At 62.3% G+C, this 230,686-nt stretch carries 195 protein-coding genes and 4 tRNA genes (2 of these 199 cut by a window edge); 117 read left to right on the top strand and 82 right to left on the bottom strand.

All coding sequences use genetic code 11. The features are described 5' to 3' along the window. On the bottom strand, positions 1 to 1,191 hold the 5' portion of the coding sequence (icd, locus tag ACVWZP_RS01865; RefSeq protein WP_026140163.1) for an NADP-dependent isocitrate dehydrogenase. The gene continues 66 nt to the left of window position 1, outside the view; only the first 1,191 of its 1,257 coding nucleotides appear in the window; its start codon is at positions 1,189 to 1,191; the stop codon falls past the left edge of the window. 505 nt (positions 1,192 to 1,696) lie between these two features. Between icd and ACVWZP_RS01860 the strand changes: the two genes are divergently transcribed. The 23 genes from ACVWZP_RS01860 (at position 1,697) to nuoN (ending at position 28,783) form a co-directional block, all read left to right on the top strand. Next, complete coding sequence (locus ACVWZP_RS01860; RefSeq protein WP_017848049.1) at positions 1,697 to 3,922, top strand: NADP-dependent isocitrate dehydrogenase; 2,226 nt, start codon at positions 1,697 to 1,699, stop codon at positions 3,920 to 3,922. 383 nt (positions 3,923 to 4,305) lie between these two features. After that, positions 4,306 to 4,707 carry a carbohydrate-binding module family 20 domain-containing protein gene (locus ACVWZP_RS01855; RefSeq protein ID WP_046382913.1) on the top strand — a complete coding sequence of 134 codons (402 nt, stop codon included), beginning with the start codon at positions 4,306 to 4,308 and terminating at the stop codon, positions 4,705 to 4,707. A 67-nt stretch (positions 4,708 to 4,774) separates the two neighbouring features. Next, complete coding sequence (locus ACVWZP_RS01850) at positions 4,775 to 5,221, top strand: NUDIX hydrolase (protein ID WP_017848050.1); 447 nt, start codon at positions 4,775 to 4,777, stop codon at positions 5,219 to 5,221. Positions 5,222 to 5,280: 59 nt separating this feature from the next. Continuing rightward, positions 5,281 to 6,405: a tRNA 2-thiouridine(34) synthase MnmA gene (mnmA, locus tag ACVWZP_RS01845; RefSeq protein ID WP_079444191.1), complete on the top strand. Its 1,125-nt coding sequence runs from the start codon at positions 5,281 to 5,283 to the stop codon at positions 6,403 to 6,405. Continuing rightward, positions 6,402 to 7,025, top strand: coding sequence for a high frequency lysogenization protein HflD (hflD, locus tag ACVWZP_RS01840; protein ID WP_017848052.1), 624 nt, complete (start codon positions 6,402 to 6,404; stop codon positions 7,023 to 7,025). Before mnmA ends, hflD begins: the two co-directional genes overlap by 4 nt. A gap of 125 nt (positions 7,026 to 7,150) precedes the next feature. Then, the gene (gene purB / locus ACVWZP_RS01835) at positions 7,151 to 8,521 is read left to right on the top strand and encodes an adenylosuccinate lyase (RefSeq protein ID WP_046382910.1); all 1,371 of its coding nucleotides are present in this window, start codon (positions 7,151 to 7,153) and stop codon (positions 8,519 to 8,521) included. Positions 8,522 to 8,605: 84 nt separating this feature from the next. Beyond that, positions 8,606 to 9,775, top strand: coding sequence for a ribosomal protein uL16 3-hydroxylase (locus ACVWZP_RS01830; RefSeq protein ID WP_017848054.1), 1,170 nt, complete (start codon positions 8,606 to 8,608; stop codon positions 9,773 to 9,775). Beyond that, the gene (locus ACVWZP_RS01825) at positions 9,768 to 10,190 is read left to right on the top strand and encodes a GNAT family N-acetyltransferase (protein WP_017848055.1); all 423 of its coding nucleotides are present in this window, start codon (positions 9,768 to 9,770) and stop codon (positions 10,188 to 10,190) included. Before ACVWZP_RS01830 ends, ACVWZP_RS01825 begins: the two co-directional genes overlap by 8 nt. A 425-nt stretch (positions 10,191 to 10,615) precedes the next feature. Next, a complete protein-coding gene (locus ACVWZP_RS01820) occupies positions 10,616 to 11,353 on the top strand; it encodes a secretin N-terminal domain-containing protein (RefSeq protein WP_017848056.1) in 738 nt (245 codons plus the stop codon). A 492-nt stretch (positions 11,354 to 11,845) separates the two neighbouring features. Next, the gene (gene aceA / locus ACVWZP_RS01815; protein ID WP_024076175.1) at positions 11,846 to 13,171 is read left to right on the top strand and encodes an isocitrate lyase; all 1,326 of its coding nucleotides are present in this window, start codon (positions 11,846 to 11,848) and stop codon (positions 13,169 to 13,171) included. Between the two features lie 657 nt (positions 13,172 to 13,828). Further along, complete coding sequence (locus ACVWZP_RS01810) at positions 13,829 to 14,242, top strand: NADH-quinone oxidoreductase subunit A (RefSeq protein WP_003219575.1); 414 nt, start codon at positions 13,829 to 13,831, stop codon at positions 14,240 to 14,242. A 10-nt stretch (positions 14,243 to 14,252) separates the two neighbouring features. Continuing rightward, a complete protein-coding gene (locus ACVWZP_RS01805) occupies positions 14,253 to 14,927 on the top strand; it encodes a NuoB/complex I 20 kDa subunit family protein (protein WP_003219572.1) in 675 nt (224 codons plus the stop codon). A 72-nt stretch (positions 14,928 to 14,999) separates the two neighbouring features. Further along, positions 15,000 to 16,784, top strand: a complete 1,785-nt coding sequence (gene nuoC, locus ACVWZP_RS01800) for an NADH-quinone oxidoreductase subunit C/D (RefSeq protein WP_017848058.1) — start codon at positions 15,000 to 15,002, stop codon at positions 16,782 to 16,784. 2 nt (positions 16,785 to 16,786) lie between these two features. After that, positions 16,787 to 17,284, top strand: coding sequence for an NADH-quinone oxidoreductase subunit NuoE (gene nuoE, locus ACVWZP_RS01795; protein ID WP_017848059.1), 498 nt, complete (start codon positions 16,787 to 16,789; stop codon positions 17,282 to 17,284). Further along, complete coding sequence (gene nuoF, locus ACVWZP_RS01790; protein ID WP_017848060.1) at positions 17,281 to 18,636, top strand: NADH-quinone oxidoreductase subunit NuoF; 1,356 nt, start codon at positions 17,281 to 17,283, stop codon at positions 18,634 to 18,636. The genes nuoE and nuoF overlap by 4 nt, the downstream gene beginning before the upstream one ends. A gap of 135 nt (positions 18,637 to 18,771) precedes the next feature. Further along, entirely contained in the window at positions 18,772 to 21,486 is a 2,715-nt protein-coding gene (nuoG, locus tag ACVWZP_RS01785; protein ID WP_457369322.1) for an NADH-quinone oxidoreductase subunit NuoG, read from the top strand. Continuing rightward, positions 21,483 to 22,490, top strand: coding sequence for an NADH-quinone oxidoreductase subunit NuoH (gene nuoH, locus ACVWZP_RS01780; RefSeq protein ID WP_017848062.1), 1,008 nt, complete (start codon positions 21,483 to 21,485; stop codon positions 22,488 to 22,490). The genes nuoG and nuoH overlap by 4 nt, the downstream gene beginning before the upstream one ends. Positions 22,491 to 22,501: 11 nt before the next feature. Next, the gene (nuoI, locus tag ACVWZP_RS01775; protein WP_003174725.1) at positions 22,502 to 23,050 is read left to right on the top strand and encodes an NADH-quinone oxidoreductase subunit NuoI; all 549 of its coding nucleotides are present in this window, start codon (positions 22,502 to 22,504) and stop codon (positions 23,048 to 23,050) included. A 9-nt stretch (positions 23,051 to 23,059) separates the two neighbouring features. Continuing rightward, complete coding sequence (nuoJ, locus tag ACVWZP_RS01770) at positions 23,060 to 23,563, top strand: NADH-quinone oxidoreductase subunit J (RefSeq protein ID WP_046382908.1); 504 nt, start codon at positions 23,060 to 23,062, stop codon at positions 23,561 to 23,563. A gap of 2 nt (positions 23,564 to 23,565) precedes the next feature. Next, entirely contained in the window at positions 23,566 to 23,874 is a 309-nt protein-coding gene (gene nuoK, locus ACVWZP_RS01765) for an NADH-quinone oxidoreductase subunit NuoK (protein ID WP_026140165.1), read from the top strand. Beyond that, on the top strand, positions 23,871 to 25,724 hold the full coding sequence (nuoL, locus tag ACVWZP_RS01760) for an NADH-quinone oxidoreductase subunit L (RefSeq protein ID WP_017848065.1): 1,854 nt from the start codon (positions 23,871 to 23,873) through the stop codon (positions 25,722 to 25,724). Before nuoK ends, nuoL begins: the two co-directional genes overlap by 4 nt. A 55-nt stretch (positions 25,725 to 25,779) precedes the next feature. Next, positions 25,780 to 27,312 carry an NADH-quinone oxidoreductase subunit M gene (gene nuoM, locus ACVWZP_RS01755; protein WP_010566880.1) on the top strand — a complete coding sequence of 511 codons (1,533 nt, stop codon included), beginning with the start codon at positions 25,780 to 25,782 and terminating at the stop codon, positions 27,310 to 27,312. A 7-nt stretch (positions 27,313 to 27,319) separates the two neighbouring features. Continuing rightward, positions 27,320 to 28,783: an NADH-quinone oxidoreductase subunit NuoN gene (gene nuoN, locus ACVWZP_RS01750; protein ID WP_017848066.1), complete on the top strand. Its 1,464-nt coding sequence runs from the start codon at positions 27,320 to 27,322 to the stop codon at positions 28,781 to 28,783. 88 nt (positions 28,784 to 28,871) lie between these two features. Here nuoN and ACVWZP_RS01745 read toward each other — a convergent pair whose 3' ends face one another. Beyond that, positions 28,872 to 29,696: an arylamine N-acetyltransferase family protein gene (locus tag ACVWZP_RS01745; protein WP_457369321.1), complete on the bottom strand. Its 825-nt coding sequence runs from the start codon at positions 29,694 to 29,696 to the stop codon at positions 28,872 to 28,874. Between the two features lie 120 nt (positions 29,697 to 29,816). Here ACVWZP_RS01745 and ACVWZP_RS01740 point away from each other — a divergent pair, with 120 nt between their 5' ends. Further along, the gene (locus tag ACVWZP_RS01740) at positions 29,817 to 30,053 is read left to right on the top strand and encodes a DUF6555 family protein (protein ID WP_046382905.1); all 237 of its coding nucleotides are present in this window, start codon (positions 29,817 to 29,819) and stop codon (positions 30,051 to 30,053) included. Positions 30,054 to 30,276: 223 nt separating this feature from the next. Next, positions 30,277 to 30,798 (top strand): DUF3087 domain-containing protein, encoded by a 522-nt coding sequence (locus ACVWZP_RS01735; protein WP_046382904.1) that lies wholly within the window; start codon positions 30,277 to 30,279, stop codon positions 30,796 to 30,798. Here ACVWZP_RS01735 and ACVWZP_RS01730 read toward each other — a convergent pair. The 4 genes from ACVWZP_RS01730 to ACVWZP_RS01715 form a co-directional block, all read right to left on the bottom strand. Further along, positions 30,795 to 31,235 (bottom strand): MEKHLA domain-containing protein, encoded by a 441-nt coding sequence (locus ACVWZP_RS01730; RefSeq protein WP_046382903.1) that lies wholly within the window; start codon positions 31,233 to 31,235, stop codon positions 30,795 to 30,797. The genes ACVWZP_RS01735 and ACVWZP_RS01730 overlap by 4 nt on opposite strands. A 43-nt stretch (positions 31,236 to 31,278) precedes the next feature. After that, complete coding sequence (locus tag ACVWZP_RS01725; RefSeq protein ID WP_457369320.1) at positions 31,279 to 32,409, bottom strand: MFS transporter; 1,131 nt, start codon at positions 32,407 to 32,409, stop codon at positions 31,279 to 31,281. Between the two features lie 70 nt (positions 32,410 to 32,479). Then, positions 32,480 to 33,844: an MFS transporter gene (locus ACVWZP_RS01720; protein WP_046382901.1), complete on the bottom strand. Its 1,365-nt coding sequence runs from the start codon at positions 33,842 to 33,844 to the stop codon at positions 32,480 to 32,482. A 176-nt stretch (positions 33,845 to 34,020) separates the two neighbouring features. Beyond that, positions 34,021 to 34,884, bottom strand: coding sequence for a Dyp-type peroxidase (locus tag ACVWZP_RS01715; protein ID WP_017848073.1), 864 nt, complete (start codon positions 34,882 to 34,884; stop codon positions 34,021 to 34,023). A 138-nt stretch (positions 34,885 to 35,022) separates the two neighbouring features. Here ACVWZP_RS01715 and ACVWZP_RS01710 point away from each other — a divergent pair, with 138 nt between their 5' ends. Together ACVWZP_RS01710 and ACVWZP_RS01705 are read left to right on the top strand one after the other, a co-directional pair. Further along, positions 35,023 to 36,639: an NADP-dependent glyceraldehyde-3-phosphate dehydrogenase gene (locus ACVWZP_RS01710; protein ID WP_457369319.1), complete on the top strand. Its 1,617-nt coding sequence runs from the start codon at positions 35,023 to 35,025 to the stop codon at positions 36,637 to 36,639. A 23-nt stretch (positions 36,640 to 36,662) separates the two neighbouring features. Further along, positions 36,663 to 37,724, top strand: coding sequence for an FUSC family protein (locus ACVWZP_RS01705; RefSeq protein ID WP_288079168.1), 1,062 nt, complete (start codon positions 36,663 to 36,665; stop codon positions 37,722 to 37,724). A gap of 106 nt (positions 37,725 to 37,830) precedes the next feature. Here the strand turns inward: ACVWZP_RS01705 and ACVWZP_RS01700 are convergent, their stop codons facing one another. Together ACVWZP_RS01700 and ACVWZP_RS01695 are read right to left on the bottom strand one after the other, a co-directional pair. Then, the gene (locus ACVWZP_RS01700; RefSeq protein WP_457369318.1) at positions 37,831 to 41,727 is read right to left on the bottom strand and encodes a hypothetical protein; all 3,897 of its coding nucleotides are present in this window, start codon (positions 41,725 to 41,727) and stop codon (positions 37,831 to 37,833) included. 464 nt (positions 41,728 to 42,191) lie between these two features. Next, on the bottom strand, positions 42,192 to 42,944 hold the full coding sequence (locus ACVWZP_RS01695; protein ID WP_017848076.1) for a TetR/AcrR family transcriptional regulator: 753 nt from the start codon (positions 42,942 to 42,944) through the stop codon (positions 42,192 to 42,194). A gap of 356 nt (positions 42,945 to 43,300) precedes the next feature. Here ACVWZP_RS01695 and ACVWZP_RS01690 point away from each other — a divergent pair, with 356 nt between their 5' ends. The 4 genes from ACVWZP_RS01690 to ACVWZP_RS01675 are packed head-to-tail and all read left to right on the top strand — an operon-like array spanning position 43,301 to position 47,921. Next, positions 43,301 to 44,008 (top strand): ABC transporter ATP-binding protein, encoded by a 708-nt coding sequence (locus ACVWZP_RS01690; RefSeq protein ID WP_017848077.1) that lies wholly within the window; start codon positions 43,301 to 43,303, stop codon positions 44,006 to 44,008. After that, a complete protein-coding gene (locus ACVWZP_RS01685) occupies positions 44,005 to 45,204 on the top strand; it encodes an ABC transporter permease (protein WP_288074352.1) in 1,200 nt (399 codons plus the stop codon). The genes ACVWZP_RS01690 and ACVWZP_RS01685 overlap by 4 nt, the downstream gene beginning before the upstream one ends. Continuing rightward, positions 45,197 to 46,678: a TolC family protein gene (locus tag ACVWZP_RS01680; protein WP_134939488.1), complete on the top strand. Its 1,482-nt coding sequence runs from the start codon at positions 45,197 to 45,199 to the stop codon at positions 46,676 to 46,678. Before ACVWZP_RS01685 ends, ACVWZP_RS01680 begins: the two co-directional genes overlap by 8 nt. Continuing rightward, the gene (locus ACVWZP_RS01675) at positions 46,668 to 47,921 is read left to right on the top strand and encodes an efflux RND transporter periplasmic adaptor subunit (RefSeq protein ID WP_457369317.1); all 1,254 of its coding nucleotides are present in this window, start codon (positions 46,668 to 46,670) and stop codon (positions 47,919 to 47,921) included. The genes ACVWZP_RS01680 and ACVWZP_RS01675 overlap by 11 nt, the downstream gene beginning before the upstream one ends. 22 nt (positions 47,922 to 47,943) lie before the next feature. Here the strand turns inward: ACVWZP_RS01675 and ACVWZP_RS01670 are convergent, their stop codons facing one another. Genes ACVWZP_RS01670 through ACVWZP_RS01640 form a run of 7 tightly spaced genes read right to left on the bottom strand, consistent with a single transcriptional unit; the run spans position 47,944 to position 55,093 of the window. Next, the gene (locus ACVWZP_RS01670; protein ID WP_457369316.1) at positions 47,944 to 49,338 is read right to left on the bottom strand and encodes an FAD/NAD(P)-binding protein; all 1,395 of its coding nucleotides are present in this window, start codon (positions 49,336 to 49,338) and stop codon (positions 47,944 to 47,946) included. Positions 49,339 to 49,350: 12 nt separating this feature from the next. After that, a complete protein-coding gene (locus ACVWZP_RS01665) occupies positions 49,351 to 50,118 on the bottom strand; it encodes an ABC transporter ATP-binding protein (protein WP_079444200.1) in 768 nt (255 codons plus the stop codon). 3 nt (positions 50,119 to 50,121) lie between these two features. Next, positions 50,122 to 51,462 (bottom strand): ABC transporter substrate-binding protein, encoded by a 1,341-nt coding sequence (locus ACVWZP_RS01660; protein ID WP_457369315.1) that lies wholly within the window; start codon positions 51,460 to 51,462, stop codon positions 50,122 to 50,124. Positions 51,463 to 51,479: 17 nt separating this feature from the next. After that, positions 51,480 to 52,529: a branched-chain amino acid ABC transporter permease gene (locus tag ACVWZP_RS01655; RefSeq protein ID WP_126588679.1), complete on the bottom strand. Its 1,050-nt coding sequence runs from the start codon at positions 52,527 to 52,529 to the stop codon at positions 51,480 to 51,482. 4 nt (positions 52,530 to 52,533) lie between these two features. Further along, positions 52,534 to 53,415 carry a branched-chain amino acid ABC transporter permease gene (locus ACVWZP_RS01650; protein ID WP_079444202.1) on the bottom strand — a complete coding sequence of 294 codons (882 nt, stop codon included), beginning with the start codon at positions 53,413 to 53,415 and terminating at the stop codon, positions 52,534 to 52,536. Beyond that, entirely contained in the window at positions 53,415 to 54,185 is a 771-nt protein-coding gene (locus ACVWZP_RS01645; protein ID WP_457369314.1) for an ABC transporter ATP-binding protein, read from the bottom strand. Before ACVWZP_RS01645 ends, ACVWZP_RS01650 begins: the two co-directional genes overlap by 1 nt. Further along, positions 54,182 to 55,093, bottom strand: coding sequence for an AMP-binding protein (locus tag ACVWZP_RS01640; RefSeq protein WP_046382888.1), 912 nt, complete (start codon positions 55,091 to 55,093; stop codon positions 54,182 to 54,184). Before ACVWZP_RS01640 ends, ACVWZP_RS01645 begins: the two co-directional genes overlap by 4 nt. A 380-nt stretch (positions 55,094 to 55,473) precedes the next feature. On the opposite strand from ACVWZP_RS01640, the gene ACVWZP_RS01635 reads away from it, so the two are divergent. After that, on the top strand, positions 55,474 to 56,373 hold the full coding sequence (locus ACVWZP_RS01635; RefSeq protein WP_057004436.1) for a hypothetical protein: 900 nt from the start codon (positions 55,474 to 55,476) through the stop codon (positions 56,371 to 56,373). A 71-nt stretch (positions 56,374 to 56,444) separates the two neighbouring features. On the opposite strand, the gene ACVWZP_RS01630 is transcribed toward ACVWZP_RS01635, so the two are convergent. From ACVWZP_RS01630 to ACVWZP_RS01615, 4 genes are all read right to left on the bottom strand, one after another. Continuing rightward, complete coding sequence (locus ACVWZP_RS01630; protein WP_457369313.1) at positions 56,445 to 57,845, bottom strand: LLM class flavin-dependent oxidoreductase; 1,401 nt, start codon at positions 57,843 to 57,845, stop codon at positions 56,445 to 56,447. After that, the gene (locus ACVWZP_RS01625) at positions 57,845 to 58,204 is read right to left on the bottom strand and encodes an acyl-CoA dehydrogenase (protein ID WP_372812548.1); all 360 of its coding nucleotides are present in this window, start codon (positions 58,202 to 58,204) and stop codon (positions 57,845 to 57,847) included. Before ACVWZP_RS01625 ends, ACVWZP_RS01630 begins: the two co-directional genes overlap by 1 nt. A gap of 12 nt (positions 58,205 to 58,216) precedes the next feature. Beyond that, the gene (locus ACVWZP_RS01620) at positions 58,217 to 59,413 is read right to left on the bottom strand and encodes an SfnB family sulfur acquisition oxidoreductase (protein ID WP_457369312.1); all 1,197 of its coding nucleotides are present in this window, start codon (positions 59,411 to 59,413) and stop codon (positions 58,217 to 58,219) included. Between the two features lie 155 nt (positions 59,414 to 59,568). Further along, positions 59,569 to 60,132 carry a helix-turn-helix domain-containing protein gene (locus tag ACVWZP_RS01615; protein ID WP_017848086.1) on the bottom strand — a complete coding sequence of 188 codons (564 nt, stop codon included), beginning with the start codon at positions 60,130 to 60,132 and terminating at the stop codon, positions 59,569 to 59,571. 92 nt (positions 60,133 to 60,224) lie between these two features. Between ACVWZP_RS01615 and ACVWZP_RS01610 the strand changes: the two genes are divergently transcribed. The 7 genes from ACVWZP_RS01610 (at position 60,225) to ACVWZP_RS01580 (ending at position 67,405) form a co-directional block, all read left to right on the top strand. Continuing rightward, positions 60,225 to 61,154, top strand: coding sequence for a DMT family transporter (locus ACVWZP_RS01610; RefSeq protein ID WP_017848087.1), 930 nt, complete (start codon positions 60,225 to 60,227; stop codon positions 61,152 to 61,154). A gap of 211 nt (positions 61,155 to 61,365) precedes the next feature. After that, on the top strand, positions 61,366 to 64,287 hold the full coding sequence (locus ACVWZP_RS01605; RefSeq protein ID WP_017848088.1) for a monovalent cation/H+ antiporter subunit A: 2,922 nt from the start codon (positions 61,366 to 61,368) through the stop codon (positions 64,285 to 64,287). Beyond that, entirely contained in the window at positions 64,287 to 64,631 is a 345-nt protein-coding gene (locus ACVWZP_RS01600; protein WP_007986256.1) for a Na+/H+ antiporter subunit C, read from the top strand. The genes ACVWZP_RS01605 and ACVWZP_RS01600 overlap by 1 nt, the downstream gene beginning before the upstream one ends. Further along, the gene (locus tag ACVWZP_RS01595; protein ID WP_046382882.1) at positions 64,628 to 66,310 is read left to right on the top strand and encodes a monovalent cation/H+ antiporter subunit D; all 1,683 of its coding nucleotides are present in this window, start codon (positions 64,628 to 64,630) and stop codon (positions 66,308 to 66,310) included. Before ACVWZP_RS01600 ends, ACVWZP_RS01595 begins: the two co-directional genes overlap by 4 nt. Beyond that, on the top strand, positions 66,307 to 66,795 hold the full coding sequence (locus ACVWZP_RS01590; protein ID WP_017848090.1) for a Na+/H+ antiporter subunit E: 489 nt from the start codon (positions 66,307 to 66,309) through the stop codon (positions 66,793 to 66,795). Before ACVWZP_RS01595 ends, ACVWZP_RS01590 begins: the two co-directional genes overlap by 4 nt. Further along, positions 66,792 to 67,070 (top strand): K+/H+ antiporter subunit F, encoded by a 279-nt coding sequence (locus tag ACVWZP_RS01585; RefSeq protein WP_017848091.1) that lies wholly within the window; start codon positions 66,792 to 66,794, stop codon positions 67,068 to 67,070. Before ACVWZP_RS01590 ends, ACVWZP_RS01585 begins: the two co-directional genes overlap by 4 nt. Beyond that, positions 67,067 to 67,405, top strand: coding sequence for a Na+/H+ antiporter subunit G (locus tag ACVWZP_RS01580; protein WP_017848092.1), 339 nt, complete (start codon positions 67,067 to 67,069; stop codon positions 67,403 to 67,405). Before ACVWZP_RS01585 ends, ACVWZP_RS01580 begins: the two co-directional genes overlap by 4 nt. Positions 67,406 to 67,532: 127 nt before the next feature. Here the strand turns inward: ACVWZP_RS01580 and ACVWZP_RS01575 are convergent, their stop codons facing one another. Then, the gene (locus ACVWZP_RS01575) at positions 67,533 to 67,991 is read right to left on the bottom strand and encodes an HIT family protein (protein WP_026140168.1); all 459 of its coding nucleotides are present in this window, start codon (positions 67,989 to 67,991) and stop codon (positions 67,533 to 67,535) included. Here ACVWZP_RS01575 and ACVWZP_RS01570 point away from each other — a divergent pair. Further along, positions 67,920 to 68,162, top strand: coding sequence for a hypothetical protein (locus tag ACVWZP_RS01570; RefSeq protein WP_457370409.1), 243 nt, complete (start codon positions 67,920 to 67,922; stop codon positions 68,160 to 68,162). The genes ACVWZP_RS01575 and ACVWZP_RS01570 overlap by 72 nt on opposite strands. A 58-nt stretch (positions 68,163 to 68,220) precedes the next feature. Here the strand turns inward: ACVWZP_RS01570 and cysS are convergent, their stop codons facing one another. After that, positions 68,221 to 69,609 carry a cysteine--tRNA ligase gene (gene cysS / locus ACVWZP_RS01565; protein ID WP_017848094.1) on the bottom strand — a complete coding sequence of 463 codons (1,389 nt, stop codon included), beginning with the start codon at positions 69,607 to 69,609 and terminating at the stop codon, positions 68,221 to 68,223. 14 nt (positions 69,610 to 69,623) lie between these two features. Further along, positions 69,624 to 71,321 (bottom strand): glutamine--tRNA ligase/YqeY domain fusion protein, encoded by a 1,698-nt coding sequence (locus ACVWZP_RS01560; protein WP_017848095.1) that lies wholly within the window; start codon positions 71,319 to 71,321, stop codon positions 69,624 to 69,626. Between the two features lie 248 nt (positions 71,322 to 71,569). Here ACVWZP_RS01560 and ACVWZP_RS01555 point away from each other — a divergent pair, with 248 nt between their 5' ends. Together ACVWZP_RS01555 and lpxH are read left to right on the top strand one after the other, a co-directional pair. Further along, positions 71,570 to 72,073 carry a peptidylprolyl isomerase gene (locus ACVWZP_RS01555; RefSeq protein WP_017848096.1) on the top strand — a complete coding sequence of 168 codons (504 nt, stop codon included), beginning with the start codon at positions 71,570 to 71,572 and terminating at the stop codon, positions 72,071 to 72,073. Further along, positions 72,070 to 72,819, top strand: coding sequence for a UDP-2,3-diacylglucosamine diphosphatase (gene lpxH, locus ACVWZP_RS01550; protein ID WP_046382880.1), 750 nt, complete (start codon positions 72,070 to 72,072; stop codon positions 72,817 to 72,819). Before ACVWZP_RS01555 ends, lpxH begins: the two co-directional genes overlap by 4 nt. Before the next feature lie 120 nt (positions 72,820 to 72,939). Here the strand turns inward: lpxH and ACVWZP_RS01545 are convergent, their stop codons facing one another. The 7 genes from ACVWZP_RS01545 to ACVWZP_RS01515 all read right to left on the bottom strand — a co-directional run bounded on the left by ACVWZP_RS01545 (position 72,940) and on the right by ACVWZP_RS01515 (position 83,857). Beyond that, positions 72,940 to 74,469, bottom strand: a complete 1,530-nt coding sequence (locus ACVWZP_RS01545) for a DHA2 family efflux MFS transporter permease subunit (protein WP_457369311.1) — start codon at positions 74,467 to 74,469, stop codon at positions 72,940 to 72,942. After that, positions 74,469 to 75,665 (bottom strand): HlyD family secretion protein, encoded by a 1,197-nt coding sequence (locus ACVWZP_RS01540; protein WP_046382878.1) that lies wholly within the window; start codon positions 75,663 to 75,665, stop codon positions 74,469 to 74,471. The genes ACVWZP_RS01545 and ACVWZP_RS01540 overlap by 1 nt, the downstream gene beginning before the upstream one ends. Before the next feature lie 15 nt (positions 75,666 to 75,680). Further along, the gene (locus ACVWZP_RS01535; protein WP_457369310.1) at positions 75,681 to 77,132 is read right to left on the bottom strand and encodes an efflux transporter outer membrane subunit; all 1,452 of its coding nucleotides are present in this window, start codon (positions 77,130 to 77,132) and stop codon (positions 75,681 to 75,683) included. After that, positions 77,129 to 77,602, bottom strand: coding sequence for a MarR family winged helix-turn-helix transcriptional regulator (locus ACVWZP_RS01530; RefSeq protein WP_046382876.1), 474 nt, complete (start codon positions 77,600 to 77,602; stop codon positions 77,129 to 77,131). The genes ACVWZP_RS01535 and ACVWZP_RS01530 overlap by 4 nt, the downstream gene beginning before the upstream one ends. Before the next feature lie 142 nt (positions 77,603 to 77,744). Continuing rightward, positions 77,745 to 81,416: a translocation/assembly module TamB domain-containing protein gene (locus ACVWZP_RS01525; protein WP_079444213.1), complete on the bottom strand. Its 3,672-nt coding sequence runs from the start codon at positions 81,414 to 81,416 to the stop codon at positions 77,745 to 77,747. After that, positions 81,416 to 83,143, bottom strand: a complete 1,728-nt coding sequence (locus ACVWZP_RS01520) for an autotransporter assembly complex protein TamA (protein ID WP_017848103.1) — start codon at positions 83,141 to 83,143, stop codon at positions 81,416 to 81,418. The genes ACVWZP_RS01525 and ACVWZP_RS01520 overlap by 1 nt, the downstream gene beginning before the upstream one ends. A gap of 63 nt (positions 83,144 to 83,206) precedes the next feature. Next, a complete protein-coding gene (locus ACVWZP_RS01515; protein WP_017848104.1) occupies positions 83,207 to 83,857 on the bottom strand; it encodes a GNAT family N-acetyltransferase in 651 nt (216 codons plus the stop codon). Between the two features lie 168 nt (positions 83,858 to 84,025). Between ACVWZP_RS01515 and xthA the strand changes: the two genes are divergently transcribed. After that, positions 84,026 to 84,838 (top strand): exodeoxyribonuclease III, encoded by an 813-nt coding sequence (gene xthA / locus ACVWZP_RS01510; protein ID WP_046382874.1) that lies wholly within the window; start codon positions 84,026 to 84,028, stop codon positions 84,836 to 84,838. Between the two features lie 134 nt (positions 84,839 to 84,972). After that, positions 84,973 to 86,304: a substrate-binding domain-containing protein gene (locus tag ACVWZP_RS01505; RefSeq protein ID WP_046484977.1), complete on the top strand. Its 1,332-nt coding sequence runs from the start codon at positions 84,973 to 84,975 to the stop codon at positions 86,302 to 86,304. A gap of 129 nt (positions 86,305 to 86,433) precedes the next feature. Here the strand turns inward: ACVWZP_RS01505 and ACVWZP_RS01500 are convergent, their stop codons facing one another. After that, a complete protein-coding gene (locus ACVWZP_RS01500; protein WP_017848107.1) occupies positions 86,434 to 87,663 on the bottom strand; it encodes an acyl-CoA dehydrogenase in 1,230 nt (409 codons plus the stop codon). Positions 87,664 to 87,814: 151 nt separating this feature from the next. On the opposite strand from ACVWZP_RS01500, the gene ACVWZP_RS01495 reads away from it, so the two are divergent. From ACVWZP_RS01495 to ACVWZP_RS01485, 3 genes are all read left to right on the top strand, one after another. Continuing rightward, positions 87,815 to 88,750 (top strand): LysR family transcriptional regulator, encoded by a 936-nt coding sequence (locus tag ACVWZP_RS01495; protein WP_017848108.1) that lies wholly within the window; start codon positions 87,815 to 87,817, stop codon positions 88,748 to 88,750. A gap of 185 nt (positions 88,751 to 88,935) precedes the next feature. Beyond that, the gene (locus tag ACVWZP_RS01490; RefSeq protein ID WP_017848109.1) at positions 88,936 to 89,331 is read left to right on the top strand and encodes a MerR family transcriptional regulator; all 396 of its coding nucleotides are present in this window, start codon (positions 88,936 to 88,938) and stop codon (positions 89,329 to 89,331) included. Positions 89,332 to 89,347: 16 nt separating this feature from the next. Further along, positions 89,348 to 90,247, top strand: a complete 900-nt coding sequence (locus ACVWZP_RS01485; RefSeq protein ID WP_457369309.1) for a hydroxymethylglutaryl-CoA lyase — start codon at positions 89,348 to 89,350, stop codon at positions 90,245 to 90,247. Positions 90,248 to 90,849: 602 nt separating this feature from the next. Here ACVWZP_RS01485 and ACVWZP_RS01480 read toward each other — a convergent pair. Beyond that, positions 90,850 to 92,532: an AMP-binding protein gene (locus ACVWZP_RS01480; RefSeq protein WP_261755177.1), complete on the bottom strand. Its 1,683-nt coding sequence runs from the start codon at positions 92,530 to 92,532 to the stop codon at positions 90,850 to 90,852. A gap of 151 nt (positions 92,533 to 92,683) precedes the next feature. Between ACVWZP_RS01480 and ACVWZP_RS01475 the strand changes: the two genes are divergently transcribed. The 4 genes from ACVWZP_RS01475 to ACVWZP_RS01460 are packed head-to-tail and all read left to right on the top strand — an operon-like array spanning position 92,684 to position 98,210. After that, positions 92,684 to 93,847, top strand: coding sequence for an isovaleryl-CoA dehydrogenase (locus tag ACVWZP_RS01475; protein WP_057004448.1), 1,164 nt, complete (start codon positions 92,684 to 92,686; stop codon positions 93,845 to 93,847). Between the two features lie 11 nt (positions 93,848 to 93,858). Then, the gene (locus ACVWZP_RS01470; protein ID WP_057004449.1) at positions 93,859 to 95,466 is read left to right on the top strand and encodes a carboxyl transferase domain-containing protein; all 1,608 of its coding nucleotides are present in this window, start codon (positions 93,859 to 93,861) and stop codon (positions 95,464 to 95,466) included. Positions 95,467 to 95,481: 15 nt separating this feature from the next. Continuing rightward, positions 95,482 to 96,288 (top strand): gamma-carboxygeranoyl-CoA hydratase, encoded by an 807-nt coding sequence (locus tag ACVWZP_RS01465; protein WP_288081514.1) that lies wholly within the window; start codon positions 95,482 to 95,484, stop codon positions 96,286 to 96,288. Next, positions 96,285 to 98,210 (top strand): acetyl/propionyl/methylcrotonyl-CoA carboxylase subunit alpha, encoded by a 1,926-nt coding sequence (locus ACVWZP_RS01460; RefSeq protein ID WP_457369308.1) that lies wholly within the window; start codon positions 96,285 to 96,287, stop codon positions 98,208 to 98,210. Before ACVWZP_RS01465 ends, ACVWZP_RS01460 begins: the two co-directional genes overlap by 4 nt. On the opposite strand, the gene ACVWZP_RS01455 is transcribed toward ACVWZP_RS01460, so the two are convergent. After that, positions 98,207 to 98,842, bottom strand: a complete 636-nt coding sequence (locus tag ACVWZP_RS01455; protein WP_079444220.1) for a LexA family protein — start codon at positions 98,840 to 98,842, stop codon at positions 98,207 to 98,209. The genes ACVWZP_RS01460 and ACVWZP_RS01455 overlap by 4 nt on opposite strands. Before the next feature lie 129 nt (positions 98,843 to 98,971). On the opposite strand from ACVWZP_RS01455, the gene ACVWZP_RS01450 reads away from it, so the two are divergent. After that, a complete protein-coding gene (locus tag ACVWZP_RS01450; protein WP_026140171.1) occupies positions 98,972 to 99,322 on the top strand; it encodes a DUF6124 family protein in 351 nt (116 codons plus the stop codon). A gap of 465 nt (positions 99,323 to 99,787) precedes the next feature. After that, the gene (locus tag ACVWZP_RS01445) at positions 99,788 to 100,939 is read left to right on the top strand and encodes a M14 family metallopeptidase (RefSeq protein ID WP_017848119.1); all 1,152 of its coding nucleotides are present in this window, start codon (positions 99,788 to 99,790) and stop codon (positions 100,937 to 100,939) included. Positions 100,940 to 100,979: 40 nt separating this feature from the next. On the opposite strand, the gene ACVWZP_RS01440 is transcribed toward ACVWZP_RS01445, so the two are convergent. The 5 genes from ACVWZP_RS01440 to ACVWZP_RS01420 form a co-directional block, all read right to left on the bottom strand. After that, the gene (locus ACVWZP_RS01440; RefSeq protein WP_046382866.1) at positions 100,980 to 101,519 is read right to left on the bottom strand and encodes a cytochrome b; all 540 of its coding nucleotides are present in this window, start codon (positions 101,517 to 101,519) and stop codon (positions 100,980 to 100,982) included. Further along, entirely contained in the window at positions 101,516 to 102,598 is a 1,083-nt protein-coding gene (locus tag ACVWZP_RS01435) for a catalase family peroxidase (protein WP_169881568.1), read from the bottom strand. The genes ACVWZP_RS01440 and ACVWZP_RS01435 overlap by 4 nt, the downstream gene beginning before the upstream one ends. 120 nt (positions 102,599 to 102,718) lie before the next feature. Further along, a complete protein-coding gene (locus tag ACVWZP_RS01430; protein ID WP_017848122.1) occupies positions 102,719 to 103,483 on the bottom strand; it encodes an enoyl-CoA hydratase-related protein in 765 nt (254 codons plus the stop codon). 43 nt (positions 103,484 to 103,526) lie between these two features. Then, complete coding sequence (locus ACVWZP_RS01425; RefSeq protein WP_301556388.1) at positions 103,527 to 104,825, bottom strand: ferredoxin reductase domain-containing protein; 1,299 nt, start codon at positions 104,823 to 104,825, stop codon at positions 103,527 to 103,529. Further along, the gene (locus ACVWZP_RS01420) at positions 104,818 to 106,425 is read right to left on the bottom strand and encodes an amino acid adenylation domain-containing protein (protein WP_457369307.1); all 1,608 of its coding nucleotides are present in this window, start codon (positions 106,423 to 106,425) and stop codon (positions 104,818 to 104,820) included. The genes ACVWZP_RS01425 and ACVWZP_RS01420 overlap by 8 nt, the downstream gene beginning before the upstream one ends. 198 nt (positions 106,426 to 106,623) lie before the next feature. Between ACVWZP_RS01420 and ACVWZP_RS01415 the strand changes: the two genes are divergently transcribed. The 4 genes from ACVWZP_RS01415 to ACVWZP_RS01400 all read left to right on the top strand — a co-directional run bounded on the left by ACVWZP_RS01415 (position 106,624) and on the right by ACVWZP_RS01400 (position 110,430). Then, positions 106,624 to 107,130 carry a sigma-70 family RNA polymerase sigma factor gene (locus ACVWZP_RS01415; RefSeq protein ID WP_046382864.1) on the top strand — a complete coding sequence of 169 codons (507 nt, stop codon included), beginning with the start codon at positions 106,624 to 106,626 and terminating at the stop codon, positions 107,128 to 107,130. Further along, on the top strand, positions 107,127 to 107,864 hold the full coding sequence (locus ACVWZP_RS01410) for an anti-sigma factor family protein (protein ID WP_372812536.1): 738 nt from the start codon (positions 107,127 to 107,129) through the stop codon (positions 107,862 to 107,864). The genes ACVWZP_RS01415 and ACVWZP_RS01410 overlap by 4 nt, the downstream gene beginning before the upstream one ends. Positions 107,865 to 107,981: 117 nt before the next feature. Then, positions 107,982 to 109,076: a cell division protein ZapE gene (gene zapE, locus ACVWZP_RS01405; protein ID WP_079444224.1), complete on the top strand. Its 1,095-nt coding sequence runs from the start codon at positions 107,982 to 107,984 to the stop codon at positions 109,074 to 109,076. Between the two features lie 40 nt (positions 109,077 to 109,116). Beyond that, on the top strand, positions 109,117 to 110,430 hold the full coding sequence (locus tag ACVWZP_RS01400; RefSeq protein WP_177032366.1) for a leucine-rich repeat-containing protein kinase family protein: 1,314 nt from the start codon (positions 109,117 to 109,119) through the stop codon (positions 110,428 to 110,430). Between the two features lie 124 nt (positions 110,431 to 110,554). On the opposite strand, the gene ACVWZP_RS01395 is transcribed toward ACVWZP_RS01400, so the two are convergent. Beyond that, positions 110,555 to 111,262: a YebC/PmpR family DNA-binding transcriptional regulator gene (locus tag ACVWZP_RS01395; protein ID WP_017848129.1), complete on the bottom strand. Its 708-nt coding sequence runs from the start codon at positions 111,260 to 111,262 to the stop codon at positions 110,555 to 110,557. Between the two features lie 101 nt (positions 111,263 to 111,363). Further along, the gene (locus ACVWZP_RS01390; protein WP_457369306.1) at positions 111,364 to 112,221 is read right to left on the bottom strand and encodes a LysR substrate-binding domain-containing protein; all 858 of its coding nucleotides are present in this window, start codon (positions 112,219 to 112,221) and stop codon (positions 111,364 to 111,366) included. Positions 112,222 to 112,346: 125 nt separating this feature from the next. Here ACVWZP_RS01390 and ACVWZP_RS01385 point away from each other — a divergent pair, with 125 nt between their 5' ends. The 3 genes from ACVWZP_RS01385 to ACVWZP_RS01375 all read left to right on the top strand — a co-directional run bounded on the left by ACVWZP_RS01385 (position 112,347) and on the right by ACVWZP_RS01375 (position 114,973). Beyond that, positions 112,347 to 113,456 (top strand): 2-aminoethylphosphonate--pyruvate transaminase, encoded by a 1,110-nt coding sequence (locus tag ACVWZP_RS01385; protein ID WP_457369305.1) that lies wholly within the window; start codon positions 112,347 to 112,349, stop codon positions 113,454 to 113,456. Between the two features lie 29 nt (positions 113,457 to 113,485). Further along, positions 113,486 to 114,313, top strand: a complete 828-nt coding sequence (gene phnX, locus ACVWZP_RS01380) for a phosphonoacetaldehyde hydrolase (RefSeq protein WP_017848132.1) — start codon at positions 113,486 to 113,488, stop codon at positions 114,311 to 114,313. 114 nt (positions 114,314 to 114,427) lie between these two features. Next, positions 114,428 to 114,973 carry a cytochrome b gene (locus ACVWZP_RS01375; protein ID WP_046485421.1) on the top strand — a complete coding sequence of 182 codons (546 nt, stop codon included), beginning with the start codon at positions 114,428 to 114,430 and terminating at the stop codon, positions 114,971 to 114,973. Here ACVWZP_RS01375 and ACVWZP_RS01370 read toward each other — a convergent pair. Both ACVWZP_RS01370 and ACVWZP_RS01365 read right to left on the bottom strand, forming a co-directional pair. After that, entirely contained in the window at positions 114,970 to 115,860 is an 891-nt protein-coding gene (locus ACVWZP_RS01370) for a 1-aminocyclopropane-1-carboxylate deaminase/D-cysteine desulfhydrase (protein ID WP_457369304.1), read from the bottom strand. The two genes, ACVWZP_RS01375 and ACVWZP_RS01370, sit on opposite strands and share 4 nt — an antisense overlap. Before the next feature lie 57 nt (positions 115,861 to 115,917). Continuing rightward, entirely contained in the window at positions 115,918 to 117,957 is a 2,040-nt protein-coding gene (locus ACVWZP_RS01365) for an NADPH-dependent 2,4-dienoyl-CoA reductase (RefSeq protein ID WP_017848135.1), read from the bottom strand. A gap of 211 nt (positions 117,958 to 118,168) precedes the next feature. Between ACVWZP_RS01365 and ACVWZP_RS01360 the strand changes: the two genes are divergently transcribed. Continuing rightward, complete coding sequence (locus ACVWZP_RS01360; protein ID WP_046382855.1) at positions 118,169 to 119,299, top strand: carbon-nitrogen hydrolase family protein; 1,131 nt, start codon at positions 118,169 to 118,171, stop codon at positions 119,297 to 119,299. Positions 119,300 to 119,303: 4 nt separating this feature from the next. Continuing rightward, positions 119,304 to 120,338 (top strand): AraC family transcriptional regulator, encoded by a 1,035-nt coding sequence (locus ACVWZP_RS01355; RefSeq protein ID WP_046485428.1) that lies wholly within the window; start codon positions 119,304 to 119,306, stop codon positions 120,336 to 120,338. An 8-nt stretch (positions 120,339 to 120,346) separates the two neighbouring features. Here the strand turns inward: ACVWZP_RS01355 and ACVWZP_RS01350 are convergent, their stop codons facing one another. Further along, positions 120,347 to 120,526 (bottom strand): hypothetical protein, encoded by a 180-nt coding sequence (locus ACVWZP_RS01350; RefSeq protein ID WP_126585751.1) that lies wholly within the window; start codon positions 120,524 to 120,526, stop codon positions 120,347 to 120,349. A 143-nt stretch (positions 120,527 to 120,669) separates the two neighbouring features. Between ACVWZP_RS01350 and ACVWZP_RS01345 the strand changes: the two genes are divergently transcribed. Continuing rightward, positions 120,670 to 121,674, top strand: a complete 1,005-nt coding sequence (locus ACVWZP_RS01345; RefSeq protein ID WP_046485430.1) for a transketolase-like TK C-terminal-containing protein — start codon at positions 120,670 to 120,672, stop codon at positions 121,672 to 121,674. Positions 121,675 to 121,782: 108 nt separating this feature from the next. Here ACVWZP_RS01345 and ACVWZP_RS01340 read toward each other — a convergent pair whose 3' ends face one another. After that, positions 121,783 to 122,253: a MarR family winged helix-turn-helix transcriptional regulator gene (locus ACVWZP_RS01340; protein WP_108525050.1), complete on the bottom strand. Its 471-nt coding sequence runs from the start codon at positions 122,251 to 122,253 to the stop codon at positions 121,783 to 121,785. Between the two features lie 145 nt (positions 122,254 to 122,398). Here ACVWZP_RS01340 and aceE point away from each other — a divergent pair, with 145 nt between their 5' ends. Beyond that, positions 122,399 to 125,059, top strand: a complete 2,661-nt coding sequence (gene aceE, locus ACVWZP_RS01335) for a pyruvate dehydrogenase (acetyl-transferring), homodimeric type (RefSeq protein WP_102617263.1) — start codon at positions 122,399 to 122,401, stop codon at positions 125,057 to 125,059. Between the two features lies 1 nt (position 125,060). Here aceE and ACVWZP_RS01330 read toward each other — a convergent pair whose 3' ends face one another. Together ACVWZP_RS01330 and ACVWZP_RS01325 are read right to left on the bottom strand one after the other, a co-directional pair. Next, a complete protein-coding gene (locus tag ACVWZP_RS01330; protein ID WP_457369303.1) occupies positions 125,061 to 125,879 on the bottom strand; it encodes a DUF2242 domain-containing protein in 819 nt (272 codons plus the stop codon). 89 nt (positions 125,880 to 125,968) lie between these two features. Continuing rightward, a complete protein-coding gene (locus ACVWZP_RS01325; protein ID WP_046382850.1) occupies positions 125,969 to 126,868 on the bottom strand; it encodes a LysR family transcriptional regulator in 900 nt (299 codons plus the stop codon). A gap of 120 nt (positions 126,869 to 126,988) precedes the next feature. Between ACVWZP_RS01325 and ACVWZP_RS01320 the strand changes: the two genes are divergently transcribed. Further along, positions 126,989 to 128,155 carry an MFS transporter gene (locus tag ACVWZP_RS01320; RefSeq protein ID WP_128191832.1) on the top strand — a complete coding sequence of 389 codons (1,167 nt, stop codon included), beginning with the start codon at positions 126,989 to 126,991 and terminating at the stop codon, positions 128,153 to 128,155. A gap of 48 nt (positions 128,156 to 128,203) precedes the next feature. On the opposite strand, the gene ACVWZP_RS01315 is transcribed toward ACVWZP_RS01320, so the two are convergent. From ACVWZP_RS01315 to ACVWZP_RS01270, 10 genes are all read right to left on the bottom strand, one after another. After that, on the bottom strand, positions 128,204 to 130,078 hold the full coding sequence (locus ACVWZP_RS01315) for a SurA N-terminal domain-containing protein (protein WP_046382848.1): 1,875 nt from the start codon (positions 130,076 to 130,078) through the stop codon (positions 128,204 to 128,206). Between the two features lie 233 nt (positions 130,079 to 130,311). Then, positions 130,312 to 130,584: an HU family DNA-binding protein gene (locus tag ACVWZP_RS01310; RefSeq protein ID WP_003174819.1), complete on the bottom strand. Its 273-nt coding sequence runs from the start codon at positions 130,582 to 130,584 to the stop codon at positions 130,312 to 130,314. A 148-nt stretch (positions 130,585 to 130,732) separates the two neighbouring features. Continuing rightward, positions 130,733 to 133,129, bottom strand: a complete 2,397-nt coding sequence (lon, locus tag ACVWZP_RS01305; protein ID WP_046382847.1) for an endopeptidase La — start codon at positions 133,127 to 133,129, stop codon at positions 130,733 to 130,735. A 161-nt stretch (positions 133,130 to 133,290) separates the two neighbouring features. Beyond that, entirely contained in the window at positions 133,291 to 134,574 is a 1,284-nt protein-coding gene (gene clpX, locus ACVWZP_RS01300) for an ATP-dependent Clp protease ATP-binding subunit ClpX (protein ID WP_017848146.1), read from the bottom strand. Positions 134,575 to 134,686: 112 nt separating this feature from the next. After that, positions 134,687 to 135,322, bottom strand: coding sequence for an ATP-dependent Clp endopeptidase proteolytic subunit ClpP (gene clpP / locus ACVWZP_RS01295; RefSeq protein WP_017848147.1), 636 nt, complete (start codon positions 135,320 to 135,322; stop codon positions 134,687 to 134,689). Positions 135,323 to 135,413: 91 nt separating this feature from the next. After that, on the bottom strand, positions 135,414 to 136,724 hold the full coding sequence (tig, locus tag ACVWZP_RS01290) for a trigger factor (RefSeq protein WP_046382846.1): 1,311 nt from the start codon (positions 136,722 to 136,724) through the stop codon (positions 135,414 to 135,416). Positions 136,725 to 137,124: 400 nt separating this feature from the next. Next, a tRNA-His gene (locus ACVWZP_RS01285) sits at positions 137,125 to 137,200 on the bottom strand. Between the two features lie 77 nt (positions 137,201 to 137,277). Beyond that, positions 137,278 to 137,362 (bottom strand) — tRNA-Leu (locus tag ACVWZP_RS01280). Between the two features lie 57 nt (positions 137,363 to 137,419). Beyond that, positions 137,420 to 137,495 (bottom strand) — tRNA-His (locus tag ACVWZP_RS01275). Positions 137,496 to 137,527: 32 nt separating this feature from the next. Continuing rightward, positions 137,528 to 137,604, bottom strand: a tRNA-Arg gene (locus tag ACVWZP_RS01270). A gap of 275 nt (positions 137,605 to 137,879) precedes the next feature. Here ACVWZP_RS01270 and folD point away from each other — a divergent pair. The 5 genes from folD to ACVWZP_RS01245 all read left to right on the top strand — a co-directional run bounded on the left by folD (position 137,880) and on the right by ACVWZP_RS01245 (position 143,198). Further along, positions 137,880 to 138,734 (top strand): bifunctional methylenetetrahydrofolate dehydrogenase/methenyltetrahydrofolate cyclohydrolase FolD, encoded by an 855-nt coding sequence (gene folD, locus ACVWZP_RS01265; RefSeq protein WP_017848149.1) that lies wholly within the window; start codon positions 137,880 to 137,882, stop codon positions 138,732 to 138,734. A 141-nt stretch (positions 138,735 to 138,875) separates the two neighbouring features. After that, positions 138,876 to 139,160, top strand: a complete 285-nt coding sequence (locus ACVWZP_RS01260) for a hypothetical protein (RefSeq protein WP_201021198.1) — start codon at positions 138,876 to 138,878, stop codon at positions 139,158 to 139,160. Between the two features lie 333 nt (positions 139,161 to 139,493). After that, entirely contained in the window at positions 139,494 to 140,417 is a 924-nt protein-coding gene (pbpG, locus tag ACVWZP_RS01255; protein WP_017848215.1) for a D-alanyl-D-alanine endopeptidase, read from the top strand. 208 nt (positions 140,418 to 140,625) lie between these two features. Next, on the top strand, positions 140,626 to 141,015 hold the full coding sequence (locus tag ACVWZP_RS01250) for a DUF2946 domain-containing protein (protein WP_457369302.1): 390 nt from the start codon (positions 140,626 to 140,628) through the stop codon (positions 141,013 to 141,015). 95 nt (positions 141,016 to 141,110) lie between these two features. Then, the gene (locus ACVWZP_RS01245; RefSeq protein WP_457369301.1) at positions 141,111 to 143,198 is read left to right on the top strand and encodes a TonB-dependent receptor; all 2,088 of its coding nucleotides are present in this window, start codon (positions 141,111 to 141,113) and stop codon (positions 143,196 to 143,198) included. A 30-nt stretch (positions 143,199 to 143,228) separates the two neighbouring features. Here the strand turns inward: ACVWZP_RS01245 and ACVWZP_RS01240 are convergent, their stop codons facing one another. Both ACVWZP_RS01240 and ACVWZP_RS01235 read right to left on the bottom strand, forming a co-directional pair. Beyond that, entirely contained in the window at positions 143,229 to 144,563 is a 1,335-nt protein-coding gene (locus tag ACVWZP_RS01240) for a sensor histidine kinase (RefSeq protein ID WP_046382841.1), read from the bottom strand. Continuing rightward, positions 144,560 to 145,219: a response regulator transcription factor gene (locus ACVWZP_RS01235; protein ID WP_046485615.1), complete on the bottom strand. Its 660-nt coding sequence runs from the start codon at positions 145,217 to 145,219 to the stop codon at positions 144,560 to 144,562. Before ACVWZP_RS01235 ends, ACVWZP_RS01240 begins: the two co-directional genes overlap by 4 nt. 131 nt (positions 145,220 to 145,350) lie before the next feature. Here ACVWZP_RS01235 and ACVWZP_RS01230 point away from each other — a divergent pair, with 131 nt between their 5' ends. The 5 genes from ACVWZP_RS01230 (at position 145,351) to ACVWZP_RS01210 (ending at position 150,127) form a co-directional block, all read left to right on the top strand. Then, a complete protein-coding gene (locus tag ACVWZP_RS01230; protein WP_017848220.1) occupies positions 145,351 to 145,674 on the top strand; it encodes a PepSY domain-containing protein in 324 nt (107 codons plus the stop codon). Between the two features lie 82 nt (positions 145,675 to 145,756). Further along, entirely contained in the window at positions 145,757 to 146,227 is a 471-nt protein-coding gene (locus tag ACVWZP_RS01225) for a DUF2271 domain-containing protein (RefSeq protein WP_017848221.1), read from the top strand. Positions 146,228 to 146,252: 25 nt separating this feature from the next. Further along, positions 146,253 to 148,433, top strand: coding sequence for a PepSY domain-containing protein (locus ACVWZP_RS01220; protein ID WP_457369300.1), 2,181 nt, complete (start codon positions 146,253 to 146,255; stop codon positions 148,431 to 148,433). Further along, positions 148,423 to 149,412 (top strand): FAD:protein FMN transferase, encoded by a 990-nt coding sequence (locus tag ACVWZP_RS01215; protein WP_017848223.1) that lies wholly within the window; start codon positions 148,423 to 148,425, stop codon positions 149,410 to 149,412. Before ACVWZP_RS01220 ends, ACVWZP_RS01215 begins: the two co-directional genes overlap by 11 nt. Before the next feature lie 13 nt (positions 149,413 to 149,425). Then, a complete protein-coding gene (locus ACVWZP_RS01210) occupies positions 149,426 to 150,127 on the top strand; it encodes a VIT1/CCC1 transporter family protein (RefSeq protein ID WP_046382838.1) in 702 nt (233 codons plus the stop codon). A 43-nt stretch (positions 150,128 to 150,170) separates the two neighbouring features. On the opposite strand, the gene ACVWZP_RS01205 is transcribed toward ACVWZP_RS01210, so the two are convergent. Continuing rightward, entirely contained in the window at positions 150,171 to 150,833 is a 663-nt protein-coding gene (locus ACVWZP_RS01205; protein ID WP_046382837.1) for a C39 family peptidase, read from the bottom strand. Positions 150,834 to 151,044: 211 nt separating this feature from the next. On the opposite strand from ACVWZP_RS01205, the gene ACVWZP_RS01200 reads away from it, so the two are divergent. Continuing rightward, positions 151,045 to 151,206 (top strand): hypothetical protein, encoded by a 162-nt coding sequence (locus ACVWZP_RS01200; protein WP_017848226.1) that lies wholly within the window; start codon positions 151,045 to 151,047, stop codon positions 151,204 to 151,206. On the opposite strand, the gene ACVWZP_RS01195 is transcribed toward ACVWZP_RS01200, so the two are convergent. Further along, positions 151,203 to 151,613, bottom strand: a complete 411-nt coding sequence (locus ACVWZP_RS01195) for a PA0061/PA0062 family lipoprotein (protein ID WP_057004473.1) — start codon at positions 151,611 to 151,613, stop codon at positions 151,203 to 151,205. The genes ACVWZP_RS01200 and ACVWZP_RS01195 overlap by 4 nt on opposite strands. A 209-nt stretch (positions 151,614 to 151,822) precedes the next feature. On the opposite strand from ACVWZP_RS01195, the gene ACVWZP_RS01190 reads away from it, so the two are divergent. From ACVWZP_RS01190 to ACVWZP_RS01175, 4 genes are all read left to right on the top strand, one after another. Beyond that, positions 151,823 to 155,044, top strand: coding sequence for an efflux RND transporter permease subunit (locus tag ACVWZP_RS01190; protein WP_079444239.1), 3,222 nt, complete (start codon positions 151,823 to 151,825; stop codon positions 155,042 to 155,044). Further along, positions 155,034 to 156,203: an efflux RND transporter periplasmic adaptor subunit gene (locus ACVWZP_RS01185; protein WP_046382834.1), complete on the top strand. Its 1,170-nt coding sequence runs from the start codon at positions 155,034 to 155,036 to the stop codon at positions 156,201 to 156,203. The genes ACVWZP_RS01190 and ACVWZP_RS01185 overlap by 11 nt, the downstream gene beginning before the upstream one ends. Then, positions 156,187 to 157,605 (top strand): efflux transporter outer membrane subunit, encoded by a 1,419-nt coding sequence (locus ACVWZP_RS01180; protein WP_201021202.1) that lies wholly within the window; start codon positions 156,187 to 156,189, stop codon positions 157,603 to 157,605. The genes ACVWZP_RS01185 and ACVWZP_RS01180 overlap by 17 nt, the downstream gene beginning before the upstream one ends. Positions 157,606 to 158,357: 752 nt before the next feature. Next, positions 158,358 to 158,816: an REP-associated tyrosine transposase gene (locus ACVWZP_RS01175; protein WP_198718513.1), complete on the top strand. Its 459-nt coding sequence runs from the start codon at positions 158,358 to 158,360 to the stop codon at positions 158,814 to 158,816. A 252-nt stretch (positions 158,817 to 159,068) separates the two neighbouring features. On the opposite strand, the gene ACVWZP_RS01170 is transcribed toward ACVWZP_RS01175, so the two are convergent. Both ACVWZP_RS01170 and ACVWZP_RS01165 read right to left on the bottom strand, forming a co-directional pair. Beyond that, complete coding sequence (locus tag ACVWZP_RS01170) at positions 159,069 to 160,352, bottom strand: Zn-dependent hydrolase (RefSeq protein ID WP_169866012.1); 1,284 nt, start codon at positions 160,350 to 160,352, stop codon at positions 159,069 to 159,071. Between the two features lie 132 nt (positions 160,353 to 160,484). Continuing rightward, entirely contained in the window at positions 160,485 to 161,972 is a 1,488-nt protein-coding gene (locus ACVWZP_RS01165) for an NCS1 family nucleobase:cation symporter-1 (protein ID WP_046485631.1), read from the bottom strand. A 602-nt stretch (positions 161,973 to 162,574) separates the two neighbouring features. On the opposite strand from ACVWZP_RS01165, the gene hydA reads away from it, so the two are divergent. The 3 genes from hydA (at position 162,575) to preA (ending at position 166,732) form a co-directional block, all read left to right on the top strand. Beyond that, positions 162,575 to 164,014, top strand: coding sequence for a dihydropyrimidinase (gene hydA / locus ACVWZP_RS01160; protein WP_057004477.1), 1,440 nt, complete (start codon positions 162,575 to 162,577; stop codon positions 164,012 to 164,014). A gap of 76 nt (positions 164,015 to 164,090) precedes the next feature. Next, the gene (locus ACVWZP_RS01155; protein ID WP_457369299.1) at positions 164,091 to 165,458 is read left to right on the top strand and encodes an NAD(P)-dependent oxidoreductase; all 1,368 of its coding nucleotides are present in this window, start codon (positions 164,091 to 164,093) and stop codon (positions 165,456 to 165,458) included. After that, the gene (preA, locus tag ACVWZP_RS01150; protein ID WP_046382827.1) at positions 165,458 to 166,732 is read left to right on the top strand and encodes an NAD-dependent dihydropyrimidine dehydrogenase subunit PreA; all 1,275 of its coding nucleotides are present in this window, start codon (positions 165,458 to 165,460) and stop codon (positions 166,730 to 166,732) included. Before ACVWZP_RS01155 ends, preA begins: the two co-directional genes overlap by 1 nt. 490 nt (positions 166,733 to 167,222) lie before the next feature. Here preA and ACVWZP_RS01145 read toward each other — a convergent pair whose 3' ends face one another. Continuing rightward, a complete protein-coding gene (locus tag ACVWZP_RS01145) occupies positions 167,223 to 167,843 on the bottom strand; it encodes a TetR/AcrR family transcriptional regulator (RefSeq protein WP_017847463.1) in 621 nt (206 codons plus the stop codon). Positions 167,844 to 167,958: 115 nt separating this feature from the next. Between ACVWZP_RS01145 and copC the strand changes: the two genes are divergently transcribed. The 9 genes from copC to ACVWZP_RS01100 all read left to right on the top strand — a co-directional run bounded on the left by copC (position 167,959) and on the right by ACVWZP_RS01100 (position 176,322). Beyond that, positions 167,959 to 168,324, top strand: coding sequence for a copper homeostasis periplasmic binding protein CopC (gene copC, locus ACVWZP_RS01140; RefSeq protein WP_017847464.1), 366 nt, complete (start codon positions 167,959 to 167,961; stop codon positions 168,322 to 168,324). 3 nt (positions 168,325 to 168,327) lie between these two features. After that, on the top strand, positions 168,328 to 169,185 hold the full coding sequence (gene copD / locus ACVWZP_RS01135; protein ID WP_046382826.1) for a copper homeostasis membrane protein CopD: 858 nt from the start codon (positions 168,328 to 168,330) through the stop codon (positions 169,183 to 169,185). Positions 169,186 to 169,352: 167 nt separating this feature from the next. Then, a complete protein-coding gene (locus ACVWZP_RS01130; protein ID WP_046382825.1) occupies positions 169,353 to 170,615 on the top strand; it encodes an OprD family porin in 1,263 nt (420 codons plus the stop codon). A 187-nt stretch (positions 170,616 to 170,802) separates the two neighbouring features. Then, positions 170,803 to 171,618: an NAD-dependent epimerase/dehydratase family protein gene (locus ACVWZP_RS01125; protein WP_126585764.1), complete on the top strand. Its 816-nt coding sequence runs from the start codon at positions 170,803 to 170,805 to the stop codon at positions 171,616 to 171,618. A gap of 30 nt (positions 171,619 to 171,648) precedes the next feature. Beyond that, positions 171,649 to 172,524, top strand: coding sequence for an SMP-30/gluconolactonase/LRE family protein (locus ACVWZP_RS01120; protein ID WP_426122621.1), 876 nt, complete (start codon positions 171,649 to 171,651; stop codon positions 172,522 to 172,524). Positions 172,525 to 172,575: 51 nt separating this feature from the next. Continuing rightward, positions 172,576 to 173,538 carry a TRAP transporter substrate-binding protein gene (locus tag ACVWZP_RS01115; RefSeq protein WP_301556398.1) on the top strand — a complete coding sequence of 321 codons (963 nt, stop codon included), beginning with the start codon at positions 172,576 to 172,578 and terminating at the stop codon, positions 173,536 to 173,538. Between the two features lie 66 nt (positions 173,539 to 173,604). Continuing rightward, on the top strand, positions 173,605 to 174,132 hold the full coding sequence (locus ACVWZP_RS01110) for a TRAP transporter small permease (protein ID WP_128192681.1): 528 nt from the start codon (positions 173,605 to 173,607) through the stop codon (positions 174,130 to 174,132). 1 nt (position 174,133) lies between these two features. Continuing rightward, the gene (locus ACVWZP_RS01105) at positions 174,134 to 175,414 is read left to right on the top strand and encodes a TRAP transporter large permease (protein WP_046382820.1); all 1,281 of its coding nucleotides are present in this window, start codon (positions 174,134 to 174,136) and stop codon (positions 175,412 to 175,414) included. Next, positions 175,414 to 176,322 (top strand): aldose 1-epimerase, encoded by a 909-nt coding sequence (locus tag ACVWZP_RS01100; RefSeq protein ID WP_457369298.1) that lies wholly within the window; start codon positions 175,414 to 175,416, stop codon positions 176,320 to 176,322. The genes ACVWZP_RS01105 and ACVWZP_RS01100 overlap by 1 nt, the downstream gene beginning before the upstream one ends. Positions 176,323 to 176,412: 90 nt before the next feature. On the opposite strand, the gene ACVWZP_RS01095 is transcribed toward ACVWZP_RS01100, so the two are convergent. The 10 genes from ACVWZP_RS01095 to pedF all read right to left on the bottom strand — a co-directional run bounded on the left by ACVWZP_RS01095 (position 176,413) and on the right by pedF (position 187,885). Further along, positions 176,413 to 177,891 carry a DASS family sodium-coupled anion symporter gene (locus tag ACVWZP_RS01095; protein WP_457369297.1) on the bottom strand — a complete coding sequence of 493 codons (1,479 nt, stop codon included), beginning with the start codon at positions 177,889 to 177,891 and terminating at the stop codon, positions 176,413 to 176,415. Positions 177,892 to 177,971: 80 nt separating this feature from the next. Next, positions 177,972 to 179,342: an ATP-binding response regulator gene (locus tag ACVWZP_RS01090; RefSeq protein WP_017847474.1), complete on the bottom strand. Its 1,371-nt coding sequence runs from the start codon at positions 179,340 to 179,342 to the stop codon at positions 177,972 to 177,974. Beyond that, entirely contained in the window at positions 179,326 to 180,489 is a 1,164-nt protein-coding gene (gene ercA / locus ACVWZP_RS01085) for an alcohol dehydrogenase-like regulatory protein ErcA (RefSeq protein WP_017847475.1), read from the bottom strand. Before ercA ends, ACVWZP_RS01090 begins: the two co-directional genes overlap by 17 nt. A gap of 127 nt (positions 180,490 to 180,616) precedes the next feature. Next, positions 180,617 to 180,688: a pyrroloquinoline quinone precursor peptide PqqA gene (pqqA, locus tag ACVWZP_RS01080; RefSeq protein ID WP_010209364.1), complete on the bottom strand. Its 72-nt coding sequence runs from the start codon at positions 180,686 to 180,688 to the stop codon at positions 180,617 to 180,619. Between the two features lie 583 nt (positions 180,689 to 181,271). After that, entirely contained in the window at positions 181,272 to 182,792 is a 1,521-nt protein-coding gene (gene exaC, locus ACVWZP_RS01075) for an acetaldehyde dehydrogenase ExaC (RefSeq protein WP_017847476.1), read from the bottom strand. A gap of 121 nt (positions 182,793 to 182,913) precedes the next feature. Continuing rightward, the gene (locus tag ACVWZP_RS01070; RefSeq protein ID WP_046382819.1) at positions 182,914 to 184,689 is read right to left on the bottom strand and encodes a PQQ-dependent methanol/ethanol family dehydrogenase; all 1,776 of its coding nucleotides are present in this window, start codon (positions 184,687 to 184,689) and stop codon (positions 182,914 to 182,916) included. Between the two features lie 135 nt (positions 184,690 to 184,824). Beyond that, entirely contained in the window at positions 184,825 to 185,757 is a 933-nt protein-coding gene (locus ACVWZP_RS01065; protein ID WP_017847478.1) for a quinoprotein relay system zinc metallohydrolase 1, read from the bottom strand. 16 nt (positions 185,758 to 185,773) lie between these two features. Next, positions 185,774 to 186,535, bottom strand: a complete 762-nt coding sequence (locus tag ACVWZP_RS01060) for a quinoprotein dehydrogenase-associated SoxYZ-like carrier (RefSeq protein ID WP_457369296.1) — start codon at positions 186,533 to 186,535, stop codon at positions 185,774 to 185,776. Positions 186,536 to 186,544: 9 nt separating this feature from the next. Beyond that, entirely contained in the window at positions 186,545 to 187,420 is an 876-nt protein-coding gene (locus tag ACVWZP_RS01055) for a substrate-binding periplasmic protein (RefSeq protein ID WP_046382816.1), read from the bottom strand. 3 nt (positions 187,421 to 187,423) lie between these two features. Further along, the gene (gene pedF, locus ACVWZP_RS01050; RefSeq protein WP_017847481.1) at positions 187,424 to 187,885 is read right to left on the bottom strand and encodes a cytochrome c-550 PedF; all 462 of its coding nucleotides are present in this window, start codon (positions 187,883 to 187,885) and stop codon (positions 187,424 to 187,426) included. 255 nt (positions 187,886 to 188,140) lie between these two features. Here pedF and exaA point away from each other — a divergent pair, with 255 nt between their 5' ends. Further along, positions 188,141 to 190,048 carry a quinoprotein ethanol dehydrogenase gene (gene exaA, locus ACVWZP_RS01045; RefSeq protein WP_082107734.1) on the top strand — a complete coding sequence of 636 codons (1,908 nt, stop codon included), beginning with the start codon at positions 188,141 to 188,143 and terminating at the stop codon, positions 190,046 to 190,048. A 78-nt stretch (positions 190,049 to 190,126) separates the two neighbouring features. Further along, entirely contained in the window at positions 190,127 to 190,774 is a 648-nt protein-coding gene (locus tag ACVWZP_RS01040) for a pentapeptide repeat-containing protein (protein ID WP_457369295.1), read from the top strand. 1,024 nt (positions 190,775 to 191,798) lie between these two features. Here ACVWZP_RS01040 and ACVWZP_RS01035 read toward each other — a convergent pair. Further along, the gene (locus tag ACVWZP_RS01035) at positions 191,799 to 192,425 is read right to left on the bottom strand and encodes a response regulator transcription factor (RefSeq protein WP_017847484.1); all 627 of its coding nucleotides are present in this window, start codon (positions 192,423 to 192,425) and stop codon (positions 191,799 to 191,801) included. Next, positions 192,422 to 193,684: a HAMP domain-containing sensor histidine kinase gene (locus ACVWZP_RS01030; RefSeq protein WP_079444256.1), complete on the bottom strand. Its 1,263-nt coding sequence runs from the start codon at positions 193,682 to 193,684 to the stop codon at positions 192,422 to 192,424. The genes ACVWZP_RS01035 and ACVWZP_RS01030 overlap by 4 nt, the downstream gene beginning before the upstream one ends. A gap of 279 nt (positions 193,685 to 193,963) precedes the next feature. Between ACVWZP_RS01030 and ACVWZP_RS01025 the strand changes: the two genes are divergently transcribed. The 6 genes from ACVWZP_RS01025 (at position 193,964) to ACVWZP_RS01000 (ending at position 199,005) form a co-directional block, all read left to right on the top strand. Continuing rightward, the gene (locus ACVWZP_RS01025) at positions 193,964 to 195,148 is read left to right on the top strand and encodes an ABC transporter substrate-binding protein (protein WP_046382811.1); all 1,185 of its coding nucleotides are present in this window, start codon (positions 193,964 to 193,966) and stop codon (positions 195,146 to 195,148) included. 34 nt (positions 195,149 to 195,182) lie between these two features. Then, a complete protein-coding gene (locus tag ACVWZP_RS01020) occupies positions 195,183 to 196,142 on the top strand; it encodes a YVTN family beta-propeller repeat protein (protein ID WP_017847488.1) in 960 nt (319 codons plus the stop codon). Next, on the top strand, positions 196,139 to 196,879 hold the full coding sequence (locus tag ACVWZP_RS01015) for an ABC transporter ATP-binding protein (protein ID WP_017847489.1): 741 nt from the start codon (positions 196,139 to 196,141) through the stop codon (positions 196,877 to 196,879). Before ACVWZP_RS01020 ends, ACVWZP_RS01015 begins: the two co-directional genes overlap by 4 nt. Continuing rightward, complete coding sequence (locus tag ACVWZP_RS01010; RefSeq protein WP_057005597.1) at positions 196,876 to 197,667, top strand: ABC transporter permease; 792 nt, start codon at positions 196,876 to 196,878, stop codon at positions 197,665 to 197,667. The genes ACVWZP_RS01015 and ACVWZP_RS01010 overlap by 4 nt, the downstream gene beginning before the upstream one ends. A gap of 108 nt (positions 197,668 to 197,775) precedes the next feature. Then, on the top strand, positions 197,776 to 198,315 hold the full coding sequence (locus tag ACVWZP_RS01005; protein ID WP_169866022.1) for a PQQ-dependent catabolism-associated CXXCW motif protein: 540 nt from the start codon (positions 197,776 to 197,778) through the stop codon (positions 198,313 to 198,315). A 24-nt stretch (positions 198,316 to 198,339) separates the two neighbouring features. Next, entirely contained in the window at positions 198,340 to 199,005 is a 666-nt protein-coding gene (locus tag ACVWZP_RS01000; RefSeq protein WP_017847492.1) for a response regulator transcription factor, read from the top strand. 236 nt (positions 199,006 to 199,241) lie between these two features. Here ACVWZP_RS01000 and ACVWZP_RS00995 read toward each other — a convergent pair whose 3' ends face one another. From ACVWZP_RS00995 to ACVWZP_RS00985, 3 genes are all read right to left on the bottom strand, one after another. Beyond that, on the bottom strand, positions 199,242 to 201,206 hold the full coding sequence (locus ACVWZP_RS00995) for a PAS domain-containing hybrid sensor histidine kinase/response regulator (protein ID WP_079444258.1): 1,965 nt from the start codon (positions 201,204 to 201,206) through the stop codon (positions 199,242 to 199,244). Continuing rightward, a complete protein-coding gene (nosP, locus tag ACVWZP_RS00990; RefSeq protein WP_046382808.1) occupies positions 201,136 to 202,293 on the bottom strand; it encodes a nitric oxide-sensing protein NosP in 1,158 nt (385 codons plus the stop codon). Before nosP ends, ACVWZP_RS00995 begins: the two co-directional genes overlap by 71 nt. A gap of 248 nt (positions 202,294 to 202,541) precedes the next feature. Then, a complete protein-coding gene (locus ACVWZP_RS00985) occupies positions 202,542 to 203,717 on the bottom strand; it encodes a porin (protein WP_017847495.1) in 1,176 nt (391 codons plus the stop codon). Positions 203,718 to 204,036: 319 nt separating this feature from the next. On the opposite strand from ACVWZP_RS00985, the gene ACVWZP_RS00980 reads away from it, so the two are divergent. After that, on the top strand, positions 204,037 to 204,900 hold the full coding sequence (locus ACVWZP_RS00980) for an MBL fold metallo-hydrolase (protein WP_079444260.1): 864 nt from the start codon (positions 204,037 to 204,039) through the stop codon (positions 204,898 to 204,900). 31 nt (positions 204,901 to 204,931) lie between these two features. Here ACVWZP_RS00980 and ACVWZP_RS00975 read toward each other — a convergent pair whose 3' ends face one another. Both ACVWZP_RS00975 and ACVWZP_RS00970 read right to left on the bottom strand, forming a co-directional pair. Then, complete coding sequence (locus ACVWZP_RS00975) at positions 204,932 to 206,551, bottom strand: methyl-accepting chemotaxis protein (protein ID WP_457369294.1); 1,620 nt, start codon at positions 206,549 to 206,551, stop codon at positions 204,932 to 204,934. A gap of 423 nt (positions 206,552 to 206,974) precedes the next feature. Beyond that, positions 206,975 to 207,457, bottom strand: a complete 483-nt coding sequence (locus ACVWZP_RS00970) for an Lrp/AsnC family transcriptional regulator (RefSeq protein ID WP_017847498.1) — start codon at positions 207,455 to 207,457, stop codon at positions 206,975 to 206,977. 195 nt (positions 207,458 to 207,652) lie between these two features. Here ACVWZP_RS00970 and ACVWZP_RS00965 point away from each other — a divergent pair, with 195 nt between their 5' ends. The 5 genes from ACVWZP_RS00965 (at position 207,653) to ACVWZP_RS00945 (ending at position 213,815) form a co-directional block, all read left to right on the top strand. Then, the gene (locus ACVWZP_RS00965; protein ID WP_046487271.1) at positions 207,653 to 208,888 is read left to right on the top strand and encodes a 3-methyl-2-oxobutanoate dehydrogenase (2-methylpropanoyl-transferring) subunit alpha; all 1,236 of its coding nucleotides are present in this window, start codon (positions 207,653 to 207,655) and stop codon (positions 208,886 to 208,888) included. Between the two features lies 1 nt (position 208,889). After that, positions 208,890 to 209,948, top strand: coding sequence for an alpha-ketoacid dehydrogenase subunit beta (locus ACVWZP_RS00960; RefSeq protein WP_017847500.1), 1,059 nt, complete (start codon positions 208,890 to 208,892; stop codon positions 209,946 to 209,948). Continuing rightward, entirely contained in the window at positions 209,949 to 211,217 is a 1,269-nt protein-coding gene (locus ACVWZP_RS00955) for a dihydrolipoamide acetyltransferase family protein (RefSeq protein ID WP_457369293.1), read from the top strand. Between the two features lie 4 nt (positions 211,218 to 211,221). Then, entirely contained in the window at positions 211,222 to 212,601 is a 1,380-nt protein-coding gene (lpdA, locus tag ACVWZP_RS00950; protein WP_177029507.1) for a dihydrolipoyl dehydrogenase, read from the top strand. 194 nt (positions 212,602 to 212,795) lie between these two features. Next, the gene (locus tag ACVWZP_RS00945; RefSeq protein ID WP_017847503.1) at positions 212,796 to 213,815 is read left to right on the top strand and encodes a branched-chain amino acid aminotransferase; all 1,020 of its coding nucleotides are present in this window, start codon (positions 212,796 to 212,798) and stop codon (positions 213,813 to 213,815) included. Positions 213,816 to 213,944: 129 nt separating this feature from the next. On the opposite strand, the gene ACVWZP_RS00940 is transcribed toward ACVWZP_RS00945, so the two are convergent. Further along, a complete protein-coding gene (locus ACVWZP_RS00940; RefSeq protein ID WP_017847504.1) occupies positions 213,945 to 214,838 on the bottom strand; it encodes a GNAT family acetyltransferase in 894 nt (297 codons plus the stop codon). 250 nt (positions 214,839 to 215,088) lie between these two features. Between ACVWZP_RS00940 and ctlX the strand changes: the two genes are divergently transcribed. From ctlX to ACVWZP_RS00905, 7 genes are all read left to right on the top strand, one after another. Then, entirely contained in the window at positions 215,089 to 216,015 is a 927-nt protein-coding gene (ctlX, locus tag ACVWZP_RS00935) for a citrulline utilization hydrolase CtlX (protein ID WP_057005600.1), read from the top strand. 16 nt (positions 216,016 to 216,031) lie between these two features. Further along, positions 216,032 to 217,078, top strand: coding sequence for an ornithine cyclodeaminase (locus tag ACVWZP_RS00930; protein WP_232565852.1), 1,047 nt, complete (start codon positions 216,032 to 216,034; stop codon positions 217,076 to 217,078). Between the two features lie 254 nt (positions 217,079 to 217,332). After that, entirely contained in the window at positions 217,333 to 218,112 is a 780-nt protein-coding gene (locus ACVWZP_RS00925) for an ABC transporter substrate-binding protein (RefSeq protein ID WP_046382800.1), read from the top strand. A gap of 155 nt (positions 218,113 to 218,267) precedes the next feature. Beyond that, positions 218,268 to 218,969, top strand: a complete 702-nt coding sequence (locus ACVWZP_RS00920) for an ABC transporter permease (RefSeq protein WP_057005601.1) — start codon at positions 218,268 to 218,270, stop codon at positions 218,967 to 218,969. Then, positions 218,966 to 219,679, top strand: a complete 714-nt coding sequence (locus ACVWZP_RS00915; protein ID WP_288078045.1) for an ABC transporter permease — start codon at positions 218,966 to 218,968, stop codon at positions 219,677 to 219,679. Before ACVWZP_RS00920 ends, ACVWZP_RS00915 begins: the two co-directional genes overlap by 4 nt. Positions 219,680 to 219,682: 3 nt before the next feature. Continuing rightward, positions 219,683 to 220,522 (top strand): ABC transporter ATP-binding protein, encoded by an 840-nt coding sequence (locus tag ACVWZP_RS00910; RefSeq protein WP_457369292.1) that lies wholly within the window; start codon positions 219,683 to 219,685, stop codon positions 220,520 to 220,522. A gap of 5 nt (positions 220,523 to 220,527) precedes the next feature. Then, entirely contained in the window at positions 220,528 to 221,025 is a 498-nt protein-coding gene (locus tag ACVWZP_RS00905; protein ID WP_029296543.1) for an Lrp/AsnC family transcriptional regulator, read from the top strand. Positions 221,026 to 222,978: 1,953 nt separating this feature from the next. Here the strand turns inward: ACVWZP_RS00905 and ACVWZP_RS00900 are convergent. Both ACVWZP_RS00900 and ACVWZP_RS00895 read right to left on the bottom strand, forming a co-directional pair. Beyond that, on the bottom strand, positions 222,979 to 224,316 hold the full coding sequence (locus tag ACVWZP_RS00900; RefSeq protein WP_128192401.1) for a lysine N(6)-hydroxylase/L-ornithine N(5)-oxygenase family protein: 1,338 nt from the start codon (positions 224,314 to 224,316) through the stop codon (positions 222,979 to 222,981). A gap of 119 nt (positions 224,317 to 224,435) precedes the next feature. Next, positions 224,436 to 224,918 (bottom strand): sigma-70 family RNA polymerase sigma factor, encoded by a 483-nt coding sequence (locus tag ACVWZP_RS00895; RefSeq protein WP_017847509.1) that lies wholly within the window; start codon positions 224,916 to 224,918, stop codon positions 224,436 to 224,438. Positions 224,919 to 225,173: 255 nt separating this feature from the next. Here ACVWZP_RS00895 and ACVWZP_RS00890 point away from each other — a divergent pair, with 255 nt between their 5' ends. The 4 genes from ACVWZP_RS00890 to ACVWZP_RS00875 all read left to right on the top strand — a co-directional run. After that, the gene (locus tag ACVWZP_RS00890; protein WP_017847510.1) at positions 225,174 to 226,349 is read left to right on the top strand and encodes an efflux RND transporter periplasmic adaptor subunit; all 1,176 of its coding nucleotides are present in this window, start codon (positions 225,174 to 225,176) and stop codon (positions 226,347 to 226,349) included. Further along, entirely contained in the window at positions 226,346 to 228,316 is a 1,971-nt protein-coding gene (locus ACVWZP_RS00885; RefSeq protein WP_457369291.1) for a MacB family efflux pump subunit, read from the top strand. The genes ACVWZP_RS00890 and ACVWZP_RS00885 overlap by 4 nt, the downstream gene beginning before the upstream one ends. After that, on the top strand, positions 228,309 to 229,724 hold the full coding sequence (locus ACVWZP_RS00880; RefSeq protein ID WP_457369290.1) for an efflux transporter outer membrane subunit: 1,416 nt from the start codon (positions 228,309 to 228,311) through the stop codon (positions 229,722 to 229,724). Before ACVWZP_RS00885 ends, ACVWZP_RS00880 begins: the two co-directional genes overlap by 8 nt. A 136-nt stretch (positions 229,725 to 229,860) precedes the next feature. Further along, on the top strand, positions 229,861 to 230,686 hold the 5' portion of the coding sequence (locus tag ACVWZP_RS00875; protein ID WP_177029502.1) for an alpha/beta fold hydrolase. It continues 794 nt past the right edge of the window; only the first 826 of its 1,620 coding nucleotides appear in the window; its start codon is at positions 229,861 to 229,863; the stop codon falls past the right edge of the window.

Below are 230,686 nucleotides of genomic sequence, written 5' to 3'. Positions count from 1 at the left end.
GCGCTCGAAGTCATAGGTCACGGTCTTGGCCGAGATAGCGCCATTGGTGCCCTTGATGATCAGATCCGCCGCTTCGGTCCAGCCCATGTGGCGCAGCATCATTTCCGCCGACAGAATCAGCGAACCCGGGTTGACCTGGTCCTTACCGGCATATTTCGGCGCGGTACCGTGGGTGGCTTCAAACATTGCCACGGTGTCGGACAAGTTGGCGCCCGGCGCAATGCCGATACCACCGACTTCCGCCGCCAGGGCGTCAGACAGGTAGTCACCGTTGAGGTTGAGGGTCGCGATCACATCATATTCAGCCGGACGCAGCAGGATCTGCTGCAGCATGGCATCGGCAATCGCATCCTTGACCACGACATTCTTGCCGGTCTTCGGGTTCTTGAACTGCATCCACGGCCCGCCATCGAGCAGGGTTGCGCCGAATTCTTCAGCCGCCACTTCGTAGGCCCATTCCTTGAAGGCACCTTCGGTGAACTTCATGATGTTGCCTTTGTGTACGATGGTCAGCGACTCGCGGTCGTTATCCACGACATATTGCAGGGCCTTGCGCGCCAGGCGCTTGGTGCCCTCTTTGGACACCGGCTTGATGCCGATACCGCAATCCTGGTCGAAGCGGATCTTGGTGACGCCCATTTCCTCCTTGAGGAACTTGATCACTTTGATCGCTTCCGGCGAACCGGCTTTCCACTCGATCCCGGCGTAAATATCTTCGGAGTTTTCGCGGAAGATGGTCATGTCCACGTCGCCTGGCTTTTTGACCGGGCTCGGCACGCCTTCGAACCAGCGCACCGGGCGCAGGCACACATACAGGTCGAGTTGTTGGCGCAGGGCTACGTTCAACGAACGGATGCCACCACCGACCGGCGTGGTCAGCGGGCCTTTGATGGAGACTACGTAATCGCGCACCGCGTCCAGGGTTTCCTGGGGCAGCCAGGTGTCCTGGTCATAGACTTGGGTCGCCTTCTCACCGGCGTAAACTTCCATCCACGAAATCTTGCGCTTGCCGCCGTAAGCTTTTTCAACAGCGGCGTCGACCACCTTGATCATCACTGGGCTGATGTCGACACCGATACCGTCACCTTCGATATAAGGGATGATCGGTTGGTCAGGAACATTGAGAGAATGGTCTGCATTGACGGTGATTTTGTCGCCGACTGCCGGAACCTGAATCTTCTTGTATCCCATGCTGAACTCCATCTATGGATTGAACATCTGGCTGCGTTCGAGCCTACTCCAGATAAATGACGACTTAAACCTCACGCCACGCTCATTTGCATCGAAAACAGCATATTTAGTCGCCTACAAGCTTGAAATCAAAGGGAAAAGCGCCAATCTTGAGCACATCATGCGACTTTAGGCGCAACTTGGTCCCTGCGACCTTTAGACCAATGGACGACCCACCTTTTGTATGAAGGCTCGGCGTAAGCATAGCGACCTATGTATAATGCCGCCGCTGACCAAAGAGTCACGACGGCCGACCGCCTGCTTCTTCAATAGAAAGCAGCGCCCAGCGCCAGAAAAGCCGGACTAAACAATAGTCCACCCGCTTGACGCTCGACTGATGCAACCCAACATCACCGCGAAGAAACCTCGACCTTTCGCTCATGGATGACTTTGAACGAACGCGCTCTACCCGGCGCATCTCGAGTTTCTGCGCACGCTTTCAGCAAAGAAGAGAGTTAATCCGAATATGCCCACCCGCTCGAAGATCATCTACACCTTCACCGACGAAGCACCAGCCCTCGCCACCTATTCACTGCTGCCTATCGTAGAGGCCTTCACCGCTTCCGCTGATATTGCCGTGGAAACCCGCGACATCTCCCTCGCCGGGCGCATCCTCGCAAGCTTCCCCGAGCAACTGGGCACCAAAGCCGTCCCGGACCACCTCGCCGAACTGGGCGCCCTGGCCGTTACGCCTGAAGCCAACATCATCAAGCTGCCTAACATCAGCGCCTCGACGCCTCAACTGCAGGCGGCGATCAAAGAACTGCAAGCCAAGGGCTACGCCCTGCCGGACTACCCGGAAACCGTAACCACCGACGCGGAAAAAGAAACCCGTGCACGTTACGACAAGATCAAGGGCAGCGCCGTGAACCCGGTACTGCGCGAAGGCAACTCCGACCGCCGCGCACCGCTGTCGGTCAAGAACTACGCACGCAAGCACCCGCACAAGATGGGCGCCTGGGCTGCCGACTCCAAGTCCCACGTCGCTTACATGAGCCACGGCGACTTCTACGGCAGCGAAAAAGCCGTACAGATCGAGGCAGCCGACGCGGTCAAAATCGAACTGATCGCTAAAGACGGCACCGCGACCGTACTGAAGGAAAAGACTTCCGTACAAGCTGGCGAAATCATCGACAGCTCCGTGCTGAGCAAGAACGCCCTGCGCAGCTTCATCGCCGCTGAAATCGAAGACGCCAAGAAACAAGGCGTACTGCTGTCGGTTCACCTGAAAGCCACCATGATGAAGGTCTCCGACCCGATCATGTTCGGCCAGATCGTTGCCGAGTTCTATAAAGACGCCCTGACCAAGCACGCCGCCGTGCTGGAGCAGATCGGCTTCAACCTGAACAACGGCATCGGCGACCTGTACGCTCGCATCAAGGCCCTGCCGGCCGAGCAGCAAGCGCAGATCGAAGCCGATATCCAGGCGGTCTACGCCGCTCGCCCTTCCCTGGCGATGGTCAACTCCGACAAAGGCATCACCAACCTGCACGTGCCGAGCGACGTGATCGTCGACGCCTCGATGCCGGCCATGATCCGTGACTCCGGCAAAATGTGGGGCACCGACGGCCAGCTGCACGACACCAAGGCCGTGATCCCGGATCGCTGCTACGCCACCATCTACCAAGCCGTCATCGAAGACTGCAAGGCCAATGGCGCGTTCGATCCGACCACCATGGGCAGCGTGCCGAACGTTGGCCTGATGGCACAGAAAGCCGAAGAGTACGGCTCTCACGACAAGACCTTCCAGGTCAAGGCTGACGGTGTCGTCCGCGTTACCGACAGCAAGGGCAACCTGCTGATGGAACAGGCCGTCGAAGCCGGCGACATCTTCCGCATGTGCCAGGCCAAAGACGCGCCGATCCAGGACTGGGTCAAACTCGCCGTCAACCGCGCCCGCGCCAGCAACACCCCGGCCATCTTCTGGCTGGACCCACAGCGCGCCCACGACGGTGCGGTGATCGAGAAAGTCCAGACCTACCTGAAAGACCACAACACCGACGGCCTGGACATCCGCATCATGTCGCCGGTCGACGCGATGAAGTTCACCCTGGAGCGCACCCGCAAGGGCCTGGACACCATCTCGGTGACCGGTAACGTACTGCGCGACTACCTGACCGACCTGTTCCCGATCATGGAACTGGGCACCAGCGCCAAGATGCTGTCGATCGTGCCGCTGATGAACGGTGGCGGTCTGTTCGAAACCGGCGCTGGCGGTTCGGCACCCAAGCATGTGCAGCAACTGCTGGAAGAAAACTTCCTGCGTTGGGATTCCCTGGGCGAGTTCCTGGCCCTGGCCGCATCGCTTGAGCATTTGGGCGTGACTTACAACAACCCGAAAGCCCTGGTGCTGTCCAAGACCCTGGACCAGGCCACCGGCCAGTTCCTCGACAACAACAAGTCGCCATCGCGCAAAGTCGGCAACATCGACAACCGCGGCAGCCACTTCTACCTGGCGCTGTACTGGGCCCAAGCCCTGGCCGCACAGACCGAAGACACCGCGCTGCAAGCGCAATTCGGCGAACTGGCCAAGACCCTCGCCGCGAACGAGGCAACCATCGTTGCCGAGCTCAACGCCGTACAGGGCAAGCCAGTGGACATCGGCGGCTACTACGCGCCGAACCCGGAGCTGACCAGCAAAGTCATGCGCCCGAGCAACACCCTCAACGCGGCAATTGCCAAGCTGAAGTAAGGTTGTAAGGATGCAAACAAACCCCGGCCCAGTGCCGGGGTTTGTGTTTCCAGCGAATAAACCGGATTCAAATGTGGGAGGGAGCTTGCCCCCGATGACAGTGAGTCAGCTACCAACAAGTCGACTGCCCCACCGCCATCGGGAGCAAGCCCCCTCCCACACCGACTGCAATCCTGCCTGAAGACCGCACCGCACTCAGAATCGAGAGGCATCCAATGACCTGGCAACCCCACACCATCGCCGAAGACAACTTTTCAGGCCCTCACGAAGGCAGAACAATCGCGAAAGACTCTAATGAACTGTAAGTTCTAACAGGTGCCCCCCAGCCCCCTGAAGACCATCCTTATCCCGTGACGACTGAGCCGAGACCGGGAGACCATCAAATGTTGCGCACCTACCATCTATTGCCACTGGGCGCTTTCTTGCTTGCGCTGCTGCCCCTGGCAAACGCTGGCCAAAACGTCCAGATGACATACTTCCTCAACGCGAGCTTTACCTGCCAGAACGGCGTCACAACGCAAGGATATAGCGTCTATGTGGTTGGCTCGCACCCAGAAGTCGGAAAATGGGACCCCGCCAACGCCGTTTTACTCAGCCCATCCAACTACCCGACATGGACCGGCCAGGTGCGTTTTTCGGGCGTCCAGCTCGATGAAAAGGTGGAATGGAAGTGCATTATTCGCAACGAAAAGAACCCGCAGGATGTACAGAAATGGCAGGCTGGGCCGAATAACGAAGTGATATTGAAGTTCTCCCCGCAAGCCCAGGCCACCGCTACGTTCTGAGCAGCCCGGGCATGTCCGGCGTATCATGCAGGATGATTTAGCCCCCACCTGCATTCGAGAGCCATTCATGACCTGGCAACCCCACATCACCGTCGCCACCATCGTCGAAGACAACGGCCGCTTCCTGATGGTCGAAGAACTCAAGGGCGGCCGCGCCGTGCTCAACCAGCCCGCCGGCCACCTCGACCCGCACGAAACCCTGACCGAAGCCGCCGTGCGTGAAACCCTCGAAGAAACCGGCTGGGACGTCGAAGCCACCGGCATCGTCGGCATCTACCTGTACACCGCGCCGAGCAACGGCGTGACCTACCAGCGGGTCTGCTTCACCGCCAAGGCGCTGAAACACCGCCCGGACTATCAACTTGACGACGGCATCGTGCGCGCCCGCTGGCTGAGCCGTGACGAGCTGATGGGCCTGCGCGACGCCTGGCGCAGTGAGCTGATCATCCGGTGTATCGATGATTATCTGGCCGGCTTTCGCCACAGTCTCGAATTGATCCGACCTTCTCTTTAGCCTTGAAGGCTTGGGCCTGTTAGAATCGCGTCCTTTTTCAAGACACCCGTTGAAACCCTATGCGTGATCCAGCCCCTTCTGACACACAAAAGAAGCGCGTCATCGTCGGCATGTCCGGCGGCGTGGATTCTTCCGTTTCCGCCGTTCTGCTCATGGAGCAGGGTTATGAGGTGGAAGGCCTGTTCATGAAGAACTGGGAAGAAGACGATGGAACGGAATATTGCACCGCCATGGACGACCTGGCGGATGCCCAGGCCGTGTGCGACAAGATCGGCATCAAGCTGCACACCGCCAACTTCGCCGCCGAGTACTGGGACAACGTGTTCGAGCACTTCCTGGCCGAATACAAGGCCGGCCGCACGCCGAACCCGGACATCCTGTGCAACCGCGAGATCAAGTTCAAGGCGTTCCTCGACTACGCCATGATGCTCGGCGCCGACCTGATTGCCACCGGCCACTACGTGCGCCGTCGTGACATCGACGGGCGCACCGAACTGCTCAAGGGCCTGGACCCCAACAAGGACCAGAGCTACTTCCTGCACGCCGTTGGCGGCGAACAGATCGCCAAGACCCTGTTCCCGGTCGGCGAACTGGAAAAGCCCGAAGTGCGCCGGATCGCCGAGCAGCACGACCTGGCCACCGCCAAGAAGAAGGATTCCACCGGGATCTGCTTTATCGGCGAGCGCCGCTTCAGCGACTTCCTCAAGCAATACCTGCCAGCGCAACCGGGCGAGATCAAAACCACCGAAGGCGAGGTCATCGGCCGCCATCACGGCCTGATGTACCACACCATCGGCCAGCGCCAGGGCCTGGGCATCGGCGGCTTGAAAGACGCCGGCGACGAGCCATGGTACGTGCTGGTCAAGGACCTGGAGCACAACGAACTGATCGTGGGCCAGGGCAATGACCACCCATGGCTGTTCTCCCGCGCACTGCTCGCTTCGGATATCTACTGGGTCAACCCGGTGGACCTGAGCGCGCCGCGCCGCCTGACCGCCAAGGTGCGCTATCGCCAGAGCGACCAGCCCTGCACCCTGGAAAAAACCGCCGACGGTTACCGCGCCACCTTCGATGACCCGCAGCGCGCGGTCACGCCTGGCCAGTCCGTGGTGTTCTACGATGGCGAGGTGTGCCTGGGGGGCGGCGTGATTGAAGTCGCCGAACCCTGGAGCAACCCGGCATGAGCCCGATCCAGGAGCAACTGACGGCACTCGGCGGGGTCTTCCTCGCCGCAGTGCTGGTGGACAAGATCGCCAAAACCGGCCAGGTTACCGAGGCCGGCCTGACCTGCATGCTCGGCAGCCTGCTGGTTCGCGACCCCAAGGACACCCTGGAAGTCTATGGCGGTGACGACCTGGCGCTGCGTGAAGGCTACCGCGCACTGGTCGGCGCACTGGAACGCGACCCGAGCACCTTGCAGCGCGAACCGCTGCGCTACGCCCTGTCGATGCTCGGCCTCGAGCGCCAACTGGCCAAGCGTGACGACCTGCTGGAGACCATCGGCAAGCGCCTGCCGCAGATCCAGTCCCAGGTTGAACACTTCGGCCCGGCCCACGAAAACGTCATCGCCGCCTGCGGCGCGCTGTACCAGGACACCTTGAGCACATTGCGCCAGCGCATCCAGGTGCATGGCGACATGCGCAACCTGCAACAACCGAACAACGCCTCGAAGATCCGCGCCCTGCTTCTGGCCGGTATCCGCTCGGCGCGGTTGTGGCGCCAGCTGGGCGGTCATCGTTGGCAGTTGGTCATCAGCCGTCGCAAATTGCTCAAAGAGCTTTACCCGTTGATGCGCAACGAATAAGTCGCAGCCACGGGCTATTTTCAAGCCGTTACGCGTAATACGCCGGTCAGTTGGCAACGGACCGGCGGATTTTTTCATGTATGATACGCGCCCCATTTCGTTGCCCGACTGTCCGAGAACACCCCATGCAGCTCTCTTCGCTCACTGCGGTTTCCCCTGTTGACGGCCGCTACGCCGGCAAGACCCAGGCCCTGCGCCCGATTTTCAGTGAATACGGCCTGATCCGTGCCCGCGTACTGGTTGAAGTGCGCTGGCTCCAGCGCCTGGCCGCTCACCCCGCCATCAGTGAAGTGCCGGCGTTCTCCGCCGAAGCCAACGCGGTATTGAACACCCTGGCGGAAAACTTCTCTCTGGAGCACGCCGAGCGTGTCAAAGAGATCGAGCGCACCACCAACCACGACGTCAAAGCCATCGAATACCTGCTCAAAGAGCAAGCGGCCAAGCTGCCGGAACTGGCCAACGTCAGCGAATTCATCCACTTCGCCTGCACCAGCGAGGACATCAACAACCTGTCCCACGCCCTGATGCTGCGCGAAGGCCGTGATGAGGTGATGCTGCCGCTGATGCGCCAGACCGCCGAAGCCATCCGCGAACTGGCGATCCGCTTCGCCGCTGTGCCGATGCTGTCGCGCACCCACGGTCAACCGGCCTCGCCGACCACCCTGGGCAAAGAACTGGCCAACGTGGTGTATCGCCTGGAGCGCCAGATCGCTCAAGTGGCGGCCGTCCCGCTGCTGGGCAAGATCAACGGCGCCGTGGGCAACTACAACGCCCACCTGTCGGCCTACCCGGAGATCGACTGGGAAGCCAACGCCCGCGCCTTCATCGAAGACGAACTGGGCCTGGGCTTCAACCCGTACACCACGCAGATCGAACCGCACGACTACATCGCCGAACTGTTCGACGCGATTGCGCGCTTCAACACCATCCTGATCGACTTCGACCGTGACGTCTGGGGCTACATCTCCCTGGGCTACTTCAAACAGCGCACCATTGCCGGCGAAATCGGTTCGTCGACCATGCCGCACAAGGTCAACCCGATCGACTTCGAAAACTCCGAAGGCAACCTCGGCATCGCCAACGCCCTGTTCCAGCACCTGGCCAGCAAGTTGCCGATCTCCCGCTGGCAGCGCGACCTGACCGACTCCACCGTACTGCGCAACCTCGGCGTGGGCTTTGCCCACAGCGTGATCGCCTACGAAGCCAGCCTCAAAGGCATCAGCAAGCTGGAACTCAACGAGCAGAAAATCGCCGCTGACCTGGATGCATGCTGGGAAGTTCTGGCCGAACCGATCCAGACCGTGATGCGCCGCTACAACATCGAAAACCCGTATGAGAAGCTCAAAGAGTTGACGCGCGGCAAAGGCATCAGCCCTGAAGCACTGCAAACTTTCATCGACGGCCTGGACATGCCCGCCGCTGCCAAGGCCGAGCTGAAACTGCTCACCCCGGCCAACTACATCGGCAACGCCGTGGCCCAAGCCAAACGCATCTGATCATCGCAAGCCCCTTTGAGACGCCCGGCCGCGCCGGGCGTTTTTATTCCAGTCTGAAAAGTGCTTTTTTTCAATAGGTTACACATGAATCCTGATATCCCTCTTCAACTTCTGGGCGGCATCACGGCACGGGAATTCCTGCGCGACTACTGGCAGAAAAAACCGCTGCTGATCCGTCAGGCCATTCCTGATTTCGAAAGCCCGATCGACGCCGATGAACTGGCCGGCCTGGCCCTGGAAGAAGAAGTCGAGTCGCGCCTGGTGATCGAACACGGCGAGCGTCCGTGGGAACTGCGCCGCGGCCCGTTCGCCGAAGACACCTTCAGCACCCTGCCCGAGCGCGAGTGGACCCTGCTGGTGCAGGCGGTCGACCAGTTCGTGCCGGAAGTCGCCGAACTGCTCGAACAGTTCCGCTTCCTGCCCAGCTGGCGCATCGACGACGTGATGATCAGCTTCGCCGCGCCCGGTGGCAGCGTGGGTCCGCACTTCGATAACTACGACGTGTTCCTGCTGCAAGCCCATGGCAAGCGCAACTGGAAGATCGGCCAGATGTGCAGCTCTGACAGCCCGATGCTGCAACACGCCGACCTGCGCATCCTCGCCGAATTCGAAGAGATCGCCGAATGGGTGCTGGAACCGGGCGACATGCTCTACCTGCCGCCACGCCTGGCCCACTATGGCATTGCCGAAGATGACTGCATGACCTACTCGGTCGGCTTCCGCGCGCCAAGCGCCGCCGAAGTGCTGACCCACTTCACCGACTTCCTCAGCCAGTACCTGACCGACGAAGAGCGTTACACCGACGCCGACATCCAGCCGGCCAGCGACCCGCACCAGATCCAGAGCGATGCCCTCGACCGCCTCAAGAGCCTGCTGGCCGAGCACATGAGCGACGAGCGCATGCTGCTGACCTGGTTCGGCCAGTTCATGACCGAGCCGCGCTACCCGGAACTGGTCGCCGGCCCGGAAGAGCTGCTGGAAGAAGACGTGGTCGGCAGCCTGGAAGATGGCGGCGTATTGATCCGCAACCCAAGCGCGCGCATGGCCTGGTCCGAAGTCGACGACGACCTGCTGCTGTTCGCCAGCGGCCAGAGCCGTTACCTGCCGGGCAAGCTGCGCGAACTGCTGAAAATGATCTGCGCAGCCGACGCCCTGCACATCGACAACCTGAGCGAATGGCTGGCGGACGACGATGCCCGCGACCTGCTGTGCGAGCTGGTCAAGCAGGGAAGCCTGGGGTTTGCCGATGAATAAGATTCACGTCAATGTCGCGAACTGGCATAAGGATATCGCCGAGATTCGGCGCATTCGTGAAGCGGTATTTATCGCCGAACAATCGGTCCCACCCGAACTGGAATGGGACGCAGACGACGCGGACGCCGTGCATTTCCTCGCGTTCGAGGGCGACTTTCCGATTGGTACCGCGCGCCTGCTGCCCAGCGGCGAGATCGGCCGCGTGTCGGTCCTCAAGGACTGGCGCGGGCTTAAAGTCGGCGACAAGCTGATGGAAGCCGTGATTGGCGAAGCCGAGAAGCGCGGCCAGAATAAACAGTTCCTCAGTGCGCAGGTTTATGCCGCGCCGTTCTATGAGCGACTGGGCTTCAAGATCGTCAGCGAGGAATTCCTTGAAGTCGGGATTCCGCACGTCGATATGGTGCGCGAGGGCTGATCCGGGACCGCGTCGCTGCTATCGGGGGCAAGCCCCCTCCCACATTTTGACCGAGAGCATCCCTTGGAATGCCGTCAAGTGTGGGAGGGCGCTTGCCCCTCCCACATTTTGACCGAGAGCGCCCCTTGGAATGCCGTCAAGTGTGGGAGGAGGCTTTCCCCTCCCACATTTTGACCGAGAGCATCCCTTGGAATGCCGTCAAGTGTGGGAGGGGGCTTGCCCCTCCCACATTTTGACCGAGAGCGTCCCTTGGAATGCCGTCAAGTGTGGGAGGGGGCTTGCCCCCGATAGCATTACCAGCAGCACCCCAAAACACCCTGCCATCCACCGATGCCAGGGTGTTTTGCCGTCTACGATTCAACTTGCGACCCGCCAGGCCGACAAACTGGCACTATCAAGCCTTATGACTCGCAGAGATAACGGACATGTCCCTACGCACCCTGCTCACCGCCCTCCTCCTGACCGCCAGCTTCACAGCGGCGGCCGACACCGAAGTCGTCAATTTGAGCCACCGTACCAGCGCCGACCTGCTGCCCGTGGCGCAGAACTTCCTCGGTAAGGACGGCACCGTCAGCGCCTACGGCAATCAACTGATCGTCAATGCCGACCCCGTCAGGATCCAGGACCTGCGCACCCTGCTCTCGCAACTGGACATACCGGCCAAGCGCCTGCTGATCACCGTCGACACCAACGAAAACAACCAGCAAAGCAGCGGCGACAGCCAGACCCGCATCATCAGCTACGGCACCGCCAGCCGCGACGGCGGCATCCAGCAGATCCAGGCCAGTGAAGGCGTGCCCGCACTGATCCAGGTAGGCCAGAGCGTGCCACTGACCACCACCCAGCCCGATGCCTACGGCCGCCCGCAGAACCAGACCCAATACCGCAACGTCACCCAGGGTTTCTACGTGACCGCCAGCGTGACCGGCGACACCGTACACCTGGCGATCAGCACCAACCGTGACCGCATGAGCCAGGAGCGTCCCGATGTAGTGAACGTGCAAAGCACCGACACAACCGTCAGCGGCCGCCTGGGCGAGTGGATTCCGCTGGCCGGCATCAATCGCGAAACCCAGGCCGACAAATCCTCTACGACCCGCACTTACGCTACCCAGGGCCGCGACGACCTGACTTTACGGGTTAAAGTCGACACCTTGAACTGAAGCACCGATAACTGACTGATGAGTCGTATAAGACTAAAGATGTAGTGCCTGAAAAAAAGCACTACAAAACATTTGACGATCCAAAAAAGCATGGGCATGATGGCCTCGCTCCCGCTAATCAGAGGCCCTGGCAAGGGCCTTCGGATCGTCGCTCTAAGCTACCCAACTGAGCCGATTCGTGTCTGTACCGCCCACAAGGTGTGTTTGACGAGGTTGCGACTGGAACGAAGTTGTCCCGAGGGACGGAAGCTAACCAGGTAACCCGGCTACACACTGACGAATCGCCCCAAGGCCCACGACGCCCGAAGACCGTTCGCAGTTTGCCCCTACCTGCCCCACTCCCCCCTCGTCATTCGTTCATCCCGTCGCTTCCCCGCCAGACTTGACTTGAACACCTGTGCTTCTGGTCAGCGAGCAGCCAAGCCCACGCACTGTATACGTGGCTGGCAAACGGAATTTTCCACCCAGACCTATGCGACGAGGTTTATCTCCATGGCACTGACACGCGAACAGCAAATTGCAGCCCTTGAAAAAGACTGGGCTGAAAACCCACGCTGGAAAGGCGTGACCCGCGCTTATTCCGCTGCTGACGTCGTCCGCCTGCGTGGCTCGGTTCAACCTGAGCACACTTTTGCAAAACTCGGCGCCGAGAAGCTGTGGAACCTGGTCACCCAGGGCGCCAAGCCATCCTTCCGTCCCGACAAAGATTTCGTCAACTGCATGGGCGCCCTGACCGGTGGCCAGGCAGTCCAACAGGTAAAAGCCGGTATCCAGGCGATCTACCTGTCCGGCTGGCAAGTGGCAGCGGACAACAACTCCGCTGAATCCATGTACCCCGACCAATCGCTGTACCCGGTGGACTCCGTACCGACCGTGGTCAAGCGCATCAACAACTCGTTCCGTCGCGCCGACCAGATCCAGTGGAAAGCCGGTAAAGGCCCAGGCGACGAAGGCTACATCGACTACTTCGCGCCGATCGTGGCTGACGCCGAAGCCGGTTTCGGCGGCGTGCTGAACGCCTACGAGCTGATGAAGAGCATGATCGAAGCAGGCGCCGCCGGCGTTCACTTCGAAGACCAACTGGCCTCGGTGAAGAAATGCGGCCACATGGGCGGCAAGGTACTGGTACCGACCCAGGAAGCTGTACAGAAGCTGACCGCTGCCCGTCTGGCGGCTGACGTTGCCGGCACACCGACCATCATCCTGGCCCGTACCGACGCCAACGCTGCCGATTTGCTGACTTCGGACTGCGACCCGTATGACCAACCGTTCGTCACTGGCGAACGTACCCAGGAAGGCTTCTACAAAGTGCGCGCCGGTCTCGACCAGGCCATCGCTCGCGGCCTGGCCTATGCGCCTTACGCCGACCTGATCTGGTGCGAAACCGCCAAGCCGGACCTGGCAGAAGCCCGTCGCTTCGCCGAAGCGATCAAAAAGGAATACCCGGACCAACTGCTGTCCTACAACTGCTCGCCTTCCTTCAACTGGAAGAAAAACCTGGACGACGCGACCATCGCCAAGTTCCAGCGCGAACTGTCCGCCATGGGCTACAAGCACCAGTTCATCACCCTGGCCGGCATTCACAACATGTGGCACAGCATGTTCAACCTGGCGCACGACTACGCCCGCAACGACATGACCGCCTACGTGAAACTGCAGGAGCAGGAATTCGCTGACGCCGCCAAGGGTTACACCTTCGTGGCTCACCAGCAGGAAGTGGGTACCGGCTACTTCGACGACATGACCACCGTGATCCAGGGCGGCACCTCGTCCGTGACCGCGCTGACCGGTTCGACCGAAGAAGAACAGTTCCACTGAGTGACTGAGCAAACGGCCATTGCGACCCCGGTAAACAGCTAACCGCAATGCCGCACGACCTGACGCCCCGACTGGTTCGGGGCGTTTTTTTGCCCGAAGAAAATCCCCCTGACACCACAAAGATCAAAAATGTGGGAGGGGGCTTGCCCCCGATTACGGTGTGCCAGTCAATACGTATGTTGCTGATCCACCGCCATCGGGGGCAAGCCCCCTCCCACATCGAGGAATGGGCCAACCAGAAGAATTTGTGTGAAACATTGATCCAAAGCGGTATTTGGTTCAGATAAATCAGTTAAAAGATGCGCTCCGGCAACTAGCGGTAATCAAGCAAGTAACGACAACTTCCTGCACCACACCGCAACCACCCGCTTAACGCCCACCCAAATAACATTCATTATCATTTGGACCATGAAAGCGTCGTTACAGGTTAAACAAAACATATTTGATAAAAAGCCCGCTAATGCCCGTAACTCAAGGGCTGCAGCCCTACGGAGGCGTACTATGTGCTTATTCCACCGAATAATTTCGCTATATGAATTTTACTTGCCCGGTGTTTAGCCATAAAATCACCGCGATTGATTGCGCTGCGACATATCGTCACTGCATTGTTACTTTTTCGAGCTCAGAGACCTTTGCTCTCTGCTAAGGATTACCAGCATGACCGAAGCGACAGGACTCATGGCCCACAACTGGGGCTTTGCCATTTTCCTCCTCGGTGTTGTCGGCCTCTGTGCCTTCATGCTCGGCGTCTCCAGCCTACTCGGGTCAAAAGCCTGGGGCCGCAGCAAAAACGAACCGTTCGAGTCCGGCATGCTGCCCACAGGTGGCGCCCGCTTGCGGCTCTCAGCCAAATTCTATCTGGTCGCGATGCTCTTCGTGATCTTCGATATCGAAGCCCTCTTTCTCTTTGCCTGGTCTGTGTCCGTCCGCGAAAGCGGCTGGACCGGATTCGTCGAAGCCCTCGTTTTCATAGCAATTCTGTTGGCAGGCCTTGTCTACCTATTTCGAGTGGGCGCCCTTGATTGGGCTCCGGAAGCTCGTCGCAAGCGGCAAGCGAAGCTGAAACAATGAGGCTTTGGCGATGCAATACAATCTCACCAGGATCGACCCGGATGCTCCTAACGAGCAGTACCCCATCGGCGAACGGGAAACCGTTTCCGATCCGTTAGAAGACCAAGTCCACAAAAACATCTACATGGGCAAGCTGGAAGACGTGCTGAGCGGCGCGGTCAACTGGGGACGTAAAAACTCCCTGTGGCCGTACAACTTCGGTCTGTCCTGCTGCTACGTGGAAATGACCACCGCCTTCACGGCGCCCCACGACATCGCGCGCTTCGGCGCCGAAGTGATCCGGGCCTCGCCGCGTCAGGCGGATTTCATGGTTATCGCCGGTACCTGCTTTATCAAGATGGCGCCGATCATTCAGCGTCTCTACGAGCAAATGCTCGAGCCGAAGTGGGTTATCTCCATGGGTTCGTGCGCCAACTCCGGTGGCATGTACGACATCTACTCCGTTGTTCAGGGGGTGGACAAGTTCCTGCCCGTGGACGTCTACGTGCCTGGCTGCCCGCCCCGCCCCGAAGCATTTCTGCAAGGCTTGATGCTGTTGCAGGAATCGATTGGCAAGGAGCGTCGCCCACTTTCCTGGGTTGTCGGAGATCAAGGCGTTTACCGCGCCGAGATGCCGTCACAAAAGGAACAGCGCCGCGAACAGCGTATTCAGGTCACCAACCTGCGCAGCCCCGACGAAGTCTGATCCAGAGCCGCTTCTTTTATAGAACGAAAACCTGGCTTCATTCTTTACGTTGACCGAAAGCGATAAAAAACCATGACTACAGGCAGTGCTCTGTACATCCCGCCTTATAAGGCAGACGACCAGGATGTGGTCGTCGAACTCAATAACCGTTTTGGCCCTGACGCCTTCACCGCCCAGGCCACACGTACCGGCATGCCGGTGCTGTGGGTGGCGCGCGCCAAGCTCGTCGAAGTCCTGACCTTCCTGCGCAACCTGCCCAAGCCGTACGTCATGCTCTATGACCTGCATGGCGTGGACGAGCGTCTGCGCACCAAGCGCCAGGGGCTGCCGAGCGGCGTCGACTTCACCGTGTTCTATCACCTGCTGTCGATCGAACGTAACAGCGACGTGATGATCAAGGTCGCCCTCTCCGAAAGCGACTTGAGCGTGCCGACCGTCACCGGCATCTGGCCCAACGCCAGCTGGTACGAGCGTGAAGTCTGGGACATGTTCGGTATCGACTTCCCGGGCCACCCGCACCTGTCGCGCATCATGATGCCGCCGACCTGGGAAGGTCACCCGCTGCGCAAGGACTACCCTGCCCGCGCCACCGAATTCGACCCGTTCAGCCTGACCCTGGCCAAACAGCAACTGGAAGAAGAAGCCGCACGCTTCCGTCCGGAAGACTGGGGCATGAAGCGTTCCGGCACCAACGAGGACTACATGTTCCTCAACCTGGGCCCGAACCACCCTTCGGCGCACGGTGCCTTCCGTATCATCCTGCAGTTGGACGGCGAAGAAATCGTCGACTGCGTGCCGGACATCGGCTACCACCACCGTGGTGCCGAGAAGATGGCCGAACGCCAGTCCTGGCACAGCTTCATCCCGTACACCGACCGTATCGACTACCTCGGCGGCGTGATGAACAACCTGCCTTACGTGCTCTCGGTCGAGAAGCTGGCCGGCATCAAGGTGCCCGACCGCGTCGACACCATCCGCGTCATGATGGCCGAGTTCTTCCGGATCACCAGCCACCTGCTGTTCCTGGGGACCTACATCCAGGACGTCGGCGCCATGACTCCGGTGTTCTTCACCTTCACCGACCGTCAGCGCGCCTACAAAGTCATCGAAGCCATCACCGGTTTCCGCCTGCACCCGGCCTGGTACCGCATCGGCGGTGTGGCCCACGACCTGCCGCGCGGCTGGGAAAAACTGGTCAAGGAATTCGTCGACTGGCTGCCCAAGCGTCTCGACGAATACACCAAGGCCGCCCTGGACAACAGCATCCTCAAGGGTCGGACCATCGGCGTCGCCGCCTACAACACCAAAGAGGCCCTGGAATGGGGCGTCACCGGTGCCGGCCTGCGTTCCACCGGTTGCGATTTCGACCTGCGCAAGGCCCGTCCGTACTCCGGCTACGAGAACTTCGAATTCGAAGTACCGCTGGCCGCGAACGGCGATGCCTATGACCGCTGCATGGTCCGCGTCGAAGAGATGCGCCAGAGCATCAAGATCATCGACCAGTGCCTGCGCAACATGCCGGCCGGCCCGTACAAGGCGGATCACCCGCTGACCACGCCGCCGCCGAAAGAGCGCACGCTGCAGCACATCGAAACCCTGATCACGCACTTCCTGCAAGTTTCGTGGGGCCCGGTGATGCCGGCCAACGAATCCTTCCAGATGATCGAAGCGACCAAGGGTATCAACAGTTATTACCTGACGAGCGATGGCGGCACCATGAGCTACCGCACCCGGATTCGTACTCCAAGCTTCCCGCACTTGCAGCAGATCCCTTCGGTGATCAAAGGCGAGATGGTCGCGGACTTGATTGCGTACCTGGGTAGTATCGATTTCGTTATGGCCGACGTGGACCGCTAAGCATGAATAACACGCTTATCCAGACAGACCGTTTCACCTTGAGTGAAACCGAGCGCTCGGCCATCGAGCACGAGCTGCATCACTACGAAGACCCGCGCGCGGCGTCGATCGAAGCCTTGAAGATCGTCCAGAAGGAACGTGGCTGGGTGCCGGACGGCGCCCTCTACGCCATCGGCGAGATCCTCGGCATCCCCGCCAGCGACGTTGAAGGCGTGGCCACGTTCTACAGCCAGATCTTCCGCCAGCCCGTGGGCCGCCATATCATTCGCGTATGCGACAGCATGGTCTGCTACATCGGTGGTCACGAGTCGGTGGTCAGCGAGATCCAGAACAAGCTTGGCATCGGCCTCGGCCAGACCACCCCGGACGGCCGCTTCACGCTGCTGCCGGTGTGCTGCCTGGGCAACTGCGACAAGGCGCCGGCGTTGATGATCGACGACGACACATTCGGTGACGTGCAGCCTGCTGGCGTGACCCAATTGCTCGAGGGCTACCCATGACCCTGACTTCCTTCGGCCCGGCCAACCGCATCAAGCGGTCGCCCGAGACTCACCCGCTGACCTGGCGCCTGCGTGACGATGCCGAGCCGGTATGGCTCGAGGAGTACCAGGCCAAGAACGGTTACGCCGCTGCGCGCAAAGCCTTCGCCGACATGGCCCAGGACGATATCGTCCAGACCGTGAAGGACGCTGGCCTCAAGGGCCGCGGCGGCGCAGGCTTCCCCACTGGCGTGAAGTGGGGCCTGATGCCCAAAGACGAATCCATCAACATCCGCTACCTGCTGTGCAACGCGGATGAAATGGAGCCAAACACCTGGAAAGACCGCATGCTGATGGAGCAACTGCCCCATCTGCTGATCGAAGGCATGCTGATCAGCGCCCGCGCGCTGAAAACCTACCGCGGCTACATCTTCCTGCGTGGCGAATACACCACCGCCGCCAAGCACCTCAACCGTGCCGTGCAAGAAGCCAAGGCTGCGGGCCTGCTGGGCAAGAACATCCTCGGTTCGGGTTTCGACTTCGAACTGTTCGTACACACCGGCGCCGGGCGTTATATCTGCGGTGAAGAAACCGCACTGATCAACTCCCTCGAAGGCCGCCGCGCCAACCCGCGCTCCAAGCCGCCCTTCCCTGCCGCCGTCGGCGTGTGGGGCAAGCCGACTTGCGTGAACAACGTCGAAACCCTGTGCAACGTGCCGGCGATCATTGCCGACGGCGTGGACTGGTACAAATCGTTGGCCCGCGAAGGCAGTGAAGACATGGGCACCAAGCTCATGGGCTTCTCCGGCAAGGTCAAGAACCCTGGCCTGTGGGAACTGCCATTCGGCGTGACCGCGCGCGAGCTGTTCGAGGACTACGCCGGCGGCATGCGCGACGGCTACACCCTCAAGGCCTGGCAGCCAGGCGGCGCCGGTACCGGCTTCCTGCTCCCCGAGCACCTCGACGCACAGATGTATGCCGGCGGCATCGGCAAGGTGGGCACCCGGATGGGTACTGGCCTGGCGATGGCGGTGGACAACACCGTGAACATGGTCTCGCTGCTGCGCAACATGGAGCAGTTCTTCGCCCGTGAATCCTGCGGTTTCTGCACCCCGTGCCGCGACGGTCTGCCGTGGAGCGTCAAGCTGCTGATGGCCCTGGAAAAAGGCGAAGGCCGCGAGGGTGACATCGAAACCCTGCTGGGGCTGGTCGGTTTCCTCGGCCCAGGCAAGACCTTCTGTGCTCACGCACCGGGCGCCGTGGAGCCATTGGGCAGCGCAATCAAATATTTCCGCTCGGAGTTCGAAGCCGGCATCGCGCCTACCAGCGCCGCCGTCCCGCCTCTGGCGAGGCCGATCGTAGTCGGCGCGTAACGCTTAAACAGGCGAAGGGTCCGTGCCCTTCGCCTCGTCATGTGCTGACGCCGTCAAGGCTGTGTTGATGCACATGAATAACAAGATTCCATTAGCCACGCCCGCTGACAACGGGCCAACGAAGATCTTTGAACCATGGCCACTATCCACGTAGACGGCAAAGCGCTCGAAGTCGATGGGGCAGACAACCTGTTACAGGCGTGTCTGTCACTAGGCCTCGACATCCCTTATTTCTGCTGGCACCCCGCTCTTGGTAGCGTCGGTGCCTGTCGCCAGTGTGCGGTCAAGCAGTACACCGACGAGAACGACACCCGTGGTCGCATCGTCATGTCCTGCATGACCCCAGCCACCGACAACACCTGGATCTCCATCGACGATGAAGAATCCAAGGCGTTCCGCGCCAGTGTCGTCGAATGGCTGATGACCAATCACCCTCACGACTGCCCGGTCTGTGAGGAAGGCGGCCACTGCCACCTGCAAGACATGACGGTGATGACCGGCCACAACGAGCGCCGCTATCGCTTCACCAAGCGCACCCACCAGAACCAGGAACTGGGCCCGTTCATTTCCCACGAAATGAACCGCTGCATCGCCTGCTACCGCTGCGTGCGTTTCTATAAAGACTACGCGGGCGGCACCGACCTCGGCGTCTTCGGCGCCCACGACAACGTATACTTCGGTCGCGTTGAAGACGGCGTACTGGAAAGCGAATTCTCCGGCAACCTCACCGAAGTCTGCCCGACCGGTGTGTTCACCGACAAGACGCACTCCGAGCGCTACAACCGCAAGTGGGACATGCAGTTCGCCCCGAGCATCTGCCATGGCTGCTCCAGCGGTTGCAACATCTCCCCGGGCGAGCGCTACGGCGAACTGCGTCGCATCGAAAACCGCTTCAACGGTTCGGTCAACCAGTACTTCCTGTGCGACCGTGGCCGTTTCGGCTATGGCTACGTCAACCGCGAAGACCGCCCACGCCAGCCACTGCTGGCCGGCGGCGCGAAGCTGAACACCGACGAAGCCCTGGATAAAGCCGCCGACCTGCTGCGCGGTCGCAACATCGTCGGCATCGGTTCGCCGCGTGCCAGCCTCGAAAGCAACTACGCGTTGCGCGAACTGGTCGGCGCCGAGCACTTCTACTGCGGTATCGAAGCCGCTGAACTGGAGCGCATCCGCCTGGTCCTGCAAGTGCTGAACGACAGCCCGCTGCCAGTGCCGAACATGCGCGACATCGAAGACCACGATGCGATCTTCGTGCTCGGTGAAGACCTCACCCAGACCGCCGCACGTATGGCCCTGTCGCTGCGCCAGTCGGTCAAAGGCAAGGCCGAAGCCATGGCCGACGCCATGCGCGTACAGCCTTGGCTCGACGCCGCGGTGAAAAACATCGGCCAGCACGCGCTGAACCCGCTGTTTATCGCCAGCCTGGCCGAAACCAAGCTCGACGACATCGCCGAAGAATGCGTACACGCAGCGCCAGATGACCTGGCCCGCCTCGGTTTCGCCGTGGCCCACGCCCTTGACGCCAGCGCGCCGGCCGTCGAAGGTCTGGACGCTGAAGCCGTGGCACTTGCCCAACGCATCGCCGACGCCCTGCTGGCGGCCAATCGCCCACTGATCATCGCCGGCACCTCGCTGGGTTCCAAAGCGTTGATCGAAGCGGCAGCCAACATCGCCAAGGCCTTGAAGCTGCGCGAGAAGAACGGTTCCATCAGCCTGATCGTGCCGGAAGCCAACAGCCTCGGCCTGGCCATGCTCGGTGGCGAGTCCGTCGACAGCGCCCTGCAAGCCGTGATCGACGGCAAAGCCGACGCCCTGGTAGTGCTGGAAAACGACCTGTACACCCGCACGGATTCGGCCAAGGTCGACGCCGCGCTGAACGCCGCCAAAGTACTGATCGTTGCCGATCACCAGAAGACCGCTACCAGCGAGCGTGCCGACCTGGTATTGCCGGCCGCGACCTTCGCCGAAGGCGATGGCACCCTGGTCAGCCAGGAAGGCCGCGCCCAGCGCTTCTTCCAGGTGTTCGATCCGAAGTACATGGATGCCAGCATCCTGGTTCACGAAGGCTGGCGCTGGCTGCATGCCCTGCGTTCGACCCTGCTCAATCAGCCGATCGACTGGACCCAGCTCGACCACGTCACCGCAGCCGTCGCGGCGAGCGCCCCGCAACTGGCGCGCATCGTCGACGCTGCACCGTCCGCCGCGTTCCGCATCAAGGGCATGAAACTCGCCCGTGAGCCGCTGCGCTACTCCGGTCGTACCGCCATGCGGGCCGACATCAGCGTGCATGAACCGCGTACTCCGCAAGACAACGACACCGCGTTCGCCTTCTCCATGGAAGGTTACTCGGGTTCGGTCGAGCCGCGTCAGCAGGTGCCATTTGCCTGGTCGCCGGGCTGGAACTCGCCGCAGGCCTGGAACAAGTTCCAGGACGAAGTCGGTGGTCACATCCGCGCTGGCGACCCGGGCACCCGCCTGATCGAACCCCAGGGCGATGCGTTGAACTGGTTCGCCGCCGTACCGCGTCCGTTCAACCCGGCCCAGGGCACCTGGCAGGTTGTGCCGTTCTTCCACCTGTTCGGCAGCGACGAGACCTCGTCCAAAGCCGCACCGGTTCAAGAACGCATCCCGGCTGCCTACGTGTCCCTGGCCAAGTCCGAAGCCGACCGTCTCGGCGTCAACGATGGTGCCCTGCTCAGTCTGAACGTCGCGGGCAAGACCCTGCGTCTGCCGCTGCGCATCAACGACGAGTTGAGTGCCGGCCTGGTTGCACTGCCAAAAGGCATCGCCGGTATTCCACCGTCGATCTTTGGCCAAACCGTTGACGGTCTGCAGGAGGCAGCGCAATGACCTGGTTCACCCCTGAAGTCATCGATGTGATCATTGCGGTCGTCAAGGCCATCGTGATCCTGTTGGCCGTGGTCGTGGCGGGCGCCCTGCTCAGCTTCGTCGAACGTCGCCTGCTGGGCTGGTGGCAGGACCGTTACGGTCCGAACCGCGTTGGCCCGTTCGGCATGTTCCAGATCGCTGCCGACATGCTGAAAATGTTCTTCAAGGAAGACTGGACCCCGCCGTTTGCCGACAAGGTGATCTTCACCCTGGCACCGGTCGTGGCCATGAGCGCCTTGCTGATCGCCTTCTCGATCATCCCGATCACCCCGACCTGGGGCGTGGCGGACCTGAACATCGGCTTGCTGTTCTTCTTCGCCATGGCCGGTTTGTCGGTCTACGCGGTGCTGTTCGCCGGCTGGGCCAGTAACAACAAGTTCGCCCTGCTGGGCAGCTTGCGGGCCTCGGCCCAGACCGTGTCCTACGAAGTGTTCATGGGCCTCGCGCTGATGGGCATCGTGGTGCAGGTCGGCTCGTTCAACATGCGCGACATCGTCGAGTACCAGGCGCAGAACCTGTGGTTCATCATTCCGCAGTTCTTTGGCTTCTGTACGTTCTTCATCGCTGGCGTCGCCGTGACTCACCGTCACCCGTTCGACCAACCGGAAGCGGAACAGGAACTGGCCGACGGTTACCACATTGAATATGCCGGCATGAAATGGGGCATGTTCTTCGTCGGTGAGTACATCGGCATCATCTTGATCTCGGCCCTGCTGGTCACGCTGTTCTTCGGCGGCTGGCACGGTCCGTTCGGCATCCTGCCGCAGCTGGCGATCTTCTGGTTCTTACTGAAGACCGCGTTCTTCATCATGCTGTTTATCCTGCTGCGCGCTTCCATTCCGCGTCCACGGTATGACCAGGTGATGGATTTCAGCTGGCGCTTCTGCCTGCCGCTGACCCTGATCAATTTGCTGGTGACGGCTGCCGTTGTGTTGTTGAACACGCCCGCGGGCGCGGTTCAGTGAGGATTTGACCCATGTTCAAATATATTGGCGACATCGTTAAGGGTACCGGTACCCAGTTGCGAAGCCTGGTGATGGTGTTCGGTCACGGCTTTCGCAAACGCGACACCCTGCAATACCCGGAAGAAGCGGTGTACCTGCCGCCGCGCTATCGCGGCCGCATCGTACTGACCCGCGACCCCGATGGCGAAGAGCGTTGCGTAGCCTGCAACCTGTGCGCCGTGGCGTGCCCGGTGGGTTGCATCTCCCTGCAGAAAGCTGAAACCGAAGACGGTCGCTGGTACCCGGACTTCTTCCGCATCAACTTCTCGCGCTGCATTTTTTGCGGCCTCTGCGAGGAAGCTTGCCCGACCACCGCGATCCAGCTCACACCGGATTTCGAGATGGCCGAGTTCAAACGTCAGGACCTGGTGTACGAGAAAGAAGATCTGCTGATCTCTGGTCCCGGTAAAAACCCTGATTACAACTTCTATCGTGTTGCAGGTATGGCCGTTGCCGGTAAGCCGAAAGGCGCCGCACAAAACGAAGCCGAGCCGATCAACGTGAAGAGCTTGCTGCCTTAAGGAAGAAAGATGGAATTCGCTTTCTATTTCGCATCGGGTATTGCAGTGGTGTCCACGCTTCGCGTGGTCACCAACACCAACCCCGTGCACGCCCTGCTCTACCTGATCATTTCGCTGATCGCCGTGGCCATGACCTTTTTCAGCCTCGGCGCACCGTTCGCCGGTGTACTGGAAGTGATCGCCTACGCTGGCGCCATCATGGTGCTGTTCGTGTTTGTGGTGATGATGCTCAACCTCGGGCCGGCCTCGGTCGCCCAGGAACGCGTCTGGCTCAAGCCGGGCATCTGGCTCGGCCCGGTGGTCCTCGCCGCGCTGCTGCTGGCTGAACTGCTGTATGTCCTGTTCGCTCACCAGAGCGGCCAGGCCATCGGCCACACCACCGTTGACGCGAAGGCCGTGGGCGTCAGCCTGTTCGGCCCGTATCTGCTGGTGGTCGAACTGGCTTCGATGCTGCTGCTCGCCGCAGTCATCACCGCCTTCCACTTGGGCCGTAACGAAGCCAAGGAGCAATGATGATGCCTGCTATCCCTTTGGAGCATGGTCTGGCGGTCGCCGGCATCCTGTTCTGCCTTGGCCTGGTCGGCCTGATGGTTCGCCGTAACATTTTGTTCGTGTTGATGAGCCTGGAAGTCATGATGAACGCTGCGGCACTGGCGTTCATCGTGGCAGGTAGCCGTTGGGGCCAGCCGGATGGACAAGTCATGTTCATCCTGGTGATCAGCCTGGCAGCCGCCGAGGCCAGTATTGGCCTGGCGATCCTGCTGCAACTGTATCGTCGCTTCCACACGCTTGATATCGACGCTGCCAGTGAGATGCGCGGATGAACATGATCTTTCTGACTTTCGTATTTCCCCTGATCGGTTTCCTGCTGCTGTCGTTCTCTCGCGGACGCTGGTCGGAAAACCTCTCGGCCCTGGTCGGCGTGGGCTCCATCGGCCTGTCGGCGATTGTCGCCGCCTACGTCATCTGGCAATTCAACGTCGCGCCGCCGGAAGGCGGCCACTACACCCTGGTGTTGTGGCAGTGGATGTCGGTGGAGGGCTTCAAGCCCAACTTCGCCCTCTACGTCGACGGCCTGTCGATCACCATGCTCGGCGTGGTGGTGGGTGTAGGTTTCCTGATCCACCTGTTCGCGTCCTGGTACATGCGCGGTGAAGCCGGTTACTCGCGCTTCTTCGCGTACACCAACCTGTTTATCGCCAGCATGCTGTTCCTGGTGCTGGGCGATAACCTGTTGTTCCTGTACTTCGGCTGGGAAGGCGTGGGCCTGTGCTCGTACCTGTTGATCGGTTTCTACTACAGCAACCGCAACAACGGTAACGCGGCACTCAAAGCCTTTATCGTGACCCGGATCGGCGACGTGTTCATGGCCATCGGCCTGTTCATCCTGTTCCAACAGGTGGGCACGCTGAACATCCAGGAACTGCTGGTGCTGGCACCGCAGAAATTCCAGGTCGGCGACTTCTGGATCACCCTGGCGACCCTGATGCTGCTGGGCGGCGCTGTCGGTAAATCCGCGCAACTGCCGCTGCAAACCTGGCTCGCGGATGCGATGGCCGGCCCGACACCTGTTTCGGCACTGATCCACGCCGCAACGATGGTGACTGCGGGTGTCTACCTGATCGCCCGTACCCACGGCCTGTTCACCCTGGCGCCGGACGTCCTGCACCTGGTGGGCGTGGTCGGCGGCGTGACCCTGGTACTGGCCGGCTTCGCCGCGCTGGTGCAGACCGACATCAAGCGTATCCTCGCCTACTCGACCATGAGCCAGATCGGCTACATGTTCCTGGCCCTGGGCGTCGGCGCCTGGGACGCGGCGATCTTCCACCTGATGACCCACGCGTTCTTCAAGGCCCTGCTGTTCCTCGCCTCCGGTGCGGTGATCGTCGCCTGCCACCACGAGCAGAACATCTTCAAGATGGGCGGCCTGTGGAAGAAACTGCCACTGGCCTACGCCAGCTTCATCGTCGGCGGTGCCGCACTCGCAGCCCTGCCATTGGTGACCGCCGGTTTCTACTCGAAAGACGAAATCCTCTGGGAAGCCTTTGCCAGCGGCAACCAGAACCTGCTCTACGCAGGCCTGGTGGGTGCGTTCATGACCTCGCTGTACACCTTCCGCCTGATCTTCATCACCTTCCACGGTGAAGCCAAGACCGAAGCACACGCAGGCCACGGCATCTCCCATTGGCTGCCACTGTCGGTGCTGATCATCCTGTCGACCTTCATCGGCGCCATGATCACCCCGCCACTGGCCGGCGTACTGCCGGAAAGCGTCGGCCATGCCGGCGGCGAAGCCCAGCACAGCCTGGAAATCGCCTCGGGCGCCATTGCCATCGCGGGTATCCTGCTGGCGGCCCTGCTGTTCCTCGGCAAGCGTCGCTTCGTCACTGCCGTCGCCAACAGTGGCATCGGCCGTTTCCTTTCGGCCTGGTGGTTCGCCGCCTGGGGCTTCGACTGGATCTACGACAAACTGTTCGTCAAGCCTTACCTTGCGATCAGCCACGTACTGCGCAAAGACCCGCTCGACCAGACCATCGGTTTGATCCCGCGTGCCGCCAAGGCTAGCCACACCGCCCTGAGCCGCAGCGAGACTGGCCAATTACGTTGGTATGCAGCTTCCATGGCGGCCGGTGCCGTTCTGGTGATCGGCGCCATCGTTGTGGTAGCGGTCTGACCATGTCTAAGTACATTGCGAACTTTGCGAACTTGCGAAAGGAAACGAGCCCGTCATGATTCTGCCCTGGCTAATCCTGATCCCCTTTATCGGCGGCCTGCTCTGCTGGATGGGTGAACGCTTCGGCGCCACCCTCCCCCGCTGGATTGCGTTGCTGACCATGTCCCTGGAACTCGCGCTCGGCCTCTGGCTGTGGGCCCATGGCGACTATTCATTTGCTCCGGCGCCTGGCGCCGATCCGACCTGGGCGCTTGAGTTCAAGCACGTCTGGATCCAGCGCTTCGGCATCAACGTACACCTGGCCCTCGACGGCCTGTCGTTGCTGATGATCCTGCTGACCGGCCTGCTGGGTGTCCTCTCGGTACTCTGCTCCTGGAAAGAGATCCAGCGTCACGTGGGCTTCTTCCACCTGAACCTGATGTGGATCCTGGGCGGCGTGGTCGGCGTGTTCCTCGCCCTCGACCTGTTCATGTTCTTCTTCTTCTGGGAAATGATGCTGGTGCCGATGTACTTCCTCATCGCGCTCTGGGGTCATAGTTCTTCGGACGGCAAGAAAACCCGGATCTACGCGGCGACCAAGTTCTTCATCTTCACCCAGGCTTCCGGCCTGATCATGTTGGTGGCGATCCTGGGTCTGGTCTTGGTCAACTTCAACAGCACGGGCGTGATTACCTTCAACTACGCCGATCTGTTGAAAACCAAGATGTCCCTGACCACCGAGTACATCCTGATGCTGGGCTTCTTCATCGCCTTCGCGGTGAAGCTGCCGGTGGTGCCGTTCCACTCCTGGCTGCCGGATGCCCACGCCCAGGCGCCGACCGCCGGTTCGGTGGACCTGGCCGGTATCCTGCTGAAGACGGCGGCCTACGGCCTGCTGCGTTTCGCCCTGCCGCTGTTCCCGAATGCCTCGGCCGAGTTCGCGCCGATCGCCATGACCCTGGGTCTGATCGGGATCTTCTACGGTGCGTTCCTGGCCTTCGCGCAAACCGACATCAAGCGTCTGGTTGCCTTCTCGTCCGTTTCCCACATGGGTTTCGTACTGATCGGTATCTACTCCGGCAGCCAGGTGGCGTTGCAAGGCGCCGTGATCCAGATGTTGGCGCACGGTGTTTCAGCCGCCGCACTGTTTATCCTCAGTGGTCAGTTGTACGAGCGCCTGCACACCCGTGACATGCGTGAGATGGGTGGCGTGTGGTCGCGCATCGCCTACCTGCCGGCGATCAGCCTGTTCTTTGCCGCCGCGTCCCTGGGCTTGCCGGGCACCGGTAACTTCATCGGCGAGTTCCTGATCCTGATGGGGACCTTCGTGCAGACACCGTGGATCAGCGCCATCGCTACTTCCGGCCTGGTATTCGGTTCGGTCTACTCGCTGATCATGATCCACCGTGCATACTTCGGTCCGGCCAAGTCCGACACCGTCCTGCGCGGGATGGATGCTCGCGAACTGATCATGGTGCTCGGTATGGCGGTCCTGCTGATCTACATCGGCGTGTACCCACAACCGTTCCTGGACACTTCTGCCGCAACGATGCATGGCGTGCAGCAGTGGTTCGGCACCGCCTTCTCTCAACTCGCTTCGGCCCGGTAAGAGCGCTATGGAATTCACGATCCAACACTTTATCGCGCTTGCGCCGCTGCTGATCACCAGCCTCACCATTGTGGTGGTGATGCTGTCGATCGCCTGGCGTCGCAATCATGCGCAAACCTTCCTGCTGTCCTGTGCGGGTTTGAACCTGGCCTTGCTGTCGATCATCCCGGCACTCAAGGTCGCGCCCCTGGCGGTGACCCCGCTGATGATGATCGATGACTTCGCGCTGCTGTATATCGCGTTGATCCTCGTCGCCACCCTGGCCTGCGTCACCCTCGCCCACGCCTACCTCGGCGAAGGCGGCACCGGCTACCCGGGCAACCGCGAAGAGCTGTACCTGCTGATCCTGCTGGCTGCGGCCGGCGGTATCGTGCTGGTCAGCGCGCAGCACCTGGCCGGTTTGTTCATCGGCCTGGAACTGCTGTCGATCCCGACCTACGGCCTGGTGGCCTACGCCTTCTTCAACAAGCGTTCCCTGGAAGCCGGCATCAAGTACATGGTGCTGTCGGCCGCCGGTTCCGCGTTCCTGTTGTTCGGTATGGCCCTGCTCTACGCCGAAGCCGGCAGCCTGAGCTTCACCGGTATCGGCCACGCCCTGGCGGCCACCAGCATGCCTGCGCCGATCGCCCAACTGGGCCTGGCGATGATGCTGATCGGCCTGGCTTTCAAACTGTCGCTGGTGCCCTTCCACCTGTGGACACCGGACGTGTACGAAGGCGCTCCGGCGCCGGTGGCCGCGTTCCTGGCCACGGCGACGAAAGTTGCGGTGTTTGCGGTGGTGGTGCGTCTGTTCCAGATCTCCCCGGCGGCCAACACCGGCGTGTTGAGCGACGTACTGAGCGTGATCGCCGTTGCCTCGATCCTGTTCGGTAACCTGCTGGCGCTGACCCAGAACAACCTCAAGCGTCTGCTGGGTTACTCGTCCATTGCCCACTTCGGCTACCTGCTGATCGCCCTGGTGGCGAGCAAAGGCCTGGCTCTGGAAGCGATCGGCGTGTATCTGGTCACCTACGTGATCACCAGCCTCGGCGCCTTCGGTGTCATCACCCTGATGTCCTCGCCTTACAAAGGCCGTGACGCCGACGCCCTGTACGAATACCGCGGCCTGTTCTGGCGCCGTCCGTACCTGACCGCCGTGTTGACCCTGATGATGCTGTCCCTGGCCGGTATCCCGCTGACTGCGGGCTTTATCGGCAAGTTCTACATCATCGCGACCGGCGTTGAAGCGCATCAATGGTGGCTGGTTGCCTCGCTCATCCTGGGTAGCGCCATCGGCGTGTTCTACTACCTGCGCGTGATGGTCACCCTGTACCTGATCGAGCCAAACCTGCGTCGTGTGGATGCCGAGCTGCACTGGGAACAGAAAGCCGGTGGCGTGATGCTGCTGGCCATCGCCGTGCTCGCCTTCTTCCTCGGCGTGTACCCACAACCGTTGCTCACTTTGGTGCAGCACGCGGTACTGGGCGTTTGATCGCTTAGCGGTACGCAGTAAACAGAAACGGCACCTTCGGGTGCCGTTTTTGCGTTTATGGGCCAGAGAAGATGCGGCCTCAATGCGTCTAAAGATTGGCCGACACTAAACCATCGAGCGTTTCGCGAAGCCGCTGATGCACCTGCAAGCGAAGGCCAAAGGTGCCGCGCAGCACATCAAGCAATTCATCGGCACTGGCTATCGCGCGTTTTTCGCTGGGACCGTCCAGGGAGTGCATCGCGTAGTGGCCGTTGTTCAAGGTGTGACGCTTACCCGGCGCGAGCAGTGCCACTTTCAACTGACCGAGAAACGGCGAGCCCGCGTGGGTGGAGACGTACCAGTTGCCGATTTCATAGTCGATGTCTGCCTGCACCTGCAGGTCGAACACATACAAGCCACGCCACTCCCCGCCGACCTCGGCCCACAGGGTGTAGCTGCCGTGCTTAACGGTCAGCCGAAAGGGTTCGTGGGCGGTGGCCTGGATCGCTTCGCTGTCCAGCAGCAACGGGCTGCTCGGCACCATGCCGCCAAAGCCGACGTCGCAGATATAGCGCACACCGTCCACCGTCACCAGGCTCAGGCGATGGGTACGCGCGGTGTGTGCATCCGGTGGCCCGCCCATCACGACCCGTCCGGTGATGCCGCGTGCGTCGAAGCCCAACTCCTGCAACAGTTCCAGGAACAGTTGGTTCAGTTCATAGCAATACCCGCCGCGTCCATCGAGCAAGACTTTTTGTTCGACGCTGGGCAGGTCGATCGGCACCGGCAAGCGCAGCAGGGTCGACAGGCTTTCAAAGGCGAACGTACACACATGCCGCAATTGCAGGTCCTGCAAGGTTTGCAGGGTCGGCGGCGGCGGCGCAGCGTAGCCCAGGCGTTGCAGGTACAGGTGGCTTTGGGTCAGGCGGGACATGACGCGATCCTTGGGCGCGTGGCGAAGGCTCCACTATGCCGCCCGGACCGGCAATTTGTCATTTCGAATGAACCTTTTTAAACGCTTTCCTATCCATCTATAACAAGACAGGGAGGCAACATGAGTAGCGCAAAAATCTACACCATTACCTATCAACTGCACGGTCAACCGAAGTCTTTCGTGGTGCGTGCCGAAGTGATGAATAACGCCGAGGCCTGGCACTGGGCGGCCGTTGATGCCGATATTGCGCATGTCAGCCGCATCGGTCGGGTCGGCCACGAACAGGTGAAAAAAACCACCCGGCCCTGGGCCGAGAAGTACGGCATCACCGACGTCAACTGGGTACCGCCCAAATAAACAAACGCCCCGTTCAACGACGGGGCTTTTTTTCGACAGCATTTGGTTGCTCACGCTCTTTCGGGGCATTGCGTGTGCGATCCGGGCCGGGGCTGCTTGTAATCGATCATAGAGAACGCCCCACAAGCCTTCGTTCAACGTGTTTACCGCACACCCCATCGCCAAGCATGAGAAGATGCCGCCCTGCCCTATCCCCTACAAACGCCAAGGAGATTTTCCCCGGATGTTCGAACTCAAACCCTGCGACCCCATCACCTACCGCCAGCAGACCCGTCGCAGTACGTTGATCGTGGCCGTGTTGTTCGTGGCCCTGGCGATGCTGTTGTCGAGCCTGGCGGTGATGCTGTTTGGCGAAGCCGGCGGCGACAACTTTCGCTACAACGTGGGTGGGGTGTTTGCCGGAGTGTTGATCACCCTCGCCCTGGTGCGCGGCCCGTTCTGGACCCAGCCATGGCTGGCGCCGGCGGTGTATGGCTGGCAGCTCAAGCGCAACCTGATGCGCGTGACCAACGTGATGCACAAGGTCACCGACCGCGTGCAAGCCAATGACCCGACGGCGCTCAAGGTGCTGCGGTTCTATCACCTGGGGCTGACGCAGATGCATGAGCTGGATGCCAACTCCAGCGCCCAGGTGCAGTTGGTCGGCGAGATCGAGGCACATAGGGCGAAGATGCAAGCGTTGGGGCTCGATACCGAGCAAACCCGTTTCGACCCGTCCTGGCTGGACAGTTTCAAAGGCGCTTAAGCCAACACCCCGATACGCTGCGCATCCGGCCAGAACAGCGCCGCCTGCCCACACGGCAGGCCGGCGGCATCGAGTAACGTCCACACCACACCGGCATGGATCATGAACGGCTGCTGATGTGCATCCACCCGCCAGCCGCTGTAGCCATGGGCGATGCCGTTGGCGCTGACGTGCTCCAATAACACCTGGCGCGCGGCGCGGTCGAGTTCCGAGGCGCTGAAGCGTGACGGCATGCCGATGAAGGTCTCGCGCGGGTATTTGAAGCACGCCAAGGCGCACGCATTGGCGTAGTTAAACCGCGGGTCCGCCGCGCCATCGTGGGCCAGCAGGCTGTAGGGCGCATGGGCATGCAGCCAGGTCAGGCGTTGCTGTGCGTCCAGATGCTCGGGCGCCGGCAAGCCCTGGCCGGTCCAGTGTCGATAGGCGTCATCCAGCACGCGTACACAGTCTTCTTGTCGGGTCACACACTACCTCACATTGTCAGTTGGAACGCTTTGCCCGCCAGCAGAACACGGCGCTGATGGCTATCGCGGCGCCCGCCAGGCCAAACACCCAAGGGGCCGCGGCGACCGGCAGCAACAACCCCGCCAGCAGCGGCCCGAGGCCGGCGCCGATATCGCGCCATACCGCGTTGGAGGCCAATGCCGACACGCGCATCGAACCGGGGTTGCGTTCGGCCACCAAGGTCGTCACCAGGGGCAACTGCAACGCCCGCAACACCAGCACTGCCGCCGCGCCGACGATCACCCAATAACTGCCGAATGCTGCCAGGGCCAAAGCGCTCAGGAACGAAAACAACAACAGCATCGACGTGGCGCCGAAGCGTTGCGCGGCGCGACCGCCCAGCGGGCTCAGGAGCATTTCCGAGACATAACGCAAGGCCATCAAGGCACCGGCGATCAACACCGCGTCGCCCCCGAGAAGCTTCTGTGCCTGGATCGACATGCCAAAGATAAACAGCCCATCCAGCGCCACGCCTTCGATAAACGACCACAGCGCCACGCTGTCGGGCCACTTGAAACGGCGCCCCGGACTGCTGTGCAAATCATGGCCGACAGTAGGCAACCCCCGCGCCATCCACAAGCCCAGCAGGCAGCATCCGGCGAGAATCAGAAAGATCGGACGCGGTCCGGCCCATAAGGTCAGCCAGCCGCCGAGCGGCAATGCGAGCATCGGCCCGAGGGCGATCAAGGCCCGCGACCGCCCTGCCCGGCGTGCGGCACCCATCGGCTCGGCGGTCGCCAGCACTTGGGTCGACAGGTTCAACGCGGCAAAACACAGGCCCCAGACCAGCCGCAAGCCCAGCAATGCAGCGAAGCCCGACAGCATCGAGTTACCCAAGGCACACAGCGTCGCGGCACCGGCGGCGATCATGCAGGTCAGACGATCGCCGTGGCGGGCATAGAAATTGAGCACGTGGCGGTAACCGAAAATCCGCACCAGTCGGTTGGCCGCCAGCAGCACCCCGGCCTGGGCCAGCGTGATGCCGAACGCCTGGGATTCCATGGGCAGCAGCAGATAAAGCAACACGTCACTGGGCAGGCATAAAGCCAAGGTCAGCGCGGCGCGGCGGGAGGTGATGTCGGCAGTGCGTTGGGCCTGGCTTGCCATAAATCTGAAACATCCCGAAATATTCAGGTCGCCACCGTAGCCTTCTCGAACGGCTTTTTACAACGCTCGATTAAACCTTTTTGTCATACGGCAACAACCGCAGGCCGCTGGCCACACTGCCCACCAACGCAAACGCACAGCCCAGCCACAACGCGTAGTGCGGGCCGCTGCCCAGGGACCAGTGAAAACACAACGCCACCAGCGACGCTCCCAGCGTCTGCCCCAGCAACCGCGAGATCGCCACAATGCCACTGGCCCCGCCGCTGCGGGCCAAGGGCGCGCTGGTCATCAATGCCTTGAGGTTGGGCGACTGGAAGAACCCGAAACCGGCTCCGCACAAGGCCATGCGCCAGCCGATCTCGAACGCCGACGCATCATTGTGCAACGTCGCCAGGGCCGCCATGCCCACGCTCAGCATCAACAGGCCGATCCCACACAACAGGCCGAGGGACACGCGGTCGGCCAGGCGCCCGGCGACCAAGGCCATCACCGCCACCACCGCAGGCCAGGGCGTCATCAGAAAACCGGTCTCCACCTGGCTGTGCCCGAGCACTGCCTGCAGCAGAAACGGCAGCGACACAAAGGCCAGGCCCTGGGCACTGAAGGCGCAGATCGCCGTGAGCGAAGACAGCGCAAACACCGGGCGCTTGAACAAGTCCACTGCCAGCATCGGCGCCGGGTGCCCGGCCTGGCGGCGCAGCAGCAGCGCACCGCAGACCAGCGCCAGCGCGATCAGGCCCAGGGTCAACGCACCTTGGGCGCCATGCACCGCCGTCCCCAGGCCAAGCACCAGCAAGGCGAACAGCCCGGCACACAACAGCGCGGCAAGACGATCGAAGGCATGCCCGGCCATGGGAATGACCGGCAATGAGCGCAAGCCCAACAGCAGCGCCAACAAGCCCAGCGGCACGTTGATCAGGTACAGCCAGTGCCAACTCGCCACCGACAGGATCGCCGACGCCGCCGTCGGCCCGAGCGTGAACGCCAGCCCCACCACCAGCGAGTTATAGCCCAGGCCGCGCCCGAGCATGCGCGACGGATAGATATGCCGCAGCAACGCCGTGTTGACGCTCATGATCGCGGCCGCACCGAGCCCCTGCACCACCCGCGCCGCCGTGAGCGTCACCAGCGACCCGGCGATCCCGCAAAACAGCGACGATACGATAAACAGCAACAAGCCACCGAGGTACACCCGACGGTGCCCGAGCACATCGCTCAGCGAAGCGAAGGGCAACACCGTGGCAATGATCGCCAACTGGTAGGCATTGACCACCCAGATCACCGACGCGGAGTCGGTGCCAATGCCGTCGGCCAGGGTCGGCAGCGCCGTGTTGACGATGGCTGTGTCCAGGGTCGCCATGCCGATGCCCAGGGAAATGGCGATCACCGCCGGCAGGCGTTTATTCAGGGGCAGCCCATCGGCAACAGAAGACATGCACAATCCGCACAGGTGACAAAAGGCCTCTAGATTACGGGCTGCAAAGATTTTTTTCAGTCGCCAATGCGTTGGCTGTCAACATCTTCATGTTGCCTGCACCCGTAAAAAAAACGCGCCAACTCCGTATCGGTGATGGCGCGTGGGCTGACGCAATGACCCAGGCAAACGCCTGGTCAGATCGACACGGCACTCAGGTCCAGGCGCCCGTCCTTGAGCGGCGGGCACCAGTAATAGCCGCCGGTCAACGGTGTGCTGATGCGGTACAGGCCGTCGACGATGCCGTCTTCCAACCCGCTCATGCGGCGCAGTTGCGCTTCAAACGCATCGAAGGAATGCCCGAACGCGAGGAACATCAAGCCAGCCTGGCCGTTTTCTGCCCAGGGCATCGAGCGGCGCACCACGAACGCTTCCGGGGTGAAGCTTTCCTGGGCGGTGCGTTTGGTGTGGGCGGACTCGGGCGCGTCCTCCAGTTCTTCGTTGTCGCCGTGGCGGCGACCGATGATGTGGTCGCGTTCCTGGGCAGGCAACGCGGCGAAACCATCGAGGTCGTGCTGCCATTGCTGGATCGCGGCGAAGCTGGCGCCGCTGTCGGTCAGCGCGGCTTCGACGGCGGCATCGTCGTGGGGGTTTTCGGTGCCGTCTTCGTAATCGGTCAGATCAAAACCGCTCTTGTAGCGGAAGCCTTCAGTCGACTGCACCAGGCGGAACGCCGGGGCCAGGGCTTTCTCCAGCGCGCGGCTGCGCAAGAGCAATTCGCCGCGATCCACGCCATGCAGCCACACCCACAATGCTTGCTGCGTGGAGGGGTTGTGCGCGCCCGGCGCGCTGACCGCTGGGAATGCGCGCAGCCCTTCGATCTGCGCGCCCAGTGCGTTGACCAGCGGCTCACCCAGACCGACCACTGCGGCCGAATCCGCCCACTGCACCAATGCGTTCAACGCAGCAGGTACAGCGGCCAGGGAGTCCACGGCAAAAAACAGATGGCGTGCCTGTAAAGGCACCGGTGCGGCAAGAATGCCCGGCTGGTACTGACTCATGTGAACTCCTTCAAGAAAGCCTCGCAGTTTACCCGCCATGTGCAGCCGTGCGTACAAGAAAGCGCGCAAGCCTTGCCACAGAACCCGTTGTTGGGTGACTCTCTAGTCATGTTTTGCAACTATTTCAGGGGTAGCGACATGACCACCGATAACCTGCTCGCCCAGCTGTTTCCTTCCTGCGCCGCCGATATTCCCGAGCAATTCCGCCTGGGAGCGCCCATCGAACAGCGCGATTACCTGGTCGACGGCCAGTTGCGGGTGTGGAACGGCCCCTTGGCCCAAGTGCTCAGCCCGGTGCAACTGGGTGACGAGCGCGTACAAATCGGCAGCACGCCGCTGCTGGATGCCGACACCGCCCTCAGCGCCCTCGACGCCGCCGTGCGCGCCTATGACCGCGGCCAGGGAGAATGGCCGACGATGCGCGTGGTCGACCGCATCCGCCACGTCGAAGCGTTCTTGCGGCGCATGCGCGAACAGCGTGATGCGGTGGTCAAGCTGCTGATGTGGGAAATCGGCAAGAACCTCAAGGACTCGCAGAAAGAGTTCGACCGCACTTGCGACTACATCACCGACACCATCAATGCCCTCAAGGAACTCGACCGCCGCAGCAGCCGCTTCGAGCTGGAACAGGACACGCTCGGCCAGATCCGCCGCGTACCGATGGGAGTGGCGCTGTGCATGGGGCCGTACAACTACCCGCTGAACGAGACGTTTACCACGCTGATCCCGGCGCTGATCATGGGCAACACCGTGGTGTTCAAGCCGGCCAAGCTCGGCGTGCTGTTGATCCGCCCGCTGCTGGAGGCATTCCGCGACAGCTTCCCGGCCGGGGTGATCAACGTGATCTATGGCAGCGGCCGCGAAACCGTCAGCGCGCTGATGGCCAGCGGCAAGATCGATATTTTCGCGTTCATCGGCACCAACAAGGCCGCCAGCGACCTGAAAAAACTGCACCCGCGCCCGCACCGCCTGCGCGCAGCCCTGGGCCTGGACGCGAAAAACCCAGGCATCGTGCTGCCCCAGGTCGACCTGGACAACGCCGTCAGCGAAGCGGTCACCGGCTCGCTGTCGTTCAACGGCCAGCGCTGCACCGCGTTGAAAATTCTGTTTGTGCATGAAGACGTGGTCGACAGTTTCATCCAGAAATTCAACGCCAAGTTGGCGACCTTGAAGCCCGGCATGCCGTGGGACGACGGCGTGGCGCTGACGCCGCTGCCGGAAGTGGGCAAGGTCGATTACCTCAAGGCACTGGTGGCCGATGCAGCCCAACACGGCGCCCGCGTGATGAATGCCGATGGCGGCGTCAGTCGCGGTACCTTTTTCTACCCGGCGGTGCTGTACCCGGTAAACCCGCAGATGCGCGTGTACCACGAGGAACAGTTCGGCCCGGTGGTGCCGATCGTGCCCTACCGTGACCTGGAGACCGTGATCGATTACGTACTGGAATCGGATTTCGGCCAGCAACTGAGCCTGTTCGGCACCGACCCGGCCGAAATCGGACGGCTGGTGGACACCTTCGCCAATCAGGTCGGCCGCATCAATATCAACGCCCAGTGCCAGCGCGGCCCGGACACCTTCCCCTTCAACGGCCGCAAGAACTCGGCCGAAGGCACACTGTCGGTACATGACGCCTTGCGTGTGTTCTCGATCCGCACCCTGGTGGCGACCAAGTTCCAGGACAGCAACAAGGCACTGCTCAGCGAGATCCTGCACAACCGCAACTCGAGCTTCTTGACCACTGACTACATTTTCTAGAGGACGGCTCGCCGTTGATTAACCTGCACTTGCCTGTATTTGCCCGGCGCCTGCTGCGCCCGCTGCTCGACCCTTACCGCCGCTATCGCCATGCCAAGCTGATCCACGCCGTGCGCGTGTCCATCGGCTTGCTGGCGACGATCCTGCTGACCACCGGCATCAACCTGCCCCACGGCGAGTGGGCGTCGGTGACCATGCTGGTGGTGATCGGCGGCCTGCAGCACCACGGCAACATCGGCAAGAAAGCCATGGAACGCGCCTACGGCACCCTGATCGGCGCCAGCGTCGGTTTGCTGCTGGTGGTGCAGGAGACGTATGTGGGGCAGCCGCTGCTGACCTACTTGTTGATGTCGGTGGTGTGCGGGTTCTTCTCCTATCACGCCATCGGCAAGGGCGGATACACCGCCTTGTTGTCGGCGATCACCGTGTTTATCGTCGCCGGGCATGGCGACAATCCGCTGTCGGACGGGCTGTGGCGCACGGTCGATATCCTGATCGGTATTGCGTTGGCCCTGGCGTTTTCCTTCGCCTTGCCGCTGTATGCCGTGTACTCCTGGCGCTACAACCTGGCCAGTGCCTTGCGCGACTGTGCCGCGATCTATAACCGCATCATCAGCGGTCAATCGGTCACCGACGACGAACACCTCAAACTGCTCAGCCGCGTGAATACGGCGATGCTGCAACTGCGTTCGTTGATGCCCTCGGTGTCCAAGGAGGTACGGATCTCCATGACCCAGCTGGACACGATCCAGCGGCATTTGCGCATGTGCATCAGCACCCTGGAGATTCTGGGCAACACCCGGCCAGACCCTCGCGACGAACAGGCAATGGCGCGGATGCAGATGATGTTGAAGGCCGAGCATCGGCAGATTCGGGTGCAGTGGGTGGGGATGGCGCGAGCGTTGCAATCGGGGGCTACCGAGCGACTGGAGCGGCCGGGCAACACAGCGTTCATTGAACCGCAGTTGGGGGGCTCGGTGCATAACGCACTGGACGGGTATCGGTTATTGACGATGCAACTGGTGGCGAATGTCGAGGCGATGCGTTCACGGTTGGCGCTGAGCGCGAATCGATGGAAGATTTGACCGTCCAACGGAAAAGCCGCGATTAGTCGCACACTCGAGCAGATAAAAACAGAAGCTCACGATTTACCGCGAGCCTCTGCAACTCCGCTTTTTTTGGTGTTTGGCGCTACCTGAGCCCAACACCATTGAAGTGGTCCCCGATTATATGATCCTTCCCAGCCTGGACAGCGCCGGTATTGATGTTCAGGCCATAGTAGTAATTACTAAATAAAAAGCTGTGCGAGTACGTTGACGTCCAATAGAGCGCAACGCCCATCGGCCAGCGATTTCCATAAGCCTGGTGCAGTTCACGGGCTTCATCAAGGGTAGGCAAACGAGCGCCAGCAGCACTCGCATTGTTCCGGATGACGCCAAGCGTGTTTCGGCCCAAGCCGACACACCGCACGATGTTACTGACAACCACGGTGTAACTGCGAGCTTGTGCGGGTACCGAAGAGTCACGGACCGTAATTGATGCACTGCCGTTCCCGCGCACCGTGACCAAACCCGAAGTGCCGTGGACATTGGCGACATTTGCATTCGATGTCAGGTACGTGTAAGGCGGTGTTCCGCCTGTTGCCTGGTGCTGCACCTGATTACCCGGACCGAATACCGGCAGTACATCTGGAGAACCGTCGATCAGGTATGTCTTCTTGTTCAGATAAACCGTGGCCTGATTGAAAACAAGTGCTGTTGCATGGACGATCTGATATTGAGTCGACGGGAAAGGTACCGCTCGTGACTTGTCAGCCTGCTTGTTGAAGTTGATGGAGACAAGGACCGTGACCGTGCCATTGTTCGGTACAGACAGCAGCCAACTGCGCAACACATTGATATTCGCGAAGCCGTTGATGGCTTCATTTTCCGAAACGCTGTGAGCCACCAGCAAATCTTGTGTGACCGCGCCGGGGGCCGACAGGCTTATCCAGGCAACTTGATCTTTTTGGCTGTAGGCCCATTTGGCCATCGTCAGTATCGCATCGCCAGTCAAGTTCGCCGGATTTATGGTTCCGCCGTGGGCAATACGGTTAATCAAGGCCCTTGGCAAGCTGCTCTCTGGAATGGCCTGGACATGCACGGTCTGCACTTGCGACGATCCATCCCCGCCTCGGCCCAATATCACTTCGTACTGCAGGTGGACAGTGCTGTTGATGCTCACACCCACCAACTTATTATCGACATTGAAGGTTACCGTGCCACCGTCCAGACCAGACGTTGTGCCGACCTCGGTCACGGTGCCGTCCGCGTGGAGCCAGTACAAGGTAATCAGATCTGTCCCACCCTGGTTCATATTGGGATAGGTCACCAACACCTGGCATTTGTTCTCGACGGTCAGGGGGTGGATGATCACTTCGGGCCCACTCGGCGGGGTCGAATACTTGATTTCCGGATGGGGGAATATGTTGGACTCTGTCTGGACCATATGGTGGCGGGTGTCGAACCACACGGCGTTGGCAATGTGGTTGCTTTGATCGAACGTGACACCAAACTCGATGGTCAGGCTCGTCCACTCTTTCAAGTTGCGTAGTCTTCCCACAGGGGTATAGGGCGCGGGGCCGTTGCTGACATCCTCGACAGAGACTTCACGGCCTTCATAGGTTTCTTCCTTGTACGGAACATCGGTATTCAGCGTTCCGGAGTACTTCAACCACATACGCTGTCCCCTCTCGATATAGATCCAAGGTGCCACGCGAGTTTTGTCGAGGTCGTCCAGCTTGGGGATTTCAAGAATAGCGCTATTGCCGATGCTATCTATTTTCGCACCAGGTAAGTGATTCAGGGTCAGCAGGTTCAGCGTAAGAACGGGTGAAGCCGTGGGGAAACCGTTGCGAATCACCTTAAACGACACGTCAATATCACGCCCCAGAGGATGGATATTGAAGCCAATGACGGGGACCGGAATGGTTACCTCGACAAAAGCGTCACCACTGTTGGCAGGCTTGACTTCAAAATACGTCCCGGCACCCGCCAGCCCAAGCCAGCATACTTCAACTTGATCGCCGTTCTTGGGCTGGTCATAGCGGCAGCGTACCGTGGCGCCGCTAATCGCCACCAACCACGGATCCAGTTCATCCAGCCCCGTTGTCGCCTCCAGCACTTCAGGAGAGAACAACTCGCCCAATGCCCGCCCGATGGTGTAAGTCGCCTCCTCGGAAAGCTCATCGACGCCAAACCGTCTGCGCGTATAACTGACAATCAACGTGCCATCCAGATTATCCACAATCAGTTGCCTAGGGACATCCACCAAGAGTGGATTGGAATTCACCGCCAGCCGATAGTCGACAAGGGTGATCCCGGTGACCGAGCCCACATACTTGATGACGACTTCGTCACCTGCCCTGAACTCCGCACGCGCTTCAAAGGTAGCGACACTGCCCACTGCCCCGGGATCAATATTGTGGGTGGCGTCTGCCTCTTGGATAATGGGCGCAACCAGGCTGCGTGGCGGCCGGCCGACCTGGATGTATCGACGTTCCGATTCACGAACGCTTGCCGGCCCCGTGACCTGGTAATAGACCCGAGTGCGGTTCAGCCCTTCAAATCGTGCGTATTCCGCGTTGACAAAATCCCGGAACCGGGGATGGGTCCCCGCAACTCGGTGACTGAACACGCGCTCCACGCTGCCATCCAGGCGCTCAGCCTGAATACTGACTTGCAGATCATCTCCCGCATTGCCTGGCGGGACATAGTCGGGCATCGCCACCGTGATAAACCCCAAATCCGGCTCGACAAATGGCCCGTGGGCCTGAGTGACGTCGGGTGCGGGGAGCGTGTAGCGGATGCCCGCGACCGTATAGACAGTCGAGCGGGCGCGCAACATGTCTCTTTCCCTGACGTAGGAAATTCTCAGGGTGCTCTGTATCAATGAGCGGACAAATGCATTGGGGATTGAAATATCGTTGTAGCTGCTCAAAACAACTTCCACGCGAAAATCAAACGTAACAGGCTCCCCCTCCACCGTAGTGCCTTCCACCGTCCATATGAGGTAATCGCCACGGACGAAGTTCGGATCATTTCTGCGGATAAACACAGACCCGGTAGCCGGAAGGCCATGCAATTCATCGGCTTCCAGAATCAATGTCAGGTGATCGGCTTCAACGATCTCCGGCTCATCCAGCAGCGTGGTATCAAGGTCAACATTGACGGGGATCGGTTTGCCCCACCGATGGCACGGGCCGGACTCATCCAGCACCTCATCATACAAATAAAATTGCACGACAAAATGGCCGCTACCGACAGCCACCAAGAACTCACTCTCTATCGTAAACGTCAGGTCATGCCCGACTTGGTCGGCGCGGATAGGCAGGAGTTCATAGCGGTAACCGCCCCAGTAGAACATCACCAGGTCATTGACCCGCATGTTTACCCACGCGTGGATGGTGACCCCAACGCCCCGAGCGGCAACGACGGCATCAACAAATGTGTCGGTAAGTGTAAAGGTCAGACCATGGTGATAGGTTCCATCACAGTTGCCCTCTCCACCAGGCAGTGTGTCCAGGATCAGAACTCTTTCAGGTACAGAAGAACTCTCCACACCAGAACCAACTCGGATGACCTCGCCGTAGACATTTTCGACAAAAAACAGCAGCAGTCTGCTTCTGGGAATGACCAAAAAAAATCGTGGGTCGCCTTCGTTGGCAGCCGTCACCTTCTCTTGCATCATCAATATTCCATTCATCCAGATTCGATATTCGTCACCTGCACTGCACTGAACCCAGCGCTCGAAAATGTAGGTCAATCCATCACGGATATGACGCCGGCCAATACCATAGGCGGCCCCTAAGACGGGTATGACCCGCGCGGGCGATGTGTAGGGAGAGTCAAGGTCCTGCAAAACCGGTGGCGGTACGGGTGTTCGTGGGGAATGTTTATTTTTGGCGGCTGTCTTTGTCGCACTTGCGACAGGCGGTGCTGAAGCAGACGGTTTGTTGGCCGCCGCCTGCTTGGAATTCGTCGTACTGGTTTTTTCTTCCGTCGACTTTGTTACGACGGCTTTTTTCGAACCGGCAGATTTGGTTGGCATGATCATTCTCCTAAGCGGGTACGCATCAGGTGAAATCAAACGCCGCTTTTAGCAACGCGGGTACCTGTTAGAAATTACAGTTCAGACGGATGGCAGTGAGTCTGCCTATTCGGAAGCCCGGCAGTCAGTAGAACACCTGCCGATATCGGCAAGGGCACCTGCACGACTGTGCCGCGCAACGGCCAATCGGTCACCGACGACGAAAACATCAAAACCGCGTGAATACGCGCGACGCGGCACTTGCGTTCGTTGATGCCATGCGCGGCCCGTTAGTTTTGACAGTAGCGACAAACGGTACCGCAACGGAACACGCGCGGATCACAAATTTTTTATTCGCAAACCTTTTCCTACATATTTTTCACGACTTATTCACATCGCGGGACGTAGGGTAAAGCCTCATCCGTTACAAACGTTGCACATCAAGCCCGCCGCCCCAGCGGGCTTTTTTTTGTCTCGGATTCGAGCTAGCGCGCCACCTTGCCGGCGGGCGCGGACGCTTGCTCGCGAATGGCGCGCTGGGTATCGAGCACCTTGGCCAACGCCACTTGCGCCTCGGGGCTTTGCTGCGGCACGCGAATCGCCGCCGAGACCAGCGTGATCAACTTGGCCATTACTTCGGCATCCGTGGCCGGGCGGCCCAGGCTCATGGAGTTCATCAGCAGGCGCAGTTCGGTGCCGGCCATCACACCGGAAATCGCCTTGAGGGCAAATTGCAGGCGTACCCCCAGTTCGTTGCGCGGCAAGTCCGGCAAGGCCAGGGCGAAGGCTTCGAAGAAGCGCTGGAACACCGGCTGGTAATGGACCTTGAGGTATTCCTGGATAAACGGCGAGGTGTCGCTGTAGACCCGCCCCAGGAAACGAATGAACGAACGCCCTTCCCCACTCGCCGGGTCGCTGCGCTCCAGGCCCATGGCCGGGGCGAACAGCACACCGAGCAGCGTGTCGCAATCGAGGGGGCCGTCAGATTCGGCTTCGCAGCGTGCCAGCAGTTCCAGGCGCTGCTCGTTGAGCGGCTCCAGGCGCTGCATCAGCAGGGTTTTCATCAGGGCGTCCTTGTCCCCGAAGTGATAGTTCACCGCAGCAAGGTTCACCTGGGCACGCTCGGTAATCTGCCGCAACAAAACAGCGTCATACCCGTATTTGATGAAGAGAGCCTCTGTCGCATCCAGCAATCGAGTCTTGGTAACGTTTGGAGAACTGACTTTCTTCACGACCATAAAAGTTCCACGCGGGAAATATTGTTTTAAAAATAAATTTGATTTTTTATACCGGGGCCACCGCTCGAAAGCAAGTAGTGACACTGCGCCATATCAGCGCAAGCCTTGGCAGACGGGCCCGTCGAGGCTGACCAAAGGATTTTTGCGCGGTGGGTTTTGCCCCCGGTGCATTTATTTCAAAGGGTAAAAACCCTCTACAACGATGGCTGGCGGAGCCGGTTGAACGCGGTTAGTATTCAAAGAATATTTTAAAAACAAGAAATCAAACCAGTCCGTGACGTGTCCCAGGCAGCTCCCGAACTTGTTACAAATTTTTACCGGGGCAGCACGGCAGCGTCGAGACTGCAGGCGTAGTCATGATGACAGATACCCCCGCGCACCCAGGCTTGATCTCCCTGCAAGGCATCGGCAAACGCTATCAGCTCGCCGGACAGCACCTGTCCATCCTCAATGATGTGTGCCTGTCCATCGCCCGCGGTGACAGCTGCGGCATCCTCGGCGCCTCCGGCTCCGGCAAAAGTACCCTGCTCAACATCCTCGGCCTGCTGGACCTGCCCAACTGCGGCCAGTACCGCTTTGCCGGCCACGACATTTTCAGCGCCAGCCCGGATGAACTGGCGGCGATCCGCAACCAGCAGATCGGCTTCGTGTTCCAGAGTTTCAACCTGCTGCCGCGCCTCAGCGCATTGGACAATGTCGCCCTGCCCCTGAGTTATCGCGGCGTGTCGCGCCACGAGTCGGTGGAGCAGGCCCTGCGCATGCTCGAACAAGTCGGCCTGGCCGAGCGCGCGCACCATCGCCCCGCCGACCTCTCCGGCGGCCAGCGCCAACGTGTGGCGATTGCGCGGGCACTGGTGGGCAAGCCCTCGGTCATCCTGGCCGACGAACCCACCGGCAACCTCGACAGCAGCACCGCCCAGGACATCATGGACCTGCTCCTGGCGCTGAACCGCGAGCAGCAGGTCACGCTGATCATCGTCACCCACGACGCGCACATCGCCGAACGCCTGGAGCGCAAGATCCTGGTGCGCAACGGCGTGGTGCATGAGGCCGGGCGCCCATGAGCCTGCGGGTCGAGCAGAGCCTGAGCCAATTGCTGCATGAAGCGTTCGTCAGCCTGCGCACCCTGGGCAAGCGCTCGGTCCTCGCGCTGCTGGGCATCGTGATCGGCAGTTCGTCGGTGGTGGCGCTGATCAATATCGGGCATAACGCGGCGGTGGATGCCGCGCTGATTTTCAAGGACATGGGCACCGACACCCTGGTCGCGCAGTTTCCGCCCAAAGCCGACAGCAGCGTACCGATGCGTGCCCGCCTCGACCTCGACGCCGTGCGCCAGGCCGTGCCCGGGATCGCGCACATCGGCGCGCTGAGCCTGTTCAGCGGCCCCATCGTGTTCCAGGGCCGCAGCGTCAACGCCAACTTCGTCGGCAGCACAGCGGATATCCCCGCGGCCCTGCGCCTGGCGCTGCGCGAGGGGCGCTTCCTGTCGGCGTTCGATGCCAACGAAACCTACGGCGTGATCGGCGACCAGATCGCCCAGGCCCTTGGTACCCCCGGCGCGCCGTTAAAGCTGGGCGACCGCGTGCGTATCAACGATTACCTGTTCCAGGTGGTCGGCATCCTGCACCACCAGCCCCGGGCGATGCTGATGCCGGTGCAGGCCAACGAATCGCTGTTCATTCCCGCCGACGGCATGCGCCGCATCTACGCCAGCCCGCAAATCGGCAACGTGATCATCCGCGCCGCGCCGGGCCAGGACATGGAACGCATCGCCCGGGACGCCGCCGCCGCGCTGCAACGCCAATTGACCGAGCACAGCGTCGACATCACGGTGCCCCAGCAAATGATCGACGGCATGACCCGGCAGAGCCGCACTTTCGCCTACCTGCTGCTGGCCCTGGGCGCGATCTCGCTGGTGGGCGGCGGTGTCGGGGTGATGAACGTGATGCTGATGAACGTCTCCGAACGCCGCCGCGAGATCGGCATTCGCATGGCGCTCGGCGCACGCCAGCGGGATATCCGCAACCTGTTCCTGCTCGAAGCCATCACCCTCACCGCCGTCGGCGCGCTGTGCGGCGCGGTGCTCGGCATGACCGCCGCGTGGCTCTACGCCTGGCTGTCGGGCTGGGCCTTCGCCCTGGCGGTCGCCGCCCTGCCCCTGGGGGTGGGCAGCACCTTGCTGGTGGGGTTGTTCTTCGGCATTTACCCGGCGGTCTCGGCCTCACGGTTGCAGCCGGTGGAGGCGTTGCGCGATGAATAAACGCCTGCTGCTGCTCCTGGCGCTGATCAGCCTGCCGAGTGTCGCCGCCGATATGCTGATCCGGCCCACGGCGCCCAGCACCACGCGCAGCGGCTATGATCGCGGCGTCTCGCTGAATGCCCAGGTCACCGCCGTTACCCTGGGCGACGCGGTGTACCTGGGCCTGCGCAACAATCCGGCGATTCGCAGCGCCTACCTGCAGCGGGTCGCGCAGAAATTCGACCTGCGCGTGGCCGAAGACGTGTTCAACCCCAAGCTCACCCTCAACAGCTATTACCGCAGCTCCCGCGGTTCCGCCGACAATGCACGCAATACCAACGTGGCCCCTGCCACCAGCCTGCTGGGCGAGTACGGCACGCGCCTGAGCATGGCCTGGACCCAGCAACTGAATAACGCCAACCGGGCCGGTCGCTACCGCAGCGACGGCCTCGACCTGGCGCTCATCCAACCGCTGATGCGCGGCGCCGGCTGGGACGCGACCACCGCGCCGCTGCGCCTGTCGCGCCTGTCGGAGCAGGCCAACCGCCTGAACCTCAAGGCCACCGTGGCACAAACCATCAGCCAGATCATCGCCACCTACCGCGAGTTGCTGCGCGCCCAGGAGCAACTGAGCATCGTCCAGGACGCGCTGAAACGCGCCAACACCTTGCTGGAAGTCAACAAGGCGCTGATCAGCGCCGGGCGCATGGCCGAGTTCGAGATCGTGCAGACCGAAGCCGATATCGCCACCCAGCAACTGGGCGTGGAAGAAGCGCAGAACCAACTCGACACCAGCCGCCTGGCCTTGCTGCGCCTGCTGGCCCTCGACCTGTCGACGCCGATCCGCGCCACCGAAGCCCTGGAGGCCAAGCCCATGCAGATCGACAAACGCGAGGCCTTCAACCTGGCGCAGAACCAGCAACCGGAGTACCTCGCCACCCTGCTCGGCAGCCAGCAGGCCGACCTCAACCTGGTGATCGCCAAAGACTCCGGGCGCTGGCAAGTGGACCTGGTGGCCGGGGCGAACCAGATACGCAACAACTACGACAACGACACCGGCAGCGGCAACAACCGCAGTTGGGACAGCTACGCCGGGGTGCAGGTGCAAATCCCCATCGGCGACATCAGCACGCGCCAGGCCGAAGTGCGCGCGCGGGTGAATGTGGAGGATCAGGCCATCCGCATCACCGACGCCCGCCAGGAGCTGGAGCGCAGCGTGAACAACGTGGTGCGCGACCTCGGCACGCGCTGGCGCCAGTACGAAATCTCCCAGCGCGCCGTGGAATTGTCGCGGCGCAAGATCGAGATCGAACGCGAAAAACTCAGCGCCGGGCGCTCCACCAACTTCCAGGTGCTGAGTTTCGAGACCGACCTGCGCAACGCCGAAAACACGCAGCTCAATGCGCTGATCGCTTATTTGAACGCCCAGACCCAGCTCGATCTGACCCTGGGCATGACGCTGGAAAGCTGGGAAATCGCCCTCAATGACTACTAACCAAAAACGCCTGCTGGCGGCTGGATTGATCGTGCTGCTGGCGGCCGCCGCCGTTGCGGTGCAAAGCCATCGCAGCGCCGCCGACCCGATCCTCCCGACCGAACAGTGGCTGGCGGTGACGCCTGGCGCGCTGGTGCATCAGATCGGCCTGGTGGGCAAGATCGAGCCCGACACCACCCTCACCCTCACCGCGCCGTTCGACGGCAATGTGCAGGCCAACCTGGTGGAACAAGGCCAACGCGTCGACGCCGGGCAAGTGTTGCTGCGCATGGACCCGGCCCTGCTCGAAGTGCAACTGCGCGATGCACTCTCCGCGCAACTCAAGGCCCGGCGCACCGTGCAGGAAATGCAAGACTGGGACAGCAGCCCCACCGTCAGCCGTGCACGCCGCAGCCTGCGCACCGCGCAAATGAGCGCCGACAACACCCAGCGCAAACTCACCGAAAGCGAAAACCTGTTTCAGCGCGGCATCATCCCGCGCAACGAACTGGACGACCTCAAGCAACAGACCCAGCAGCAACAACTGGACCTGATCGCCGCACGCGATGAACTGCAACAGGCACTGGAGCAAGGCAAGGGCGAATACCGACAGATCGCCGAGATGGAGCTGACCAATGCCACGGTGAAGTACGACGCGCTCTACCGACAGCTCGAAGACAAGGAGGTCAAGGCGCCCTTCTCCGGCATCGTGGTGCCCGCCCCCGGAAGCAGCAACGCGGCAGCAGGCGCTGGCAACACCAACGCCCCGGTGCAGGCCGGCAGCAAGGTCAGCCAGGGCCAGGTGCTGTTCGGCCTGGCCAATATCGAACGGCTGAAAATCGTCGCCAGGGTCTCCGAGCTGGACATCAACCAACTGCACCAGGGCCAGGCGGTGGAAGTGATGGGCGATGGCTTCGACGGCGAACGGTTGAGCGGCTCGGTGAGTGTGGTCAGCGGCTTGGCGATTGCCGGCGATACCCAGGGCAGCGCGCAGTTCCCGGTAACCCTGTCGATCCCCAGGCTGACCCCGCAGCAACTGCAGCGGGTACGGCTGGGGATGAGTGCGCGACTGACCATCGTCACTTACAACAACGCGCAGGCGATCGTGATTCCGAGCCAGGCGATCCAGCCGGACATGACCGTCGAATATCGGCCGACGATGGACCAGCCGGTGGAACGCGTGACCGTGACCACCGGGCAATCGACGCCGCAGGGTGTCGAGGTATTTGGCCTAAAACCCGGTTTTGTGAAAACCCCTAGGTAGAGGAAGTTGCCCCCTCCCACCTTTAGATCGTTGTCAGCTTCAACGCCAGCGCCTTGGCCTGAAGCGCCACATCGGTCACTGCCGTGCTCTCCCACCACATCCCGCGCAGCGGCGGGCCCATGGCGAACAAGCGCCGGCTGGCCTGGCCCTGGGCATCCAGCACCGCCCCCGAGGCATCCGCTGCGATCCCCAACGCCAGCGGCCCGGGCTGGATCAACCCGCGCTTGAGCAACTGCTGGGGCAACGGCCGGGCTACCCGGCGCCAGTCGTATTCGATGCCACTGGAATTGATCAGTGCCGCGCCCGCAACCTGGGTGATCGCTTGCTCGCCACGGTAACGCAAGCGGATGCTCACGCCGTTGACCGCAGGCACCAAGCCCTTGAACGACGCCGCGCGAATGCGCAGGCGCCCTTCCTCATGCAGGCGCGCCACCAACTGCGCACTCAGCGGCGGCGAACGGTGGTGATGACTTTCCCACCACGGCCGCACATGCCGCACGAACTGGCGCTTCTCGCGCTCGCTGGCCTGGCTCCACAAACGGCCGATATGCGCGCGCACGGTGTCCAGCGGCGCCTGCCAATCGATGCCCTGCGCCGTCGCGATGCGACACTGCCGACGCACCTCGCGCAGCAACTGCCGAGGGCTGCGCAGGCGGTGGTCGGCAGCGAGAAAATCGTCCCAGCCCGGTGGCTGTCGACGCACATGGGGCAGCAGGCCGTGGCGCGAGAACACCTCGATCGGGCCCCGGTGCCCAGCCTGTTCCAGGGACACCACGGCGTCGACCATGGTCAGCCCGGAACCGATGATCAGCACCGTCGCACGCGGGTCGAGTTGGCTCATGGCCTGCACGTCCCACGGGTCGACTGCGGCGGCGTTCAAACCGCTGGATTCGGTCTGCGGCGTGCGCGCCGCCGGGAACATGCCGGTCGCCAACACCGCCTGGGCACCGCGCAGTTGCTGGCCGTTATCCAGGGTCAGCAGCGTCGAGGCGGGGTCCACTTGCAGGTCGACCACTTCGGCGCGGACATGCTCGACGGTAGACGTCGACAGCGCCTTGGCCTCGGCCAAGCGTTGCTGCGCGTACAACCCGAACATCCCGCGCGGCGGGAACAGCTCGCTGATCGGCACATGCTGCTGGTCCGACTCCGGCCAGCCGCCAGCGCCGATGTAGTCGGTGAGCCATTGGGTCAGGTCGTCGGCGTTGTCCGGGTCGACACTCATGCGCGCCGCATTGCCGTTCAAGGTATGGCCCAGCTCGACCGCACTGTAGGCCTCGCCGCGGCCAAGTTCGGCGCGCGGTTCGATCACCAGGATCTGCCGCGAGCCGGGCAGGCGCAGCAGTTGCACGGCCAGCATCGTACCGCTCAGGCCGCCGCCGATGATCAGGACATCGGCGTTGCGGATGGATTCAGTCATGCCTGTTCGCCTTTACTGTTTACCCAGATAGATGTCATGCAAATCGCCCCGCGCCAACAGTTCAGCGGCGCTGCCGCTCAAGACCACGCGGCCAGTATCCAGCACGTAGCCCTGGGACGCATAGTTGAGCGCGACGTTGATGTTCTGCTCGGCGATCAGGAAGCTCACCTGCTGCTCGCGGTTGAGCTGCGCGACGATCTCGAATATCTCCTGCACGATCATAGGCGCCAAACCCATGGACGGCTCGTCGAGCAGTACCAAAGTAGGACGGGTCATCAACGCCCGGCCGATGGCGACCATCTGCTGCTCGCCGCCGGAGGTGAGGCCGGCGCGGGTGTGACGCTTGGTCTTGAGCCTGGGGAACCAGGCGTAGATGCGTTCCAGATCGGCCTCCATGGCCCGGCGGCTCAGGCGACGCACGAAGCCGCCGCTGCGCAGGTTGTCTTCCACCGTGAGCTGGCCGAACACATGGCGACCTTCGAGTACATGCACCATGCCCTGGCGCACCCGTTGGCTGGGGTCGACGCCGGCCAGGTCGTGGCCGGCGTATTCGATCACGCCACGGCTGACTTCGGCACGCTCGGCGCGCACCAGCCCGGAGATCGCCTTGAGCGTGGTGCTCTTGCCGGCGCCATTGGCGCCGAGCAAGGCGACGATCGCGCCCTTGGGCACGCTCAGCGACACCCCGGCCACGGCGAGGATCGCGCCGTCGTAGATCACTTCGATGTCGTTGACCGTCAGCAGCGCGGCGTGTGCGGATTCACTGGCAGGTAGGCTCATGGTTTATTCATCTCCGGTGCAGGTGCGTGGCGTCAGGCCTTTTTCCTTGGCGAACGCGGCGGACTTTTCGTCGATCAGCGGGCGCAACAGCGCGCGGTCGGCGGCAATCCAGTCGCTGACCAGCGTCCAGTTGGCGCCGTCCCACTGCTGCACCCGCGCCGAGCCGCCACCTTCGTGGTCACGGCACGACAACTTGAGGTTCTGCATCAGGCCTAGGTAGCCCATGGCCTTGAGGCGCGCGTCGTCGATATTCAGGTGCTCCAGGCCCCAGCGGCCTTCTTCGCCATTGAGCGGGCGCTGGCCGAATTTGGCCTGGGCGGTGCGGATCGCTTCCACCGCCACGGCGGCGTTCACCAGGCCTGAGTTGTAGTAGACGCTGCCGAAGTTTTTCAGGTCCTTGAGGTCGCTGTGGCCCTTGTCGAGGACGTATTGCTTGAGGCGCTTGTGGATCTCGAAATCGGCGCCGGCCGGGTATGGGGTGAGCGCCAGGTAGCCTTTGGCAGCAGTGCCGGCAGGCAATACGTCTTCGCTGGAACTGGCCCAGATATCGCCGATGATATGGTCGACCGGGAAGCCAAAGCGTGCCGCGGTTTTCACCGCGACCGGCGTGGACACGCCCCAGGTGCGCAGGAACACCCAGTCCGGGTTGGCCTGGCGCACCTGGCGCCATTGCGCGGACTGTTCGTTGCCCGGGTCGGCCACCGGAATCTGGATATTCTCGAAGCCGTACTGCTCGGCGAGCAGCTTCAGCGGGCCGAGGGTTTCGCGACCGTAGGCCGAGTCGTGGTAGACCGTGGCGATCTTTTTGCCCTTGAGTTTGTCGAAACCGCCTTCGCGCTGGGCGATGTAGTTCACCAGGCTCGACGCCTCGCTGTAGAAGGTCAGCATCACCGGGAAGTTGTACGGGAACACGGTGCCGTCGGTGGCTTCGGTGCGGCCGTAACCGAGGGTGATCAACGGGATCTTGTCCACCTCGGCGCGCTCGCTCAGGGCGTAGGCCGCCGGTGCGCCATTAGGCTGGTAGACCGCGACCGGCGCGCCATCCAGGCCGTTCTTGAAGCGCTCGTAGCACTCGATGCCCTTCTCTGCCGTCCATTCGGTCTCGCATTCCTGCCACACCAGTTTTACGCCATTGATGCCACCTTCGACCTCGTTGATATAACGCAGGTAGTCGATCATCCCGGCCCACACTTGCACACCGCTGGAGGCATAGGCGCCGACGCGGTAGGTGGCCAACGGAAAGAACTGCTGGTCGGGCGAAGCCATGGCCTGAGGCACTGCAGCGGCCAGGGTGGCCAGCGCGAAGGCGGCGCCGGCCAGGGAACGTTTCAAGGATGCACACATGGGAGTTCTCATAGAGGTCAAAACCGTAGGGGCCACTGACGCAGCCGATCGCGAAGGTTGTGCAACAGGCGAATCAAGCCCTCGGGTTCCTTGATCAGGAACACGATGATCAGCACGCCAAAGATGATTTTCTGCAGGTTCTGCAATTGCCCCGCATCCACCGAACCGCCGAACAGCGCCTGCCCGGCATGGCTGAGGAAGATCGGCAGCAAGCTGATAAACGCCGCGCCGACGAAGTTGCCGGCGATGCTGCCCATGCCACCGATAATGATGATGAACAGAATCTGGAACGAGCGATTGATATCGAAGCTGCTCGCGCTGGCCGTGCCCAGGTAGGCGAAGGCCCACAGCGCGCCGGCGATGCCCAGGTAGAACGAGCTGACCGCAAACGCCAGGCGCTTGTAGCGCACCACCGGGATGCCGACCACGGCGGCGGCGGTGTCCATGTCGCGGATCGCCATCCAGTTGCGCCCCACCTGGCTGCGCACCAGGTTGACGGCGGTCCAGGTCAACAGCAGCACCGTCAGCAACGTCAGCCAGTAGCGGCCCAGCGGCGTGTTGAGGTCATAACCGAACAACGCCAGCTTCGGCGCGGAGATGGTGCCGGACGAGCCGTAGTTGTAGAACCAGGGGAATTTGACGAACAGCCACTCGAGGAAAAACTGCGCGGCCAGGGTGGTGACCATCAGGTAGAAGCCCTTGATCCGCGAGCTGGGCAGGCCGAACAGCAAACCGACCAGCGCGCTGATAATGCCGCCGCCGAGCAACGCCACCGGCAAGCCCAGCTCCGGCAGGCGCAGCAGAAAGCCGTAGGTGGCAAACGCACCGACCGCCATGAAGCCGGCCGCGCCCACCGAGGTCTGCCCGGTGTAGCCGGTCAACAGGTTCAGGCCCAGCCCGGCCAGGGACAGCACCAGGAACGGGATCAGGATCGCATTGAGCCAATAATCATTGCCCCACAGCGGCACCACGACAAACGCCAGCGCCAACAGGCCGAGTAGGCCCCAAGGCACACGCCGCTGAATCAGCCGCAATGGCGCGGTTTCTTGCACAACAGGGATCGACATGGTTTCAGACTCGCTCGATGGCACGCTCGCCGAACAGGCCGGCGGGGCGGATATACAGGAAGGCCAGGGCCAGGGCGTAGGCGAACCACGGCGTGATGCCGCCGCCGAGCAGTGGGCCGATATACACCTCGGCAAGGTTCTCCGCCGCGCCGACAATCAGCCCGCCGACAATCGCCCCGCCAATCGAGGTAAAGCCGCCGATGATCAACACCGGCAAGGCCTTGAGCACCACCAGCGACAATGAAAACTGCACGCCCTGACGCGCGCCCCACAGCAGCCCGGCCACCAGCCCGACGGTCCCGGCCACCGCCCAGACGATCTGCCAGATACGGTTGAGGTTGATGCCGATGGACAGCGCCGCCGTGGTGTCATCCGCCACGGCGCGCAACGACACGCCGATGCGGGTCTTGTTGAACAGCAGCGCCAGCACCGTCACCAGCACCACGGCGGCGGCGGCGGCGATCAGGTCGAACTGGCTGAGCATCAGCGGCCCGACGAACAGCGGCACGTCGTCGATGCCCAAGTCCAGCGCACGCACCTGCGAGCCCATCAAGCCCTGGGCCAGGCCCTCGACAATGAACGACAAGCCCAGGGTGGCCATGAACAGGGTGATCTGCGAACGGTTCACCAGCGGGCGCAGAACCAGGCGTTCGATGAGCAAGGCGCCGACGATCATCACCACCACCGTCAACAACAGCGCCAGGGCAAACGGCACGCCCTGCTCGTGCAGGCTGACGAAGGTCAGGGCGGCAAACAGCAGCATCGAGCCCTGGGCGAAATTGAACACGCCGCTGGCCTTGTAGATCAGCACGAAGCCGATGGCGACCAGCGAGTACAGGGTGCCGGCGAGCAGGCCGCCGAGCAGGGTTTCGAAAAAGAACGTCATCAGTGGACCACTCCCAGGTACGCCGCGATCACGTCGGGGTTGGCCTGCACTTGCGCGGGGGTGCCGTCGCCGACCTTGCGCCCGTAGTCGAGCACCACCACATGGTCGGACAGGCCCATGACCACGCCCATGTCGTGTTCGATCAACACCACGGTGGTGCCGAGGTCGCGGTTCACATCGGCGACAAAGCGCGCCATTTCCTGTTTCTCCTCGGCGTTCATCCCGGCCATGGGCTCATCCAGCAGGAGCAGGCTGGGCCCAGCGATCAGCGCCCGGCCCAGTTCCACGCGTTTCTGCAGGCCGTAGGACAAGTTGCCGACCGCCACATCACGGTGGGCCTGCAACTCAAGAAACTCGAGAATGCCCTGGGCACGCCGGCGGAACGCTTCGGCCTCGCGCCGTGCGTGGGGCAAGCCGAGGGCCTGTTCGATAAAGCGGGTGCCCATATGCCGCGACAGGCCGGTGAGGATGTTGTCGAGCACGCTCATCTTTTTGAACAGCGCGTTGTTCTGGAAGGTCCGCCCAATGCCGCGACGCGCGGCGCCCAAGGGGTCGATACGGTGGAAGTGCTGCTGCTCGAACACAATCTCGCCGGCATCGAAGCGATACACGCCGTTGAGCACATTGAGCAGCGAACTCTTGCCGGCGCCGTTGGGGCCGATCAGCGCGCAGATTTCGCCGCGCTGGACATCGAAGGACAGCGCGTTGATCGCCTTGACCCCTTTGAACGACAGCGAGATATCCCGCACCTGGAGAATGGCTTGGCTCATGCGATGTCCCGTTTGAATTCAGCCAGCCACACCGGCTCGACAACGGACTTGCCCGTGCTGGGTGGCTGCCAGATAGAGGCCAGGCGTTGAAAGCCCAGCAGTTTGCGCACGCGGTTTTTCAGCAGACGGCGCAGGCCGCTGTGCGGCTGGGCGATGGCCCACTCACACAGGCGTCGGCGCCAGGTGCCGTGGGGCGCCAGGCGGCTTTCGATGTCGTCGGCCAAGTGCTGCAGGCGCGCAGGTGACAACAGCAAGCCGGTGGGCGCGGCTTCGCCGCGATCACGCCGGGCCGATGCCAGGCTTTCCGGGAAGGCCAGCCCGTGACCGCTGTTCAGCCATTGCGCCAGCAGTACCGCCAGGCCGCCTTGCCAGTGAGTGCCCTCCTCGCTCCACAGCACGCTCTCGCCGGCCGGCTGCCACCAGCGGCTGAGGTGCCGGGCCGGGTCGGTCGCACCAAGCACTTGGGCGAAATCCACCAGGTTGGCCGACTGCCAGTGCCGCTGCTGCTGACGCCCCTGCACGTAGGAATGGCTCGGGCGAATGCGCCAGAGTTGTTGGCGCAGCGCCTCGGGCTCCAAGTCATCGGCCAGGGTCAGTACCTGGCCGCCGACCGATTGGGCGGCCAGCGCCAGCAATAACAGGTTGGGCTCGAAAGCCCCGCTGAGCGCCAGTTGCGATTGTTCACTGAACCCGTGCTGGCGCAGGCCATCGGCCAGGCGCTCGACATCGCGCAACACATCGATCCAGCGCCAGGCGTACCACTGGCCCTGGCGCTTGTGGCGCAGGGCGGTGTGCAGCGGCGTGATCTGTGCCCAATGGCGCAGTTGTTCCAGGGCCGTGGGCAACTGACCGAGCAACTCGGCCGGCCATTCCAGAGCCGGCGGAGGTTTGAGTACATGCACGCTCATAGGGGTGATGCTCCTATTGGGTGGGTAAGCGTGCGGTGGTCCGCTGGCTGAATGAGGATTGAACGGAAAGTCGATAGCGTTGATATAAAGGCTAAGCAGGAACCATGCCGATATAAAACGCCGCATAACCCAGGCGTTCATCAACAGTTATGAAGCTGACACAGCACAAAGTGCTTCTTCGCTGTTGCTGGAGCAACAGCGAACACCCTGCCGAGCGGGGTCGGAATTGATAAGTCACCGGCATTCAAACATGTGTTCCGAATAACCACTTTCGCTATTAGAAACGATCACGTTATACCTGTCATTTTTGACAGTAGATATTGTGTTGCCCGCTTAATAGACTCAAGCCGAACCCACGTCACAACAAAGGAGAGCCGCTTATGAGCAGCTCGAATAAAACCAAGCCAAAAGCCACTTCAGGCACAGCCAGTGCAATAGTGAATGACGACGAGGACTTTAACAGTTTCGAGGGCACACGCTTCTATTTCTATCTGGATGAACAAACAAACAGATGGTATATCTCAGGCGCAAGCGATGAAGACCATCTTGGTCAATATCAATATATTTCGCTGTGGTTGCCTAACGAGGGTGACGTTGTAAAAAAAACCTACGCAATCGTTGACGACCATGGTGCGCAGGGGAAAGCCAATGCGTCATGGACAAAAGCAACTTCCTCGTCATTTCGCCCTTACACCGCCATCAGCGGAAGTGTGACGGTCACGCTGAACAGCACCCTGCAGACAGTGGAGTCAACCTTCGAGTTTGCAGCACAAAGCGGTTCAAAAACAGTCTCTCTTACCCAGGGCGAGATGAAACTCCAAGGATTTACCGAGGACAAGAAAGCCAGAGCCAGCGGTTTGGTGGCGTGTAACCTCAGCGAGTCGATTAATGAGCGCTATGAGTCTAATGAGACAGGGTTTAATAAAAGAGGAGAGACGGGTAGTTTCCCTGCCTATCTACAGGCCTGGTCACGACAGTTCACGTCGAAACCCGACTTTAAGGACTATGTATTATCCATCAACATAGCCGAAGGCCTTTCACGCGGCACCTACAGCTTTAGTCCTGAAAGCAAACAGGTCCGTCTGTTTTTCTTCCATATCCTTGAAGGTTTCGTTTGGAGCGCTGAAAGCGGTACGGTCACATTCAATTCAATTCCAGATTTCGAGGCAATTAAAGGCAAACTTTCTGGAACATTCAACTTTGTCGGCACCGCCGAACTTGGCGATGGCAGCCAACTCGTTTTAAGAGCTGACAATGGAAGCTTCAACCTGGAACAATAAACGTATTTGTCATCTTCCCTCGGGTGTTGCGTGTCATGCGCAACACCCGAGGGCCCTTTCGCTCGGTTGAATCAGGCACGCGCAGCAGCTCTATCTTTCTGCACATTTGCCAATACGCGATAACCGCTGCCTGGGTGGGACTCGGGCAACCTTGCACCTTCACCAAACAACTTCTCGCGCAACGTGCCCTGGGCGTATTCCTTCTTGTACACCCCACGCTTCTGCAACTCCGGCACCAGCAGTTCCACCGCGTCGATAAAGGTTTCGTGGGTCAGCGCATAGGCCAGGTTGAAGCCGTCCACATCGGTGTCTTCCACCCACTCCTGCAACAAGTCCGCGACCGTCTCCGGGCTGCCGACAAACAGCGGGCCAAAGCCGCCGATACCGACCCAGTCGGCCAGTTCCTTGGGCGTCCAGACCTTGCTCGGGTCCGCCGTGGAGAAGGCTTCCACCGCCGACTGAATCGCATTGGTATGCACATGCTTGAGCGGTTCGTCGGGCTTGAACTGGCTGAAGTCGATGCCGGTCCAGCCGGAGATCAGCGCCATGGCGCCTTCGTAGCTGACGTAGGATTTGTACTCGTCGAACTTGGCCTTGGCCTTCGCGTCGGTCTCGCCGACGATCACCGTCTGCAGGTTGAAGATCAGGATCTTGCGAGGATCACGCCCGGCCTCGGCCGCGCGGCGACGAATGTCGGCGACGGTGTTTTTCAGCAGCGTCTTGGACGGTGCGGCGACAAACACGCACTCGGCCTGCTCGGCAGCGAACTGCTTGCCACGGCTGGACGCGCCCGCCTGGTACAGCAACGGCGTGCGTTGCGGCGACGGCTCGCACAGGTGGATGCCGGGCACCTGGAAGTGTTTGCCGACGTGGCGGATCTCGTGGATCTTGCTCGGGTCACTGAAAATCCGCCGCTCGCGGTCACGCAGCACGGCGCCCTCTTCCCAGCTGCCTTCCCAGAGTTTGTAGCAAACCTCCAGGTATTCCTCGGCGTAGTCGTAGCGCGCATCGTGTTCGGTCTGGGCGTTCTGGCCGAGGTTCTTGGCGCCGCTTTCCAGGTAAGAGGTGACGATGTTCCAGCCGACACGGCCTTTGGTCAGGTGGTCGAGCGTGGAAAGGCGTCGAGCGAACGGATACGGGTGTTCGAAGGACAACGACGCGGTCAGGCCAAAACCCAGGTGTTCAGTGACCAGCGCCATCGGCGCGATCAGCGACAGCGGGTCGTTGACCGGCACTTGAGTGGCCTGGCGGATCGCCGCGCCGCCATTGCCGTTGTACACGTCGTAGATGCCCAGCACATCGGCGATAAACAGGCCGTCGAACTTGCCGCGCTCGAGGATTTTCGCCAGGTCGGTCCAGTACTCCAGGTCCTTGTACTGCCACGAGCGATCACGCGGGTGTGCCCACAGGCCGGGGGATTGGTGGCCGACGCAATTCATGTCGAAGGCATTCAAGCGGATTTCACGGGACATCAAGCAGTCCTCCCGGGGGCGATACCGTTGAGGTGGTAGTTGCCGACAAGCTGGTACTTCCAGCGCAACGGCTCTTCGAGGGGCGACGGCAACGCGCTGCGCTGGCCGGTCAGTTCGAATTCGGCGGCGCTGGCGAACAGCAAGGCTTCGGCGGCGGCGATCTGCGCTTCGGTGGCGGCGACAGGCGTTGGGTGGGTTTCGGCGTATTCCAGCAAGGCGGCGGCCACCTCCACGCGGATCTGCCAGTCGCCGAAGCGGCTGATTACGTAAGGGTCATCACTTTTTTGCAGCACACGTCGGGTGCTCTCCAGCAATTGGCGAGCCTGGTCGAGCGCGGTGGGTTGGGTCAGTGCATTCATGGGGCAGGCTCCTCAGTTCCAGGCATGGCGTGCGGGTTTGACGCCGTTGAGCACGAAGTTACCGATCAGGTGGTATTTCCAGCGGACCGGGTCGTGCAGAGTGTGGGTGCGCGCGTTGCGCCAGAAGCGGTCGAGGTTGTGCTTGCCGGTCACCGAGCGGGTGCCGCCCAGCTCGAAGAGCTTGCTGCTGGCGAGCAACGCGGTTTCGGCCGACAGCACTTTGGCCTGAGCGACGATCAGCGAGGCATGGGCGACGGTGTCTTCGTTCGGTTCGGCGAGGGCCTGGTCGACCGCTTTACCGGCCTTGGCGAGAATCGCTTCGGTGCCGTGTACGCGCCATTCCAGATCACCGATGGCGGCGATGGTGAATGGGTCCTGCCAGCCATGATCCTGTTGGCTGTCGATCCATGGGCGGGCCTGGCGCGCGAAGACTTTCGCTTGCTCGAGGGCACCCACGGCGATGCCGGTATCGATCGCGGCCTGGATGATCTGCGAGATCGGGCCGTCAGCGGTCGGTTGGTCGAACGCCAGGTGCGCGGGAATCACCGCGCTCAGCGGCACCGTCACGCCATCGAGGGTCACGCCGCCACTGGCGGTGGTGCGCTGGCCGAAGCCGTCCCAGCTGTCGATGACCGTGAGGCCCGGCGCATCGCGCTCGACGAAGGCAATCAAGGCCTTGCCCTGTTCGTTGGTGCCCACCGCCGGCACGATATGGGCGAACAGCGCGCCGGTGCAGTAGAACTTCTCGCCATTGATCTGCGCATGATCGGCGTGAACGCGAATCTGCGTGTCGAAGGTGCCGGCGTTCTTGCTCTTGGCTTCGGAGAAAGCGTTACCGAAACGGTAGCCGGCCAGGACCTTGCCGAAGTAGTGGAGTTTTTGCTCCTCGCTGCCGGTTTGCAGCAGGATATCCACCACCCCCAGGTGGTTCTGCGGGATCTGCGCCAGGGACGGATCGGCGGCGGCGATCAACTTGATCACCTCTGCCACCGTCACATAGGACACCTCGGCGCCGCCATAGGCCTTGGGGATGGTGATGCCCCACAGGCCGCTGGCGGAAAATTCGTCGAGTTCAGCGACCGGCAGGCGCCGCTCGCGGTCGCGCACGCTGGCCTCGACGGCGAAACGTTCGGCCAGGCGCGTGGCGACCGCGATGGCTTCGGCGTCTGATCGGATGATATGAGCAGGGTGTTGAGGGTGGGCTGACATGGGCCGACTCCAGAGTCCAAGGGGATGCTGGAGTGATTGCAGGAGTCGTGCCCGAAACCAATCTTCAATAAGATCAGTAGGTTGCCGTCATTTTAATGCAAGGGAACCCGCCTGCGATCGAGCAAAGTGTCCATCCGCTGTTGGCGGGTCAACAGTCAGATCACCACATTGCGCACAAAGCGCACCGCCACGTCGCCGTCATTGCGATAGGCGTGGGCCTGGCGGCTGGCGAACATGAAGAACTCACCGGCGCCGACCGGTTTTTCCTGACCATCCAGCACCAATGTCAGGCGGCCTTCGAACACGAACAACTGCACGCTCCAGCCATCCGGGTCCGGCTCGGGGCTGTAGCAATCGCCCGGCTCCAGGCGCATCTCCCACAGCTCGACTTCACGCCGCGCCGTGGCCTTGGCAAGCAATACAGCTTTGCTGCCGGGGATGTCACCGGCCCAGGCCAGTTCGTTGATACGGCTATGGTCAGGTGCATCCGGGGCCTGGATCAGGTCGCTGAAAGCCACATCCAGCGCTTCGGCGACGCGGTCGAGGGTGGACAGGCTGACGTTTTTCTCGCCAGCCTCGATGGCCACCAGCATGCGTCGGCTGACCCCGGACTTTTCCGAGAGCGCGGTCTGGCTCAAGTCGGCGGCATGACGCAGGCGACGAACATTCTGGCTGACATGCTGCAGGACCGAGGCCCGTTGCGGATTTTCTTTGTGCACTATATTGCTCAATGGGTGGATGTGCGCAGTATACTGCCCAGCGTGCGGCGCATTGTGCGGTCCGCGCCCCTCCCTTGCAAGACTGAGCCGCCATGACCACCCCGAATGCTCCCTCGCGTTTCAACCGCTTCAGCAAAGCCGAATGCATCCTGGTGTTCATCACCATGATCTGGGGCGGCACCTTTTTGCTGGTGCAGCACGCCATGACTGTCAGCGGACCGATGTTTTTCGTGGGCCTGCGGTTTGCTGCGGCGACGATCGCGGTCGGTTTTTTCTCTTTGCGCACCCTGCGCGACCTGACCCTGTTCGAGTTGAAAGCCGGCGTATTTATCGGCGTGGCGATCATGTTTGGTTACGGGCTGCAGACCATCGGCCTGCAGACGATTCTGAGTAGCCAGTCGGCATTCATTACCGCGCTCTATGTCCCGTTCGTGCCGTTGTTGCAATGGCTGGTGCTGGGTCGTCGGCCAGGGTTGATGCCGAGCATTGGCATCATGCTGGCGTTTGCCGGGTTGATGCTGTTGACCGGCCCGGCCGGTGCTTCGCTGAATTTCAGCCCCGGCGAGATCGCCACGCTGATCGGTGCGGTGGCGATTGCCGCCGAGATCATCCTGATCAGCGCATTTGCCGGGCAAGTGGACGTGCGTCGGGTGACCGTGGTGCAACTGGCCACGGCGTCGTTGTTGTCGTTCCTGATGGTGGTGCCGATGGGCGAGGCGTTGCCGGGGTTCTCCTGGTTGCTGTTGTTCAGCGCGGTGGGCCTGGGCCTGACCAGCGCGGTGATCCAGGTGGCGATGAACTGGGCGCAGCAAAGCGTTTCGCCGACGCGGGCCACATTGATTTATGCCGGGGAACCGGTGTGGGCCGGCGTGGTTGGGCGGATTGCCGGGGAGCGGTTCCCGCCGATTGCCATGGTCGGGGCGGCGTTGATCGTGGCGGCGGTGGTGGTGAGTGAGTTGAAGACGCGCGGGCAGAAGGCGATCGAATTGCAAAATGCGCGGGAACAGGAACAGCAGGGGTAAGGTCCGAGCCCGGGCGGTGGCTGTCAAATCGCCATCCCGGGCACGCCCAGCGTCCACAATCAGGCGCTGGTGCGCGTGGTGGGGGGTTAGCTGAAACAATGCCAAATGGGCGTTTTCAGCCTACCTTGTAGGATCCTGCCACACGTTGCCGTTTGGTGATCAAGAAAGCGGCACGTATGATGCATCCCAAACTCCCGCAGATTAGAAGCCTATGTCCCTGATAGTTCTACTGCTTCTGCCTTTTATCGGCAGCTGTCTGGCGGCCTTGCTGCCGCACAACGCACGTAACACCGAATCCTTGCTGGCCGGCCTCATCGCCCTGATCGGTACTGTTCAAGTCGCCCTGCTCTACCCTCAAATCGCCCACGGCGGGGTGATCCGCGAAGAATTCATGTGGTTGCCCAGCCTGGGCGTGAATTTCGTCTTGCGCATGGACGGCTTCGCCTGGCTGTTCTCGATGCTGGTGCTCGGCATCGGCACGCTGGTGTCGCTGTATGCGCGTTACTACATGTCGCCGGACGATCCGGTGCCGCGCTTCTTTGCGTTTTTCCTGGCATTCATGGGGGCCATGCTCGGCCTGGTGATCTCCGGCAACCTGATCCAGATCGTGTTCTTCTGGGAACTGACCAGCCTGTTCTCGTTCCTGCTGATCGGTTACTGGCACCACCGCGCCGATGCGCGACGCGGTGCCTACATGGCGTTGATGGTCACTGGCGCGGGCGGTTTGTGCCTGCTGGCCGGCGTGATGCTGCTGGGGCATATCGTCGGCAGCTATGACCTGGACCTGGTCCTCGCGGCGGGCGATCAGATTCGCGCGCACTCGCTGTACCCGGTCATGCTGGCCCTGGTGCTGATCGGCGCGTTGAGCAAAAGCGCGCAGTTCCCGTTCCACTTCTGGCTGCCCCACGCCATGGCGGCACCGACACCGGTGTCGGCCTACCTGCATTCGGCGACGATGGTGAAGGCCGGCGTGTTCCTGCTGGCCCGCCTGTGGCCGTCGCTGTCCGGCAGCGAAGAATGGTTCTGGCTCGTCGGCGGCGCCGGCGCCCTGACCCTCCTGCTCGGCGCTTACTGCGCCATGTTCCAGAACGATCTCAAGGGCCTGCTGGCCTACTCCACCATCAGCCACCTCGGCCTGATCACCCTGCTGCTCGGCCTCAACAGCCCATTGGCCGCTGTCGCCGCAGTGTTCCACATCCTCAACCACGCCACCTTCAAGGCCTCGCTGTTCATGGCGGCCGGCATCATCGACCACGAAAGCGGCACCCGCGATATCCGCAAGCTCAGCGGCCTGGTGCGCCTGATCCCGTTTACCGCGACCCTGGCGATGGTGGCCAGTGCGTCCATGGCCGGCGTGCCGTTGCTCAATGGCTTTCTGTCCAAAGAGATGTTCTTCGCTGAAACCGTATTCATCTCGTCGACCGCCTGGGTGGAAATCGCCCTGCCGGTGATCGCGACCATCGCCGGCACCTTCAGCGTGGCCTACGCGCTGCGTTTCACCGTGGATGTGTTCTTCGGCCCGCCTGCGACGGACCTGCCCCACACCCCGCACGAGCCTCCCCGCTGGATGCGCGCGCCGGTGGAGCTGCTGGTGTTCACCTGCCTGCTGGTGGGGATCTTCCCGGCCCAGGTGGTCGGCTCGATCCTCGCCGCCGCCGCGCTGCCGGTCGTCGGCGGCGTGTTGCCGCAATACAGCCTGGCCATCTGGCACGGCTGGAACGCGCCGATGATCATGAGCCTGGTGGCGATGTGCGGCGGGGTGCTGCTCTATCTGCTGCTGCGCAAGCAACTCAAGCGCGGGCGCTTCAAGTACCCGCCGGTGATCAGCTACTTCAACGGCAAGCGCGGCTTCGAGCGCTGCCTGGTGCTGATGATGCGCGGCGCGCGCAAAATCGAGAAACGCATCAGCACCAAGCGCCTGCAGACGCAGTTGTTCCTGCTGGTGCTGGTCGCCGTGATCGGCGGGCTGATCCCGCTGCTCAACAGCGGCCTCAGTTGGGGCGACCGGCCGAAGATCCCGGGCTCCATCGTGTTCGTCACCCTGTGGCTGCTGGCGATTGCCTGCGCCCTCGGCGCCGCCTGGCAGGCCAAGTACCACCGGCTGGCGGCCCTGACCATGGTCAGCGTGTGCGGCATGATGACCTGCATCACCTTCGTGTGGTTCTCGGCGCCGGACCTGGCGCTGACGCAACTGGTCGTGGAAGTGGTGACCACCGTGCTGATCCTGCTGGGCCTGCGCTGGCTGCCACGGCGGATCGAAGAAGTGTCGCCACTGCCCAGTACGCTGCGCAAGGCACGCATTCGCCGCTTGCGCGACTTCCTGCTGTCCACCGTGGTCGGTGGCGGCATGGCGCTGCTGTCCTACGCGATGCTGACCCGCCAGACGCCCAACGACATTTCCTCGTTCTACTTGAGCCGCGCCCTCCCCGAAGGCGGCGGCAGCAATGTGGTGAACGTGATGCTGGTGGACTTCCGTGGCTTCGACACCCTCGGCGAAATCACCGTGCTCGGCGCCGTGGCGCTGACCGTGTATGCCCTGCTGCGACGCTTCCGCCCTTCCAAGGAAAGCATGCAACTGCCCGCGCAACAGCGCCAACTCGCGCCGGACGTAGCCACCGACCTGATCAACCCGCGCCAGGCCAGCGACACCGCCCTGGGCTACATGATGGTGCCGGCGGTGCTGGTGCGCCTGCTGCTGCCGATTGCGCTGGTGGTGTCGTTCTACCTGTTCATGCGCGGCCACAACCAACCGGGCGGTGGTTTTGTCGCCGGCCTGGTGATGTCGGTGGCGTTTATCCTGCAATACATGGTCGCCGGCACCCAGTGGGTCGAGGCGCAGATGAGTCTGCGGCCGATGCGCTGGATGGGCTTTGGTCTGTTCTCGGCGACCCTGACCGGGCTCGGCGCATTGTTCGCCGGCTACCCGTTCCTCACCACCCACACCTGGCATCTCAGCTTGCCGGTGCTGGGCGACATCCATATCGCCAGCGCCCTGTTCTTCGACGTCGGCGTGTACGCCATGGTCGTCGGATCGACGCTGCTGATGCTCACCGCCCTCGGTCACCAATCGGTGCGGGCCCATAAACCGAGCAACCAGCCGAAAACCGTTGCCACACCGGAAGGAGCCGCCTGATGGAAGAAGTCATCGCAATTGCCATTGGGGTCCTGGCGGCCTCCGGCGTCTGGTTGATCCTGCGGCCACGGACGTTCCAGGTGGTGATGGGCCTGTGCCTGTTGTCGTATGGGGTCAACCTGTTCATTTTCAGCATGGGCAGCCTGTTTATCGGTAAGGAGCCGATCATCAAGGACGGCGTGCCGCAAGACCTGTTGCATTACACCGACCCGCTGCCCCAGGCGCTGGTGCTGACGGCGATCGTGATCAGCTTCGCCATGACCGCGCTGTTCCTCGTGGTACTGCTGGCGTCGCGGGGCCTGACCGGCACCGACCATGTGGACGGCCGGGAGCCCAAGGAATGACCTGGGTCAACCAACTGATCGTCGCGCCGATCCTGCTGCCGTTGCTGACCGCCGCGCTGATGCTGATGCTCGGCGAGAAGCACCGCCCGCTCAAGGCGCGTATCAACCTGTTCTCGAGCATGCTCGGCCTCGCTATCGCCATCTTGCTGTTGTACTGGACGCAACAAGGCGGCCCCGGTTCGATCGGCGTGTACTTGCCCGGCAACTGGCAAGTGCCGTTCGGCATCGTGCTGGTGGTGGACCAACTGTCGGCGCTGATGCTGGTACTCACCGGGATCATCGGCGTGAGTGCGCTGCTGTTCGCGATGGCGCGCTGGGACCGTGCGGGCACCAGTTTCCATGCGTTGTTCCAGATCCAGATGATGGGCCTCTACGGCGCCTTTCTCACCGCCGACCTGTTCAACCTGTTCGTGTTCTTCGAGGTGTTGCTGGCGGCCTCCTATGGCTTGATGCTGCACGGTTCCGGCCGGGCGCGGGTGTCGTCGGGGTTGCATTACATCGCGATCAACCTGCTGGCGTCGTCGCTGTTCCTGATCGGCGCGGCGATGATCTATGGCGTCACCGGCACACTGAACTTCGCGGACCTGGCGCTGAAAATCCCGCTGGTGCCAGAAGCCGATCGCGGCCTGTTGCATGCGGGTGCGGCGATCCTCGCCACCGCATTCCTGGCCAAGGCCGGCATGTGGCCGCTGAACTTCTGGCTGGCGCCGGCGTACTCATCGGCCAGCGCGCCGGTGGCAGCGATGTTCGCGATCATGACCAAGGTCGGCGTGTACACCGTGCTGCGCCTGTGGACCCTGCTGTTCTCCGGCCAGGCCGGGGCGTCGGCGCTGTTCGGCGGCGACTGGCTGGTGTACGGCGGCATGGCGACCATCATCTGCGCGGCGCTGGCGATGCTGGCGGCGCAGCGCCTGGAGCGCATGGCCAGTTTGAGCATCCTGGTCTCGGCCGGCATCCTGCTCTCGTCGGTGGGGTTCGCCCAGCCGAGCCTGACAGCCGGAGCATTGTTCTATCTGGTCAGTTCCACGCTGGCGTTGAGTGCGCTGTTCCTGCTGGCCGAATTGATCGAACGCTCGCGCTCGGCCAACGACCTGCCGCTGGATGAAGAGATCGATGCGCTGCCCAAAGCCATGGAATCCCTGCATCCGCGCCCCGGCGTGAACCTTGATGACGAACAGAAAGCCGTGGTCGGCCAGGTGATTCCCTGGACCATGGCCTTCCTCGGCTTGAGCTTTGTCGCCTGCGCCCTGCTGATCATCGGCATGCCGCCGCTGTCGGGGTTTATCGGCAAGCTCAGCCTGTTGAGCGCGCTGGTCAATCCGCCGGGCTTGGGCCATGCGCTGGATGAGCCTGTCCGCCCTGCCGCGTGGGGCCTGGTGACGTTGCTGATCCTGTCCGGCCTGGCCTCGCTGATCGCCTTCGCCCGCCTGGGCATCCAGCGCTTCTGGACCCCGGAAGAACGCCCGTCACCGCTGCTGCGCCGTTATGAGTGCGTGCCGATCTTCTTCCTGCTCGGCCTGAGCATCCTGCTGACCTTCAAGGCCGAGCCGCTGATGCGCTACACCCTGGACACCGCCAAGAGCCTGAACAACCCGGAACAGTATGTGATGGCGGTCATGGCCACGCGCCCGGTGCCCAGCCCTGAAGCCAAGACCGCAGCGCTGGAGGTGCAGCCATGAAGCGCCTGTTCCCGGCCCCGTGGTTATCGCTGGCGTTGTGGGTGTTGTGGCTGCTGCTGAACCTGTCGATCAGCCCCGGCAACCTGTTACTGGGCGCGCTACTGGGTTTGCTCGCGCCGCTGCTGATGGCGCCGCTGCGCCCGCTGCCGATCCGCATCCGCCGCCCTGGGGTGATCATCCGCCTGTTCTTCCGGGTGGGGCGTGACGTGATCATCTCCAACCTGCAAGTCGCCTGGGGCGTGCTGGTGTGCGGCTCGCGGCCACCGCGTTCGCGCTTTATCAAAATCCCCCTGGACCTGCGCGACGCCAACGGCCTGGCCGTGTTGTCGATGATCACCAGCGTGACCCCCGGCACCGTCTGGTCGGAACTCGCCCTGGACCGCAGCATCCTGCTGCTGCACGTCTTCGACCTGGACGATGAAGCGCAGTTTATCCAGCACTTCAAACACGACTACGAACGGCCCTTGATGGAGATCTTCGAATGAGCGCCCTGCTCTCCAATGCGATCCTGTTCAGCCTGTTCCTGTTCTCGCTGGCCATGGCGCTGACACTGGTCCGCCTGTTCAAAGGCCCATCGGCCCAGGACCGGGTCCTGGCGTTGGACTACCTGTACATCCTGGCGATGCTGATGATGCTGGTGCTGGGCATTCGGTATGCCAGTGATACCTACTTCGAAGCGGCGCTGTTGATTGCGCTGTTTGGCTTTGTCGGGTCATTTGCCCTGGCCAAATTCCTGCTGCGTGGCGAGGTGATCGAATGATGCCGTTATGGGTTGAAGTGTGCGTGGCCGTGTTGCTGGTGCTGAGCAGCGTGTTTGCCCTGATTGGCGCAATCGGGTTGCTGCGCATGAAGGATTTCTTCCAGCGCATGCACCCGCCGGCACTGGCCTCGACGCTGGGCGCGTGGAGCGTGGCGTTGGCGTCGATCATCTATTTTTCGGTGCTCAAGTCCGGGCCGGTGTTGCACGGGTGGTTGATCCCGATCTTGCTGTCGATCACCGTGCCGGTGACGACGCTGCTGCTGGCGCGCACCGCGCTGTTCCGCAAGCGCATGGCCGGTGACGATGTGCCCGCCGAGGTCAGCAGCCGTCGCTGAGTTCTGATGCGACACGGTCAAAAAAATGTGGGAGGGGGCTTGCCCCCGATAGCAGGGTGTCAGTGAATGCAGCTGTCGCTGACACACCGCTATCGGGGGCAAGCCCCCTCCCACATTTGGATCGAGGCTAGGCGAAGGATCGGATGTGTGCCGCCAACTCCGCCAACTCGGCATCATCCGCCCGCACAAAATCGTGGGACGAGATGTACCCCTCGTAGCGATCAAAGAACTTGTCGACCCTGGAACTGATGGGCTTGAAGTCACTGTCCTGCCCCGTCCCATGCATGGGAAACAGCTTCGCATGCAGGTGATCCACCCCGTAGCCTTCCAGAATCATCCCCGTGCGCGCCACATCGGGAAACGCCCGGTCGATCTGCTGCGCGGTTTTCTTCGCCGCCACCACCAGACCTGCCAGCACTTCATCCGACTGGGCGAAGGCGTAGCTTCCGTAGTGCTGCTTGGGGATCACCACGCTGAAACCGGGGGTGTTGGGGAAAATAGACAGGAAGGCCATATGCTGTTCGTCTTCCCACAGAATATGGGCCGGGGAGGTTTTTCGGACAATGCTGCAGAAAATACAATCCATTTGAATCACCGTCAGTTTCATCATGGGCTTGGTCTGATCGACCATCTAAAGCCAGGATTGGGCGGGCGTCAAAGCAAATGGGCTTTTTCCAGAACGTCGCAGGTTGGCTACCGCTCGAAGCCGTGTTCCGACAGCGTTACGAAGACCGGCCCTTCGCGCATGTTTCGCTGAACCCAAAATGAAAAACGCCCCGAACCAGTCGGGGCGTTTTTCATTCAGCGTTTACTGATCAAGCCTGATCAGCCAAGCGCCACGTCGTCCCACCCTTGCCGTCTTCCAACACCACACCCATCGCGGTCAGTTGGTCACGGATCCGGTCGGACTCCGCCCAGTCCTTGTTGGCCCGCGCCGTCAAGCGCGCCTGGATCAGCGCGTCCACTTCAGCCGCATCCACACGCCCTTCGGCGCCGGCTTGCAGGAAGTCGTCGGCTTCCATCTGCAACACGCCCAGCACGCTGGCCAGTTCTTTCAGGCGTGCAGCCAGACCGGCCGCTGCGTCGAGATCGCTCTCACGCAGGCGGTTGATCTCGCGCACCATCTCGAACAGCACCGCGCAGGCTTCCGGTGTGCCGAAGTCGTCGTTCATCACTTCGGTGAACCGGGCCACGAACGCTTCGCCGCCGGCCGGCGCCACAGAGGGCAGGCCTTTCAACGCGTGGTAGAAACGCTCCAGGGCGCCTTTGGCGTCCTTGAGGTTGTCTTCCGAATAGTTGATCGCGCTGCGGTAGTGGCTGGACACCAGCAGGTAGCGGACCACCTCCGGGTGGTACTTTTCCAGCACGTCGCGGATGGTGAAGAAGTTGTTCAAGGACTTGGACATCTTCTCGCCATTGATGCGGATCATGCCGCAGTGCATCCAGGCGTTGGCGTAGGTCTTGCCGGTGGCGGCTTCGCTTTGGGCGATTTCGTTTTCGTGGTGCGGGAACTCGAGGTCGCTGCCGCCGCCATGAATGTCGAAGGTCTCCCCCAGGCAGCAGGTGGACATCACCGAGCATTCGATGTGCCAGCCCGGACGCCCGGCGCCCCAAGGCGATTCCCAGCTTGGCTCGCCGGGTTTGGTGCCTTTCCACAGCACGAAGTCGAGCGGGTCTTGCTTGGCTTCGTCGACTTCGATGCGCGCGCCGATGCGCAGGTCTTCGATTTTCTTGCGCGACAGCTTGCCGTAGCCCATGAACTTGGCGACGCGGTAGTACACGTCGCCATTGCCTGGAGCGTAGGCGTAGCCCTTGTCGATCAAGGTCTGGATCATCGCGTGCATGCCCGGGATATGGTCCGTGGCACGCGGTTCCATGTCCGGCTTGAGGATGTTGAGGCGCGCCTCGTCCTCGTGCATGGCGGCGATCATGCGCGCGGTCAGGACGTCGAACGGCTCGCCGTTTTCCTTGGCGCGGTTGATGATCTTGTCGTCGATGTCGGTGATGTTGCGCACATAGGTCAAGTCGTAGCCGCTGAAACGCAACCAGCGGGTCACCAGGTCAAAGGCGACCATGCTGCGGCCGTGGCCGATGTGGCAGTAGTCGTACACGGTCATGCCGCACACGTACATGCGTACCTTGTTGCCATCCAGCGGCTTGAAGACTTCTTTGCTCTTGCTGAGCGTGTTGTAGATCGTTAGCACGACGGTTCCTTAAATCACTGGCCCCACGAATCACGCAAGGTCACGGTACGGTTGAATACCGGATGGCCAGGTTTCGAGTCCTTGATATCCGCGCAGAAGTAGCCTTCGCGCTCGAACTGGAAACGGTCTTCCGGCTGTGCATTGCCAAGGGATGGCTCGGCACGACAACCCGTGAGTACTTGCAGGGAGTTCGGATTGATGTTGTCGAGGAAGCTCGCGCTGTCTTCGGCTTTCTCAGGGTTCGGCGAACGGAACAGACGGTCGTACAGACGCACTTCACACTCGACGCTGGCGGCGGCCGGCACCCAGTGGATCACGCCCTTGACCTTGCGGCCTTCAGGGTTCTTGCCCAGGGTTTCTGGATCATACGAGCAGCGCAGTTCGACGATGTTGCCCGCGGCGTCCTTGATCGCTTCGTCGGCGCGGATCACGTAGCTGCCGCGCAGGCGCACTTCGCCGGTAGGTTCCAGGCGCTTGTAGCCTTTTGGCGGCTCTTCCATGAAGTCGTCACGGTCGATGTAGATTTCACGGGCGAACGGCAGTGCGCGCACGCCCATGTCTTCTTTCGGGTGGCGTGGCAGTTCGAGGTTCTCGACCTGGCCTTCCGGGTAGTTGGTGATCACGACTTTCAGCGGGCGCAGCACGCACATGGCGCGCGGGGCGCTGTGGTCGAGGTCGTCACGGATGCTGAATTCGAGCATGCCGAAGTCGACCACGCCGTCGGAACGGTTGGTGCCGACCATTTCGCAGAAGTTGCGGATGGACTTGGGCGTGTAGCCGCGACGGCGGAAGCCCGACAGCGTCGACATGCGCGGGTCGTCCCAGCCGTTGACGTGCTGTTCATCCACCAATTGCTTGAGCTTGCGCTTGCTGGTGATGGTGTAGTTCAGGTTCAGGCGGCTGAATTCGTACTGGCGCGGGTGTGCCGGAACCGGCAGGTGCTCCAGGAACCATTCGTACAGCGGACGGTGGCTTTCGAACTCCAGGGTGCAGATGGAGTGGGTGATGCCTTCGATGGCGTCCGACTGGCCGTGGGTGAAGTCGTAGTTCGGGTAGATGCACCACTTGTCACCGGTCTGGTGGTGATGGGCATGGCGGATGCGGTACATGATCGGGTCGCGCAGGTTCATGTTCGGCGAGGCCATGTCGATCTTGGCACGCAGTACACGGGCACCGTCTGCGAACTCACCGGCGCGCATGCGGGCGAACCAGTCCAGGTTCTCTTCCACCGAACGGTCGCGGAACGGGCTGTTCTTGCCCGGCTCGGTCAGCGTGCCACGGTATTCCTTGGCCTGTTCAGGGGTGAGGTCGTCGACGTAGGCCTTGCCGGCCTTGATCAGCACGATGGCCCAGTCGAACAACTGGTCGAAATACTTGGACGCATAGCGCACTTCACCGGACCATTCGAAGCCCAGCCACTTGATGTCGCTTTCGATGGCGTCGATGTATTCCTGGTCTTCCTTGGCCGGGTTGGTATCGTCGAAACGCAGGTGCGTGACGCCACCGAACTCCTGGGCCAGACCGAAGTTCACACAGATCGACTTGGCGTGACCGATGTGCAGGTAGCCGTTGGGCTCCGGCGGAAAGCGCGTGACGATCTGCGTGTGCTTGCCCGAATCCAGGTCCGCCTGGATGATCGGGCGCAGGAAATTGACCGTGGCGGCAGGACCGGCCTTGGCGTTCGAGGTAGGGTCGACAGTGGGCTTGCTCATATTATCCTTGAACAGACGAGTACGTGGCCTTGGGCAGGCCAGATAAAACAAAGGGCTTATCATAGCCGAAGCGGTCAACCGCCTGACAGGGTGCGGCCAAAAACTGCTGCTTTAATTGCCCGGGCGGTAAAAAACCACCTCGAAATTCCCGCAGGGCACGCTAAACTGCGCGTCTTGGCCAACGTTTAGCCAAACAGGTCAGGCGCACAGCGCCCGAACCCACGAATTCCCTGAAAAGAGTAGTACACATGACTCAAGTCAAACTGACCACCAACCACGGTGACATCGTCATCGAGCTGAACGCCGAGAAAGCGCCGATCACCGTCGCCAACTTCATTGAATACGTGAAAGCCGGCCACTACGAAAACACCGTTTTCCACCGTGTCATCGGCAACTTCATGGTCCAGGGCGGCGGTTTCGAGCCTGGCATGAAAGAAAAGAAAGACAAGCGCCCAAGCATCCAGAACGAAGCGGACAACGGCCTTTCCAACGACAAATACACCGTCGCCATGGCCCGTACCATGGAGCCGCATTCGGCCTCCGCGCAGTTCTTCATCAACGTCGCCGACAACGCCTTCCTCAACCACAGCGGCAAGAACGTGCAGGGCTGGGGCTACGCGGTGTTCGGTAAAGTCACCGAAGGCACTGACGTCGTCGACAAGATCAAAGGCGTTGCCACCACCAGCAAAGCCGGCCACCAAGACGTGCCAGCAGACGACGTGATCATCGAGAAAGCCGAGATCATTGAGTGATATTGCTGATTTCAGACTTGCATCTGGAAGAGGAACGCCCGGACATTACCCGGGCGTTTCTGGATTTACTCCACGGCCGCGCCCGTGGCGCCCAGGCGTTGTACATCCTCGGGGACTTCTTTGAAGCCTGGGTTGGCGACGATGGGATCACCCCTTTCCAGCGCTCGATTTGCGCGGCCCTGCGCGAACTGAGCGACAGCGGCACCGCGATTTTCATCATGCACGGCAACCGCGACTTCCTGATCGGCAAGACGTTCTGCAAAGCCGCAGGCGCCAAGCTGCTCAAGGACCCGAGCGTCGTGCAACTCGCCGGCGAGCCCGTGCTGCTGATGCACGGCGACAGCCTCTGCACCCGCGACGTCGGTTATATGAAGCTGCGGCGCATCCTGCGCAACCCGATTGTGCTGTTTATCCTGCGTCACCTGCCCTTGCGCACCCGCCACAAACTGGCGCGCAAGCTGCGCAACGAAAGCCGGGCGCAGACGCGGATGAAAGCCAACGACATTGTCGACGTCACCCCCGAGGAAGTGCCGCGGGTGATGCAGCAGTTCGGTGTGCGTACCCTGGTCCACGGCCATACGCACCGCCCCGCCATTCATAAGTTGCAGATCGGCGAGCAGGCGGCCAAGCGTATTGTGCTGGGGGATTGGGACAAGCAAGGCTGGGCATTGCAGGTGGATGAGCAAGGGTTTCAGCTGGCGGCGTTTGACTTCGTCAATCCGCAACTGGCACTGCCGGGCGCCTGATCAAATGTGGGAGGGGGCTTGCCCCCGATGGCAGTGGGTCAGCTTCAAATAGGTTGACTGATACACCGCTATCGGGGGCAAGCCCCCTCCCACATTTGATTCCATTTCAGCACTGGTTGATCAGTGCCCTGATGCAGCCGGCCCCGCCTTCGCGGTAAACGGCGGTTTGGCCAGCCACACCAGCAGCATCAAGCCCATGAACATCCACCCCAGCAACGTGAAGTAATCCACGGTGGACATCATGTACGCCTGGCTGGTGAGGATCTGCTCGAGTTGGGCGTAGGCCTTTTGCCCCGCGCCGCCCAACGCATTCAACGCATCGCGGGTCGCCGCGTCGTAGGTGGTCATGTTCTCGCTCATGTACGCATGGTGCTGGTCCGCGCGGCGAATCCAGATCCAGGTGGTCAGCGAGGCCGCGAAGCTGCCGCCCAGGGTCCGCAGGAACGTCGCCAGGCCGGCGCCGTCGGCGATCTGGTGCGGCGGCAGGTCGGACATCAGGATGCTCAAGGTCGGCATGAAGAACAGCGCCACGCCGATGCCCATGAACAGCTGCACCAGGGCGATGTGCTGGAAGTCCACCTCATTGGTGAAGCTGGCGCGCATGAAGCAGCTCAAGCCAATCGCCAGGAACGCCAGGCCCGCCAGGACGCGCAGGTCGAATCGGTGCGCGTACTTGCCGACAAACGGCGACATCAGCACCGGCAGAATACCGATCGGCGCCACGGCCAGGCCGGCCCAGGTCGCGGTGTAGCCCATCTGGGTTTGCAGCCACTGCGGCAGGATCAGGTTGATGCCGAAGAAGCCCGCGTAGCCGAGGACCAGCACGATGGTGCCGATGCGGAAGTTGCGGTAGGCGAACAGCCGCAGGTTGACCACTGGGTGTTTGTCGGTCATCTCCCAGATGATGAACACCGCCAGGGCAATCACCGAAATCGCCGCCCCCACGATGATGAAGTTGGATTCGAACCAGTCCAGGTCGTTGCCCTTGTCGAGGATGATCTGCAACGCGCCGACCCCGACGATCAAGCTCAACAACCCCACATAGTCCATCGGCTGGTAGCTGGTGACCACCGGGCGTTTCTTCAACTGCGAACGCACCACCATCACCGCAAAGATGCCGATGGGCACGTTGATGAAGAAGATCCACGGCCAGCTGTAGCTGTCGGTGATCCAGCCGCCGAGGATGGGACCGGCAATCGGCGCCACCACCGTGACCATCGCCAGCAGTGCCAGGGCCATGCCGCGCCTCGCCGGCGGGTAGACCGCGATCAGCAACGTTTGGGTCATCGGGTACAACGGCCCCGCCACCAGGCCTTGCAACACCCGAAAGCCGATCAGCTCGGGCATCGACGTGGAAATACCGCAGAGAAACGAGGCCAGCACAAACAGCACGGTGGCCCAGAGAAACAGCTTCACCTCGCCGAAGCGCCGGCTCAACCAGCCGGTCAGCGGCAGGGCAATGGCGTTGCTCACCGCAAACGAGGTGATCACCCAGGTGCCCTGCTCAGAACTCACGCCAAGGTTGCCGGAAATGGTCGGCAACGCCACGTTGGCGATCGTGGTATCGAGCACCTGCATGAAGGTCGCCAGCGACAGGCCAATCGTGGCCATCACCAAGCTGGGTGGCGAGAAGGACGCGTTATGGCTCATCAGCGTTGCACAGCCTTGGGCGCGGCGAGGCTGTTGTCATGAATCAACTGGGTGATCATGGCATCGGCTTCGGCCAACTGGCGGTCATACACGTTGGTGGTGAACGAGGCCTTTTGGGGTGCCTGTTGCGCCAGTACCGGGCCGCTGCGGTCGTGCAGGTCGACGTTGACCACCGTGCTCAAGCCCACCCGCAGGGGGTGTTTGGCCAGTTCTTCGGCATTGACGTGGATGCGTACCGGCACCCGTTGCACGATCTTGATCCAGTTGCCGGTGGCGTTCTGCGCAGGCAGCAAGGCAAACGCGCTGCCGGTGCCGGCGCCGAGGCTGTCGATGGTGCCGCTGAACTTCACATCGCTGCCGTAAATGTCCGCTTCGATGTCCACCGGTTGGCCGATACGCATATTGCGCAGTTGGGTTTCCTTGAAGTTGGCGTCGATCCACAGCTGGTTCAGCGGGATCACCGCCATCAACGCCGTCCCCGGCTGCACGCGCTGGCCCAGTTGCACGGTGCGCTTGGCCACATAGCCGGTGACGGGGGCGATCAGGGTGCTGCGCGCATTGGCCAGGTACGCCTGGCGCAGTTGCGCGGCGGCGGCTTGCACGTCCGGATGGGACGAGATCACCGTGTCGTCGACCAGGGCGTTGCTGCTTTTGAGCTGCTGCTCAAGGTTGGTCAGGGCATTCTTGGCCGCGGTCAGGCTGTCACGGGCGTGGGACAGTTCTTCCTGGGAAATCGCCCCGCCCTGGGCCAGGGTCTTACGCCGGTTGTAGTTGTCCTCGGCAGTTTGCACGTCGGCTTTCTGCGCATTGACCTGGGCTTTCATCCCGTCGACGTTGCTGTACAAGCCCCGCACCTGGCGCACGGTGCGGGCCAGGTTGGCCTGCGCACTTTGCAGGCCGACCGCCGCGTCGTTGGGGTCGAAGTTGATCAGCACCTGGCCTTCGTGGACCAGGTCGCCATCGTCGGCGCCGATGCTGACCACGGTGCCGGTGACCAGCGGGGTGATTTCCACCACGTTGCCGTTCACGTAGGCGTCGTCGGTGCTTTCATTGAAGCGGCCGTAGAGTTCATACCAACCCCACACGCCGACCACGCCGAGGATGACGATCAGCACCAGGCCGACCAGCATGACTTTGCGTTTGCGCGGGTTGTTATCGGGCGTTCCCGTTGCGTTGTTGCTTTCGGCAGTGGCCATGTCAGTTACCTCAAATTATTCCGTGCGTGTAGCTGGGGTGGTCGATGCCACATTTGCGGCGTCGTAGCCGCCACCCAGGGCTTGCATCAATTGGATCGACAGATCGATTTGCGCGGCGTTCAAGGTCGCCAGCTGACGCTGGGCCTGCAGCAATTGCTGCTCGATGCTGAGCACGTCCAGGTAGTTGCCGATCCCGGAGCTGTAACGCTGCATCGCGGTGTCGTAGGACTGCTGGGCAATGTCCGCGGCGTGTTGCTGGGCCTGGATTTGCCGACCGGTTTCGCGCAGTTGTGAAAGGCTGTTGCCGATATCGCCGAGGGCTTGCACCAGGGTTTTGTTGTACTGGGCCACGGCCAGGTCATAGTCGGCATCGCGCGCATCGAGGTTGGCGCGCAGGCGGCCGCCATCAAAAATCGGCAGCGAAATCGTCGGCGCAATGTTGAAGAAGCGGCTGGCCGAACCGAACATCGCATCCCCCAGCAACGACTCGGCCCCGGCGCTCGCGCTCAGGTTGAGGTTGGGGTAGAAGCTGGCCTTGCCGGCGGCGATGTTCTTGCTCGCCGCTTCCACCCGCCAACGTGCGGCGATCAGGTCCGGGCGCCGGCCCAGCAGTTCGGCGGGCAGCACCGAGGGCACGGCGACGACGCTGGGCTTGAGCACCGCCGGGCGCGCCAGTTCGTTGCCGCGGTCCGGGCCTTTGCCGAGCAATACCGCCAGGGCGATTTTCGCGCTCTGCAGTTGTTTTTCCGCATCGATCAGTTGCGACTGGGAGCTGGCTTCCAGGCTTTCGGTCTGCTGGTACTGGTACCGGCTGTCGATGCCCGAGTTCAGGCGGCGCTGGCTCAGGCTGAGCATTTGCCGGGTGCGCTTGAGGTCGTCATTGGCCAGGTCCCGCACGATATGCGCCTGGCCCAGGTCGCTGTAGGCCTTGGCCACATCGGCCGCCAGGGTCAGGCGCGCGGCCTGCTGGTCGACTTCGGCGGCGCGGGCCTGGCCCAACGCGGCTTCCCAGGCAGCACGCTGGCCGCCCCAGAGGTCGAAGTTGTAGTTGAAGCTGGCGCCGATGTTTCGCACCGTCGAGTAGGCATCGCCCTGCCCCAGCGGGTCCTTGTCCCTGGCCAGGCGCGAACGGCTCACACCGGCGCTGGCGTCCAGGGTCGGCAGGCGTGCGGCGTTGGCGGCATAGGCGGCGGCTTCGGCCTGGTGGGCACGGGCGCTGGCCACTTGCATGTCGGGACTGTTTTGCAGGGCTTCCTGGATCAAACCGTCGAGCTGCGGATCGCCGAGGCTTTTCCACCAGTCGGCGCTGGGCCAGGCGGCGCTCGACAGGGTCACGCCGGTCAACGACTTACCGGTCTGCAGGGTGTTCGCGTCGAGGCGTTGGCCCTGGGTGTCGAGGCCGCTGAAATTGGCGCAACCGGCCATGCTCATGGCCGTCAGCACCAGGCAAAGGGCACGTGTGTTCATGCTTTACCTACCCGCTGCAGGGTGATCGGATCACCGGCAGCTATCAGCATTTTCATGAGGATCTTTTCCAGGGTTTGCAATTCACCCGGCTCCAGTGCGCTGGCCAACTGGTTCAACGCCTCGGCGCCGATGTACGGCAGCCTGTCCGCCAGGCGCTGGCCGTCGTCGGTCAACACCAGTTGCACTTGGCGACGGTCCAGCGCCGACCGCTTGCGATCAAGCAGGCCTTTTTGTTCCAGGCGATCGAGCATGCGGGTCATCGAACCGCTGTCCAGGGACAGGTGGCGACACAGCTCCGCCGGGGTGTCGACACCGAACTGCGCCATGATGATCAACACCTTGAACTGCGCGGCGGTGATGCCGTGCGGTTCCATATGGATGTCGATGATTTTGTCTTTAAGGATCGCCGCACGGCCCAGCAACAGCCCGAGGCGGCAGTTGTGGAAGTTGTCCGGGGTGAAGTGTTTCATCGGAAGTCACCTTATTACTGCCTAGGCAGCGAATGTGTGACGAGATATTACTGCTTAGGCAGCTAATGTCAAATGAAATGATTAGCTTGCTTGGTATATGCGAGCGCAGGCACCCGCTCCCACTTTTTTACCGAGTCCGGCGCTAGAAATCGCGCTTGTAGAAAATATCCAACGAACTGGCCACCCCACTGGCCACTTCCAGGTACACCTTCTTGCTCAACAGGTAACGCAAGGCAATGGTGCTGGCCGGTTCGAACACCCCGACCCCATAACGCAGGCTGAGCTTCTCCGAGATCTTGCCGCTGGCGACCACGGCGGTGTTGGTGCCGCTGCCTTGGGTGTCGAGCTCGAAATCCTGGATGCCGAGGTCCTTGGCAATGTCCGAGGTCACACCGGCACTGCCCATCAAGCCCAGGCCCAGGGCGGCTTGGGCGAGCATATTGTTGTCTTCACCGGTGGTGCTCAGCGGACGGCCGAGCACCAGGTAGGACAGCGCCTGCTCCTGGCTCATGGCCGGCTCGGAGAAGATCTGCGTAGTGGGCTGTTCGGCGCTGCCGCTCAGGCGGATACCAGCGACGACATCGCCGGTCTTGCGGATCGCTTCGATATCCAGATAAGGCTGGTCGAGCGGCCCGGCGAACAGCAAACGCGCACGGCGCACATCCAGCTTCTGGCCGTAGGCACGGTAGCGGCCGTCGTTGAGCCACAGCTCGCCGCGGGTGTCCAGGTTGTCGCCGATATGCACATGCCCCTGCACCTTGGCGGTGAGGCCGAAGCCCGAGAAGTTGAGCTGGTCCTCACCCACCGCCACGTCGATATCCATCGCCATTGCCATCGGCGGCTTACCCTCTTCGGTCTGGCTGCCGACGATCACCGTGTCATCGGAGACCTTGACCGTCGACGGCGGCAGTTCGCGCACGGTGATGTCACCCCGCGGGATCTGCACCTTGCCGGCGATCGCGAGCTTGTCGTTCTTCAGGCTGATCTTCAGGTCGGGCGCAACTTCCAGCACCGCGTAAGGTTCGACGGTGACCGGCAGGTGCGCGCCTTGCAGGCTGAGGTCGACCGCCAGGGCGCGGCCCCAGTCGATGTGGCCCTTGAGGCTGCCCTGCCCGGCCTTGCCGCTGTGCCAGCTGCCATCGAGTTGCACGCTTTCGCCGGCAATCAGCGCCTGTACGTTCAAGCCTTCGAGGCTGATGGGCAGTTCCGCCCCGGAAATCTCGCCGCCCACCAGGTTCATGCTGCCGTTGACCAGCGGCGCCAGCAGGCCACCGGAGATGCGGCCATTGCCGTTGAGCTTGCCGTTGAGTTTTTCCACCATCGGCACAAACGGCCGCGCCACGGTGAGGTCCAGACCGGTGAGGCTGAAAGTACCGGTGATCGGCTTGTTTTTCGCCAGCGGGTTGATCTGTGCCTGCAACCGCAACTCACCGAGCTTGCCGCCCTGGAAGTTGAGCTGGGTGTCGATGCGCTTGGGGTTGAGGGTGGCGTCCAATTGCAGCGTGTCGTAGGGGAAATCCAGCCACTGGTGCTTGTCCTTGACGCGCAACGTGCCGCCACTGGCATCCACTGCGATCACGCCTTTGGGGCCGCTGGCCGGCAGGTCGAGCTGTACGTCGGCGTTGAGCGTGCCCTGCCAGGCGAAGTCCTTGGGCAACCAGGCCGCCAGGCTATCGATGGGGAATTGCTTGAGGTGGTAACGCAGCTTCGGTTCAGGCATCAGGCGCTGATCTTCAGCACACAGGCTGGCCGGGCCCGCGACCCAGCAGTGGGCGGCGAAGGTCAGCCTGCCATCGGCCAGGCGCTCGATTTTCGCCGGGGCCTGCAGCTTCCAGTCCTGGCCGCCGGCCTGCACGTCACCGCTGGCCAGGCGTCCGCGCCAGTTGCCTTGGTCGAGGTTGCCATCCAGGGCCAGGGCCAGCTTGACCAGTGGGCCGGCCAGATCCAACTGGACCTTCTGTTGCCTGACATCGCCCTGGGCGCTGGCTGTCAGGGTGCCGACTTGGGTGTCGCCGCTTTGGATGCCGCTGCCCTTGAGGTCGATCTTCGCGCGCTGGGCGTTATCGAGCGTGGCGTCGAGGCTCAGGCTTTGCAGGCGATTGTCGGCAAACGCCAGTTGCTGGCCCTTGAGGTCGAGTTTGCCTTGAGGCGCTTTGAGGCTACCGGCCACATCGAGTCGGCCATTGACCTGCCCGCGTAACTGCGGCCACAGCTGGGCCAGCCGCGTCAGTTTGATATCGATCTGCCCGGCCAGGCGTTGTTGCAGGCTGCCGCTGCCGTTGATGCGGTTGTCGCCCAGGCGGATATCCAGGTTGGCCAGGGTCCATTGCTCACCCGCGCCTTCGGCCTTGGCGGCCAATACGGCGGGCTGCCCGCGCAGACGGCCCTTGAGGCCGAGGTCGGCGCTCAGTTTGAGCTGCTGGTTCTTGAACTCGCCTTTGCTGCGCAGCGGTCCGGCCAGCGTGCCCGGCAACTCTGCGACCCAGTACGCCGGGTTCAGCGCCGACAGGTCGAGCGCCGTGTCCCAGGCGAGGCCGTCGGCGAACTGCAGGTTGAGGTGGCCTTCGGCCTTGCCTTGGCCAGCGGTCAGTTTCAGCTCGGGCAGGAACACTTGTTTGAGGTCGCCGCTGAACGGCGTGACCACGTTGAATTTGCCCGCGGGGCCATCGAGGTCGGCCTTGAGGTTGCCGAGGTAGTTGCCGTCTTTATAGAAAATTTCACCATTGAAGGTGCGCAAGGTGACTTGCGGCTCGTCAATCAAGGGGTAGAGGCGATGCCAGGGAAAGTCCAGCCAATCGATTTTCGCATCGGCGCTGAAGCCCTGCTGCCAGTCCAGCTGTGCCGTGAGTTTCAAGCTTTGTTTGTCACCGGCACTCAGATCCAGGCCGGCGATCTGCGCGCCCTTGGCATCGACCTTACCTTGCAGCAGTAAGTCCACCGGGCCCTTTTCTGCGGGCAGTACGGCTTTGCCGAGCAATTGGTAACCGCTGTCCAGGTCGCCTTTGGCGGTGAGGTCAAGTTGATTGAGTTGCAGGGTGTCAGGCAAATCGGCGCTGGGTTTGAAGGCGTCGGCGGTGATGTGCAGCTGTGCCGGCAGGTTTTCCACCAGCGGCTGCAACTCGCCGCTGAGCTTGGCCGGCAGGTAGCCGCTGCTGTCGGCGTCGAGCTTGAGGGTCTTGAGCAGGTCGCCATCGGCCCTGAACGCCACCGTCCACGGCGCGCCGCCGGGGGCGTAAGGCAGGCTCAGGTTGCCGCTGGCGGTCAACGGCCAGTCACCGCTGGGTTGGAGTAGCCCGGACAGGTCCAGCACCAGATCATCGCGTTGCAGATGCACGGAATCGATCTGCAGGCCCGCGGCGGTCCAATGCGCCGCCAGTTGCATACCCTTGAGTTCCTCACTGCCGTTAAACAGCAGGCTGCCGACGCGAACGTCGCCCAACTGGAGCGCAACCGGCAACTTCAGCGCCGGCAGCTGGATCGGCCCGCTGCTCGGCTCCGTGCTCGGCGCAAATTGCAGGCTGACTTGATCCACCGCCAACCGGTCAATGCACAGCGTCAGGCGCAGCAGGCAGGCCGGCGACCAGTCGAACGTCGGCGCGTTGAGCTCGACACGGTCACTGCCCTGCTGCCACAGCAGATGCTCGGCACTCCATTGGCCGCCCAAACGGCCCTGGAAATTATCCACGCTCAAGCCCGGCACCTGGCCCAACGCCCAACGGCTGCCCGCCTGGGTTCCGAGTACGGTCCACAGCGCCAGCAACACCACGGCCAGGAGGGCAACGGCAGCCAGCCCGGCTATTTTCAAACCACGCATCACAGCTCAGGCCCCATGGAAAAGTGCAAACGGATACCGCCCGGGTCTTCCAGGGCATGGGCCAGGTCGAGGCGAATCGGCCCGACGGGCGACACCCAGCGCAGGCCGACGCCCACGCCGGTTTTCAGGCTTGGCATTTCCAGGGTGTTGAAGGAGTTGCCCTGGTCGATAAAGGTCGCGATCCGCCATTTTTCGGCGATGGAATATTGATACTCGGCGCTCAAGGCCACCATGTAGCGGCCACCGATGCGGTCGCCACGGTCGTTCTCCGGCGACAGGGTCTGGTACTCGTAACCACGCACGCTCTGGTCGCCACCGGCAAAGAAACGCAGCGACGGCGGCACCGACTTGTAGCCGTTGGTGGCGCTGCCGCCGATCTGCGCCCGCGCGAGGAAGCGGTGCTTGTCCCACACGGTGGTCAGGCCTTTGACCATGGCCGTGCCGTAAAGCAGGTTGGTGTCGGAGCCGAAGCCTTCCTTGGCCAGCTTGGTGTCGAATTGCAGGCGATAGCCGTGGTGGGGATCGATGCGGTTGTCGCTGCGCAAATAGGAATAGCTGAGCCCCGGCATCAACAGGTTGCTCAGGCCCGAGTCATCGCCCAGGCGATACTCTTCACGCTGCCACTTGAGGGAGACCACCCGGGTCCAGCCGCTGGGCAACTTGCTGTGCCATTCCGGGCCGAGGGTGAGCAATTTACTCAGGGTGTCGGTGTTGGCCAGTTCTTCATTCTGGTAGCCGCCGGCAAAACGCAGTTTGTCGGTAAGCGGTGGGTCGAGCGGGATGTCGTACCACAGGCCGACGTTCTGCCGTGGCGCCGACAATTCGGCTTCCCAGCCATAACTGTGGCCCTGCGGATTGACCCAGTGGCGCGTCCAGTTGGCTTTGCCGCGCGGGCCGACGTCGGTGGAAAAGCCGAGGCCCAGGCCCATGGTGCGTGGCTTGCGGGTTTCCAGTTGCACCGCGACCGGGATCACATCGTTGGCCGACGCAGCCGGCGCGGCGTCCACCCGCACGCCCTCGAAAAAGCCGCTGGCTTGCAGGTTCTGGTTCAACTCGGCAATCAGTTCGGAATCGTAGGGCGCGCCGTTTTTGAACGGCACCATGCGTTGCAACAGTTCCTCATCGAACGGCGTATCGCCGGCAAAATTGACCTTGCCCAAGGTGTAGCGCGGGCCGCTGTCATACACCAGTTCGATATCGGCGACGCCCGCCTTGGGGTCGACCGACAGGGTCTGGCGGGTAAAGCGCCCATTGAAAAAGCCGTAGCGCGAGGCCTGGTTCTGGATCAGACGCTTGGCGTCTTCGTAATGGCCGTGGTTGAGCACGGCACCGGATTCAAGGTCGCGGCTGGCAGGCACACGAAAGGCTTTGAGGGCGGCGGCCGGGCCGTCGACCCGAATGGTCACGTCGCGCAAATGCACCGGTTCGCCGGGCTCGATGGTCAGGGTCAGGCGCGGGTTCTTGCCGCCCTGCACATCACTGCTGATCTGCGGCTGATAGAAGCCCAAGGCCTGGGCCGCTTTGCGCGCCTGCTCTTCGGCGCCACGGCTGAAGCGCAGCAACGCTTCTTCATCGCGATCGCCTACCCCGCCGATGTAGCCTTCGATGTTGGCTTTCAACGCGTCGTTTGAGGGTTTGACTCGCACGTCCAGTTCGCTTTGCGCCAAAGCGCCGCAGCTTGTGAACAGCAGAATCAAGCCGCTGGTAAATCTTCCTGGAAACTTCATAGGCGCGGATGCTACACGAGCTGGAGAGACTCTTTGAACTCAGATTTATCTGAAAATCCTGACTCAAGTCGTTACAGCCTGTAACGGCTGTGGATTGGCATGAAAAAACACATGCTCCAGGATCGGTCCTACAGCAACTTCGCCGATTTCCTCATAACCCTGACGCTTGTAGAACTCCAGGTAACGCGAGTTGCCGGTATCGAGCACCACACCGGACGAATGCGGGTCCTCGGCGCACCAGTTGTGTACCGCGCCGAGCAGTTGCTCACCGAAGTGCTTGCCCTGGAATTGCGGGTGAATACCCAGCAACGGCAACACATGCACCGAATCGCTGGGCAGGCACGCCAGCACCGCCTGGTGATAATCCAGGTAACGCCGCGTCCCCCGCACACCGGTGCTCAACCACATGCGCAATTGCCACGCCCAGCTCTCGGTGATGCCCAGGCGCCGCTGGGGTGGCGCGATCAACGCAACGCCGATCAGTCGGTCGTCGACGAACAGGCCGATGGCGGGAAGCTTCTGGAAGAAATGCTGCTTGACCAACTCGCGCACGGTGGCACGGACCCGCTGCTCATACCCCGGCCGCTCAGCTTCGAAGATGTAGGCGAACGTCGGCTCATGGCGATAAGCCTGGTACAGCAGGGAGCGCGCTTCGCTGGAATAGTCGCTATTGAGCAGGCGGATTTCGGCAATCGCAGTTGAAGTGTCAGACATACAGTGAATCTCCCTGGGCGCCATTCAAAAGACGGCGTTCTTATGGGTACGAACTTACGCAGCGCGAGTCGTTCCCAGACATTAGCAGCGCATCCGTCCTACCGCCACGCTGGCCCCCGTCCGACTTGTCGGCTAGCATCGCCCTTTTGCCAGACTGGACAGCCGACCATGAAAATCGTCTCTTTCAATATCAACGGGCTACGGGCTCGCCCGCATCAGTTGGCGGCGCTGATTGAAAAGCATCAACCCGATGTGATCGGCCTGCAGGAAACCAAGGTCCACGACGACCAGTTCCCGCTGGCCGAAGTGCAGGCCCTGGGGTATCACGTGTACTACCACGGCCAGAAAGGCCACTACGGCGTGGCCCTGCTCTCGCGCCAGGAAGCGCTGAGCGTACACAAAGGCTTTGCCAGCGATGAAGAAGACGCCCAGCGCCGCTTTATCTGGGGCACCTTCGCCGATGCGCAAGGCAACCCGATCACCATCATGAACGGCTATTTCCCCCAAGGCGAAAGCCGCGACCACCCCACCAAGTTCCCGGCCAAGCAGCGCTTCTACGCAGACCTGCAACAGTTGCTGGAAAGCCAGTTCAGCAACGACCAGGCGCTGGTGGTGATGGGCGATGTGAATATTTCCCCGGAAGACTGCGACATCGGCATTGGCCCCGACAATGCCAAGCGCTGGCTGAAAACCGGCAAGTGCAGCTTCCTGCCGGAGGAGCGCGAGTGGATGGCCCGCCTGAAGAACTGGGGCCTGGTGGACAGCTTCCGCCACCTCAACCCCGACGTGACCGACCGCTTCAGCTGGTTCGACTACCGCAGTCGCGGGTTTGAAGATGAACCCAAGCGTGGCCTGCGTATCGATGTGATCCTGGCGTCCAACGGCTTGCTGCCCAGGGTCAAGGATGCTGGGGTGGACTACGAACTGCGCGGCCTGGAAAAACCCTCGGACCATGCACCGATCTGGCTGGAATTGAGCTGACTTCACGGACGGCACGCTTAAACAATGTGGGAGCAAGCCCGCTCTCACATTTTTACGGTTGAGTGACAGTCATATTACTGAAACCCAACTGACTTAATCTCGCGGCACTCCCTTTGCCTTGAGACGGTGCCGGCATGATCCTGCGCGTTCTGTTATTGCTGACCCTTTTTCCCCTGAGTGCCGTTAGCGCGCCGCTGCCCATCCCCGATCAGGGCCCCGCCTTGCGCATCCAGGGCTCCAACACGATCGGCGCGGCGCTTGGCCCGGCGCTGGTCAAAGGGTTGATGGAGCAGCAGGGCCTGCAAGGGGTCCACGCTGAACCCGCCGAAGGCGCCAATGAACAGCGCGTGATCGGCAAGACCCGCCAGGGCAAGACGCTGACCATCGAGGTCGACGCCCATGGTTCCAGCACCGGTTTTGCCGCGCTGCACAAAGCCAGCGCCGACCTCGCCGCCGCCTCCCGCCCGATCAAAGACAGCGAACTGGTGGACCTCGAACCCCTGGGCGACCTGAAAAGCCCCGAGGCCGAACAGGTGATCGCCATCGACGGCCTGGCCATCATCCTCAACCCGCGCAACCCGCTGAATACGCTGAACACCGAGCAACTGGCGCAAATTTTCAACGGTGAAATCAGCACCTGGGAAGCACTCGGCGGCATCGGCGGGGCGATTCATTTATATGCGCGGGATGATCGGTCGGGCACCTATGACACTTTCAAGGACCTGGTCCTGAGCCGTCGCGGCAAGCCCCTCGCCGCGTCGGCCAAGCGGTTCGAGGCCAGCGAGCAACTGTCGGACGCGGTGAGCCAGGACCCGCAAGGCATCGGTTTCATCGGCCTGCCCTATGTGCGCCAGGCCAAGGCGGTGGCGATCGTCGACGGTGACTCGCAACCGATGCTGCCGCTGAACAGCCTGATAGCCACCGAGGACTACCCGCTGTCGCGCCGCCTGTTCTTTTACCTACCGCCGACCTCGCACAATCCGTGGGCCAAGGCGCTGGTGGACTTCACCCAGAGCAGCAAGGGCCAGGCGATCGTGGCGGCCAACGGGTTTATCGCGCAGCGGGTCCAGGCGATAAGCGTGGAACCACGCCCGTCCATGCCCGAGGACTATCAGGCAATTGCCCGCGAGGCCCAGCGCCTGACGGTGAATTTCCGCTTCGAAGAAGGCAGCGCCAGCTTGGACAACAAGGCGCGCCAGGATGTGCAGCGCGTGGTGGCGTATATAAAAGGCCACGGCAAGCTCGACAAGCAGGTGACGCTGGTAGGGTTCGGCGATATCAAGAATGACCCGCAACGCGCGGCGCTGTTGTCCAAACTGCGGGCGATGGCGGTGCGTCGGGAATTGGTCAAGAGCGGCGTAGTGCTCCGCGATATCCGCGGGTTTGGCGCGCAGATGCCGGTGGCGGCGAATACTGCGGATGAGGGTCGGATCAAGAATCGGCGGGTGGAGGTTTGGGTGTACTGAGGTTTGTGTTTTGTGTTGTTCGCACGGGCCTCGTCGCGGGCAAGCCCCCTCCCACACTAGACCGCGTTCTCATGCACAACTCGGTCAACTGTGGGAGGGGGCTTGCCCGCGATGGCAGGCGACGCGGTGTTACTGCCCGCCGCGCATCAACTCTTTAGGCACATACTTGCCGATCTCGAACTTGCCGATCGCCGCACGGTGGACTTCGTCCGGGCCGTCGGCCAGGCGCAGGGTGCGTTGCATGGCGTACATGTAGGCCAACGGGAAGTCGTTGGAGACGCCGGCGCCGCCATGGATCTGGATCGCGCGGTCGATCACCTTCAACGCCACGTTCGGCGCCACCACCTTGATCTGGGCGATTTCGCTTTTCGCCACTTTGTTACCCACGGTGTCCATCATGTAGGCGGCTTTCAGGGTCAGCAGGCGTGCCATGTCGATTTCCATGCGCGAGTCGGCGATCTTGTCGATATTGCCGCCCAGGCGCGCCAACGGTTTGCCGAACGCGGTGCGGCTGATGGCGCGTTTGCACATCAGTTCCAGCGCGCGTTCGGCCATGCCGATGGAGCGCATGCAGTGGTGAATGCGGCCCGGGCCAAGACGCCCCTGAGCAATTTCAAAGCCGCGACCTTCACCCAGCAGGACGTTTTCATACGGCACGCGCACGTTGTCGAACAGCACTTCGGCGTGGCCGTGGGGCGCATCGTCGTAACCGAACACCGGCAGCGGGCGCACGATTTTCACGCCAGGGGCGTCCACCGGCACCAGGATCATCGAGTGCTGCTGGTGGCGCGGCGCATCGGGATTGCTCAGGCCCATGAAAATCAGGATCTTGCAACGCGGGTCGCAGGCGCCGGAAGTCCACCATTTCTTGCCGTTGATCACCCACTCGTCGCCCTGGCGCTCGGCGCGGGCGGCCATGTTGGTCGCGTCCGAGGAGGCCACGTCGGGCTCGGTCATGGCGAAGGCCGAGCGGATCTCGCCGCGCAACAGCGGTTCGAGCCAGCGCTGTTTCTGTTCGGCGTTGGCGTAGCGCACCAGCACTTCCATGTTGCCGGTGTCCGGGGCGGAGCAATTGAACGGCTCCGGGCCCAGCAGCGAACGGCCCATGATTTCCGCCAGCGGCGCGTATTCAAGGTTGGTCAGGCCAGCGCCCAGTTCGGATTCGGGCAGGAACAGGTTCCACAGGCCTTCGGCTTTCGCCTTGGCTTTGAGCTCCTCCATGATCGCGGTGGGCTGCCAGCGGTCGCCTTCGCTGACCTGGCGTTCGAACACCGGTTCGGCCGGGTAAACGTAAGCGTCCATGAACGCAGTGACGCGTTCACGCAGTTCCTGAACCTTGGGCGAATAGGCGAAATCCATGAGCAGCTCCCTTCTTTGAGAGGTTGTTTAGGTCATGCAATCGATGCTAGAACAGCGTTGAAAATTTACCTAGCCTATTCTCGGCGTGTATTAACATTCATCACCGATATATGATCGGGGCATGGCCACCTAACAATAAGAGCGCAACGAAATGAATCTGAGCAAGGTCGACCTCAACCTGTTTATCGTCTTTGACGCGATCTACACCGAAGCCAACCTGACCCGTGCCGGGCAGATTGTCGGCATCACCCAACCGGCGGTGTCCAACGCTCTGGCACGCCTGCGCGAGACCTTCAACGACCCGCTGTTCGTGCGGACCGCCCAAGGCATGGTGCCCACGCCGATGGCGCAGAACATCATCGGCCCGGTGCGCAACGCACTGTCATTGCTGCGCGTGTCGGTGCAGGAAAGCCGGATTTTCAACCCGCAACAGGCGGCCAAGACCTACCGCATCAGCATGACCGACTTGACCGAAGCGGTGATCCTGCCACTGCTGTTCCAGCGCTTGCGTCGCCTGGCGCCGACGGTGGTGATCGAGAGTTTCCTGTCCAAACGCCGTGAGACCACCAAGGAACTGGCCGCCGGGCGCCTGGATTTTGCCGTCGACGCACCGCTCAACACCGACCCGCAGGTGCGCCACGTCAAGCTGATGGAAGACCGCTACGTGTGCGCCATGCGCAAGGGCCATCCGATGGCGGGCAAGGACAAGTTCACCCTGGACGATTACCTGTCGCTGACCCATATCCATATCTCCAGCCGCCGCAACGGCCTGGGCCATGTCGACCTGGCCCTGGGCAAGATGGGCATCCAGCGCAAGATCGCCCTGCGCTCCCAGCATTACCTGATGGCCTCGCAAGTGTTGCAACAGACCGACATGGTGATGACCGTGCCCGAGCGCTTCGCCCGCCGCCATGAACTGCACTGGTTCAACCTGCCGGTCAACGACGTGCCGCCGGTGGAAACCCACCTGTACTGGCACGAGAGCACCGACCAGGACCCCGCCAACCGCTGGATGCGCGAGCAAATGATCGAGTTGTGCCAGCAGGTCACGGCGCACGAGAAGAAACTCGACAAGCTGCAAGCCTGAACCTGTCGCCGTGTAGGAGCGAGCTTGCTCGCGAAAAACCCGAGGGCGCCTTTGGGTATCAGGGCTACCGCGTTAGCGTTGACGTTTTTCGCGAGCAAGCTCGCTCCTACAGGGATTGATGATCGACCTTGACGTTTACGTCAACCTGACATTAGCTTAGCGCCAAGACTTTCTTGAGCGCCTTCATGAGCACGACCTACAGCATTTCCGACCTCGCCCGCGAGCTCGACATCACCACCCGCGCCATTCGCTTCTATGAGGAACAAGGCCTGCTGGCCCCGGAACGCCGGGGCCAGGAACGCATCTACTCGGCGCGGGACAAGGTCAGCCTCAAGCTGATCCTGCGCGGCAAGCGCATCGGTTTTTCCCTGGCCGAATGCCGTGAACTGATCGAACTCTACGACCCCACCAGCGGCAACCATGTCCAACTCAACAGCATGCTGGTGAAAATCGCCGAGCGTCGCGAACAGTTGGAGCAGCAGTTACTGGACATCGAACAAATGAAGCTGGAACTGGACACCGCCGAAGAGCGCTGCACCCAGGCCCTGGCCGAAACCATCCAAGGCCAGGCTGGCCATTGATCATAAGGTAGTTGCCATGTCCCTCCCCTCCCACGTGCGCCTGGTCGAAGTCGGCCCGCGCGACGGTTTGCAGAATGAAGCCCAACCCATCAGCGTGGCCGACAAGGTGCAGTTGGTGGATGCCCTCAGCGCCGCGGGCCTGAGCTACATCGAAGTCGGCAGTTTTGTTTCGCCCAAATGGGTGCCGCAGATGGCCGGTTCCGCCGAAGTCTTTGCGCAGATCCAGCGCCAGCCCGGCGTGACCTACGGCGCGCTGGCGCCAAACCTGCGCGGCTTTGAAGATGCGCTGGCCGCCGGGGTCAAGGAGGTCGCGGTGTTTGCTGCGGCGTCCGAGGCGTTTTCGCAGCGCAACATCAACTGCTCGATCAGCGAAAGCCTGGAGCGATTCGTGCCGATCATGGCGGCCGCCAAACAGCAGGGTGTCAGTGTGCGCGGCTATGTGTCCTGCGTGCTGGGTTGCCCTTACGAAGGCGCGGTCGCCCCGGAACAAGTGGCGGCGGTGGCCCGCGAGCTGTTTGCCATGGGCTGCTATGAAGTGTCCCTGGGCGACACCATCGGCACCGGCACCGCGGGAGCCACGCGCCGGCTGTTCGAGGTGGTGGGCGCGCACGTGCCACGGGACAAGTTGGCGGGGCACTTCCATGACACCTATGGGCAGGCCGTCGCCAACGTCTACGCCAGCCTGCTGGAAGGGATCAACGTGTTCGACAGCTCTATCGCCGGCCTCGGCGGTTGCCCCTACGCCAAAGGCGCCAGCGGTAACGTCGCCACCGAAGATGTGGTGTACCTGCTCAACGGCCTCGGGATCGAGACCGGCATCGACCTGGAGCGCTTGATTCTCGCGGGCCGGCAGATCAGCGACGTACTCGGCCGGCCCAGCGGCTCGCGCGTTGCCAGCGCGCGTAACGCCAGTTGAGTAACTTAGCCGTGACAATGTGTTACCGCAGGCCGGCCGGACGAGTAACACGGGAACATATTTTCCCGTGTTTACCGTAGGGCATTTCCCACAAAAAACTCAACTCATTGATTTTAAACGATTTTTAAAAGTTGGCACGGCTTCTGCTATCTCTATGGCATAACAAGAATAAAAAGCGCCAAACCTAATAAAAATAAGACGAAACGACTCTGACATAACAAAAACAACACGGCAGAGACGCAGCTAACAGATTTTTTTGGAGAAGATGTGCTTCGCAGGGTACGGCATGCCGAAACCCGCAACCGGATAGAGAAAAATAAAACTACCTCAGGTAGCTACCCACTGGTTGGATCGTGTACGAAGAAGCAGATCAGCGCTCAAAAAAATACGTTTGCTCTTGACCCTGGATGGGGTCGCCAAAAACAGCGGTAAAGGGTAACGGTTGCCAAAAACAACAATAGACCGCCCCTCAATAATAAAAAAAGAGCACGTAACAACAAATTAAAGGGGACCTTCGGGTCCCCTTTGTGCTGTCTGGGATTACGCAATTTAAACTGTGGGAGGGGCTTGCTCCCTACCCCCACAAGTTTTCAGCGAAACGACTAAGACTGCGTTCGCAGCTCTTCGATCGAGATCTCGCGCATGCGGAATTTCTGGATCTTGCCGGTGACCGTCATCGGGAATTCATCCACGAACTTGAAATGCTTGGGCGTCTTGAAGTGCGCGATACGCCCCTTGCACCACGTGTGCAACTCCAGCGCGCTGGCCACATGCCCGGGGTGACACTTGACCCAGGCAACAATCTCTTCGCCATAACGCTCATCCGGAATACCAATGACCTGCACATCGGCCACCGCCGGGTGCGTGAAGAAAAACTCTTCCAGCTCGCGCGGGTACACGTTCTCGCCACCGCGAATGATCATGTCCTTGTTGCGCCCGACGATGCACACGTAGCCGTGCTCGTCCATGGTCGCCAGGTCACCGGTATGCATCCAGCCGGCGTCGTCGATTGCGTCGCGGGTGCCGTCGGGGTTGTTCCAGTAACCGAGCATCACGCTGTAGCCACGGGTACACAGCTCACCGATCTCGCCACGCGCGACGGTGTGACCGGCGAGGTCGACGATCTTGCTTTCCAATTGCGGCTGGGTGCGGCCGACCGTGGTGACGCGGCGCTCCAGGTCGTCATCGGGGCCGGTCTGCAGGGACACCGGGCTGGTTTCGGTCATGCCGTAGGCAATCTGCACTTCGCTCATGTGCATTTCGCCGATGACCCGGCGCATCACTTCGATCGGGCAGGTGGCACCGGCCATGATCCCGGTGCGCAGGCTGGACAGGTCGAACTCGCCGCGTTGCGGATGGTCGAGCATGGCGATAAACATGGTCGGCACGCCGTACAGGGCGGTGGCGCGTTCTTCGGCGACGGCGGCCAGGGTCAGCAGCGGGTCGAAGCCGTCGTTCGGGTAAATCATGGTGGTGCCGTGGGTGATGCAGCCCAGGTTGCCCATCACCATGCCGAAACAGTGATACAGCGGCACGGGGATCACCAGGCGGTCCTGCGCGGTCAAGCCCAGGCTTTCGCCGACCATGTAACCGTTGTTGAGGATATTGAGATGACTGAGGGTGGCGCCCTTGGGGAAGCCGGTGGTGCCGGAGGTGTACTGGATATTGACGGCCTGGTCGAAGTGCAGGCTGGCTTGGCGCGCGTTCAATCGCTCAGGCGGGATGCCCGCACCAAGGGCCGCCAGTTGCGACCAGGGCAAAAAGCCCGTGGGCGGGCGCGGCGCAAGGCTGATCACGCCGCGCAGGTCCGCCAGTTTTTCGCAGTTCAAGCGGCCGACGGGTTGCTCCGCCAGCTCGGGCAGCAATTCCTGCAACATCGCGTGGTAATCGGAGGTCTTGAACGAACCGGCACACACCAGCCATTGGCAGCCGGATTGCTTGAGCACGTATTCCAGCTCAGTGCTGCGATAGGCCGGATTGATATTAACCAGGATCACCCCGAGCTTGGCGCTGGCCAGCTGGCTGATGCACCACTCGGCGCAGTTCGGCGCCCAGATGCCCAGGCGATCGCCGCGCTGCAGGCCCAACGCCAGCAGCGCGCGGGCGTGCAGGTCGACGGTCTCCGCCAGTTGCTGCCAGGTGTAGCGGCGTTGCTGGTGACGCACCACCAAGGCTTCCCCATCGGGATACTGCGCAACCGTGTGATCGAAGGCCTGACCGATCGTCATGGCCAACAAGGTCTTGTCCTGAGAGCCACGGCTGTAGCTCTGATTCGGTTGATCCATAACGACCCCTGTTGTCTTTTTTGTAGGTTGACGTAAACGTAAACTACGATTGACAGCGCCGCAACGCAAGCTTACGTTAACGTAAAGGTGAGCATCCCCTCCCCCGGTGCCGTCACCCCACAACAACAAAGCTCAATAAAGGTGCCTGTCCATGAGTTACCCCTCCCTGAACTTCGCCCTCGGCGAAACCATCGACATGCTGCGCGACCAAGTGCAGTCCTTCGTGGCCAAGGAGATTTCTCCGCGCGCGGCACAAATCGACATCGACAACCTGTTCCCCGCCGACCTGTGGCGCAAGTTCGGTGACATGGGCCTGCTGGGCATTACCGTGGCCGAAGAATACGGCGGTGCCGGCCTGGGCTACCTGGCCCATGTGGTGGCCATGGAAGAGATCAGCCGTGGTTCGGCGTCGGTGGCGTTGTCCTACGGCGCCCACTCCAACCTCTGCGTGAACCAGATCAACCGCAACGGCAGCCATGAACAGAAACTCAAGTACCTGCCGAAGCTGATCAGCGGCGAACACGTCGGCGCCCTGGCCATGAGCGAGCCGAATGCCGGCTCCGACGTGGTCTCGATGAAACTGCGCGCCGACAAGCGCGGCGACCACTACGTGCTCAACGGCAGCAAGACCTGGATCACCAACGGCCCCGACGCCAGCACCTACGTGATCTACGCCAAGACCGACCTGGACAAAGGCGCCCACGGCATCACGGCGTTCATCGTCGAGCGCGACTGGAAAGGCTTCAGCCGCAGCAACAAGTTCGACAAGCTCGGCATGCGCGGCTCCAACACCTGCGAGCTGTTCTTCGATGACGTGGAAGTGCCGGAGGACAACATCCTCGGCGTGCTCAACGGCGGCGTCAAAGTGCTGATGAGCGGCCTGGACTACGAACGCGTCGTACTGTCCGGCGGCCCGACCGGGATCATGCAAGCCTGCATGGACCTGATCGTGCCGTACATCCACGACCGCAAGCAGTTCGGCCAGAGCATCGGCGAATTCCAGCTGATCCAGGGCAAGGTCGCCGACATGTACACCCAGCTCAACGCCAGCCGCGCCTACCTGTACGCGGTGGCCCAGGCCTGCGAGCGCGGCGAAACCACGCGCAAGGACGCGGCCGGGGTGATCCTCTACAGCGCCGAACGCGCCACGCAAATGGCCCTCGACGCGATCCAGATCCTGGGCGGCAATGGCTACATCAATGAATTCCCCGCCGGACGCCTGCTGCGCGACGCCAAGCTGTACGAAATCGGCGCCGGCACCAGTGAGATCCGGCGCATGTTGATCGGTCGCGAACTCTTCAACGAAACCCGCTGAAGGAGCGCGCCATGGCCACCTTGCACACCCTGCTCAACCCGCGCTCGGCGGAGTTCGCCGCCAACAGCGCGGCGATGCGCCAACAGGTCGACGCCCTGCACACCCTGCTCGCCCAGGTGCAGCAAGGCGGCGGCGCCAAGGCCCAGGAGCGCCACACCTCGCGCGGCAAACTGCTGCCACGCGAGCGGATCAACCGCTTGCTCGACCCGGGCTCGCCGTTCCTGGAACTCAGCCAACTGGCCGCCCATCAGGTGTATGGCGAAGACGTGCCGGCCGCCGGGGTGATTGTCGGGATCGGCCGCGTGGAAGGCGTCGAATGCATGATCGTCGCCAACGACGCCACGGTGAAAGGCGGCTCCTACTACCCGCTGACGGTCAAGAAACACCTGCGCGCGCAGACCATCGCCGAACAGAACCGCCTGCCATGCATCTACCTGGTGGATTCCGGCGGCGCCAACCTGCCGCGCCAGGATGAGGTCTTCCCCGACCGCGAGCACTTCGGGCGGATCTTCTTCAACCAGGCCAACATGAGCGCCCAGGGCATCCCGCAGATTGCGGTGGTGATGGGCTCGTGTACCGCCGGCGGCGCCTATGTGCCAGCGATGGCGGACGAAGCAATCATGGTGCGCCAGCAAGCCACCATCTTCCTCGCCGGCCCGCCGCTGGTGAAGGCCGCCACCGGTGAAGTGGTCAGCGCCGAAGACCTCGGCGGTGCCGACGTGCACTGCAAGATCTCCGGCGTGGCCGACCACTATGCCGACAGCGATGAACACGCCCTGGCCCTGGCCCGGCGCAGCGTGGCCAACCTCAACTGGCGCAAACAAGGCCAGTTGCTGCAACGCACGCCAGTGGCGCCGCTGTACAGCGGCGAAGAGTTGTACGGCGTGATCCCGGCCGATGCCAAGCAGCCGTTCGATGTGCGCGAAGTGATTGCGCGACTGGTGGACGGCTCGGTGTTCGATGAGTTCAAGGCGCTGTTCGGCACCACCCTGGTCTGCGGCTTTGCACACTTGCACGGCTACCCGATAGCGATCCTGGCCAACAACGGGATTCTGTTCGCCGAAGCCGCGCAAAAAGGCGCGCACTTCATCGAGCTTGCGTGTCAGCGCGGGATTCCGTTGCTGTTCCTGCAAAACATCACCGGTTTTATGGTCGGCCAGAAGTACGAGGCCGGCGGTATCGCCAAGCACGGCGCCAAGCTGGTCACGGCGGTGGCCTGCGCCAAGGTGCCGAAATTCACCGTGATCATCGGCGGCAGTTTTGGCGCGGGTAACTACGGCATGTGCGGCCGCGCCTACGACCCGCGTTTTTTGTGGATGTGGCCCAACGCGCGCATCGGCGTGATGGGCGCCGAACAGGCGGCCGGCGTGTTGGTGCAGGTCAAGCGCGAGCAGGCCGAACGCGCCGGCAACGGCTTCAGCGCGCAAGAGGAAGCGGCGATCAAACAGCCGATCCTCGACCAGTACGAAACCCAGGGCCACCCGTATTACTCCAGCGCACGCCTGTGGGATGACGGCGTCATCGACCCGTTGCAGACCCGCGACGTGCTGGCCCTGGCCCTGTCTGCCGCACTGAACGCCCCCATCGAGCCGAGCCGCTTCGGCGTGTTCCGCATGTAAATGGAGCTGTACCCCATGAACGATTTCAACACCCTCGAACTGATCACCGACAGCCGTGGTTTCGCCACGCTGTGGCTCAGTCGCGAAGCCAAGCACAACGCCTTCAACGCCGAAATGATCCGCGAACTGATCATCGCCCTCGACCAGGTGCAGGGCAATGCGTCGCTGCGCTTTCTGGTCCTGCGCGGGCGCGGCAAACACTTCAGCGCCGGCGCCGACCTGGCCTGGATGCAACAGTCGGCCGAACTGGATTACGCCACCAACCTCGACGACGCACGCGAACTGGCGGAGCTGATGTACAACCTGGCCAAGCTGAAAATCCCGACGCTGGCAGTGGTGCAAGGCGCAGCCTACGGTGGCGCGCTGGGCCTGATCAGTTGCTGCGACATGGCGATCGGGGCCGATGACGCGCAGTTCTGCCTGTCGGAAGTACGCATCGGTTTGGCGCCTGCGGTGATCAGCCCGTTTGTGGTGCAAGCCATCGGGGAACGCGCGGCGCGTCGTTATGCGCTCACGGCCGAACGCTTTGGCGGCGAACGCGCGCGCGACATCGGCCTGCTGGCGGAAAGCTATCCGGCCGAAACCCTGGATCAACAGGTCGACCACTGGATTGCCAACCTCCTGCAAAACAGCCCGGCAGCGATGCGTGCAAGCAAGGATCTGCTGCGCGAAGTCGGTAACGGCGCCCTCACCCCGGCGCTGCGGCGCTATTGCGAAAATGCCATCGCCCGGATCCGCGTCAGCGCCGAAGGCCAGGAAGGTTTACGCGCATTCCTGCAAAAACGCCCGCCCAACTGGCAGTCGCAGGAGCCACGCTCATGAGCACACTGACCACCATACTGGTGGCCAACCGTGGCGAAATTGCCTGCCGCGTGATGCGTACCGCCAAGGCGATGGGGTTGACCACCGTGGCGGTCCACAGCGCCACCGATCGCGATGCGCGCCATAGCCGCGAAGCCGATATCCGCGTCGACCTGGGCGGCAGCAAAGCGACCGACAGTTACCTGCAAATCGACAAACTGATCGCCGCCGCCCAGGCCAGCGGCGCCCAGGCGATTCATCCGGGCTACGGCTTCCTTTCCGAAAACGCCGGTTTTGCCCGTGCCGTCGAGGCGGCCGGGTTGATCTTTCTCGGCCCGCCCGCCTCGGCAATCGACGCCATGGGCAGCAAGTCCGCCGCCAAGTCACTGATGGAAACCGCCGGCGTGCCGCTGGTGCCGGGCTACCACGGCGAAGCGCAGGACCTGGACACCTTCCGCGCCGCCTGCGCGCGCATCGGCTACCCGGTGCTGCTCAAGGCCACGGCCGGTGGCGGCGGCAAGGGCATGAAAGTGGTCGAGGACGTCAGTCAACTGGCCGAAGCCCTGGCTTCCGCCCAGCGTGAGGCGCTGTCGTCCTTCGGCAACGCGCAGATGCTGGTGGAGAAGTACTTGCTCAAGCCACGCCATGTGGAGATCCAGGTATTTGCCGATCAGCAGGGGCACTGCCTGTACCTCAACGAGCGCGATTGTTCGATCCAGCGGCGCCACCAAAAAGTCGTCGAGGAAGCCCCGGCGCCCGGCTTGAGCGCCGACCAGCGCCGGGCGATGGGTGAAGCCGCGGTGCGTGCGGCCCAGGCCATCGGTTATGTGGGCGCGGGCACGGTGGAATTTTTGCTGGATGCCCGTGGCGAGTTTTTCTTTATGGAGATGAACACGCGGCTGCAAGTGGAACACCCGGTGACCGAGGCGATTACCGGCCTCGACCTGGTGGCCTGGCAGATTCGCGTGGCCCAGGGCGAAGCGCTGCCGATCACCCAGGCGCAGGTGCCGTTGATCGGCCATGCGATCGAGGTGCGCTTGTATGCCGAAGACCCGGCCAATGACTTCCTCCCCGCGACCGGCCACCTGACGCTGTACCGCGAATCCGCACCCGGCCCGGGCCGCCGCGTGGACAGCGGCGTCGAGCAAGGCGACAGCGTTTCGCCCTTCTACGACCCGATGCTCGGCAAGCTGATTGCCTGGGGCGAGGACCGCGAACAAGCGCGGCTGCGGCTGTTGAGCATGCTCGACGAGTTCGCCGTCGGCGGACTCAAGACCAACCTGGGCTTTGTGCGACGTATCATCGCCCATCCGGCGTTTGCCGCCGCCGAGCTGGATACCGGCTTTATTCCGCGCTATCAGGACGAACTGCTGCCGGTGCCCGGAGCGTTGAGCGACGAATTCTGGCAGGCCGCGGGTTCGGCCTTCATGCAGAGCCTGCCGGCCGGCGACGGGCCGTGGGCAGACACTCGCGGCTTTCGCGCAGGGCTGCCCGCCGAAGTCTCGCTGCACTTGAGCTGCAACGGCCAGGATCGTCTGGTGACGTTGGCGCAACACACGCCGCGACTGCAAGGCGAACAGCTGCTGATCGACCATCAGGGCGTGCGCCGTGCCCATCTGGCCGTGCGTAGCGCAGGCACGCTGTTCCTGCGCTGGGAGGGCGACATGCATGCCGTCAGCCTGTTCGATCCGATTGCGGCGGTCGAAGCCAACCAATCCCACCAAGGCGGCCTCACCGCACCGATGAACGGCAGCATCGTGCGGGTGCTGGTGGATGTCCGCCAGACCGTCGAAGCCGGCACGCAGTTGGTGGTGCTGGAGGCGATGAAGATGGAACACAGCATCCGCGCGCCCCAGGCCGGCGTGGTCAAGGCACTGTTCTGCCAGGAAGGCGAAATGGTTGCCGAAGGTTGCGCGCTGGTCGAGCTTGAACCCGCGGACTAGAACTTCGCCGTGGCCTGCACGACGACGCCGAGGATGCGGCAATCGTCGCTGAACAGGCGCTTGGGGTAAGTCGGATTGAGCGGTACCAGGTACAGCTGGCCGCTCTCTTCGCGCAACTGGCGGAAGGTCGCCTGCGGGCTGTGCGCCCACTGCGCGACCACCAGCTTGCCGGGTTCGGCGTCGATGGCCGGGTCCACCAGGATCATCATCCCGGCACCGATGCTCAGGCCACTGGGCGCGGTCATCGCGTCGCCGACCACGGGCAGCCAGTAAGCCTCGCCCTGGGCATGGTAGTCCGTCAGTTCGAAGCGCGCCGCGCCGTAGGCCGGGCGCTCTTCGCGAAGTTCGCACACGCCTTTCCAATCGCTGACCGGGTAGCGGAAGTACGGGTTGTAGTGTGGTGGCCCAACCGGCAGCGCATCGGCCTTGCGACGAATATCCAACGCGACTTCCAGGGAGCCCAGCCCCAGCGCTTCCAGCACCCGGTTCATGTCCGCCAGGCTTGGCACCCGGCGCTTGTTCAGCCAATGCCCGACACCGCCCTGGGACATGCCCAGGCGTTCGGCCAGTTCATCCTGCGTGACCTTGCGGTCTTTCATGTTGGCCCTGACCAACGCGATCCATTTATCCATGGGGCCTGACAATACGTCGCGTATTTTTCAGGGCAATAAACAGTTTGTAGTAATCCATAAAACGACATAAATACGATACGTACTATCATCGGGTATCAGCGTTTCGACACCCAACCCGAGTACCGCCCTATGACGACAAGCCCGTATCGCCTGCCCTGCGAACCCGAATCCCATGAGCTGCTCGACATGCGCAGCAGCGGCGCCGCCCAACGTGCGCTGGATTACTATTTGAAAGAAGAGATGTGCGCCTCGGCCCCGAACGACGCCTTCTTCAGCATCAAGCCCGGCGTCAGCCCGGAGGAAGCCCTGGTGCATGCCTCGGACCTGTTGCGCAGCGCGGCTGCCACAGCCTACGAATCGGCGAGCAGCCATCAAGGCAACCAGCGTGACCTGGCATTTTCAGTGGTGTATTTGATTGATATGGCGAAGGCGATGGTGGAGCGATCGTTGCAGGCGCCGCAGGCCCAGGACGGTGCATGAGCCACGCGAAAGAAAAATATTTCTATCCCACGGATAAAAACATTTGACTTGCAAATGATAATGATTATTATTGGACCAAGCTGATCGCGAGATCAGTCGATAGACCAAGGGACCTTAGGTCGGACTCTTGGAATATCTCCTCATCAGGCTAATCACGGTTTTTGACCCGGCTCTTTGGCCGGGTCTTTTTTTTGCCAGTGTTTCTGGCTTGGCTTCAGGCTAATGAAGACTGTGTGTTGCTTGATGGCACGCATGATAGCAAAAGACCATCGTCAAAAGAAAGTCGGGCGACCGCTCTGGCTCAGACCTTTGCGAAATAGCACTTGAGAATCAATCTCATAGATTCTAAGCTGCTGCGGCGTCAAGGATGACGCCCCCCTCCTCCCGCAACAATTTTGCATCCGGATTTTGCCCGGCCTCTGTGTAAGATAACCGCCACAACACTCATACTCAGGCAGCCAGACTATGACAGTGGCCTTGACCTCCATCAAAATCAGCACCAACTTCGACAGCGGCAACATCCAGGTTCTGGATGCCAGCGATGCCTATCACTTGTTGCTGGCAATCAAACCCGATACCCGCAGTCACCATTTCCAATGGTTCCACTTCAAGGCCGAAGGTATGCATGTGGGCCACACCCACACCTTCCGCCTGAGCAATGCCGGGCAATCGTCCTATAAACACGCCTGGAGCGGCTACAACGCCGTGGCGTCGTATGACCACGTCAATTGGTTCCGGGTGCCTACGCGTTTCGACGGCGAAACCCTGCACATCAGTCTCGAAACCCGTGAGAAACACGCCTGGTTTGCCTACTTCGAACCCTACAGCCGCGAGCGCCACGACTGGCTCATCGACCAGGCGCTGAACCATGCGGGCACCCGCTTGCTGGCCACCGGTAAAAGTGTCGAAGGCCGCGATATCCAACTGTTGCGCCGTGGCAAAGGTGGCGAAGGTCGGCGCAAGGTGTGGATCATCGCCCAGCAGCACCCAGGCGAGCACATGGCCGAATGGTTTATGGAAGGCATCATCGAACGCCTGCAGCAGGACGGCGACGCCGAGCTGAAAAAGCTGTTGGCCGTCGCCGACCTGTACCTGGTACCGAACATGAACCCCGACGGCGCGTTTCACGGCCACCTGCGCACCAACGCCATGGGCCAGGACCTCAATCGCGCCTGGCAGAGCGCCAGCCAGGAGATCAGCCCGGAAGTGCTGTTCGTCCAGACGCAAATGGAAAAGTATGGCGTCGACCTGTTCCTCGATATCCACGGTGACGAAGAAATCCCCTACGTATTCGCCGCCGCCTGCGAAGGCAACCCCGGCTACACCCCGCGTATCGAAGCCCTGGAAAAGCACTTTCGCAGCCACCTGAGCGCCTTGACCCGTGACTTCCAGACCACCCACGGCTACACCCGCGACCTGCCGGGCGAAGCCAATATGACCCTGGCCTGCAATGCCGTCGGTGAGAAGTACGACTGCCTGTCGCTGACCCTGGAGATGCCCTTCAAGGACAACGACGACGCGCCCAACCCGAACACCGGCTGGTCGGGCAAACGCTCGATGCAGTTGGGCAAAGATGTGTTGAGCAGCGTGGCCGATATCGTCAGCCTGTTGCGCTGAATGTGGCGAGCGTGCTCGCCACACGGATCAAGCGCGGGCCTCAGTCCTGGGTGCCCGTCATGCTCTGCAGCACGCCGTCACGGCGAATCAACCCATGGAACAGCGCCGCCGCCAGGTGCAACAGCACCGTGAGAAACAGCACATAGGCAAGATAGCCGTGGGCCTTGCGCAGCACCGCGAACAGCGGTGCGTTGGCCGACACCAGCGCCGGCAGTTGCACCGAATGGCTGAGCATCACCGGGTCGCCCGCCGCCGAAATCATCGCCCAACCGAGCAGCGGCAACACCAGCATCAAGGCATACAGCAGCCAATGGGAAGCCTTGGCCGCCAACACTTGCCATTGCGGCAAATCGCCAGGCAACGGCGGTTGGCGCGTGGAAAAACGCACCGCCAAACGCACGATCACCAACGCCAGGATCGCAATACCCAGCGGCTTGTGTAGGTGGATCAACCATTCATGCCGTTCGGAAACCGACGCTGCCAGGCCCGCGCCGATGAACAGCATGGCGATGATCATCAGCGCCATCAGCCAGTGCAGCAGGCGCGCCAGAGGGGCGAAAAACCGTGGTTGGGCATTCATGGCTTCGACTCCTGAGGGGGGCGGTGCAACGGGCTGACTTCTGCGGCGCGGCGCAGGTAGGAACTGGCGTAGGCGGCCGAACGCGCGGCCAATAGCGGGTCATTCGAAGCCTCGATGCCGCTTGGCAGAATCAGCGGATCGAAGTTGATGTCGCGGCAATCGCCGTCTGCTTGCGCTTGGCTGCTTTGCAGCACCAGGGTGCCGGCGTTGAGTATTTTGTGTTCGCCGATCCAGGGTTTGCTTGCATCGTCGAGCGGATCGCCGGGGTTGGCCAGGGTCAGATTCAACTGCCAACGCAGCGGTCCGAAAGCCAGGCGTTGCACCAGGTCTTTTTCCAGGAAGTCACTGCCGGCTGGCGCGGTATCGCCCACAGCATCCTGGCTTTGCGCGACAACCGCCCAACGCACGGCCTGGCGCTTGCCATCGGCGCCCACCAGGAAAAACGCGTTGATGCCGTTGTAGGTTTCCGTCGCATAGCTCGCGGATGGCTTGGCCGTCTTGACCCACGCCAGGAACGGCGCGGCCTCGGGATGGGCCGCAAAGAACGCCGGCATATTCGCCGGGTTGGGCTTTCCGGTGGCCGGATCGGGCGCGCCGGCCTTGAGCAGTTGATAGAACGCCTCGGGGGTGCCCACCGGAAACACCGGCATGCTGTTCATCCCGGTGCGCCACTGCTGGCCGTTGGCCTGGCTGAATTGCACGGCAAAACTGCGGATCGGCACACTGCTGTCCGGCGCGTAGGGGTTACCGCTGGGCAAGGCAAACCGGCCGATCAATGGGGTCCTGGCCGCATTGAATACCTGGGCACTGGAGTAGGCACGCGCCTCGGCGCTGCTCTCGAAGTACCCCGCGACACATACGCCCTTGGCATGGTTGCGCCGAAACCCCGGGTGGATGCCGTTATTGGTTTCCAGGGCATTGACCAGGGTTTTGGGCTGCAGGCGTTGTGGGTCGAAGGTGCCGTTGACGTAGGCAAACGCCCCGGCGACAGCCGCTACCACGCCACCGATACACGCCAGCCTGATCGCCAGGCTGGCCGTGCTGAGTGGCGGACGGGGCGGTGATGAGTGATCTACCATGAAAAGCTCCAGGGCACATGGCCAAGGGGAAATTGAGCTATGAGACGAATCCCATGTAGGTTTATTCCTCCTTCACTGTAGTTTTTTTCAGAGCAGCCCAGCGCCGAGTCCTTGGCCCTCCTACACCCGATTAAACGCGGCCGGTCGCTTGTCGAGAAACGCCTGCATGCCCTCCTGCTGATCGGGCGTGGCGAACAGACTGTGGAACAGTCGGCGTTCCAGCCGCACGCCCTCGTGCAGCCCGAGCTGCAGGGATTGCTCGACCGCCTCGCGCGCCGCCCGGGTGGCCAGGCGAGAAAAACCGGCGATTTGCGCGGCCACCGCCAGCGTCTGCTCCAGCAAGCTCGCCGCCGGATAGACACGCGACACCAACCCGGCCTGTTCAGCCTCGTGAGCCGTCATCGGCCGCCCGGTCAGCACCAGATCCATGGTCTTGGCCTTGCCGATCAAGCCTGTCAGACGTTGGGTCGCCCCCATGCCAGGGATCACGCCGAGCTTGATCTCCGGCTGGGCAAAGGTGGCGCTATCGGCGGCAAAGATCATGTCGCACATCAGCGCCAGTTCGCACCCTCCGCCGAAGGCGTAACCGTTGACGGCGGCGATGGTCGGCGTGCGCAAGCGGGTAAATGCCTCCCAGCCGACGAAGTAATCCTCGTTGAGCATATCCTGATAGGTCTTGCCGCTCATCTCCTTGATATCGGCTCCGGCGGCAAAATACTGCGCACCGCCGGTGATGACAAAACACCCGACCTGAGGGTCCTGGTCCAGGGCCTCCAGACAAGAAACCAGCTCGGTCATCAGCGCCGAGTTCAGCGCATTCTTGACCTGGGGACGATTGAGCCTGACCAGGACCACCCGACCCTGACGCTCGATCACTACATTCATAGGCACCTCCATTGATTGATATCGTTTAATGAACACACACGCTTCACGAATCCCAGATCGCGCCATAGGCGGGTATCCCCCGGGCTTCCAGCTCTTGCACGACCTGCTGCGTCAGTCGTTGGTTGGCGATACAGATCACAGCCTCCGCGCCACAGGCTTGCACGGCGCCGTAGGCCAACTGCACCAGGTCAGGTTTGCCGCGCTCATCGGTGTCCCAGATCAACGCGTCGGGCTGGGCACCCAGGATCTCGTCGACCCATTCGTCGCCGTAGGTCTTGCGCGGGCTGCGGGTCGACCAGATCAGCTGGATCGGCAGCCGCGCCGCAAGTAAATGCGGCATGACCGGGCCGATCCCGCTGCCGGTGGCGACGTACACCACCGACTTGAACAGGGTTTCCACATGGGCCACGCCAGCGGTGGTGATGCCCTTGACCCACACATGGCGCGGCAGGTCCTCGATAAACCGCCCCGTCCAATCCCCGGCGCGGGAAATGGTCAGCCGAAACCCGGTTTGGCCCGGTGTGGGGATGTTGGCAAACGAGTGCCACTCCAACAGCGGATGTCGGCTGATCGCGGTCGACGAACCGGCGAATGGCGTGGTGTGGGTAAAGCGCGTAATCACCGCATGCCCGGAAGGCCGCGTGTGCTCAACGGCGACCTTGCGCAGCCGCAGCCAGGGCAGTGCGATGCTCAGCGTCAACAGCACCAGCATCCAGAACGCGCCACTGTGCAGCAGGCTCGCACCGCGTTCGACGGACGCCAGCAAGGTCTGCGCCCAGAACAACAGCAACGCGGCCCACCCCGCAAACCGATGAACCCGCTCGAAGCCATTGTGAAATCGCCCCCGGATGCGCGGTTGCGCCATGCCCACCATCAACAGCAACACGCCGAGCAGCGTCGCGCCAAGCCACAACCCAGCGGACGAAACGCTGCCCGGCCGCTGCAGATAGTCCGTGGCCTGCACACCGACCCACCCCGCGAACCAGCCCGTGGCCGCCAGGGCCGCGCCACTGTGCAGCCCGCCGACGTGGTACACCTTGGCCGCGCTGCGCCGCACACGCAGCGGCCAGGTGACGGGGATGCGCGTCGCCAGCCAGAACAACGCATTGATCAGGTATTGCTGGCGAATCAGGATGGCCAGCGACAGGTTGATCAGCACCAGCGCCGACAACGTCTGGGGGCTGACGCCCTGCAGGCCGACGCCCAGCACCGCAAACGCCAGGTTGCTGAGCAACACCAACGCCGCCAGGCGGTTGTAGTAGGAAAACACCGGCAACGCCGTCCAGCGCCGCCAGAGCGCCGGCTTGGGCGGCACCACGGTTTGACTCAGGGCATCAAACATGGCCAGGCTCCTGCACCGCGAACGCCTGCACGGCCACCCACCTTTCACGCGCCCGTTGCAGCAACAGCGCCTTGTCGATCTTGCCGCGGGCGGTCAGTGGAAAATGCTCCACTGCGTCGATCAGCGCCGGCACGCAGTAGTAGGCCAGGCGCTGCTCGCATTGGCGTCGGCAGGACGCCACGTCGGCGCTGGCCGGCGAAACAAAGGCGACCAAGGTGCGGCTGTCGAGTTTTAGCGTGACGGCCCGCGTGCAGCCATCGCCGGCTTCCAGGGCGCTGGACACCGCGTCCAGCTCTACCCGGAACCCGCGGACTTTCACTTGGTCATCGACGCGCCCCAGGTGCTCGAGTTGCCCGTCGGCCGTCCAGCGTCCCAGGTCGCGTGTGCGGAACATCATGGCGTCGCCGCCCACAAAGGGGTCCGGGCGGTACCGTTCGTGGGTCAATGCGCGGTTGTTCAGGTAGCCCGCCGTTACCCCGGCGCCGCCCGCCCACATTTCCCCGGCTTGCCCCGCCTCACAGGGGCGGCCCTGTTCGTCGAGCACATACACGCTGTTGTTGGGGGTCGGCTGGCCGATGGTCAATGGGGTGCCAGGCACATGCCGATGCAGCGTATTGACGATGGTGGTTTCGGTGGGGCCGCAGCCGTTGTAGAACGTGCAATGCGCCGCCCAACGCTCGGCCAGGGCCTGGGAACAGGGTTCTCCGGCGACCGCGACCACCTGGAGATCGGGGCACTGCCGAGGATCGAGGCCGGCCAGGATCGAAGGGGTTGCGATCAACACATGGCACTGTGCAGCGGTCTGCGCAATGGCTTTGCCGCGAATCAGCAACGTCGCGCCATGGGCCAGGCAGCCGAGTATTTCCCAGGCCGCCATGTCGAAGCCGATATTGAGGATCTGCCCGACGTTGCGGCCCGGCGCCATGCCCATCCGCCCGGGCTGCGTCAACAGGATGTTGCATACGTTACGGTGACTGACACACACGCCGTTGGGGCGCCCCGTGGTGCCGGACGTGAACAGCACGAAACACAGGTCGTGGGTGTCGACGACGGCGCCCACAGGCTTATTGTCCTGGGTGATCCAGGGCACTTCGGCCAGGAACGTGTCCAGGCACAAGCTGCGATGGGCGGCGTCTGACGGGATGCGATCCGCCAGGTGCGACAGGGTCAGGATCAGCGGGCTGGTCAATGACTCGAGGACCATGGCCAGTTGCAGGGGCGGGACGATTCTGGCGTCCTGCGGCACATACGCGGCGCCGACCTTCAACACGGCCAACAGGCCCACCAGCATGGGGATCGAACGCTCGACGAACAGCGCCACAGTGTCGCCGCGTTTGACGCCCTGCTCGATCAAGCCCGCGGCCAAACGATTGGCTTGGCGGTTGAGTTGTTCATAACTGATGCGCTGCCCCGCACACACTGCCGCCGTCGCATGCGGTGCCAGCGCCGCTTGCGCTTCGATGGCGTGGTGGATACAGGCGGCGCTCGGCGGGGTCGATGGGCCAAAGCCCCATTGCTCAACCAAGGCGCGCTGCAGGACAGGCAGAGGCGCCAGCATGGGCGGGGAAAAAAGCGGTTTTTCGGTCGGTGAAAACATCATGGATACACCCTCATCGGTTGACTGCCGAAAAATGGCTGGCAGGTACGAGGGTGGATTGAGGTACGAGCCTGCGATTACAGGCGCTCAGGCTTTACAGAAACTTCTCACCGACACGCGTAAAGTTTCTTTTCATCGCGAGTGGAATAACCTACAGGGAGCAGCGTCTACCTGCACACAACCGGTTAGACTCGACTCCCCATGCATGAACTCGACGAACAGTTACGTGAACTCATCCCCAGGCTGCGGCGCTTTGCCCTGTCCCTGAGCCGTAACGCCAGCAGCGCCGACGACCTGGTGCAATCGACCCTGGAACGGGCGATCACCCGCTGGGCCGACAAAACCGTCGACGGCGACCTGCGCGCCTGGCTGTTCTCGATCCTCTACCGGCAGTTCCTCGATGCCCATCGGCGCACCCGGCGCTATGCGCGCATGCTCGAGTTCTTCACCGGCCGCGACGATGTGCAGCCGTCGGTCGAACGCACGGTAATCGCCCAGTCGACCCTGCAAGCCTTCGACCGGCTCAACAGCGAACAGCGCGCCCTGCTGTTGTGGGTGTCGGTCGAAGGCTTGAGCTACAAGGAAGTCGCGCAGATTCTCGACGTGCCCATCGGCACTGTGATGTCGCGTCTGTCCAGGGCGCGCCAAGCCCTGCGTCAACTCAGCGATGGCGAAATGACCAGCCCTTCCCTGCGGATACTCAAATGATCAGCCTGCCCCCCAGCGAACGCGATTTGCATGCCTACGTCGACCAGCAACTGCCGGAGAGCGATCGACGCGTGCTGGAAACCTACTTGGCCGCCCACCCCGAGGTCGCCGCCCAGGTGCATGCCTGGCAGCAGGACGCGCACGTATTGCGCGCCGCCTTGAGTGGCGCGTTGCAGCAGCCGGCCAACCCGGCCCTGGACCCGGCGCTGATCCGCCAGCGCATCAAGCAGCAGTCACGCCGCCATTTCGCCACGGCGGCGGTGTTGCTGATGGCGGTCAGCCTCGGCGGCCTGGGTGGCTGGCAGGCGCGCGAAGCCATGCAACCGCCCATGCTGCCCATGGCCGATGCCATGCAGGCTTACCGCCTGTTTGCCCAGGACGGTGTGCTGCCCGCCGACTATCACGCCCAGGGCAACGCCACGATGCAAACCTGGCTCGACCGCTATTTCAACCAGGCCCAGCGTCTGCCCGACTTGAGCCAGGCGGGTTTCACCGCCGTCAGCGGGCGCTTGCTCAGCACCGAACAAGGCGCGGCGGCGATGGTGCTGTACGAGGATCGGCAAGGCCGGCACATCAGTTTCTACATCCGCCCGCCGGGCCCGGAAAATAACTTCCTGCCCCGCGGCAGCCGCAGTGCCGATGGTTTGCTCGCCGAGTACTGGTCCGGCGGCGGGTACAACTACGCAATGGTCAGCCCGCAGGGGCTGCCGACCACGCCGCTGCTGCAGTTCTGAAGCCCACGCCCCGTAAAGGCCATGCGTTTTCGAGATGGCTGGCGGCGCGCTTCGCTATTGGTCAAATCCCGATTGTCGCCCTAAAGTGAGCGACCACCGCACACAGAGTGACTCCCCTTGGCGCCGCGTTCCCTGATCCGTCGTTTGCTCGGTAAAAAACACCCCACCCACGACGACTCACCCATCCCCACCTTCTTTCAGACCAAGGCCGAGCAGCACGGCTATACCCTCAGCGCCGCACAGGCCCGGGCGATTGCGGCGATGGCGCGCGAGACCCACCACCTGCTCGCCGGCCAGCCCACCCGCAGCCTGTATTTGCACGGGCCGGTGGGGCGCGGCAAAAGTTGGCTGCTGGACGGGTTTTTCCAGGCATTGCCGATCGCCGAAAAACAACGCGTGCATTTCCATGATTTTTTCGCCCGCCTGCACCGGGGCATGTTCGCCCACCGTCAGCACCACGATGCGCTGGCCGTGACCCTGGATGCGCTGCTGGATGGCTGCCGCGTGCTGTGTTTCGACGAATTCCATGTCCACGATATCGGCGATGCGATGCTGATCAACCGCCTGTTCAAGGCGTTGTTCCAACGTCGCGTCCTGGTGCTGGTGACGTCCAATTATCCACCGCAAGGGCTGTTGCCCAACCCGCTGTACCACGAGCGATTCAAGCCGGTGATCGACCTGATCGCAGCGCGCATGGACGTGCTGGAAGTCAGCTCGCCCAAGGACTTTCGCAGCCTGCCCCAGGCCCATGCCGAACAGCGCTTCAGCAGCGGTCGGTACGTGTGGCCGGGTACACCGGCGCAGCGAACCGCGCTCGGGCTGCCGGCCACGGATTGCCCGGCGCAGGCGCTGACGGTCGGCAACCGCCAGTTGCGCTGCCGCAGCCAGCAGGCACGGCGCATCGCCTTCACCTTCCATGACCTCTGCGAACAACTCACGGCGGTGATGGATTACCTGCTGCTGTGCCAGGACTTCGACGAGTGGATCATCGACGGGCTGCCGCACCTGGCAGACTGCCCGATCGCCGTGCAACAGCGCTTTATCAACCTGGTGGACGTGCTCTACGACCAGGATAAACAGCTGATCCTGATCGGCGCGCACCCGCTGGAGCAGGCCTTGAGCGGCCAGGCCATCGATCTGGCGCGCACCGCCAGTCGCCTGAACCAATTGCAGGCGGTCCACCCGCAACACACACCCGACCCGGTATCATGAGCGCCTTTTTACGCCCCCTTGCCGAGTGACCGCGCCGTTCATGAATACCCTCGCCCAACTCAAGGCCGGCCAATTGGCCGGCATCCAGCGCCTGGACCTGTCCTGTGGGCTGACCGAATTCCCCCGGGAAATCTTCGAACTGGCCGACTCCCTGGAAATCCTCAACCTCAGCGGCAACGCCCTGAGCAGCCTGCCCGACGACCTGCATCGCCTGCCGCACCTGCGTGTGTTGTTCTGCTCGGACAACGCCTTTACCGAACTGCCGGCCTGCCTGGGCCAATGCGCAAAGCTGAGCATGATCGGCTTCAAGGCCAACCGCATCCGCCACGTGCCGGCCGCCGCGTTGCCACCGCTGTTGCGCTGGTTGATCCTCACCGATAACTGCATCAGCCAACTGCCCGACGAATTGGGCGAGCGGCCGCTGCTGCAAAAACTGATGCTGGCCGGCAACCACCTGGCGCACCTGCCGCCAAGCCTGGCCAATTGTCACAACCTGGAGCTGATCCGCATCGCCTCCAACCGCCTCACCGGCCTGCCCGATTGGCTCCTGGCGCTGCCCAGCCTGACCTGGCTGGCCTACGCCGGCAACCCGGTGGAAATGGCGGCGGACGTGGCCGCCGACGATGCGACGCCCGACATTCCATGGTCGGCGCTGGAACTGGCCGAGGTGCTCGGGGAAGGCGCCTCCGGGGTGATCCGCAAGGCGCTCTGGCAGCCCTCGGCCAAGCCGGTGGCGGTCAAGCTGTACAAGGGCAGCATCACCAGCGACGGCTCACCGCTGCACGAAATGCAGGCATGCATTGCCGCCGGGCTGCACCCCAACCTGATCAAGGTGGAAGGCCGCGTGGTTGGCCACCCCGACGACCAGGCCGCGCTGGTGATGGACCTGATCGAGCCGAGCTACCGCAACCTCGCCGCCCTGCCGAGCCTGGCGTCCTGCACCCGCGACATCTACGAACCGGCTACCCGCTTCAGCCTCGCGGTGGCATTGCGCATGGCTCGCGGCATCGCCTCGGTGGGCGCGCACCTGCACCGCCATGGCATCACCCATGGCGACCTGTACGGCCACAATATTCTGTGGAACGCGGCGGGCGACTGCTTGCTCGGGGATTTCGGCGCGGCGTCGTTCCATGCCACCGCCGACACCCTGGAAACCCGGGCACTGCAACGCATTGAAGTGCGTGCGTTCGGAGTGTTGCTCGGGGAGTTGTTGCAGCGGATCGACGTAGGCTTGAGCGACACCACACGCCAGATCCTGGAAGGCTTGCAGGCGCGCTGCTGTCAGCCCGAAGTGCTGGCGCGGCCGGGCTTCGAGGAAGTCGAAGCGCTACTGCAATCTATTCCACAGCACTGAACCCAATGTGGGAGGGGGCTTGCTCCCGATGGCTGTGGCCCATTCAACATCATCGTTGACTGACACACCGCTATCGGGAGCAAGCCCCCTCCCACAGTTTTGAGCGCGTTTATTCAGGCATGGATCAGCCGGCCAGGCCGACGAACATATCCTGCACGTCGTCATGGTTGTCCAGGCCTTCGAGGAAGGCTTCGACTTCAGCCATCTGCTCGTCGGTCAACCCCGTCACCGGGTTCTTCGCGATATAGCCCAGTTTGGCCGACAGCACGGTAAAACCCTGCTCCGGCAGCGCTTTCTGCACGGCGTCGAGGTCGGTGGTTTCGGTGATGAACAGGGTGGTGCCCTCTTCTTCGCCCTCTTCGAAATCCTGGGCGCCGGCTTCAATGGCCGCCATTTCAGGATCGGCGTCCGGGCTGTCCGGCGCGGCTTCGATCAGGCCGACGTGGTTGAAGTCCCAGGCCACGGAGCCGGAAGCGCCCAGTTGGCCCTTGCGGAACGCCACGCGGATTTCCGCCACGGTGCGGTTGATGTTGTCGGTCACGCACTCAACGATCAGCGGCACCTGATGCGGGGCGAACCCTTCGTAGGTCACGCGGTGGTACTGCACGGTTTCCCCGAGCAGACCGGCGCCTTTCTTGATGGCGCGGTCCAGGGTTTCCTTGGGCATCGAGGCTTTTTTGGCCTGCTCCACCACCAGACGCAAGTGGGCGTTGGTCGCGGTGTCGGCACCGTTACGGGCAGCGATGGTGATCTCTTTCACCAGTTTGCCGAAGATCTTGCCCTTGGCATTGGCTGCCGCTTCTTTATGTTTGACTTTCCACTGTGCGCCCATGACTTGCTCTCTTCCTCATCCATCGCGCCGAGACGTCTACTGGCCGGCGCTTTGGGGGCAGAGTTTATAGGGCAAAAACGCAACGTTCCACCAAAAAACCTTCACGGCGCCAGCTCGAAAAACGCCTGAATCAAACGCAGCGACCGACGGCGCTCCATGCACCCCAACATGTGTCGGTTGAGCAGCCCCTGCCCGTGGATCGGCAGCGCACACACGCGCGGGTCCGGGCTGACCTCCATCGAGGACACCACGCCAACCCCCAACTCGGCGGCAACGGCTTCGGTTACCGCTTCACGGCTGTCCAGCTCCAGCAGCACTTTCGGCTGCACCCCGGCGCCGCGGCAGGCGTGATCGAAGGTGCGCCGAGTAATGGAGCCCGGCTCGCGCAGCACCATGATCACCTCGTGCAATTGCTCCAACTGAATGCCCTGGGCCAGCGTCGCCCACGGGTGGCTGGCCGGCACCAACGCGCAGATCCGCGATTCGCCCAGCGCCTGCAAGTGCAGGCCGTTGCGTGGTTCGACTTCGGTGAGCACCGCCACATCCGCATGCTCGGACAGCAGCGCCGCCAGGGTTTCCTGGGCATTGCCCAGGCGCAGGTTCACGGTGATCCCTGGGTAGCGCGCGCGCAGGCTGGCGATCATCGGCATCACCAGGTGCGGGCCATCGGCCGCCACTTCGAGGCGTCCGCTGAGCAACTGCCGATTGGCCTCCAGCAGGGCCTGGGCTTCGTCCACCAGGCCAAAGATCGCCCGGGTGATCGCTGCCAGGCGTGTCCCCTCTTCGGTCAACTCGACGCGCCGCGCGGTGCGGCGCAACAAGGGGATCTGGTAGTGCTCTTCGAGGGCCTTGATGTGCCCGGTCACCGCCGGCTGGCTGATGAACAACCGCGCCGCCGCGCGGGTAAAGCTGCCCTCGCGGGCCACTGCGTCAAATGCGCGCAGTTGGAACAAATTCATGTTGAGTGACCTTTCTATCGGCCTGACTGATAGCTCGCATAACAACAAACAATTTGATTGATGACAAGCCAAACTGCAATTTAGGCGCCGTAACGTCCACCCCGAACACTTTGCGAGGACTTGAAATGAGCAGCGCCGCGCCGATCCTGCTGACCCCAGGCCCCCTGACCACCTCTGCCCGCACCCGCCAGGCAATGCTGGTGGACTGGGGTTCATGGGATGAGCGCTTCAATCAACTGACCGCCAGCGTCTGCTCGCAACTGCTGGCGATCCTCAACGGCGCCGCCACTCACCATTGCGTGCCGTTGCAAGGCAGCGGCACCTTCGCCGTCGAAGCGGCCATCGGCACCCTGGTGCCACGCAACGGCAAGGTGCTGGTGCTGATCAACGGCGCCTATGGCAAGCGCCTGGCGAAGATCTGCGAAGTGCTCGGCCGCGATTTCAGCACCTTTGAAACCGCCGAAGACGAACCCTGCAGCGCCGCCGACGTCGACCGCCTGCTGCAGGCCGACCCGGCCATCACTCACGTCGCGTTGATCCATTGCGAAACCAGTACCGGCCTGCTCAACCCGCTGCCGCAGATCGCCCAGGCGGTCAAAGAGCATGGCAAGCGCCTGATCGTCGACGCGATGAGTTCCTTCGGCGCGCTGCCGATCGATGCCCGCGAAGTACCGTTCGACGCCCTCATCGCCGCCTCGGGCAAGTGCCTGGAAGGCGTGCCGGGCATGGGCTTTGTCTTCGCTGAAAAACACGCGCTGGGCGCCGCCCAAGGCAACTGCCACTCCCTGGCGCTGGACCTGTTCGAGCAGCACGAGTACATGGCCAGGACCGGCCAGTGGCGCTTCACCCCACCGACCCACGTGGTCGCCGCGCTGCACGAAGCGCTGCTGCAATACCACGAAGACGGCGGCCTGCCCGCGCGCCAGCGACGCTATGCCAACAATTGCCAGGTGCTGCTGGACGGCATGGTCGAACTGGGCCTGCGCAGCTTCCTGCCGGCGGCGATCCAGGCACCGATCATCGTCACCTTCCATGCGCCGACAGACCCGCGCTACCAGTTCAAGGCGTTCTACGAACGGGTCAAGGCCAAGGGTTTCATTCTGTACCCCGGCAAATTGACCGAAGTGGACACCTTTCGCGTGGGCTGCATCGGCCACGTCGATGCGGCCGAGATGCGCGCGGCGGTCGCGGCCATTGCGCAGGCGCTGCACGCGATGCAAGTGCTGGACATCTGATTGCCCTTTTTACCCCCAGGATCTGAACCATGAACTATCAACACCCCGATACCCTGCAGGCTGTCATCCTCGACTGGGCCGGCACCGTGGTCGACTTCGGCTCGTTCGCGCCGACGCAGATTTTTGTCGAAGCCTTCGCCGAGTTCGGCGTCCAGGTCTCCATCGAAGAAGCCCGTGGCCCGATGGGCATGGGCAAATGGGACCATATCCGCACCCTGTGCAACCAGCCGCAGGTCGCCGAGCGTTACCGCCAGGCGTTCGGCCGCACGCCCAGCGACGAGGACGTGAGCGCGATCTACCAGCGCTTCATGCCGCTGCAGATCGAAAAGATCGCCGAGCACTCGGCGCTGATCCCCGGCGCCCTCGACTGCATCGCTGTGCTGCGTGCGCAAGGGCTCAAGATCGGTTCCTGTTCCGGCTATCCCAAGCAAGTGATGGACAAGGTCGTCGCGCTGGCCGCCACCAACGGCTACGTCGCCGACCATGTGGTCGCCACCGACGAAGTGCCCAACGGCCGCCCATGGCCGGCGCAGGCGCTGGCCAACGTGATCGCCCTGGGCGTTGACGATGTGGCGGCATGCGTCAAGGTCGACGACACCGTACCGGGCATTCTCGAAGGCCGTCGCGCCGGGATGTGGACCGTGGCGCTGACCTGTTCCGGCAACGCCCTGGGCCTGACCTACGCGCAGTTCCGCGCCCTGGACAGCGCCGGCCTGGCCCATGAGCGCACGCGTATCGAAGCGATGTTCGAAGGTTCGCGCCCGCACTACATGATCGACACCATCAGCGACCTGCCAGCGGTGATCGCCGACATCAACCAGCGCCTGGCCCGCGGTGAAATGCCGCAAAGCCACTGATCGAGGTCAACTCAACGGCATTCGCGCCGGGCAAACCCTGCAAAACAGGCTTACAGTAAAAGGACTTCGTCGCCAAAGAACGGAGGTTTGCCCTGATGAGTGAGGAATCAAGCGATGCCGTGGAAAAATTCCGAGTCACGTTACAGCACCATGTCGGTTGCGTTGCACTGGTTGATGGTGGTGTTGCTGGCGGTGGTCTACGCCTGTATTGAGTTTCGCGGGATCTTCCCCAAAGGCAGTGGTGGGCGAGCGCTGATCGTGGAAATGCACTTCATGTTCGGCCTGACCGTGTTTGTGCTGGTCTGGCTGCGCCTGTTTGCCCGCTCGCTGGGGGTCGCGCCGAAAATCGTACCGGCACCGCCGCAATGGCAGAGCCTGCTGGCGACCCTGATGCACTTTGCACTGTATGCCTTCATGATCGGCATGCCGATCGCTGGCTGGCTGATCGTCAGCGCCCAAGGGCATTCCGTGATGTTCTATGGGATCGAGTTACCGCCCCTGATCGGCGAAAACAAGGACTTGTCCAAGCAGATCAAAGAGTGGCACGAGCTGGGCGGCTCCATCGGTTATTGGTTGATCGGCCTGCATGCCGTGGCAGGTCTGTACCACCACTACTTCATCCGCGATAACACCGTGTTGCGCATGCTGCCCAAGCGTTAGGCAGCCAACCCTCGGCGGCCTTGCAAGCCGCCGGTGTGGACGAAGATCAGACGCGTGCCGGGAGGGAAGCGTCCGGCTTCGACCTGTTGCTTCAACGCCAGCAGTGCCTTGCCGGTATAGAGCGGCTCCAGCGGCAGGCCGCAGGCCCGTTGCGTGGTCTCGATAAAGTCGAGCAACCACGGGTCGACCTTGGCGAAGCCGCCCCGGCTGGCGTCCAACAGCGCAAAGCCGTCCTGCACGATGGCGCGCACGTTCTGCGCCACGCCGTGATCGTCCGGCACCGCCATTGCACCGTACACCGGATGTCTCCCCGCCTCCGCCAACGCCAGCCCGGCCACAGTCGTGCCGGTGCCTGCCGCCAGCCACCATGCGTCGTAATCGTCCCACCCCACGTTGCTCAATTGCGCACGCGCCTGCTCGACCAATACGCCGCAACCCAACGCCCCGGCGATGCCCCCGCCGCCTTCGGGCACCGGGTAGAGATGGGGATAGTGTTCGTGCCACGGCTGCCAGAAACCGGGTTCATGCCGCGCGCGGTAGCCGCCATAGCCCAGCCAATGCAACTGCATGCCGAAGGCTTTCAAATCGAGAACGGTGGGCGTGTCTTGAGGATGGCCGCGCAACAGGCCGACGGTGGGAAAATCAAAACGCTTGCCGGCCGCCGCCAGCGCATGCAGGTGGTTGGAGTACGCCCCGCCGAGGCTGATGATCCCGCCGGCACCGGCCTGTTGCGCCAGGGCCAGGTGTTCGCTGAGCTTGAACCACTTGTTGCCGCTGATCAGCGGGTCGATGCGGTCCAGGCGCAGCACGGCCAATTCGACCCCGTTCAGCCAATCCAGCGGCAGCGGTTCCAGGGGCGCATGGGGGAGCCAGTCGAAAGGGCCCATCGGCGCAAGTCCGTATGAAAAAGGGGCAGTAGTCTAACACTGCCCCTTCTCGGCGTTTTACAACTCAGCCGCCAGGCGCGAGCCCTGGTTGATGGCGCGCTTGGCGTCGAGTTCGGCGGCGACGTCGGCACCGCCGATCAGGTGCACGTTCTGGCCCGCTGCGACCAGGCCGTCCTGCAATTCGCGCAACGGGTCCTGGCCGGCGCAGATCACAATGTTGTCCACCGCCAACAACTGCGGCTCGCCCTCGGCGCCGATGCGGATATGCAGGCCCGCGTCGTCGATCTTCAGGTACTCGACGCTGTTGAGCATCTGCACCTGCTTGTTCTTCAACCCGGTGCGGTGAATCCAGCCGGTGGTCTTGCCCAACCCGTCACCGACCTTGGAAGCCTTGCGCTGCAGCAGGAACACCTCGCGCGCCGGCGGGTGCGGTTGCGGCTTGATCCCGGCGACGCCGCCACGCGCTTGCAACTGCGTGTCGATGCCCCACTCTTTCCAGAACGCATCGCGGTCCAGGCTGGTGGACACGCCCTGATGCACGAGGAATTCCGACACGTCGAAGCCGATACCGCCGGCACCGATCACCGCGACGCGCTTGCCCACGGGTTTGCGCTCGAGGATCACGTCGAGGTAGCTCAGCACCTTCGGGTTATCGATGCCCGCAATTGCCGGCGTGCGTGGGGCGATACCGGTGGCGAGGATGATCTCGTCGTACCCGCCTGCCGTCAGTTGCGCGACGTCGACGCGGGTGTTGAGGCACACCTCCACATGGGTGGTCTGCAATTTGCGGTTGAAATAACGCAGGGTCTCGAAAAACTCTTCCTTGCCCGGCACGCGCTTGGCGATGTTGAACTGGCCACCGATCTCGCTGGCCGAATCGAACAACGTCACCTGATGGCCGCGTTCGGCCGCCACCGTGGCAGCGGCCAGGCCCGCGGGACCGGCGCCGACCACGGCGATTTTCTTGATCTGTTTGACCGGCAGGTAGTTGAGCTCGGTCTCGTAGCACGCGCGCGGGTTGACCAGGCAGGTGGTCAACTTGCCGCCGAAGGTGTGGTCGAGGCAGGCCTGGTTGCAGCCGATGCAGGTGTTGATTTCATCGGCACGACCGGCCGCGGCCTTGTTGACGAACTCCGGGTCGGCGAGGAACGGCCGCGCCATCGAGACCATGTCGGCATCGCCTGCGGCGAGGATCTGCTCGGCAATCTCCGGGGTGTTGATGCGGTTGGTGGTGATCAGCGGGATCTGCACCGCGCCGCGCAATTTGGCGGTGACTTTACTGAACGCGCCCCGCGGCACCTTGGTGGCGATGGTCGGAATGCGCGCTTCGTGCCAACCGATCCCGGTGTTGATGATGCTCGCACCGGCCTGCTCGATGGCCTTGGCCAGTTGCACGATTTCTTCCCAACTGCTGCCGCCTTCCACCAGATCGAGCATCGACAGGCGGAAGATAATGATGAAGTTCGGGCCGACGGCTTCGCGCACCCGGCGCACGATCTCTACCGCCAGGCGCATGCGGTTTTCGTAGCTGCCGCCCCAACGGTCGGTACGGTGGTTGGTGTGGGCGGCGAGGAACTGGTTGATGAAGTAGCCTTCGGAACCCATGATTTCCACGCCGTCGTATTCGGCGGACTGCGCCAGCAGCGAGCAGGTGACGAAATCCTGGATCTGTTTCTCGATGCCCGCTTCGTCCAGTTCCTTGGGCTTGAACGGGTTGATCGGCGCCTGGATCGCGCTCGGTGCCACCTGCTTGGGGCTGTAGGCATAACGGCCGGCGTGGAGGATCTGCATGCAGATCTTGCCGCCGGCTTCGTGTACGGCGCGGGTCACAATCTTGTGCTTCTGCGCCTCTTCGTCGGTGGTCAGCTTGGCCGCGCCGGAATACACCCCACCTTCATCGTTCGGGCCAATGCCGCCGGTGACCATCAGGCCCACGCCGCCACGGGCGCGCTCGGCGAAGTAGGCCGCCATGCGTTCGAAACCGCCCGGTTTTTCTTCCAGCCCCGTGTGCATCGAGCCCATCAGGGTACGGTTGCGCAAGGTGGTAAAACCCAGGTCCAACGGGGCCAGCAGGTGCGGGTACGCAGCAGCGGTCATGGTCAAGCTCCACAACGGATCATCACGGGACGTGGCACGCTCTTACGGCTTGCCATCGGTTTATGTCCCACAGACTAAGAGGCGTTCGGCTAGCACTCAATGACCGAAACTGACAAGTTATTGATCCAAATGCACAGCGCCCCTTGGCAAGCCGAGCCGCGGGCCCTACCCTAGTCGCGAACCCTGCACTCGGTCTGTTGTCTGTTCCCCCATGCGTAAACTTCTCGCTTTTACCGTCACCCTGGCGCTGGTTGCCGCCGTCGCCGCCTATCTGGTCTGGACCCAGGAACGCCCCGTGGCGCATTACCTGTCCGACCTGCGCATCACGCTGGCCGTCAACGAAGGCCAGCCTGCCGATCGCGGCAACCTGCTGGGCATTCAGCCGGAACTGTTCCCTGGCGACTACCAGAGCCTGGAACGCCTGCACCTGAAGCTCGCGGCCTACCTGCAAACGGCGCGAAACCAGGGGCTGATCAATGAAAAAACCATCGTGGTGCTGCCGGAACATATCGGCACCTGGCTGATGCTCCGCGGCGAAAAAAACGAGCTGTATCAGGCGACCCACCTGAAAGATGCGATGAACTGGCTGTCGATCAGCAACCCGCTGCAGTTCATGCGCGCCTGGATCAGCGCCACCGGCGACAACCGCATGGACGACGCATACTTGCGCATGAAAGCCCCGGCAATGGCGCGGGACTACCAAGTGCTGTTCGGCGGCCTGGCCAAGGAGTTTGGCGTGACCCTGGTGGCCGGTTCCATCGCGTTGCCCAACCCCAGCGTGAGCGAGGGGCAACTGCAGGTCGGGCATGGCGCGCTGTACAACGCCAGCCTGGTATTTGCGGCCGATGGCCTGCCCCTGGGCCAGCCGCAGCGTCAGCTCTACCCGATCTACGACGAGCGCGGCTTCATTGCGCCCGGGGATGAAAACACCGTCAGCGTGGTCGACACCCCGGCCGGACGCCTGGGCATCCTGATCGGCAGCGATAGCTGGTACCCGGACAACTACCGCAAGCTCAATGAGCAAGGTGCAAGGTTGATCGCCGTCCCCGCGTTTGTTATCGGCCGCGACACCTGGGGCCGCCCTTGGCGCGGCTTCAAAAGCGTGTCGACGCCCGCGGAAATCAGCCTCAAACCCGAAGAACTCAGCGAAGGCGAAGCCTGGCGACGCCTGACCTTGATCAGCCAGCCGCCCATCAGCCAGGCCATTGCGGGCATGAGCGTATTTCTGCGCGGGCAGTTCTGGGACCTGGGCAGCGCCGGCCAGAGCTTTCTCAGCAGCAACGGCCAAGTGTTCGCCGACGGCGACGCCCGTGGCGCGCGCTTGCTGAATATCTGGCTGTAACGCCGTGAAGCCGGTACGCCTGGGGGATCTGTCGGTGGGCTTCGTGCACACCCTGGCCGACGCCATCAGCAGCCACGGCCTGGACCCGCAACCGCTGTTGCTGCAATACGGCCTGGACCCGCTACGGCTCGCCGAAGCCGGCGCGCGCTTGTCGATCCCGCGTTACATGCGCCTGGGCCATGCTGCCATTCAACTGACCGGCGACCCGGGCCTCGGCCTGCGCATGGGCCAGTCGAGCCGCTTGAGCCAGGCCGGCCTGGCCGGCGTCACGGCCGCCCAGGCGCCCAACGTGCGCGAGGCGGCCCGCACCCTCACGCGCTTTGAAGCGCTGTACGGCTCCAACTATCGCGGGCAGTCGAGCTTTCATGAAGACGCCGAAGGCGCGTGGCTGCGTTTCTACTCCATCAGCCCGTACAACGCCTATAACCGCTTTGTGGTCGACTCGATCATCGCCGGCTGGCTGCACCAACTGTCGAGCCTGGCCCAGCAGCCGGTACAGGCGCAGCGCATCGAGATCGAATTCGAAGCACCTGACTACAGCGAACAATACAGCGTGCTGGGTGACAGCCCGGTCCACTTCGGCGCCGAGGCCAATCAACTGCGCCTGAGCCAGACAACCCTGGCGCTGCGCAACCCGGAGCATTGCCCGAGTACCTGGCAACTGCTGTTACAACTGTGTGAAAGGGAGTTGGAGCAGTTGACCCGCACCCGCAGCCTGCGCGAGCGCATTACCCGCTTGCTCGGGCCGATGCTCAATGGCGGCCGGGAACCCGACCTGGAAGAAGTGGCGGCGCGCTTGAAGCTGCCGACCTGGACCCTGCGCCGCAAACTGGCCGATGAAGGCACTCAGTTCCGGGCGATCCTCAACGATACCCGCCGCGACCTGGCCATGACCTATATCCGCGATACGGAACTGGCATTCGGCGAGATCGCCTACTTGCTCGGTTTTGCCTCGGCCCAGGCCTTTCAACGGGCGTTCAGGCGATGGAACAACCAGACCCCAGGGGAATTTCGCCGCAGTCAGCGGCAATCCGCCTGAAGCCGGTCTTACAGCTCAGTAGCGTCGTCGGCGGGGTCCAAAGGGTCCCATTCAAAGGCCTGGTACTCCAGCAGTTCTTCTTGGTAATCGTCCATGGTGAACTCCTTTTTGAGTTGAAAGCAGCCGCAGGTAAATGACCTGCACAGCCAGCCTAATGTGCCGTGATGACGGAAAAATGTCGGTGTCATGACGTTCCTGCACCTTCAGATTAAACGTAGCAGCGTTGTGCGGATTTAGCACTGGGCCATCGAAAAACAATTGCAACCATTGCAATTGCAATTACAAGTCGATTTCCCTTAGGGTAAGCCTCCCTTGCCGAGGAGTCAGACCGATGATTGCCACCACCGCGCACGCCGCACAGCTTTGCTGTGATGCGTTGAACCAGGCCGGACATACACGAAGTTCGCCATTGCATACCGTCATGAGCATGGCCAACACCCTGGAAGCCAGCCGGCAGGCCTGGGTGATTCGCGGCCAGTCCCGTTCCCGGCGCGTGGGCAGTTGGCCCGTCTGGTTTGCGCGTAAAACTGCGGAAAAACCGTTGCTGTACCTGCACAGCGCGGTGTCGTCGGCACAACTGTGTGCCTTGTCGGCCGAGACGGCACAGCGCGGCATCCTGTGCAACGACATCGAAACCCAACCCTCGGCCTGGCCCAAGGGCGCACAGCCTTCTCTCCCGCTGTGGCTGGCGAGCAATCCGCATTGCACCCCCTACGATCCTGCCACGGGTGAGGAAGTCCGGGCGATCGTGCTGGCGGGACTGCGCACCTTGTATATCGACGGCAAGCCCGGGTTTTACTACCTGGCGCTGCATGACGACGACAACGCAGTACCGTTGACCGAGCAGGACCGTGAAGATGCGCTCAAGGGTATGTATCCGCTCCAGCGCGATGCCCCAGGGGACGTGCGCTTGCTCGGCGCAGGTCGGGCGCTTGAAGAGGTCGTGCAGGCCAAACGCTTGTTGGCACAGGACTGGAATATCACCGCGCAGCTGTGGAGTTGCCCCAGCTACACGCGGCTGGCTCGAGAGGCCGCGGCCGCCGAACGCTGGAATCGCCTGCACCCCACCGCCCCCAGACGCAGCAGCCACTTGCGCGAGTGCCTGGCCGGGAATGCCGCGCCGGTGATTGCAGTGACCGGCTATGCACAGCCGATTGTCGACCCGTTGGCGGCTTACGTAGATGCGCGGTTCGTGGGGCTGGGCGCGGGCTCGGTGCAGGCATCGGCGCCCAGTCGCTATTGGATTGCGGTGTCTGCATTGAGCGCCCTGGCGAAAGACGGGCTCATCGCTGCACAGCAGGTCGAACGGGCGATGAAGCGCTACTCACTGCAATGAGCCGGAATGCGAACAACGGCGCAAGGGGCTTGCTCCCGATAGCGGCGGGTCAGTCGACAGCCGTCTGCTTTCGGGGCCCAGTCATCTTCCACGTTGAATCGTCGTGTCTCAGGATTTGCGCCGGCTACGGACCTGCACACCAGCCTCCATCGCCAACCCGGCAGTACGTTCCAGGGCCTCGGCAAACCCCTGGCGCTGCTCCGGTGCGATCTGCGACAGGAACAGCTCATCTACCGTGCTTTCGTAGATGCCCCACATCTTTTTGCGCAACACCCGGCCGGCCTCGGTGATCGTGGCAAACGCGGCACGGCCGTCGCCGTCGGAGCGGGAGCGCACCACCAGGCCGTCTTTTTCCAGGCGGTCCACCAGGCGCGTCAGGTTATAGCGCTCGATGGCCAGCACATCGGCCAATTCATGCATGCGCCGAGTACCTTCGGGGCCGCTTTCCAGGCCCCACAATGCGTCGTACCAGGCGTAGGGCGGCAGGTCGGCCGCAGCCAGGCGCCGCTCGATTTCACGGATGACCGTCCTGTGGGCCCTGACAAAACGGAACCAGACATCAGGCTCTTTCGACGACATGCAACACCATCCGGGGAATTTCAAGAAGGTTGCAATAGTAGCTCATCCCGCGCTAGATTCAGACATGTAGTTGCAATTGCAACTATATGTGCGCCGCTCCCACAAGGAGCTCGCTGCTTGATATTCGCCGACCCTAGAGCCTCACATGACCCCGAATACCGCAGTAAGACTGGACGACGACCCACAGGAAACCCGCGAATGGCTGGAAGCCATCGAATCGGTGCTGTCCACCGAAGGCCGCCCGCGTGCCCACTACCTGATCGACCAGTTGCTGGATTTCGACGTGGCGCAACATGGTGACGTCTACGGGCGGGTAACCACGCCCTACATCAACACAATCCCGCTGGACCGCCAGTTGCCCTACCCTGGCAACCTGGCCCTCGAACGCCGCACCAGTGCGTTTATCCGCTGGAACGCCATGGCCATGGTGCTGCGCGCCGGTAAACACTCCGGCGTCGGTGGGCATATCGCCACCTACGCGTCGGCCGCCGTGCTGTATGACGTCGGCTTCGACCACTTTTTCCGTGGGCGCACCGACACCTTCGATGGCGATCTGGTCTACATCCAGGGCCACTCCTCCCCCGGCATCTACGGCCGCGCGTATCTCGAAGGCCGCATCAGCGAGGCTCAGCTCGACAACTTCCGCCGCGAAACGGGCGGTGCAGGCTTGTCGTCCTACCCGCACCCACGGCTGATGCCGGATTTTTGGCAATTCCCCACCGTGTCCATGGGGCTCGGACCGATCACCGCCGCCTACCAGGCGCGCTTTATGCGCTACTTGGAGTTGCGTGCGCTCAAGCAGCACCAGGGCCGCAAGGTCTGGGCGTTCCTTGGTGATGGCGAAATGGACCAGCCGGAATCCCTGGCCGCCATTTCCCTGGCCGGGCGTGAAAAACTCGACAACCTGATCTTCGTGGTCAACTGCAACCTGCAGCGCCTGGACGGCCCAGTACGCGGCAATGCCAAGGTGATCCAGGAATTCGAAAGCCTCTACCGCGCGGCCGGCTGGAATGTGATCAAGGTTATCTGGGGCGGCGGCTGGGATGCGCTGCTGGAAAAAGACCAGAGCGGGCTGCTGCGCCAACGCATGATGGAGTGCGTGGACGGTGATTATCAGAACTACAAATCCCAGGACGGCGCCTACGTGCGCGAACATTTCTTCGGCAAATACCCGGCGTTGCTGGCATTGGTTGCGGACCTGTCAGACGAGGACATCTGGAAACTCTCACGCGGCGGTCATGACCCGGACAAGGTCTATAACGCCTATGCTGCCGCCATGAGTCATTCAGGCCAACCCACGGTGATCCTGGCGAAAACCGTCAAGGGCTTCGGCATGGGCGAAGCCGGCGAAGGCCAGAACATCAACCATCAGCTGAAAAAAATGGGCGCCGACGCCGTCAGAGCGTTCCGTGATCGCTTCGGCCTGGAAGTCCCCGACGAGCAGTTGGCTGAAATTCCTTACCTCAAGCCGGCTGCCGACAGCGAAGAGGCGCGCTACTTCGCCGCCCGGCGCCAGGCGTTGGGTGGCTACGTGCCGGCGCGCCACAGCGCCGTCGAGTCGCTGCAGATTCCTGAACTGAGCGCTTTCGCGACCCAGCTCAAAGACACCGGCGAGCGCGCCATCTCTACCACCATGGCCTTTGTGCGGATCCTCGGCACACTGCTCAAGGACCCGCACCTGGGCAAGCTGATCGTGCCCATCGTGCCGGACGAATCACGCACCTTCGGCATGGAAAGCCTGTTCCGTCAGATCGGCATTCACTCCGCCGTCGGCCAGCTCTACACCCCACAGGACGCCGGGCAACTGAGCTACTACAAAGAGAGCAAGGACGGACAGATCATGCAGGAAGGCCTGAATGAGTCCGGTGCAATTGCCTCTTGGATCGCGGCGAGTACGTCCTACAGCAACCATGCTCTGATGACCGTGCCCTTCTATATTTTCTACTCGATGTTCGGCTTCCAGCGCGTCGGCGATCTGGCCTGGGCGGCAGGCGATGCCCGGGCACGCGGCTTCCTGCTGGGTGCCACGGCCGGGCGCACCACCCTGATGGGCGAAGGCTTGCAGCACGATGATGGGCATAGCCATATCCTGGCGTCGGTGATTCCGTGCTGTGTGTCGTATGACCCAACTTTTGCCTACGAACTAGCGGTGATCATTCGCGAAGGCATGCGGCGCATGTATGTCGAGCAGGAGGACATTTACTACTACATCACCCTGCTCAACGAAAACTACCCGCACCCGGCAATGCCCGAAGGCGTGGAAGAAGGCATTCTCAAGGGCTTGTATCCACTGAGCACACACCAGCAGGCACAGGTGCAATTGATGGGCAGCGGTTCGATCCTGCGGGAAGTGATCGCCGCGGCAGCGTTGCTCGACAAGGATTTTGCCGTACACAGCAGCGTATGGAGTGCGCCCAGCCTGACCGAGCTGCGCCGTGACGGGCATGAAGCCGAACGCTGGAACCTGTTGCACCCGGAACACGAGCCGCGCTTGAGTTACGTCGAGCAATGCTTGGCCGGGCATACGGGTCCGGTGCTGGTGGCCACTGACTACATGAAGCTGTTCGCCGACCAGATCCGCCCCTTTGTGCCGAACCGACGCTTTGTAGCGCTGGGCACGGACGGCTTCGGGCAGTCGGATACTCGGGAGGCCTTGCGCGAGTTCTTCGAGGTGGACCGGCATTTCATTGTGCTGGCGGCACTGAAGGCGCTGGCCGATGACGGGCTGATAGGTCGCGAGAAAATCAGTGAGGCGATCAGTCGCTACGGGATCAATGTCGACAAGACCAATCCCGTAGCGGTCTGACTTACTGCGCGGGCGTCGGCAGGGGCGGAATCGCCTCTGTCGGCGGCGGCAGGTCCGGCGTGGTTGGCGCAGGTGCCGGTGCAGGTGCAGGTGCCGGTGCCGGCGCAGGGCTCGGTTCTGCCTGCGGGACGATCGGCGCAGGCTCCGGTGCCGGTGTAACCGGCGTCGAGACGGCCGGCGCTACAGGCTCTTCCTTCGGCGCTGGCACCTTCTCCGCTGCCGGGGCAACTTTGGGTTCCGGCACCCCCAGTTCAGCCTTGGGCTGTTCGGGAATATGTTCGGTCTTCTTCACCTCTTGGGGCAGGAACACATCCACCAGTGCGAAATAGCGCTCGTAGAACTTCGGCGCCGAGACAGTCTCACTCGCCACCTTCACCATCGAGTCGTCGGTGGAGCCGATCGGCATCGACACCGAGCCCAGCACACCCACACCCAGGCTGGCGGAGTTGTTGACCTTCTTCAGCGCATAACGATCCTGCAGGGCGTTGGCAAACATCGTCGAGTGGCTTTTACCTTTGCCATCATTGGCACACACCACATTGAAGCTGATCTGCATGTGAGTTTCGCCGGTCTGCTGGAAACTCTTGTTACCCACCACCAGCTTCGGATCGCTGCTGGTGATGATGTAGCCCTGGCTCAGCAAGGCACGGCGTGCGGCCTCGCACGCGGCGATGTCACTGACCGGGTAATTACGGGAGAACGTACCGGAGTCGTCGAAATTCTCGTGCTCGTAAACAGCGGTCTTGGGTGACGAGCAGCCCGTGGCGCCCGCCAACACCAGCGCCAACCCGAGGCTACGCAAGTGAAATGATGTCGACATTGAAAATCCTGAGGAAAACGGTCTGGGCGGTATTGTGCAACAGAACGAGGCCTTGGCGCGCGCATTCCTGTCGATAAAACGTCACAAGCCTACACAGCGGTGCCCGCAGGGAAAAGCCCGGCGCACATATGGTCAATAAACACGCGCAACTTGGCAGATGCATGACGACTTGACGGCCACAATATCCAGAAACTGCCACGGTGTTCGAGATAATCATCCAACACCCGTAGCAAGCGCCCCTGCCCCACGGCCTCGTTGACCATGTAGTCGGGCAGACAGGCGATGCCCAATCCCTCGTGTACCACATGGTTGAGGGACTCAATGGTGGTACTGACCAGCGGTGTACGCAAGGTCGGTTCGGCGGCGCCCGGCAGGTGACGCAACGGCCAGTTTTCCAGCTTGCCGGTGGCGCAGAATTTGTGCCGCAGGCACGCGTGATCATTGAGATCCTGCGGTTGCTGCGGGGTGCCGTGTTGAGCGAAGTAGCCCGGCGTGCCCACAAGTACCAACTGGTAATAGCCCAGATGCCGCGCCATCAAGCGCGAATCTTCGGGCTTGCCTGTGCGAATCACCGCATCGAAACCTTCCTCGATCACGTCCACCATGCGGTCGGAAAAATCCACATCCAACTCGATATCCGGGTAGGCGCGCATAAAGTCACTGAGCACCGGCATCAACAAGCCGCGTACCTGCGGCAGGCTGACGCGCAACTTGCCGCGGGGCGTAGCGCTGGCGTCCGTCAATTCCTGCTCGGCCGCCTCGACCTCGGCCAGAATGCGCCGCGAACGCTCAAGAAACAGCGAGCCTTCGCTGGTCAGGGTGATACTGCGCGTGCTGCGGTGAAACAGCCTGACGCCCAGGCGCTCTTCCATGCGCGCGATACTTTTGCCCACGGCCGACGACGATACCCCCAGCACGCGACCGGCGACGGTGAAACTGCGCGTCTCCGCCACCTGCACAAATACCGACAGGCTGCTCAAGCTGTCCATGATCACGTCTCGACTGATTACGGACACATCCGTCCGCTAAGTTCGGAACCTTAGCCCGTTTTTCCGCACAGCACAGCCCCTTACTCTGCCGCCTTGCCCCTTTTATATGGATCAAGCGTCATGAGCGACAACCCTTCACTTACCCATTGCCCGGCGAACGCCGAGCCTGACGTGCTGCCGCTGGGAGGCTTGTTGGCCCTGGCTTGCGCGGGTTTTATCACCATCCTCACCGAAGCCATGCCTGCGGGGCTCTTGCCGCAGATGGGCGCAGGCCTGGGCGTGTCGCCCGCCCTGGTTGGCCAACTGGTCACGCTCTACGCACTCGGATCATTGCTCGCGGCCATCCCCTTGACGCTGCTGACGCGGGGTTGGCGCCGACGCCCCCTACTGCTGGTGGCCATTGCTGGCTTCGCCCTGGTCAACAGCGTGACGGCCGTATCCAGCCACTACGGGCTGACCCTGGTAGCGCGCTTTTTCGCCGGGGTATTCGCCGGGTTGCTCTGGGCCCTGTTGGCGGGTTACGCCAGTCGTATGGTCGCCCCCCACCTGCAAGGCCGGGCGATTGCCATCGCAATGCTTGGCGCACCGCTGGCCCTGACCCTGGGCGTGCCGGCCGGCACCCTGCTGGGCACCCTCGTTGGCTGGCGCTTGAGTTTTGCGATCATGACCGGGCTGACGTTGGCATTGCTGCTCTGGGCGCGCTGGCAACTCCCGGACTTTGCCGGCCAAGCAGCACAACAGCGCCTGGGCCTGCGCCAGGTGATGAGGTTGCGCGGTATTCGTCCGGTGCTTTGGGTGACCTTTACCTACGTGCTGGCCCACAACATTCTCTACACCTACATCGCCCCCCTGCTGGAGCCCGCCGGCATCCAGGCCGATATCGACCGGGTACTGCTGGTGTTTGGCCTGACGGCGTTGTTGAGCATCTGGCTGGTGGGCCTGCTGATCGATCGATGGCTGCGCCCGTTGGTGCTGTTCAGTTGCATGCTGTTTGGCCTGTCGGCGCTGGCGTTGGCGTTCTGGATCGACTCGCCGGCGATCATCTACACCGCCGTCGCGGCCTGGGGGCTGGCATTCGGTGGCCTACCGGCCTTGCTGCAAACCGCCCTGGCCAAGTCGGCGGGCGAGTCGGCGGACGCCGCGCAGTCGATGCTGGTGACGGTATGGAACCTGGGCATTGCCGGCGGCGGTCTGGCGGGCGGGTTGTTGCTGCAGAGCTGGGGCGTGCTCGCGTTTCCCTGGGCGGTAGTGGCGTTGATGTTGCTGGCCCTTTGCAAACGCCCATGAAAAAGCCCCCGGTCTTTTCAGGCCGGGGGCTTTTTATTCAAACCGAGATCAGTACTTCTTGATCTCAGCCTTGGTTTCCAGCTGCTTGCGGTACGCCGCGAAATCTTGCTGCCCAACACGGGAAGCGAGGAAACGACGGTATTGCGCCTTCTCATCGTCCGATGGAGCCGCCGCTTCGGTGACGCCGTTCAAGCGCACGATCACCAGGCTGCCATCAGCGAGGGTCACGGTGGTGAAGGTCGGCTTGTCCTTGGACGCAGGCTTGGGCATGCGGAACAAGGCTTGCAGCACCACCGGGTCGATCGTTTCCTGGCTACGGGTAGCCGCTTGGGTGACTTTCCAGGCCTGGCCATCAACGGGCTGGTTCAGCGGGGTCTTGCCATCACGCAAGCTGGCGATCAACTCGTCAGCGTGAGTCTTGGCGGCCGCGCTGGCGCGTTCCTTGGTCATCTGGGTGCGGATCGCCGCTGCCACGCTTTCCAGCGGCAGTTGCGTAGGCTTCAGATGCTCTTTGGCCCGCAGCACGATGATGGTTTCCGGGTCGAGCTCGATGGCGGTGCTGTTGGCACCCTCATCCAACACTTCCGGGCTGAACGCGGCAGTGACCACGGCACGGTTGGCCGCGACACCCTCACCGCCTTCGCGACCAAACGGCGCAGAGGTGTGAACGGTCAGCTTCAGATCGGAGGCCGGCTGAGCCAGGTCGGAGGCTTCGAACGCCGCATCTTCCAATTGCTTGGTCGCTTCGACAAAACGCTGTTCAACCTGTTGATTCTTGAGCTCGTGGGTCAGCTTGTCTTTCAGGCTGGCGAACGATGGCACTTCTGGCGCTTCAACGCCCAACAGCTTGATCAGGTGCCAACCGAAGGTGCTGCGCACCGGTGCCGAGACCTGGTCCTTATTCAAGGCGTACAGGGCAGCTTCGAAGTCCGGATCGTAGACGCCAGGACCGGCAAAACCAAGGTCACCGCCATTGCTGGCCGAACCCGGGTCCTGGGAGAACTCCTTGGCCAGGGCTTCGAACTGTTCACCCTTGGCCAGGCGCGCCTGGATTTCCTCGATCTTGGCCTTGGCTTGGGCGTCGGTGACCTTGTCGTTGACTTCAATCAGGATGTGCGCCGCACGACGCTGCTCAGCGAGGTTGGCGGTTTCTTTCTCATACGCTGCCTGCAGTTCATCGTCCTTGACGGTGACCTGGTCGAAGAAAGACGACTTCTTCAACTCCAGATAGTCGATGACCACCTGGTCCGGGGTCATGAACTCTTTGGCGTGCTGGTCGTAGTAAGCCTTGACCTCGTCGTCGGTGAGTTTCACCGCCGCAGGGTTGGCCTTGATATTGACGGTGGCGAAATCGCGGGTCTGTTTTTCCAGGCGGGCGAATGCCAGCACCTGCGCGTCAGTCACGAAGGCGCTGCCGAGGATGCCCAAGCGAGTCTGCTCGATCAGCATTTGCTGGGTCATCATCTGACGGAACTGCAGACGGCTGTAGCCCAGTTGACGGATCACCTGGTCAAAACGCTCGGCGTTGAACTTGCCGTCCACCTGGAACTCCGGCGTCTGCAGGATCACTTGGTCCAGCGCGGCGTCAGAGAAGGCAAACTTGGAATCAGCGGCACCTTGCAGTACCAGCTTGCGATCGATCAGGCTCTTGAGCGCCGCGTCGCGCAGCAGTTTTTCGTCCAGCAGGGAAGCATCGAAATCCTTGCCCATCTGTTGCATCAGTTGGCGACGTTGCATGTCGACGGCCTGGCTCAGTTCGGTCTGGGTGATTGCTTCACCGTTGACCTTGGCCACGTCCTGCTTGGTGTTGGTCGAAGCCTGAAAAATAGCCTCGATACCGGTGAACGCCATCAATGCGACGATGATCCCGATAATGGTCTTGGCAATCCAGCCTTGTGAATTGTCCCTGATATTTTGCAGCATGCGTCCCCCAGAAACGGTTGAACTTCAAAAATTGGCAACCGTGGAGCGTGGGTAGAGTCCGGATAGAAGAAAGGCGCATCCGAGGATGCGCCTTCTCTCGTAACTGGCGGAGCGGACGGGGGTTAGAACCCACACCCCCGGCGTGGTGACCCGATGGATACGTGGGTCAGCTGCCGCTCCGCTGCCAGGCCAGACCTGCGTCGGACCCGGGTAGGTAAAGGCTTGATCGAGGCTTAGTTAACGGCTTCTTTCAGGGCTTTACCGGCTTTGAAACCTGGTTTCTTGGCAGCAGCGATTTGCAGTGCTTTGCCAGTCTGTGGGTTACGGCCAGTGCGAGCTGGGCGGTCAGTCACAGAAAAAGTACCGAAGCCTACCAGTACCACCGAATCGCCGGCCTTCAGAGCGCCAGTGACGGATTCGATTACTGCGTCCAGCGCACGGCCAGCAGCAGCTTTCGGGATATCAGCGGATGCGGCGATAGCATCAATCAGTTCCGACTTGTTCACTCTAAGTCCCCTTATATATCTATTGAGTATGATTCTAAGTTTTTTGGTGAAAGCAAAAACCAGTGCTGAATGGCCTACAGACACTTAAGAGCCGCTTTATAACAAGGGCTCTAAAAAGCTGTCAAGGAAGCCCCCAGGCTTTAACGCATTAATGCGTGCTAATTCTTTCCTTGGAATCAGACTCGCGCTTTTCGTCCTTCGCGACTATCTCCGGAGCCACATCCGGCAAGGGCTCCGGCGCGTATTGCAGCGCAATTTGCAGGACCTCGTCAATCCATTTAACCGGTTTAATCTGAAGATCTTGCTTGATATTGTCAGGAATTTCCTTCAAGTCGCGGACATTCTCTTCAGGAATGATCACGGTCTTGATTCCACCCCGGTGTGCGGCGAGCAATTTTTCTTTCAGACCACCGATGGCCAATACCTGGCCACGCAGGGTGATTTCCCCGGTCATGGCCACATCGGCGCGTACCGGAATGCCGGTCAGGGCCGATACCAGGGCCGTACACATGCCTACGCCAGCGCTAGGGCCGTCTTTCGGGGTCGCCCCTTCCGGCATGTGGATATGGACGTCGTGCTTCTCATGGAAGTCCAGGGGAATCCCCAGGCTCCGGGCGCGGCTGCGCACCACGGTCTGCGCGGCGGTGATGGATTCGACCATCACGTCACCCAGGGAACCGGTCTTGATCAATTGGCCTTTGCCCGGGATCACCGCGGCTTCGATGGTCAGCAATTCGCCACCCACCTGGGTCCACGCCAGGCCAGTCACCTGCCCTACCTGATCCTGCTGTTCCGCCAACCCGTAGCTGAATTTACGCACGCCCAGATAGTGCTCCAGCACATCGGCCGTGATCTTCACCGAGAAGCGTTTTTCCAGCGCATGTTCCTTGACCGCCTTGCGGCAAATCTTCGCAATCTGGCGCTCAAGCCCCCGTACACCGGCCTCGCGGGTGTAGTAACGCACCATATCGCGGATCGACTCGACCTCGAATTCGATCTCGCCTTTTTTCAGGCCATTGGCCGAAATCTGCTTGGGCGCGAGGTATTTGACGGCGATGTTGATCTTCTCGTCTTCGGTGTAACCCGGCAGACGAATCACCTCCATCCGGTCCAGCAACGCTGGCGGAATGTTCATGGAGTTGGAGGTACACAGGAACATTACGTCGGACAGGTCGTAGTCGACTTCCAGGTAATGGTCGTTGAAATTGTGGTTCTGCTCCGGATCGAGCACTTCGAGCAAGGCCGATGCCGGATCGCCACGCATGTCGCTGCCCATTTTGTCGATTTCATCGAGCAGGAACAGCGGGTTGCGCACGCCGACCTTTGTCATTTTTTGAATCAATCTTCCTGGCATCGAACCGATATATGTGCGGCGATGACCACGGATTTCCGCTTCATCACGCACGCCGCCAAGGGCCATTCGCACGAATTTACGGTTGGTGGCATTGGCAATCGACTCGGCCAGGGAGGTTTTACCCACACCCGGCGGACCGACCAGGCACAACACCGGGCCACGAATTTTCTTCACGCGCTTTTGCACGGCAAGGTATTCGAGAATGCGTTCTTTGACTTCTTCGAGGCCGTAATGGTCGGCATCGAGGATATCTTCGGCGCGAGCCAGGTCCAGGCGCACCTTGGTCTGAGCCTTCCACGGCACCTGCACCAACCAATCGATGTAGGAACGAACCACGGTGGCTTCGGCCGACATCGGCGACATTTGCTTGAGCTTGTTCAGCTCGGCGTTGGCCTTGGTCAGGGCGTCTTTCGGCAGGCCGGCGGAATCGATGCGCTTTTTCAGCTCTTCGATTTCGTTGTGGCCTTCCTCGCTGTCGCCGAGTTCCTTCTGAATGGCCTTCATCTGCTCATTCAGGTAGTACTCGCGCTGGCTGCGCTCCATTTGTTTCTTCACGCGACCACGGATGCGCTTTTCAACCTGCAGCAGGTCGATTTCGGCATCGAGCAGCGCCAGGACGTGTTCGACACGGGCCGGCAGGTCGATGATTTCGAGGATGTCTTGCTTCTGCTCGATTTTCAGCGCCATGTGCGCGGCCATGGTGTCGACCAGGCGGCTAGGCTCATCAATGCTGTTGAGGGAAGACAGGACTTCAGCCGGGACTTTCTTGCCCAACTGCACATACTGCTCGAATTGCGAGAGCAGGCTGCGTACAAATACTTCGGACTCGCGCTCCGGGGCCTCGACTTCGTCGATCAGTGCCACTTCGGCGCGCAGGTGGCCGTCCACCTCCATGAAGCGCTCGACCGCACCGCGCTGCTCACCTTCCACCAACACCTTGACAGTGCCGTCGGGCAGCTTGAGCAATTGCAGGACAGTCGCAACGGTACCGACGCGATACAGGGCATCTTCGCCTGGATCATCATCAGCAGGATTTCTCTGGGCCAACAGCAGGATCTGCTTGTCGCCCGTCATCGCGGCCTCGAGGGCTTCGATAGACTTCTCGCGCCCCACGAACAGCGGGATAACCATGTGCGGATAGACGACGACATCACGCAACGGCAGGAGAGGCAATTCGATGGTTGTCTTCATGATTTCGCCTCTATGACAGTTGAAAAGTAAGCATGAAACCAAGATGGGGGCTGCCGGCAAAAAAAACAAGCTCAATGCCAGCAGTTAAATGCAGGAAAAACACGCCCTTAAAACAAAAGGGGCCCCTAAAGGCCCCTTGTTGTTATGCAGCAGCCGGACGCTTACGCGTCTGGCGCAGCCTTGGCAGCCGGCTCACTGTTTTCATAGATATACAGTGGCTTGGACTTGCCTTCGATAACGCTTTCGTCGATCACCACTTTGCTCACCTCGGACTGCGAGGGGATTTCGTACATGGTGTCGAGCAATACGCCTTCGAGGATCGAACGCAGGCCACGCGCACCGGTTTTGCGCTCCAGTGCCCGCTTGGCCACTGATTTGAGTGCGTCGGTACGGAACTCGAGGTCTACGCCTTCCATTTCGAACAGCTTGGCATATTGTTTGGTCAGGGCGTTTTTCGGCTCGGTGAGGATCTGAATCAGAGCAGCCTCATCCAGCTCGTCCAATGTCGCCAGGACCGGCAGACGACCAACGAATTCCGGGATCAGACCAAACTTGACCAGATCGTCAGGTTCGACTTCACGCAGGGACTCGCCCACCTTCTTGCCTTCTTCCTTGCTGCGCACTTCCGCACTGAAGCCGATGCCGCCACGGGTGGAACGGTTTTGAATAACCTTTTCCAGACCGGAGAACGCACCGCCGCAGATGAACAGGATATTGCGCGTATCAACCTGAAGGAATTCCTGCTGTGGATGCTTGCGGCCGCCTTGTGGCGGTACGGAAGCAACCGTGCCTTCGATCAGTTTCAACAAGGCTTGCTGCACGCCTTCACCGGAAACATCCCGAGTGATCGACGGGTTGTCGGACTTGCGCGAAATCTTATCGATTTCGTCGATGTAGACGATACCCATCTGGGCCTTCTCTACGTCGTAGTCGCACTTCTGCAGCAACTTCTGAATGATGTTCTCGACGTCCTCACCCACGTAGCCAGCCTCGGTGAGGGTGGTGGCGTCGGCGATGGTGAACGGAACGTTCAGCAGGCGAGCGAGGGTTTCCGCAAGCAGGGTTTTACCCGAGCCTGTAGGACCGATCAGCAAGATGTTGCTCTTGCCGAGCTCGACTTCGTCGTTTTTCTTGTCACGCTGGTTCAAACGCTTGTAGTGGTTGTACACCGCTACGGCCAGAACCTTTTTTGCACGCTCTTGACCAATCACGTACTGATCAAGGATGCCGCTGATTTCTTTAGGCGAAGGCAATTTATGCGCGCTGCTTTCGGCCTGGGCTTCCTGCACCTCCTCACGGATGATGTCATTGCACAGGTCGACGCACTCGTCGCAGATAAAGACCGAGGGGCCGGCAATCAATTTGCGTACTTCATGCTGGCTTTTGCCACAGAAGGAGCAATAGAGCAGCTTGCCGTTGTCCTCGCCGTTGCGGGTGTCAGTCATTCGTTCGATCCAAATCCGATAGGCTTGCAACACAAGATGAAGGCTTATGCGGGCTTTTTCAAGCCCGCAGGTGATCGGACTTGCCGACCTGGCCTATTTTGAGCTGCTTATATTAAGCGGGGCGCTTGTCAATCACTGCGTCGATCAACCCGTAATCACGCGCGGCTTCGGCGCTCATGAAATTGTCACGGTTGGTATCACGCTCGATTTCTTCCAAGGTGTGCCCGCTGTGCTTGGCCATCAGCGTGTTAAGACGCTCACGAATAAAGAGGATTTCCTTGGCATGGATTTCGATGTCCGATGCCTGGCCCTGGAAACCGCCCAGTGGCTGGTGAATCATCACGCGCGAGTTCGGCAGGCAGTAACGCTTGCCTTCGGCACCTGCGGTCAGCAGGAAAGCGCCCATGCTGCAGGCTTGGCCAATGCAGGTGGTCGACACGTTTGGCTTGATGAACTGCATGGTGTCGTAGATCGACATGCCCGCGGTCACCGAACCGCCCGGCGAGTTAATGTAAAGATGGATGTCCTTGTCCGGGTTTTCCGCTTCAAGGAACAGCAGTTGCGCACAAATCAGGTTGGCCATGTAGTCCTCTACCGGCCCCACCAAAAAGATCACTCGCTCCTTGAGCAGGCGCGAGTAGATGTCGTAGGCGCGTTCGCCACGAGCGGACTGCTCGACAACCATCGGGACCAGGCCGCCTGCGGCCTGGATATCAGAGTTCTGCTGAATATAGGAATTACGGAACATGCTCTGCAGTTACTCCCAAATAGTCATGTCTTGAAAACGCATAAGCCAGCGCGAGGCTGGCTTATGGTTGTATTTCAAACGAGTTGGACAATCAGTCGGCTTGTGCTGCTTCCGCCGGCTTGACTGCTTCTTCGTAAGAGACCGCTTTATCGGTCACCTTAGCCTTCTGCAGAACAGTATCCACAACTTGTTCTTCCAGCACAACCGAACGTACTTCGTTCAGCTGCTGGTCGTTCTTGTAGTACCAAGCCACAACCTGCTCAGGCTCCTGGTAGGCCGAAGCCATTTCCTGGATCATTTCACGAACGCGGTCTTCGTCAGGCTTGAGGTCGAACTGCTTGACCACTTCAGCCACGATCAGGCCCAGCACGACGCGGCGCTTGGCTTGCTCTTCGAACAGCTCGGCCGGCAGTTGGTCAGGTTTGATGTTGCCACCAAACTGCTGAACGGCTTGTACGCGCAGGCGATCCACTTCGTTGGACAGCAAAGCCTTAGGCACTTCGATCGGGTTGGCGGTCAGCAGACCGTCCATGACCTGGTTCTTGACCTTGGACTTGATGGCCTGACGCAGCTCGCGCTGCATGTTCTTGCGAACTTCGGTGCGGAAGCCGTCGATGCCGGTTTCCTTGATGCCGAATTGAGCGAAGAACTCTTCGTTCAGCTCTGGCAGCTTAGGCTCGGACACGCTGTTGACCGTCACGGTGAACTCGGCGGCTTTGCCGGCCAGGTCCAGGTTCTGGTAGTCAGCCGGGAAAGTCAGGTTCAGAACGCGTTCTTCGCCGGCTTTTGCGCCAACCAGGCCGTCTTCGAAACCCGGGATCATGCGGTTGGAACCCAGCACCAGCTGAGTACCCTTGGCGGAGCCGCCAGCGAATGCTTCGCCGTCAACCTTGCCCACGAAATCGATGTTCAGCTGGTCTTCGTTCTGGGCAGCACGTTCGGCCACTTCGAAACGGGTGTTCTGCTTGCGCAGGATTTCCAGCATGTTGTCCAGGTCGGCATCAGCCACTTCGGCGCTCAGGCGCTCGATCGCGATACCGTCGAAGCCGGCAACTTCGAACTCTGGGAACACTTCGAATACAGCAACGTATTCCAGGTCCTTGCCCGCTTCCAGGGACTTAGGCTCGATCGAAGGCGAACCAGCCGGGTTCAGCTTTTGCTCGACAACCGCTTCGTAGAACGACGCCTGGATCACGTCGCCTACCGCTTCCTGACGCGCATCAGCACCAAAACGGCGCTTGATTTCGCTCATTGGCACTTTGCCTGGACGGAAGCCAGCGATCTTGGCCTTTTGGGCAGTCTGCTGCAGACGCTTGTTGACCGCAGTCTCGATGCGCTCTGCCGGCACGGTGATGCTCAGGCGGCGCTCGAGAGCAGTAGTATTTTCAACAGAAACTTGCATGGATATTCCTCGTTGCACAGACGTTAGCCGGCCGTTTCCGACCCCAGAATCAAGGGCATGCATTCTAGTGGGTCAAACTCAAGAAGTCACCCTACTGGAAACGGGTAAAAAAACAGCAGGCAATTTATCGGTACGAAGACACTGTTGCGCCTCGCCCCGGTGACAAATACAGCCAATCGCGCCAGGGCTCTGCGCCGACCCTTCTATATATAGAAGAAGTCGCCAATCATCTCCCTGACGGCCGCCCCTGCGAACAGGACCGGCAGGCAGCGCGGCATCATCGAGACACATAAATACGACGAAACGCCCTGCCTTGCGACCCAGAACCTGCAGCCGCGGAATACTCGAACCACTAAAACAAAAAAGGCGCCAGACTGTTAAATCTGGCGCCTTTCGAATATGGGGTGGACGAAGGGGATCGAACCCTCGACAACGGGAGTCACAATCCCGTGCTCTACCAACTGAGCTACGCCCACCATATTGCGTTAACAAAGAAACCAAACCACTTCTTTGTCGAGCCTGACCCCGCCTTCCGGCCGGGCAAAGCTTTAATTGGTGCGGATGAAGAGACTCGAACTCTTACGCCTCGCGGCGCTGGAACCTAAATCCAGTGTGTCTACCAATTCCACCACATCCGCGCTTGAAGCTCTTAAAGCAAAGGCGCCAGATGATTAATCTGGCGCCTTTTCAAAATATGGGGTGGACGAAGGGGATCGAACCCTCGACAACGGGAGTCACAATCCCGTGCTCTACCAACTGAGCTACGCCCACCATCTAACGCTACTTGTGCCAAAGCTGCCTAATGGCGCACCCGGCAGGACTCGAACCTGCGACCATCCGCTTAGAAGGCGGATGCTCTATCCAGCTGAGCTACGGGCGCCTGATTAATCTGTACTCTTGGAGGATTACAAACTAAGTGCTTCCAGCCTTGCAGAACAACAATCCTGCTAGACCTTCTTAACCAGTGCTAGGCTGTGCCCGACAAGTGCGACGAATAGTATAGACGCGCCGGAAAGCCGTCAAATCTTTTTTGAAAAAAATTCATTTTATTTAAGGGGTTAGGCCAATTTGCAGACCAAGCGCCTTTGCCCCCACGTCTTGGCATGCGAGAATGCGCGCACTTTTCTTCCCCCTCTCGATGGTTAATCACGCGTAATGACTGCACAACTTATCGACGGCAAATCAATCGCCGCCAGCCTGCGCCAGCAGATCGCCAAACGCGTCACCGAGCGTAGCCAGCAAGGCTTGCGCACGCCTGGCCTCGCGGTGATCCTGGTCGGCAGCGATCCTGCGTCTCAGGTTTATGTCTCGCACAAGCGTAAAGACTGTGAAGAGGTCGGCTTTATTTCCAAGGCCTACGACCTGCCTTCCGAGACCACCCAGCAGGCCCTTACCGACCTGATCGACGGCCTCAACGATGACCCGAACATCGACGGTATCCTGGTGCAACTGCCATTGCCCGCGCACCTGGACGCCTCCCAGTTGCTCGAACGCATCCGCCCGGACAAAGACGTCGACGGTTTCCACCCGTATAACGTCGGCCGCCTGGCCCAGCGCATCCCGCTGCTGCGCCCATGCACGCCGAAAGGCATCATGACCCTGCTCGAAAGCACCGGCGTCAACCTTTACGGCCTCGACGCCGTGATCGTCGGCGCCTCCAATATCGTCGGGCGCCCGATGGCCATGGAACTGCTGCTCGCCGGCTGCACCGTGACCGTGACCCACCGCTTCACCAAGGACCTCGCCGGTCACGTCGGCCGCGCCGACCTGGTGGTAGTGGCTGCCGGCAAGCCGGGCCTGGTCAAAGGTGAGTGGATCAAGGAAGGCGCGATCGTCATCGACGTCGGCATCAACCGTCAGGCAGACGGCAAGCTGGTCGGCGACGTGGTGTACGAAACCGCCCTGCCCCGTGCCGGCTGGATCACCCCGGTACCGGGTGGCGTTGGCCCGATGACCCGTGCGTGCCTGCTGGAAAACACGCTGTATGCAGCGGAAACCCTGCACGGCTGATCGACAGCCGCGCTGAAAAGAGCCCTGCCTTGTCGCAGGGCTTTTGGTTTCTGATGAACCTCACGCTCTGCTATCGTGCATCCGCGGCTGACATGTTCGGCGCCCGCCAGATGCCGCAGGAACCCCAGGAGTGCTTTAGCCATGCGCAACCTACATGCCGTCCCTCTGCTGATCCTCATCGCGGTATTGATCCCCGCTTGCACCACCCAACTGACTGAAGCGGGCAAACAGGTCAACCTCGTCACGGCCTCATCCGCCCACGCTTGCCACGTCGTCAAAGCCTTCACGGTGCAGGGCTCATCCAACGGCGACGCGCTGAACACCGCATTCAATAAAGCCGCCGAGGCTGGCGCTGACAGCCTGAGCATCGTCAATGTGGGGGACGCTGGCAAAATGCAGGTAGCCGCCTTGAACTGCCGACGCTGACGGGCTTGCCCAATAGAACATGCACCCGAACATCCGGCTCGTTCACCCAGGCGCAGCACCCGGTTTCGCGTTTCTTCGACATCCTTTTCACCCGCCATCGACAGGATCGGGCGCAACCTACCTCTACTCCTTTGAAAATCCCCATTAGACCCGCCCTCATAGCGGGCCTTTTTTTGCCCGCGATGGGCTACAAGCCTAACCAATCATCGCCTTACAGCCTTTATTTAAAGGCTCTCTATCGTTTTCTGATCCATACTCCTAAAATGTAACGTCATTTTTCATAAAGCCCGTTGCAGAACGGTATTTCTTACTTTTTTTAGCGAGTTCATCCGCGTGAAAATTCGTCTCTCTCTCGTCAGCCTTTTATTTGCTTTCACCGGCACCTTTGCGCACGCCGCCGAAACCACCCTGGCCCCGCGTGACACCTCAAAACTGCAAATCGCTTCCGGCAGCGCCATGCTGGTCGATCTGCAAACCAACAAAGTCATCTATTCCAGCAACCCGGACGTGGTGGTGCCGATCGCTTCCGTAAGCAAGCTCATGACCGGCCTGATCGTGCTGGAAGCCAAGCAGAACATGGACGAATACATCGACATCAACATCACCGACACGCCGGAAATGAAAGGCGTGTTCTCCCGCGTGAAAATCGGCAGCCAGATGCCGCGCAAAGAGATGTTGCTGATCGCCCTGATGTCCTCGGAAAACCGCGCCGCCGCGAGCCTGGCTCACCACTACCCGGGCGGTTACGCAGCCTTCATTGCGGCGATGAACGCCAAGGCCAAGGCGCTGGGCATGACCAGCACCCATTACGTCGAGCCTACCGGCCTGTCCATCCATAACGTGTCGACCGCCAGGGACCTGAGCAAGCTGCTGGCCTACGCGCGCAAATTCCCGATGCTGAGCCAATTGAGCACCACCAAGGAAAAAACCGTGGCGTTCCGCAAGCCCAACTACACCTTGGGTTTCTCCAACACCGACCACCTGATCAACCGCGCCAACTGGGACATCAAGCTGACCAAGACCGGCTTCACCAACCAGGCCGGCCACTGCCTGGTGCTGGTGACCAGCATGGGTAACCGCCCGGTGTCGCTGGTGATCCTCGACGCCTTCGGCAAGTTCACCCACTTCGCCGACGCCAGCCGTATCCGCAACTGGGTCGAGACCGGCAAGAGCGGTTCGGTGCCGGACGTTGCGTTGCGCTACAAGGCCGACAAGAACCTGAAGAACCGCCCGAACGCGACAGAGGTTCGTCGCTGAACGGCGCCCCCCAAAACGCCCGCCTGACCAATGCCCCGACATGCTCGGGGCATTTTTTTCGGCATAAGCCACGCAAAAACAGGCCGTTGCATCGCTAACCGGAGTTGCGGATCACGCCCACGATCTGCGGCAAAATAGCGCACAGACAGGCTTTTACTTTGCGCCTGAACTGCCGCTAAATGTTCACCCCTTTCAGTCGACTTCGTTCATGGCTCGTCTCAAACGCATCAGTCCCTGGCTAGCCTGCCTGGCCATCGTGCTGAACATGCTGGCCATGCCGCTCAGCCGCGCCATGCAGACGCCGGACATGGGACTGTTGATGTGGGGCGGATTCTGCTCGGGGGGCGCCTCGCAAGCGCTGCCTCCCAACTTGAGCAAGCTGATCGACCCGCTCCAGTCGGCGCCGTCGCAAACCGCCATGAAACACAGCGATTGCTGCTGCGGTCATGCCGGACTGGCGGCGCTGCCATCCGACTACTACAGGCATTTCCTACCGCGATACGCCCCCGACACCACCCTCGACAACCCCGAGTTGCCGACGCTGCACCCCAGAATCCGCTGGCCGAGCCTGAGCCCGCGCGCCTCCCCTACCGTTTGATCGACACCCGCGCCGCCCCATAGGCGGCGCGATCTGCTTGTCAGCCGCCCGCCTGGGCGTCCTCGAAGTGTCTTGATCATCAGGAATGGTGCGTTATGCCTGCTCGAATGACTTTGCCTCGCGCAAAGCGTGTCTCTGTGTCCCGCCCGCTATGGCCCTTGCTGTCCATCGGCCTGCTCGCCCTCAACCCGCTGTCCTCGGCACTGGCCGAAACCGGTAAAACCGAAGACTCCACCCTCACCCTCGGCACCGTCACGGTCCAGGGCGCCAGCGCCAGCAGCGGCCCGCTGAGCACCAGCAGCGTGCTCAGCTCGGTGGACATTCTCGGCGCCGACATCCTCGAAAAAATGCCGGTCAACTACAGCTGGGAACTGTTCAGTCGCGCGCCAGGGGTGATCCTCACCGAGTTCAACCAAGGCACCACTTCCGGCAAGATTTCCTTTCGCGGCTTCAACGGCGAAGGCGAAGTCAACGCAGTGAAGTTGCTGATCGACGGCATCCCGAGCAACAGCAACGACGGCAACATGCCGTTCATGGACATGATTTTCCCCATGGAGCTGGACAGCATCGAAGTGGTGCGCGGCACCAGCGATGCGCGCTACGGCCTGAACAACATCGCCGGCAACGTCAATATGCTGACCCGCACCGGCGGCGACTACACCAAGGCGCGGGTGCGCTACGGCAGTTACAACACCCAGGAAACCCAGCTGGCCAAAGGCATCGAAGGCAGCAACTGGACGCAGAACTACTTCTTCGCCTACCAGAAATCCGACGGTTACCGCGATCACGCCGAGGCGGACAGGTTTTCCATGTCCGGCAAATGGTTCTACACCCCGGACGACAACAGCTACCGCATCGGCCTGATCGCCCGTCACTACGAAACCGAGGCGCAGGAACCCGGCTACTTGAGCGAAGAGGACGCCCACCAGCACCCGACCATGACCAACAGCTACAACGCCACCGACAAAGGCACGCGGCGGATGAACCAGGTCAGCCTGCACTTCGACACCGACCTGGCCGAAACGCTGGCCTGGTCGGCAAAAACCTACGTCAACACCTTCGACGACCGGCGCTGGACGCAATACTGGCGCACCAGCGCCCAGCAGGAGCGCGACGCCTACGAAACCCAGTACGGCGCCCTCACCTCCCTGACCTGGCGCCCGCAAGTCAGCTGGCTGTACGACTTCGCCCTGGAAGGCGGCGCGGACATGCAGCAGCAGCAGAACAAGAGCGAGCGCTACCGCACCAAGGACCGCCTGCGCCTGGCCCAAACCCGCGACCAGCGATTCGACTTCGACACCTACGGCGCCTATGTCCAGGCCGAGATCAAGCCGTTCGAGTCGCTGAAAATCGTCCCGGCGTATCGCGTCGATAAGATCCAGGGCGACTTCACCAACGAAATGACCGGCATGGACTACGACATCAACGACTATGGGCTGATCAAACAACCCAAGCTCAGCGTGGTGTATTCACCGTGGGACGTGGCCAGCGTCTATGCCAACTGGGGGCGGACCTTCCAGGTCGGCACCGGCGCGGCGGCCTATAAGATTCCACCGCGGGATACCAACCTGGCGCCGTCGATCAACGACGGCTGGGAAACCGGGGTCAAGTTCACCCCGGCGGACTGGATCGACGGCCGCATCGCCTATTGGCAGCAAGAGGCCAGCGGTGAAGTCAGTCGCCGCCTCAACGACCCGAGCGGCGAGTCGGACAACGTCGGCGAAACCCGGCGCTGGGGTTACGACGCGCAAGTCAATCTGCACCCGGACGAACGCACCGAAATCTGGATGGCCTACTCCTGGCAGTACTCGAAAATCCTCCAGCCCAGCGCGACCTTGCCCAACAGCAAAGGCCAGGAAATCGACCACATCCCGCATCACCTGTACAACGCCGGCGTCAGCTACAAGGCCACGCGGGCGCTGCAGTTGACGGCGTGGATGAACGGCCAGACGAATTACTACCTGGAACGCGAGAACACCAAGGGCACTTACGGCGGCTACGTCTTGATGAACCTCGGCGCGACTTACCAGGTGACCGAATCGGTCAGTGTCGACCTGCAGTTGAAAAACCTCACCAACCGCTACTACGAATACGTCTGGTATGACCCGGACGGCGCCCAGGCCTCGCTGCACTCACCCGGCGACGGGCGCGCGCTGTACACAGGCGTCACCGTCGACTTCTGATCGGCAGCGCCGCCGGGGCGCGATGAACGTTCAGGCCGGCAAGCGCAAAAACTGAACGTTCACTTCAAACCCGTCGTCCCGGCCTGTGGCCGGCGACGCCAGGGTCATGTGCGCCTTGACCCCATGGACGATGGTCTTGGCAATCGCCAGGCCCAATCCGCTGCCGCTGGCTTCGCTGCTGCCGCGCACGAAGCGTTCGGTCAGGCGCTGCAACACCGGCGCCGGCACGGCCGGTCCGCCGTTGACCACCCGCAGCAACGCATCGTCCGTGAGGCTGACGTCGACCGGTTGATCCGCCGCGCCGTACTTCAACGCATTCTCGATCAAGTTGCGCAGCAGGATGCCGAACGCGTCCGGGTCGATCGCGCAATACACGCTGCCCTCGCTCGGCAGTTGCAAGCGGATGCGCTGCCCGCTGCTGCGGTTCCACTCATCGACCCCATGGGCCAGTAAGGGAATCAGGTCCTGGGGCGCCTCGGACAACAGCCCGCCGCCCTCGGCCTTGGCCAGTTGCATGAGTTTTTCCGAAAGCCGCGCCAGTTCGCGCAAGGCGTGTTCGATCTTCGCCGCACGCACGCGCAACGGGCCTTCCGGCGCTTCCTGGCGCAAACGCTGGATCTGCGCCAGCGTCGCCGCCAATGGCGTGCGCAACTCGTGGGCGCTGTTGGCGGTGAAGCTGCGCTCGGCCTCCAAGGCCTTGCGCAAGCGCTCCAGCAGGTGGTTGACCGCGTCGGCCAACGGGTCGATTTCAGCCGGCAGCCGGGCCACGCTGATCGGCGACAAATCCCCCACACCACGCGCTTCCACGGCACGGCGATAAGCCAATACGCTGCGCAGGCTGAAGCGCACAAACAACCATGTGCCCAACAGGCTGATGGGGATCAGCGCCAATAACGGCATCAACAGGGCCAACAAGGCTTCCCGCGCCGCCTCACGGCGATGCCCCAGCGGCTCGGCGATCTCAATGAACAGCGTATCGCGCAGCGCACTCGCGCCGTACAGCCGGTATTTTCGGGTGGTGGAAAACCCTTCGCTCGGGTGTTCGCTGAAGATCTTCGGGTTGGCGTCATGGGACTGCATCAGAATCTGGCCCTGGGCATCGCGCACCAGGTACGTCAGGTATTCCTTGTGCATCTTCAGGGTGGCGACGTGCTGGGCGGTGCGCGGTTCTTCGCGGTTGCTGATTTCCAGCACGGCCAGGGGCAGGATGCGTTGCGCGGTCTCTTCCAGGGCGCTGTCGAACGCCTCGTTCAATTCGTGTTGCACCACCAGCCAGGCGCCGACGGTCGCCCCCAGCCAGAGCAAGGTCATGCCCAGGGTCAACCCGAGGCCGAGGCGTTTTTGCAGGCTGATCGGCGACTTCATCCGGCCATCAACCGATAACCCATGCCACGCACGGTTTCCAGCAGGTCGCGCCCGAGTTTTTTGCGCAGGCGGCTGATATAGACCTCGATGGTGTTGCTCTCGATTTCCGCACCGAAGGCGTACAGGCGCTCTTCGAGCTGCGACTTCGACAACAGCGCCGTGGGGCGCTGCACGAACGCCTCGAACAGCGCCCATTCGCGCGCCGTCAGGTCGACGGTGACGCCGGCACGCTGCACGGTGCGCGCGTTCATATCGATCTGCAACTCACCGAGTTTGATCTGCGGGTTGGGGTTGCCGCTGTAACGGCGGGCCACGGCGGCCACCCGGGCCGACAGCTCGAACAGGTCGAACGGTTTGACCAGGTAATCGTCGGCCCCGGCGTTGAGGCCGGCGATACGATCGGATATCTGGTCCTGGGCGGTGAGGATGATCACCGGGGTCACATTGCCGGCCGAACGCTGCTGGCGCAGAAAGTCCAGCCCGCGACCGTCGGGCAGCATCAGGTCCAGCAGGATCAGGTCATACGGCGTGCTGCGCACGCTGTTGTTCGCATGCTCCAGGCGCTGCACCCAATCGACCGCATGGCCGTCGTCGGCAATCTGTTCGCGCACCGCCTCGCCCAGCCCGGGTGCATCCTCGACCAATAAAACCCGCATCTGGCACCTCCTGTGGTGGTTGTCGTGCCGCACCTTACCGAGCTTACCTGACGTGAATCTGAAGATTCAGCTGGTTGTCAGGAATGCCCTTTAGGGTAAGCCGCAAATGCCAATCCGGCCGGAGACAGATCATGAAATCAGCTTTTATTGTCAGCACCGCACTGCTGGGCGTCCTGCTCGGCGCAAACGCCTTGGCCGACGACGACTGCAGCGAGCCGGTCAGCGACTGGCAACCACGCGAAACCCTGCGCCAGCAAGTGGAACAGCAATACGGCTGGAGCGTGCAACGCATCAAGGTCGACGACGGCTGCTATGAACTCAGGGGCACCGACCGCAAAGGCAATGCGATCGAAGCCAGCTACGCACCCGCCTCGCTTCGTCTGCGCAAACTGGAAATCCATTTCGGCGCCAACGGCGACGCCCGGGATTACCTCAACCGCCCTGGATCGGAATGATCAGCGGTTTTTCCACGGCTTTCAGGTTGCTGTCAGCCAGCAGGTCCAGGCTCTCGCCACAACGTTCAACCAGGACATCATCATGAAAAAGATCATTGCTGCAACCTGCCTCGCCGGCGCCATTGCCCTGCCGGGTCTGGCCCAGGCCCGCGAAGTGACCCTGACCACCCAACTCAAGGACTACAGCGGCAACGGCGCGTACCTGGCGATCTATGTCACCGACGCCAACGGCCAGTACCAGAAAACCCTCTGGGTCGCCGGCAAAAAGGCCAAGTACTACCGGCACCTGAGCGACTGGGCGCGTGGCAGCGCCATGAAGCCGAGCGAGTTTGACGGCCTCAGCGGCGCCAGTGTCGGCAGCGGCCGCAGCCTCACCGTCAGCGTGGAACTGGCCGACACCTTGATCGACGCCGGGTATCAGATCCGTATCGACAGCGCCGTGGAAGACAAGCGCGACAGCCGCGCCGACGTCAGTGTCCCGCTGACATCGGCCGGGTCGGGCAAGCCGGTCAGCGGCAGCACTTATGTCGAGTCCTTTACCTACGACCTGTAACACCTGCGACTTCTGGAGGCTGAACATGCTTCGCCAGTTCCATTCACTGCCCGGTCTGATCGCCGCCCTGTTGGTCATGATATTGGCCATCAGCGGCGCAGTGCTGTCCGTCAATCCGGCTTTGGAACGCCTGCACGGCACGTCAACCGCGGCCGGGCAGCTCAATGTCGGCCAGTTGGCGGGACGCATCGCCAACCACTTTCCGGGGGTGGAGCAGATCCAGCGCAGCGCCTCCGGAACAGTGATCATCTACTACAACCAGGACGGCCAGGCGGGTGCGCAAACCGTCGATCCACTGACCGGCCAGGGCCTCGGGCCCTATGAGCCGTCCGTTGTTTCGCGCTGGGTAAAAGACCTGCACCGCTCGCTGTTCATGGGTACCACCGGGCATGGGATCGCGGGCGTCGGCGCACTCTTCATGTTGATGCTTTGCGTGTCCGGCGCGCTGTTGCTGGCGCGCCGCCTGGGTGGCCTGCGCAACCTGTTGCGGCCGCTGCGCGGCTCGTTCAGCCAGCGCTGGCACGCCGAAGTCGGGCGCCTGGCCGTGCTCGGGCTGCTGCTGTCGGCCTTGACTGGGCTGTACATGTGCGCCACGACCTTCGGTTTGATCGCCGACGGCAGTCAGGCTGAGCCGGCCTTCCCCGCGCATATCAGCGTCGGCGCGGCGCAGCCGGTGGCCAACCTGCAAGCCTTGCAGGCCATCGATCTGAACGACCTGCGCGAACTGGTTTACCCGAGCCCCGGTAACCCCGAGGACGTGTTTTCCCTGCGCACCGCCCAGGGTGACGGCTACGTGGACCCGGTCAGCGGCACGCTGTTGTCGTATCAGGCCCACGATTCAATGCACAACCTGTATCAACTGATCTATCAATTGCACACCGGCGAAGGCCTCTGGTGGCTGGGCTTGATCCTCGGGGTTAGCGCCCTCAGCGTGCCGTTGATGAGCGTGACCGGCATCCTGCTGTGGTGGCGCCGCCGCAAGGCCGCGCCGAAGATTCGCCATAACAGCCCGGCCCACGCCGCCGACAGCGTGATTCTGGTGGGCAGTGAAACCAACAGCACCTGGGGTTTTGCCAATACCTTGCACGCGGCGTTGCACCAGGCCGGGCACCGGGTTCACAGCGCCGCGATGAACGATTGGAAGGGCGAGTACCGCGCTGCCCAGCGCCTGTTCATCCTCACCGCCACCCACGGCGACGGCGATGCACCGGCGTCGGCCGCGCAGTTCCTGGCACGGCTGCAGCAAGTGGGCCTCAAACCCGGCCTGCCCTTTGCGGTACTCGGGTTTGGCGACCGGCAGTTTCCGCGATTCTGTCAGTACGCCCATCAGGTGCAGGACGCGATGGTACAAGCCGGCGGCACGCCATTGCTGGGGCTGGAAACCGTGAACCGTCAATCCTCGCAGGAATTTGCGCGCTGGGGCGATGCGTTGGCGGCGCCACTGGGCCACGAGCTGCCGCTGATCCACACGGCGCAGCGCCCGCGCAGCCGTCGTCTGGAATTGACCGAGCGCATCGTCTATGGCGAAGCCGTGAACGCACCGACCCACGTCCTGCGTTTCAAGGCCGCGGGCGCGCTACCGAGCTTCCAGGCCGGCGATCTGGTCGGTATTTTGCCGCCGGACAACCCGGTGCCGCGCTTTTACTCGCTGGCCAGTTCCTCTGAAGACGGCACGCTGGAAATCTGCGTGCGCAAACACGAAGGTGGCCTATGCTCGGGGTTCCTGCATGAGCTGAAGATCGGCGGGTCGGTCGAAGCGTTCATCCAGCCCAATCCGCAATTTCGTCCGGCGTCGGGCGCGCACCCGGTGATTCTGATCGGTGCCGGCACCGGTATCGGGCCCCTGGCCGGTTTTATTCGTCATAACACCGCCAAACACCCGATGCACCTGTATTGGGGCGGACGCAACCCGGCTTCGGATTTTCTCTATGAACCGGAGCTCAAGCGTTACCTGGCCGACCGCCGCCTGACCGCATTGCGCGCGGCGTTCTCCCAGGTTCAGGAGCACAGCTATGTGCAAGACCGGTTGCTCGGCGATGCCCTGGCGTTGCGCGTCCTGATCGAAAACGGCGCCCAAGTGCTGGTGTGCGGCAGCCGCGAGATGGCCAAAGGCGTGATGCAAGCGCTGGATAACGTGTTGGCCCCGCTCCACCTGAGTGTGCTGGCCCTGAAAGCACAAGGACGCTACCGTGAAGATGTCTACTGAGCCCCAACGCTACAGCCTGAACGGCGAGACCATGGGCACGCGCTATACCGCCGTGTTCTATGCCGAGGCCGGCGTCGACACCGACGCGATCAACCGCGGCCTGGCCCAGGCCGTGGGCCGGGTGGACCAGCAGATGTCCACCTGGAAGGCCGATTCCGACCTCAACCGCCTCAACGCCGGCCCCGAGCAAACATGGTTGCCGGTGCCCCAGGAACTGGCCACGGTGTTGGCCGCCGCGTTGCGGGTCAGTCAGCAATCCGGCGGGGCTTTCGACATCGCCGTCGGTGATCTGGTGGACGCCTGGGGCTTCGGTCCCGGCGCACCCTCAGTCACAGAACAGACCATCGACGCCCTGCCGTCACGCAGCGGTCTGTCGGCCACTGCGGCGTTGACGGTGGACACGCAACGCCACCAAGTGCGCAAACGCGCGCCGCTGCACCTCAACCTCAACGGGATCGCCAAAGGCTTTGGCGTCGACGAACTGGCGCGCTGCCTGGACGGCTTCGGGCTGACCCGCTACCTGGTCGGCATCGATGGCGAAATGCGTGCCCGCGGCGTCAAGCCGGATGCTCAACCGTGGGTCGTGGCCATTGAAAAACCAAGCCGTGGCCAGCGTGAAGTGATGGGGGTCATGGAACTCAGCGACGCCGCCATCGCCACCTCCGGCGACTACCGACACTGGATTGACGTGAAAGACCGACACTATGCTCACACCATGAACCCGGCCACCGGCGCCCCGCTGTGCAATACCGTCGCCGCCGTCACGGTGGTGGCCGCCTCGTGCATGCTCGCCGATGCCTGGGCCACGGCGTTGATGGTGCTGGGCGAAATCGAAGGCCCACGCCTGGCGCAGGCACGCGGGATGGACGCGTTGTTCGTGCTGCGCGAGGGTGAACAACTCAAAGAAATATCGATTGTCGGCGGTATTCTGCAGGCGCAGATTGAAAGCCGTCCGCCCCAACCCCGTCCACGAACGTGAGTCCCGCACACCGATGAAATTCATGCACCGGCACACCGAATCCCACCGCAGTGACCGTATCGGCTGGCTGCGCGCCGCGGTACTGGGCGCCAATGACGGCATCGTCTCCACCGCCAGCCTGTTGATCGGTGTCGCCGCCGCCAACGCCAGCCACGCCTCGCTGATCGTCACCGGCATGGCCGGGCTGGTGGCGGGGGCGATGTCGATGGCGGCCGGCGAATACGTTTCGGTGCATTCCCAGGCCGATACCGAGCACGCCGATCTGGCCCGAGAGCGAGCGGAACTGGCGAGTAACCCGAAAGCCGAACACCGCGAACTTGCCAACATCTATATGCAGCGTGGCGTATCACCCGAATTGGCTCATCAGGTCGCCGACCAATTGATGGCGCACGACGCCTTGGGAGCTCACGCGCGGGACGAGCTGGGCATCAGCGAAGCCCTCACCGCCAAACCGCTGCAAGCGGCGCTGGCCTCGGCGGCGAGTTTCGTGGTCGGTGCCGCGTTGCCGCTGGCGGTGACGCTCATCGCGCCAGAGCACAGCGTGGTGCCGTGGATCTGCGGCATGTCCCTGCTGTTTCTTGCCAGCCTTGGCGCCGTGGCGGCCAGGGCCGGCGGGGCGAAAGTCTTCGTCGGCGCCTGGCGCGTAACCCTGTGGGGCGTGCTGGCCATGGGCATTACGGCCAGCGTCGGGGCGTTGTTCGGCGCTGTGGTGTAGCGCGAAAACACACCGCGCCCCAACGTGGCGGGCGCGGTGTGTCTTACTTTCTTTCGGCCAATACCTTGAGTGCCTGCGCCGCAGCCTGCTCTTGCCCGGCCTGGGCGGTAGCATTGGCCGCTTCGCGCCAGCGCTGCGTATCCACATTGGCCGGCAACTGGCTCGGGCGCTGGGTGAGGATTGCCCAGTGACCGGCGCTGCTCCACTTCGACTCAAAGTCACTGAAGCTCATCAACAGCCGCCGATCCATGCCTGAGCGCAGCAGCACCGTGCTTTTCTGCTGGTTGAAACCCACCACGACCACGTAGTGCGTGCTGGACAACAGGCCGCCGCCGATCCGCGCCATCACCGGGTAACCCGCGCTCACCTGCGCCAGCACCGAGGTGAGCTTGGCGTCGAGCGGATACACCATCAACCCGTATTCACGGGCCAGCACCTGCATGTTGCGCTCCAGGTTCGCTTCGTCGCCCGGCAAGTGCAGCGGCTTATCCAGCAAGCCCGGTGTCATGACAATGCCTTGTTGCGACAGCATGCTGGCTAACGCCGTGGGACCGCTTTGATAAGCGTCGCTGCGAAACGTCGGCACGCCATTGAGCTCGACACGCTCCGGCAGGCCCGGCAGTTTCGACGGCTGCCCGGAACAGGCCGCGAGCCCCAGGGTGCAGGCCAGCAGCAAGGACGTTGTAACGTTGGACCGTAACCGCAATTTTCTACCCTCTTGATCAACTGCCGGTAAGGGCCCTGATCATAGGACGCTCTTCCGCTCGGGTATAGCCTTGAACCGCAGTAAAACGCCCGGGATAGAGCAAAGAAGTTGGATCGACACGACCATTGGTCAATAGCAGGCAACCGTCGTCTGACTAGACTGTCCATTGAGAAGACTGTGTGTGCGCCCTGCTGGGCGAAAGGAGGCCAGAATGAGCCTTGCAACGACGATTTTCCTGTTGATCTGCGGTTGGCTCGCAGTGGCCGCCGCCATGTTGTGGGGGGTGTTGCGCATTACCCGTCGGCACCATCACCCCCACGTCAAACCGGCTGCATCCGCCAAGCCGCACAAGACGGCGGTGCATCACGCCTAGCCAGGCATGCAATTGAAGTCCTGCGTTGCCGCGACTTCCTTACCGTGACCATCCAGGAGCGATGCGCGCACGGTGGTGCCCAGGCTGGATTCGATCAGGGTGTAGTGTTCACCCGCCTTGAAGTTCTCGTACTCCACGCGACCCTGGCAGTCCTGCTGGTTATCGTCGCCCGGCTCTTCCTCGAACAACGTCACATCCAAACGATGGGCTCCCGGCGGCACTTCGAAAAAGCGCCCGTCATCCACGCGTTTGCCGTCGACGCGCTCGGCCATCAGGTCATTCGGCGCTTCTTCTTTCAATCCGATCCAGGCTTCGCTGGGGTCGGCTTTGGGCATCGGGCCGGCGCAGGCCGACAGTAACAACACAGCGCTCAAGGCGGGAATCAGCAATAACGGTTTGAGTGACATGGCAGAACTCCAAAGAATTTCAGTTAAAAGACGCATCGCATCCGATGGGTCACAAGCTTGGAGAGCCGCCCTTTGTAGAACAAATGAATACACATGAAACGATCTTCAGCCCATACCTAAATCTTCCTTCACCTGGCTGAAAGGTGCGTGTTAGGTGGGTCGGGCAAGACTGCCGGGGTTTGCAATCCTGCTCCCTCGGAGGTTCACGCATGCTCGGGCTGGTAAAGACCGCACTGCAAAAGCCGTACACGTTTATCGTGTTGGCCATATTCATCTGCATCATCGGGCCGATGGCGGCCCTGCGAACCCCCACCGATGTATTCCCCGATATCGGCATCCCCGTCGTTGCAGTGGTCTGGCAGTACAACGGCCTGTCGCCGGACGCCATGGCCGGGCGGGTGATCTACACCTACGAACGCTCCCTGAGTACCACCGTCAACGACATCGAACACATCGAATCGCAATCCCTGCCGGGCATGGGCATCGTCAAGATCTTCTTCCAGCCCGGCGTCGACATCCGCACCGCCAACGCCCAGGTGACAGCGGTGTCACAAACCGTGCTCAAGCAAATGCCCCCCGGCATCACGCCGCCGCTGATCCTCAATTACAGCGCATCGACGGTGCCGATCCTGCAAATGGCGTTCTCCAGCCCGACACTGTCGGAAGCCAAGATCCGCGACCTGGTGCAGAACAATATCCGCCTGCCCCTCAGCGCCCTGCCCGGCCTGGCCATGCCCACGCCCATGGGTGGCAAGCAGCGGCAGATCACCCTCGACCTCGACCCGCAGGCGCTGGCCGCCAAAGGCTTGTCCGCGCAGGACGTGGGCAATGCCCTGGCGTTGCAGAACCAGATCATCCCGGTGGGCACCGCCAAGCTCGGCCCCAACGAATACACGATCCTGCTCAACAACAGCCCCAAGGCCATCGATGAACTCAACGACCTGCCGATCAAGACCGTCGACGGTGCGCTGATCACCATCGGCCAGGTGGCCCACGTGCGTGACGGTTCGCCACCGCAGACCAACATCGTGCGTGTCGACGGCCATCGCGCGGTGCTGATGCCAGCGTTGAAAAACGGCAGCATCTCCACCCTGTCGATCATCGACGGCATCCGCCAGATGCTGCCGCGCATCAACGAAACCCTGCCGCCGTCGCTGAAGACCTCATTGCTCGGCGATGCGTCGGTGTTCGTCAAACAATCGGTGGGCAGCGTGGCCCAGGAAGGCATCATCGCCGCGCTGCTGACCAGCGCGATGATCCTGCTGTTCCTCGGCAGCTGGCGCTCGACGCTGATCATCGCCGCCTCGATCCCCCTGGCGGTGCTGTCGGCCATCGCGCTGCTGGCGGTCAGCGGGCAAACCCTCAACGTGATGACCCTCGGCGGGCTGGCGTTGGCGGTGGGGATTCTGGTGGACGACGCCACGGTGACCATCGAAAACATCAACTGGCACCTGGAACAGGGCAAGACGGTGAAGGCTGCGATCCTCGACGGCGCCGCGCAGATCGTCGGCCCGGCGTTCGTCTCGCTGCTGTGCATCTGCATCGTGTTCGTGCCGATGTTCTTGCTGCAAGGCATCGCCGGGTACCTGTTCCGGCCGATGGCCCTGGCGGTGATCTTCGCCATGGCCAGCTCGTTCATTCTCTCGCGCACCCTGGTGCCGACATTGGCGATGTACCTGCTCAAGCCGCACACGCCGGAACCCGGCACCGGCCACCACCCGGAAGATGCGTTCATCAACCACCACGAAGGCGAGCAGCACACCAAGCCACGCAACGCGGCGCTGCAGTCGGTGCTGAATTTCCAACAGGGTTTCGAGCGGCACTTCTCGAACATCCGCGACACCTACCATGGCCTGCTGACGTTGGCCCTGGGCAATCGCAAGCGCTTCATCGTCGGCTTTTTGGCCTGCGTGCTCGCCTCGTTTTTGCTGCTGCCCAGCCTGGGCCAGGATTTCTTCCCGGCCACCGACGCCGGGGCGCTGGCGCTGCATGTGCGTTTGCCGCTGGGTACGCGGATCGAGGAAAGCGCTGCGGCGTTCGACCGGATCGAGGCGCGGATACGCGAAGTGATCCCGGCCGACGAACTCGACACCATCGTCGACAATATCGGCATTCCGCTGAGCGGCATCGACATGGCCTACAGCAGCAGCGGCACCATCGGCCCGCAGGACGGCGATATCCAGGTCAGCCTGAAACAACACCACGCGCCCACCGCCGACTACGTGAAAAAACTGCGTGAGGCGCTGCCGCAAAGTTTCCCTGGCAGCCACTTTGCGTTCCTGCCAGCGGACATCAGCAGCCAGATCCTCAACTTCGGCGCGCCGGCGCCGCTGGACGTGAAAATCTCCGGGCGCAGCGATGCCGAAAACCGCGCCTACGCCGTGGAACTGGAACGCCGTCTGCAACACGTACCGGGCATCGCCGACCTGCGCATCCAGCAGTCCACCGGCTACCCGTCGCTGCAAGTGAATGTCGACCGCCTGCGCGCCAACGGCCTGGGCATCACCGAGCGCGATGTGACCAACAGCATGGTCGCCTCCCTCGCGGGCAGCTCGCAAACCGCACCGACGTTCTGGCTCAACCCGGCCAACGGCGTGTCCTATTCCATCGTCGCCGCCACCCCGCAATACCGCCTCGACAGCCTGCCGGCGCTGGAAGCACTGCCGGTGACCGGTGCCGATGGTCAATCGCAAATCCTCGGCGGCGTGGCCAGCATCTCCCGCGTGCAAAGCCCGGCGGTGGTGACCCACTACAACATCGAGCCGACCCTGGACCTCTACGCCAACGTGCAAGGCCGCGACCTCGGTGGCGTGGCCCGCGACGTGCAAAAAGTGCTGGACGACACCGCGTCCATGCGTCCCAAAGGCGCGACGATCAGCCTGCACGGGCAGATCGATGCGCTGCATGAAGCCTTCAGCGGTTTGAGCGTCGGCCTGCTCGGCGCGGTGGTGCTGATCTACCTGCTGATCGTGGTCAACTTCCAGTCGTGGGTCGACCCGTTCGTGATCATCACCGCGCTGCCGGCGGCATTGGCGGGGATCGTGTGGATGCTGTTCCTCAGCGGCACGTCGTTGTCGGTGCCGGCGTTGACCGGGGCCATCCTGTGCATGGGCGTGGCCACCGCCAACTCGATCCTGGTGGTGAGCTTCTGCCGGGAACGCCTGGCCGAACATGGCGATGCGCTCAAGGCCGCACTGGAAGCCGGCTACACGCGCTTTCGTCCGGTGTGCATGACCGCCCTCGCGATGATCATCGGCATGCTGCCGCTGGCCCTGTCCGAGGAGCAGAACGCGCCGCTCGGCCGCGCCGTGATCGGTGGCCTGATCCTCGCCACCACCGCCACCCTGTTATTTGTTCCCGTGGTCTTCAGCCTGGTCCACGGTCGTCAGCCTACTCGCGCAACTGTTGGAGAAACGCCCCATGTCGTCTGATCACAAACCCTCGCGCAAGCGTCTGATGCTCATGGGTGTCGGCGGCCTGACCCTGGCCGCCCTGCTGGTCGCCAACGGCCTGTACGCCCGCACAATGCACGAGCGCTCCGTCACCGCCTGGACCGAAACCGCCGCCGTGCCGCAGGTGATGGTGTTCCAGCCGCAGCAGAACGTAGCCGGTGACACCCTGCGCCTGCCCGCTCACCTTGAAGCCTGGAGCAAGGCGCCGATCCATGCGCGGGTCAGCGGCTACTTGAAGGACTGGAAAGTCGACATCGGCAGCCAGGTCAAAGCCGGGCAAATCCTCGCCGAAATCGACAGCCCCGATCTCGATCAACAACTGGCGCAGACCCATGCGCGCCTGGTGCAGCAACAGGCCAATGCGCGGCTGGCCGCCACCACCGCGACGCGTTGGCAGAACCTGCTGGCCAGCCATTCGGTGTCGCGCCAGGAGGCCGATGAAAAAACCTCCAACGCCGCAGCGGCCAAAGCCAACGCCGAAGCCGCCGCTGCCGATTACGCACGCTTATCGGCGCTGGAAAGCTACAAGACTATCCGCGCGCCGTTCGCTGGCACCATCACTGCGCGCAACACCGACATCGGCCAGTTGATCAAGGCCGATACCGACAGCGACCCGGAGCTGTTCAACATCGCCGACACCCACCAGTTGCGCCTCTACGTGCCGGTGCCGCAGAACTACGCGGCCGTCATCCACCCCGGGCTTGAAGCCGAGCTGAGTGTTCCCGAGCACCCTGGCGAACACTTCAAGGCGCACCTGATCGGCGACTCCACCGCCATCGACCGCCGCTCCGGCACCCTGCTCGCGCAGTTTGTCGCCGACAACCCCAACGGCGAGTTGCTGCCGGGCGATTACGCCGAAGCCACCCTGCCGATTCCGGCAGACACCCATGGCGTGAGCATCCCGGCCAGCGCGCTGATCTTCCGTGCCCAAGGCACTCAGGTAGCGGTGCTGGATGCGCAAAACCACATACACCTGCAGGCCATCCATATCGGCCTGGACCTGGGTGAACGCCTGGTGATCGACCAGGGCCTGAAACCCGCCGACCGCGTGGTCGACAACCCGCCCGACGCCCTGCGCGAAGGCGACCCCGTGCAACTGGCCGACGCCTCCGGAGGTGCCCATGCGCCCAAGGCTTAAACCACTTGCCGCGGTGATGCTGCTGGCGTTGCAAGGTTGCTCGCTGGCACCGACCTACAACGTGCCGGCGATCGACCTGCCGGCCAACTATCGCGAACAGACCAGCGATGGCCCCTGGCACAGCGCGCAGCCGTCCGACCAACTGGCGCCGCAGTGGTGGACGCTCTACCGCGAACCGCGCCTGGATCAGTTGCAACAGCAATTGCTCAAGGCCAACCCGGACCTGGCGGCAGCGCTGGCGCACTTCGATGCGTCCCAGGCGTATGCCAGCCAATTGCATGCCGGGCTGTTCCCGCAGATCACCGCCAGCGCACAACCGCTGCGTCAGCGCCAATCCGACTCGCGTCCGCTGCGCGGCACCACGCAGCCGTCGGTTTACAACAGCAACACGGCGGGGTTTTCGTTGAGCTACGACTTGGACCTGTGGGGCAAAATCCGCGACCAGGTGGCGGCGGGTGATGCGCAGGCGCAAGCGTCGGGCGACGATCTGGCGGTGGCGCGCTTGAGCTTGCAGCATCAGTTGGCGACCTTGTACGTGCAGCTCAATGGGCTGGATGCGCAAAGTCGGATTCTCAACAGCTCGCTGGAGGATTTCAGCCAGGCCCTGCAACTGACCCGCAGCCGCTACGAGGGCCAGATTGCTTCGGAACTGGACCTGACCCGCGCGCAAAACCAGCTCGCCCAAGCCAAGGCGCAACTGGATGAAGTGCGCGGGCAACGCAACCTCACCGAGCATGCCATCGGTGAACTGGTCGGCGTGGCGGCCAGCGACTTCACACTGCCGGCGAGCCAACAACTGATCGCCCTGCCGGGGATTCCGTCGCAACTGCCGAGCCACCTGCTGCAACGTCGCCCGGACATTGCGGCGGCCGAGCGCCGAGTGTTTGCGGCCAACGCAAATATCGGCGTGGCCAAGGCCGCGTGGTACCCGGATTTCAGTCTGACCGGGTTGATTGGCGGGCAGACCCAAGGCGTGGGGAATTTACTGTCGGCGGGCAATCGGTATTGGGCGCTGGGGCCGCTGATGAACTTGCCGATCTTCGATGGCGGTCGCTTGAGCGCCAACGAACGCCAGGCCAAGGCCGAGTTCGAACAAGCCTCGGCACAGTACCGCAGCCAGGTACTGAAAGCCGTGCGCGAGGTCGAAGACAACCTGGCACAGCTAAGGGATTTGCAGCAGGAGGCACAGGATGAACAAGCCGCGGCAGATGCGGCGCAGCATACGCAAGCGTTGGCGATGAACAGCTACCAGGCCGGCGCGGTGAGCTATCTGGATGTAGTGACCGCGCAGACAGCGGCGTTACAGGCACAGCGGACCTTGCAGGCGGTGCAGACACGGCAGTTGCAGGCGAGTGTGGGGCTGGTCACCGCGCTGGGCGGCGGCTGGCAACCTGGCGCCTGACGCTTTTTTTGTGCAAACCAGCTCAAAGGTGGGAGCTGGTTTGCCTTTGATGAGGCTGGATCAGCCAAACATCACCGACTGATCCAGCACACATTCAGTCTTCCGGCCGACTGTTGAGAAACACGGTCACTGCTGTGTAATCACTGTCATTGGCGTGTCGGTACGCGGTATTGCTGTGATAGCGGCGGCGTCAGTTCCGGCCTCATCGGGGGCAAGCCCCCTCCCACATTGGTCCGGCGCCAGACACACAATGTATGAACACCGCAGAGCCCATGTGGGAGGATTCAAGCCAACCCCACACTGGTCCGGCGCCAGACACACAATGTATGAACACCGCAGAGCCCATGTGGGAGGATTCAAGCCAACCCCACACTGGTCCGGCGCCAGACACACAATGTATGAACACCGCAGATCCCATGTGGGAGGATTCAAGCCAACCCCACACTGGTCCGGCGCCAGACACACAATGTATGAACACCGCAGAGCCCATGTGGGAGGATTCAAGCCAACCCCACACTGGTCCGGCGCCAGACACACAATGTATGAACACCGCAGAGCCCATGTGGGAGGATTCAAGCCAACCCCACACTGGTCCGGCGCCAGACACACAATGTATGAACACCGCAGAGCCCATGTGAGAGGGAGCTTGCTCCCGATAGCGTTCGCACAGACACATCCTGCCAAAAGCCTGCCCTTCAATCTGCAGTTCACCCATCTAGCCTCTCAAAACACACCCAGAGAGAGGCCAGGGAATGCCCGACTTACCCGCTTCACACCGCCTGCGTATCGGCCGATTCAGCGAACCCAACCGTATCTACCTCATCACCACCAACACCCACGAACGCATCCCGATATTCAAGAATCTCCATCTCGGTCGCTTGGTGGTCTGGCAGTTTCGGTCAGCCCAGTATCAGGGGCTGGCGAACTCCCTGGCATGGGTGATCATGCCGGACCATTTCCATTGGCTGCTCGAACTGAAAAAAGGCTCGCTGGCTGACCTGATGCGCCAGGTGAAGTCCAAAAGCACACGGAGCGTCAACGGTGCGAGCGGACGCAAGGGGCGGCTTTGGCAGGAAAGTTTCCATGACCGGGCACTGCGCAAGGAAGACGACCTGGTGAAAATGGCCCGGTATGTGGTGGCCAATCCATTGCGGGCGGGATTGGTTAGCCGGATTGGCGACTACCCGTTGTGGGATGCCATTTGGGTATAGACACAGTTCAACTGTGGGAGGGGGGGGCTTGCTCGCGATGGCGGTGGGTCAATCACATGTGTATCGGCTGAACCACTGCTATCGGGAGCAAGCTCCCTCCCACACTGATCCCGCGCCAGACACACAATGTATGAACACCGCAAAACCCATGTGGGAGGGAGCTTGCTCCCGATAGCAGTGGTTCAGCCAGCTCATCTGTAACTGACCCACCGCCATCGCGAGCAAGCCCCCTCCCACAGGTTTTACCGCGTTTCAGGCCGCGCGTTTGCCGCTGGCAATGGCGGCCGAGGCGGCCACCATCGCCCGCAACAACACCGCACACCCCGCCGCCAGGTCATCCGGCGCGGCGTTTTCGATTTCGTTGTGGCTGATGCCGCCTTCGCATGGCACGAAGATCATCCCCGCCGGGCCGAGTTCGGCGACGAAGATCGCGTCGTGCCCTGCCCCGCTGACGATGTCCATGTTCGACAACCCCAACCCATTCGCCGCATCGCGCACTGCGTCGACGCAACCCTTGTCGAAATACAGCGGCGGGAAGTCGGCGGTGGGTGTCATTTCAAAACTCAACCCATGCTTGGCGCAGGTCTCGTCGATCACCTGGCGTACCTGGGCGATCATCGAATCCAAACGCGCCGGTTCCAGGTGGCGGAAGTCCAGGGTCATACGCACTTCACCCGGGATGACGTTGCGTGAGCCCGGATAAGCCTGCAAACAACCGACAGTGCCACACGCATGCGGCTGATGCCCCAATGCCGCCGCATTCACCGCCGCGACCACGGCGGCCGCGCCGACCAGGGCGTCCTTGCGCAGGTGCATCGGCGTCGGCCCCGCGTGGGCTTCAACGCCGCGCAGGGTCAAGTCGAACCACTTTTGCCCGAGGGCACCGAGCACCACGCCGATGGTTTTCTTTTCATCCTCAAGAATCGGCCCCTGTTCGATATGTGCCTCGAAATAGGCGCCAACTTTGTGCCCACTCTCCGGCCGCGTCCCTGCATAGCCGATCGCATTCAGTGCCGCGCCGACGCTGATACCCTGCGCATCGACCTTGGCGAGGGTGTCGGCCAGGCTGAATTTCTCGGCAAACACCCCCGAGCCCATCATGCACGGCGGGAAGCGCGAGCCCTCTTCGTTGGTCCACACCACCACTTCCAGCGGCGCCTCGGTTTGCACCTTGAGGTCGTTGAGGGTGCGCAACACTTCCACACCGGCCAGCACGCCGAAGCAGCCATCGAACTTGCCACCGGTGGGCTGGGTGTCGATATGGCTGCCCGTCATCACTGGCGGCAGGTCGGGGTTACGCCCGGGGCGACGGGCGAAGATGTTGCCGATACCGTCGACGGTCACGCTGCACCCGGCCTCTACGCACCATTGCACGAACAGGTCGCGGGCCTGGCGGTCGAGGTCAGTGAGAGCCAGACGGCACACGCCGCCCTTGGCGGTGGCGCCGAGCTTGGCCAGCTCCATCAACGACTGCCACAAACGGTCGCGGTTGATGTGCTGATGGGTCGATTGCAGAACGTCTAGGGCAGCGTTCATGGGGATCTCCTCAGGCTACATGTTATGAATGGAATGCAGTTCAAAGGTGGGAGGGGGCTTGCTCCCGATTGCAGTGGGTCAGTCACCCGTGCAGTGGTGGAATGACCACCTGTTTGACTGCATTCCATCGCGTTACAGCAGGGATTTGGCCGGCATCGGCGTCAGGCCACGCCTGGCATTCAGCCCGTAATACAACACGCCGCCCAACGCCGAACCGGTAAACCAGCCATAGCTGTAGAACCAGCTGAACACGTCGCTGCCCAATGACAGCAAGGTCAGCACCACCGGCACGCCAAACGCGACAAACCCACTCCAGTTCCACGCCGGGTACACGTCGTCACGGTACAAACCGGCGAGGTCCAGGCGCTGTTTGCGCGTGATGAAGTAGTCCACCACCATGATCCCGGCGATCGGCCCCAGCAGGCTGGAATAGCCGAGCAACCAGTTGGAATACACCGTCTCCAGGCTCACATCGGAAACGATCAGCCCGAGCTTCTTCAGCAGCTCGTGGCCCATCAACACCAACCCCACCAGGCCGGTGAGAATCACTGCCGAAGTGCGGTTGATCAGCTTGGGCGCGATGTTCTGGAAGTCGTTGGTGGGCGACACGATGTTCGCCGCCGTGTTGGTGGACAAGGTGGCGACGATGATCAATGCCATGGCCACGGCGACCCACACCGGGCTCTGGATATGCCCGATCAGCGTCACCGGGTCGGACACGCTGACGCCCACCAGTTTCACCGACGCGGCGGTCATGATCACACCGAGGGCGGCGAACAGGAACATGGTCAGCGGCAGGCCGAAAATCTGCCCGAGGATCTGGTCCTTCTGGCTCTTGGCGTAGCGGCTGAAGTCGGGAATATTCAGCGACAAGGTGGCCCAGAACCCCACCATCGCGGTCAGGCCGGCCATGAAGTAACCGGTCAGGCTTGCACCTTCGGGGCGTTTGGGCGGGATCGCCATCAACTCGCTGAGGGACACGTTCGGCATCGCCCACACCAGCAGGCCAATGCCCACCGCCACCAGCAGCGGCGCCGACAGGGTTTCCAGGCGCTTGATCGACTCGGCGCCGCGCAGCACCACCCACAGGTTGAGGGTCCAGAAGATCATGAAGCCGATCACCTCACCGGTGCCGCCCAAGGCCTTCCACCCCTCGAAAATCGAGCCCAGGAACAGGTGAATCGCCAGCCCGCCGAACATGGTCTGGATGCCGAACCAGCCGCACGCCACCAGCGCTCGGATCAGGCACGGCACGTTGGAACCGAGGATGCCGAACGACGAACGCAGCAACACCGGGAACGGAATGCCGTACTTGGTACCGGGGAAGGCGTTGAGGGTCAGCGGGATCAGCACCACGATATTGGCCAGGAGGATCGCCATCAGCGCCTCGCCCACCGACAAACCGAAGTACGCGGTAAGCACCCCGCCCAGCGTGTAGGTGGGCACGCAGATCGACATACCGACCCACAGCGCGGTGATGTGCCACTTGTTCCACGTGCGTTCATGCACCTTGGTCGGTGCCATGTCGTGGTTGTAGCGAGGGCTGTCGAGGACGTCGGGGCCGGCGTCGAGTTCGTACAGGCCGTTGCGTTCAATAACTTGCGATCTGTTCTGTTGCATGGCCGCTCCACGGTTTTTTCGAATTATTGTTGCTCACCTGCAAGGTCGGTGCAGGTGGCCGGAGTACCTCGTAAACAACATGACATCAAGGGTCCGGCCAGCCGCCACTGCACTCAATAAACGTGCCGACAACCCGCCCTGACCCTGCACCGCATATATAACTCGCTGATGTTTATCAGCTTTATTTCAAACGCCGATGAGTCCTTCGGTACTTGCCGCGTGACGCAGGCTGGATAACGCGCAAGTTGTCCGAACGTTCAGGACTCAATCTGGTGCAACACAATTATTTTTATTTACCGCCGCCGTCAAGCGGCATGTCTCAAGCGCCTGATTTGCAATAAGAAATGTTGTTCATATTTGGAACCTGTCAAGTGCGTCAAAATGGTGATCAGTCGCCACATTTTGGTGATTTTGATTTTTTATCCTTATATTTCAATAAGTTAAAGACCAACTAAGCGTAGGAAAAATCTTCTTGCTCATTCTAAAAACACCGGCTAGTTTCTATTCCTGTCACCGATGACAGGTTTTTACCAAGCCTGTGCTGAAAACAACTACAACACTTAGAACTGGCACCAGCCGGTCAAGCCTGTGAGGAACTCGACATGTCGCTGTTGATCCGTGGCGCCACCATCATTACCCACGACGAAAGTTACCGCGCCGATGTTTTATGCGCAGACGGTCTGATTCGCGCAATTGGCACGGGCCTGGATATTCCCGCTGGCACCGAAGTACTCGATGGCAGCGGCCAATACTTGATGCCCGGCGGCATCGACCCGCACACCCATATGCAACTGCCCTTCATGGGCACCGTGGCCAGTGAGGATTTTTTCAGCGGCACGGCGGCGGGTCTGGCGGGGGGCACCACCTCGATCATCGACTTTGTGATTCCCAACCCACAGCAATCCTTGCTCGAAGCCTTTCACCAATGGCGCGGCTGGGCGCAGAAGTCGGCGGCCGACTATGGCTTTCACGTGGCGATCACCTGGTGGAGCGAGCAAGTGCGCGAGGAAATGGCCGAGCTGGTCAGCCATCACGGCGTCAACAGCTTCAAGCATTTCATGGCCTACAAGAACGCGATCATGGCGGCCGACGACACCCTGGTGGCCAGCTTCGAACGCTGCCTGGAGCTGGGCGCGGTACCCACCGTGCATGCGGAAAACGGCGAGTTGGTGTATCACCTGCAACGCAAACTGATGGCTCAGGGCATCACCGGGCCGGAAGCGCACCCGCTGTCGCGTCCGTCCCAGGTCGAGGGCGAAGCGGCCAGCCGCGCGATCCGTATCGCCGAGACCATCGGCACGCCGTTGTACCTGGTACACGTCTCGACCAAAGAGGCGCTGGATGAAATCACCTATGCGCGTGGCAAAGGCCAGGCGGTGTACGGCGAAGTGCTCGCCGGGCATTTGCTGCTGGACGACAGCGTCTACCGCCACCCCGACTGGCAGACCGCCGCCGGCTACGTGATGAGCCCGCCGTTCCGCCCGCGCGGGCATCAAGAGGCGCTGTGGCATGGCCTGCAATCCGGCAACCTGCACACCACCGCCACCGACCACTGCTGCTTCTGCGCCGAGCAGAAAGCAGCCGGGCGTGACGATTTCAGCAAGATCCCCAACGGCACCGCCGGTATCGAAGACCGCATGGCGCTGTTGTGGGATGAAGGGGTCAACACCGGGCGCTTGTCGATGCAGGCGTTCGTCGCGCTGACCTCCACCAACACCGCGAAGATCTTCAACCTCTACCCGCGCAAAGGCGCAATCCGCGTCGGTGCCGATGCCGACCTGGTGCTGTGGGACCCCGAGGGCACGCGCACGATTTCCGCCAAGACCCACCACCAGAACGTCGACTTCAACATCTTCGAAGGCAAGACCGTGCGCGGCGTGCCGAGCCACACCATCAGCCAGGGCAAGCTGGTCTGGGCCGACGGCGACCTGCGCGCCGAACGCGGTGCCGGGCGGTATGTGGAACGGCCGGCGTATCCGTCGGTGTTCGAGCAGTTGAGCAAGCAGGCTGAGCGTTCCAAGCCGGTTGCTGTGAACCGCTGAGACCGCTATCGGGGGCAACCCAGGCAACAAAAATGCCCGCCAGAGGCAATCCGAAAAAAACCGTGAGGCCCACACCGTGATCCAGACCCTGACCCACCTCCCCCATCCCCATGAAGACGGGGCGACCCTCGCCAGCCATTTCACCGACCTGGCACCGCCCCTCAACGCTCGCCAGGCGCAACTGGAAGCCTCGCGCTGCCTGTATTGCTACGACGCGCCGTGCGTGAATGCGTGCCCCAGCGAAATCGACATCCCATCGTTCATCCGCAATCTCCACACCGACAACGTGCAAGGCGCCGCGCAGAAGATTCTCTCGGCCAATATCCTCGGCGGCAGCTGCGCCCGGGTCTGCCCCACCGAGATCCTATGCCAGCAAGCCTGCGTGCGTAACCACGGCGAAGAATGCGCGCCGGTGCTGATCGGCCTGTTGCAACGCTACGCCATCGACAACGCGCACTTCAGCGAACACCCGTTCCAGCGCGCCGCCACCACCGGCAAGCGCATCGCCGTGGTCGGCGCCGGACCGGCCGGCCTGGCCTGCGCCCATCGCGCCGCGTTGCACGGCCACGATGTGGTGATCTTCGAAGCCCGGGAAAAAGCCGGCGGCCTGAATGAATACGGGATCGCCAAGTACAAACTGGTGGATGACTTCGCGCAGAAGGAGCTGGAGTTCCTGCTGCAGATCGGCGGCATCGAGATCCGTCACGGCCAGCGCCTGGGCGACAACCTGTCGTTGAGCGAACTGCACCAGCACTTCGATGCGGTGTTCCTCGGCCTCGGCCTGGCCGCCAGCAAGCAACTCGGCCTGCCCCATGAGGACGCCCCCGGCCTGCTCGCCGCCACCGAATACATCCGCGAACTGCGCCAGGCCGACGACCTCACCCAATTGCCCCTGGCCGACCGCTGCATCGTGCTCGGTGCCGGCAACACCGCCATCGACATGGCCGTGCAAATGGCCCGCCTCGGCGCCCGCGACGTCAACCTGGTGTACCGCCGGGGCCTGGCGGACATGGGCGCCACCAGCCATGAGCAGGACATCGCCAAGGCCAATCAGGTTCGCCTGCTGACCTGGGCCCAGCCGGAGGAAGTGCTGCTGGACGAGCAAGGCCATGTGCGCGGCATGCGTTTCGCCCGCACGCACCTGGACAACGGGCGCCTGCAACCCACCGGCGAAACCTTCGAACTGGCCGCCGATGCGATCTTCAAGGCCATCGGCCAAGGTTTCGACAACGCCGCACTGCACGACCCGCTGGCCCAGCAACTGCAGCGGGTCGGCGAACGCATCTTCGTCGACGAACACCTGCGCACCAGCATCCCCGGCGTGTATGCCGGCGGCGACTGCGTCAGCCTCGGCCAGGACCTCACCGTACAGGCGGTGCAACACGGCAAGCTGGCGGCAGAAGCCATGCACGCCCAACTCATGCTCAACGTGGAGGCTGCGTAATGGCCGATCTCTCGATTGTCTTCGCCGGTATCAAAGCCCCCAACCCGTTCTGGCTGGCCTCCGCGCCACCCACCGACAAAGCCTACAACGTGGTCCGCGCCTTTGAAGCAGGCTGGGGCGGCGTGGTCTGGAAAACCCTCGGGGAAGACCCGGCGGCGGTCAACGTGTCGTCGCGTTACTCGGCGCATTACGGCGCCAACCGCGAGGTGCTGGGCATCAACAACATCGAGCTGATCACCGACCGCTCTTTGGAGATCAACCTGCGCGAAATCACCCAGGTCAAAAAGGACTGGCCGGACCGCGCGCTGATCGTGTCGCTGATGGTGCCGTGCGTCGAAGAGTCCTGGAAAAACATCCTGCCGCTGGTGGAAGCCACCGGCTGCGACGGCATCGAGCTGAACTTCGGCTGCCCCCATGGCATGCCGGAGCGCGGCATGGGCGCGGCGGTCGGCCAGGTGCCGGAGTATGTGGAACAGGTGACGCGCTGGTGCAAGACGTACTGTTCGCTGCCGGTGATCGTCAAGCTCACGCCGAATATCACCGACATCCGGGTGGCGGCGCGTGCGGCGTATCGCGGCGGTGCGGATGCGGTGTCGCTGATCAACACCATCAACTCCATCACCAGCGTGGACCTGGAGCGCATGGTCGCCCTGCCGACGGTCGGCACCCAGAGCACCCACGGCGGTTACTGCGGCTCGGCGGTCAAGCCGATCGCGCTGAACATGGTCGCCGAAATCGCCCGCGACCCGCAGACCCACGGCCTGCCGATCTGCGGCATTGGCGGCATCGGCAACTGGCGCGATGCGGCGGAATTCGTCGCCCTCGGCTGCGGTGCCGTGCAGGTGTGTACGGCGGCGATGCTGCATGGCTTTCGCATCGTCGAAGAAATGAAGGACGGCCTGTCGCGCTGGATGGACAGTCAGGGCTACACCAGTCTGCAGGATTTTTCCGGGCACGCCGTGGGCAATACTACGGACTGGAAGTACCTGGATATCAACTACCAGGTGATCGCCAAGATCGATCAGGCCGCCTGCATCGGCTGCGGGCGTTGCCACATTGCCTGCGAAGATACGTCGCACCAGGCCATCGCCAGTTTGAAACAGGCGGACGGCACGCATAAGTACGAAGTGATCGATGACGAATGCGTGGGCTGCAACCTGTGCCAGATCACCTGCCCGGTGGCCGATTGCATCGAGATGGTGCCGGTGGACACCGGCAAGCCGTTCTTGAACTGGACCCAGGATCCGCGTAATCCGTACCGGGAAGCGGTGTAGTCCTGTAGAGCGCTATCGGGGGCTTGCCCCCGATGAGGCCCTCAGCCTCACCACAAAACTCAAGACTCCAACAGTTGACCGCATTCTTTCAGACAAAATGCAGTCAATGTGGGAGGGGGCTTGCCCCCGATGAGGCCCTCAGCCTCACCACAAAAACTCAAGGCTCAAACAGTTGACCGCATTCTTTCAGACAAAATGCAGTCAATGTGGGAGGGGGCTTGCCCCCGATGAGGCCCTCAGCCTCACCACAAAAACTCAAGGCTCAAACAGTTGACCGCATTCTTTCAGACAAAATGCAGTCAATGTGGGAGGGGGCTTGCCCCCGATGAGGCCCTCAGCCTCACCACAAGCCTCAAGGCTCAAGGCTCAAGGCTCAAACAGTTGACCGCATCCTTTCAGACAAATGCAGTCAATGTGGGAGGGGGCTTGCCCCCGATGAGGCCCTCAGCCTCACCACAAACCTCAAGCCTCAAGCCTCAAGCCTCAAGGCTCAAGGCTCCAACCCAATCCCGCGCAAAATCACACTGGTCACCGTCTGAATCGCCCTCTCGAACTGCATATCCGACAACGGCTGGTGATCGTTCAGAATCTTCACCTGATGATCAAAGTCGGCGTAGTGCTGGGTCGAGGCCCAGATCATATACAGCAGGCTCGCCGGCTCGACCGGCAGGATGCGTTTGTCTTCCACCCATTGGCGAATCTTCGCTTCCTTCATCTTGGCCCAGTCGTACAGGCTTTCATCCAGCGCCTCACCGAGCGTCGGCGCGCCGTGGATGATTTCGTTGGCCCAGACTTTCGACCCATACGGCCGCGTGCGCGAGCGTTGCATCTTGGCGCGGATGTAGCTGCTGAGCACCACTCGCGGGTCATCGAAGGTTTCGAAGCTCAGGGCATCCTGCTTCCACACTTCCAACAGATCGAACAGCACCGCGCTGTACAGCTCGCTCTTGGTGGTGAAGTAGTAATGCAGGTTGGAACGCGGCAGTTGCACTTCGGCGGCAATATCGGCCATGGCGGTGCTGCCATAGCCCTTCTCGGCGAAGATTTTTTCCGCCGCTAGCAGGATTTTTTCGACGTTGACCCGACGAATTCCGATCTTGTGCTTGCCCATAAGGGCTCCCCGACAAAGACATAACGGAAAGACTACCACCCGCTCTAGATCGGGGCGACAGGAGGAGCCGAAACTTCGTACACTGCCCGTCCTATCCTTTGATTGGTATTGCTCAATGTTGATCAAGAAAACCCTGACCACCGTCGCTCTGCTGGCCTCGCTGCTGGGCGCTTCGGCGGCGTTTGCCCATGCTCACCTCAAGAGCGCGACGCCTGCGGCAGACAGCAGCGTCGCGGCACCGAACGATGTGCGCCTGACCTTCAGCGAAGGCGTGGAGGCGACCTTTTCCAAGGTTTCCCTGAGCAAGGACGGCACCGAAATCGCAATCAAGGGCCTGGCAACGCCGGATGCCGACAAGAAAACCCTGGTGGTGACGCCCGCCGCGCCCCTCGCAGCCGGTACCTACAAAGTGGTGTGGAACGCGGTCTCGGTCGACACCCACAAGAGCAACGGTGAATACAGCTTCAAGGTCGGCCAATAACCTATGGCGACGCTGCTGGTGCTGTGCCGTTTCCTGCATTTCATCGTCGTCTTGTTGATGTTCGGGGCCTGTGTATTCAGGCCCTGGCTGATGGGCAATGCACCGCAGCCGGCGCTGGACCGGCAAGTGCTGCGAATCAGCCGAGCACTGGCCTGGCTCGGGCTCGGCTCCGGCGTGGCCTGGTTGCTGCTGATCACGGTCAGCATGGCCGGCAGTTGGGACGCCGCACTGCAACCGGCCACTGTGCAATTGGTGCTGGGCAAGACCTTTTTCGGCCAAGTGTGGCTCTGGCATCTGCTGCTCAACGTGCTGCTGTTGATCGCCTTGATCAAACCCTGGTCGGCGTTGCGCCTGCCCTTGATCGGCCTGCTGCTGGCGACCCTGGCCCCGGTCGGTCACGGCGCCATGCTCAACGGGCTCAGCGGCCAGTTGCTGATCCTCAATCAGGTCGTCCACCTGGCGTGCGTGGGCGCCTGGCTTGGCGGTCTGCTGCTGTTGGTATTGATCCTGCGCCAACCGCAGCGCCATGGGCTGGAGCCGATTCTGCGGCGTTTCAGCGGCGCGGGTTATGGCCTGGTCGCCGGCTTGCTGGTCACCGGCTTGATCAACGTGCGTGTATTGACCGGGCAACTGTGGCCCACCCCGCTGTTCAACGGTTTCGCCCTGATTCTGCTGATCAAGGCGATGCTGGTGCTGGGCATGTTGGCCCTGGCGCTGCTGAACCGCTTGCGTATCGAGCGCTGCGAACAACGACTGGAGACCTTGAAGGCCAGTGTGACGGCTGAATGGTTACTAGGTATTTCAGCGGTAGCCGCCGTCTCCCTCCTCGGCACGCTGCCCCCGATGGCGATGGCCGGCTGAATCCATAGTCAGCTTCCCCACTGGACCACGACCACTTCTGCTCAGTGAAGCGTAGTCATCGTATAACTTCTGATTGACAAGCCACAAAAACCCCGCAAATATCGCCCCAATGTTGTACGACGACGTATGACAAATAATAAAAACAACAAACCCAAGGGAGCGTCACTGTGCGTCCATCCGCCCGCAATTCCTCCTCGCGTCTCGGCCTTATCGGCCTCGGCAGCCTGGCTTTCACCCTGCCCCTCATCGCCCAGGCCGAAGGGTTTGTCGACGACGCCAAGGCTACGCTCAACTTACGCAACGCCTACTTCAACCGCAATTTCACCAACCCGTCCAACCCCCAGGCCAAGGCCCAAGAGTGGACGCAGAACTTCATCCTCGACGCCAAATCCGGCTACACCCAGGGCACCGTGGGCTTCGGGATTGATGTGCTGGGCCTGTACTCGCAAAAGCTCGACGGCGGCAAAGGTACCGCTGGCACCCAGTTGCTGCCGGTTCACGACGACGGTCGCCCCGCCGACAACTTCGGGCGCCTGGGCGTGGCGCTGAAAACCAAGCTGTCGAAGACCGAACTGAAAGTCGGCGAATGGATGCCCGTGCTGCCGATTTTGCGTTCCGACGATGGCCGTTCCCTGCCGCAAACCTTCCAGGGCGGCCAGGTCACCTCCAATGAAATCGCCGGCCTGACCCTCTACGGCGGGCAGTTTCGCGGCAACAGCCCGCGCAACGATGCGAGCATGGAAGACATGTTCATGAACGGCAAAGCCGCCTTCACCTCAGACCGCTTCAACTTCGGCGGCGCCGAATACACCTTCAACGACAAGCGCACCCAGGTCGGCCTGTGGTACGCCGAACTGACCGACATCTACCAACAGCAGTACCTCAACCTGACCCACAGCCAGCCGCTGGGCGACTGGACCCTGGGCGCCAACCTCGGCTTCTTCAACGGCAAGGAAGACGGCAGCGCCCTGGCCGGCGACCTCGACAACAAAACCGCATTCGCCCTGCTCTCGGCCAAATACGGCGCTAACACCTTCTACGTCGGCCTGCAGAAACTCAGCGGCGACAGCGCATGGATGCGGGTCAACGGCACCAGCGGCGGCACCCTGGCCAACGACAGCTACAACGCCAGCTACGACAACGCCAAGGAGAAATCCTGGCAACTGCGCCACGACTTCAACTTCGCGGCGCTCGGCGTTCCGGGCCTGACCCTGATGAACCGCTACATCAGCGGCAGTAACGTCCACACCGGCACGATCACCGATGGCAAGGAATGGGGCCGCGAATCGGAACTGGCCTACACGGTGCAGAGCGGTGTCTTGAAGAACCTCAACGTGCGCTGGCGCAATTCGACCATGCGCCGGGACTTCAGCAATAACGAGTTCGATGAGAACCGGGTCTTCGTCAGCTACCCGATTTCGTTGCTTTAAAGATCTAAAACCCGGGCACATCCATTGTGGGAGGGGGCTTGCTCCCGATGACGGTGTATCAGGCAATGTCTCTGTGACTGACCCACAGCCATCGGGGGCAAGCCCCCTCCCACATTGACAAGCGGGGACTCTCTAACAATACTTCGGCATAGTCATACGACAACCTACAACAAAAACTGGAATCCAGATGACCACCACTACCCCAGCGCCCTTCAACCGCCTCCTCCTCACCGGTGCCGCCGGCGGCCTCGGCAAAGTGCTGCGCGAACGCCTGCGGCCGTATGCCCAGGTGCTGCGCCTGTCGGATATCGCCGACATGGCCCCCGCCGGCGCCAATGAAGAAGTGCAGCCCTGCGACCTGTCCGACAAACACGCGGTACACCACCTGGTCGAAGGCGTCGACGCCATCCTGCATTTCGGTGGCGTATCCGTGGAGCGCTCGTTCGAAGAAGTCCTCGGCGCCAATATCTGCGGGATTTTTCACATCTACGAAGCCGCCCGCCGCCATGGCGTCAAGCGCGTGATTTTCGCCAGCTCCAACCATGTGATCGGCTTCTATCAACAGGGCGAGCACCTCGACGCCCACTCGCCGCGTCGCCCGGACAGTTACTACGGGCTGTCCAAGTCCTACGGCGAAGACATGGCCAGCTTCTACTTCGACCGCTACGGCATCGAGACCGTGAGCATCCGCATCGGCTCGTCGTTCCCCGAACCGCAGAACCGCCGGATGATGCACACCTGGCTGAGCTTCGATGACCTGACCCAACTGCTCGAACGCGCGCTGTACACGCCGAACGTCGGCCACACCGTGGTCTACGGCATGTCGGCCAACCTCGACACCTGGTGGGACAACCGCTACGCCGCGCACCTGGGCTTCACCCCCAAAGACAGCTCCGAAGTATTCCGCGCCCAGGTCGAGCGCCAGCCGCCGCTGGCCGCCGACGACCCGGCCAAGGTCTACCAGGGCGGTGCGTTCTGCGCCGCCGGGCCGTTCGGTGACTGACGTCACACTAACCCAAGGGAGTGAGTTGCCATGACCGCTGAATTGATTGTCGACGCCCGCAACGCCGTAGGCGAATGCCCGGTGTGGGTGCCCGAAGAAAACGCCCTGTACTGGGTGGATATTCCCAACGGCGGCCTGCAACGCTGGAGCGCCGCCACCGGCTATATCGACGTGTGGAAAGCCCCGCAGATGCTCGCCTGCATTGCCCGCACCGATGCGGGCAACTGGGTCGCCGGGATGGAAAGCGGCTTCTTCCAGCTCACCGCGCACAACGACGGCAGCCTCGACACCACGCCCCTGGCCGAGGTCGCGCACCCGCGCGCGGACATGCGCCTGAACGATGGGCGCTGCGATCGCCAGGGCCGGTTCTGGGCCGGCAGCATGGTGCGGGACATGAGCGCAAATGCGCCCGCAGGCATCCTCTACCGTTACGCGTCGGGCGCCGCGCCGCATGCGCAGTTGGACGGCTTTATCACCCTCAATGGCTTGGCCTTCAGCCCCGATGGCCGCACGATGTATGTCTCGGACTCGCACCCGCTGGTGCAACAGATCTGGGCTTTCGACTACGACACCGACACCGGCACACCGTCCAACCGCCGCGTGTTTGTCGACATGCAGCCACACCAAGGCCGCCCTGACGGCGCAGCCGTGGATGTCGACGGCGGCTACTGGATCTGCGCCAACGACGCCGGCCTGATCCACCGCTTCACCCCCGACGGTCGCCTGGACCGCTCCCTGCGCGTGCCGGTGAAAAAACCCAGCATGTGCGCCTTTGGCGGCAGTCGCCTGGACACCCTGTTCGTCACCTCGATCCGTGACGACCAGAGCGAGCAGTCGCTGTCCGGCGGCGTATTCGCCCTCAACCCCGGCACGACAGGACTGCCCGAACCCCGCTTCGCCCTCTAGCTGCATCGCTGTGCCTTGAATACAACAATAACAAGACAGGAGTGACCGCTCATGGACTTCAAACGCACCTTGCTCGCCGCCGCAATCTTCACCCTCAGCAGCGCCGCCCACGCGCTGGAAATCAAATTCGCCGACATCCACCCCGCCGGCTACCCCACCGTCGTGGCCGAAGAGAACATGGGCAAGGCCCTCACCCAAGAAAGCAACGGCGAACTGACCTTCAAGTACTTCCCCGGGGGCGTCCTGGGTTCGGAAAAAGAAGTCGTCGAACAAGCCCAGGTCGGCGCGATCCAGATGACCCGGGTCAGCCTCGGCATCGTCGGCCCGGTGGTGCCGGACGTGAACGTGTTCAACCTGCCATTCGTGTTCCGCGACCAGGCGCATATGCGCAAAGTCATCGACGGCGAGATCGGCGATGAAATCCTCGCCAAGATCACCGACTCCGAATTCGGCCTGGTCGCCCTGGCCTGGATGGACGGCGGCACGCGCAACCTCTACAGCAAAAAACCGGTGCGCAAGATCGAAGACCTCAAGGGCATGAAGATTCGCGTGCAGGGCAACCCGCTGTTCATCGATGCCTTCAACGCCATGGGTGCCAACGGTATCGCCATGGACACCGGCGAGATCTTCAGTGCCTTGCAGACCGGGGTGATCGACGGTGCCGAGAACAACCCACCCACCCTGCTGGAACACAACCACTTTCAGAACGCCAAGTACTACACCCTCACCGAGCACCTGATCCTGCCCGAGCCGATCGTGATGTCGAAAATCACCTGGAACAAGCTCACTCCCGCGCAACAGCTCATGGTGAAAAACGCCGCCAAGGCCGCCCAGGCCGATGAGCGTGCGCTGTGGGATAAAAAATCCGCCAGCAGCGAGGAAAAGCTCAAGGCGGCCGGCGTGGAGTTCATCCGCGTCGACAAAAAGCCCTTCTACGACGCCACCGCCGCGGTTCGCGCCAAGTACGGCGCGCCTTACGCCGATATCATCGCGCGCATCGACGCCGTTCAATAACCCGCCCTGCCTCTCGCATAAGGCCCGGCGCGGTCGGCATCGACGCGCCCGGTCACGGTGAACGCCATGAAGAATCTAGTGCTGCGCATCAACGACCGCCTCTACATGACCTGCATCTGGGTCGCCGGCCTCTCGGTCCTCGGGGTCGCGCTGATCATCCCCTGGGGCATCTTCGCCCGCTACATCCTCGGCACCGGCTCCAGCTGGCCGGAGCCCACCGCCATCCTGCTGATGCTGGTGTTCACCTTTATCGGCGCCGCCGCCAGCTACCGCGCCGGGGCGCATATGTCGGTGGCAATGGTCACCGACCGCCTGCCTGCGCGCCAACGCCAGGTCGTCGGCATCCTCTCGCAACTGCTGATGGGCACCATCTGCCTGTTCATGACCATTTGGGGCAGCAAGCTGTGCCTGTCCACCTGGAACCAGTTCATGAGCGCCATCCCCACTCTGCGCGTGGGCATCACCTACATGCCGATCCCGATCGGCGGGTTGCTGACCCTGGTCTTCGTGGCGGAAAAACTCGTGCTCGGTGACCAGAGCAACCGACGGGTCGTGCGCTTCGATCTGGTTGAAGAAAGCGAAGGGGCTGCCTGATATGGACGCGTTGATTCTGTTGGGCAGCTTTGTCGGCTTGATCCTGATCGGCATGCCAGTGGCCTATGCCCTGGGCCTGTCGGCGTTGATCGGCGCGTGGTGGATCGACATTCCGTACCAGGCCCTGATGATTCAGATCGCTGGCGGGGTGAACAAGTTTTCGCTGATGGCGATTCCGTTCTTCGTGCTGGCCGGCGCGATCATGGCCGAGGGCGGCATGTCGCGGCGGCTGGTGGCGTTCGCCGGGGTGCTGGTGGGTTTTGTGCGCGGCGGCTTGTCCCTGGTGAACATCATGGCCTCGACGTTTTTCGGTGCGATCTCCGGCTCCTCGGTGGCCGACACCGCCTCGGTCGGCTCGGTGCTGATCCCGGAAATGGAACGCCGTGGCTACCCCCGGGAGTTCGCCACGGCGGTGACCATCAGCGGTTCGGTGCAAGCACTGTTGACCCCGCCCAGCCACAACTCGGTGCTCTACTCCCTGGCGGCGGGCGGCACGGTGTCGATCGCCTCGCTGTTCATGGCCGGCGTGGTCCCGGGCCTGCTGATGAGCGCGTGCCTGATGGTACTGTGCCTGATCTTCGCGAAGAAGCGCGACTACCCCAAGGGCGAAGTCATCCCGCTCAAGCAAGCGCTGAAAATCTGCGCCGACGCACTGTGGGGCCTGATGGCCATGGTGATTATCCTCGGCGGCATCCTGTCGGGCATCTTCACCGCCACCGAGTCCGCTGCGATCGCGGTGCTGTGGGCATTCTTCGTGACCATGTTCATCTACCGCGACTACAAATGGAACGAGCTGCCCAAGCTGATGCACCGCACGGTACGCACCATTTCCATCGTGATGATCCTGATCGCCTTCGCGGCCAGCTTCGGCTACATCATGACCCTGATGCAGATCCCGGCGAAGATCACCACGCTGTTTCTGACCCTGTCGGACAACCGCTACGTGATCCTGATGTGCATCAACGTCATGCTGCTGTTGCTCGGCACGGTGATGGACATGGCGCCGCTGATTTTGATCCTCACGCCGATCCTGCTGCCGGTGGTGCTCGGCATCGGCGTCGACCCGGTTCACTTCGGCATGATCATGCTGGTCAACCTCGGCATCGGCCTGATCACTCCACCGGTCGGCGCGGTGCTGTTCGTGGGGGCGGCGGTGGGCAAGGTGAGTATCGAGAACACCGTGAAGGCGCTGCTGCCGTTCTATGGCGTGCTGTTTTTGGTGCTGATCGCGGTGACTTACATTCCGGCGTTATCGCTGTGGCTGCCAGGGCTGGTGCTGTGATGCTGATTGAACTGGAAGATCACCTGACCCACCTCACCCTCGCCCCGGCCGTGGGCGGCAGCATCGTCAACTGGCGCGTGCGCGCCAGCGGCCAGCCCCTGCTGCGGCCTAGCGATCAAGCGGCGCTGGGCAGCGGCCTGCCCGGCAAACTGGCCTGCTATCCCCTCGCGCCGTGGTCCAATCGCATTGCCAACGGCGGTTTCGACACGCCCGCCGGCTGGCTGGCACTCACGCCCAACAGCGCGACCGATCCGCTGCCGATTCACGGTTCGGCCTGGCAACAGGCGTGGCGCGTGGTCAGCCAGTCGGCGGATGAAGTGCTGCTTGCGCTGGAATGCGCCACGCCGTTCGCCTATCGCGCCGAGCAGCGGTTTGGGTTGAGCAACGGCGTGTTGAGTATCGGGCTGAGCGTGACGCATCTGGCCGAAGCCGCCGCGTGGCACGGTTTGGGCTTGCATCCTTACTTCCCGCGCCGGGCGGGTACGCGGTTGCAGGCCAAGGCTGGGCAGGTATGGATGAGTGATGCGTCCAAGCTGCCGACGGCGCTGGCACCCGTACACGCCGATTGGGATTTCCAACAGCTCAAGGGATTGCCCCAAGCGTTGGTCGACAACGGTTTTTGCCAATGGGACGGGCATTGCCGGATCGAACAGCCGGAGTTGGGTTACACCCTGGAATGCCAGGCCACCGGCGCCGATTACTTTTTGCTGTACTGCCCGCCGGGGCTGGGGTTCTTCTGCATCGAGCCGGTGAGCCATCCGGTGAATGCCCATCACTTGCCGGGCAGGCCGGGCCTGAAACTGCTGGAGCACAACCAGTCGACCCAACTCAATTTCACCCTGAAATACATTCCAACTGTGGGAGGGGGCTTGCCCCCGATGGCAGTGTGTCAGCCACTACATGCATGACTGACCCACTGCCATCGGGGGCAAGCCCCCTCCCACATTGGATCTCCTTTGTATTGGCGACCCCATGTGTATTGGAGACCACACGCCCTATCAGATCCAGCCAAGCCAGCTCCAGTAGGTCGCCGCAAACACCAACATCAACAAGTAACCCATCAGCGTCACCAACACCCCCACCTTGGCAAACTGCCGCGCCGTGAATGTCCCGGTCCCCAGGCACACCATGTTCTGCGGCGCATTGATCGGCAGGATAAACCCGTAGCTCACCACAAACCCCAACAGCATGGTCATCCCCAACCGGTTGAACTCCCCCGGCAAGGTCTGCAACACCGCAATCAGGATCGGCAACAACGCCGAGGTCAACGCCGTCGCACTGGCGAACCCCAAGTGGATCACGATCAAAAACGCCCCGAGGATGGCAAACACGCCCAGCGGCCCGACCTGGTCCAGCCCGGTATGCGCCACCACTTGCGAACCCAGCCACTGCCCGGCCTGGGTGGTCAGCAACGCCGTGCCGAGGCTGATGCCGACGCCAAACACAATCACCGTGCCCCACGGAATCCGCGACTGCACATCCTTCCAGGTCATCACGCCGATCCCCGGCAACAGCAGGAACACCAGCCCGGCGTAGGTGGTCGAGGTGGTGTCGAAATTGTGCAGGCGCCCTTCGGTAGCCCACGCCAACAGCAACAGCACCGACACGGTGAGCAAGCGTTTTTGCGGGCCGGTCATTGGGCCGATGTCCACCAGCGACTGGGCCACGGCTTCTTTGCCGCCGGGGATGCTGTCGCTTTCCGGCGGCAGCAGTTTGATCACCAGGAACAGCAACACCGCCGACATGATCAGCGCCCACGGCGCGCCGGCGATCAGCCAGTCGATCCACGACACGCGCTGGCCGAGCATCTTGTCCATGAACCCGACGGTCAGCAGGTTCTGCGCGGCGGCAGTCTGGATGCCGACGTTCCAGATGCTGGTGCCCTGGGCCACCACGATCATCAGGCCGGCGGCGATGTTGGAGCGTTTATCGACGCCAAACGCCGCCACCACGCCCATCATGATCGGCACCACGCAGGCACTGCGCGCGGTGGCGCTGGGTACGACGAGGCTCAGGAGAATAGTCACCGCGATCGCCCCCAGCAGAATGCCGCGGGTGCTGGTGCCGACCCGGGTCAGCGTGACCAAGGCGATGCGCCGATCCAGGCCGGTGTGGGTCATGGCGGCGGCGATGAACAACGCCCCCGCCACCAGGGCCAGCGCCGGGTTGGAGAAGCCGGTCAGCGCCATGCCGATGGCCGGGCTGGAGCCGATCAGGTGCGCGGGGTCTTGCAGCGACGGCGCGGTGCCGAGCAAGAACGCCATGAGCGAGGTGATCATGATCGCGCTGGCCTCATAGGACACCGCCTCGCTGATCCACACCACCACCGCAAACGCGAGGATCGCCAGCATGCGATGCCCGGCCACCGGCAAATCCGCGGGCAGCGGTAACAGCAGCACCCCGACCATCACCAGTACAGCGACGACCAGGCCCAAGGGCAACTTGAATGATGCAGCGGTTGTTGCGGGGGCGCTCATGGGGGAGTCTCCGTCGGCGTCAAATCAGGCTGGGAGCATGGCGCAAAATGCCGCACGCGGTGTTGACAGGTATCAAACCTCTAGGCCAATAACTGACTCAACACCGCCCGCAACTTCCCGGGCTTGACCGGTTTGTTCAACAACGGTGCGTCCAGCCGCCGCAGGATGCGCCGGCACTGGTCGGTGCGGTCGGCGCTGATGATCACCGCGGGAATCGTCTGGGCAAAATGCTCGCGCAGGTACTTGACCACCTCACAGCCCACCACGCCGTGGTCCAGGTGATAGTCCGCCAGGATCAGTTCCGGCGCCCTGCCCTGCAATGCCAGCAACGCGCCGGCCTGGTCGGTGGCCGTGACCACCTCGCAGCCCCACTGCCCGAGCAGCGCGCTCATGCTTTCGAGGATGCTGACTTCGTTGTCCAGCACCAGCAAACGCCGCCCCGGCAGCGGGTTGCCGGTGGTCGGTTGCGTGGGCAGTTGGCTGATGGCCAACGGCATTTCTTCGCTGATCGGCACTTCGAGGCTGAACATCGACCCGCGTCCCGGCCACGAGCGCACCGCCACCGGGTAACCGAGGATCTCAGCGATCCGCTCGACAATCGCCAGCCCCAGGCCCACGCCCTTGCGGTCCGAGGCGCGGCCGACGTCCAGTTGGTTGAATTCGAGGAAGATCGCGTCGAGCCGGTCGGCCGGGATACCGCGTCCGGTGTCCCACACTTCCAGGCGCAGGTGATCGCCGCGACGACGGGCGCCGAGCAGGATGCAGCCGTCGTCGGTGTAGCGGCAGGCGTTGCTGAGGAAATTGCGCAAAATCCGCGTCACCAGGCGCAGGTCGGTCCGGATCGCGTAATGGCCGGTGTGTGCGCGCAGATTCAGTCCGGCGGCCAGGGCGACGGACTGGAATTCGGAGACCAGCGGCGCAAACAACTCATCCAGGCGATACAGCGCCACGTCCGGCTTGACCGCTGCCTGGTCGAGCCGCGAGATATCGAGCAAGTCGGTGAGCAAATCCTCGGCACCTTCCAGGGCCTGGTGCGTGCGCTCCACCAGCACCTGTTCGACGCTCGGCAACGACCGTTCGCGCAGGGTGGCGATCAACAGCCGCGCGGCGTTGAGCGGCTGCAACAGGTCATGGCTGGCGGCGGCGAGGTACTTGTCCTTGCTGCGGTTGGCGGCCTCGGCGGCGTCGCGGGCGTCGCGCAGCTCCTGTTCGACCTGTTCGCGCTGGGCGACCTGCTGTTGCAGGTTGCGGTTGGCTTCGAGCAGTTCATCGGTGCGCGCCGCCACCCGCTGCTCCAGCTCATCGTTGAGGCGGATGTAGCGGTTGCGCTCGGCCTCCAGCTCATCGAGGCGGGCCGTGAGTTCCGGGTAGTGGCTCTTGCGCGCCGACTGGTCGCCCAGCCCCAGCAGCCCGGCCAGGGCGCGCTGCTGGTCGTCAGAGAGCTTCGCCATAGACGACCTCGACGTCACGCTGGCTCGATTCGCGGGGGTTGGTGAGGATGCACGGGTCGTGCATGGCATGCTGGGACAGAAACGGAATGTCCGCCACCCGCACGCCATGCAGGCCGAGGGTTTCGTGGAAGCCGATGGCACGCTTCAGCGCGATCAGATGCTCGACCAGCCGCCCGCGGATCTGCGGATGAGTCAGGCCGCGGCAGTCGATGCCGAACGTCTCGGCAATCACCTTGAAGCGCTCCGGCGCCGAGTTGTAGTTGAACGCCACCACATGCTCCACCAGCACCGCGTTGCACAGGCCGTGAGGCAGGTCGAGGAAGCCGCCGAGGCTGTGGGACATGGCATGCACCGCGCCGAGGATCGCATTGGAGAACGCCAGCCCCGCCTGCATGCTGCCGAGCATGATCTTCTCACGCAGGGCGATGTCCGCCGGGTTGGCGATCATCTGCACCAGGTTGCCGTTGATCAGGCGCATGGCTTCCAGCGCGTGGGGGTCGGTCAGCGGGCCGTGGCCGGTGGAGACGAACGCCTCGATCGCATGCACCAGCGCATCGATGCCGGTGCAGGCGGACAGGAACGGGTCCATGCTCGCCGTGGTTTCCGGGTCGATCAGCGACACGTCCGGCACCACCGCCTTGCTGACAATGGAGAACTTCATGCGCTCCTGCTGGTTGGAAATGATCACGAACTGCGAGACATCCGCCGAAGTGCCGGCGGTGGTGGGGATCAGGATCAGCGGGGGGCTGGGCACGCGAATGGTGTCCACGCCTTCGAATTCGAGGATGTTGCGCCCATGGGCGACCACGATGCCGATGGCCTTGCCGCAGTCCATCGGGCTGCCGCCGCCGATGGCCACGATCACGTCGCAATGGTTGTCGCGGTACACCTCGGCACCGAGCATGACTTCTTCGACGCGGGGGTTGGGTGAGACGCCGCTGTACAGGCAGTAATCGATGCCGATGGCCTGCAGGCTGGCTTCCACGTCGGCGACCCAGCCGGCGGCGATCACACCGGGGTCGCTGACCACCAGCACTTTGCGCGCACCGAAGGTCTTGGCGTAATTACCGACGTTGTGCCGGCAGCCGGCACCAAAGATGATTTCAGGCGAAACGAACTTACGCAGAAGGCTGAGATTTGGGCTCATTGGAAAGCCTGTTTTTATTATTTTTGAGAGATGCGCTCCACACTAACCCATCCGCGCGCGAATGCAATCAGACCAAAGAGTCATTCCCCAAACGACCCCGGCCAGCGCGAGGCTGGCCGGGGGTGAATCAGCGGCTGGCGAAGTACATGGTCACTTCAAAGCCGATACGCAGGTCGGTAAACGCGGGTTTAGTCCACATGGGGCGATCCTCTTGTTGTGCCGGAAGATTCCGGTAATGGCATTAATGCATGGGGGGATGGGGGTGCGAATGCTACTTTCGAACGAGCCTGAAGCATGCCTTGGTAGCAGATGTACACCGATCAAAAATGTGGGAGGGGGATTGCTCCCGATGGCAGTGGGTCAGCCAATACATGCATAACTGAGCCACCGCTATCGGGGGCAAGCCCCCTCCCACAGTTGGTTGCATTTCAAGTCGGGGTTAGGAGAGGCCCAGGGGCTTGGTCGGCAGGTAGTGATCCAACAGGCAAAGCTCTCTTGCTGTGCCGGAACGGGTGTACGCCGATCAACATGTGGGAGGGGGCTTGCCCCCTCCCACATTGGGTTGCATTTCAAGTCGGGGTTAGAAGAGGCCCAGGGGGTTGGTCTGCGGGTAGTGGTCCAACAGGCAAAGCCCTCTTGCTGTGCCGGAACGGGTGTACGCCGATCAAAATGTGGGAGGGGGCTTGCCCCCGATGGCAGTGGGTCAGCCAATACATACCTGACTGAGCCATCGCTATCGGGGGCAAGCCCCCTCCCACATTGGGTTGCATTTCAAGTCGGGGTTAGAAGAAGCCCAGTGGGTTGATGTCGTAACTCACCAGCAGGTTCTTGGTCTGTTGGTAGTGATCCAACATCATCTTGTGGTTCTCACGCCCCACGCCGGACTTTTTGTAGCCGCCAAACGCGGCGTGCGCCGGGTACAGGTGGTAGCAGTTGGTCCACACGCGGCCGGCCTTGATCGCCCGGCCCATGCGGTAGGCGCGGTTGATGTCGCGGGTCCACAGGCCGGCACCCAGGCCGAACTCGCTGTCGTTGGCAATGGCCAGGGCTTCGGCTTCGTCCTTGAAGGTGGTGATACCCACCACCGGGCCGAAGATTTCTTCCTGGAACACGCGCATTTTGTTATGGCCCTTGAGCAGGGTCGGCTGGATGTAGTAACCGCTGGACAGGTCACCCTCCAAACGCTCGGCCGCGCCGCCGGTGAGCAGTTCGGCGCCCTCTTCCTGGGCGATTTTGAGGTAGGACAGGATCTTGTCGTATTGCTGCTCGGACGCCTGGGCGCCGACCATGGTTTCGGTGTCCAGCGGGTTGCCGCGCTTGATCTTGACGATCTTTTTCATCACCACTTTCATGAAGTCGTCGTAGATCGACTCCTGCACCAGCGCCCGCGACGGGCAGGTACACACTTCGCCCTGGTTGAAGAACGCCAGCACCAGGCCTTCGGCGGCTTTCTCGATGAACTGCGGCTCTGCATTCATGATGTCTTCGAAGAAGATGTTCGGCGACTTGCCGCCCAGCTCCACGGTCGACGGAATGATGTTCTCGGCCGCGCAATGCATGATGTGCGCGCCGATTGGGGTAGAGCCGGTAAAGGCGATCTTGGCGATGCGCTTGCTGGTGGCCAGCGCTTCGCCGGCTTCACGGCCAAAGCCCTGGACGATGTTCAGCACGCCCGCGGGCAGCAGGTCGTTGATCAGCTCGGCAAACACCATGATCGACAGCGGCGTCTGCTCGGCAGGCTTGAGCACGATGCAGTTGCCGGCGGCCAGGGCCGGGGCGAGTTTCCAGGCGGCCATCAGCAGTGGGAAGTTCCACGGAATGATCTGCCCGACCACGCCCAGCGGCTCGTGGAAGTGGTAGGCGGCGGTGTGTTCGTTGATCTCGGCGGCGCCGCCTTCCTGGGCGCGGATGCAGCCGGCGAAGTAACGGAAGTGGTCGGCGGCCAGCGGCACGTCGGCGTTGAGGGTTTCACGCACGGCTTTGCCGTTGTCCCAGCTTTCGGTGACGGCCAGCACTTCGAGGTTCTGTTCGATGCGGTCGGCGATTTTCAGCAGCACCAGGGCGCGATCCTGGGCCGAGGTCTTGCCCCAGGCGTCGGCGGCGGCGTGGGCCGCGTCGAGGGCCTTGTCGATGTCGGCGGCGTTGGAACGCGGGAATTCGGCGATCACTTCACCGGTCACCGGCGAGGTGTTGGTGAAGTATTCACCGCTGATCGGCGCAACGAATTCGCCGCCGATGAAGTTGCCGTAGCGTGACTTGAAGCTGACGATGGCGCCAGGGGTGCCAGGTTGTGCGTAGATCATGTTAAAGCCTCTGTCTGGGTCCGGGCCTGTCGGTCAACAGGCGATGACCCGATAGTAAAGAGCCCCCGCTGCCGGGCGAATGCGCCGTTGGCAGGAGGGCTCTTGTCATTTGGTCGTAGATTCAGTGTTTGGCGACCAGTTCTTTAGGCAATTTGAAGGTCCAGAGCATGCCGCCCTGGTTGAAGTCCTTGATGCGTTTGGCCACTTCACCGCCCCACAACGGCACCGCGCCGCCCCAGCCGGAGAGCACCGAGACGTACTGTTCGCCGTCCATTTCCCAGGTCACAGGCGAGCCGAGCACGCCGGAGCCGGTCTGGAATTCCCAGACCTTCTCGCCGGTCTTGGCGTTGAACGCCTGCAGGAAGCCTTCCGGCGTACCGGTGAACACCAGGTTGCCCTTGGTGGTCAGGACCCCGCCCCACAGCGGCGCGAAGTTCTTGTGGCGCCAGACTTCCTTGCCGGTTTTCGGGTCGATGGCGCGCAGCACGCCGATGTAGTCTTCGTTCAGCGGCTTGATGGTGAAGCCCGCACCGAGGAACGCCGCACCTTTTTTGTAGGTGATGCCTTCGTTCCACATGTCCATGCCCCATTCGTTGGACGGCACGTAGAACAACCCGGTATCGCGGTTATAGGCCATCGGCATCCAGTTTTTCGCGCCGAGGAACGCCGGGGCGACGAACACCGAGGTGCCCTTGGCTTCGCTGCCTGGCGCGCCTGGGCGGCTGGCTTCGTTGTAGATCGGCCGACCGTCTTTATCCAGGCCGGTGGCCCAGGTGATCTTGTCGACGAACGGGAAGCCGCGGATGAACTTGCCGTTGGTGCGGTCGAGTACGTAGAAGAAACCGTTACGGTCGGCAGTGGCCGCCGCTTTGATCTCTTTGCCGCCTTCGGTGTAGTTGAAGGAGACCAGTTCGTTCACGCCGTCGTAGTCCCAGCCGTCATGGGGCGTGGTCTGGAAGTGCCACTTGATGGTGCCGTCATCCGGGTTCAGCGCCAGACGCGAGGACGAGTAGAGGTTGTCGCCAGGGCGCAAGTGCGAGTTCCACGGCGCCGGGTTGCCGGTGCCGAACAGCAGCAGGTTGGTTTCCGGGTCGTAGTAGCCGCCCAGCCACGGTGCCGCGCCGCCGGTTTTCCACAAGTCGCCAGGCCAGGTCTTGCCCGCCTCGCCGCCGGAAATGCCGTTTTCCACGGCTTTACCGTCCTTGTAGACGTAGCCCATGTGACCTTCGACAGTCGGACGGGTCCACAGCAGGTCACCGTTTTTCGGGTCGTAGGCTTCGATCTTGCCCACCACGCCGAATTCGCCGCCGGCCACGCCGGTAATCAGCTTGCCGTTGATCACCAGGGGCGCGGCGCTGATCGAGTAGCCTTCTTTGTGGTCGGCGACTTTCTTGCTCCACACCACTTTGCCGGTGTCTTTGTTCAGGGCCACCAGCTTGGCGTCGAGGGTGCCGAAGAACACCAGGTCGCCGTACAGCGCCACGCCGCGGTTGATCACGTCACAGCACGGGCGGATGTCATCGGGCAGACGCGCATCGTACTGCCAGAGCTTCTTGCCGGTGCGTGCATCCACCGCGAACACCCGCGAGTAGGACCCGGTGAGGTACATCACCCCGTCCTTGATCATCGGCTGCGCCTGCTGGCCGCGCTGTTTCTCGCCGCCAAAGGAGAACGCCCAGACCGGGCGCAGGTCCTTGACGTTGTCCACATTCAGGGTATCGAGCGGGCTATAGCGCTGGCCTTGGACGCCCAGACCGTTGGTGACGATCTGCCCGGGGTTTTTCGGGTCCTGGAGAATCTCCTGATCGGTCACGGCCGCCATGGCCTGGCCGGATAACAGAATGGCACCGAGCAACACACTCAAGGCGAAGGGTTGGCGGCGTGCGGGTTGGGTCATGACGGCTACCTCTGCGGTTTTTTGTTATACCCGGGAAATTTTCCCGGTCTGGTACAGATTCTTGGGCGCAGGGGCGGTTGTCACAATTGACCGCAGTATCGAGATTGCTAGTTCCTTAGTAGCGGGTCCGGTCCGTCAGCGCGCCGAATCCACGCGCTGCATCTGCTCGCGCTCGTAACGCGGGTACAGGTGGCTGACGCTACGGATCAGTTCATAGCGGCTCAGGTTGATCGCGGCGAAGCGCTCGGGGATGGGGCTGCGGATCATCTCGGCCATGTCGCTGCCGTGGGCGGCGCCGTCGCGCAGCAGTTGGTCGAGCCAGGTCAGGTAGTCGCGCATCTGCGCGAACGGCTGTGCATCGTTGGCCACCGGGCCATGGCCGGGCACGACCAGGGTCCAGGGCAAGGCCTGCAGGGTGTCGATGTCCGCCAGCCACGCCGCCAGCCCGGGGCTGTTGGGGGTGGTGAGGGCGCGTTGGTAGAACACCAGGTCGCCGGCAAACAGCACGCCGGTAGTCTGGTCGAGGATGGCCAGGTCGGCGTCGGTGTGGCCGGTCAGCGCAAGCAGGCGCAGGTCGTGGCGGCCAAAGCTGAGCACACCGGGTTCGAGCACTTGCGTGGGCAATTGCACTTCAGTGCCGCGCATCCAGTCGCCGACCATGCGGTAGAGGTTCTCCGCCATGCCGTCGCCCTGCTCATGCAGCAGGCGCGTGGTGCCGGCCAGGGCGCCGATGGGCACGTCCTTGAAGGCCTGGTTGCCCAGCGCATGGTCGGGGTGGTGGTGGGTCAGCAGCACCTGGATCACCGGTTTGTCGGTGACGCTGGCGATCGCCCGGCGCAGGGCTTCGCCGTAGCGCCGCGACGGCCCGGTGTCGATCACCACCACGCCGGCCTCGGTGACGATGAACGCGGTATTGACGATATTGCCGCCGTTGTCCTTGGCGAAATTGTCGGTGCTGCCTTCCAGCAGCCAGGTGTCGTCGGCGATCAGTCGTGGCTTGAGGGCGTAGTCGAGGTCGGCCACGGCGGGCAGGCTCAAGCTCAGGCACAACAATAGAATCCAGCGCATGCCGCGCTCCTTCTGGTCAGGGAATGGCTGCGTCGAATTCATTGCCGCTGTTGTCGCGCAGCACCAGGCGCGTCGGCCCGGGTGCGTCGATGTCAAAGGCCAGGTTGGGGTTTTCGCTGACCGCCGGGAACAGCACCAGCTCGGCCAGCACCTGGCCGTCCTGGCCACGCAGTTGCGCGTGGTTGAGATAGAACTCGGGCATGCCGCTGACCATGCCGTTATCCATCGGGTGCGCCACCTGCACGCGCACCCGGCTGAATTCGCCGCGTGGGTAACGCCCGCCGAGGACTTCGCCGATATGCTCTTCCCAACCCGGCTGGGTGCGGACCACGCTGGGCGCGGTGCAACCGCCGCCGGCCGCGTCGATCAGGGTCGAGCCGACGTGCCACAGCCCGTCATCGGTGAGCACCGCCGCACGCAGGGGCGTGGCCTGTTCGATGCGGATACGGATCGACAGCCAGGGCAACACCCCGGCCTTGGGCTGAAAATCGACAATCCTGGGCAACGGGTTGAGTTCGGCCCAGGCGAGGATCTTAACCACGTGCCCCTTGAACGCCCGCGCGTCGATTTCCAGGGGCACCTGGCGTGCATCTTCGGCGAACGGCGGCGCCAGCAGCTTGACCCGCTCATCGAACACGAACGGCGCATCGGCCAGCAACTGCTTGTGGTAGAACGCCCACATCACCGACGGCACCGGGTCCGTGCCCGGTTCGACCGCCGCGGCGTGGGCCGCCAATGGTAACCAGCAGGCCAACATGCAGTTCAGTCGCCAGTTCATCGCCTGCTCCTATTGGTACATTTCGGGCACTTCGTACTGCAGGCCGTAATGGCTGTAGATGGTTTGCAGCGAACCGTCGCGGATCAGGCCTTCCAGCGCCTCTTCCACCGCATAGGCCAACTGGCGATTGCTTTCGTGTACCGCCATGCCGATCTCCCAGCGCTGCCGGCCCATGCTCGGGTAAGCGTTTTGCGCCAGGGCCAGTTGCGGATCGCGTGCCTGATGCACCTGCCAGTCGATCTCGCCGCGCATCGCCATCACCGCGTCGACTTCACCGGCCTTCATCGCCGCAAACGCCTGGGGTACACCGGGGTAGTGATGGGTCTGGCGGGCGAGCATGCCGTTGAACACCGAGGTCAGGTAGAACGACGGCACGCTGTCGACTTCGACACCGATCGGGTGCTCCTCGAACACCGCCACGCTGGCGACCTTGTCCAGGCGGCGGCGGTCGTAGGCCACCTGCCATTGTTCGTTCTGGTACGGCCCGAACATCACCACATGGCCGTTTTCCAGTTCGCCCTGATCGTTACGCCTTTGCGCGTAGTCGTGGTCGTAGGGTGCGCGCATCATCAGGTCGGCCAGTTGCTGGTTATGCAACTGGCTGCCGCGCCAGATGTAGTCGCGCAGGTCGTCGTCGAGTTTTTCCCCGGCCGGCGCCCAGATCAATTTGAGCTGCACCCCCAGCGCCTTGGCCAGGGCCTCGGCCAGCTCCACGTCGACTCCGCGCGGGGTGGCACCGTCTTCGAAACTGTAGGGGGCAAAGTCCTTGTACACCGCCACTTTCAACTCACCGGCGGCGATCATCTGGTCATAGCTGCGCACCTGCGCCTGTGCCGTCTGGCAACACAGCAGGGCCAGGCCGAGCACATAAGCGAACAGGCGCATGGCTTACTCCTCGACGTGAACGCTGTCCAGGTAGGTGCGTACCGCCCACAAGGCTTCCTGGCTCAGGTAATCGGCCATTTTCGGCATATATACCCGGCCGTCGCGCACCGCGCCGTGACGCACGCGCTGCACAAACCACTCATCACCGGCCTCGCCCACATCCAGCATGCGCAAGTCGGGGGCGATGCCGCCGGACTTGGCTTCCAGGCCGTGGCAGGCGGCGCAGTTCTGATTGTAGGCGGACGAACCGATTTCCAGGGCCCGGTCGTGTTCAGGCGACGTGCGGTAAGGGTTCACTGCCGCCCAGCCGTCCTCGTCGACCGGCACGCCGGCGTCCTTGATCGAGGTCAGGCCCTTGGTTTCCACTGCTTGCGGGACCACGTTGCCGTGGGCCCAGGCCGAGCCTGCACCGATCACACCGGCCAACAGCCCGGCGACGAGCAAGGCATTGCGTTTTGTTGTCATTATTTTTGCCCTCAGGATTGCACGCAAAACCTCATTGCAGAGGTTATGGCAACCATCTTAGAAACCCTGGGGCATAGGCCGTATGCTGCTTTGGTGGCCGGCTTGTCCTCCCTTGGTAGTAGGGCTTGTGGGGCACGCCTAAAACAGCGGCGCCTCGGGAAGTCTTCCCGGCAACAGCGGGACTTTTTCCGTATCCGCGCAGCGCCCTGGCGCTCCACCCTGTGCAGGCCAAAACCTCCACTGGGAACTGCAACCATGATAATAAGATCGCTACCCGCCCGTTCGCCGCTGAGCCTTGCCGTGCAGGCTTTCCTGCTGGTCGGCAGCCTGTCCTTGAGTGCGGCCAGCTTCGCCGCCGCCGACCCTGCCGCGCCGTCCACCGCAAAGGCGACGCGCAACGTCACCTGGGAAGACATCGCCAACGACCACCTGAGCACCAAGGACGTGCTGCAATACGGCATGGGCACCAACGCCCAGCGCTGGAGCCCGCTGGCCCAGGTCAACGACAAGAACGTGTTCAAGCTCACCCCGGCCTGGTCGTACTCGTTCGGCGATGAGAAGCAGCGCGGCCAGGAATCCCAGGCCATCGTCAGCGACGGCGTGGTCTACGTCACCGGCTCCTACTCCCGCGTGTTCGCCCTCGACGCGAAGACCGGCAAACGCCTGTGGACCTACAACCACCGCCTGCCCGAAAACATCCGCCCGTGCTGTGACGTGGTCAACCGCGGCGCGGCGATCTTCGGCGACAAGATCTACTTCGGCACCCTCGACGCGCGCCTGATCGCCCTCGACAAGAACACCGGCAAAGTGGTGTGGAACAAGAAGTTCGGCGACCACGCCGCCGGTTACACCATGACCGGCGCCCCGGTGCTGATCAAAGACAAGGTCAGCGGCAAGGTGCTGCTGATCCATGGCAGCTCCGGCGATGAGTTCGGCGTGGTCGGCCAGTTGTATGCGCGCGACCCGGACACCGGCGAAGAAGTGTGGATGCGCCCGTTCGTCGAAGGCCACATGGGCCGCCTGAACGGCAAGGACAGCACCCCGACCGGCGACGTCAAAGCGCCGTCGTGGCCGAATGACCCGACCACCGAAACCGGCAAGGTCGAGGCCTGGAGCCACGGCGGCGGCGCACCTTGGCAGAGCGCGAGTTTCGATGCCGAGACCAACACCATCATCGTCGGCGCCGGCAACCCCGGCCCGTGGAACACCTGGGCGCGCACGTCCAAGGACGGCAACCCGCACGACTTCGACAGCCTCTACACCTCGGGCCAGGTCGGTGTCGACCCGAGCACCGGCGAAGTGAAATGGTTCTACCAGCACACCCCGAACGATGCCTGGGACTTCTCCGGCAACAACGAGCTGGTGCTGTTCGACTACAAGGACAAGGATGGCAAAGTGGTCAAGGCCACCGGTCACGCCGACCGCAACGGGTTCTTCTACGTGGTCGACCGCAATAACGGCAAGCTGCAGAACGCCTTCCCATTCGTCGACAACATCACCTGGGCCAGCCATATCGACCTGAAGACCGGTCGTCCGGTAGAAAACCCGGGCCAGCGTCCGGCCAAGCCGTTGCCCGGTGAAACCAAGGGCAAGCCGGTGGAAGTCTCGCCACCGTTCCTCGGCGGCAAGAACTGGAACCCCATGGCCTACAGCCAGGACACCGGCCTGTTCTACATCCCGGGCAACCAATGGAAAGAGGAATACTGGACCGAAGAGGTCAACTACAAGAAGGGCTCGGCGTACCTGGGCATGGGTTTCCGCATCAAGCGCATGTATGACGACCACGTCGGCACCCTGCGGGCGATGAACCCGACCACCGGCAAGGTGGTGTGGGAGCACAAGGAAGCCCTGCCACTGTGGGCCGGCGTACTGGCGACCAAGGGCAACCTGGTGTTCACCGGCACCGGCGACGGTTTCTTCAAGGCTTTCGACGCGAAAACCGGCAAGGAGCTGTGGAAGTTCCAGACCGGCAGCGGCATCGTCTCGCCGCCGATCACCTGGGAACAGGATGGCGAGCAGTACATCGGCGTCACCGTCGGCTATGGCGGCGCGGTGCCGTTGTGGGGCGGCGACATGGCCGAGCTGACCAAGCCGGTGGCACAGGGTGGGTCGTTCTGGGTGTTCAAGATCCCGAGCTGGGATAACAAGACCGCCCAAAAATAACCCGTCCCCAGCCCCGTCGTAGCAGCTGGCGCTCGACAGCTGCTACGTTACGGGGTTGCTTCGTCTGGAGGTTCCAAGATGAACTATCTGCCCTTGTTACTCCTGCTCGCCCTGCCCCTGGCCCACGCCGATGACGGCGACGACACCCCGCTGGTCATCAACGGCTGCACCCTCGCCGAACACAGCCAATGCCCCGGCGCCAACCTCAGGGGCGCCAACCTGAGCAACCAGGACCTCAGCAAAATGAACCTGGCCGGCGCCGACCTGCGCGATGCGGACTTGCGCCACGCCAACCTCGACCTGGCCAACCTGGAAAAAGCCCAGTTGCAGGGCGCCAACCTGACCCGCGCCAGCCTGCAACAAAGCAACCTGCGCCTGGCCGATTTCACCGGTGCCACGCTGATGGCGATCCAGGGTTGGGGCCTGTTCGCCCAGGGAGCGCAGTTTGAAAACGCCAACCTGAGCGCGGCCTACCTGCAATTCGCGCGGCTGTCCGGGGCAAAAATGCACAAGGCCAACCTGCGCGCCGCCGACCTGGAAATGACCTGGCTGAGCAAGGCCGACCTGCGAGGGGCGGATCTGAGCGATGCTAATTTGCAAGAGGCCAAGTTCGGTGAGAGCAACCTGGAAAGCGCGGTCCTCACGGGCGCGCGGCAGCATTATGCGAATTTCCAGGATGCGAACATGGATGGCTGCAAGGACTGCCCCACCACCTGGAATCGTTAGCACACCGCCATTTGAATGTAGGAGCGAGCTTGCTCGCGAAAAACCCGAGACCGCTGAGGGGGGTCTGGTTTTCCGCGTTATCGTTGACGGTTTTCGCGAGCAAGCTCGCTCCTACAGTGGGGTCTAGGTGCCCCGCTAGGCATGGGCACTGACCGGTAACTTTTGTAGGAGCGAGCTTGCTCGCGAAAAACCCGAGACCGCTGAGGGGGGTCTGGTTTTTCGCGTTATCGTTGACGGTTTTCGCGAGCAAGCTCGCTCCTACAGGGGGGTCTAGGTGCCCCGCTAGGCATGGGCACGGACCGGTAACTTTTGTAGGAGCGAGCTTGCTCGCGAAAAACCCGGGACCGCTGAGGGGGGTCTGGTTTTTCGCGTTATCGTTGACGGTTTTCGCGAGCAAGCTCGCTCCTACAGTGGGGTCTAGGTGCCCCGCCAGGCATGGGCACTGAGCGGTAACTTTTGTAGGAGCGAGCTTGCTCGCGAAAAACCCGGGACCGCCGCGGGGGGTCTGGTTTTTCGCGTTATCGTTGACGGTCTTCGCGAGCAAGCTCGCTCCTACAGTGGGGTCTAGGTGCCCCGCTAGGCATGGGCACTGAGCGGTAACTTTTGTAGGAGCGAGCTTGCTCGCGAAAAACCCGGGACCGCTGCGGGGGGTCAGGTTTTTCGCGTTATCGTTGACGGTTTTCGCGAGCAAGCTCGCTCCTACAGTGGGGTCTAGGTGCCGCGCTAGGCATGGGCACTGACCGGTAACTTTTGTAGGAGCGAGCTTGCTCGCGAAAAACCCGAGAGCGCTGCGGGGGGTCAGGTTTTTCGCGTTATCGTTGACGGTTTTCGCGAGCAAGCTCGCTCCTACAGTGGGGTCTAGGTGCCCCGCCAGGCATGGGCACTGAGCGGTAACTTTTGTAGGAGCGAGCTTGCTCGCGAAAAACCCGGGAGCGCTGCGGGGGTCTGGTTTTTCGCGTTATCGTTGACGGTTTTCGCGAGCAAGCTCGCTCCTACAGTGGTAACAGGGGTACATGGGGGGGGATCAGCCCGCTACGCGCACCACGCCGAGGTCGATTCCCAGGTGGACCAGTTCGGCATGGGAACTGACCTGCAATTTGCTCTTGAGCAGGGTCAGGTGGTTGGACACGGTCTTGCTGCTGATATTCAACTGGTCGGCAATCACTCGGGTCGGCGTGCCTCTGGCCAGCATCAGGAAAATCTCCAGCTCACGCGGGGTCATGCCTTGCAAGCGTTGGTCGCTTGGCGTGTAGGCAAGTTGGGTGGCGAGGGACTGTTCGATATAGGCGTGGCCGTCGAGGACGCGCCGCACTGCTTCGATCAGCACTTCGGGCGCCGAGCTTTTGGTCAGGTAGCCCGAGGCGCCGGCTTCCAGGGCCTGGCGCACCAGCGGCAGTTCGTCGTGCATGCTGAAGAACAGCACACGCAGTTGCGGCAGGCGCTGGCGCAGGCGGCGCGTGGTTTCCAGGCCGCTGATGCCGGGCAGGCCGAAGTCCATGATCACCAAATGCGGCAGTGCTTCCTGGACCCGGCTCAAGGCCTCTTCGCCGCTGGCCGCTTCGCGCACTTCGATGGCCGGCAACAGCGCACGCAACAGGCTGGCATAGCCTTGGCGCACCACCGCATGGTCGTCCACCAACAGAATATTCATGAGGCCTCCAATGGCATGTTCAACGCCAGCGCCCAACCGGCGCCGGGGTGGCTGAGGATTGTCAGTTCGCCGCCCAGGCAGCGCGCGCGTTCGTACATCGAATACAGGCCGACGCCGGGACGCTGCGGCGTTTGCGCGCCGCAGCCGTTATCGCGCACCCACAGGCGCAGGCGCGAACCGTGACGATGCAGGCGCACGCGCACCTGGCTGGCATCGGCATGCCGCACGATATTGGTCAGGGCTTCCTGCAGCAGGCGATAGAGGTGCGTCTTGCTCGCCCCGGACAACGCCGGCAGGTCCGCGCTGACCCGCAGCCGGCAATCGATGCCATGGCTGGCCTGCCACTGCGTCACCAGCATCGCGAACGCCTCGGCCAGCGGCAGGTGCTGCAGGGCCACCGGGTACAGGTCGTGGACCAGTGCGCGAAAGCCTTGCTGCAAGTGATCGCAGTGATCCTCCAGCTGCGCCACCGTGCGCGCGAGCAATTGCGGTTGGTCGGTGACCAGACGCAACAGGCAGGCCTGGGCGCGAATGCCGGCCAGGTATTGGCCGAGGTCATCGTGCAGGGTCTGGGCCAGGTGGTTGCGCTCCTGCTCTTGCACCGCCATCAGGGTCTGGGTCAGTTGGGTATTGTCGGTGTGCGCCTGCTCCAGGGCGTCGGTCATGCGGTTGAAATGCAGCGCCAGTTGCCGCGCTTCCGGCGAACCGGCGCTGCGCAGGCGCACATTGAGCTGGCCGGCGCACACCTGTTGCAAGGCGCGCAGCAGTTCGTCGAGTACGCCCATGCCACGGCGCACCGCCCAGCGGATGGTCAGCAGGCTCAGGGCCAGGGCCAGGGCGCACAGGCTCAACAGTTGTTGCAGGGAGTCCCAGACTTCATCGATCTCATCCCGCGGGTCGACGGCGATGGACACGCGGCGGCCGTCCGGCAGGTCCAGCACCTGGGCACTGCGCCGCGCCTCGGCAAACAGCAGGCGCCCGAGCCAGGCGTCCAGGCCGGACGGTAGCGGCGCCGGCAAAGTCTCGTCGGGGGCCAGCCAATGCACGCGCACATGGCGCAGGCTGGCGGTGAGATGCGGTTGCAGGCTGGCCGGGTCGCGCTCGGCGGTTGCGCTGAGGTAATGCACCACCGCTTCGGCCGATTGCAGCTCACGCTCCACATCCGTCAGGGCCTGATGCAGCAACAGCGCGGTGCAGGCGCAGGTGACCAAGGCGAAGAAACCGCACACCCACAGGTTGATGCGCCACAGTGCCGACATACCTAGTGCGCCACGCTGGCGGGCACGCTCAGCGCCGGGCGTGGTGCGTGCAGCTTGTCGACGCCGATCAGGCTCACGATCAGCAGGAACGGCAAAAGCAGCGCCTTGAGGATTTGCATGATCGTTCATCTCCCGGATGGACACGGTGGGGGTAACCCATGCTAAGACCGCGTCACCTGCGCGGGGCTACTACCTTGGTACTGGCTCAGCGGTACTTTCTGCATATTTGCAGCAGACATAAGGCTTCCTATGCTGGCGCTACCTGACATGGAGTGCCTTATGCGCCAGCTCGCCCCCTACGCCGTGCTCTACCTGCTGGCGATTGCCTGCGCCGCCGGGGTGGCCACTGTCAGCCAGGCCGCCGAGGCGCCGTTGGCGGTGCAGATCGGCTACCTGGGCTATCGGCCCGACCCTGGGCCGCTGCTGTCGAATGTGATCCCCGAGCCCACCGACGCCGGGCAACGCGGTGCGGAACTGGCGATCATCGACAGCAACAGCACCGGCGCCTTTCTCAACCAACGCTACAGCCTGACCAGTGCCACGGTGGACAGCCCCGACGCCCTGCTCGCCGCCGCCCAGGCCCAGCACGATCAGGGCCTGCGCCTGTTCGTGGTCAACGCCCCCGCCGCCAGCCTGCGCCAGCTCAGCGCGGCCCTGCCCGACAGCCTGCTGTTCAACGCCGGCAGCCCCGATGACAGCCTGCGCAGCACCGACTGCCTGGGCAACGTGCTGCACACGCTGCCCAGCCGGGCCATGCTCGCCGATGCCCTGGCGCAATTTCTGGTGGTGCGCAAATGGCAGAAGGCGCTGCTGATCGTCGGCCCCACCGAGGATGACCAGGCCTACGCCGCCGCCCTGCGCCGCGCCGCCAAGCGCTTCGGCGTGCATCTGGTGGCGGAGAAAGCCTGGCGCTTCGATAACGACCAACGCCGCAGCGCCCAGGCAGACATGCCGCTGTTCACCCAGACCGCCGAATACGACGTGGTGCTGGTGGCGGACGAGCGCGGCGACTTCGGCGAGTACGTGCCCTACCAGACCTGGTACCCGCGCCCCGTCGCCGGCACCCAGGGCCTGACGCCCACCGGCTGGCACAAGACCGTCGAGACCTACGGCGCCGCGCAACTGCAAAAACGCTTCGAAGCCCTGGCCGGGCGCTGGATGAACGACCGCGACTTCGCCGCCTGGATGGCCGTGCGCAGCGTTGCCAGTGCGGTGAACAAGCTGCGCCAGGTCGACCCCATGACCATCCGCCAACTGGAGATCAGCGAGCAACTGCCGCTGGACGGCTTCAAGGGCCGCAAGCTCAGCTATCGCGCGTGGAACGGCCAACTGCGCCAACCGATTCCGATCGTGCAGCCCCGCGCGCTGGTCAGCACCTCACCCCAGGACGGTTTCCTGCATCCTTTCAACGAAATGGACAGCCTGGGCTACGACAAACCCGAGGTGACCTGCCGCTTCCCTTGATCGCTCCCCTACTCACAATAATAAGGAATCCGCCATGCGCCGCACCCTGCTCTCATGCGCCCTGCTGCTTGCCGCCGGGCACGCCGTGGCCAGCACCGCCTGGGTCTCCAACGAGAAAGACAACACCCTCAGCCTGATCGACATGCAGACCCTGCAAGTCACCGACACGCTCAAGGTCGGCCAGCGCCCGCGGGGCCTGCTGCTGTCCCATGACAAAAAGCTGCTGTACATCTGCGCCAGCGACTCGGACCGCGTGCAGGTGATGGACGTGGCCACGCGCAAGATCATCAAGGAGCTGCCCTCCGGCAAAGACCCCGAGCAGTTCGCCCTGCACCCCAATGACCGCTGGCTGTATGTGTCCAACGAAGACGATGCACTGGTCACGGTGATCGACACCGAGACCTCCAAGGTGCTCGGCCAGATCAACGTCGGCGTAGAGCCCGAAGGCATGGCCGTGAGCCCGGACGGCAAGTGGGCGGTGAACACCAGCGAAACCACGAACATGCTGCACTGGATCGACACCAGCACCCAGACCCTGGTCGACAGCACCCTGGTGGACCAGCGCCCGCGCTTCGTCGAGTTCAACCACGATGGCTCGCAGCTGTGGGCCTCGGCGGAGATCGGCGGCACCGTGACCATCCTCGATGTGGCCAGCCGCGCGATCCTCAAAACCCTGACGTTCAAGATCAAGGGCGTCCACCCGGACAAGGTGCAACCGGTGGGGATCAAGCTCAGTTCCGACGGCAAGTACGCCTTTGTCGCCCTGGGCCCGGCCAACCATGTGGCGGTGATCGACGCCAAGACCTTCGAGATCCTCGACTACCTGCTGGTGGGCCGCCGCGTGTGGCAGATGGCATTTACCCCGGACGAAAAACAGTTGCTGGCCACCAATGGCGTCAGCGGCGATGTGTCGGTGATCGATGTGGACAGCCTCAAGGTGCTCAAGTCGGTGAAGGTCGGGCGTTATCCATGGGGCGTGGTGGTCACGCCATGAACGCCCTGGAGGTGCGCGACCTGAGCTTCGCCTATGGCGCGCGCCAGGCCTTGCACGAGGTGAGTTTCAGCCTGGCACCGGGGCGATTCGCCGCGTTGCTGGGGCCCAACGGCGCCGGCAAGTCGACCTTGATCGCCCTGCTCACGCGCTTGTACGACCTGCAAAGCGGCGACATCCGCGTCGGCGGCCACTCCCTGCGCGATGCACCGCGCGCAGCCCTCACGCAACTGGGGGTGGTGTTCCAGCAAAGCACCCTGGACCTGGACTTGAGCGTCGAACAGAACCTGCGTTATCACGCCGCGCTGCACGGTTTGTCGCGGCGCCAGACCGACGTGCGCGTCGCCGCCGAGCTGGCGCGCCAGGCCCTCACCGAGCGGCGCCGCGAAAAAGTCCGCGAGCTCAACGGCGGGCACCGGCGCCGCGTGGAAATCGCCCGGGCGTTGTTGCATGAACCGCGCTTGCTGCTGCTGGATGAAGCCAGCGTCGGCCTCGACCCCGCCAGCCGCCTGGCGCTGAACCAGCACGTGCGCAACCTGTGCCTTGAGCAAGGCATCAGCGTGCTGTGGACCACGCACCTGCTCGATGAAGTGCAACCCGACGATGCGTTGATGATCCTGCACCAGGGCCGCTTGGTGGCCAGCGGGCAGGTCGATGCGCTGATCCTCGAACAGGGTGGCGACCTCGGCAGCGTCTTTGCGCGCCTGACCCGCCCCACAACGACGGGAGCCCCGGCATGAACGCTTACTGGCAATGCTTGCGCGGCATCGTGCTGCGCGAGTGGCTGCGCTTTGTATTGCAGCGCACGCGGTTTCTCAGCGCCCTGGTGCGCCCACTGTTGTGGCTGCTGGTGTTCGCCGCCGGGTTCCGCGCCGCGCTGGGTATCTCGGTGATCGAACCCTACGACACCTACATTCCCTATGAGGTCTACATCATCCCGGGGCTGGCTTGCATGATCCTGCTGTTCAACGGCATGCAGGGTTCGCTGTCGATGGTCTACGACCGCGAGATGGGCAGCATGCGCGTGCTGCTGACCAGCCCGCTGCCGCGCACGTTTTTGCTGTGCAGCAAGTTGCTCGCCACCGCGCTGATTTCGCTGTTGCAGGTGTACGGGTTCCTGGCGATCGCCTGGGTCTACGGCGTGCAACCGCCCGTCATGGGGCTGTTGATCGCCCTGCCGGCCTTGCTGCTGGTGGCCTTGATGCTGAGCGCGCTGGGTTTGCTGCTGTCGAACGCGATCCGCCAACTGGAGAACTTTGCCGGGGTGATGAATTTCGTGATCTTCCCGCTGTTTTTCATATCGTCGGCGCTGTACCCGTTGTGGAAGATGCGCGACTCCAGCGAGTGGTTGTATTGGCTGTGCGCAATCAACCCCTTCACCCACGCCGTCGAGCTGGTGCGCTTTGCCCTGTATGAACGCTTCGCCGGCCTGGCCCTCGCGGTGTGCCTGGGCTTGACCGTACTGTTCGCGGTGTTGGCGGTGCTGACCTTCAACCCCCAGCATGCGGCGTTGCGCAAAAAAGGCTGAGGGCGGCAAAAACTACTACTTTAGTACTGGTTTTCCTGTCTATCGTCGCATTCCCAAGGGCTCGGGACTCACGTGTAATGGGCGCATAACGATAAGGATCGCCCTGCCATGCTGCCTGCCCGACTGCCCTTGTTGGCGCTGCTGTGCCTGTTTGCCGCCAACGTACAGGCCGATACCGCATTATTTTCCGCCGACGGCTATCGCATCAGCCTGTATCGCAGCCCCACGCCCGATCATGTGCAGGGCGCGACGATCATCGACACCCCTGCCCTGCAAGCCCTGCTGACCCAAACCCCAGCCCCGGTGCTGATCGATACGTATCGCCGCCAGTGGCTGCAAGGCCGCTTCATCGAAGACCAGCCCCACGCCAACCTGCCCGGCAGCCGTTGGCTGGCCAACACCGGCGACGGCGACCTCACGCCGGAGTGGCAAAGCTATTTCGTGCGCCACCTGTACACCTACAGCGGCGGTAACCTGGCACAACCATTGGTGTTCTATTGCCGCTCCGATTGCTGGCTGAGTTGGAACGCGGTAAAACGTGCCGCCAACCTGGGCTATACCTCTGTGTATTGGTACCGCGATGGCCTGGATGCCTGGGAAGCGGCGAAGCTGCCGGTGTCGGTGGCGCAACCCGAGCCATTTGAATAACCACAATAAGAAAGGTGAACGGCCATGTACAAAATCCTGATTGCCGATGATCACCCACTGTTTCGCGAAGCGATTCATAACGTCATCAGCGATGGTTTCCCCGGCAGCGAAGTGATGGAGACCGCCGACCTGGACAGCGCCCTGGCGCTGACCCAGGAACACGACGACCTCGATCTGATCCTGCTCGACCTGAACATGCCCGGCATGCACGGTCTCAATGGCCTGATCAACCTGCGCAACGAATCGCCGACCATCCCGGTGGTGATCGTGTCCGCCGAGCAAGACAAGCAAATCGTGCTGCAGGCCATCACCTATGGCGCCGTCGGTTTTATCACCAAGTCGTCGCCGCGCCAGCAAATGACCGAGGCGATCCAGCAGATTCTCAACGGCAATGTGTACCTGCCGCCGGATATCATCCGCACCCAGAAACCCGGCACCCACCGGCGCCTGAACGAAAACCCGGGCTTCGCTCCGGAATTGCTGCAGGCGTTGACCCGCAAGCAGTTGCTGGTGCTGGAGCGGATGACCAAGGGCGAGTCGAACAAGCAGATTGCCTACACCCTGGAGATCGCCGAGACCACGGTGAAGGCCCATGTGTCGGCGATTTTGCGCAAGTTGAATGTGCATAATCGGGTGCAGGCGATTTTGAGCGCGGGGGATATTGATTTTGGTTCTTATCTGCGGCGCTGATCTTTCGGAAAGCGCATAGAACCCTTGTGGGATGGGGTTTGTGTGGGGTTTGTGTGGGGCTTGTGTGGGAGGGGGCTTGCCCCCGATAGCGGTGGATCAGTTATAGGTGCAGTGACTGACAGTCAGCTATCGGGGGCAAGCCCCCTCCCACATTGGATCTCCATTTGATCTCTAGATCTCTGGTTCTCTGGATCTCTGGATCTCTGTTTGATCGCTGTTTGAGGAGCGTTCGGTGGTCATTTGCCTAAGAGGTGGCTCATCGCGGTCTTGAGCTTCATCGGCCGCACCGGCTTGTGCATCAAGGTGTGCCCCAGTTCGCGGATCTGCAGCTTCAGTTCGTTGCTGTAATTGGCGGTGATCATCATGGCCGGGATCGGGCTGGCGCGCCGGGCGTTGATGCGTGCCACGGCGTCGACGCCGTTCTGCTCATCGTCCAGGTGGTAATCGGCGATCAGCAGGTCGGCCTCGGCGTGATAGTTGTCCACCTGCCGCGCCAGGTCTTGTTCCGATAACGCGGTGACCACCCGGCAGCCCCACCCCTCCAGCAAGGTCCGCATTCCGGCGCAGATCGCCGCGTCGTTATCCAGTACCCACACCCGCGCGCCTTGCAGGCGCTCCAGCATCGGTTCGCTCATGGACGGCTGCGGCAGCGATTTGGGCGCGGTGGCGCTCAAGGGCACGTCCACCGCGAACATCGAGCCCTTGCCCGGCCACGACTTGACGGTGATGCGATGGCCGAGGATGCCGGCGATTTTTTCCACGATGGCCAGGCCCAGGCCCAACCCGCGATCCTGGTCGCGCCGCTGCACATCGCCGCGCTTGAACTCCTGGAAAATTTCCTCCAGGCGATCTTCGGCAATGCCCATGCCGCTGTCCCAGACCTGGATCGACAAGCGCTGGTGCTGGCGGCGGCAGCCCAGCACCACGCGCCCCGAGTAGGTGTAGCGAATCGCATTGCTCAGCAGGTTGCGCAGAATCCGCGCCAGCAGCTGGATATCGCTGCGCACCAGCGCCGAGCAGCCGACGAAGTGCAACTCCAGGCCTTCGCTGCGCGCCAGTTGGGTGAATTCGACGGCGAGGTTGTCGAGCAGCTCGCTGAGGGCGAACGGGGCGATATCGGCTTTGATCACCCCGGCATCCAGCTTGGAAATATCGACCAGGGTGCCCAACAGGTTTTCCACGTCTTCCAGCGAGTTGCTCACGTTGCGCACCAGGGTTTCATTGGCCTGGGGTTCACGGCGTTCAAGCAAGGCGCCGGTGAACAGCCGCGCGGCGTTCAGCGGTTGCAACAGGTCGTGGCTGACGGCGGCGAGGAATTTGGTTTTCGACAGGTTGGCCTGCTCGGCTTCGAGCTTGGCTTCGCGCAGGCGCGATTCCACGCGGCGGCGCTCGTCGATTTCGCGCAGCAACTGGTCGTTCAGCGAAGTCAGTTCCGAGGTGCGCTGGGCGACGCGCAGCTCCAGGTTCTGATAGGCCTGGTGCAAAGCTTCGGCGGTGCGCCGGCGCTCGGTGATGTCGCGGATCAGCACAAAGATCCCCACCACTTCGCCACTGGCCAGGCGGTTGGGCACGTAGGAGCGCAGCATGTAGCGCTCCTGGTTGTTGATGTTGGTTTCGGCGAATTCGAAGGTCACGCTCTCCCCCGCCAGCGCCCGCGAGACGTAGGCATCCAGGCGCTGACAGTGTTGTTCGCTGTGGACTTCGCGCAGGCTCTGGCCGAGCATCATGCCCCGCGGCCAGCAGTACCATTCTTCATAGACCTTGTTGGTGAACTCATACACCAGGTCGGCATTCAGGTAGCCAATCAGCGCCGGCACATGGTCGGTGATCAGGCGAATCCAGCGCTCGCTCTCCTGCGCCTTTTGCGCCGCGGCCTGTTCGCGGCGCAGGGTTTCGGCGCGCAGGCGGGCGTTGATCAGCAAGTGGTTGCTGGCGCGCAGTTCGGCCATCGCCTGGTTCAGTGCGTCGGTGCGCTCGCGCACTTGTTCGGCGAGCACCACCGAGTGCTGGAACGTGGTGTAGGGGTCGTTGCCCTGGGTCACCCCGGACTCGATGCGCTCGATCAGCGCCGCGTTGATCCGCGTCAGCTTGTAGTTGTCCAGGCGTAGCCGCGCCAGCTCGGCCAACAGTTCATTGCGATCCTGGGGCTCGCCCTCGGGCAATGGCGACGCCGGTGAAGGTCTGGTTGATATGCATGCCATTGAACTGTTCTCCGTAGGTGTTGAACCCCATCACCCGCTGGTCGCGCAGGAAGCCGCCGATCTGCTCCAGGGTGCCGCTGTCTTCCAGCTCCAGGCGGCGCAGGAAGCAGTCGCAGCCAATGGTCAGCAGCAGCTCGCCGAGGCGCGATTGCAGGCCGTCGAACAGGGTTACCAGGTTCGGCAGGATCGGCCCGGGTGTCATCACCGTGAGGACGATGCCGTTTTCCACGGCGCAGTAGAAACTCAGGCTCAGGTCGTCATGCACCTGCTGGATCGCCCTGACGTAGTACTGGTCGTGGATACGTACCGCCAGCGGGTGCGCGGCAAAGACGCGGTGGTCGAGGTCGGCCACGGCCACGCCGATGTGCCGCGCGTACTCCTCCGCGGCGGGCTCGGCGTTGAGCTCGAACACCCGCCGCGACGGGCTGTCGGCGCCGGTCACCACGAGTTTTTCCGCACGCGGCAGAATGTGGTGGGTGGTGAACACCTCGAAGTCCAGCCAGGTATTGACCAGCACCACCACGGCCGCGCCGCTGTGGAACGCGCCGTTGAAATACACGTGGGTGTGCGTGAGGTAGTTGTCGTCGCCGGCCGAACCGCCGAAATGCGGGATATCGCCGAGCGCCGCGCTGAGGGCCGCGAGCACCATTTCTTCACGGCTGGACAGCCCGTCGAGCAAGGTCAGGGCGAAGGTGTTGCCCTTGATCGGTGCCAGGGTGTTGCTGCGACAGCCGCCCACCAGGCGTTCGACCATGTGCTGGGCGTCGATCAGGCTGAAGTGTTCCACCTGGTCGATCAGTTCGGTGGCAATCGAAAAATGCGCGTGGTTAAAGCCCATCGCCGTCACGCAATTGCGCCCGTAGCCTTGGGGTGTGATCTCGCCGGCGCTGGTGCAACCGACGAGGCGCACATTGCCGAAACAACGTTGCAGGGCTTGGCCGAGCGCCTGCAGGTCGTAGGAAGCCGAGCAGAAAAACAGCACGAAGCCCAGGTACGGATGCAGCAGTTGCTCGGCCAATTCTTCGGCGGCCTGCCCGGCATCGGTGGCCAGAGACATGGCACTGACTACGCCTTCATGGTTGTGCATCGTCGACTCTCCGCTCTGAGGCATGAGTGTACGAAGGCTGGGGGGGCGGAACCTATGCTACTTGGGTACTGGGTGGGGGGATGCGATGGGATGAGACGCTCAGGATGCAGGTAATCAAATGTGGGAGGGAGCTTGCTCCCGATGGCGGTGGATCAGCTACAAATGAGCCAACTGAACCACCGCCATCGGGGGCAAGCCCCCTCCCACATTTTGACCGCGTACCACTTAAAGACCAGGGCAGTCAGGTCTTACCAGGTGAGCACGGCACCGACGGCGAAGGTGTCGGTGTCTTCATTTTGGGCGCTGGTGTCATGCCCCTTGATCTGGAACTGGTTGTATTCGGCGACCAGCTTCAGGTTGTCGTTCACGTCGTGAAACAGCGCAATGCCACGGGTGTCATAGTCGGCGCCGCTGCCCACCACGCCATTGCCGTCGTCCTTGGTCTTGCCATACGACAGCGCCAGGCGGTTCTTGCCCAATTTGTAGGAACCCTGCAGCAGGTAGCCGTTGCTGTCGACATTGCGCAGGGTCGCTTCGCCAGCATTGTTGGTGAAGAACGGGTTGATGCCCTTGGCCTGGAAGCCCGAGCCGGTCAGGGACAGGCCGCCCATTTTCGCCTGCACGCCGTAGCCCACGCCTTTGGAGGTGACGCTGTCGACGTTGGAATCGGTGTTGTCCGAGGTCTGGTAGCTGCCGTTGAGCCAGCTGTAGATCTTCGCCCCGCCCAGGTCGAACTGGTAGGTGATCTCGCTCTCGGTACGCGGGTTTTTCTGGTAGGCCTTGCCTTGGGGGCTGCTGTCGTTGGTATCGACCGGGTCGAGGATGCCGACGGCAACACGCAGGCCGTCCATCACCGGGGTGCGGTAGGTGATCTGCGAGGTCGGGAACGGGTATGGATAGCCGCTGCCGATATTGCCGAACGAAACCCCGCCGCCGTCGACCAGGCCGAGGCTGTCGCTGACCTGGCCGTAGCCCGCGAGCAATTCGTCGAGCAGGATGTTGGAGCGGGCGAACAGGCCGAAGTCCTTGCCGATCAGCACTTCGCCCCACTCCGGGTTGGCCACGGTGCCGTAGAACTGGCGCACATCGATGGCGGTGTCGGTGCCGTTGGTCTGGCTGTCGTTGATGGTCACCCAGAACGAGGCACGGGCGCCGAGCTTGAGGTCGTCGGCCTGCTTGGTCATGTTGAAGCCCAGGTAGTTGGGCAAAAAGCCCATCTTCACCCGAGCCTGGCGGCGGTCGTATTGGTCACCGGCGCGGTCTACGTTGCTGTTGACGTAGAAGGCGTTGATGTAGCCATCGGTGGAGAAGGTGGTTTCGTCTTTGTCGTACAGCATGATTTCGGCGCTGGCGAACGGGCTCAGGCCCAGGCCGACGAGAAACACAGGCAACAGACGCAGGGGGAGTTTCTTATTGTTATGCATGGTGCGCTCCGCAACGGGGACATGATGTCGGAGGCGATTATCGAAAGCTGCCAGGCCACGGCCTACGCTGCCTTGGCGCCAATTTCAGGGTGCTTTGGACGGGCAGCGGGGGCTCGGCAAATTCGGTGTAAGACCGGCCCGTTCACAGACGCGGCACTTAGGGTGTAAGACCGACCCTGAACAACATGCCGAAAGACCGCGTCATGTCCTGTTACAGGTCGACACTTTGCCTCGCAGCGCTTTTTTCCCTTAATCTGCCAAGCCCATGTGGGACACATCGCGAATGTAACCCGCAGCCCGCCACCAAGGACCGCCGCCCATGCCCGCGTTGATTCAGGCTTTTCTGGACGAGGCATCGTCGACCTACACCTATGTGGTGCATGAGGCCGACGATGGCCCCTGCGCCATCGTCGACTCGGTGCTCAATTACGACCCGGCCTCCGGGCGCACCGACACACGCCAGGCCGACAAGGTGATTGCCTACGTGCGCGAACATCGCTTGCAGGTGCAATGGCTGCTGGAAACCCACGCCCATGCCGACCATCTGTCCGCCGCGCCTTACCTGCGCCGGACGTTGGGCGGCAAGATCGCCATTGGCCAGGCCATCAGCAAGGTGCAGCACGTGTTCAAGCACCTGTTCAACCTGGAGCCGGAATTTCACGTCGACGGTTCGCAGTTCGACCACCTGTTTGCCCCGGATGAAATCTTCCCTATCGGCAACTTGAAGGCCCAGGCCTTGCACGTGCCCGGCCACACCCCGGCGGACATGGCCTACCTGATCGACGATCAACTGATCCTGGTCGGCGACACCCTGTTCATGCCCGACGTCGGCACCGCCCGCTGCGACTTCCCCGGTGGCGATGCACACCAGCTGTATGCGTCGATGCGCAAGCTCCTGGCCTTCCCGCCGCAGACGCGACTGTACGTATGCCACGACTACCCGCCACAAGGCCGTGAGGCCCGGTGCCAGACCACCGTGGCCGAGCAGCGCGCGGGCAATATCCATGTGCATGACGGGGTGGATGAAGCGGCGTTTGTGCAGATGCGGACCCAGCGCGATGCCGGGCTGGGGATGCCGACACTGCTGCTGCCGGCGATCCAGGTGAATGTGCGGGCGGGGAATCTGCCGCCGCCCGAAGAGAATGGGGTGGTGTACCTGAAGATCCCGCTCAATCAGCTCTGAACGCGCTCAACCGGCCACCTGCGTCGCTGGTTCACGCGATGGAGAACTGCGCCACAATCTGCTTGAGATCCATCGCCAGCTTCGACAGTTCGTGGCTGGCAATCGACGTTTGCCCGGCGGCCGACGAACTCTGGATCGACAGGTCGCGAATGCTGATCAGGTTCTGGTCGACGGAGCGCGCCACATGCGCCTGTTCTTCGGAGGCCGTCGCGATCAACTGGTTCCGGTCGTTGATGTCGGCAATCGCTTCGGTGATCTGGGTGATGGCCTGGCCTGCTTCGTGGGCGATTTTCAGGGAGTCCACCGCTTCGCTGCGGTTCATGGTCATCGACGACACCGCCTCGTTGGAACAGACCTGGATCTTCGCGATCATCTGCTCGATTTCCTGGGTCGAGGTCTGGGTCCGGTGAGCCAGCGCCCGCACTTCATCGGCCACCACCGCAAACCCTCGGCCTTGCTCGCCAGCCCGCGCCGCTTCGATGGCGGCGTTCAGCGCCAGCAGGTTGGTCTGTTCGGCAATCGAGCGGATCACTTCCACCACCCGTGCGATGTCCTGGGCCTGCTTGGCCAGGCCTTCGACTTCCATACCGGTCTGCTGCACGGTGGCGCTGAGTTTTTCAATCGACGCGATGGTCTGGGTCACACGCTCCTGGCCGATTTGGGCCGAGCGTTGGGAGTCCTGGGTCGACTGGGAGGCCGAGACGGCATTGCGCGCGACTTCTTCCACCGCCGCAGTCATCTCATTGACCGCCGTGGCGGCCTGGTCGGTTTCCATGCTCTGGCGCTCGATACCGGCGCTGGACTCACGGGTAATCGAACTCATCTCTTCGGCAGCCGAGGCCAACTGCCCGGAGGCTTCGGAGATGTGCTGCAAAGTGGTTTTGAGGTTCATCTGCATCGCGGCAGTCGATTGTTGCAGCTCCGTCAGCTCATCCTTGCCGTTGACGGCGATGGCCACGCGCAGATCACCGTCGGCGATCTTGGAGGTCGACACCAGCAACTCACGCACTGGGGTAATGATACTGCGGGTAAACAGGCTCGCGACGACCACGGTCAACAGCACTGAAGCGCCCATCAGCACCCAGGTAAACAGACGAGTCGCGTTGTATTCGCTGGAGGCGATCCGCACCGCCTCATTGGAGCCGCGCCCGTTCAGGGTGATCAGGTCGTTGATCGAGTCCTGCGCCTTGAGGGCGACGGGGGCTTGCACGTCGCTCAGATAAGCGGCGATCTGCGCGGAGGAGCCTGTGGTAGAGAGTGTCAGAAACTCGTCGATCTTCTGGTTGTAAGTGCCAATACTGCTCATGACTTCGTCATATTTGGCCTGCTCCTCGGGGCTCGACACCATGGGAGCGTAGCTCTGGGCGATCTTCATCAACTCCGATCGGATACTTTGAAGGCTATCCCGTGAACTTTGATCCTGCCGGGCACTGTCCATGGCAAAACGGCGCAACTCCAGACGCAACTTAAACAGGGCTGAATCGATTCTTCCGGCCAGGCGAATACTGGGCAGCCAGTTGTTTTCAATCTCAACGGTTGAAGAATAGACGGAATCGACTTTTACCAGCGTCATGCCCCCTTGTATTAACAGCAGAATGCAAACCACTCCGAAACAAAGGGTGGTACGTAGATTCAATTTCAGGGATCTCATAGACATCTCGATTCACCTTTTACGTGGACTTGTTAGTTAGGTGGCTTATAGCAACTAATTTGTTTAATAACGCGTGAAAAATTCGTGAGCGATCAAGGAAATTTTTATGATGCAAGAAAAAAAACCGTTCTTTTTAATTACTTAGCTAAACAACAAAACTCATCCAGCCTGAAGCCCAAAGCGCGTTGGAAGTCAATCGGCCCAGGCGGCAATATTTAGAATACGAAGTTAGATTAAAGTCGTAGGGTACACGGCACCTTGGCGGCTGAGTCTCCATGACTTGTCCGGCCACTTGAATGGGGAACGTAGCCGATACAATAGAGCGCTCAGGTAAAACATACATTGACAGGTGTCAATACTAAAAAGCGCGCGCCAATAAAGAGCAATGCATGAGTTGCGTTGCGTTGCGCCGCGAACCTTGTCTCAGACCATCAATCCATCCGGCGGCAGTGGCAACGCGGTCTTATAGCGCACTTGTTTAAGAGCGAAGCTGGAGCGGATATTGGCAACACCTGGCACTTTGGTCAGAAAGTCCATCATGAAACGCTCCAGCGACTGGATCGTCGGCACCAACACACGGATCAAATAGTCCGGGTCGCCGGCCATCAAGTAGCACTCCATCACCTCGGGCCGGTCGGAAATCGCCCCTTCGAATTGCTGCAAGGCCAGTTCGTTCTGCTTTTCCAGGCTGACATGGATAAACACGTTGACGTGCAGCCCCAGCAGGTCGGCATCGAGCAAGGTTACCTGGTCGCGAATCAGGCCCAGTTCCTCCATCGCCTTGACCCGATTGAAACACGGCGTGGGCGACAGGTTGACCGAGCGGGCGAGGTCGGCGTTGGTGATGCGCGCATTCTCCTGCAGGGCGTTGAGAATGCCGATATCGGTACGGTCCAGTTTGCGCATGAGACAAAATCACCTGTTTATTATGTTTATGCAGTTTTTTTATCCGCAAATGAGCCAGAGCGCAACGAAACACAGATAAATATTCTTCTACGCCCCGCCTATGATTGTTGTAGGACAAGATTTCTCCTACCCGGAGGATGACGGTCAGCTAGCGCGCCCACTACAAGAAATTCACAAGATCGAGCGTAGAAAGCCATGAACCAGCCGTATGCACCACTGCGCCTGCACGTTCCCGAACCCTCGGGCCGTCCAGGCTGCAAGACTGACTTTACCTACCTGCGTCTGACCGACGCCGGCCTGGTGCGCAAACCCAGCATCGACGTAGAACCCGCCGACACCGCCGATTTGGCCAAGGGCCTGATCCGCGTGCTCGACGACCAGGGCCAGGCCCTCGGTCCGTGGGCTGAAGACGTGCCTGTCGAGATCCTGCGCCGGGGCATGCGCGCCATGCTCAAGACGCGCATCTTCGACAACCGCATGGTGGTCGCCCAGCGTCAGAAGAAAATGTCGTTCTACATGCAGAGCCTCGGCGAAGAAGCCATCGGCAGCGCCCAGGCCCTGGCCCTGAACATCGACGACATGTGCTTCCCCACCTATCGCCAGCAAAGCATCCTGATGGCCCGCGACGTGCCGCTGGTGGACCTGATCTGCCAACTGCTGTCCAACGAGCACGACCCGCTCAAGGGCCGGCAACTGCCGATCATGTATTCGGTGAAAGACGCCGGCTTCTTCACCATTTCCGGCAACCTTGCCACCCAATTCGTACAAGCCGTGGGCTGGGGCATGGCCTCGGCGATCAAGGGCGATACCAAGATCGCCTCGGCCTGGATCGGCGACGGCGCCACTGCCGAATCGGACTTCCACACCGCCCTCACCTTCGCCCACGTCTACCGCGCGCCGGTGATTCTCAACGTGGTCAACAACCAGTGGGCCATCTCCACCTTCCAGGCCATCGCTGGCGGTGAAGCCACCACCTTCGCCGGACGCGGCGTCGGTTGCGGCATCGCCTCGCTGCGCGTGGACGGCAACGACTTCATCGCGGTGTACGCCGCTTCCGCTTGGGCCGCCGAACGCGCGCGGCGCAACCTCGGCCCGACCCTGATCGAATGGGTCACCTACCGCGCCGGCCCGCACTCCACTTCGGATGATCCCTCCAAATACCGCCCCGCCGATGACTGGAGCCACTTCCCGTTGGGCGACCCGATTGCGCGCCTCAAACAGCACCTGATCAAGACTGGCCAGTGGTCCGAAGAGGAACACGCGGCGGTCAGTGCCGAACTTGAAGCCGAAGTGGTCAAGGCGCAAAAAGAAGCCGAACAGTACGGCACCCTCGCCGGCGGCCAGATTCCAAGCGCCGCGACCATGTTCGAAGACGTTTACAAAGAGATGCCGGAGCACTTGAAGCGCCAGCGTCAAGAGTTGGGGGTCTGACATGAACGATCACAACAACAGCATCGAATTGGAAACCGCCATGACCACCACCACCATGACCATGATCCAGGCCCTGCGCTCGGCCATGGACGTGATGCTTGAGCGTGACGACAACGTAGTGGTGTTCGGCCAGGACGTTGGCTATTTCGGCGGCGTATTCCGTTGCACCGAAGGCTTGCAGAACAAGTACGGCAGTTCGCGGGTGTTTGACGCGCCGATCTCCGAAAGCGGCATCGTCGGCGTGGCGGTGGGCATGGGCGCCTACGGCCTGCGCCCGGTGGCGGAAATCCAGTTCGCCGACTACGTCTACCCGGCCAGCGACCAGATCATCTCCGAAGCGGCGCGCCTGCGTTATCGCTCGGCCGGCCAGTTCACCGCGCCGTTGACCCTGCGCATGCCCTGCGGCGGCGGCATCTACGGCGGCCAGACCCACAGCCAGAGTATCGAAGCGGTGTTCACCCAGGTCTGCGGCCTGCGCACGGTGATGCCGTCCAACCCCTATGACGCCAAGGGCCTGTTGATCGCCTCGATCGAAAACGACGACCCGGTGATCTTCCTCGAACCCAAGCGCCTGTACAACGGCCCGTTCGACGGCCACCACGACCGCCCGGTAACGCCGTGGTCGAAACACCCGCAGGCGCAAGTGCCGGACGGTTACTACAGCGTGCCGCTGGACGTGGCCGCGATCGTGCGTCCGGGTTCGGCCGTCACCGTGCTGACCTACGGCACCACCGTGTACGTGTCGCAAGTCGCCGCCGAAGAAACCGGTATCGACGCCGAGGTCATCGACCTGCGCAGCCTGTGGCCGCTGGACCTGGAAACCATCGTCAACTCGGTGAAAAAGACCGGCCGTTGCGTGGTGGTGCATGAAGCCACCCGCACCTGCGGCTTTGGCGCCGAGCTGGTGGCGCTGGTGCAGGAACATTGCTTCCACCACCTGGAAGCGCCGATCGAACGCGTCACCGGTTGGGACACCCCCTACCCGCACGCGCAGGAATGGGCGTATTTCCCAGGGCCGTCCCGTGTGGGCGCGGCGTTGAAACGGGTCATGGAGGTCTGAATGGGCACGCACGTTATCAAGATGCCGGACATTGGCGAAGGCATCGCAGAAGTTGAACTCTCGGCCTGGCATGTGAAGGTCGGCGACCAGGTCGTCGAAGACCAGGTGCTGGCGGATGTGATGACCGACAAGGCGATGGTGGACATTCCCTCGCCTGTCCACGGCAAGGTACTTGCCCTCGGCGGCGAGCCGGGTGAAGTCATGGCCGTGGGCAGTGTGCTGATCAGCATCGAAGTGGAAGGCGCGGGCAATACCAAAGACGTGCCGATGGCGGCTGAACCGGCCAAGGCGGCGCCTGCGCCGGTAGCGCAAAGCAAGCCGGCCCCAGCGGTAGAAAGCACACTGGCGCTCAAACCGTCCGTCGCGCTCCAGGCCCCCGTGGCCCGCGATGCCAACGAGCGTCCGCTGGCCTCCCCCGCCGTGCGCAAGCATGCGCTGGATGCAGGCATTCCCCTGCGCCTGGTGCAGGGGTCCGGTCCGGCGGGCCGGATTCTGCACGAAGATTTGGACGCTTACTTGCTCCAGAGTCCGGCGAAAAAAACTACGGCCGCCAACCCCTACGCCGAACGCAACGACGAAGAACAGATCCCGGTGATCGGCATGCGCCGCAAAATCGCCCAGCGCATGCAGGACGCCACCCGGCGCGCCGCGCATTTCAGCTATGTGGAAGAGATCGACGTCACCGCCCTCGACGAACTGCGCGTACACCTCAATGAAAAACACGGCGCGACACGCGGCAAGCTGACGCTGCTACCGTTCATCGTGCGCGCCATGGTCGTGGCGTTGCGCGATTTCCCACAGATCAATGCGCGTTACGACGACGAAGCCCAGGTCATCACCCGCCTCGGTGCGGTGCATGTGGGCGTCGCCACCCAGAGCGATGTGGGCCTGATGGTGCCGGTGGTGCGCCACGCCGAAGCACGCAGCCTGTGGGGCAATGCCGAGGAAATCGCGCGTTTGGCCAACGCCGCGCGCACTGGCAAGGCCAACCGCGACGAACTGTCGGGGTCGACCATCACCCTGACCAGCCTCGGCGCCTTGGGCGGCATCGTCAGCACGCCGGTGCTGAACCTGCCGGAAGTGGCCATCGTCGGCGTCAACCGCATCGTCGAGCGGCCGATGGTGATCAAGGGCCAGATCGTGATCCGCAAGATGATGAACCTCTCCAGCTCGTTCGATCACCGCGTGGTCGACGGCATGGACGCGGCGCAATTCATCCAGGCCATTCGCGGCCTGCTCGAACAACCCGCCAGCCTGTTCCTGGAGTAAGGGCATGACTCAGACATTGCACACCACCCTGCTGATCATCGGCGGCGGCCCTGGCGGTTATGTGGCGGCGATCCGCGCCGGCCAGCTGGGCATCCCGACCATCCTCGTGGAAGGCCAGGCGCTGGGCGGCACCTGCCTGAATATCGGCTGCATCCCGTCCAAGGCCTTGATCCACGTGGCCGAACAGTTCCAGCAGACCGTACACCACAGCCAGGGCTCCCAACTGGGCATCGAAGTGGATGTGCCGACCCTGGACATCCGCAAAAGCGTGGCTTGGAAAGACGCCATCGTCGACCGCCTGACCAGCGGGGTTGCCGCGCTGCTGAAGAAACACAAGGTGCAGGTCATCCACGGGTGGGCCCAGGTGGTGGACGGCAAGACCGTCGACGTCGACGGCCAGCGTATCCAGTGCGAACACCTGCTGCTGGCCACCGGCTCGAAAAGCGTCAACCTGCCGATGCTGCCGATCGGCGGGCCGATCATCTCGTCCACCGAAGCCCTGGCGCCGACCCGCGTGCCCAAGCGCCTGATTGTGGTGGGTGGCGGTTATATCGGCCTGGAACTGGGGATTGCCTACCGCAAGCTGGGCGCCGAAGTCAGCGTGGTCGAAGCGCAGGAGCGTATCCTGCCGGCCTACGACGCCGAGCTGACCCAGCCGGTGGCCGAGTCGCTCAAGCAATTGGGTGTGAAGCTGTACCTCAAGCACAGCGTCACCGGCTTTGAGCACAACCGCCTGCAAGTGCGCGACCCGAAGGGCGACACCGTGTCGCTGGAGACCGATCAGGTGCTGGTCGCCGTCGGTCGCACCCCCAACACCCGGGGCTGGAACCTCGAAGCGCTGGACCTGGAGATGCACGGCGCGGCGGTCAGGATCGACCACCGCTGCCAGACCAGCATGCGCAATGTGTGGGCCATCGGCGACCTCAGCGGCGAGCCGATGCTCGCGCACCGGGCCATGGCCCAGGGCGAAATGGTCGCCGAACTGATCAGCGGTCAACACCGCGAATTCAACCCGGCGGCGATCCCGGCCGTGTGCTTTACCGACCCGGAGTTGGTGGTGGTCGGCAAGTCGCCCGACGAGGCCAAGGCGGCGGGGCTGGACTGCATCGTGTCGAGCTTCCCGTTCGCGGCCAATGGTCGGGCCATGACCCTGGAGTCGAAAAGCGGCTTCGTGCGGGTGGTGGCGCGGCGTGACAATCATCTGATTGTCGGCTGGCAGGCGGTTGGCGTCGGCGTGTCCGAGCTGTCCACCGCCTTTGGGCTGAGCCTGGAAATGGGCGCGCGCCTGGAAGACGTGGCCGGCACCATCCACGCCCACCCGACCCTAGGCGAAGCCGTCCAGGAAGCCGCCCTGCGAGCGCTGGGCCACGCCCTCCACCTGTAAAAAACTCACCGCGGGCTTTTGTGGGAGGGGGCTTGCCCCCGATAGCGCTGGGCCAGTCAACGCATGTGCCGACTGGCGCGCCCTCATCGGGGGCAAGCCCCCTCCCACAAAAGCCCGCTCCCACATGAAGCAAGAATGCAGTATTGTTGCGCTCATTCAGAAAAAAACCGACTTGACCAGAGATAGAGGGTGTCATGGGTAACGAAAGCATCAATTGGGACAAGCTGGGTTTTGACTACATCAAGACCGACAAGCGGTTTATCCAGACCTGGAAAAACGGCGAGTGGCAAGCGGGCACCCTGACCGAAGACAACGTGCTGCACATCAGCGAGGGCTCCACCGCCCTGCACTACGGCCAACAGTGCTTTGAAGGCCTCAAGGCCTATCGCTGCAAGGACGGCTCGATCAACCTGTTCCGCCCGGACCAGAACGCCGCGCGCATGCAGCGCAGTTGCGGTCGCCTGTTGATGCCGCAAGTGCCGACCGAAGCCTTCATCGACGCCTGCAAGCAAGTGGTTCGTGCCAACGAGCGGTTCATCCCGCCGTATGGCAGCGGCGGCGCGCTGTACCTGCGCCCGTTCGTGATCGGCACCGGTGACAACATCGGCGTGCGTACCGCGCCGGAGTTCATCTTCTCGGTGTTCGCGATCCCGGTCGGCGCCTACTTCAAGGGCGGCCTGGTGCCGCACAACTTCCAGATCTCCGGCTACGACCGCGCCGCGCCACACGGCACCGGCGCCGCCAAGGTCGGTGGCAACTACGCCGCCAGCCTGCTGCCAGGTTCCGAAGCGAAAAAAGCCGGCTTCGCCGACAGCATCTACCTGGACCCGGCCACGCACTCGAAGATCGAGGAAGTCGGTTCGGCCAACTTCTTCGGGATCACCCGAGACAACAAGTTCATCACGCCGAAGTCGCCTTCGGTACTGCCAGGCATCACCCGCATGTCGCTGATCGAACTGGCCAAGACCCGCCTGGGCCTGGAAGTGGTCGAAGGCGAAGTGTTCATCGACCAACTGGATATCTTCCAGGAAGCCGGTGCCTGCGGGACGGCTGCCGTGATCTCGCCGATCGGCGGCATCGAGTACCAGGGCAAACTGCACGTGTTCTACAGCGAGACCGAAGTCGGCCCGATCACCCAGAAGCTCTATAAAGAGCTGACCGGCGTGCAATCCGGCGACGTCGAAGCGCCAGAAGGCTGGATCGTCAAGGTCTAACCCCGCCACACCGCAATACCCTGTAGGAGGGGGCTTGCCCCCGATAGCGGAGTGTCAGTCACGGGAGGTATCGACTGACCCACCGTCATCGGGGGCAAGCCCCCTCCCACATTTGATCTGCGATCATTCTCAGGATTGAGTCGGGATATTTTCCACCATCTTCTTGCCCATGCTGATCCTCGGCTCCACCCCGTACCCCAACGCCTCGTAGAACCCCACCACCGTGTCATTACCGCCGGTGATCTGCAGGTTGATCTTCATACACCCCAAGGCGCTCAAGGCCTGCTCCGCATGCCGCACCAGCGACGCACCCAGCCCTTGCCGGCGATAGTCGGCGCGCACCGCCACCGAATACAACCAACCACGATGCCCGTCGTACCCCGCCAAAACAGTACCGATCACGACGTTCTTATCCGTCGCCACAAAGAACAGCCCGTCATTGACCGCCAGCTTCTTATCGATCGCCAGGGTCGGCAGGTTGTGCGCGGTGTCATAACCAAAAGCGTCCTGCCACAACGTAACCACCTGCGCCCGATGCAAACGGTCGCGGTAGACGCCGATGGGGTGACGCGACGACAGCGCTTTCTCCATCACCAACGTGCGCTCGTTGCCATGGTAGACGTCGCGCACGGTGTGAAAGCCCAGTTTGGTATAGAACGACTCGGCGCTCAGCGAAGACGGCACGTTCAACACCGTCACCCCGGCCTCGCGGGCGCGCAATTCGATTTCGATCATCAGCAGCCGACCGATGCCCTGCCCTTGCAGCGCCGGGTTGACGAACACCGAGCGCACCACATTTCCGTCAAGGGAAGCGGTGGCGACGATCACCTCGTCCTGAACCGCCACCAGCACCGACCGACGCCGGAGCAGTTCGAGCACCGCATCGGGTGTGAAGTTGCCCGCCACCCGGGCGATCACATCCGCCGGGTAATCCCGCGCATTACTGCTGTGCAAGGCGGCGAGGATGACCCGGCTGATCCCATCTGCATCGGCGGCCTGGGCAATACGAACGGCGATAGACATGCACTCTCCTTCCTGACTCGGATACCACAACCACCCCCATACTAATGTGGGAGCTGGCTTGCCTGCGATAGCGCTCCGTCAGCCAACCTATCCGCCACCGTTTGATCGCATTCCAGCCCGCACAGCCGATTCGGCTGCCACACCCCACTTTTCAGCTTTCCCGGCTGAGCGCCGCCTCGGTTTCAGCCGGGATTCCTCCGTCAGCCCGCACAAAATAGCTCCACTGCTCAACCCATGGATTCGTGCCCCCATGCAAACCACCAACACCGTCCTGATGATTCGCCCGGCGCGCTTTGCCTTCAACCCGGACACCGCGATCAACAACCGTTTCCAACGCCAGCCCCTCGACCCGCTCGACGCACAGCACAAAGCGCTGGAAGAGTTCGACGGCTATGTCGACACCCTGCGCCGGCATGGCGTCGAAGTCCTGGTCGTGCAGGACACCCCGGCACCGCACACCCCCGACTCGATCTTCCCCAACAACTGGTGGAGCAGCCACGCCGACGGCAGCCTGGTGCTCTACCCGATGGAAGGCCAGAACCGCCGATTGGAGCGCAACAAGGGCGTGCTGCACGTCCTCGAACAGCGTTTTGCAATCAAGGACACGATTGACCTCAGCCATCTCGAACAACAGAACATCTTCCTCGAAGGCACCGGCAGCATGGTGCTCGACCGCCAGCACCGGATCAGCTACGCCTGCCACTCCGGGCGCACCCACCACGACGCCCTGCGCCAGTTCGCCGAACGCCTCGACTACCAGCTCTGCGTGTTCCACGCCGTCGACCGCCACCACGCGCCGATCTACCACAGCAACGTGATGATGAGCGTTGGCCGCAACCTCTCGGTGGTGTGCCTGCAAGCCCTGCCGGACGCCGAAGAGCGCCAGGCCCTGGAGCATTCCCTGCGCGACACCGGCAAGGACATCCTCGCCCTCGATTTCGACCAGTTGGAAGCCTTCGCCGGCAACATGCTCGAAGTCCACGACCGCGACGGCCAGCCGCTGCTGGTGATGTCCGCCAGCGCCTGGAACGCCCTGCAACCCGCGCAGCGCCGGCATGTGGAACGCCACACGCGGCCGGTGGTGGTGAACATCGACAACATCGAACGCATCGGCGGCGGCAGTGCCCGCTGCATGCTCGCGGAAGTGCATCTGCCCGCCCGCGCCACCTTCCAATAACGACAGGAGCCACTCCATGACCCGCTATATCGACGTCAACGACCTCAGCTACCTGGTCTCGCAAAAAGGCCTGCAAACCTGCATCACCGAGATGGCCGAGTACATCCGCGCCGACTACCTGCGCTGGCAGGACTTCGAGAAATGTGCGCGCCTGGCCAACCACTCGCCGGAGGGCGTGATCGAACTGATGCCGGTGTCCGACGCGTCGCTGTATGCCTTCAAATACGTCAACGGCCACCCGAAAAACACCCAGGCCGGCATGCTCACCGTGATGGCCTTCGGCGCCTTGGGTGACGTGGACACCGGCCGGCCGCTGCTGCTGGCGGAAATGACCCTGACCACCGCGATTCGCACCGCCGCCACCTCGGCCCTGGTCGCACGCTACCTGGCCCGGGACAACAGCCGCAGCATGGCGCTGATCGGCAACGGTTCGCAAAGCGAATTCCAGGCCCTGGCCTTCCACACCCTGCTGGGCATCAATGAAATCCGCCTGTTCGACATCGACGCCAGGGCCACCGCCAAGCTGGCGGCCAACCTCAAGGCGTTCCCGGCAATCAAGGTGATCCTGGCCGCCAGCGTGGCCGAAGCGGTGAAAGGCGCGGACATCGTCACCACCGTCACCGCCGACAAGGCCTACGCGACCATCCTCACCGACGAGATGATCGAACCCGGCATGCACCTCAACGCCGTGGGCGGCGATTGCCCGGGCAAGACCGAACTCGACCGACGCATCGTCGAGCGTGCGCGGGTGATCGTCGAATACGAACCGCAGAGCCGCATCGAAGGTGAAATCCAGCACATGCCGGCCGATTCGCCGGTCACCGAACTGTGGCAAGTGATCAACGGCCAGGCGCCCGGCCGCGAGAATGCGCGCCAGGTCACCCTGTTCGATTCGGTGGGTTTTGCCATCGAAGACTATTCGGCGCTGCGCTACGTGCTGGACGTGGCCAAGGCGCTGGACGTCGGCAGCGAACTGGAACTGGTGCCCGACCTGGCCGACCCGAAAGACCTGTTCGCACGCCTGGCCCAACCTCCGCGCGTACAGCACAAAAAGCGCGCCTGAAACCGCTCTGGCCTGCCGCTTTGCGCCGAGGGCAGGCCAGAACCGCGACGATCAAAAGCCGATTCAGCGGGTGCCGCAGCCGATTCCGCTGCATTGCCTGTTTTAACAGCGCAATTCGCGCTTTGAGCACGGGGTAAACGACACAAAAAACGCACCACCTTGAAGCATTCTGAGCGCGACCGAAGAGTCAGCAAATGAATGCGCGCTGCTCCTTTGACTGCCCTGACATCAATTACAAAATATAGGGACTCCACATGACGCCACTCCGCTCATTGTTCGCTGCGTTGCTATTGCCGCTGTGCGCCAGCGCCGCCCACGCCCAAGACTGGAAAGAAATCCGCTTCGGCGTATTCCCCGAATACCCACCCTTCGAGTCCGTCGCCGCCGATGGCAGCCTGCAAGGCTTCGATATCGAGCTGGGCAACGCGATCTGCGCCAAGCTCGAAGTCAAATGCACCTGGGTGCATAACGAATTCGACGGCATGATCCCCGCCCTGCGCGCGCGCAAGTTCGACGCGATCATGTCCTCCATGGCCGTGACCCCGGCGCGGGAAAAACAGATCGACTTTACCGACCGCCTGTTCCTCAGCCCCACCTCGGTGATCACCCGCAAGAACGCCGACTTCGGCGACACGCCGGAATCCCTCAAGGGTAAACAGGTCGGCGTGCTGCAGGGCTCGTTGCAGGAAGCCTACGCCCGCGCGCACCTGGCCAAGCTCGGCGCCCAGATCAAGGCGTACCAGTCCCAGGACCAGAACTACGCCGACCTGCAAAACGGCCGCCTCGACGCCACCCTGACCGACAAACTCGAAGCTCAGCTCAACTTCCTGTCCAAGCCCGAAGGCGCCGACTTCAAGACCGGCCCGGCCTTCAAGGACCCGACGCTGCCCCTGGACATCGCCATGGGCCTGCGCAAGAACGACCAGGAACTGCGCGCGCTGATCAACAAGGGCATCGCCGCCGTCCAGGCCGATGGCACCTACGCCCAGATCCAGAAGAAATACTTCGGCGATCAAGACATCTACAACGAGTAAGCCAACACCGACCCTGCAGGAAAAGACTTGTGTGGGAGGGGGCTTGCCCCCGATAGCGGCGGCTCAGTCAGTACATGTGTCGACTGATACACCCTCCCCCTCCCCCAAAAGCCCGCTCCCCCAGGGGTCTGTCTGCGCCCTTTAGAGATCTCCCCATGAACGAATTCCTCAACCTGCAGGGCTACGGCCCGATGCTCGCCCAGGGCGCCTGGATGACGGTCAAGCTGGCGTTCCTCGCACTGGCCCTGAGCCTTGGCCTGGGCCTGATCGCCGCTGGCGCCAAACTCTCCAGCGTCAAACTGCTGCGGGTGCCGGCCACGCTCTACACCACGCTGATTCGCAGCGTGCCGGACCTGGTGCTGATCCTGCTGATTTTCTACAGCCTGCAACTGTGGCTGAACGACCTGACCGAAGCCTTCGGCTGGAACTACTTTGAAATCGACCCGTTTACCGCCGGGGTGGTCACCCTGGGGTTTATCTACGGCGCCTATTTCACCGAGAACTTTCGCGGCGCGATCCTCAGCGTGCCGGCCGGTCAACTGGAAGCCGCGACCGCCTATGGCCTGAGCCGCTGGCAGCGCTTTCGCCTGGTGCTGTTCCCGCAGTTGATGCGCTTCGCCCTGCCGGGGCTGGGCAATAACTGGCTGGTGTTGCTCAAGTCCACGGCGCTGGTGTCGATCATCGGCCTGTCCGACCTGGTCAAAGCCGCACAGAACGCCGGCAAGACCACCAACGAGCCGCTGTACTTCCTGATCCTCGCGGGCCTGGTGTACCTGGTGATCACCACCCTCTCCAACCGCATCTTCAAGCGCCTCGAACGGCGCTACAACCTCGGCATCAAGGGGATGGCGCGATGATCGAACTGTTCCAGCAATACGGCCTGGCCTACCTGTACAGCGACGGCGCGGGTGTGTCCGGGGTGGCGATGACCCTGTGGTTGTTCATCATCTCGGTGCTGTTCGGGTTTTTCCTGTCGATCCCCCTGGCGATCGCCCGCGTCTCGGAACACGCCTGGCTGCGCTGGCCGGTGGAGGTGTACACCTACCTGTTTCGCGGCACGCCGCTGTATATCCAACTGTTGATTTGCTACACCGGGCTGTACAGCCTGGAGGTGGTGCAGGACAGCGCCCTGCTCAACCAGTTCTTCCGCAACGCGTTGAACTGCACGCTGCTGGCGTTCGTCCTCAACACCTGTGCCTACACCGTGGAAATCTTCGCCGGGGCGATCCGCAACATTCCCCATGGCGAAATCGAAGCGGCACGCGCCTATGGCCTGCACGGCTGGCGACTGAACCTGTTTGTGGTGGTGCCCGCCGCGCTGCGCCGTGCGTTGCCGGCCTACAGCAATGAAATGATCCTGATGCTGCACGCCACGTCGCTGGCGTTTACCGCCACCGTCGCCGACATCCTCAAGGTGGCCCGCGATGCGAATGCCGAGACGTTCCTGACGTTCCAGGCCTTTGGTATCGCCGCGCTGCTCTACATGCTGCTGTCCTTTGCACTGGTGGGCCTGTTTCGACTGGCCGAACGTCGCTGGATGCGTTTTCTTGTTCCTACCCGAGGCTAACCCATGAATCAGTCCGCGCAGGCCCTGGCCACTTATCCCATCGATACATCCGCAGCCCCTATCGCCAAGGCGGCGACGGCGGCGGTCAAACTGCAAGTCGAAGGCATCCACAAACGCTACGGCGAACATGAAGTGCTCAAGGGCGTTTCCCTCAACGCACGCAACGGCGATGTGATCAGCCTGATCGGCGCCAGCGGCTCGGGCAAAAGCACGATGCTGCGCTGCATCAACTTTCTCGAACAGCCGGACGCCGGGGTTATCACCCTGGACGGCATCAGCATCGAAATGCGCCAGGGCCGCGCTGGCACCCGCGCACCGCACCAGGCGCAACTGCAGAACCTGCGCACACGCCTGGCCATGGTGTTCCAGCATTTCAACCTGTGGAGCCACATGACCGTACTGGAAAACATCACCATGGCCCCGCGCCGGGTGTTGGGCGTGAATGCGGCCGAGGCGGAACGACGTGCGCGGCTGTACCTGGACAAGGTCGGCTTGCCGGGCCGGGTGGCGGATCAATACCCGGCGTTTCTGTCCGGCGGCCAGCAGCAGCGCGTCGCCATCGCCCGCGCCTTGGCGATGGAACCGGAAATCATTCTGTTCGACGAACCGACCTCCGCCTTGGACCCTGAGCTTGTAGGAGAAGTCCTCAAAGTCATACAGACGTTGGCTGAGGAAGGTCGTACCATGTTGATGGTCACCCACGAAATGGGCTTTGCCCGCCAGGTGTCCAGCCAAGTGCTGTTTTTGCACCAGGGCCGCGTCGAAGAACAAGGCGGTGCCGAAATTCTCGACCATCCCAACAGCGAACGCTTGCAGCAATTTCTTTCCAACCGCTTGAAGTGAACCCCATGGATACCAAGGCCAACGGACCCCATTCCTCCCCTGCGCTGGATCGCATCGATGAGGCGATCATCGACGTGCTGCGGCATCAGGGGCGTATCACCTACGAGAAGCTCTCGTCGCTGGTGCATCTGACCCCCAGGCCCTGCCTGGAACGGGTGCGCAAGCTCGAACGGCGCGGGGTGATCCGCGGGTACGGGGCGATCATCGACGTGCAGATGGTCTCACCGGGGCTGTCGCTGCTGGTGCTGGTGGCCTTGTCCAACCAGAGCGGGCGCTCGGCGCAAAAGGCCTTCGAAGCCTGCGTCAAAGCCTGCCCGCAGGTGTTCGAATGCCAGTTGATCAGCGGGCCGTTCGACTACAGCCTGCGCATGCGTTGCCGGGATATGGAACATTACCGAGTGCTGACGGAGACCTGGTTGAACAACGATGAATTGCACATCGACAAATTGGTGGCCCACCCCGAACTCGCGGTAGTCAAAAACACCGCCACCGAACTGGCCTGACCCCCAGACACCGAAGATCAAATGTGGGAGGGGGCTTGCCCCCGATTGCAATCTGTCAGCTACAAATTAGTTGACTGATACACCGCCATCGGGGGCAAGCCCCCTCCCACATTTGGATCTCCGTGGATCAGATAGGGCTCATTCTGCTCTTGGGCGCGGCCTTATTAGCCGACCACATCCTGGAAGCCGAACGCGGTCGAGAGTGTGGGAGGGGGCTTGCCCCCGATTGCAATCTGTCAGCTACAAATTAGTTGACTGATACACCGCCATCGGGGGCAAGCCCCCTCCCACATTTGGATCTCCGTGGATCAGATAGGGCTCATTCTGCTCTTGGGCGCGGCCTTATTAGCCGACCACATCCTGGAAGCCGAACGCGGTCGAGATTGTGGGAGGGGGCTTGCCCCCGATTGCAATCTGTCAGCTACAAATTAGTTGACTGATACACCGCCATCGGGGGCAAGCCCCCTCCCACATTTGGATCTCCGTGGATCAGATAGGGCTCATTCTGCTCTTGGCCGCGGCCTTATAGCCGACCACATCCTGGAAGCCGAACGCGGTCAAGAGTGTGGGAGGGGGCTTGCCCCCGATTGCAATTTGTCAGCTACAAATTAGTTGACTGATACACCGCCATCGGGGGCAAGCCCCCTCCCACATTTGGATCTCCGTGGATCAGATAGGGCTCATTCTGCTCTTGGGCGCGGCCTTATAGCCGACCACATCCTGGAAGCCGAATGCGGTCAAGAGTGTGGGAGGGGGCTTGCCCCCGATTGCAATCTGTCAGCTACAAATTAGTTGACTGATACACCGCCATCGGGGGCAAGCCCCCTCCCCCATTTGGATCTCCGTGGATCAGATAGGGCTCATTCTGCTCTTGGGCGCGGCCTTATTAGCCGACCACATCCTGGAAGCCGAACGCGGTCGAGAGTGTGGGAGGGGGCTTGCCCCCGATTGCAATCTGTCAGCTACAAATTAGTTGACTGATACACCGCCATCGGGGGCAAGCCCCCTCCCACATTTGGATCTCCGTGGATCAGATAGGGCTCATTCTGCTCTTGGCCGCGGCCTTATAGCCGACCACATCCTGGAAGCCGAACGCGGTCGAGATTGTGGGAGGGGGCTTGCCCCCGATTGCAATCTGTCAGCTACAAATTAGTTGACTGATACACCGCCATCGGGGGCAAGCCCCCTCCCACATTTGGATCTCCGTGGATCAGATAGGGCTCATTCTGCTCTTGGCCGCGGCCTTATAGCCGACCACATCCTGGAAGCCGAATACGGTCAAGAGTGTGGGAGGGGGCTTGCCCCCGATTGCAATCTGTCAGCTACAAATTAGTTGACTGATACACCGCCATCGGGGGCAAGCCCCCTCCCACATTTGGATCTCCGTGGATCAGATAGGGCTCATTCTGCTCTTGGCCGCGGCCTTATAGCCGACCACATCCTGGAAGCCGAACGCGGTCGAGATTGTGGGAGGGGGCTTGCCCCCGATTGCAATCTGTCAGCTACAAATTAGTTGACTGATACACCGCCATCGGGGGCAAGCACCCTCCCACATTTGGATCTCCGTGGATCAGATAGGGCTCATTCTGCTCTTGGCCGCGGCCTTATAGCCGACCACATCCTGGAAGCCGAACGCGGTCGAGATTGTGGGAGGGGGCTTGCCCCCGATTGCAATCTGTCAGCTACCAATTAGTTGACTGATACACCGCCATCGGGGGCAAGCCCCCTCCCACATTTGGATCTCCGTGGATCAGATAGGGCTCATTCTGCTCTTGGGCGCGGCCTTATTAGCCGACCACATCCTGGAAGCCGAATACGGTCGAGATTGTGGGAGGGGGCTTGCCCCCGATTGCAATCTGTCAGCTACAAATTAGTTGACTGATACACCGCCATCGGGGGCAAGCCCCCTCCCACATTTTCTACCCCGCCTCCAAAAGTCGCTACAAGCGTTCATCAGCTCGCCGTAGCAAGCAGCAAATCCTGCACCGAACGCCCCTGCCCACGGTGGCGATCATGCGCGTACAACGATGCGGCAATCTCATCCGCCCGGATCGGCAGCACCGACAGCAAGGTATCGCTCAACCCATGGCTGGCCTGGCTGAAGCCCTGGATGTAGATGCCGGCCTTGCACCGCTCATCCGTCACGATGCGGTAATCACGGCTGACTTCGAAGTCGCTCATGTAGGCCTGCAGCGGCGCCAGCAACTCGCGATGCATCTGGCGCTCGTAGCCGGTGGCCAGGATCACCGCGTCGTAATGGCTGACGCTGGTTTCGCCGTTGGCGTTATTGCGCAGGGTCAACTCGATGCCCAACGGGCCAGCGCTGACGTTCTCGACCACGGTCATGGTGCGGAAGGCCTGGCGCGCGGTGCCGGAGACTTTCTGGCGATAGAAGATGCCATAGATGCGCTCGATCAACTCCAGGTCGACCACCGAATAGTTGGTGTTCTGGTACTCGGCGATCAGCCGCTCACGCTCGGCGCCGACCTGCTGGAACACCAGGTCGGTAAAGGCCGGCGAAAACACTTCGTTGACGAACGGGCTGTCATCCGCCGGTTTCAGCGCCGAGCCGCGGAGGATCATATCGACTTGTACCGCCGGGAAACCGTCGTTCAAATCGATGAACGCTTCGGCCGCGCTCTGGCCGCCGCCGATCACCGCGATACGCATCGCCTTGCCCTGCACGCAAGGTTGCTGGGCCATGCGCGCCAGGTACTGGGAATGGTGGAACACGCGGGGGTCATCCCTGAACGCCTTGAACACGTCGGGCACGCGCGGCGTGCCGCCGGCGCTGACCACCACCGAACGGGTGGTGCGGACATGCTGTTCACCCAACGCATCGCGGGAAATCACGCGCAGTGCTTCAACCTGCTGCTGATGCAGGATCGGTTCGATGGCCAGCACTTCCTCGCCGTAGCGGCTCTGGGCCTGGAACTGCCCGGCGACCCAGCGCAGGTAGTCGTTGAACTCCATGCGGCACGGATAGAATGTGCCAAGGTTGATGAAATCGACCAGACGGTTGTGGGCTTTCAGGTAGTTGACGAAGGAATATGGGCTGGTGGGGTTGCGCAGGGTCACCAAGTCCTTGAGGAACGAAATCTGCAGTTCGCTCTGGGTCACCAGGGTATTGCCGTGCCAACGGTAGTCGGCCTGCTTGTCGAGAAACAGCACGTCCAGTTTGCCCTGGGCCTTTTCGCGCTCCTGCAGGGCGATGGCCAGCGCCAGGTTCGAAGGGCCGAAACCGATACCGATCAAGTCGTGAACCGCGGGCGAAGCAATTGCCTGTGTCATTCCAGTGTCCTCTGGATAAGCCCCTTGGCGGTGGGGCGGGAATACCTTCACGACCTGCACAACAGGTCATGTGTTGATAGGAAACGAGGACAATGAATTAAAATTTAACCACTCGACGCTCAGGGTGCGTCCCACTCGCGCATCCGCACCCGGCAGTGCTTCATCGCATTGACGATGTGTTTTTCCACCAGGCTGCGGGAAATCCCCAGGCGCTCGGCAATCTGCGCGTGGGACAGGCCGTCGAGCTTGCGCAGCAGGAAGCTGTCGCGGCAGACCGCCGGCAACTCGGCCAAGGCGCGTTCGAGCATCTGCAGGCGCTGAGTGTGATCGTGGGTGGCGTGGGGCGAAGCGTTGGCGAAGCGCTCTTCGGCGTCCAGCACCTCCAGCGGCTCGACCTGACGCAAGGCGTTGCGTCGATGGCCGTCGATCACCAGGTTCAGCGCGGTACGGTACAAAAAGGCGCGGGGCTGGTCGATGGGGGTGTCACTGGCGCGTTCCAGCACCCGCACATAAGCGTCATGCACCACATCTTCGGCCACCTGGCGGTTGCCCAGCTTGGCGTTGAGGAAACACACCAGCTCGCGATAGTAGTTTTCCAACATGACTCCCGACCACCTGACGGCGGTATTAGGTCCTTGAATGCTTAAAAAGACAGCCCATGAGTGATGGCAGTTTGGGTAAGTGCAATTTATAGTAATTCTCATCTACTTTTAAAGAAGACTTGCTTCAGCGGGCAATTTTTTTACTCGCCAGCACTGTAACTACTTGTGAAACAGCCTAAATCTTCGGGCCATGCTCTCGTTTAACTGTCAGCCCCCCGCAACTGCGGTCCGAACTTTCCTGGCTGGAACCAACCCATGAAACGCCCTCGACCTGCCCGACACGCCCTGCTGGTTGTGGCGTGCCTGATCCCTGTTATCGGCATCGCCGCCTGGCAATTGCAGCCGCCGGGGCGCGACAGCCTGGCCACCGTTACCGTGACCCGCGGCAACATTGAAAACAGCGTCACCGCCCTGGGCACTCTGCAACCGCGACGCTATGTGGATGTGGGCGCCCAGGCGTCCGGGCAGATCCGCAAGATCCATGTCGAAGCCGGCGATCAGGTGCAGGAAGGCCAGTTGCTGGTAGAGATCGACCCCTCGACGCAAAAAGCCAAGCTCGACGCCAGCCGCTACGCCATCGAAAACCTCAAGGCCCAATTGCAGGAGCAGAAAGCCCAGCACGCACTGGCGCGCCAGAAGTACCAGCGCCAGCAGCGCCTGGCCGCCGGCAACGCGACCCGCGAAGAGGACGTGCAAACCGCCAAGTCCGAACTGAGCGCCACCCAGGCGCGGGTCGACATGTTCCAGGCGCAGATTCTCCAGGCCCAGGCCAGCCTGCGCAGGGACGAGGCGGAATTGGGTTATACGCGCATCTATGCGCCGATGACCGGCACCGTGGTGGCGGTGGACGCACGGGTCGGCCAGACCCTCAATGCCCAGCAGCAAACGCCGCTGATCCTGCGCATCGCCAAGTTGTCACCGATGACCGTGTGGGCCGAGGTCTCGGAAGCCGATATCGGCCACGTCAAACCCGGTATGACCGCCTATTTCACCACCCTCAGCGGCGGCAACCGCCGCTGGACCAGCAGCGTGCGGCAGATCCTGCCGATCCCGCCCAAGCCGCTGAACGAAACCCAGGGCAGCGGCAGCCCCAGCAGTTCGAACAAGAGCGGCAGCGGCCGCGTGGTGCTGTACACCGTGCTGCTGGACGTGGACAACAGCGACAACGCCTTGATGGCCGAAATGACCACCCAAGTGTTTTTCGTCGCCGGCCAGGTCAAGGATGCGCTCACCGCGCCGGTCGCCGCCCTGCAAGACAGCACCAGCGCCGACCGGCAGACCGCCCGCGTGGTCGCGGAAAACGGCCGCATCGAAGAGCGCGTCGTGCGCCTGGGTATCAGCGACCGCCTGCGCGTCGAAGTGTTGGAAGGCCTCAGCGAAGGCGATCACCTGCTGATCGGGCCGGGCGACGGCAGCGGGGGGTTGAATTGAGCACGCCCCTGATCGAACTCAAGCACATCCGCAAATCCTACGGCGGCGGCGACAGCCCGCAGGTCGACGTATTGCGCGGCGTCGACCTGTCGATCCATGCCGGGGAATTCGTCGCCATCGTCGGCGCCTCGGGTTCCGGCAAATCCACACTGATGAACATCCTCGGCTGCCTCGACCGCCCCACCGCCGGCGACTACCTGTTCGCCGGCGAAAACGTCGCGCACCTGGACAGCGACGCACTGGCCTGGCTGCGCCGCGAAGCCTTCGGCTTTGTGTTCCAGGGCTACCACTTGATCCCGTCGGCGTCGGCCCAGGAAAACGTCGAAATGCCGGCGATCTACGCCGGCATCAGCGCCGCCGAACGCCACGCCCGCGCCAGGGCCCTGCTCACGCGCCTGGGCCTGGCCGACCGCACCGGCAACCGTCCGCATCAACTGTCCGGCGGCCAGCAGCAACGGGTCTCCATCGCCCGCGCGCTGATGAACGGCGGGCATATCATCCTCGCCGACGAGCCCACCGGCGCCCTCGACAGCCACAGCGGCGCCGAGGTAATGCGCCTGCTCGACGAACTGGCGAGCCAGGGCCACGTGGTGATCCTGATCACCCACGACCGCGACGTGGCGGCGCGGGCCAACCGCATCATCGAAATTCGCGACGGCCTGATCATCAGCGACTCGGCGGACAGCACCCGCCACCGCCCGGCCAGCGCCGACAGCGCGGCGCTGCAAGCCGTCGACCTGCGCCAGCGCCTGGCCGAAGGCACCGAGCACAACGGCGTGTGGAAGGCCGAACTGCTCGACGCAGTGCAGGCCGCCTGGCGCGTGATGTGGATCAACCGCTTCCGCACCGCCCTGACCCTGCTCGGGATCATCATCGGCGTGGCCTCGGTGGTGGTGATGCTGGCGGTGGGCGAAGGCAGCAAGCGCCAGGTCATGGCTCAGATGGGCGCATTCGGCTCCAACATCCTCTACCTCAGCGGCTCCTCGCCCAACCCGCGCACGCCGCTGGGCATCGTGACCCTCAACGATGTCGCGGCATTGGCGACGCTGCCGCAGATCAAGCGGATCATGCCGGTCAACGGCAGCGACGCCGGCATCCGCTACGGCAACCTGGATTACCTGGCCTATGTGGGCGGCAACGACGTCAACTTTCCGCAGATCTTCAACTGGCCGGTGGTCGAGGGCAGTTACTTCACCGAAGCCGACGAGCGCGCCGGTGCCACGGTCGCGGTGATCGGCCACCGCATCCGCGAGAAACTGTTCAAGCAGGTCAGCCCGATCGGCCAATACATCCTCATCGAAAACGTGCCTTTCCAGGTGATCGGCGTGCTCGCGGAAAAGGGCTCCAGCTCCGGCAACAAAGACAGCGACGACCGCGTGGCCATTCCCTACACCGCCGCCAGCGTGCGCCTGTTCGGCACGTACAACCCCGAATACGTGGTGATTGCCGCCGCCGATGCGCGCAAGGTGCGGGAAGCCGAACACGCCATCGACCAACTGATGCTGCGCCTGCATAACGGCAAGCGTGACTACCAACTGACCAACAACGCGGCAATGATCCAGGCCGAGGCGCGCACGCAAAACACGCTGTCGCTGATGCTCGGTTCGATCGCCGCGATTTCGCTGCTGGTGGGCGGCATCGGGGTGATGAACATCATGTTGATGACCGTGCGCGAACGCACCCGCGAAATCGGTATCCGCATGGCCACCGGCGCGCGCCAGCGCGACATCCTGCGCCAGTTCCTGACCGAGGCGCTGATGCTCTCGGTGGTTGGCGGCCTGTGCGGTATCGGCCTGGCGCTGCTGGTCGGCGGCGTACTGATGCTGGCCAAGGTCGCGGTGCAGTTTTCCCTGGTGGCGGTGCTCGGCGCGTTTGGCTGCGCACTGGTCACTGGCGTCGTATTCGGCTTTATGCCGGCCCGTAAAGCTGCCCGGCTCGATCCGGTTAAGGCGTTGACCAGTGAATAAACGATCCCCCGCCCCCCCTGTGTGCGTACTCGGCCTGTGCCTGCTGCTCAATGCCTGCGCCGCCAGCCTGCCCGCCGTCGACAGCGGCGTGGCAGCACCGACCGCCTGGCAGTACGCCGAGCGTGACGCCGCCCAACTCAACAACCAGCGCTGGTGGACGCAATTCGGCAGCCCGCAACTGAACCGCCTGATCGAACAGGCGCGCCGTGACAGTTTTGACGTGGCGGCCGCCGTCGCACGGGTGCGCCAGGCCCAAGCCACGGCAGTGATCGCCGGCGCACCGCTGTTGCCGGAAGTGAAGTTCAACCTGTCCACCAGCCATCAGAAGTTACTGCGCGGCCAGGGCGGGCCGGACCTGGACGCGACGCAAAGCAATGACACGGTCAACAGCTTCGGCGCCAACCTCAGCGCCAGTTATGAAGTGGATTTCTGGGGCGGCCGCACGGCCGCGCGAGACAGCGCCCTGCATAGCCTGCGGGCCAGCGCGTCGGACCAGGCTACCGTGGAACTGACCCTGCTCAGCAACGTCGCCGACCGCTACGCGCAAACCCTCGCCGCACGCCAGCGCGAGCAGATCGCCGAGTTGAACCTGGCGAATGCACGCAATGTGCTGGAACTGGTGCAGACCCGCTACGACGCCGGTTCCGCCACGGCCCTGGAACTGGCCCAGCAGCAAAGCCTGGTCGCCAGCCAGCAACGGCAATTGCCGCTGATTCAACAACTGGCGCAAGAGTCGCGGATCACCCTCGCCGCCCTCCTCGGCCAGCCGGTCCAGGCGTTGGACCTGGGCACCGAGCCCTTCCAGGCCCTCACCTGGCCGCGCATCGGCCCGGGCGTGCCCAGCCAACTGCTGAGCCAGCGTCCCGACCTGGCCAAGGCCGAGGCCGAACTGGCGGCGGCGCAAGCGGATGTTCGCGTCGCCCGCGCGGCCATGCTGCCTGCGGTGACGCTCGGCGCGACCTTCGGCTCCGACGCCGGCAAAGCCGTGGAGATCCTGCGCAGCCCGTATTACACGCTGACGGGCGGCCTGGTCGCACCGATCTTCAACAACGGCCGTTTAACCGCCGAACGGGACAAGGCCCGCGCGCGCCAGGACGAGCTGCTGCAGACCTATCGCGGGGCGATCATCAACGGTTTCGCCGATGTGGAAAAAGCCCTCAGCAACATCACACGCCTGGACCAGCAGCGCCAATGGCAAACGCAAGAGCTGCAGGCGGCGCAGAACGCCTTGCGCATCGCCGAAAGCCGCTACCAGGCGGGCGCCGAAGACTGGCTGAGCGTGCTGGACAGCCAGCGCACCCTGTACACGGCCCAGGACCTGAATGTGCAACTGCGCTTGTCGCGCCTGCAAGCCAGTATCGCCTTGTACAAAGCTTTGGGCGGCGGCTGGGAATCCGACATCCGATAAACGAAAGTCGCATTTCGTACACTCGCCGTTTTGTCCTCCTACATTTTTCCCCCCACGGTCCTTGGTAAAAAAGTCGTCCCGAATGAGCAGCCACAACAGTGGCTTCTTTTTCTCACACGACAGGCCAGGATCGCTGATGAACCCCCTTCCAGCTGCAAGCGCAATCACCTACCGTTGCCTGGTGCTGGTCGCAGCCCTGGCGCCCACCGGCGCTTACGCTGAAACGCCGCGCTCGCCGTTCGGCATCGAATGGTTCCTGGACTGCCCGCAGCCGGCGCTCGAACGCCTGGACCCGGAAGTCATCGAACGCACCCAATGCGGCATCGTCACCGCGCCCCTGGACCATGGGGCGCCAGAGCGTGGTCGCATCAGCTTCGACATCACCCGCGTCGGCGCCAAACTGCCGCTGTCACGCCAGGGCGCGATATTCGCCAACCCGGGGGGGCCCGGGCTCGACGCCGGCGGCGCCTTCGCCGTACACCTGGCCACCGTCTGGAAGCACTACGCCCGGCAACCCGACTGGGGCGACACTTACCGCCAGTTGGCCGATACCTATGATGTGATCGAAGTCACCCCGCGGGGCCTGGGCCGGCTGCCGGGCTCACGCCTGGAATGCCGCTCCGACGCGCGGATCGTGCCGCAAGCGGACGTCAGCGAAGACCGCAGCGCGGCCAACCTCGCCGCCGCGCGCCAGAATGCGCGGTTGATCGCCCAAGCCTGCGCCAGCCACCCGCTGACGCCTTACATCACCACCGAGCAAACCGCCCGCGACCTGGAATTTGTGCGCAAGCAATTGGGCGAGTTGCAGTTCAACTACCTGGGCAACGCCTACGGCACCTGGCTCGGCGCCTGGTACGGCGGCCTGTTTCCGGCGAACGTGGGGCGCATGGTGCTCGACTCGAACATCAACTGGACCTCAACGTTCGAGCACGCCAGCGTGATCGTCGCCAGCGAAAAGGAGA

The organism is Pseudomonas sp. TE36184, from assembly GCF_054060055.1.
The sequence above is the reverse complement of the archived record's forward strand: the minus strand, read 5'-3'. Positions and strand labels throughout refer to the sequence as shown.

Bases quoted from the DNA above. Each gene is read 5' to 3' on its own strand.
- ACVWZP_RS00955 (WP_457369293.1), top strand. From the start codon at position 209,949: ATGGGCACGCACGTTATCAAGATGCCGGACATTGGCGAAGGCATCGCA.
- ACVWZP_RS01665 (WP_079444200.1), bottom strand. From the start codon at position 50,118: ATGAGCCTACCTGCCAGTGAATCCGCACACGCCGCGCTGCTGACGGTC.
- ACVWZP_RS01465 (WP_288081514.1), top strand. From the start codon at position 95,482: ATGAACGATTTCAACACCCTCGAACTGATCACCGACAGCCGTGGTTTC.
- ACVWZP_RS01580 (WP_017848092.1), top strand. From the start codon at position 67,067: ATGATGCCGTTATGGGTTGAAGTGTGCGTGGCCGTGTTGCTGGTGCTG.
- ACVWZP_RS01605 (WP_017848088.1), top strand. From the start codon at position 61,366: ATGTCCCTGATAGTTCTACTGCTTCTGCCTTTTATCGGCAGCTGTCTG.
- preA (WP_046382827.1), top strand. From the start codon at position 165,458: ATGGCCGATCTCTCGATTGTCTTCGCCGGTATCAAAGCCCCCAACCCG.
- nuoL (WP_017848065.1), top strand. From the start codon at position 23,871: ATGAACATGATCTTTCTGACTTTCGTATTTCCCCTGATCGGTTTCCTG.
- ACVWZP_RS00910 (WP_457369292.1), top strand. From the start codon at position 219,683: ATGAATCAGTCCGCGCAGGCCCTGGCCACTTATCCCATCGATACATCC.
- nuoM (WP_010566880.1), top strand. From the start codon at position 25,780: ATGATTCTGCCCTGGCTAATCCTGATCCCCTTTATCGGCGGCCTGCTC.
- nuoE (WP_017848059.1), top strand. From the start codon at position 16,787: ATGAATAACACGCTTATCCAGACAGACCGTTTCACCTTGAGTGAAACC.
- ACVWZP_RS01830 (WP_017848054.1), top strand. From the start codon at position 8,606: ATGAATCCTGATATCCCTCTTCAACTTCTGGGCGGCATCACGGCACGG.
- ACVWZP_RS01690 (WP_017848077.1), top strand. From the start codon at position 43,301: ATGATGACAGATACCCCCGCGCACCCAGGCTTGATCTCCCTGCAAGGC.
- ACVWZP_RS01330 (WP_457369303.1), bottom strand. From the start codon at position 125,879: ATGTCGACATCATTTCACTTGCGTAGCCTCGGGTTGGCGCTGGTGTTG.
- ACVWZP_RS01810 (WP_003219575.1), top strand. From the start codon at position 13,829: ATGACCGAAGCGACAGGACTCATGGCCCACAACTGGGGCTTTGCCATT.
- ACVWZP_RS01315 (WP_046382848.1), bottom strand. From the start codon at position 130,078: ATGCTGCAAAATATCAGGGACAATTCACAAGGCTGGATTGCCAAGACC.
- clpX (WP_017848146.1), bottom strand. From the start codon at position 134,574: ATGACTGACACCCGCAACGGCGAGGACAACGGCAAGCTGCTCTATTGC.
- mnmA (WP_079444191.1), top strand. From the start codon at position 5,281: ATGCGTGATCCAGCCCCTTCTGACACACAAAAGAAGCGCGTCATCGTC.
- exaC (WP_017847476.1), bottom strand. From the start codon at position 182,792: ATGATCTACGCACAACCTGGCACCCCTGGCGCCATCGTCAGCTTCAAG.
- ACVWZP_RS01725 (WP_457369320.1), bottom strand. From the start codon at position 32,409: ATGGCAAGCCAGGCCCAACGCACTGCCGACATCACCTCCCGCCGCGCC.
- ACVWZP_RS01385 (WP_457369305.1), top strand. From the start codon at position 112,347: ATGAGCAGCGCCGCGCCGATCCTGCTGACCCCAGGCCCCCTGACCACC.
- ACVWZP_RS01215 (WP_017848223.1), top strand. From the start codon at position 148,423: ATGTCTACTGAGCCCCAACGCTACAGCCTGAACGGCGAGACCATGGGC.
- ACVWZP_RS01100 (WP_457369298.1), top strand. From the start codon at position 175,414: ATGCTGATTGAACTGGAAGATCACCTGACCCACCTCACCCTCGCCCCG.
- ACVWZP_RS01555 (WP_017848096.1), top strand. From the start codon at position 71,570: ATGACTCAAGTCAAACTGACCACCAACCACGGTGACATCGTCATCGAG.
- ACVWZP_RS01735 (WP_046382904.1), top strand. From the start codon at position 30,277: ATGTTCGAACTCAAACCCTGCGACCCCATCACCTACCGCCAGCAGACC.
- ACVWZP_RS01115 (WP_301556398.1), top strand. From the start codon at position 172,576: ATGGACTTCAAACGCACCTTGCTCGCCGCCGCAATCTTCACCCTCAGC.
- ACVWZP_RS01350 (WP_126585751.1), bottom strand. From the start codon at position 120,526: ATGACACCGACATTTTTCCGTCATCACGGCACATTAGGCTGGCTGTGC.
- ACVWZP_RS01395 (WP_017848129.1), bottom strand. From the start codon at position 111,262: ATGGGCGCACAGTGGAAAGTCAAACATAAAGAAGCGGCAGCCAATGCC.
- exaA (WP_082107734.1), top strand. From the start codon at position 188,141: ATGATAATAAGATCGCTACCCGCCCGTTCGCCGCTGAGCCTTGCCGTG.
- ACVWZP_RS00945 (WP_017847503.1), top strand. From the start codon at position 212,796: ATGGGTAACGAAAGCATCAATTGGGACAAGCTGGGTTTTGACTACATC.
- ctlX (WP_057005600.1), top strand. From the start codon at position 215,089: ATGCAAACCACCAACACCGTCCTGATGATTCGCCCGGCGCGCTTTGCC.
- ACVWZP_RS01020 (WP_017847488.1), top strand. From the start codon at position 195,183: ATGCGCCGCACCCTGCTCTCATGCGCCCTGCTGCTTGCCGCCGGGCAC.
- ACVWZP_RS01660 (WP_457369315.1), bottom strand. From the start codon at position 51,462: ATGTGTGCATCCTTGAAACGTTCCCTGGCCGGCGCCGCCTTCGCGCTG.
- lon (WP_046382847.1), bottom strand. From the start codon at position 133,129: ATGAAGACAACCATCGAATTGCCTCTCCTGCCGTTGCGTGATGTCGTC.
- ACVWZP_RS01805 (WP_003219572.1), top strand. From the start codon at position 14,253: ATGCAATACAATCTCACCAGGATCGACCCGGATGCTCCTAACGAGCAG.
- ACVWZP_RS01015 (WP_017847489.1), top strand. From the start codon at position 196,139: ATGAACGCCCTGGAGGTGCGCGACCTGAGCTTCGCCTATGGCGCGCGC.
- ACVWZP_RS01675 (WP_457369317.1), top strand. From the start codon at position 46,668: ATGACTACTAACCAAAAACGCCTGCTGGCGGCTGGATTGATCGTGCTG.
- ACVWZP_RS01515 (WP_017848104.1), bottom strand. From the start codon at position 83,857: ATGTCTGACACTTCAACTGCGATTGCCGAAATCCGCCTGCTCAATAGC.
- ACVWZP_RS00970 (WP_017847498.1), bottom strand. From the start codon at position 207,457: ATGCGCAAACTGGACCGTACCGATATCGGCATTCTCAACGCCCTGCAG.
- ACVWZP_RS01415 (WP_046382864.1), top strand. From the start codon at position 106,624: ATGCATGAACTCGACGAACAGTTACGTGAACTCATCCCCAGGCTGCGG.
- nuoJ (WP_046382908.1), top strand. From the start codon at position 23,060: ATGGAATTCGCTTTCTATTTCGCATCGGGTATTGCAGTGGTGTCCACG.
- ACVWZP_RS01420 (WP_457369307.1), bottom strand. From the start codon at position 106,425: ATGATGTTTTCACCGACCGAAAAACCGCTTTTTTCCCCGCCCATGCTG.
- ACVWZP_RS01025 (WP_046382811.1), top strand. From the start codon at position 193,964: ATGCGCCAGCTCGCCCCCTACGCCGTGCTCTACCTGCTGGCGATTGCC.
- ACVWZP_RS01225 (WP_017848221.1), top strand. From the start codon at position 145,757: ATGAAAAAGATCATTGCTGCAACCTGCCTCGCCGGCGCCATTGCCCTG.
- ACVWZP_RS01590 (WP_017848090.1), top strand. From the start codon at position 66,307: ATGAAGCGCCTGTTCCCGGCCCCGTGGTTATCGCTGGCGTTGTGGGTG.
- ACVWZP_RS01340 (WP_108525050.1), bottom strand. From the start codon at position 122,253: ATGTCGTCGAAAGAGCCTGATGTCTGGTTCCGTTTTGTCAGGGCCCAC.
- hflD (WP_017848052.1), top strand. From the start codon at position 6,402: ATGAGCCCGATCCAGGAGCAACTGACGGCACTCGGCGGGGTCTTCCTC.
- ACVWZP_RS00925 (WP_046382800.1), top strand. From the start codon at position 217,333: ATGACGCCACTCCGCTCATTGTTCGCTGCGTTGCTATTGCCGCTGTGC.
- ACVWZP_RS01430 (WP_017848122.1), bottom strand. From the start codon at position 103,483: ATGAATGTAGTGATCGAGCGTCAGGGTCGGGTGGTCCTGGTCAGGCTC.
- ACVWZP_RS01545 (WP_457369311.1), bottom strand. From the start codon at position 74,469: ATGAGCCATAACGCGTCCTTCTCGCCACCCAGCTTGGTGATGGCCACG.
- ACVWZP_RS01850 (WP_017848050.1), top strand. From the start codon at position 4,775: ATGACCTGGCAACCCCACATCACCGTCGCCACCATCGTCGAAGACAAC.
- ACVWZP_RS01055 (WP_046382816.1), bottom strand. From the start codon at position 187,420: ATGCGCCTGTTCGCTTATGTGCTCGGCCTGGCCCTGCTGTGTTGCCAG.
- ACVWZP_RS01620 (WP_457369312.1), bottom strand. From the start codon at position 59,413: ATGTCAGCCCACCCTCAACACCCTGCTCATATCATCCGATCAGACGCC.
- ACVWZP_RS01035 (WP_017847484.1), bottom strand. From the start codon at position 192,425: ATGAATATTCTGTTGGTGGACGACCATGCGGTGGTGCGCCAAGGCTAT.
- xthA (WP_046382874.1), top strand. From the start codon at position 84,026: ATGAAAATCGTCTCTTTCAATATCAACGGGCTACGGGCTCGCCCGCAT.
- ACVWZP_RS01720 (WP_046382901.1), bottom strand. From the start codon at position 33,844: ATGTCTTCTGTTGCCGATGGGCTGCCCCTGAATAAACGCCTGCCGGCG.
- ACVWZP_RS01185 (WP_046382834.1), top strand. From the start codon at position 155,034: ATGTCGTCTGATCACAAACCCTCGCGCAAGCGTCTGATGCTCATGGGT.
- ACVWZP_RS01715 (WP_017848073.1), bottom strand. From the start codon at position 34,884: ATGAGTCAGTACCAGCCGGGCATTCTTGCCGCACCGGTGCCTTTACAG.
- ACVWZP_RS01680 (WP_134939488.1), top strand. From the start codon at position 45,197: ATGAATAAACGCCTGCTGCTGCTCCTGGCGCTGATCAGCCTGCCGAGT.
- ACVWZP_RS01245 (WP_457369301.1), top strand. From the start codon at position 141,111: ATGCCTGCTCGAATGACTTTGCCTCGCGCAAAGCGTGTCTCTGTGTCC.
- ACVWZP_RS01740 (WP_046382905.1), top strand. From the start codon at position 29,817: ATGAGTAGCGCAAAAATCTACACCATTACCTATCAACTGCACGGTCAA.
- tig (WP_046382846.1), bottom strand. From the start codon at position 136,724: ATGCAAGTTTCTGTTGAAAATACTACTGCTCTCGAGCGCCGCCTGAGC.
- purB (WP_046382910.1), top strand. From the start codon at position 7,151: ATGCAGCTCTCTTCGCTCACTGCGGTTTCCCCTGTTGACGGCCGCTAC.
- ACVWZP_RS01600 (WP_007986256.1), top strand. From the start codon at position 64,287: ATGGAAGAAGTCATCGCAATTGCCATTGGGGTCCTGGCGGCCTCCGGC.
- ACVWZP_RS01520 (WP_017848103.1), bottom strand. From the start codon at position 83,143: ATGAAGTTTCCAGGAAGATTTACCAGCGGCTTGATTCTGCTGTTCACA.
- ACVWZP_RS01180 (WP_201021202.1), top strand. From the start codon at position 156,187: ATGCGCCCAAGGCTTAAACCACTTGCCGCGGTGATGCTGCTGGCGTTG.
- ACVWZP_RS01495 (WP_017848108.1), top strand. From the start codon at position 87,815: ATGAATCTGAGCAAGGTCGACCTCAACCTGTTTATCGTCTTTGACGCG.
- ACVWZP_RS01490 (WP_017848109.1), top strand. From the start codon at position 88,936: ATGAGCACGACCTACAGCATTTCCGACCTCGCCCGCGAGCTCGACATC.
- ACVWZP_RS01685 (WP_288074352.1), top strand. From the start codon at position 44,005: ATGAGCCTGCGGGTCGAGCAGAGCCTGAGCCAATTGCTGCATGAAGCG.
- ACVWZP_RS01220 (WP_457369300.1), top strand. From the start codon at position 146,253: ATGCTTCGCCAGTTCCATTCACTGCCCGGTCTGATCGCCGCCCTGTTG.
- ACVWZP_RS01745 (WP_457369321.1), bottom strand. From the start codon at position 29,696: ATGTCCCGCCTGACCCAAAGCCACCTGTACCTGCAACGCCTGGGCTAC.
- ACVWZP_RS01460 (WP_457369308.1), top strand. From the start codon at position 96,285: ATGAGCACACTGACCACCATACTGGTGGCCAACCGTGGCGAAATTGCC.
- ACVWZP_RS01410 (WP_372812536.1), top strand. From the start codon at position 107,127: ATGATCAGCCTGCCCCCCAGCGAACGCGATTTGCATGCCTACGTCGAC.
- nuoN (WP_017848066.1), top strand. From the start codon at position 27,320: ATGGAATTCACGATCCAACACTTTATCGCGCTTGCGCCGCTGCTGATC.
- ACVWZP_RS01570 (WP_457370409.1), top strand. From the start codon at position 67,920: ATGCTGTTCGTCTTCCCACAGAATATGGGCCGGGGAGGTTTTTCGGAC.
- ACVWZP_RS01645 (WP_457369314.1), bottom strand. From the start codon at position 54,185: ATGAGCCAAGCCATTCTCCAGGTGCGGGATATCTCGCTGTCGTTCAAA.
- ACVWZP_RS01585 (WP_017848091.1), top strand. From the start codon at position 66,792: ATGAGCGCCCTGCTCTCCAATGCGATCCTGTTCAGCCTGTTCCTGTTC.
- nuoF (WP_017848060.1), top strand. From the start codon at position 17,281: ATGACCCTGACTTCCTTCGGCCCGGCCAACCGCATCAAGCGGTCGCCC.
- ACVWZP_RS01095 (WP_457369297.1), bottom strand. From the start codon at position 177,891: ATGAGCGCCCCCGCAACAACCGCTGCATCATTCAAGTTGCCCTTGGGC.
- ACVWZP_RS01455 (WP_079444220.1), bottom strand. From the start codon at position 98,842: ATGGATAAATGGATCGCGTTGGTCAGGGCCAACATGAAAGACCGCAAG.
- ACVWZP_RS01625 (WP_372812548.1), bottom strand. From the start codon at position 58,204: ATGAATGCACTGACCCAACCCACCGCGCTCGACCAGGCTCGCCAATTG.
- ACVWZP_RS01860 (WP_017848049.1), top strand. From the start codon at position 1,697: ATGCCCACCCGCTCGAAGATCATCTACACCTTCACCGACGAAGCACCA.
- ACVWZP_RS01010 (WP_057005597.1), top strand. From the start codon at position 196,876: ATGAACGCTTACTGGCAATGCTTGCGCGGCATCGTGCTGCGCGAGTGG.
- ACVWZP_RS01390 (WP_457369306.1), bottom strand. From the start codon at position 112,221: ATGAATTTGTTCCAACTGCGCGCATTTGACGCAGTGGCCCGCGAGGGC.
- ACVWZP_RS01670 (WP_457369316.1), bottom strand. From the start codon at position 49,338: ATGACTGAATCCATCCGCAACGCCGATGTCCTGATCATCGGCGGCGGC.
- ACVWZP_RS01005 (WP_169866022.1), top strand. From the start codon at position 197,776: ATGCTGCCTGCCCGACTGCCCTTGTTGGCGCTGCTGTGCCTGTTTGCC.
- ACVWZP_RS01700 (WP_457369318.1), bottom strand. From the start codon at position 41,727: ATGCCAACCAAATCTGCCGGTTCGAAAAAAGCCGTCGTAACAAAGTCG.
- lpdA (WP_177029507.1), top strand. From the start codon at position 211,222: ATGACTCAGACATTGCACACCACCCTGCTGATCATCGGCGGCGGCCCT.
- ACVWZP_RS01250 (WP_457369302.1), top strand. From the start codon at position 140,626: ATGGCTCGTCTCAAACGCATCAGTCCCTGGCTAGCCTGCCTGGCCATC.
- ACVWZP_RS01470 (WP_057004449.1), top strand. From the start codon at position 93,859: ATGGCCACCTTGCACACCCTGCTCAACCCGCGCTCGGCGGAGTTCGCC.
- ACVWZP_RS01175 (WP_198718513.1), top strand. From the start codon at position 158,358: ATGCCCGACTTACCCGCTTCACACCGCCTGCGTATCGGCCGATTCAGC.
- nuoK (WP_026140165.1), top strand. From the start codon at position 23,566: ATGCCTGCTATCCCTTTGGAGCATGGTCTGGCGGTCGCCGGCATCCTG.
- ACVWZP_RS01120 (WP_426122621.1), top strand. From the start codon at position 171,649: ATGACCGCTGAATTGATTGTCGACGCCCGCAACGCCGTAGGCGAATGC.
- ACVWZP_RS01400 (WP_177032366.1), top strand. From the start codon at position 109,117: ATGAATACCCTCGCCCAACTCAAGGCCGGCCAATTGGCCGGCATCCAG.
- ACVWZP_RS01825 (WP_017848055.1), top strand. From the start codon at position 9,768: ATGAATAAGATTCACGTCAATGTCGCGAACTGGCATAAGGATATCGCC.
- ACVWZP_RS00920 (WP_057005601.1), top strand. From the start codon at position 218,268: ATGAACGAATTCCTCAACCTGCAGGGCTACGGCCCGATGCTCGCCCAG.
- aceE (WP_102617263.1), top strand. From the start codon at position 122,399: ATGACCCCGAATACCGCAGTAAGACTGGACGACGACCCACAGGAAACC.
- ACVWZP_RS01640 (WP_046382888.1), bottom strand. From the start codon at position 55,093: ATGAGCGTGCATGTACTCAAACCTCCGCCGGCTCTGGAATGGCCGGCC.
- ACVWZP_RS01535 (WP_457369310.1), bottom strand. From the start codon at position 77,132: ATGAACACACGTGCCCTTTGCCTGGTGCTGACGGCCATGAGCATGGCC.
- ACVWZP_RS01650 (WP_079444202.1), bottom strand. From the start codon at position 53,415: ATGACGTTCTTTTTCGAAACCCTGCTCGGCGGCCTGCTCGCCGGCACC.
- ACVWZP_RS01030 (WP_079444256.1), bottom strand. From the start codon at position 193,684: ATGTCGGCACTGTGGCGCATCAACCTGTGGGTGTGCGGTTTCTTCGCC.
- ACVWZP_RS01105 (WP_046382820.1), top strand. From the start codon at position 174,134: ATGGACGCGTTGATTCTGTTGGGCAGCTTTGTCGGCTTGATCCTGATC.
- ACVWZP_RS01505 (WP_046484977.1), top strand. From the start codon at position 84,973: ATGATCCTGCGCGTTCTGTTATTGCTGACCCTTTTTCCCCTGAGTGCC.
- ACVWZP_RS01235 (WP_046485615.1), bottom strand. From the start codon at position 145,219: ATGCGGGTTTTATTGGTCGAGGATGCACCCGGGCTGGGCGAGGCGGTG.
- nuoI (WP_003174725.1), top strand. From the start codon at position 22,502: ATGTTCAAATATATTGGCGACATCGTTAAGGGTACCGGTACCCAGTTG.
- copD (WP_046382826.1), top strand. From the start codon at position 168,328: ATGGCGACGCTGCTGGTGCTGTGCCGTTTCCTGCATTTCATCGTCGTC.
- ACVWZP_RS00985 (WP_017847495.1), bottom strand. From the start codon at position 203,717: ATGCATAACAATAAGAAACTCCCCCTGCGTCTGTTGCCTGTGTTTCTC.
- ACVWZP_RS01060 (WP_457369296.1), bottom strand. From the start codon at position 186,535: ATGAACTGGCGACTGAACTGCATGTTGGCCTGCTGGTTACCATTGGCG.
- ACVWZP_RS01070 (WP_046382819.1), bottom strand. From the start codon at position 184,689: ATGACCCAACCCGCACGCCGCCAACCCTTCGCCTTGAGTGTGTTGCTC.
- clpP (WP_017848147.1), bottom strand. From the start codon at position 135,322: ATGTTCCGTAATTCCTATATTCAGCAGAACTCTGATATCCAGGCCGCA.
- ACVWZP_RS01365 (WP_017848135.1), bottom strand. From the start codon at position 117,957: ATGACCGCTGCTGCGTACCCGCACCTGCTGGCCCCGTTGGACCTGGGT.
- ACVWZP_RS01445 (WP_017848119.1), top strand. From the start codon at position 99,788: ATGACAGTGGCCTTGACCTCCATCAAAATCAGCACCAACTTCGACAGC.
- phnX (WP_017848132.1), top strand. From the start codon at position 113,486: ATGAACTATCAACACCCCGATACCCTGCAGGCTGTCATCCTCGACTGG.
- ACVWZP_RS01200 (WP_017848226.1), top strand. From the start codon at position 151,045: ATGAGCCTTGCAACGACGATTTTCCTGTTGATCTGCGGTTGGCTCGCA.
- ACVWZP_RS01210 (WP_046382838.1), top strand. From the start codon at position 149,426: ATGAAATTCATGCACCGGCACACCGAATCCCACCGCAGTGACCGTATC.
- nuoG (WP_457369322.1), top strand. From the start codon at position 18,772: ATGGCCACTATCCACGTAGACGGCAAAGCGCTCGAAGTCGATGGGGCA.
- ACVWZP_RS01485 (WP_457369309.1), top strand. From the start codon at position 89,348: ATGTCCCTCCCCTCCCACGTGCGCCTGGTCGAAGTCGGCCCGCGCGAC.
- ACVWZP_RS01595 (WP_046382882.1), top strand. From the start codon at position 64,628: ATGACCTGGGTCAACCAACTGATCGTCGCGCCGATCCTGCTGCCGTTG.
- ACVWZP_RS01530 (WP_046382876.1), bottom strand. From the start codon at position 77,602: ATGAAACACTTCACCCCGGACAACTTCCACAACTGCCGCCTCGGGCTG.
- ACVWZP_RS00900 (WP_128192401.1), bottom strand. From the start codon at position 224,316: ATGACACAGGCAATTGCTTCGCCCGCGGTTCACGACTTGATCGGTATC.
- ACVWZP_RS01320 (WP_128191832.1), top strand. From the start codon at position 126,989: ATGAGCGACAACCCTTCACTTACCCATTGCCCGGCGAACGCCGAGCCT.
- ACVWZP_RS01360 (WP_046382855.1), top strand. From the start codon at position 118,169: ATGCGTAAACTTCTCGCTTTTACCGTCACCCTGGCGCTGGTTGCCGCC.
- ACVWZP_RS00975 (WP_457369294.1), bottom strand. From the start codon at position 206,551: ATGAGATCCCTGAAATTGAATCTACGTACCACCCTTTGTTTCGGAGTG.
- ACVWZP_RS01575 (WP_026140168.1), bottom strand. From the start codon at position 67,991: ATGGATTGTATTTTCTGCAGCATTGTCCGAAAAACCTCCCCGGCCCAT.
- ACVWZP_RS01170 (WP_169866012.1), bottom strand. From the start codon at position 160,352: ATGAACGCTGCCCTAGACGTTCTGCAATCGACCCATCAGCACATCAAC.
- ACVWZP_RS00905 (WP_029296543.1), top strand. From the start codon at position 220,528: ATGGATACCAAGGCCAACGGACCCCATTCCTCCCCTGCGCTGGATCGC.
- ACVWZP_RS01325 (WP_046382850.1), bottom strand. From the start codon at position 126,868: ATGGACAGCTTGAGCAGCCTGTCGGTATTTGTGCAGGTGGCGGAGACG.
- ACVWZP_RS01630 (WP_457369313.1), bottom strand. From the start codon at position 57,845: ATGTCCCGTGAAATCCGCTTGAATGCCTTCGACATGAATTGCGTCGGC.
- ACVWZP_RS01855 (WP_046382913.1), top strand. From the start codon at position 4,306: ATGTTGCGCACCTACCATCTATTGCCACTGGGCGCTTTCTTGCTTGCG.
- ACVWZP_RS01190 (WP_079444239.1), top strand. From the start codon at position 151,823: ATGCTCGGGCTGGTAAAGACCGCACTGCAAAAGCCGTACACGTTTATC.
- ACVWZP_RS01500 (WP_017848107.1), bottom strand. From the start codon at position 87,663: ATGGATTTCGCCTATTCGCCCAAGGTTCAGGAACTGCGTGAACGCGTC.
- ACVWZP_RS01540 (WP_046382878.1), bottom strand. From the start codon at position 75,665: ATGGCCACTGCCGAAAGCAACAACGCAACGGGAACGCCCGATAACAAC.
- nuoC (WP_017848058.1), top strand. From the start codon at position 15,000: ATGACTACAGGCAGTGCTCTGTACATCCCGCCTTATAAGGCAGACGAC.
- ACVWZP_RS01125 (WP_126585764.1), top strand. From the start codon at position 170,803: ATGACCACCACTACCCCAGCGCCCTTCAACCGCCTCCTCCTCACCGGT.
- ACVWZP_RS01345 (WP_046485430.1), top strand. From the start codon at position 120,670: ATGATTGCCACCACCGCGCACGCCGCACAGCTTTGCTGTGATGCGTTG.
- ACVWZP_RS00930 (WP_232565852.1), top strand. From the start codon at position 216,032: ATGACCCGCTATATCGACGTCAACGACCTCAGCTACCTGGTCTCGCAA.
- ACVWZP_RS01610 (WP_017848087.1), top strand. From the start codon at position 60,225: ATGACCACCCCGAATGCTCCCTCGCGTTTCAACCGCTTCAGCAAAGCC.
- ACVWZP_RS01370 (WP_457369304.1), bottom strand. From the start codon at position 115,860: ATGGGCCCTTTCGACTGGCTCCCCCATGCGCCCCTGGAACCGCTGCCG.
- ACVWZP_RS01240 (WP_046382841.1), bottom strand. From the start codon at position 144,563: ATGAAGTCGCCGATCAGCCTGCAAAAACGCCTCGGCCTCGGGTTGACC.
- pedF (WP_017847481.1), bottom strand. From the start codon at position 187,885: ATGACAACAAAACGCAATGCCTTGCTCGTCGCCGGGCTGTTGGCCGGT.
- ACVWZP_RS00965 (WP_046487271.1), top strand. From the start codon at position 207,653: ATGAACCAGCCGTATGCACCACTGCGCCTGCACGTTCCCGAACCCTCG.
- ACVWZP_RS01040 (WP_457369295.1), top strand. From the start codon at position 190,127: ATGAACTATCTGCCCTTGTTACTCCTGCTCGCCCTGCCCCTGGCCCAC.
- ACVWZP_RS01375 (WP_046485421.1), top strand. From the start codon at position 114,428: ATGCCGTGGAAAAATTCCGAGTCACGTTACAGCACCATGTCGGTTGCG.
- ACVWZP_RS01525 (WP_079444213.1), bottom strand. From the start codon at position 81,416: ATGCGTGGTTTGAAAATAGCCGGGCTGGCTGCCGTTGCCCTCCTGGCC.
- nosP (WP_046382808.1), bottom strand. From the start codon at position 202,293: ATGCACAACCATGAAGGCGTAGTCAGTGCCATGTCTCTGGCCACCGAT.
- ACVWZP_RS00915 (WP_288078045.1), top strand. From the start codon at position 218,966: ATGATCGAACTGTTCCAGCAATACGGCCTGGCCTACCTGTACAGCGAC.
- ACVWZP_RS01110 (WP_128192681.1), top strand. From the start codon at position 173,605: ATGAAGAATCTAGTGCTGCGCATCAACGACCGCCTCTACATGACCTGC.
- nuoH (WP_017848062.1), top strand. From the start codon at position 21,483: ATGACCTGGTTCACCCCTGAAGTCATCGATGTGATCATTGCGGTCGTC.
- ACVWZP_RS01165 (WP_046485631.1), bottom strand. From the start codon at position 161,972: ATGCAACAGAACAGATCGCAAGTTATTGAACGCAACGGCCTGTACGAA.
- ACVWZP_RS01435 (WP_169881568.1), bottom strand. From the start codon at position 102,598: ATGGTAGATCACTCATCACCGCCCCGTCCGCCACTCAGCACGGCCAGC.
- copC (WP_017847464.1), top strand. From the start codon at position 167,959: ATGTTGATCAAGAAAACCCTGACCACCGTCGCTCTGCTGGCCTCGCTG.
- ACVWZP_RS01195 (WP_057004473.1), bottom strand. From the start codon at position 151,613: ATGTCACTCAAACCGTTATTGCTGATTCCCGCCTTGAGCGCTGTGTTG.
- ACVWZP_RS00890 (WP_017847510.1), top strand. From the start codon at position 225,174: ATGAAACGCCCTCGACCTGCCCGACACGCCCTGCTGGTTGTGGCGTGC.
- ACVWZP_RS01655 (WP_126588679.1), bottom strand. From the start codon at position 52,529: ATGTCGATCCCTGTTGTGCAAGAAACCGCGCCATTGCGGCTGATTCAG.
- hydA (WP_057004477.1), top strand. From the start codon at position 162,575: ATGTCGCTGTTGATCCGTGGCGCCACCATCATTACCCACGACGAAAGT.
- ACVWZP_RS01560 (WP_017848095.1), bottom strand. From the start codon at position 71,321: ATGAGCAAGCCCACTGTCGACCCTACCTCGAACGCCAAGGCCGGTCCT.
- ACVWZP_RS01065 (WP_017847478.1), bottom strand. From the start codon at position 185,757: ATGCGCTGGATTCTATTGTTGTGCCTGAGCTTGAGCCTGCCCGCCGTG.
- ACVWZP_RS01480 (WP_261755177.1), bottom strand. From the start codon at position 92,532: ATGGATCAACCGAATCAGAGCTACAGCCGTGGCTCTCAGGACAAGACC.
- ACVWZP_RS01450 (WP_026140171.1), top strand. From the start codon at position 98,972: ATGACGACAAGCCCGTATCGCCTGCCCTGCGAACCCGAATCCCATGAG.
- ACVWZP_RS01090 (WP_017847474.1), bottom strand. From the start codon at position 179,342: ATGGCGAAGCTCTCTGACGACCAGCAGCGCGCCCTGGCCGGGCTGCTG.
- ACVWZP_RS00995 (WP_079444258.1), bottom strand. From the start codon at position 201,206: ATGGCATGCATATCAACCAGACCTTCACCGGCGTCGCCATTGCCCGAG.
- ACVWZP_RS01695 (WP_017848076.1), bottom strand. From the start codon at position 42,944: ATGGTCGTGAAGAAAGTCAGTTCTCCAAACGTTACCAAGACTCGATTG.
- ACVWZP_RS01475 (WP_057004448.1), top strand. From the start codon at position 92,684: ATGAGTTACCCCTCCCTGAACTTCGCCCTCGGCGAAACCATCGACATG.
- ercA (WP_017847475.1), bottom strand. From the start codon at position 180,489: ATGAGCCCAAATCTCAGCCTTCTGCGTAAGTTCGTTTCGCCTGAAATC.
- ACVWZP_RS00960 (WP_017847500.1), top strand. From the start codon at position 208,890: ATGAACGATCACAACAACAGCATCGAATTGGAAACCGCCATGACCACC.
- ACVWZP_RS00940 (WP_017847504.1), bottom strand. From the start codon at position 214,838: ATGTCTATCGCCGTTCGTATTGCCCAGGCCGCCGATGCAGATGGGATC.
- ACVWZP_RS01425 (WP_301556388.1), bottom strand. From the start codon at position 104,825: ATGTTTGATGCCCTGAGTCAAACCGTGGTGCCGCCCAAGCCGGCGCTC.
- ACVWZP_RS01230 (WP_017848220.1), top strand. From the start codon at position 145,351: ATGAAATCAGCTTTTATTGTCAGCACCGCACTGCTGGGCGTCCTGCTC.
- folD (WP_017848149.1), top strand. From the start codon at position 137,880: ATGACTGCACAACTTATCGACGGCAAATCAATCGCCGCCAGCCTGCGC.
- aceA (WP_024076175.1), top strand. From the start codon at position 11,846: ATGGCACTGACACGCGAACAGCAAATTGCAGCCCTTGAAAAAGACTGG.
- ACVWZP_RS01145 (WP_017847463.1), bottom strand. From the start codon at position 167,843: ATGGGCAAGCACAAGATCGGAATTCGTCGGGTCAACGTCGAAAAAATC.
- ACVWZP_RS01260 (WP_201021198.1), top strand. From the start codon at position 138,876: ATGCGCAACCTACATGCCGTCCCTCTGCTGATCCTCATCGCGGTATTG.
- ACVWZP_RS01000 (WP_017847492.1), top strand. From the start codon at position 198,340: ATGTACAAAATCCTGATTGCCGATGATCACCCACTGTTTCGCGAAGCG.
- ACVWZP_RS01710 (WP_457369319.1), top strand. From the start codon at position 35,023: ATGACCACCGATAACCTGCTCGCCCAGCTGTTTCCTTCCTGCGCCGCC.
- ACVWZP_RS00980 (WP_079444260.1), top strand. From the start codon at position 204,037: ATGCCCGCGTTGATTCAGGCTTTTCTGGACGAGGCATCGTCGACCTAC.
- ACVWZP_RS00895 (WP_017847509.1), bottom strand. From the start codon at position 224,918: ATGTTGGAAAACTACTATCGCGAGCTGGTGTGTTTCCTCAACGCCAAG.
- ACVWZP_RS01440 (WP_046382866.1), bottom strand. From the start codon at position 101,519: ATGAATGCCCAACCACGGTTTTTCGCCCCTCTGGCGCGCCTGCTGCAC.
- ACVWZP_RS01635 (WP_057004436.1), top strand. From the start codon at position 55,474: ATGAGCAGCTCGAATAAAACCAAGCCAAAAGCCACTTCAGGCACAGCC.
- ACVWZP_RS01820 (WP_017848056.1), top strand. From the start codon at position 10,616: ATGTCCCTACGCACCCTGCTCACCGCCCTCCTCCTGACCGCCAGCTTC.